The sequence below is a fragment of the Mucilaginibacter sp. genome, assembly GCF_965201005.1.
Taxonomy (GTDB): domain Bacteria; phylum Bacteroidota; class Bacteroidia; order Sphingobacteriales; family Sphingobacteriaceae; genus Mucilaginibacter_A.
In genome coordinates, this window is record NZ_OZ241747.1 from 1,441,666 (window position 1) to 1,672,351 (window position 230,686).

213 protein-coding genes, 3 tRNA genes and 2 pseudogenes (2 of these 218 running past the window's edge) are annotated in these 230,686 nt (G+C 40.7%); 97 read left to right on the forward strand and 121 right to left on the reverse strand.

Annotated features, from left to right (window positions below; translation table 11 throughout):
- Positions 1-843 carry the 5' portion of a GNAT family N-acetyltransferase gene (locus tag ACOFKR_RS06705; protein WP_419803250.1) on the reverse strand. Its footprint begins 279 nt before the window's first position, so 843 of the gene's 1,122 nt are visible here — the first part of the coding sequence; it begins with the start codon at positions 841-843; its stop codon lies off the left edge, out of view.
- Between the two features lie 356 nt (positions 844-1,199).
- Between ACOFKR_RS06705 and ACOFKR_RS06710 the strand changes: the two genes are divergently transcribed.
- Together ACOFKR_RS06710 and ACOFKR_RS06715 are read left to right on the forward strand one after the other, a co-directional pair.
- On the forward strand, positions 1,200-1,919 hold the full coding sequence (locus ACOFKR_RS06710) for a ferritin-like domain-containing protein (protein ID WP_419803251.1): 720 nt from the start codon (positions 1,200-1,202) through the stop codon (positions 1,917-1,919).
- Positions 1,920-1,931: 12 nt separating this feature from the next.
- Positions 1,932-2,819 carry a ferritin-like domain-containing protein gene (locus ACOFKR_RS06715; protein WP_419803252.1) on the forward strand — a complete coding sequence of 296 codons (888 nt, stop codon included), beginning with the start codon at positions 1,932-1,934 and terminating at the stop codon, positions 2,817-2,819.
- Between the two features lie 347 nt (positions 2,820-3,166).
- Here the strand turns inward: ACOFKR_RS06715 and mqnC are convergent, their stop codons facing one another.
- The 4 genes from mqnC to mnmA form a co-directional block, all read right to left on the reverse strand.
- Complete coding sequence (gene mqnC / locus ACOFKR_RS06720; RefSeq protein ID WP_419803253.1) at positions 3,167-4,291, reverse strand: cyclic dehypoxanthinyl futalosine synthase; 1,125 nt, start codon at positions 4,289-4,291, stop codon at positions 3,167-3,169.
- Between the two features lie 138 nt (positions 4,292-4,429).
- Positions 4,430-4,834, reverse strand: coding sequence for a hypothetical protein (locus ACOFKR_RS06725; RefSeq protein ID WP_419803254.1), 405 nt, complete (start codon positions 4,832-4,834; stop codon positions 4,430-4,432).
- Between the two features lie 34 nt (positions 4,835-4,868).
- On the reverse strand, positions 4,869-7,289 hold the full coding sequence (gene topA / locus ACOFKR_RS06730) for a type I DNA topoisomerase (RefSeq protein WP_419803255.1): 2,421 nt from the start codon (positions 7,287-7,289) through the stop codon (positions 4,869-4,871).
- A gap of 288 nt (positions 7,290-7,577) precedes the next feature.
- Positions 7,578-8,666, reverse strand: coding sequence for a tRNA 2-thiouridine(34) synthase MnmA (gene mnmA, locus ACOFKR_RS06735; protein ID WP_419803256.1), 1,089 nt, complete (start codon positions 8,664-8,666; stop codon positions 7,578-7,580).
- 495 nt (positions 8,667-9,161) lie between these two features.
- Between mnmA and ACOFKR_RS06740 the strand changes: the two genes are divergently transcribed.
- From ACOFKR_RS06740 to ACOFKR_RS06785, 10 genes are read left to right on the forward strand one after another with little or no spacing between them, the layout of a single operon-like run.
- Positions 9,162-10,841: a GMC oxidoreductase gene (locus ACOFKR_RS06740; protein ID WP_419803257.1), complete on the forward strand. Its 1,680-nt coding sequence runs from the start codon at positions 9,162-9,164 to the stop codon at positions 10,839-10,841.
- A gap of 49 nt (positions 10,842-10,890) precedes the next feature.
- Positions 10,891-12,315 carry a Gfo/Idh/MocA family protein gene (locus ACOFKR_RS06745; RefSeq protein ID WP_419803258.1) on the forward strand — a complete coding sequence of 475 codons (1,425 nt, stop codon included), beginning with the start codon at positions 10,891-10,893 and terminating at the stop codon, positions 12,313-12,315.
- A 37-nt stretch (positions 12,316-12,352) separates the two neighbouring features.
- Positions 12,353-12,922: a gluconate 2-dehydrogenase subunit 3 family protein gene (locus tag ACOFKR_RS06750; RefSeq protein ID WP_419803259.1), complete on the forward strand. Its 570-nt coding sequence runs from the start codon at positions 12,353-12,355 to the stop codon at positions 12,920-12,922.
- Positions 12,923-12,934: 12 nt separating this feature from the next.
- Positions 12,935-14,086: a Gfo/Idh/MocA family protein gene (locus ACOFKR_RS06755; protein WP_419803260.1), complete on the forward strand. Its 1,152-nt coding sequence runs from the start codon at positions 12,935-12,937 to the stop codon at positions 14,084-14,086.
- Positions 14,087-14,099: 13 nt separating this feature from the next.
- Entirely contained in the window at positions 14,100-15,152 is a 1,053-nt protein-coding gene (locus ACOFKR_RS06760; RefSeq protein ID WP_419803261.1) for a sugar phosphate isomerase/epimerase family protein, read from the forward strand.
- A 15-nt stretch (positions 15,153-15,167) separates the two neighbouring features.
- The gene (locus tag ACOFKR_RS06765; RefSeq protein WP_419803262.1) at positions 15,168-15,602 is read left to right on the forward strand and encodes a c-type cytochrome; all 435 of its coding nucleotides are present in this window, start codon (positions 15,168-15,170) and stop codon (positions 15,600-15,602) included.
- A 31-nt stretch (positions 15,603-15,633) separates the two neighbouring features.
- The gene (locus tag ACOFKR_RS06770) at positions 15,634-16,878 is read left to right on the forward strand and encodes a nucleoside permease (RefSeq protein WP_419803263.1); all 1,245 of its coding nucleotides are present in this window, start codon (positions 15,634-15,636) and stop codon (positions 16,876-16,878) included.
- Positions 16,868-17,755 (forward strand): hydroxypyruvate isomerase family protein, encoded by an 888-nt coding sequence (locus ACOFKR_RS06775; protein ID WP_419803264.1) that lies wholly within the window; start codon positions 16,868-16,870, stop codon positions 17,753-17,755. The genes ACOFKR_RS06770 and ACOFKR_RS06775 overlap by 11 nt, the downstream gene beginning before the upstream one ends.
- 44 nt (positions 17,756-17,799) lie before the next feature.
- Positions 17,800-18,672 (forward strand): sugar phosphate isomerase/epimerase family protein, encoded by an 873-nt coding sequence (locus ACOFKR_RS06780; protein WP_419803265.1) that lies wholly within the window; start codon positions 17,800-17,802, stop codon positions 18,670-18,672.
- A 43-nt stretch (positions 18,673-18,715) separates the two neighbouring features.
- Complete coding sequence (locus ACOFKR_RS06785) at positions 18,716-19,489, forward strand: 3-keto-disaccharide hydrolase (protein ID WP_419803266.1); 774 nt, start codon at positions 18,716-18,718, stop codon at positions 19,487-19,489.
- 143 nt (positions 19,490-19,632) lie between these two features.
- Here the strand turns inward: ACOFKR_RS06785 and ACOFKR_RS06790 are convergent, their stop codons facing one another.
- From ACOFKR_RS06790 to ACOFKR_RS06810, 5 genes are all read right to left on the reverse strand, one after another.
- A complete protein-coding gene (locus tag ACOFKR_RS06790; protein ID WP_419803267.1) occupies positions 19,633-21,165 on the reverse strand; it encodes an FG-GAP repeat domain-containing protein in 1,533 nt (510 codons plus the stop codon).
- Positions 21,166-21,368: 203 nt separating this feature from the next.
- On the reverse strand, positions 21,369-22,688 hold the full coding sequence (locus ACOFKR_RS06795; protein ID WP_419803268.1) for a vanadium-dependent haloperoxidase: 1,320 nt from the start codon (positions 22,686-22,688) through the stop codon (positions 21,369-21,371).
- Between the two features lie 7 nt (positions 22,689-22,695).
- A complete protein-coding gene (locus tag ACOFKR_RS06800; protein WP_419803269.1) occupies positions 22,696-26,271 on the reverse strand; it encodes a VCBS repeat-containing protein in 3,576 nt (1,191 codons plus the stop codon).
- 81 nt (positions 26,272-26,352) lie between these two features.
- On the reverse strand, positions 26,353-28,194 hold the full coding sequence (locus ACOFKR_RS06805) for a RagB/SusD family nutrient uptake outer membrane protein (RefSeq protein WP_419803270.1): 1,842 nt from the start codon (positions 28,192-28,194) through the stop codon (positions 26,353-26,355).
- Between the two features lie 18 nt (positions 28,195-28,212).
- Positions 28,213-31,386, reverse strand: coding sequence for a SusC/RagA family TonB-linked outer membrane protein (locus ACOFKR_RS06810; RefSeq protein ID WP_419803271.1), 3,174 nt, complete (start codon positions 31,384-31,386; stop codon positions 28,213-28,215).
- Positions 31,387-31,797: 411 nt separating this feature from the next.
- Between ACOFKR_RS06810 and ACOFKR_RS06815 the strand changes: the two genes are divergently transcribed.
- The 9 genes from ACOFKR_RS06815 to ACOFKR_RS06855 all read left to right on the forward strand — a co-directional run bounded on the left by ACOFKR_RS06815 (position 31,798) and on the right by ACOFKR_RS06855 (position 38,841).
- Positions 31,798-32,595: an NIPSNAP family protein gene (locus ACOFKR_RS06815; protein ID WP_419803272.1), complete on the forward strand. Its 798-nt coding sequence runs from the start codon at positions 31,798-31,800 to the stop codon at positions 32,593-32,595.
- Between the two features lie 127 nt (positions 32,596-32,722).
- Positions 32,723-33,607, forward strand: coding sequence for a sugar phosphate isomerase/epimerase family protein (locus ACOFKR_RS06820; protein ID WP_419803273.1), 885 nt, complete (start codon positions 32,723-32,725; stop codon positions 33,605-33,607).
- 81 nt (positions 33,608-33,688) lie between these two features.
- Positions 33,689-35,206 (forward strand): TolB family protein, encoded by a 1,518-nt coding sequence (locus ACOFKR_RS06825; protein WP_419803274.1) that lies wholly within the window; start codon positions 33,689-33,691, stop codon positions 35,204-35,206.
- 188 nt (positions 35,207-35,394) lie between these two features.
- A complete protein-coding gene (locus ACOFKR_RS06830) occupies positions 35,395-36,048 on the forward strand; it encodes a response regulator (RefSeq protein WP_419803275.1) in 654 nt (217 codons plus the stop codon).
- Between the two features lie 232 nt (positions 36,049-36,280).
- Positions 36,281-36,565, forward strand: coding sequence for a hypothetical protein (locus tag ACOFKR_RS06835; protein WP_419803276.1), 285 nt, complete (start codon positions 36,281-36,283; stop codon positions 36,563-36,565).
- A 13-nt stretch (positions 36,566-36,578) separates the two neighbouring features.
- Positions 36,579-36,965, forward strand: coding sequence for a response regulator (locus ACOFKR_RS06840; protein WP_419803277.1), 387 nt, complete (start codon positions 36,579-36,581; stop codon positions 36,963-36,965).
- A gap of 96 nt (positions 36,966-37,061) precedes the next feature.
- Positions 37,062-37,421, forward strand: coding sequence for a single-stranded DNA-binding protein (locus tag ACOFKR_RS06845; protein ID WP_419803278.1), 360 nt, complete (start codon positions 37,062-37,064; stop codon positions 37,419-37,421).
- A 267-nt stretch (positions 37,422-37,688) separates the two neighbouring features.
- Positions 37,689-38,480, forward strand: a complete 792-nt coding sequence (locus ACOFKR_RS06850) for a HipA family kinase (RefSeq protein WP_419803279.1) — start codon at positions 37,689-37,691, stop codon at positions 38,478-38,480.
- Positions 38,464-38,841 carry a DUF3037 domain-containing protein gene (locus ACOFKR_RS06855; RefSeq protein WP_419803280.1) on the forward strand — a complete coding sequence of 126 codons (378 nt, stop codon included), beginning with the start codon at positions 38,464-38,466 and terminating at the stop codon, positions 38,839-38,841. Before ACOFKR_RS06850 ends, ACOFKR_RS06855 begins: the two co-directional genes overlap by 17 nt.
- A gap of 21 nt (positions 38,842-38,862) precedes the next feature.
- On the opposite strand, the gene ACOFKR_RS06860 is transcribed toward ACOFKR_RS06855, so the two are convergent.
- Positions 38,863-39,285, reverse strand: coding sequence for a secondary thiamine-phosphate synthase enzyme YjbQ (locus ACOFKR_RS06860; RefSeq protein ID WP_419803281.1), 423 nt, complete (start codon positions 39,283-39,285; stop codon positions 38,863-38,865).
- Between the two features lie 745 nt (positions 39,286-40,030).
- Between ACOFKR_RS06860 and ACOFKR_RS06865 the strand changes: the two genes are divergently transcribed.
- The 18 genes from ACOFKR_RS06865 (at position 40,031) to ACOFKR_RS06950 (ending at position 61,857) form a co-directional block, all read left to right on the forward strand.
- Complete coding sequence (locus ACOFKR_RS06865; protein ID WP_419803282.1) at positions 40,031-40,243, forward strand: hypothetical protein; 213 nt, start codon at positions 40,031-40,033, stop codon at positions 40,241-40,243.
- 475 nt (positions 40,244-40,718) lie between these two features.
- A complete protein-coding gene (locus tag ACOFKR_RS06870; RefSeq protein WP_419803283.1) occupies positions 40,719-41,351 on the forward strand; it encodes a response regulator in 633 nt (210 codons plus the stop codon).
- 352 nt (positions 41,352-41,703) lie between these two features.
- Positions 41,704-42,147, forward strand: a complete 444-nt coding sequence (locus tag ACOFKR_RS06875) for a hypothetical protein (protein WP_419803284.1) — start codon at positions 41,704-41,706, stop codon at positions 42,145-42,147.
- 38 nt (positions 42,148-42,185) lie between these two features.
- Complete coding sequence (locus ACOFKR_RS06880) at positions 42,186-42,521, forward strand: hypothetical protein (RefSeq protein ID WP_419803285.1); 336 nt, start codon at positions 42,186-42,188, stop codon at positions 42,519-42,521.
- Between the two features lie 17 nt (positions 42,522-42,538).
- Positions 42,539-43,384, forward strand: coding sequence for a DUF4239 domain-containing protein (locus tag ACOFKR_RS06885; protein WP_419803286.1), 846 nt, complete (start codon positions 42,539-42,541; stop codon positions 43,382-43,384).
- Between the two features lie 27 nt (positions 43,385-43,411).
- The gene (locus tag ACOFKR_RS06890) at positions 43,412-44,215 is read left to right on the forward strand and encodes a hypothetical protein (protein ID WP_419803287.1); all 804 of its coding nucleotides are present in this window, start codon (positions 43,412-43,414) and stop codon (positions 44,213-44,215) included.
- Between the two features lie 215 nt (positions 44,216-44,430).
- A complete protein-coding gene (locus ACOFKR_RS06895; RefSeq protein WP_419803288.1) occupies positions 44,431-46,182 on the forward strand; it encodes a hypothetical protein in 1,752 nt (583 codons plus the stop codon).
- A gap of 72 nt (positions 46,183-46,254) precedes the next feature.
- Positions 46,255-48,015 (forward strand): hypothetical protein, encoded by a 1,761-nt coding sequence (locus ACOFKR_RS06900; protein ID WP_419803289.1) that lies wholly within the window; start codon positions 46,255-46,257, stop codon positions 48,013-48,015.
- Positions 48,016-48,140: 125 nt separating this feature from the next.
- Entirely contained in the window at positions 48,141-51,374 is a 3,234-nt protein-coding gene (locus tag ACOFKR_RS06905; RefSeq protein ID WP_419803290.1) for a hypothetical protein, read from the forward strand.
- 65 nt (positions 51,375-51,439) lie between these two features.
- Complete coding sequence (locus tag ACOFKR_RS06910; RefSeq protein WP_419803291.1) at positions 51,440-52,393, forward strand: hypothetical protein; 954 nt, start codon at positions 51,440-51,442, stop codon at positions 52,391-52,393.
- A gap of 900 nt (positions 52,394-53,293) precedes the next feature.
- Positions 53,294-54,328 carry a hypothetical protein gene (locus ACOFKR_RS06915; protein WP_419803292.1) on the forward strand — a complete coding sequence of 345 codons (1,035 nt, stop codon included), beginning with the start codon at positions 53,294-53,296 and terminating at the stop codon, positions 54,326-54,328.
- A gap of 29 nt (positions 54,329-54,357) precedes the next feature.
- Positions 54,358-55,242, forward strand: coding sequence for a hypothetical protein (locus tag ACOFKR_RS06920; protein WP_419803293.1), 885 nt, complete (start codon positions 54,358-54,360; stop codon positions 55,240-55,242).
- 292 nt (positions 55,243-55,534) lie between these two features.
- Positions 55,535-58,537, forward strand: a complete 3,003-nt coding sequence (locus tag ACOFKR_RS06925) for a two-component regulator propeller domain-containing protein (protein ID WP_419803294.1) — start codon at positions 55,535-55,537, stop codon at positions 58,535-58,537.
- Between the two features lie 100 nt (positions 58,538-58,637).
- Positions 58,638-59,060 (forward strand): response regulator, encoded by a 423-nt coding sequence (locus ACOFKR_RS06930; RefSeq protein ID WP_419803295.1) that lies wholly within the window; start codon positions 58,638-58,640, stop codon positions 59,058-59,060.
- 38 nt (positions 59,061-59,098) lie between these two features.
- Entirely contained in the window at positions 59,099-59,227 is a 129-nt protein-coding gene (locus tag ACOFKR_RS06935; protein ID WP_419803296.1) for a LuxR C-terminal-related transcriptional regulator, read from the forward strand.
- A 313-nt stretch (positions 59,228-59,540) separates the two neighbouring features.
- Positions 59,541-59,750 (forward strand): hypothetical protein, encoded by a 210-nt coding sequence (locus tag ACOFKR_RS06940; RefSeq protein WP_419803297.1) that lies wholly within the window; start codon positions 59,541-59,543, stop codon positions 59,748-59,750.
- Between the two features lie 160 nt (positions 59,751-59,910).
- Positions 59,911-60,498, forward strand: coding sequence for a glycoside hydrolase family 108 protein (locus ACOFKR_RS06945; RefSeq protein WP_419803298.1), 588 nt, complete (start codon positions 59,911-59,913; stop codon positions 60,496-60,498).
- 126 nt (positions 60,499-60,624) lie between these two features.
- Positions 60,625-61,857, forward strand: coding sequence for an IS256 family transposase (locus ACOFKR_RS06950; protein WP_419803299.1), 1,233 nt, complete (start codon positions 60,625-60,627; stop codon positions 61,855-61,857).
- Between the two features lie 290 nt (positions 61,858-62,147).
- Here the strand turns inward: ACOFKR_RS06950 and ACOFKR_RS06955 are convergent.
- The 4 genes and pseudogenes from ACOFKR_RS06955 to ACOFKR_RS06970 all read right to left on the reverse strand — a co-directional run bounded on the left by ACOFKR_RS06955 (position 62,148) and on the right by ACOFKR_RS06970 (position 64,379).
- Positions 62,148-63,276 (reverse strand): annotated as a pseudogene (locus ACOFKR_RS06955) (DUF932 domain-containing protein).
- 68 nt (positions 63,277-63,344) lie between these two features.
- Positions 63,345-63,533 carry a hypothetical protein gene (locus ACOFKR_RS06960; protein ID WP_419803300.1) on the reverse strand — a complete coding sequence of 63 codons (189 nt, stop codon included), beginning with the start codon at positions 63,531-63,533 and terminating at the stop codon, positions 63,345-63,347.
- Between the two features lie 35 nt (positions 63,534-63,568).
- On the reverse strand, positions 63,569-63,697 hold the full coding sequence (locus ACOFKR_RS06965; RefSeq protein ID WP_419803301.1) for a hypothetical protein: 129 nt from the start codon (positions 63,695-63,697) through the stop codon (positions 63,569-63,571).
- 103 nt (positions 63,698-63,800) lie between these two features.
- On the reverse strand, positions 63,801-64,379 hold the full coding sequence (locus tag ACOFKR_RS06970; RefSeq protein WP_419803302.1) for a hypothetical protein: 579 nt from the start codon (positions 64,377-64,379) through the stop codon (positions 63,801-63,803).
- A 388-nt stretch (positions 64,380-64,767) separates the two neighbouring features.
- Here ACOFKR_RS06970 and ACOFKR_RS06975 point away from each other — a divergent pair, with 388 nt between their 5' ends.
- The gene (locus ACOFKR_RS06975; RefSeq protein WP_419803303.1) at positions 64,768-65,118 is read left to right on the forward strand and encodes a hypothetical protein; all 351 of its coding nucleotides are present in this window, start codon (positions 64,768-64,770) and stop codon (positions 65,116-65,118) included.
- Here the strand turns inward: ACOFKR_RS06975 and ACOFKR_RS06980 are convergent.
- The 3 genes from ACOFKR_RS06980 to ACOFKR_RS06990 are packed head-to-tail and all read right to left on the reverse strand — an operon-like array spanning position 65,096 to position 66,956.
- A complete protein-coding gene (locus tag ACOFKR_RS06980) occupies positions 65,096-65,185 on the reverse strand; it encodes a YWFCY domain-containing protein (RefSeq protein WP_419803304.1) in 90 nt (29 codons plus the stop codon). The genes ACOFKR_RS06975 and ACOFKR_RS06980 overlap by 23 nt on opposite strands.
- A 23-nt stretch (positions 65,186-65,208) precedes the next feature.
- Positions 65,209-66,537 (reverse strand): relaxase/mobilization nuclease domain-containing protein, encoded by a 1,329-nt coding sequence (locus tag ACOFKR_RS06985; protein WP_419803305.1) that lies wholly within the window; start codon positions 66,535-66,537, stop codon positions 65,209-65,211.
- Positions 66,522-66,956, reverse strand: a complete 435-nt coding sequence (locus tag ACOFKR_RS06990; RefSeq protein ID WP_419803306.1) for a mobilization protein — start codon at positions 66,954-66,956, stop codon at positions 66,522-66,524. Before ACOFKR_RS06990 ends, ACOFKR_RS06985 begins: the two co-directional genes overlap by 16 nt.
- Before the next feature lie 716 nt (positions 66,957-67,672).
- Between ACOFKR_RS06990 and ACOFKR_RS06995 the strand changes: the two genes are divergently transcribed.
- Positions 67,673-69,247, forward strand: coding sequence for a recombinase family protein (locus ACOFKR_RS06995; protein WP_419803307.1), 1,575 nt, complete (start codon positions 67,673-67,675; stop codon positions 69,245-69,247).
- Here the strand turns inward: ACOFKR_RS06995 and ACOFKR_RS07000 are convergent.
- From ACOFKR_RS07000 to ACOFKR_RS07010, 3 genes are all read right to left on the reverse strand, one after another.
- A tRNA-Leu gene (locus ACOFKR_RS07000) sits at positions 69,213-69,297 on the reverse strand. The two genes, ACOFKR_RS06995 and ACOFKR_RS07000, sit on opposite strands and share 35 nt — an antisense overlap.
- A 91-nt stretch (positions 69,298-69,388) precedes the next feature.
- Positions 69,389-69,461, reverse strand: a tRNA-Gly gene (locus ACOFKR_RS07005).
- A 69-nt stretch (positions 69,462-69,530) separates the two neighbouring features.
- The gene (locus ACOFKR_RS07010; RefSeq protein ID WP_419803308.1) at positions 69,531-70,016 is read right to left on the reverse strand and encodes a regulatory protein RecX; all 486 of its coding nucleotides are present in this window, start codon (positions 70,014-70,016) and stop codon (positions 69,531-69,533) included.
- 56 nt (positions 70,017-70,072) lie between these two features.
- On the opposite strand from ACOFKR_RS07010, the gene ACOFKR_RS07015 reads away from it, so the two are divergent.
- From ACOFKR_RS07015 to ACOFKR_RS07025, 3 genes are all read left to right on the forward strand, one after another.
- Positions 70,073-72,541, forward strand: a complete 2,469-nt coding sequence (locus ACOFKR_RS07015; RefSeq protein ID WP_419803309.1) for a bifunctional UDP-N-acetylmuramoyl-tripeptide:D-alanyl-D-alanine ligase/alanine racemase — start codon at positions 70,073-70,075, stop codon at positions 72,539-72,541.
- The gene (locus tag ACOFKR_RS07020) at positions 72,534-73,148 is read left to right on the forward strand and encodes a DUF502 domain-containing protein (protein ID WP_419803310.1); all 615 of its coding nucleotides are present in this window, start codon (positions 72,534-72,536) and stop codon (positions 73,146-73,148) included. Before ACOFKR_RS07015 ends, ACOFKR_RS07020 begins: the two co-directional genes overlap by 8 nt.
- Before the next feature lie 94 nt (positions 73,149-73,242).
- Complete coding sequence (locus ACOFKR_RS07025; protein WP_419803311.1) at positions 73,243-75,171, forward strand: redoxin domain-containing protein; 1,929 nt, start codon at positions 73,243-73,245, stop codon at positions 75,169-75,171.
- Positions 75,172-75,245: 74 nt separating this feature from the next.
- On the opposite strand, the gene ACOFKR_RS07030 is transcribed toward ACOFKR_RS07025, so the two are convergent.
- Positions 75,246-75,953, reverse strand: coding sequence for a TIGR00730 family Rossman fold protein (locus tag ACOFKR_RS07030; RefSeq protein WP_419803312.1), 708 nt, complete (start codon positions 75,951-75,953; stop codon positions 75,246-75,248).
- A gap of 15 nt (positions 75,954-75,968) precedes the next feature.
- Positions 75,969-77,459 carry a sodium:solute symporter gene (locus ACOFKR_RS07035; protein ID WP_419803313.1) on the reverse strand — a complete coding sequence of 497 codons (1,491 nt, stop codon included), beginning with the start codon at positions 77,457-77,459 and terminating at the stop codon, positions 75,969-75,971.
- Between the two features lie 115 nt (positions 77,460-77,574).
- On the opposite strand from ACOFKR_RS07035, the gene recR reads away from it, so the two are divergent.
- Both recR and ACOFKR_RS07045 read left to right on the forward strand, forming a co-directional pair.
- On the forward strand, positions 77,575-78,189 hold the full coding sequence (recR, locus tag ACOFKR_RS07040) for a recombination mediator RecR (RefSeq protein WP_419803314.1): 615 nt from the start codon (positions 77,575-77,577) through the stop codon (positions 78,187-78,189).
- Between the two features lie 190 nt (positions 78,190-78,379).
- The gene (locus tag ACOFKR_RS07045; protein ID WP_419803315.1) at positions 78,380-79,195 is read left to right on the forward strand and encodes an SDR family oxidoreductase; all 816 of its coding nucleotides are present in this window, start codon (positions 78,380-78,382) and stop codon (positions 79,193-79,195) included.
- A 61-nt stretch (positions 79,196-79,256) separates the two neighbouring features.
- On the opposite strand, the gene ACOFKR_RS07050 is transcribed toward ACOFKR_RS07045, so the two are convergent.
- Together ACOFKR_RS07050 and ACOFKR_RS07055 are read right to left on the reverse strand one after the other, a co-directional pair.
- On the reverse strand, positions 79,257-79,715 hold the full coding sequence (locus ACOFKR_RS07050) for a hypothetical protein (protein WP_419803316.1): 459 nt from the start codon (positions 79,713-79,715) through the stop codon (positions 79,257-79,259).
- Between the two features lie 58 nt (positions 79,716-79,773).
- Positions 79,774-80,235: a type I restriction enzyme HsdR N-terminal domain-containing protein gene (locus tag ACOFKR_RS07055; protein WP_419803625.1), complete on the reverse strand. Its 462-nt coding sequence runs from the start codon at positions 80,233-80,235 to the stop codon at positions 79,774-79,776.
- Positions 80,236-80,297: 62 nt separating this feature from the next.
- Here ACOFKR_RS07055 and holA point away from each other — a divergent pair, with 62 nt between their 5' ends.
- Together holA and ACOFKR_RS07065 are read left to right on the forward strand one after the other, a co-directional pair.
- Entirely contained in the window at positions 80,298-81,320 is a 1,023-nt protein-coding gene (gene holA, locus ACOFKR_RS07060; protein ID WP_419803317.1) for a DNA polymerase III subunit delta, read from the forward strand.
- A gap of 31 nt (positions 81,321-81,351) precedes the next feature.
- The gene (locus ACOFKR_RS07065; RefSeq protein WP_419803318.1) at positions 81,352-82,428 is read left to right on the forward strand and encodes a quinone-dependent dihydroorotate dehydrogenase; all 1,077 of its coding nucleotides are present in this window, start codon (positions 81,352-81,354) and stop codon (positions 82,426-82,428) included.
- 9 nt (positions 82,429-82,437) lie between these two features.
- On the opposite strand, the gene ACOFKR_RS07070 is transcribed toward ACOFKR_RS07065, so the two are convergent.
- Genes ACOFKR_RS07070 through ACOFKR_RS07080 form a run of 3 tightly spaced genes read right to left on the reverse strand, consistent with a single transcriptional unit; the run spans position 82,438 to position 83,653 of the window.
- Positions 82,438-82,632: a DUF5808 domain-containing protein gene (locus tag ACOFKR_RS07070; RefSeq protein WP_419803319.1), complete on the reverse strand. Its 195-nt coding sequence runs from the start codon at positions 82,630-82,632 to the stop codon at positions 82,438-82,440.
- A 27-nt stretch (positions 82,633-82,659) separates the two neighbouring features.
- Positions 82,660-82,908: a hypothetical protein gene (locus ACOFKR_RS07075; protein ID WP_419803320.1), complete on the reverse strand. Its 249-nt coding sequence runs from the start codon at positions 82,906-82,908 to the stop codon at positions 82,660-82,662.
- Between the two features lie 46 nt (positions 82,909-82,954).
- Positions 82,955-83,653: a DUF3291 domain-containing protein gene (locus tag ACOFKR_RS07080; protein WP_419803321.1), complete on the reverse strand. Its 699-nt coding sequence runs from the start codon at positions 83,651-83,653 to the stop codon at positions 82,955-82,957.
- Positions 83,654-83,743: 90 nt separating this feature from the next.
- On the opposite strand from ACOFKR_RS07080, the gene ACOFKR_RS07085 reads away from it, so the two are divergent.
- From ACOFKR_RS07085 to ACOFKR_RS07095, 3 genes are all read left to right on the forward strand, one after another.
- Positions 83,744-84,217, forward strand: coding sequence for a GAF domain-containing protein (locus ACOFKR_RS07085; RefSeq protein ID WP_419803322.1), 474 nt, complete (start codon positions 83,744-83,746; stop codon positions 84,215-84,217).
- On the forward strand, positions 84,214-84,816 hold the full coding sequence (locus tag ACOFKR_RS07090; protein ID WP_419803323.1) for a DNA-3-methyladenine glycosylase: 603 nt from the start codon (positions 84,214-84,216) through the stop codon (positions 84,814-84,816). The genes ACOFKR_RS07085 and ACOFKR_RS07090 overlap by 4 nt, the downstream gene beginning before the upstream one ends.
- Positions 84,817-84,886: 70 nt before the next feature.
- On the forward strand, positions 84,887-85,384 hold the full coding sequence (locus ACOFKR_RS07095) for a pyridoxamine 5'-phosphate oxidase family protein (protein ID WP_419803324.1): 498 nt from the start codon (positions 84,887-84,889) through the stop codon (positions 85,382-85,384).
- Between the two features lie 68 nt (positions 85,385-85,452).
- On the opposite strand, the gene ACOFKR_RS07100 is transcribed toward ACOFKR_RS07095, so the two are convergent.
- Together ACOFKR_RS07100 and ACOFKR_RS07105 are read right to left on the reverse strand one after the other, a co-directional pair.
- Positions 85,453-85,818 carry a hypothetical protein gene (locus tag ACOFKR_RS07100; protein ID WP_419803325.1) on the reverse strand — a complete coding sequence of 122 codons (366 nt, stop codon included), beginning with the start codon at positions 85,816-85,818 and terminating at the stop codon, positions 85,453-85,455.
- On the reverse strand, positions 85,815-86,018 hold the full coding sequence (locus ACOFKR_RS07105) for a hypothetical protein (protein ID WP_419803326.1): 204 nt from the start codon (positions 86,016-86,018) through the stop codon (positions 85,815-85,817). The genes ACOFKR_RS07100 and ACOFKR_RS07105 overlap by 4 nt, the downstream gene beginning before the upstream one ends.
- Before the next feature lie 140 nt (positions 86,019-86,158).
- Here ACOFKR_RS07105 and ACOFKR_RS07110 point away from each other — a divergent pair, with 140 nt between their 5' ends.
- Together ACOFKR_RS07110 and ACOFKR_RS07115 are read left to right on the forward strand one after the other, a co-directional pair.
- Positions 86,159-87,061, forward strand: coding sequence for a histone deacetylase (locus ACOFKR_RS07110; RefSeq protein WP_419803327.1), 903 nt, complete (start codon positions 86,159-86,161; stop codon positions 87,059-87,061).
- Positions 87,062-87,221: 160 nt separating this feature from the next.
- Positions 87,222-87,446, forward strand: a complete 225-nt coding sequence (locus ACOFKR_RS07115) for a hypothetical protein (RefSeq protein ID WP_419803328.1) — start codon at positions 87,222-87,224, stop codon at positions 87,444-87,446.
- A 16-nt stretch (positions 87,447-87,462) separates the two neighbouring features.
- Here ACOFKR_RS07115 and ACOFKR_RS07120 read toward each other — a convergent pair whose 3' ends face one another.
- The 4 genes from ACOFKR_RS07120 to ACOFKR_RS07135 all read right to left on the reverse strand — a co-directional run bounded on the left by ACOFKR_RS07120 (position 87,463) and on the right by ACOFKR_RS07135 (position 90,681).
- Positions 87,463-88,824, reverse strand: coding sequence for an MATE family efflux transporter (locus tag ACOFKR_RS07120; protein ID WP_419803329.1), 1,362 nt, complete (start codon positions 88,822-88,824; stop codon positions 87,463-87,465).
- A gap of 107 nt (positions 88,825-88,931) precedes the next feature.
- Entirely contained in the window at positions 88,932-89,555 is a 624-nt protein-coding gene (locus ACOFKR_RS07125; RefSeq protein ID WP_419803330.1) for a helix-turn-helix domain-containing protein, read from the reverse strand.
- Positions 89,552-90,028, reverse strand: coding sequence for a GNAT family N-acetyltransferase (locus ACOFKR_RS07130; protein WP_419803331.1), 477 nt, complete (start codon positions 90,026-90,028; stop codon positions 89,552-89,554). Before ACOFKR_RS07130 ends, ACOFKR_RS07125 begins: the two co-directional genes overlap by 4 nt.
- Before the next feature lie 191 nt (positions 90,029-90,219).
- Entirely contained in the window at positions 90,220-90,681 is a 462-nt protein-coding gene (locus tag ACOFKR_RS07135) for a PA2169 family four-helix-bundle protein (protein ID WP_419803332.1), read from the reverse strand.
- 441 nt (positions 90,682-91,122) lie between these two features.
- Here ACOFKR_RS07135 and ACOFKR_RS07140 point away from each other — a divergent pair, with 441 nt between their 5' ends.
- The 14 genes from ACOFKR_RS07140 to ACOFKR_RS07205 all read left to right on the forward strand — a co-directional run bounded on the left by ACOFKR_RS07140 (position 91,123) and on the right by ACOFKR_RS07205 (position 108,664).
- Positions 91,123-91,359 carry a hypothetical protein gene (locus ACOFKR_RS07140; RefSeq protein ID WP_419803333.1) on the forward strand — a complete coding sequence of 79 codons (237 nt, stop codon included), beginning with the start codon at positions 91,123-91,125 and terminating at the stop codon, positions 91,357-91,359.
- A 109-nt stretch (positions 91,360-91,468) separates the two neighbouring features.
- Positions 91,469-92,443, forward strand: a complete 975-nt coding sequence (locus tag ACOFKR_RS07145; protein WP_419803334.1) for an aldo/keto reductase — start codon at positions 91,469-91,471, stop codon at positions 92,441-92,443.
- 24 nt (positions 92,444-92,467) lie between these two features.
- A complete protein-coding gene (locus ACOFKR_RS07150; protein WP_419803335.1) occupies positions 92,468-92,851 on the forward strand; it encodes a hypothetical protein in 384 nt (127 codons plus the stop codon).
- A 122-nt stretch (positions 92,852-92,973) separates the two neighbouring features.
- Positions 92,974-94,797, forward strand: a complete 1,824-nt coding sequence (htpG, locus tag ACOFKR_RS07155) for a molecular chaperone HtpG (RefSeq protein ID WP_419803336.1) — start codon at positions 92,974-92,976, stop codon at positions 94,795-94,797.
- Positions 94,798-94,976: 179 nt separating this feature from the next.
- Positions 94,977-95,063 (forward strand) — tRNA-Ser (locus tag ACOFKR_RS07160).
- A 246-nt stretch (positions 95,064-95,309) separates the two neighbouring features.
- Positions 95,310-96,017: a FadR/GntR family transcriptional regulator gene (locus ACOFKR_RS07165; RefSeq protein ID WP_419803337.1), complete on the forward strand. Its 708-nt coding sequence runs from the start codon at positions 95,310-95,312 to the stop codon at positions 96,015-96,017.
- 469 nt (positions 96,018-96,486) lie between these two features.
- Positions 96,487-96,792, forward strand: coding sequence for a CPBP family intramembrane glutamic endopeptidase (locus tag ACOFKR_RS07170; protein ID WP_419803626.1), 306 nt, complete (start codon positions 96,487-96,489; stop codon positions 96,790-96,792).
- Positions 96,793-97,407: 615 nt separating this feature from the next.
- Entirely contained in the window at positions 97,408-100,713 is a 3,306-nt protein-coding gene (locus ACOFKR_RS07175; RefSeq protein WP_419803338.1) for a SusC/RagA family TonB-linked outer membrane protein, read from the forward strand.
- A gap of 20 nt (positions 100,714-100,733) precedes the next feature.
- Positions 100,734-102,278, forward strand: coding sequence for a SusD family outer membrane lipoprotein NanU (gene nanU / locus ACOFKR_RS07180; RefSeq protein ID WP_419803339.1), 1,545 nt, complete (start codon positions 100,734-100,736; stop codon positions 102,276-102,278).
- Positions 102,279-102,516: 238 nt separating this feature from the next.
- Positions 102,517-103,461, forward strand: a complete 945-nt coding sequence (locus ACOFKR_RS07185) for a dihydrodipicolinate synthase family protein (RefSeq protein WP_419803340.1) — start codon at positions 102,517-102,519, stop codon at positions 103,459-103,461.
- 282 nt (positions 103,462-103,743) lie between these two features.
- Positions 103,744-104,904: a Kelch repeat-containing protein gene (locus tag ACOFKR_RS07190; RefSeq protein ID WP_419803341.1), complete on the forward strand. Its 1,161-nt coding sequence runs from the start codon at positions 103,744-103,746 to the stop codon at positions 104,902-104,904.
- Positions 104,901-106,145: an MFS transporter gene (locus ACOFKR_RS07195; RefSeq protein WP_419803342.1), complete on the forward strand. Its 1,245-nt coding sequence runs from the start codon at positions 104,901-104,903 to the stop codon at positions 106,143-106,145. Before ACOFKR_RS07190 ends, ACOFKR_RS07195 begins: the two co-directional genes overlap by 4 nt.
- Before the next feature lie 162 nt (positions 106,146-106,307).
- Positions 106,308-107,489 carry an AGE family epimerase/isomerase gene (locus ACOFKR_RS07200; protein WP_419803343.1) on the forward strand — a complete coding sequence of 394 codons (1,182 nt, stop codon included), beginning with the start codon at positions 106,308-106,310 and terminating at the stop codon, positions 107,487-107,489.
- Positions 107,486-108,664, forward strand: coding sequence for a sialidase family protein (locus ACOFKR_RS07205; RefSeq protein ID WP_419803344.1), 1,179 nt, complete (start codon positions 107,486-107,488; stop codon positions 108,662-108,664). The genes ACOFKR_RS07200 and ACOFKR_RS07205 overlap by 4 nt, the downstream gene beginning before the upstream one ends.
- A gap of 315 nt (positions 108,665-108,979) precedes the next feature.
- On the opposite strand, the gene ACOFKR_RS07210 is transcribed toward ACOFKR_RS07205, so the two are convergent.
- Positions 108,980-110,158 carry a glycoside hydrolase family 27 protein gene (locus ACOFKR_RS07210; RefSeq protein WP_419803345.1) on the reverse strand — a complete coding sequence of 393 codons (1,179 nt, stop codon included), beginning with the start codon at positions 110,156-110,158 and terminating at the stop codon, positions 108,980-108,982.
- A 474-nt stretch (positions 110,159-110,632) separates the two neighbouring features.
- On the opposite strand from ACOFKR_RS07210, the gene ACOFKR_RS07215 reads away from it, so the two are divergent.
- The 10 genes from ACOFKR_RS07215 (at position 110,633) to ACOFKR_RS07260 (ending at position 128,005) form a co-directional block, all read left to right on the forward strand.
- Positions 110,633-112,474 carry a peptide-N-glycosidase F-related protein gene (locus ACOFKR_RS07215; RefSeq protein ID WP_419803346.1) on the forward strand — a complete coding sequence of 614 codons (1,842 nt, stop codon included), beginning with the start codon at positions 110,633-110,635 and terminating at the stop codon, positions 112,472-112,474.
- Between the two features lie 58 nt (positions 112,475-112,532).
- Positions 112,533-113,879: an alpha-L-fucosidase gene (locus tag ACOFKR_RS07220; RefSeq protein WP_419803347.1), complete on the forward strand. Its 1,347-nt coding sequence runs from the start codon at positions 112,533-112,535 to the stop codon at positions 113,877-113,879.
- A gap of 702 nt (positions 113,880-114,581) precedes the next feature.
- Positions 114,582-115,694: an ROK family protein gene (locus tag ACOFKR_RS07225; protein ID WP_419803348.1), complete on the forward strand. Its 1,113-nt coding sequence runs from the start codon at positions 114,582-114,584 to the stop codon at positions 115,692-115,694.
- 260 nt (positions 115,695-115,954) lie between these two features.
- Positions 115,955-119,371 (forward strand): SusC/RagA family TonB-linked outer membrane protein, encoded by a 3,417-nt coding sequence (locus ACOFKR_RS07230; RefSeq protein WP_419803349.1) that lies wholly within the window; start codon positions 115,955-115,957, stop codon positions 119,369-119,371.
- Positions 119,372-119,447: 76 nt separating this feature from the next.
- On the forward strand, positions 119,448-121,265 hold the full coding sequence (locus tag ACOFKR_RS07235) for a SusD/RagB family nutrient-binding outer membrane lipoprotein (protein WP_419803350.1): 1,818 nt from the start codon (positions 119,448-119,450) through the stop codon (positions 121,263-121,265).
- A 417-nt stretch (positions 121,266-121,682) separates the two neighbouring features.
- Positions 121,683-122,756, forward strand: a complete 1,074-nt coding sequence (locus tag ACOFKR_RS07240; RefSeq protein ID WP_419803351.1) for a phosphotransferase enzyme family protein — start codon at positions 121,683-121,685, stop codon at positions 122,754-122,756.
- Between the two features lie 92 nt (positions 122,757-122,848).
- Positions 122,849-124,198, forward strand: coding sequence for a Gfo/Idh/MocA family protein (locus ACOFKR_RS07245; RefSeq protein WP_419803627.1), 1,350 nt, complete (start codon positions 122,849-122,851; stop codon positions 124,196-124,198).
- A gap of 209 nt (positions 124,199-124,407) precedes the next feature.
- Positions 124,408-125,937 carry an alpha-L-fucosidase gene (locus tag ACOFKR_RS07250; protein ID WP_419803352.1) on the forward strand — a complete coding sequence of 510 codons (1,530 nt, stop codon included), beginning with the start codon at positions 124,408-124,410 and terminating at the stop codon, positions 125,935-125,937.
- 47 nt (positions 125,938-125,984) lie between these two features.
- Positions 125,985-126,149 (forward strand): hypothetical protein, encoded by a 165-nt coding sequence (locus ACOFKR_RS07255; protein ID WP_419803353.1) that lies wholly within the window; start codon positions 125,985-125,987, stop codon positions 126,147-126,149.
- Between the two features lie 29 nt (positions 126,150-126,178).
- Positions 126,179-128,005, forward strand: coding sequence for a beta-N-acetylhexosaminidase (locus ACOFKR_RS07260; RefSeq protein ID WP_419803354.1), 1,827 nt, complete (start codon positions 126,179-126,181; stop codon positions 128,003-128,005).
- A 212-nt stretch (positions 128,006-128,217) separates the two neighbouring features.
- Here ACOFKR_RS07260 and ACOFKR_RS07265 read toward each other — a convergent pair whose 3' ends face one another.
- From ACOFKR_RS07265 to ACOFKR_RS07340, 16 genes are all read right to left on the reverse strand, one after another.
- Positions 128,218-129,771 carry a glycoside hydrolase family 28 protein gene (locus tag ACOFKR_RS07265; protein WP_419803355.1) on the reverse strand — a complete coding sequence of 518 codons (1,554 nt, stop codon included), beginning with the start codon at positions 129,769-129,771 and terminating at the stop codon, positions 128,218-128,220.
- Positions 129,699-132,542, reverse strand: coding sequence for a glycosyl hydrolase (locus tag ACOFKR_RS07270; RefSeq protein ID WP_419803356.1), 2,844 nt, complete (start codon positions 132,540-132,542; stop codon positions 129,699-129,701). Before ACOFKR_RS07270 ends, ACOFKR_RS07265 begins: the two co-directional genes overlap by 73 nt.
- A gap of 93 nt (positions 132,543-132,635) precedes the next feature.
- Positions 132,636-133,463 carry a sugar phosphate isomerase/epimerase family protein gene (locus ACOFKR_RS07275; protein ID WP_419803357.1) on the reverse strand — a complete coding sequence of 276 codons (828 nt, stop codon included), beginning with the start codon at positions 133,461-133,463 and terminating at the stop codon, positions 132,636-132,638.
- Positions 133,460-134,296, reverse strand: coding sequence for a phytanoyl-CoA dioxygenase family protein (locus ACOFKR_RS07280; protein ID WP_419803358.1), 837 nt, complete (start codon positions 134,294-134,296; stop codon positions 133,460-133,462). Before ACOFKR_RS07280 ends, ACOFKR_RS07275 begins: the two co-directional genes overlap by 4 nt.
- An 85-nt stretch (positions 134,297-134,381) precedes the next feature.
- Positions 134,382-137,360, reverse strand: a complete 2,979-nt coding sequence (locus tag ACOFKR_RS07285) for an FG-GAP repeat domain-containing protein (RefSeq protein WP_419803359.1) — start codon at positions 137,358-137,360, stop codon at positions 134,382-134,384.
- Positions 137,361-137,371: 11 nt separating this feature from the next.
- Positions 137,372-138,757: a sialidase family protein gene (locus ACOFKR_RS07290; RefSeq protein ID WP_419803360.1), complete on the reverse strand. Its 1,386-nt coding sequence runs from the start codon at positions 138,755-138,757 to the stop codon at positions 137,372-137,374.
- Positions 138,757-140,034 carry an MFS transporter gene (locus ACOFKR_RS07295; RefSeq protein ID WP_419803361.1) on the reverse strand — a complete coding sequence of 426 codons (1,278 nt, stop codon included), beginning with the start codon at positions 140,032-140,034 and terminating at the stop codon, positions 138,757-138,759. Before ACOFKR_RS07295 ends, ACOFKR_RS07290 begins: the two co-directional genes overlap by 1 nt.
- A 58-nt stretch (positions 140,035-140,092) precedes the next feature.
- Positions 140,093-140,839 carry a phytanoyl-CoA dioxygenase family protein gene (locus ACOFKR_RS07300; RefSeq protein ID WP_419803362.1) on the reverse strand — a complete coding sequence of 249 codons (747 nt, stop codon included), beginning with the start codon at positions 140,837-140,839 and terminating at the stop codon, positions 140,093-140,095.
- Positions 140,840-141,063: 224 nt separating this feature from the next.
- The gene (locus tag ACOFKR_RS07305) at positions 141,064-141,732 is read right to left on the reverse strand and encodes a carbohydrate-binding family 9-like protein (protein WP_419803363.1); all 669 of its coding nucleotides are present in this window, start codon (positions 141,730-141,732) and stop codon (positions 141,064-141,066) included.
- Positions 141,719-143,290 (reverse strand): beta-N-acetylhexosaminidase, encoded by a 1,572-nt coding sequence (locus ACOFKR_RS07310; protein WP_419803364.1) that lies wholly within the window; start codon positions 143,288-143,290, stop codon positions 141,719-141,721. Before ACOFKR_RS07310 ends, ACOFKR_RS07305 begins: the two co-directional genes overlap by 14 nt.
- 3 nt (positions 143,291-143,293) lie before the next feature.
- The gene (locus ACOFKR_RS07315; protein WP_419803365.1) at positions 143,294-144,613 is read right to left on the reverse strand and encodes a sugar MFS transporter; all 1,320 of its coding nucleotides are present in this window, start codon (positions 144,611-144,613) and stop codon (positions 143,294-143,296) included.
- A complete protein-coding gene (locus tag ACOFKR_RS07320; RefSeq protein WP_419803366.1) occupies positions 144,614-145,780 on the reverse strand; it encodes an N-acetylglucosamine-6-phosphate deacetylase in 1,167 nt (388 codons plus the stop codon).
- Positions 145,780-146,559 (reverse strand): 6-phosphogluconolactonase, encoded by a 780-nt coding sequence (locus tag ACOFKR_RS07325; RefSeq protein ID WP_419803367.1) that lies wholly within the window; start codon positions 146,557-146,559, stop codon positions 145,780-145,782. The genes ACOFKR_RS07320 and ACOFKR_RS07325 overlap by 1 nt, the downstream gene beginning before the upstream one ends.
- A gap of 20 nt (positions 146,560-146,579) precedes the next feature.
- Positions 146,580-147,725 (reverse strand): SGNH/GDSL hydrolase family protein, encoded by a 1,146-nt coding sequence (locus ACOFKR_RS07330; protein WP_419803368.1) that lies wholly within the window; start codon positions 147,723-147,725, stop codon positions 146,580-146,582.
- Positions 147,726-147,812: 87 nt separating this feature from the next.
- Positions 147,813-149,303: a RagB/SusD family nutrient uptake outer membrane protein gene (locus ACOFKR_RS07335; protein WP_419803369.1), complete on the reverse strand. Its 1,491-nt coding sequence runs from the start codon at positions 149,301-149,303 to the stop codon at positions 147,813-147,815.
- A gap of 11 nt (positions 149,304-149,314) precedes the next feature.
- Positions 149,315-152,605 carry a SusC/RagA family TonB-linked outer membrane protein gene (locus ACOFKR_RS07340; protein ID WP_419803370.1) on the reverse strand — a complete coding sequence of 1,097 codons (3,291 nt, stop codon included), beginning with the start codon at positions 152,603-152,605 and terminating at the stop codon, positions 149,315-149,317.
- Between the two features lie 183 nt (positions 152,606-152,788).
- Here ACOFKR_RS07340 and ACOFKR_RS07345 point away from each other — a divergent pair, with 183 nt between their 5' ends.
- The gene (locus ACOFKR_RS07345) at positions 152,789-153,670 is read left to right on the forward strand and encodes an AraC family transcriptional regulator (protein ID WP_419803371.1); all 882 of its coding nucleotides are present in this window, start codon (positions 152,789-152,791) and stop codon (positions 153,668-153,670) included.
- 219 nt (positions 153,671-153,889) lie between these two features.
- Here the strand turns inward: ACOFKR_RS07345 and ACOFKR_RS07350 are convergent, their stop codons facing one another.
- From ACOFKR_RS07350 to ACOFKR_RS07405, 12 genes are all read right to left on the reverse strand, one after another.
- Positions 153,890-155,245 carry a hypothetical protein gene (locus tag ACOFKR_RS07350; protein ID WP_419803372.1) on the reverse strand — a complete coding sequence of 452 codons (1,356 nt, stop codon included), beginning with the start codon at positions 155,243-155,245 and terminating at the stop codon, positions 153,890-153,892.
- 188 nt (positions 155,246-155,433) lie between these two features.
- Positions 155,434-156,516: a dipeptidase gene (locus ACOFKR_RS07355; RefSeq protein WP_419803373.1), complete on the reverse strand. Its 1,083-nt coding sequence runs from the start codon at positions 156,514-156,516 to the stop codon at positions 155,434-155,436.
- Complete coding sequence (locus ACOFKR_RS07360) at positions 156,513-157,484, reverse strand: 3-hydroxyacyl-CoA dehydrogenase NAD-binding domain-containing protein (RefSeq protein ID WP_419803374.1); 972 nt, start codon at positions 157,482-157,484, stop codon at positions 156,513-156,515. The genes ACOFKR_RS07355 and ACOFKR_RS07360 overlap by 4 nt, the downstream gene beginning before the upstream one ends.
- 42 nt (positions 157,485-157,526) lie before the next feature.
- The gene (locus ACOFKR_RS07365) at positions 157,527-158,831 is read right to left on the reverse strand and encodes an aspartate aminotransferase family protein (RefSeq protein WP_419803375.1); all 1,305 of its coding nucleotides are present in this window, start codon (positions 158,829-158,831) and stop codon (positions 157,527-157,529) included.
- A 60-nt stretch (positions 158,832-158,891) separates the two neighbouring features.
- A complete protein-coding gene (locus ACOFKR_RS07370; protein ID WP_419803376.1) occupies positions 158,892-159,878 on the reverse strand; it encodes a 3-hydroxyacyl-CoA dehydrogenase family protein in 987 nt (328 codons plus the stop codon).
- A 2-nt stretch (positions 159,879-159,880) separates the two neighbouring features.
- Positions 159,881-160,267: a RidA family protein gene (locus tag ACOFKR_RS07375; RefSeq protein WP_419803377.1), complete on the reverse strand. Its 387-nt coding sequence runs from the start codon at positions 160,265-160,267 to the stop codon at positions 159,881-159,883.
- 107 nt (positions 160,268-160,374) lie between these two features.
- On the reverse strand, positions 160,375-161,163 hold the full coding sequence (locus ACOFKR_RS07380) for an SDR family oxidoreductase (RefSeq protein WP_419803378.1): 789 nt from the start codon (positions 161,161-161,163) through the stop codon (positions 160,375-160,377).
- A 13-nt stretch (positions 161,164-161,176) separates the two neighbouring features.
- Positions 161,177-161,953, reverse strand: a complete 777-nt coding sequence (locus ACOFKR_RS07385; RefSeq protein WP_419803379.1) for an SDR family oxidoreductase — start codon at positions 161,951-161,953, stop codon at positions 161,177-161,179.
- 21 nt (positions 161,954-161,974) lie between these two features.
- The gene (locus ACOFKR_RS07390; protein WP_419803380.1) at positions 161,975-162,898 is read right to left on the reverse strand and encodes a Gfo/Idh/MocA family oxidoreductase; all 924 of its coding nucleotides are present in this window, start codon (positions 162,896-162,898) and stop codon (positions 161,975-161,977) included.
- 106 nt (positions 162,899-163,004) lie between these two features.
- On the reverse strand, positions 163,005-163,961 hold the full coding sequence (locus tag ACOFKR_RS07395) for an aldo/keto reductase (protein WP_419803381.1): 957 nt from the start codon (positions 163,959-163,961) through the stop codon (positions 163,005-163,007).
- A 2-nt stretch (positions 163,962-163,963) separates the two neighbouring features.
- Positions 163,964-164,770: an HpcH/HpaI aldolase family protein gene (locus ACOFKR_RS07400; protein WP_419803382.1), complete on the reverse strand. Its 807-nt coding sequence runs from the start codon at positions 164,768-164,770 to the stop codon at positions 163,964-163,966.
- A gap of 44 nt (positions 164,771-164,814) precedes the next feature.
- On the reverse strand, positions 164,815-165,666 hold the full coding sequence (locus ACOFKR_RS07405) for a hypothetical protein (protein WP_419803383.1): 852 nt from the start codon (positions 165,664-165,666) through the stop codon (positions 164,815-164,817).
- A gap of 28 nt (positions 165,667-165,694) precedes the next feature.
- On the opposite strand from ACOFKR_RS07405, the gene ACOFKR_RS07410 reads away from it, so the two are divergent.
- From ACOFKR_RS07410 to ACOFKR_RS07420, 3 genes are all read left to right on the forward strand, one after another.
- Complete coding sequence (locus tag ACOFKR_RS07410; RefSeq protein ID WP_419803384.1) at positions 165,695-165,922, forward strand: hypothetical protein; 228 nt, start codon at positions 165,695-165,697, stop codon at positions 165,920-165,922.
- Positions 165,923-166,078: 156 nt separating this feature from the next.
- Positions 166,079-167,164 (forward strand): Gfo/Idh/MocA family protein, encoded by a 1,086-nt coding sequence (locus tag ACOFKR_RS07415; protein ID WP_419803385.1) that lies wholly within the window; start codon positions 166,079-166,081, stop codon positions 167,162-167,164.
- Between the two features lie 238 nt (positions 167,165-167,402).
- Positions 167,403-168,359, forward strand: coding sequence for a hypothetical protein (locus ACOFKR_RS07420; protein WP_419803386.1), 957 nt, complete (start codon positions 167,403-167,405; stop codon positions 168,357-168,359).
- A 5-nt stretch (positions 168,360-168,364) separates the two neighbouring features.
- On the opposite strand, the gene ACOFKR_RS07425 is transcribed toward ACOFKR_RS07420, so the two are convergent.
- The 3 genes from ACOFKR_RS07425 to ACOFKR_RS07435 all read right to left on the reverse strand — a co-directional run bounded on the left by ACOFKR_RS07425 (position 168,365) and on the right by ACOFKR_RS07435 (position 170,884).
- Entirely contained in the window at positions 168,365-168,796 is a 432-nt protein-coding gene (locus tag ACOFKR_RS07425) for a PAS domain-containing protein (protein ID WP_419803387.1), read from the reverse strand.
- A gap of 108 nt (positions 168,797-168,904) precedes the next feature.
- Positions 168,905-169,795 carry a 1-aminocyclopropane-1-carboxylate deaminase/D-cysteine desulfhydrase gene (locus ACOFKR_RS07430; RefSeq protein ID WP_419803388.1) on the reverse strand — a complete coding sequence of 297 codons (891 nt, stop codon included), beginning with the start codon at positions 169,793-169,795 and terminating at the stop codon, positions 168,905-168,907.
- Between the two features lie 18 nt (positions 169,796-169,813).
- Complete coding sequence (locus tag ACOFKR_RS07435; RefSeq protein ID WP_419803389.1) at positions 169,814-170,884, reverse strand: DUF6588 family protein; 1,071 nt, start codon at positions 170,882-170,884, stop codon at positions 169,814-169,816.
- Between the two features lie 61 nt (positions 170,885-170,945).
- Between ACOFKR_RS07435 and ACOFKR_RS07440 the strand changes: the two genes are divergently transcribed.
- Together ACOFKR_RS07440 and ACOFKR_RS07445 are read left to right on the forward strand one after the other, a co-directional pair.
- Positions 170,946-172,001 (forward strand): RluA family pseudouridine synthase, encoded by a 1,056-nt coding sequence (locus ACOFKR_RS07440; RefSeq protein ID WP_419803628.1) that lies wholly within the window; start codon positions 170,946-170,948, stop codon positions 171,999-172,001.
- 6 nt (positions 172,002-172,007) lie between these two features.
- A complete protein-coding gene (locus ACOFKR_RS07445; protein ID WP_419803390.1) occupies positions 172,008-172,859 on the forward strand; it encodes an aminotransferase class IV in 852 nt (283 codons plus the stop codon).
- A gap of 8 nt (positions 172,860-172,867) precedes the next feature.
- Here the strand turns inward: ACOFKR_RS07445 and trxA are convergent, their stop codons facing one another.
- Complete coding sequence (gene trxA, locus ACOFKR_RS07450; RefSeq protein WP_419803391.1) at positions 172,868-173,173, reverse strand: thioredoxin; 306 nt, start codon at positions 173,171-173,173, stop codon at positions 172,868-172,870.
- 107 nt (positions 173,174-173,280) lie between these two features.
- On the opposite strand from trxA, the gene ACOFKR_RS07455 reads away from it, so the two are divergent.
- Together ACOFKR_RS07455 and ACOFKR_RS07460 are read left to right on the forward strand one after the other, a co-directional pair.
- Positions 173,281-173,589: a hypothetical protein gene (locus tag ACOFKR_RS07455; RefSeq protein ID WP_419803392.1), complete on the forward strand. Its 309-nt coding sequence runs from the start codon at positions 173,281-173,283 to the stop codon at positions 173,587-173,589.
- Between the two features lie 24 nt (positions 173,590-173,613).
- The gene (locus tag ACOFKR_RS07460) at positions 173,614-173,784 is read left to right on the forward strand and encodes a hypothetical protein (protein WP_419803393.1); all 171 of its coding nucleotides are present in this window, start codon (positions 173,614-173,616) and stop codon (positions 173,782-173,784) included.
- A gap of 77 nt (positions 173,785-173,861) precedes the next feature.
- Here the strand turns inward: ACOFKR_RS07460 and lepB are convergent, their stop codons facing one another.
- On the reverse strand, positions 173,862-174,953 hold the full coding sequence (lepB, locus tag ACOFKR_RS07465) for a signal peptidase I (protein ID WP_419803394.1): 1,092 nt from the start codon (positions 174,951-174,953) through the stop codon (positions 173,862-173,864).
- A 212-nt stretch (positions 174,954-175,165) separates the two neighbouring features.
- On the opposite strand from lepB, the pseudogene ACOFKR_RS07470 reads away from it, so the two are divergent.
- Positions 175,166-175,315: pseudogene (locus ACOFKR_RS07470) on the forward strand (transposase); the annotation flags it as partial.
- A 265-nt stretch (positions 175,316-175,580) separates the two neighbouring features.
- Here ACOFKR_RS07470 and ACOFKR_RS07475 read toward each other — a convergent pair.
- Entirely contained in the window at positions 175,581-178,184 is a 2,604-nt protein-coding gene (locus ACOFKR_RS07475) for a zinc-dependent metalloprotease (protein WP_419803395.1), read from the reverse strand.
- Positions 178,185-178,634: 450 nt separating this feature from the next.
- Here ACOFKR_RS07475 and ACOFKR_RS07480 point away from each other — a divergent pair, with 450 nt between their 5' ends.
- Complete coding sequence (locus tag ACOFKR_RS07480) at positions 178,635-179,573, forward strand: DUF6515 family protein (protein ID WP_419803396.1); 939 nt, start codon at positions 178,635-178,637, stop codon at positions 179,571-179,573.
- 105 nt (positions 179,574-179,678) lie between these two features.
- Here the strand turns inward: ACOFKR_RS07480 and ACOFKR_RS07485 are convergent, their stop codons facing one another.
- Positions 179,679-179,918, reverse strand: coding sequence for a DUF2945 domain-containing protein (locus tag ACOFKR_RS07485; protein ID WP_419803397.1), 240 nt, complete (start codon positions 179,916-179,918; stop codon positions 179,679-179,681).
- A 96-nt stretch (positions 179,919-180,014) separates the two neighbouring features.
- Between ACOFKR_RS07485 and ACOFKR_RS07490 the strand changes: the two genes are divergently transcribed.
- Positions 180,015-180,206 carry a transposase gene (locus ACOFKR_RS07490; RefSeq protein ID WP_419803398.1) on the forward strand — a complete coding sequence of 64 codons (192 nt, stop codon included), beginning with the start codon at positions 180,015-180,017 and terminating at the stop codon, positions 180,204-180,206.
- A gap of 190 nt (positions 180,207-180,396) precedes the next feature.
- Positions 180,397-180,603 carry a hypothetical protein gene (locus ACOFKR_RS07495; protein ID WP_419803399.1) on the forward strand — a complete coding sequence of 69 codons (207 nt, stop codon included), beginning with the start codon at positions 180,397-180,399 and terminating at the stop codon, positions 180,601-180,603.
- A gap of 457 nt (positions 180,604-181,060) precedes the next feature.
- On the opposite strand, the gene ACOFKR_RS07500 is transcribed toward ACOFKR_RS07495, so the two are convergent.
- From ACOFKR_RS07500 to ACOFKR_RS07535, 8 genes are all read right to left on the reverse strand, one after another.
- Positions 181,061-181,915: an SDR family oxidoreductase gene (locus ACOFKR_RS07500; RefSeq protein WP_419803400.1), complete on the reverse strand. Its 855-nt coding sequence runs from the start codon at positions 181,913-181,915 to the stop codon at positions 181,061-181,063.
- 646 nt (positions 181,916-182,561) lie between these two features.
- On the reverse strand, positions 182,562-182,864 hold the full coding sequence (locus ACOFKR_RS07505) for a hypothetical protein (protein ID WP_419803401.1): 303 nt from the start codon (positions 182,862-182,864) through the stop codon (positions 182,562-182,564).
- A gap of 151 nt (positions 182,865-183,015) precedes the next feature.
- Positions 183,016-183,426 (reverse strand): VOC family protein, encoded by a 411-nt coding sequence (locus ACOFKR_RS07510; RefSeq protein ID WP_419803402.1) that lies wholly within the window; start codon positions 183,424-183,426, stop codon positions 183,016-183,018.
- A gap of 41 nt (positions 183,427-183,467) precedes the next feature.
- The gene (locus ACOFKR_RS07515) at positions 183,468-184,199 is read right to left on the reverse strand and encodes a helix-turn-helix transcriptional regulator (protein WP_419803403.1); all 732 of its coding nucleotides are present in this window, start codon (positions 184,197-184,199) and stop codon (positions 183,468-183,470) included.
- A 249-nt stretch (positions 184,200-184,448) separates the two neighbouring features.
- Positions 184,449-184,838, reverse strand: coding sequence for a type II toxin-antitoxin system VapC family toxin (locus ACOFKR_RS07520; RefSeq protein ID WP_419803404.1), 390 nt, complete (start codon positions 184,836-184,838; stop codon positions 184,449-184,451).
- On the reverse strand, positions 184,823-185,050 hold the full coding sequence (locus tag ACOFKR_RS07525) for a hypothetical protein (protein WP_419803405.1): 228 nt from the start codon (positions 185,048-185,050) through the stop codon (positions 184,823-184,825). Before ACOFKR_RS07525 ends, ACOFKR_RS07520 begins: the two co-directional genes overlap by 16 nt.
- Before the next feature lie 249 nt (positions 185,051-185,299).
- Entirely contained in the window at positions 185,300-185,893 is a 594-nt protein-coding gene (locus tag ACOFKR_RS07530) for a hypothetical protein (RefSeq protein ID WP_419803406.1), read from the reverse strand.
- A gap of 229 nt (positions 185,894-186,122) precedes the next feature.
- Positions 186,123-186,461: a hypothetical protein gene (locus tag ACOFKR_RS07535; protein WP_419803407.1), complete on the reverse strand. Its 339-nt coding sequence runs from the start codon at positions 186,459-186,461 to the stop codon at positions 186,123-186,125.
- A 105-nt stretch (positions 186,462-186,566) separates the two neighbouring features.
- Between ACOFKR_RS07535 and ACOFKR_RS07540 the strand changes: the two genes are divergently transcribed.
- A complete protein-coding gene (locus ACOFKR_RS07540) occupies positions 186,567-186,695 on the forward strand; it encodes a hypothetical protein (protein ID WP_419803408.1) in 129 nt (42 codons plus the stop codon).
- A gap of 87 nt (positions 186,696-186,782) precedes the next feature.
- On the opposite strand, the gene ACOFKR_RS07545 is transcribed toward ACOFKR_RS07540, so the two are convergent.
- The 16 genes from ACOFKR_RS07545 to ACOFKR_RS07620 form a co-directional block, all read right to left on the reverse strand.
- The gene (locus ACOFKR_RS07545; RefSeq protein WP_419803409.1) at positions 186,783-187,292 is read right to left on the reverse strand and encodes a hypothetical protein; all 510 of its coding nucleotides are present in this window, start codon (positions 187,290-187,292) and stop codon (positions 186,783-186,785) included.
- Between the two features lie 252 nt (positions 187,293-187,544).
- Positions 187,545-188,039: a hypothetical protein gene (locus tag ACOFKR_RS07550; RefSeq protein WP_419803410.1), complete on the reverse strand. Its 495-nt coding sequence runs from the start codon at positions 188,037-188,039 to the stop codon at positions 187,545-187,547.
- 245 nt (positions 188,040-188,284) lie between these two features.
- Positions 188,285-188,902 (reverse strand): DUF6438 domain-containing protein, encoded by a 618-nt coding sequence (locus ACOFKR_RS07555; RefSeq protein WP_419803411.1) that lies wholly within the window; start codon positions 188,900-188,902, stop codon positions 188,285-188,287.
- A 152-nt stretch (positions 188,903-189,054) separates the two neighbouring features.
- The gene (locus ACOFKR_RS07560; RefSeq protein ID WP_419803412.1) at positions 189,055-189,429 is read right to left on the reverse strand and encodes a putative toxin-antitoxin system toxin component, PIN family; all 375 of its coding nucleotides are present in this window, start codon (positions 189,427-189,429) and stop codon (positions 189,055-189,057) included.
- Between the two features lie 22 nt (positions 189,430-189,451).
- A complete protein-coding gene (locus ACOFKR_RS07565) occupies positions 189,452-189,679 on the reverse strand; it encodes a hypothetical protein (RefSeq protein ID WP_419803413.1) in 228 nt (75 codons plus the stop codon).
- Between the two features lie 933 nt (positions 189,680-190,612).
- Positions 190,613-190,996 carry a hypothetical protein gene (locus ACOFKR_RS07570; RefSeq protein WP_419803414.1) on the reverse strand — a complete coding sequence of 128 codons (384 nt, stop codon included), beginning with the start codon at positions 190,994-190,996 and terminating at the stop codon, positions 190,613-190,615.
- Between the two features lie 818 nt (positions 190,997-191,814).
- Positions 191,815-192,525: an SDR family oxidoreductase gene (locus ACOFKR_RS07575; protein ID WP_419803415.1), complete on the reverse strand. Its 711-nt coding sequence runs from the start codon at positions 192,523-192,525 to the stop codon at positions 191,815-191,817.
- A 286-nt stretch (positions 192,526-192,811) separates the two neighbouring features.
- Positions 192,812-193,573 carry an alpha/beta hydrolase family protein gene (locus tag ACOFKR_RS07580; protein WP_419803416.1) on the reverse strand — a complete coding sequence of 254 codons (762 nt, stop codon included), beginning with the start codon at positions 193,571-193,573 and terminating at the stop codon, positions 192,812-192,814.
- Positions 193,574-193,832: 259 nt separating this feature from the next.
- On the reverse strand, positions 193,833-195,437 hold the full coding sequence (locus ACOFKR_RS07585; protein WP_419803417.1) for a thiol-activated cytolysin family protein: 1,605 nt from the start codon (positions 195,435-195,437) through the stop codon (positions 193,833-193,835).
- A gap of 247 nt (positions 195,438-195,684) precedes the next feature.
- Positions 195,685-196,335, reverse strand: coding sequence for a hypothetical protein (locus tag ACOFKR_RS07590; RefSeq protein WP_419803418.1), 651 nt, complete (start codon positions 196,333-196,335; stop codon positions 195,685-195,687).
- A gap of 175 nt (positions 196,336-196,510) precedes the next feature.
- Complete coding sequence (locus ACOFKR_RS07595) at positions 196,511-197,065, reverse strand: hypothetical protein (protein WP_419803419.1); 555 nt, start codon at positions 197,063-197,065, stop codon at positions 196,511-196,513.
- Positions 197,062-197,274 (reverse strand): hypothetical protein, encoded by a 213-nt coding sequence (locus ACOFKR_RS07600; RefSeq protein WP_419803420.1) that lies wholly within the window; start codon positions 197,272-197,274, stop codon positions 197,062-197,064. Before ACOFKR_RS07600 ends, ACOFKR_RS07595 begins: the two co-directional genes overlap by 4 nt.
- A gap of 19 nt (positions 197,275-197,293) precedes the next feature.
- Positions 197,294-197,653 (reverse strand): hypothetical protein, encoded by a 360-nt coding sequence (locus ACOFKR_RS07605; RefSeq protein ID WP_419803421.1) that lies wholly within the window; start codon positions 197,651-197,653, stop codon positions 197,294-197,296.
- A gap of 26 nt (positions 197,654-197,679) precedes the next feature.
- Entirely contained in the window at positions 197,680-198,228 is a 549-nt protein-coding gene (locus ACOFKR_RS07610) for a hypothetical protein (RefSeq protein ID WP_419803422.1), read from the reverse strand.
- A 249-nt stretch (positions 198,229-198,477) separates the two neighbouring features.
- Complete coding sequence (locus ACOFKR_RS07615) at positions 198,478-198,798, reverse strand: hypothetical protein (protein ID WP_419803423.1); 321 nt, start codon at positions 198,796-198,798, stop codon at positions 198,478-198,480.
- A 309-nt stretch (positions 198,799-199,107) separates the two neighbouring features.
- Positions 199,108-199,626: a 3'-5' exoribonuclease domain-containing protein gene (locus tag ACOFKR_RS07620; protein ID WP_419803424.1), complete on the reverse strand. Its 519-nt coding sequence runs from the start codon at positions 199,624-199,626 to the stop codon at positions 199,108-199,110.
- Positions 199,627-200,034: 408 nt separating this feature from the next.
- Between ACOFKR_RS07620 and ACOFKR_RS07625 the strand changes: the two genes are divergently transcribed.
- The gene (locus ACOFKR_RS07625; protein ID WP_419803425.1) at positions 200,035-200,268 is read left to right on the forward strand and encodes a hypothetical protein; all 234 of its coding nucleotides are present in this window, start codon (positions 200,035-200,037) and stop codon (positions 200,266-200,268) included.
- Positions 200,269-200,385: 117 nt separating this feature from the next.
- On the opposite strand, the gene ACOFKR_RS07630 is transcribed toward ACOFKR_RS07625, so the two are convergent.
- The 26 genes from ACOFKR_RS07630 to pheS form a co-directional block, all read right to left on the reverse strand.
- Entirely contained in the window at positions 200,386-201,084 is a 699-nt protein-coding gene (locus ACOFKR_RS07630; RefSeq protein WP_419803426.1) for a homing endonuclease associated repeat-containing protein, read from the reverse strand.
- Positions 201,085-201,315: 231 nt separating this feature from the next.
- Positions 201,316-201,729 (reverse strand): hypothetical protein, encoded by a 414-nt coding sequence (locus tag ACOFKR_RS07635; protein ID WP_419803427.1) that lies wholly within the window; start codon positions 201,727-201,729, stop codon positions 201,316-201,318.
- 226 nt (positions 201,730-201,955) lie between these two features.
- Positions 201,956-202,567, reverse strand: a complete 612-nt coding sequence (locus tag ACOFKR_RS07640) for a hypothetical protein (protein WP_419803428.1) — start codon at positions 202,565-202,567, stop codon at positions 201,956-201,958.
- 273 nt (positions 202,568-202,840) lie between these two features.
- Positions 202,841-203,329 (reverse strand): hypothetical protein, encoded by a 489-nt coding sequence (locus tag ACOFKR_RS07645; protein ID WP_419803429.1) that lies wholly within the window; start codon positions 203,327-203,329, stop codon positions 202,841-202,843.
- Between the two features lie 285 nt (positions 203,330-203,614).
- Positions 203,615-204,337 (reverse strand): SDR family oxidoreductase, encoded by a 723-nt coding sequence (locus ACOFKR_RS07650; protein WP_419803430.1) that lies wholly within the window; start codon positions 204,335-204,337, stop codon positions 203,615-203,617.
- Positions 204,338-204,402: 65 nt separating this feature from the next.
- Complete coding sequence (locus tag ACOFKR_RS07655) at positions 204,403-205,281, reverse strand: AraC family transcriptional regulator (protein WP_419803431.1); 879 nt, start codon at positions 205,279-205,281, stop codon at positions 204,403-204,405.
- Between the two features lie 260 nt (positions 205,282-205,541).
- Positions 205,542-205,931, reverse strand: a complete 390-nt coding sequence (locus ACOFKR_RS07660) for a hypothetical protein (RefSeq protein ID WP_419803432.1) — start codon at positions 205,929-205,931, stop codon at positions 205,542-205,544.
- 837 nt (positions 205,932-206,768) lie between these two features.
- Positions 206,769-207,197, reverse strand: a complete 429-nt coding sequence (locus tag ACOFKR_RS07665) for a hypothetical protein (protein ID WP_419803433.1) — start codon at positions 207,195-207,197, stop codon at positions 206,769-206,771.
- A 225-nt stretch (positions 207,198-207,422) separates the two neighbouring features.
- Complete coding sequence (locus tag ACOFKR_RS07670) at positions 207,423-208,094, reverse strand: hypothetical protein (protein ID WP_419803434.1); 672 nt, start codon at positions 208,092-208,094, stop codon at positions 207,423-207,425.
- A 145-nt stretch (positions 208,095-208,239) separates the two neighbouring features.
- The gene (locus ACOFKR_RS07675; protein WP_419803435.1) at positions 208,240-208,917 is read right to left on the reverse strand and encodes a Holliday junction resolvase-like protein; all 678 of its coding nucleotides are present in this window, start codon (positions 208,915-208,917) and stop codon (positions 208,240-208,242) included.
- A 276-nt stretch (positions 208,918-209,193) separates the two neighbouring features.
- Positions 209,194-209,550 (reverse strand): hypothetical protein, encoded by a 357-nt coding sequence (locus ACOFKR_RS07680; protein ID WP_419803436.1) that lies wholly within the window; start codon positions 209,548-209,550, stop codon positions 209,194-209,196.
- A 232-nt stretch (positions 209,551-209,782) separates the two neighbouring features.
- On the reverse strand, positions 209,783-210,109 hold the full coding sequence (locus tag ACOFKR_RS07685; protein ID WP_419803437.1) for a hypothetical protein: 327 nt from the start codon (positions 210,107-210,109) through the stop codon (positions 209,783-209,785).
- 528 nt (positions 210,110-210,637) lie between these two features.
- On the reverse strand, positions 210,638-210,829 hold the full coding sequence (locus tag ACOFKR_RS07690) for a hypothetical protein (RefSeq protein ID WP_419803438.1): 192 nt from the start codon (positions 210,827-210,829) through the stop codon (positions 210,638-210,640).
- A 591-nt stretch (positions 210,830-211,420) separates the two neighbouring features.
- Positions 211,421-212,128, reverse strand: a complete 708-nt coding sequence (locus tag ACOFKR_RS07695; protein ID WP_419803439.1) for a hypothetical protein — start codon at positions 212,126-212,128, stop codon at positions 211,421-211,423.
- A gap of 239 nt (positions 212,129-212,367) precedes the next feature.
- Positions 212,368-212,781, reverse strand: a complete 414-nt coding sequence (locus ACOFKR_RS07700) for a hypothetical protein (RefSeq protein WP_419803440.1) — start codon at positions 212,779-212,781, stop codon at positions 212,368-212,370.
- Between the two features lie 411 nt (positions 212,782-213,192).
- Positions 213,193-213,336: a hypothetical protein gene (locus ACOFKR_RS07705; protein ID WP_419803441.1), complete on the reverse strand. Its 144-nt coding sequence runs from the start codon at positions 213,334-213,336 to the stop codon at positions 213,193-213,195.
- Between the two features lie 252 nt (positions 213,337-213,588).
- Entirely contained in the window at positions 213,589-214,683 is a 1,095-nt protein-coding gene (locus tag ACOFKR_RS07710) for a tyrosine-type recombinase/integrase (RefSeq protein WP_419803442.1), read from the reverse strand.
- On the reverse strand, positions 214,676-215,029 hold the full coding sequence (locus tag ACOFKR_RS07715; protein WP_419803443.1) for a single-stranded DNA-binding protein: 354 nt from the start codon (positions 215,027-215,029) through the stop codon (positions 214,676-214,678). The genes ACOFKR_RS07710 and ACOFKR_RS07715 overlap by 8 nt, the downstream gene beginning before the upstream one ends.
- Before the next feature lie 270 nt (positions 215,030-215,299).
- The gene (locus ACOFKR_RS07720; RefSeq protein ID WP_419803444.1) at positions 215,300-215,428 is read right to left on the reverse strand and encodes a hypothetical protein; all 129 of its coding nucleotides are present in this window, start codon (positions 215,426-215,428) and stop codon (positions 215,300-215,302) included.
- A 605-nt stretch (positions 215,429-216,033) separates the two neighbouring features.
- Positions 216,034-216,546, reverse strand: a complete 513-nt coding sequence (locus ACOFKR_RS07725; protein WP_419803445.1) for a phosphoribosyltransferase family protein — start codon at positions 216,544-216,546, stop codon at positions 216,034-216,036.
- A gap of 226 nt (positions 216,547-216,772) precedes the next feature.
- On the reverse strand, positions 216,773-217,171 hold the full coding sequence (locus ACOFKR_RS07730) for a hypothetical protein (RefSeq protein WP_419803446.1): 399 nt from the start codon (positions 217,169-217,171) through the stop codon (positions 216,773-216,775).
- A gap of 4 nt (positions 217,172-217,175) precedes the next feature.
- Positions 217,176-218,609 carry a 23S rRNA (uracil(1939)-C(5))-methyltransferase RlmD gene (rlmD, locus tag ACOFKR_RS07735; protein WP_419803447.1) on the reverse strand — a complete coding sequence of 478 codons (1,434 nt, stop codon included), beginning with the start codon at positions 218,607-218,609 and terminating at the stop codon, positions 217,176-217,178.
- Positions 218,610-218,746: 137 nt separating this feature from the next.
- Positions 218,747-219,268 (reverse strand): DUF4468 domain-containing protein, encoded by a 522-nt coding sequence (locus ACOFKR_RS07740; RefSeq protein WP_419803448.1) that lies wholly within the window; start codon positions 219,266-219,268, stop codon positions 218,747-218,749.
- A 49-nt stretch (positions 219,269-219,317) separates the two neighbouring features.
- A complete protein-coding gene (locus tag ACOFKR_RS07745; RefSeq protein ID WP_419803449.1) occupies positions 219,318-219,896 on the reverse strand; it encodes a TetR/AcrR family transcriptional regulator in 579 nt (192 codons plus the stop codon).
- A complete protein-coding gene (locus ACOFKR_RS07750) occupies positions 219,896-220,315 on the reverse strand; it encodes a hypothetical protein (protein WP_419803450.1) in 420 nt (139 codons plus the stop codon). Before ACOFKR_RS07750 ends, ACOFKR_RS07745 begins: the two co-directional genes overlap by 1 nt.
- On the reverse strand, positions 220,312-221,367 hold the full coding sequence (pheS, locus tag ACOFKR_RS07755; protein ID WP_419803451.1) for a phenylalanine--tRNA ligase subunit alpha: 1,056 nt from the start codon (positions 221,365-221,367) through the stop codon (positions 220,312-220,314). Before pheS ends, ACOFKR_RS07750 begins: the two co-directional genes overlap by 4 nt.
- A 288-nt stretch (positions 221,368-221,655) precedes the next feature.
- Between pheS and ACOFKR_RS07760 the strand changes: the two genes are divergently transcribed.
- From ACOFKR_RS07760 to ACOFKR_RS07770, 3 genes are all read left to right on the forward strand, one after another.
- Positions 221,656-224,082, forward strand: coding sequence for a DUF5686 family protein (locus ACOFKR_RS07760; protein WP_419803452.1), 2,427 nt, complete (start codon positions 221,656-221,658; stop codon positions 224,080-224,082).
- A gap of 107 nt (positions 224,083-224,189) precedes the next feature.
- On the forward strand, positions 224,190-226,661 hold the full coding sequence (locus ACOFKR_RS07765) for a DUF5686 and carboxypeptidase regulatory-like domain-containing protein (RefSeq protein WP_419803453.1): 2,472 nt from the start codon (positions 224,190-224,192) through the stop codon (positions 226,659-226,661).
- Positions 226,662-226,780: 119 nt separating this feature from the next.
- Entirely contained in the window at positions 226,781-227,761 is a 981-nt protein-coding gene (locus tag ACOFKR_RS07770) for a rhodanese-related sulfurtransferase (RefSeq protein ID WP_419803454.1), read from the forward strand.
- Positions 227,762-227,864: 103 nt separating this feature from the next.
- Here ACOFKR_RS07770 and ACOFKR_RS07775 read toward each other — a convergent pair whose 3' ends face one another.
- Entirely contained in the window at positions 227,865-228,695 is an 831-nt protein-coding gene (locus ACOFKR_RS07775) for an HAD family hydrolase (protein ID WP_419803455.1), read from the reverse strand.
- Positions 228,696-228,791: 96 nt separating this feature from the next.
- Between ACOFKR_RS07775 and ACOFKR_RS07780 the strand changes: the two genes are divergently transcribed.
- The 3 genes in view from ACOFKR_RS07780 to ACOFKR_RS07790 are tightly spaced (at most 21 nt apart) and all read left to right on the forward strand, a layout consistent with a single transcriptional unit that may run on beyond the window.
- Positions 228,792-229,619 carry an alpha/beta fold hydrolase gene (locus ACOFKR_RS07780; RefSeq protein WP_419803456.1) on the forward strand — a complete coding sequence of 276 codons (828 nt, stop codon included), beginning with the start codon at positions 228,792-228,794 and terminating at the stop codon, positions 229,617-229,619.
- Positions 229,606-230,232, forward strand: a complete 627-nt coding sequence (locus ACOFKR_RS07785; protein ID WP_419803457.1) for a lysophospholipid acyltransferase family protein — start codon at positions 229,606-229,608, stop codon at positions 230,230-230,232. The genes ACOFKR_RS07780 and ACOFKR_RS07785 overlap by 14 nt, the downstream gene beginning before the upstream one ends.
- Before the next feature lie 21 nt (positions 230,233-230,253).
- On the forward strand, positions 230,254-230,686 hold the 5' portion of the coding sequence (locus tag ACOFKR_RS07790) for a 1-acyl-sn-glycerol-3-phosphate acyltransferase (RefSeq protein ID WP_419803458.1). It continues 191 nt past the right edge of the window; only the first 433 of its 624 coding nucleotides appear in the window; its start codon is at positions 230,254-230,256; its stop codon lies beyond the right edge, outside the window.

Below are 230,686 nucleotides of genomic sequence, written 5' to 3' on the forward strand. Positions count from 1 at the left end.
TTTGCCGTTAAAACCTTTGATCAATTGATTTGCATCCGGTAATATTATAATAAATGCTGCCGGCTCGTTATTAATGTAAACAAACCAAATCAATTTTGGGTCCATAACTACTTTCATTTTCTCGAAAGTTTCCAAAATTGTTTTGGGATGGATCGGTGTAAAATTGGTAAAATCCTGCCAGGCGTCATTATATATTTCCCGGAAATCTTCTGCAAAAGTTTTTATTTTTTTTGGGTCCAAGCTTTTAAACACATAACCGGGTTTTTTGGCAACCCAGTTTGCAATTTGCGTAAACCGATCAGGAAAAGGTTTGTAAACATCAAGATGGTTGGTTATTTGCTCAAACAGTACATAAAAACCATAATGGTCAAAAAAGGCTTTGTAATAAGGATGATGGTAGTTCATACCATAAGACGGTGTGCTAAAACCTTCGATCAACAAACCCCAAAAATTATCCGTTTCGCCAAAGTTTATCGGGCCGTCCATAGCCTGCATCCCGTTTTCTTTCAACCAATTTTTTGCGGTATCAAACAGCAGAAAAGCAACAGATTCATCTTCAATACTTTCAAAAAAACCAATTCCGCCGGTTGGCTGCTCGTTTTGGTAAGCTTTTTTATCATTAATAAAAGCAGCAATACGGCCAGCTAACTTTCCGTTCTCGTCTTTAACAATCCATCGGGTGCATTTGCCGTGTTTAAAAAAATTGTTTTTTTCCGGATCAAAAACAGCTTCCACATTTTCATCAAGCGGACAAATCCAATTCGGATCGTTTTTGTAAATCAATTTTGCTGTTTGCAAAAATGCCTTTTTGCTTTTTTTATCAACTACTTCCGTAACAACCATGATTTGATATTAAAAGCTTCAAATATAAAAAAACGTATAACCAGCGTGCTTATTTTTTAGCAGAACCATGTTAATTATATGCACAGGAATTTAAAGCTTAACATCTTTATCAAAAATATACCGATAAAAACAGTATTTTTTATTTTTTACGTGCAAAATAATATTTTAAATCCAAACAAATCAAGTAACGGCACCGTTAAAGCAACATAAACCAGGATTTGAACACTGACAAGTTTTTATGATAACCCTTCCGATCCTAAATTTTACTTTAAAATAACTTAAATTAAATAAAACTGCCATATAACATTAATCGTATATCAAATCAAAATCAACTGTAAAAACTAATCAATTCAATCATGGAAATTTTTTCAAAAAATGATGACCAGCTCATTTCTTCTTTAGAAGCAGAGTCATCAAAAGGAATGCAAAGGAGACAATTCCTGCGGTACGCTGGTGTAGGTACAGCAGCAGTAGGTTTGTTTGCCGCAGAAGCTTGTAAAAAGGACAGAAACTCTTACACAGGTGTGTATCTTGGAAGCGGGGACATCGGTATCTTAAATTATGCTTATGCTTTAGAGCAACTGGAAGCAGCTTTTTATGTACAAGTTGTATCAAATGCTGCTTTTACAACACAATTCAATGCTGATGAACAGACTTTGATCACAGAAGTCAGAAATCACGAAGTTTTGCACCGGGAATTTTTTAAAGCTGCCCTGGGCGGAAACGCAATCCCAAATTTAACTGTAAATTTCAGTGCTATTAACTTTGCAAACCGTGCAAGTGTAATTGGTGCTGCAATGGCTTTTGAAGATTTAGGTGTCTCTGCTTACAATGGTGCCGGATATTTAATTAAAAGTGCTGATTACTTACTGATTGCAGGTAAAATTGTTTCGGTTGAGGCACGACATGCAGCTTATTTCAGGGATTTGATGACACCAAATACCTTTGTTGGGCAGGATGTAGTTAATGTTGCCGGAAATGGTCTGGAATATGATAAAACACCACAATATGTTTTAGGAAAAGCCAGTGCCTACATCACCACACCAATTAACGCAGACGATTTACCAACTTCTTAAAAAATTAAAATCATGGATTTACTAAATATCATTGAAGAAATTGAAAAGGTTGACCCGGAATTTCAGGACAAAATCAGTCCGCGCCGTGCAGCTATAAAAAATATAACCAGTTTTGGTTCTAAAGTAGCTGTTGCTGCTTTACCATTTGCAGTTGGCTCTTTGTTTAAAAAAGCTTACGCACAACAATCCTCCAGTGCAATTGTAGGTGTTTTAAACTATGCTTTAACTTTAGAGTTTTTAGAATATAATTTTTATAACACGGGTTTAAATGGTTCTATGAGTACGATTTTGAAAGGTACAATGAGCCAGTCAGAACTTGCTGGTTTAAACTTGATTACCACTGATGAAATGCACCATGTTACTTTTTTACAAGGTGTAATTACATCTCTTGGCGGTACACCATATACCGTACCTACAACAGGCTATGATTTTACTGCAAAAGGTAATTTTCGTGATGTTTTTACCAACAGCAATACATTTTTAGCAGTTGCAGAAACATTTGAAGATACAGGTGTAAGGGCTTACAAAGGCCAGGCAGGTGCAATTTTACGTAACAAAACGGTGTTAACGGCCGCCTTAGATATTCATTCTGTGGAAGCCCGTCATGCTTCACATTTGCGTATGCTGCGCAGGGCAAGGATGATTGCTTCCGGCATGTCTGTAACTGCTGCTATTCGTCCATGGATTACCGGTGCAAATGATACAGGTATTGGTGCAGCAGTAGATGGATCTTATGCAGGGGAAGACAATGTTATGCAGGGTGGTGTAAATGTTGCAACAGGTTTGCCAGCTTATAATACCATCGCTGGTGCAAATGCTGCTACGAGTGCAACTCAAGCCTTTGACGAACCTTTGGACATGCCTACAGTTGTTGGGATTGTAAAACCATTTTTTAACTAAGAGATTCTTTTCGTTATTAGATATTTTAAATTTAAAAGTCCTGATTGCTAATAGCTTTCAGGACTTTTTTTGTTGCTTAAGTTTACAAACTGTTCTGAATTTGTTAAACATTTGTATGCTTCTTTTATCACCAATAATTTGGTGGTTTGTGATGCAGATTTTCATCAGTGCAATAGTAACAGCAAAAATTCGGGTAGGTAAAAGAAGCATTCAGGATTTTTGATTGAAATCTGAAACAGACTACAGCTCAATCAGCAGAAAAAAATGCTTAGGATTTAAGTCAGTATAAACTGGATTATTAATGATGCTTCTTTTATCAGCCTAAATTTAGGGTGATAAAAGAAGCATTAGTAATTAATAACCTGCTCTTCCAATGCTTCCGGAACCTCGCGCCACTGGTATTTCTGATTGCGTAACTGCGGTTCAAACCCGGCTTCTCTAATAGCTTCCTGGATTCCTTTTGCAGTGAAACGATGCGGTGCCCCGGCTGCAGAAACTACGTTTTCTTCAATCATAATTGAACCAAAATCATTCGCCCCGGCTTGTAAACACAATTGTGCAACCTGCTTTCCAACTGTTAACCACGATGCCTGGATGTTTTTGATATTGGGCAGCATGATCCGGCTTAAAGCAATCATCCGGATATATTCATTCCCGCTTACATTATTGGTTATGCCTCTTACTTTTCGCAGTAATGTACCGTCGTCCTGAAATGGCCAAGGAATGAAAGCCACAAAACCATAAGCTTCAGCAGGTTTTTCAGCTTGTACTTCGCGGATCCAGACTAAATGTTCAAAACGCTCTTCCAACGTTTCCACATGGCCAAACATCATGGTTGCAGAAGTTGGCAAATTTAATTGGTGTGCAGCCCGCATCACATCCAGCCATTCTTTTCCGCCACATTTTCCTTTAGAAATAAGGCGGCGGACACGATCATTCAAAATTTCTGCACCTGCACCAGGCAAGGAATCCAGGCCTGCTGTTTTTAAAGCCGATAAAACTTCATGATGACTTAACTTATCCAACTTAGCAATGTGTGCGATTTCCGGCGGACCTAAAGAATGGAGTTTCAAATCCGGATAAAGTTGTTTCAGTTTAGAAAAAAGATCAACATAAAACTGCAGACCTAAATCGGGATGATGGCCGCCCTGAAGCAGCAATTGATCTCCGCCTAAACGAAAAGTTTCTTCAATTTTTTGTTTGTACGTTTCAATATCGGTAATGTAACTGTCTTCATGTCCCGGTCGGCGGAAAAAATTACAAAACTTGCAATTGGCGATACAAACATTGGTTGTGTTTACGTTCCGGTCGATCTGCCAGGTAACTTTGCCATGCGGAACCTGGATTTTACGCAATTCGTTGGCCGTAAACATCAGTTCGGCAGTAGAAGCATGGTTGTAGAGAAAAAGGCCTTCTTCAATTGACAAAAAATCAAACTGAAGCGCACGATCTAACAGTTCTGCAGTGTTCATGCAACAAATATAAGCAGATGTGCCTTAATTTATTTTCAAACAACGGAAACTTACATTGGAGTGTAAATGGTGAACCCAAAAAGCAACAAACTAATCACAAGCCGGTTTTTGCCTGAAATTTAGGTGATAAAAGAAGCATTACCTGATCATTACGCCAGGTTTGTTAAGAATGGGGGTTTTTATGAAATTGGATTCGACAATGCTTTCCGGCAGGAAGATAAACTTTTTATCAAAAATCTGATTATCAACATAATAACTTAGCCAGTATTCATTGGTCAAGCCAAAAGTCTGTTCGTCAATCGGTTCTATCAAAACAAAACCCTGGCCTTCAACTTTTGGGAAAGCGTGGCGTAAAGTAGAAGTTTTTACATCTTCGCCATCTTTAAAACCATAACCTTTCGAAGTAATCAGCACGTTATCAATTTCCTTGTTTTTTAAGTTGATCAGATAAACATACCAAACCCGGCTTTCAGGATTTTCACTTTCCAAAGCAACAGCAACGGCAATGTCCTCAACTTTATTTTGCGGTAGGTCTTTCAGCATTAATTGTTATATTGAACTATAAAACAAGTTGATATTATTTTTTCCTGGCGAATTTTTTGACTGGCTTCTTGGATTCTTTAACAGATTTTTTAGCAGGCTTTTTAGGTTCTTTTTCAGCCGTTTTTGCAAATTTCTTAGAAAATTTCTTTGGTTCCTTTTCAGCAATTTCGGCTAAAGCTTTGCAATCTGCATAAGTAAGTTCTTCCGGTTCTTTTCCTTTCGGGATTTTTACATTGAGCTTTCCATACTTAATATACGGTCCCCAGCGGCCGTTTTCAATGCGCATGGCTTCATCTTCTGCAAAAGATTTGATCAATTTTTCTGCATCCGCTTTGCGCTTGTTTTCAATAATTTCGATCCCAATTTTTTCATCGGCATCCAAAGGGTCAATATCTTTCGGAAGTGAATAGAATGCACCGTTGTGGCGGATATACGGGCCAAATTTACCGATGGCAACCGTCATAACTTCATCTTCAAAAACACCGATTTTTTTCGGAAGTTTAAAAAGCTCCAAAGCTTCTTCCAGTGTAATGGTTTCAATCATCTGGCCGGAGCGCAGGCTGGCATAAGCTGGTTTTTCTTCGCCTTCCGCAGCTTCGCCGATTTGTACAAATGGGCCGTAACGACCGATGCGCACAGTTATTTTTTTACCACTTTTTGGGTCGATGCCTAATTCCCGCTCACCGCTGGCCCTGTCTGCTGTTTTGATGGTTTCTTCTACTTCCTGATGAAAAGGATCGTAAAACTTCTTGAGCATTTTCGTCCAGTCTTCCAAGCCCTGCGCAATTTCGTCAAACTGCTTTTCCACCCCGGCCGTAAAATGAAAATCCACGATCCCGTTAAAATGCTGAACCAGAAAATCGTTTACCACGGCACCAATATCCGTTGGGAACAACTTGCTTTTTTCTGCGCCCGTAATCTCTGATTTTTGTTCTTTGACTACTGTTTTGTCCTGCAACGTAAGCACGGTATAATTACGCGGTTTTCCTTCCCGGTCTTCCTTTATCACATAGCCGCGATTTTGTATGGTAGAAATAGTAGGGGCGTAGGTTGAAGGACGGCCAATGCCAAGTTCTTCCAGTTTCTTCACCAAACTGGCTTCGGTATTTCTGGCTGGCGGACGGCTGAAACGCTCGGTTGCGTTCAAATCCCGCAGGTTCAATTGCTGGCCTTTTGTTAACGGCGGCAAAATGGCATTGTCGCTGCTGTCGTCCAGTTTGTTTTCTTCTTCATCATCAGAAGATTCTAAATAAACTTTTAGAAAACCATCAAAACGCAGCACTTCACCGTTGGCCACTAATTCTTCTTTCCGGGTAGAGACACTGATTTTGGCAGTTGTTTTTTCAAATAAAGCCTCACTCATTTGCGAGGCAATGGCACGTTTCCAGATCAGTTCATACAAACGGATCTCTGCCGGATCACCATCGGTAGTATGTTGGTTAAAATAGGTTGGACGAATGGCTTCGTGTGCTTCCTGCGCACCGGCAGATTTGGTTTTGTATTTTCTGAACTGATAATAGTTACCTCCGTAAGCAGATGTGATTTCTTTGGAAGCCGCATCCAAAGCCGTATCCGAAAGATTAACAGAATCGGTACGCATATAAGTGATCTTTCCGGCTTCATACAAACGCTGCGCTAAAGCCATTGTTCGGGAAACGGAAAAACTTAATTTTCGGCTTGCTTCCTGCTGTAAAGTAGAAGTGGTAAAAGGTGCTGCCGGTGAACGTTTGGATGGCCGGGTTTCCAGACTGCTTATCTTGAAAACCGCATCGGCACAATCGTTTAAAAAACTTTCCGCATCACTTTGCCGGATAAAGCGGTTTGGCAATTCGGCCTTAAAAATTTCTTTGTTTTTTCCGGTGGTAAAAACAGCAACAGTGCGGTAAGCAGCTTCAGGTTTAAATTTGTTGATTTCGCGTTCGCGCTCAACAATTAACCGAACGGCAACAGATTGTACCCGGCCGGCAGAAAGGGAAGGTTTTATTTTTTTCCACAAAACAGGGGAAAGTTCAAACCCCACCAAACGGTCTAAAACGCGGCGCGCCTGCTGGGCGTTGACTAAATTATAATCTATTTTTCGCGGTGTCTCTATCGCTTTTAAAATAGCTGGTTTTGTAATTTCGTGAAAAACAATGCGGCGTGTACTGGCATCTTTTAAACCTAAAGTTTCAAACAAATGCCAGGAAATGGCTTCACCTTCACGGTCTTCATCTGATGCAAGCCAAACAATGTCTGCTTCTTTTGCCAGCTTTTTCAGCTCGCTTACTACCTGCTTTTTATCGGCCGGGACTTCATATTTTTGAACAAAGCCATTGGCAACATCAATCGCATCATCAGATTTTACCAAATCGCGGATATGTCCGTAGCTTGATTTCACCGTAAAATCCTTTCCTAAATAACCTTCAATTGTTTTGGCTTTTGCCGGTGATTCTACAATCAATAAATTTTTTGCCATTAAAATCGCTTAGTTTCTGCAAAGAAAACACAAAGAATACTAAATATACAATGTTTGTTTACTATAAAAAATAGCATCCAAACATTTAGGGCCTGTTCAAAATTTGTGCAACCTGTTTTGGATACTTCTTTTATCACCTAAAAAATGGTAAGTGTTTTATTTAGAATTGCTGCAAAAACTAAAATTTATACGATAAAAGAAGCATTGTATTTTTGCTGATATAAGTTTAAAACAGGCATTAACACAAAAATATACTGCTAAAAGAAGTATGTATTATTTTAGAAATTGCTAAATTAAAAAACCGCCGCCCAGCAAATCATTGCCTTCATAAAACACAGCCGACTGGCCTGGTGCAATGCCCGAAACCTGATGATGGAAATTTATTTTCAGATGATCGTTCATCTGCGTAACCGTGCTTAAACTGCCCTGATCTTTATAACGGATTTTGGTTACGGCTTCAATTCCGTCCTGAAGGTTATCATATTTAATCAGGTTAAAATCCCGAACCCAAGCTTCGCCGCTTTCCAAATCTTCCTGTTCACCCAAAACTACCGTATTGGTTTTTGGGTCGATTTTGGTGACAAACATTGGCTTGCCAAACGCAACGCCCAGGCCTTTCCGCTGGCCGATGGTATAAAAAGGATAACCCTGATGTTTGCCAACAACCGTTCCATCGCGCAAAACAAAATTGCCGCCTGCCACGCGTTCTTCCAAATCTGCAACCTGATGTTTTAAAAATGCGCGGTAATCATTGTCTGGTACAAAACAAATTTCATAGCTTTCGCTTTTGCTGGCCAACTCTAACTGGCCCATTTCTACGGCCATCTGTTTAATTTCTGTTTTAGCGAAAGAGCCTAACGGAAAATGCGTACGGGCAAGGTTTTTTTGCGAAACGCCCCACAAAACATACGATTGATCTTTATGTTCATCGCGGCCTTTAGAAATTAGGTAACGCCCGTTTTCCTGCCGGCGGATGTTGGCGTAATGGCCGGTTGCAATAAATTCACAATCCAGTTTATCGGCCCGTTTAAGCAAAGCTTCCCATTTGATGTGCGTATTGCAAAGCACACAAGGGTTTGGCGTGCGGCCGGCCAGGTATTCATCCACAAAATTGTTTATGACCGAACCACCAAATTCGCTGCGGATATCTAAAATATAATGCGGAAAACCGTAACCAACCGCCAGGGCACGTGCATCGTTTATGCTATCCAAGCTGCAACAACCGGTTTCTTTGGAGCTGGAGCCGGATGATGCATAGTCCCAGGTTTTCATGGTCAGGCCGATTACTTCATAACCTTGTTCATGCAGCATCACTGCCGCAACAGAACTATCAACACCGCCGCTCATGGCTACCAAAATTCTTCCGTGCTTGCTCATTTTTAAAATAAAGCACAAAGGTAAATGATCGCATTGAAATGTAGCAGCTTTGCCGGTCAGGTTTAGGTAATACTATAATTTGCAACTAAAGATAAAACACGGATGCTTCTTTTACCGGCATAAAAATGATTTTTGGGCTGATGAGGAAAAAGACGGTGATCCCTTTATTATTCAAAACCTGCTTAAATTGCTAAATGCTTCTTTTATCACATAAAATTTGGCGGTTTTTCTATAGCTATTAATTACAAAAGCAAAATTTACAGGCATAAAAGAAGCATTGTAGTCTTATCACAAAAAATCTAAACAGCTTGTCAAAAAAAGTATTTCATGGCAATCGATTTAAAAAAACTTATAAATATAATTGAATCAGGATCAAAATACATGCGATGGATCAAACAGAATAATTTGAAACTTTTGTGCGATTTTGAACAATATTGCAAACTAATTTCTACTTTAGCCTTCACAACCATTTCTAAACTTAATTTTTTCTGATTTATGGCAAGCAATGTATATGACGCGATTGTAATTGGTTCGGGTATTTCTGGCGGATGGGCCGCAAAAGAATTGACTGAAAAAGGTTTAAAAACGATCGTATTAGAGCGCGGAAGAAATATTGAGCACATCAAAGATTATGTAAATGCAAACAAGGCACCCTGGGAATTTCCGCACCGCGGCGGCAAAACGCAGGAAATGATCAAGGATTATCCGGTTTTGAACAGGGATTATACACTGAACGAAACAAACCTAAGTTACTGGACAAACGAAAAAGAAAGCCCTTATGTAGAAGTCAAGCCATTTGACTGGTTTCGCGGCTACCATGTTGGCGGGCGTTCGCTGATGTGGGGCAGACAGTCTTACCGCTGGGCCGATTCTGATTTTGAAGCTAATATGCGTGATGGCATTGCAGTAGATTGGCCGATCCGTTATAAAGATTTAGAAAAATGGTACGGTTATGCCGAGCGCTTTGCAGGTATTTCCGGTAGCCGGGATGGTTTGGCCATCTTGCCAGACGGGGATTTTATGCCTCCGATGGAATTAAATGTGGTGGAAAAAGATGTGGCTGCCCGTTTAAAGCAACACTATAAAGGTATGCGCCCGATGATTATTGGCCGTACCGCAAATATTACAGTACCGCACAACAACCGCACCAACTGTCAGTACCGTAATAAATGCTGGTTAGGTTGTCCGTTTGGTGCTTATTTCAGCACCCAATCTTCCACTTTGCCAGCAGCTATGGCAACTGGTAATTTAACGGTTCGCCCGTTTTCTATTGTTACCCGGATTTTGTATGATAAAGACACCAAAAAAGCAACCGGTGTTGAAATCATTGATGCAGAAACCAAGCAAACATATGAGTACAAGGCTAAAATCATCTTTGTAAACGCTTCAACTATTAATTCGGCCTGGGTATTAATGAATTCGGCCACGGATGTCTGGCCTGACGGATTAGGCAGCAGCAGCGGCGAATTGGGCCACAATCTGATGGACCATCACTTGAATGTTGGTGCTTCAGGTGAGGTAGAAGGGTACGAGGATAAATACTATTTCGGCCGACGTGCAAACGGTTTTTACATCCCCCGTTTCCGAAATACAAATGGTGAAAAACGAGATTATATTCGTGGTTTTGGTTATCAGGGTGGTGCAAGCAGACAGGGTTGGAGCCGGGATATTGCCGAAATGAACATTGGAGGTGATTTTAAAGATGCCCTGTCAGAACCCGGAGGCTGGTCGATCGGTATGGGGGGCTTTGGCGAAACGTTACCTTATCACGATAACAAAATGACGTTGGACAAAAACACAAAAGATGCCTGGGGCTTGCCAGTTGTTGCTATTGATGCCGTAATTCGTGACAATGAAAAGAAAATGCGCGCGGATATGATGCAGGATGCTAAAGAAATCCTGGAAGCCGGAGGTGCAAAAAATGTTCAAACCTACAATCAGGAAGCAGTATTAGGGAAGGGAATCCACGAAATGGGAACGGCAAGAATGGGCCGCGATCCTAAAACTTCTGTGTTAAATGAGTGGAACCAGGTTTGGGACGCTAAAAATGTTTTTGTAACTGATGGTGCTGCCATGACTTCAACTGCCTGCCAAAACCCATCGCTTACTTATATGGCACTCACAGCCCGTGCAGCAGATTATGCCGTTAGCGAATTGAAAAAAATGAATATCTAAATATGCTGTTTTTATCAGTATAAAATCAACCAATTTTTAAATTAAACATATGGAAAATCAGGATTCAAAACTTTCCCCAGGTTCTAGGAGAAGCTTTATAAAAAACTCAGCAATTGCAGCGGCGGCATTTACCATTGTTCCGCGGTTTGTTTTAGGCGGAAAAGGTTACACGGCGCCAAGTGATAAATTAATTGTTGCCGGTGTTGGTGCGGGCGGAAAAGGTGAAAGTGATATTGCCAATTTTTACAAAAGCGGCAAAGCTGAAATTGGGTTTTTGTGTGATGTGGACGATAGGCGTTCAGCGAGAACCAGAGCCAACTTCCCGAAAGCAAAATATTATAAAGACTGGCGCGAATTGATGGATAAAGAAGCTAAAAACTTTGACGCCGTTTCGGTTTCTACCCCGGATCATAATCACGCTATAATTGCATTGGCAGCCATGCAGCGACATAAACATGTGTATGTGCAAAAGCCTTTATCGCATGATATTTATGAAGCAAGGATGCTTACAGAAGCTGCCAAAAAATATAAAGTGGTTACACAAATGGGTAATCAAGGTGCTTCTAATGATGGTACACGTTTGTTGGCTGAATGGTACGATAATGGGATAATCGGAGATGTACATACAGTTTATTGTTGGACAGACCGCCCGGTTTGGCCACAAGGAATTGCCTGGCCATCTGCCAAACCTGAAATCCCTAAGGAATTAAGCTGGGATTTATGGCTCGGCACTGCTCCATACAAAGATTACGTGGATAAGTTAGTTCCGTTCAACTGGCGTGGCTGGTGGGATTACGGTACCGGTGCATTAGGTGATATGGGCTGCCATTTGGTCGAAGCTCCTTTTAGAGTGTTGGGATTACAGTATGCTAAAGATGTACAGGCCAGCGTAGGCAGTGTTTACGTGGATGAATTTAAACGCGGTATTTTCCCGGATAGTTGCCCGCCATCAAGTCATATTACGCTAACCTTTCCTAAAACGAAAAAAACCAAAGGTGAAATTACCTTGCATTGGATGGATGGTGGCATTCAGCCCGAGCGTCCGGAAGAATTAGGTGCCAATGAAAAGTTTGGTGATGATGGAAACGGCATCTTGTTTATCGGCACAAAAGGTAAAATGATGGCCAGCACTTATTCAGAAAACCCTTTGTTGCTGCCAACCTCACGTACTAAAGAAGTAAATGTTAAGCAAACTTTTGCCCGCGTCCCGGGTCAGGCTAATGGGCATTACGCGCAATGGGTTGAAGCTTGTTTGGCTGGTTATGGCAAAAATGAAGTCAGTTCTCCGTTTGAAGTGGCCGGGCCTTTAACAGAAGCTTTGCTGATGGCGAATTTAGCTGTGCGTGGGCACGAGTTGAAAGGCGGACACATTAAAATGCTTTGGGACAATAAAGATATGCGTATCACAAACTTTGATCCGGTGAATCAATATGTTAAGCGTAACTATCGTGAGGGTTGGAGTTTAAACGCATAATTTCTAAATCTTAATACTGTTTTTACAACCTAAAAATATGGATAGAAGAGAAGCTATTTCTAAAGTCGCTTTATTACTGGGCGGTACAGTTTTGGGTGCCGAATTTTTTATCAGCGGATGTAAATCCGGCACAGACAAAGTAAAAGAATTATTTGGTCAAGATGATATTTCGTTTATGGACGAAATTGGCGAGACAATTTTGCCGGCCACTTCAACTCCCGGGGCAAAAGCTGCTGGTGTAGGCAAGTTTATGGCGGTTATGGTAAGAGATTGTTATAAGCCGGAAGATCAAAAAATTTTTACAGAAGGCATAACCAAATTAGATGATGCCAGCAAAAAGAAAAACGGTAAAAAGTTCATGGAATGCGACCCGAAACAACGCACCGCTGTTTTGATTGATCTGGATAAAGAGCAAAAAGCTTATCAAACCAATAAAAAGAAAGAAGATCCCAATCATTATTTCCGGATGATGAAAGAGCTGACAATGCTGGGTTATTTCACTTCCGAAGTAGGTGCCACAAAAGCCTTACGCTATCTGCCTGTTCCGGGAAAATACGACGGCAATTATCCCTACAAAAAAGGTGATAAAGCCTGGGCACTTTCTTAAGACAATAGGTACATGAAGTTGAAATTAGGAATGATTGGCGGCGGGCAAGGTGCATTTATCGGTGCTATTCATCGTATTGCCGCCCGGATGGATAATCAATATGATTTGGTTTGCGGCGCATTCAGCAGTGATCCTGAAAAGTCAAAAGCCAGCGGTTTATTGTTAGATATTAAGGAAAACAGGATTTACAACTCCTGGCAGGAACTAATTGAACAGGAAAAGCAGCTGCCCGAATCAGAACGAGTGCAGGTAATTAGTATTGTTACGCCAAACCATGTCCATTTTGCACCTGCAAAAACAGCATTGCAAAACGGTTTTCACGTGATACTGGACAAGCCTGCGACTTTTTCTCTGCAAGAAGCAAAAGAACTACAGCAGATTATCGATCAAACCGATAATCTGCTTTGTTTAACACATACCTATACCGGTTATCCAATGGTAAAAGAAGCAAAGCAACTTGTAAAATCAGGCAAAATTGGTAAAATAAGAAAAATTTATGTTGAATATCCGCAAGGCTGGTTAAGTAAATTTGAAGAAGGTAGCGAGAATAAGCAGGCCTCCTGGCGTACTGATCCAACCAAGAGCGGTATTGCCGGTGCCATGGGCGATATTGGTACACATGCTTTTAACCTATGCGAATATGTTTCTGGTTTAGAGATTACAAAGCTTTGTGCAGATATAAATATTGTGGTAGAAGGTCGGCAATTAGACGATGACGGTGCTGTTTTATTAAAATTTAACAATGGTGCAAGCGGTGTTTTAATAGCTACTCAGGTTGCTGCTGGAGAAGAAAACAACGTTAAAATCAGGGTTTATGGTGAAAATGGCGGTATTGAATGGCAACAGGCCGATGCTAACACGCTAAAAGTCATGCAGCTGGATCAACCGGTAGAAATATGGCGAACAGGCGGTGGGTATACCAGTTCTTTCGCACAGCAAAACACACGTACGCCGGCCGGTCATCCCGAAGGATATCTGGAGGCTTTTGCCAATCTTTATAAAAACTTCGCTTTAACAGTAAAAGCTAAAATTGAAGGCCGTACAGCATCCTTAGAAAACCTGGACTTTCCGGGAATTGAAGAAGGTGTACGCGGAATGGCTTTTATCGAAAATGTAATTGCTTCGGGAAAATCTACAGAAAAATGGATTGACTTCAGCGTCTAAACAAATAAATAATATGACTACTTTATTAGGTCCTGGTATATTTTTAGCACAATTTATCGGAGATCAGGCCCCATTTAACACATTGGACGGGATTTGCAAATGGGCCGCGGATTTAGGTTTTGCAGGGATACAGATGCCTACCAACAATGCTTCTTTTATCGACCTAAAACTGGCGGCAGAAAGTCAGACTTATGCCGATGATCTAAAAGGGAAAGTAAACAGTTATGGCTTGCAGATCACCGAACTTTCAACGCATTTGCAAGGACAATTGATAGCTGTAAATCCGGCTTATGATACTTTGTTTGATGCATTTGCACCGGCTCAGTACAAAAACAACCCCAAAGCACGAACAGAATGGGCCGTTCAGCAATTAAAATATGCCGCAAAAGCTTCTCAAAACTTAGGTCTGAAAGCACATGCTACTTTTAGCGGTGCATTGTTATGGCCAATGGTTTATCCCTGGCCGCAACGTCCTGCCGGTTTGGTTGAGGAAGGTTTTACAGAATTGGCCAATCGCTGGCTGCCGGTTTTAAATGAGTTTGATGCTTGCGGAATCGATCTGTGTTATGAAATACATCCCGGGGAAGATTTGCATGATGGTATAACTTATGAAATGTTCCTTGAAAAAGTGAACAATCACCCGCGTGCCTGTTTGCTATATGACCCTTCGCATTTTGTGCTGCAATGCCTGGATTATTTAACATATATCGATATCTACCATGAGCGCATCAAAATGTTCCACGTAAAAGATGCAGAGTTTAACCCAACCGGAAAACAAGGCGTTTATGGTGGTTATCAAAACTGGATAGATCGTGCAGGCCGTTTCCGTTCGCTGGGTGACGGTCAGGTTGATTTCAAAGCGATTTTCAGCAAATTGGCCGCTTATGATTATAAAGGCTGGGCTGTTTTAGAGTGGGAATGTGCCATCAAAAATCAGGAAGACGGGGCGCGTGAAGGTGCAGAATTTATCAAAAATCACATCATCAAAGTAACTGAAAAAGCTTTTGATGATTTTGCGGCTTCGGGAGCAGATGCTTCTTTTAACCGTACTTTATTAGGAATATAATTAATACAAATATCTATGAAAAAGACATTTATCATCTTGAGCCTGTGTGGCGTTATCGCTGCCTGCAGCAATAATAAATCAGACCAGAATGTAAGTAACGAAACTACTGCTCCTGCAGATCAGACTGCAAAATCAGCAGAAACCGCAACCAACACCAACGCAAGCAGCACAGGTACAACAGGATTGAGCAATGCCAATTCTAAAGGTGCACAGCTTATTGCTTCTTCAGATTGTTTAGGCTGCCATAAAGAACAGGAAAAATTAGTTGGTCCGGCTTACAAAGATGTTGCGGCCAAATATCCGCCAACAGAAGGAAATATTGATAAACTGGCCAAAAAAGTTATCTCTGGCGGAAGTGGTGTTTGGGGTGAAGTGCCGATGACGCCGCATCCAAATTTAGCTTTAAATGATGCCAAAGAAATGGTCAAATACATCTTATCGCTCAATTAATCCTTCAATCTAAACCTAAAACCAATTATATATGACGGCTGCCATTCGTACCAAGTTATCAGCAATGATGTTTCTGGAATTTTTTATCTGGGGATCTTGGTTTGTAACGCTTGGAACATTTTTGGGAAGTAATTTAAAGGCATCGGGAGCCGAGAGCGGGGCGGTTTTTTCAACTCAATCCTGGGGCGCAATTGTTGCACCGTTTATTGTTGGTTTGATCGCCGACCGTTATTTTAATGCAGAAAAAATACTTGGGATTCTGCATATTGCTGGTGCACTTTTGATGTATCAGCTGTATAATGCTGCTAACATCAGCGTATTTTATCCTTATGTGTTAGGTTACATGATTTTGTTTATGCCAACTTTAGCATTAGTTAATTCAGTGTCTTTTAACCAGATCGGAGATCCTGAAAAAGAGTTTTCGTCCATTCGCATTTGGGGTACAATTGGCTGGATTGCTGCCGGTTTATTAATAAGTTATATTTTCCATTGGGATTCTAAACAAGATACGGAGAACGGTTTGCTTAAAAACACTTTTCTGATGGCTGGTATTGCGTCGTTAGTTTTAGGCTTGTTCAGTTTTACACTTCCAAAAACTCCACCCAAAATAGATTCATCTGAAAAAGTAACGATTAGTGATGTTTTAGGTTTAGACGCATTACGTTTACTGAAAGACAAAAACTTCCTGATCTTCTTTATTTCTTCAATTCTGATCTGCATTCCGCTGGCATTTTATTACCAGAATGCGAACCTGTTTCTTTCAAACATTGGTGTGGATAATCCTACCGGTAAAATGACGATCGGGCAGGTTTCCGAAGTATTGTTCCTGTTGTTTATTCCGGTCTTCTTTTCCAGATTCGGGTTTAAAAAAACCATTTTGGTGGGTATGCTTGCCTGGGCAATCCGTTATGCTTTATTTGCTTATGGAAATTCCACCAATCTCAGTTTTATGTTGATTATTGGCATTGCGCTGCATGGAGTTTGTTATGATTTCTTCTTTGTATCCGGTCAGATTTATACTGATTCTAAAGCTGGAGAAAAATACAAAAGTTCTGCCCAGGGTTTAATTACGCTTGCAACCTATGGAGTTGGTATGCTAATTGGCTTTGCTGTGGCAGGTATGATAACAGATACTTACAAAGTAGCAGATGGTACAATTGATTGGAAAATGGTTTGGATTATTCCTGCCGGAATTGCTGCTGTAGTATTTTTATTATTTGCTTTTTTGTTCAATGATAAATCTAAATCAGAAATAAAAATCGCTGATGTTATCTAACCAAAACCGTCGTGCTGCCCTGAAAAATATTTTAGCAGGAACGGCAACTGTTGCTGCAGCAGGCAGCCTTGCTTCTTTTACAACCTCAAAAATGGAATCTGCTAATTTGGCGTTGAAAGGTAATATCAATCATTCTGTTTGCAGATGGCCTTACAATGAGTTTTCTTTAGATGAATTGTGTATTCAGGCCAAAAAAATCGGCATCAAAGGAATCGATCTGATCGGACCGAAAGAGTGGCCGATTTTGAAAAATCATGGCATGGATTCGCCGATGTGTAACGGTGCCGAAATCAGTTTAACAGAAGGTTTTAACAACAAAAAATACCATGAAATTTTAGTTAAAAACTATGCTGAAATAATCCCGCTGGTTGCAAAAGCTGGTTATACCAACCTGATTTGTTTCAGCGGAAGCCGGGCCGGGATGGACAATGAAACTGGCTGGAACAATTGTGTAGAAGGTTTAAAAAAAGTAATTGGGCTGGCCGAGAAGCATAAAGTTGTTTTGGTAATGGAACTGCTGAACAGCAAACGCGACCATAAAGATTATCAATGCGACCGCACTTCGTGGGGGGCAGAACTTTGTAAAAGATTAGGGTCAGAAAATTTTAAATTATTGTTTGATATTTATCACATGCAAATTGATGAAGGTGACATCATTCAAAATATCCGTGATTATAATCAATATATTGCCCATTACCATACCGGCGGCGTACCTGGCCGGAACGAAATTGACGACACACAGGAGTTGTACTATCCGGCAATCATGCGGGCCATTGTAAAAACCGGTTTTAAAGGATATGTTGCACAAGAATTTATCCCGAAGCAAAAAGACAAATTAGTATCGTTAAAAAAAGCAATCGAAATTTGTGATGTTTAAAAATATGGGGTAAAAATAGTATACTTCTTTTATCAGCCAAAATTATGATTACCAGAAAAAAATTTATAACCCAAACCGGTTTGGCCTCAGCCGCAGCTCTGCTGTTACCAAATGCACTGTTTGCAAAGCCTAAGTATAAAATAGGCCTGCAACTATATAGTTTACGTGATCAGATTGGTAACGATATTAAAGGCGTAATTGCCAAAGCGGCCAAAGCAGGTTATCAGGAGTTAGAAACTTTCGGTTATGATCCGAACAAAGGTTTTTTCGGTTTGAAGCCAAAAGAGCTAAAAGAAACATTGGCCGCAAATGGTATGACTACGCCGAGCGGACATTATGGCCTTGATTCTTATTTAGGGACAGCAAATCAAGAAGTTTTAAAAGTATATATTGATGTGGCAAAAAATGCTGGTCAGGATTATATAACCATCCCGTATATCGGTGCAGAATTGCGTAAAACAAAAGATGATTTTAAAAATCTTGCCGAAAAAATGAATTCAGCAGCAGAGATATGCAAAAAGTCAGGATTAAAGCTGGCTTATCACAACCATGATTTTGAATTTAAACCAATTGACGGAACAATGCTCTATGATGTTTTATTGAAAGAGACAGAACCTAAATTGGTAAGTTTTGAAATGGACATTTACTGGGTGGTTCGGGCAGGGCAGGATCCGGTACAGTTGATTGACCAGCATCCTGGCCGTTTTCACATGTGGCACATTAAGGATATGGATAAAAACAAGCCGGAGTTAAATACCGAAGTGGGCAGCGGAAGTATTGATTTTAAAAAGATTTTTACAAAAGCAAAAAAAGCTGGTTTGAAACATATTTTTATGGAACAGGAAAATTTCACCAATATCGATCCTTATAAAAGTATTGCCCAAAGTGCCCATTATATTAAAACCATATTGCTTTAATTGATTCTGTTTATTTAGAATACTTCTTTTATCAACCCAAATTATGCGTAAATTATTTTTATTGACCGTTGCTTTAACAGGAGGTTTTTTTATGGCCAATGCACAACAAACAGCGAAACATGAAGATACTGAGTTTTATGAACCTGTTCCTCCTGTAGTTACACCCGGTAAAACCAATTCCGAACCTCCTTCTGATGCAATAATATTGTTTAATGGTAATAACCTTAATCAATGGGTTACTACAGACGATAATAGTAAGCCGGCACAATGGACGGTAAGCGGCGATTATTTTACTGTTAAAAAAGGTACAGGTAATATTGAAACCAAACGCAAATTCAAAAATTACCAGTTGCATATGGAGTGGCGGATCCCGGCTAATATTACGGGTGAAGGACAAGCCAGAGGCAACAGCGGATTGTTTTTAGCTTCTACCGGCAAAGGCGATTCTGGTTATGAATTGCAGATTTTAGATAATTACAATAACAAAACGTATGTAAACGGACAAGCGGGCAGCATTTACAAACAATTTATTCCATTGGTAAATGCCAATAAAAAACCTGGTGAGTGGCAATCTTATGATGTAATCTGGCAGGAACCCACCTTCAATTCAGACGGAACTGTTAACACACCTGCCACAGTTACTGTTTTATTTAATGGCGTGCTGGTACAAAATCATGTCACTTTAAAAGGTGAAACGCTATATGTAGGGCAGCCAAAATATAAAGCTTACTCTGGAGGCGCACCAATAAAATTACAGGCACACGGTGATAAAAGTGAACCTGATAGTTTTAGAAATATCTGGATCAGGGATTTATAATCAGCGTTTTAAATGAGTTTGATTGTATCACATTATAAGGTATATACTTATGAGTAAGGTTGAAATATTATGAGACTGTAAACCGAAATTTATGCTGATAAAAACAGCATATTACAAAGCAATTTTTAACCGGATTGCTTTTTTTATGGCCTGTTTTTTCCTGTGTTCTCAAGTACAATAATCGGCTGGTTCATGTTCCAGTCCGGTTTAAAATCTTTTTGGTTGATCAAACTTCCGCCCATTGAAAAGTTTCCTAAAATCAAATCCGTAAAACCGTCCTGATTATAATCGCAAGTATCCATAGTGAGCCATCTTCCCTGATTGCTGACTGGGATTTTGTAAGGCGTAAATTGCAGGTTCCCGGTTTGTTCCAGATATTCAAAGCCTTCCGAAGGATCATTTTTAAAATCAGCAAAAAAAGAAATTACGGCAATATCTAATTTGCCATTGTTCTTAAAATCTGCCGCAATGGCTTTCGTACAGCCATCAATATGATAAAAAAACTGTTTTTTGAAGCTAAAATTACCTTGGTTGATAAAAATGTAAACACCATGATAGGGCTTTAAAACTTTGGAATAATCACTGTTATCACCAGCAGTATAAAGAATATCCGGACGACCATCGTGATTAAAATCGGCCAGCTGAAAACTGCTCGAACCATAAATCGGAGGAAAATGTAATACGTTTTTTGTGCTGAACCCTCCTTTATGATCATTTAAAAACAACCAGATCCCTTCATCAGCCTGCGCAAATAAACACATCAGATCCGGCCAGCCGTCATGGTTAAAATCATCGGAAACCAACTGCGTAGCACCCGGAACTAAACGGATCGGTAACTTTTTGAAGTGATGTCCGGGCTGTTGCTTCAGTAAATATAAGCCGCCCCGGTCATGCCCAAAACCGCAAACGGCATAATCCATCAGGCCGTCTTTATCAAAATCTGCCCGGACTGATTGCACGGCACGCGGCAAACTATCTGCATAAACCACTGGCTTTTCCTTTTTATTTAGGTTGTATTGAAGCACTTGTCCGTTCAACGCGTCAGTTGGTGGCAAGGTGCCAATACACGTAACGATTGCCTCATTGCTGTTTTTATCACCCCAAATAATGCCGGTTGCCGGTGAAGAAAGCGTAGTGAATAATTTAGGCTGCAACAATTTGTTCCAGCGATACAGGTTATTAGCCGCGTCTGCACTGTATATTTTTTGATCATTTGGGTTGAAGCCGACAAAGGTGGTTAAGGCAATGTTCTTTTGATCCGTCCAAACAGGTTTTTTTAAGCTGAAAATAGCCCAGTCTGTTTTGGTATTTTTATCTGGTTCCGGAAGTTTAAGTTTTTCGGGGGCTAATGTTTTGTAATAAGTTACAATTTTAGTCCAATCCGAAATGGAAATTTTAGAACTGCTAACGGCATACGTTTGGCCCATGTATGCTTCTAAGCCCAATTGTTTTGCCATAGCGGGCAATACGCCTTTTACCCAGGTATTTTTATCAATTAAATCTGGTGTAGGATATTGATGGCAGCTTTTGCAATACTTTTGCGCTAAAACCCCGCCATCTGCCACATCCTGTTCTGCTTGTTCTGCAGCAGTAGGCGGAGATTGATGGCAACTGCAAAAACCCAGCATCAACAAAATCAGTACGCAATTAGTAATGTTTTTTCTATATGACTTCATTAATATATGGTGAAAGGTTTTAAATTTATTCCGATGCTTCTTTTATCGGTATAAATTGGAGCAGTAAACTCTTACTAAAATTCTATTGATAAAAGAAGTATTGGCAATTTGTGGAAACCGGATCCTGCGTGATTACTAAAATATAATCAGCAGTACAGCGTTTATTATAATTTCTCAGCCTAAAAGTAGGCGCAAAATCGAAGCTAAATTTTTAATTTTTTAATAATATAATCACTAACTTTTTTACCCTGATCGGCACCCACATTCACACTGTTTAAATAATGTATGCCACCATAATACCGACTAACGGATGCTTCATCTGCTGCCTGGACGAAAGAATTATAATGCCGCTGCATACCAATATAGTGCAAATCACTGGTGTCCTGAAAAGCGAAATTATCGCCAAACAAACGCGTTAATATTACTGCTGCTGAGCGGGTGATGGTACTGTGGCCGCTTGGATATTCCGGAAAAGGAGGTGTTTGTAAGCGTGGCAGCCAGTTCGGGTCAATTTTATCATTGATAACCGTGACCGGCCGGATGTAATTGCTTTTGTATTTTTCCTGCCAGCAACAGATAAAAGAATCAAACATTGCCACAGAAGTAAGGGCATATGCCTGAGCCGTTTTTACTGCATCAGCATGGGATTTTTTGCAGGCAATGGCCGTAATGCCAATCCAGTGGCCACCAGGGGTGATTTTTTTATTGGCAAACATCATGTGGCCGGCATGTTCTACCACAAAAGGGTTATCATCCCAATAACGGGCGATGTCTTTTTGTTCCTGAGTAAGGTTTTTGCTTTGATTGTAAACATCTAGGTTTTGTTTAAAATAGATACTGTTTTTATCGGTACTAAATGGGGGGGGAGGCACGGGTGTGAACTGATCGGATGAATTGAGCACAAAAGTTTTCATCGTTCCCCAGCAATACTCCACGCCATCCATATAATCAGGCGCAGTAGGACGCCATTTTCCGGGGTCATTACTACCTAAAAACTTGGGCTTACCGCGTGTTTGCACGTAATTATCAACCATGGCCCGTTTCAAAACGTTATTCCCGATCGACTCGCCAAATGCAACAGAGCGGTTATAAGTGATCGAATCCATTTCCGCTTTAAACTGTCCGTAAACCTGATCTTCGTATTTTTTAACCGAATCTACCGAAAAAGTCAACTTGTGCACAACCGTAAAAAAGGCTTTGGTAGCTGCCAGCGTATAATTGTATTTTTTGCCTTGCTGCGGGCTTGGCACCGGATCAAAACCATTTAACTGGTTAGTGATAGAAACGTACTTAGGATCGGCATTTCGAAGGGCTTCGTAAGATGCCAGTGCCGAGTAAGCATAAATCCTGCTGGCAACCGGCGGCGTAAAAACATCATAAATAATCAGTTGCGTTAACTGATCTTCGTTTTGATTCAAAATATCGGTATTGCTAAGTTTATGGATTGCTTTGTTATTTTGTTTGCAGGCAGTGAACAAACAACAAGCTGAAAAAACAAGCAACAGGATCGGATTTGTTTTCATACAGTAATCAATTTAAATCAACGGTTCTGGTATGGCCGTTAGTATCTGTGATCTTAACGTTTTTCATTGTTTTATCCACCTTTAAAAAGCGACCCGATTGTGATAAAAAGGTTGCACCATAATAAAACTCTTGTTTGCTTACCATACTGTTTTTATAGGTTATTTTTGCGCTGATGTCTGCAGGCTGTAACATTATCGAGCCATCGTTTTTATTAAGTTGAAAGATTTTCAAATTGTCACGGTTTTGGCTGGCGGCCATTAAATACTTTCCGTTGCTGCTTTGCAGTTTTACCAATGCTTTGCCATTTCCGGGAAGATAAATACCACTTTGCAAAATAGACAAAGGTTTAAAGTTGCCTTTGCCATCGCCTTTTAAAATCAAACCATTAAAAGCATCATAACGGCCGGTAGAAACATCAGTACCATAATCATTACCATTAATAGCCACATCCAGGTTTCCGTCTCCGTCAAAATCATCAACCACAATACCGTTTAAAACAGATATTTGTGCTTCTTTTGGCAGTGGGATCAAAGTAAACTTACCATTGCCATCGTTTCTTACGTAGCAGGATTGCAGCATGTTTGCCTTTAGTCTTAAAGCGTCTTTTCTTTGTTCAGGCGATAAAATATCGTCCATTGTTGCCGTGGCGAAGGATTTATAATTGGTAAATTTCTTTTTCATGCTGATCATCTGCTTCAAAAGGTCATCCCGGATTTGCGCCGGAAATTCTTTTTTGTCCCCATTTTGATCTGGTAAAAACAGCGAAGGAATAGCTGCATAACTGCCATTCTTATCAAAATCTTTTGCCGTTATATAAACCGGATATTTATCGCTGGCCTGATATAAAGTGTTCAGCCCAACATTCCCGACAATATAATCCATACGGCCGGTATGCCTGAAATCCCCGGCTGCAATTGTGTTCCACCAGCCCAGATCGTTTTTTAAGCCGGTTGTTGTGGTTTCGTTTTTAAATATGCCATGCTCATTTTTCAGAAAGGTAATGGGCATCCATTCTCCGGCCACCACTAAATCCGGCCAGCCATCATTATTGTAATCGGTAAACAAAGCATCGCAAACCAATCCAATATTTTTTAAGCCGGGCGCAACCTGATTGGTCACATCGGTAAATTTTGCCAAACCGTTCTGGCTGTCATTCCGGAATATAAAGCTCGAAACCGGTTTTGGGTAATTCCAGGGATCAACCCGGCCAGACACAAATAAATCCAGCTTGCCATCGCGGTTGTAATCCAAAGCGCGTACGCAAAACTTGCTCGTCAGGTTTTTTGGTAACGTATTTACTGCCAAAGTAAAGTTGCCTTTTCCATCGTTCAGGTACAACCTGTCTTGATAAGCCGGGCTTTGCGGTGCATTGGCATAGCCGCCGCTGGCCACATATAAATCCGGTTTGTTATCACCATTGGCATCAAAAAGCAGCAAGCCTTCATCTTTAAAACTGAGGCCAATACTGTTTTTACCAGGGAAAAGTTGGCGTTGTACAAATTTGCCGCTGTGTTGTTGTAAGAAAATTTGAGCCGGATTTTGGGCATTTCCGCCGATAATAATATCCTCAAATCCGTTTCCGTCCACATCGCCAACCGCCAAAGCCGGTGTATATTCTGATAATTTGTGCGGTAATAATTTTTGTATGTTAAAATCTATAAAATCACTTTCTAAATGTTTGTACTTGATGCCAACAGAATCAGTCACTTCCTTAAACAAAGCATTTTTGGCGATTGCCGGTTGCTGCCAGGAGTAATTTTGGTGCGCATTACTGATGTTTACTTTCAAAACCTGATCGGCCTTTACTTCTTTTAGCACCTGTTTTTTACCATTCGGCCATTTAACTACAGCCGAATCGATCAAGTTGACACTTCCCAAACCAAAGTGTGCCATGTTTTGAACGGACGACAAATAACCGCGGTAAGGATTGTTCTCATAAACCTGCTGCTGCCCGTGGTTATAATAAATATTTACAAAAGCACCTAAACCATTGATGTTGTGACTGTTGCCTTTAAATTTGACCTGTAAAAAATGTGTTTTCCCCGGGTTTTTTGCGCGCGAAGTATTTTTATAGATCATCGCTTCATCATTGATATTATTGATGACCATGTCCATCGCGCCATCATTGTTCAAATCAGCATAAACCGCACCATTAGAAAAAGTTGGCGTAGCAAGTCCCCAGTCTTTACTTTCATCACTAAAAGTTAAATCACCCTTGTTTTGAAAAGCGTAGTTGTGCAGTTTCACTTCAGGTATTTTGTTCAGGATGTCTGTTTTTGCCGCAATCTGGAAAGCTTCGTTCCGGTAGGTTATAAAATCATGGTCGGTTACATCTTTCGGATAACCGTTGGTGATGACAATATCGCGGAAACCATCATTGTTAAAATCGGTAATCAGCGGGCACCAGCTCCAATCCGTTTGCGCAATGCCGCTCATAAAACTGATCTCACTAAAAGCCGGATTGCCAATAGAATCGTTTTGGCCAAGCTTTGGCCCGCGGTTAAGCTGCAATGTGTTCCTTACATACTGATATTGATATCCGTAAGCATCAAAATTTTGATAGGTTTGATAGCTGTTGGCACTCATCATCATCTTTTTCCGGTAGTTGTCTTCCGGGTTCATGTCCAGCTCAAAAACATCAGCTAAGCCGTCATTATTAATATCCTGAATATCCTGGCCCATGGCATTGGCAGAAGTATGTTTGAAGTATTGTTTTGCCCGATCGGTAAAAGTGCCATCATGGTTGTTGATATAAAGGATGTTGTTTGATAAAAAATCATCGGTAACGTAAATATCTTTCCATCCATCCTGGTTTAGATCAACAATGGTGGTAGCGTGTCCGTAACCTTCGGTTTTAATCCCGGCCTGCATCGATACATCATGAAAAACAGGATGACCAGCGGAAGGATTACTGTCGTTTCTGAATAATTTGCCTGTACTTCTGTGTGTGCCGTCTTTGATAATCGGGCGAAAGCGGTTTGGGTTATCGTTTGCCGAAGCTTCATTTACGGTGAGGTACATGTCCAGATCGCCATCATTGTCCATATCAAAAAAACTGGACATAGTAGATTGCAGGTGAATATCCAGGCCATATTCTTTGGCCATTTCTTTGAATCGGGGAATGCCATTTTTGTTATTTCCCTGGTTGATATAAAGCAAATTGCGCCTTTTGAGCGAATCCTTAAGCAATGTATTGCAAACGTAAATATCGGGCAAGCCGTCGTTATTTATATCGATAATGGCAACACCGCGCCCCCAGCGGCCGGCACCGCCCACACCAGACTGATCGGTAACATCTTCAAACTTAAAATCGCCTTTGTTGAGGTACAACTTGTTGGAAACCATATTACCGGTGAAGTAAATATCCGGCAACCCATCATTGTTAAAATCGCCGATACCTACACCGCCGCCATTGTAGATATTAACCACATCAAGCGGGTTGATGGAATCATTTTCGATGATACGGTTGTTGAAATGAACACCCGAATGGGAAGCAGGTATCTGCTCAAACAACGTGCTTCTTTTACAGGATAAAAAAGGGCAAAGCGCAGCAAAAATAAGCAGGTAAAAGAAGTATCGCATTTTATAAAATAACGTAATATGCTTTTAATAAAAAAGAGGTGAAGAAATTAATCTTCACCTCTTTTAAATATTTTAAATTAATTAATAACCAGGGTTTTGTTTGATATTTCCTTGCGTTATATCAATTTGTGCCTGTGGTATCGGGTACAATTCATTCTTTCCGGCTGTAAATTTAGCACCTTTTAACAAAGTTTGCGGAAAACTTGCAATACCGTTTTCGTGTGCAAGATAACTGTTCAATATACCTGCCATGTAGCCATTACCAGACGAACCGCCATAAATGCCGTCCCATCTTTGTAAATCAAAGAAGCGATGTCCTTCCATACCTAACTCTAATCTACGTTCAAAATGTACAGCTTCACGTGCATATGCCTGTCCGTTAGCCGTAAATTGTCCGGTGTACAAACCAACTTTATAATTTGCTGCATATTGAGAGTTATCTACGATCGGTTTTGTTGCATCTCCGGCCGTATAGCCTGTAACTCTGCCTTTAACCCAGTTTGATGTTGTAGCTGCACGGGCACGAACCATATTAACATATACTTCTGCCTGAGCTAAACTCCCAACTTCAACTTCAACCTCAGCAGCCCAAAGTATTACATCTGCATAACGAATAGCATTATACGCATTTGCAGTTGATTGATTTGGTGCCCAGCCACCGTAAGTATCACTATTAGTAGTTTGATTGGCTTTGTAATAAACATTTTTGATTGGGCTGTAAGGGCCACCATCTGCCTGATCGCGTGCCCAGGATGCACCCGGATGGATGCCCCAATCTAAATAAGGGATTCCTCTGCGGCCAACTGTATAATCTAACCTTGGATCAACAGGAGTAGTTTGATCCGGAAAATAAGTTATATCGCCGGCAACAACACCCTGGTCATTTTTCAAATCACTGTTGTTGTATGTATTAAACAAAGGTAAACCAGTAGTAGCATCAACTTTAAATGCATTTACAAAGCTAAATGAAGGCTGATAAAAACCACAGCAGGTAGCAGGGCCGCCTGATGGAAAATTTAGCACATCGCCACCATTACCATTAAATCCCAGTGCGTTGTCTCCAACCGATGTTTGTACCACAAAAATACCTTCCGGGCCGTTACGGGTTGCTGGATTGAAATTGTTTGCAAAAGGTTCTAAAGCATATTTTACTCCGGATGAATTGACACCATTTGCAATAATATCTGCCAATATTGGTTTTGCCTGTGTGTATTTATGGTCAAACATATATGCTTTTGCTAAAAAGGCTTCAGCGGCATATTTATTTGCACGACCAATCTGTGGTTGTGATGCAGGCAAATCAGCAGCTGCAGCAGCAAAATCTGCTTCAATTTTATCCCAAATTGGGCCGGGGTTACCTATATTAAAGTTATTGTTGTTATAAGTTACTTTCTCATCAGCATAAGGTACGTTTCTCCATATTTTTGCTAATTCAAAGTGGTAAAAACCGCGTAAAAAACGTGCTTCTGCTGTAACTTCTTTTGCGTAATCTGCACTTACAGACCCATCAGTAACTAATGGCAATTCACGAATTACATCGTTTGCACGTTGAATACCATTATACATTACCCGCCATTTTGGATCCAGATAATTATTTACCGAAGTAGCTGTATAACTTTCGATTTGTGCGGCACCAGGCTGGTCTCCAGGGGTAGAGCCTTTATGCGCATCATCGGCAGCAACACCACCATAAATCCAGTTGTTGGTCCCTGAAGTCCAAGGGTCAGCTGGTCCATCCTGCAAAACCCCATCAACTAATGAGTAAGCACCAATTAGCAAGCCGTCTACACCAGCTTTGCTTGCCAGCACACTTTGGTTTAAAGTGCCTGGAGGTGTTTTTTCAAGGAATTTTTTGCAGGAAATCGTTAATGCAATCACTGCAAAAGTTCCTGGAATAATAATTTTATATTTTAAATTCTTCATTTTGAAATTATTTACAGATTAAAAACTAAGGTTTAAACCAAGTATATACCTACGTTCGTTGTTTGGATAGTTACCATAGTCAATACCACCATTGTTACCATTGCCATTTGAGCCGGAAGGCTGAATTTCTGGATCTAAACCTGAATATTTCGTGATCGTGAACAAGTTTGCACCTTGTACGTAAATCCGCAGCCTGTCAACACCAACACGTTTGACTAAATCAGGATTAAAAGTATAACCGATTTGCAAAGTCTTCAATTTTAAGAACGAACCATTTTCAACATAGTAAGAACTTACTGTTTGATCTGTGCTAAAACTACTTTTTAAGCCTGGGTCAACTGTTTTAGGGTTTAAGTTGGTTGGAGACCAGGAATCATAAACCAAGTCCCTGCTTTTATTACCGGTCAAAGAGGTATAAAACTCTGTCCAGTACTTGATATAGTTCAAATTTTTATTGCCTTGTGAACCATAAAACACGGCCAAAAGATCAACGTTTTTGTACTTGCCGCTCAAATTAATGCCGTAAGTAATGTTCGGGTTTGGATTGCCTAAAAAGGTACGGTCTGCAGTTGTTATTTTTCCGTCGCCATTTAAGTCGGCGAATTTAAACGCCCCTGGTGCAGCCCCGTCCTGAGTTGGAGAAGCTGCCACATCTGCGGCACTGTTGAAATAACCTATTTGTTTATAACCATAGAAAGATCCGATAGGATGTCCCACCGATTCATACACAATGTTGCCAATACGTGATCCTGCAGTAAAGAAATCATTATTTAGTTTCGTAATCGTGTTTTTGAAAGTTGTTATGCTTGCCCCTATATCAAAGCTTAAATCTTTTGCAGGGCGAATATGGTAAGTAGCGTTTAAGTCAAACCCTTTGTTACGCACCGCACCAACGTTAACGGCAGGAGGGGCTGCACCCCCAACAGTTGCAGGCAAAGTTACCTGGAACAGGAGGTTTGAAGAGTTTTTAACAAAGTATTCCGCACTTAGTTCTAACTTGCTGTCAAACAAAGTGGCATCAAAACCTCCATTTGCAATCTTGTCAGTTTCCCATGTTGTCTGTGTATTACCAATGCTTGTATTATAAAATCCCAAGGTTGGCGTGTTGTAAGAACCATTAATTGGATAATACGAGTTACCTGCTCCCTGGCCAAATAGAGTAAAGGCGTTTGCACCACCAACGTTGCCCGCAAAACCAGCGGCACCATAACTTCCCCTAAGCTTTAAATCTGTTATCCAGGTCTGGGACTTTAGGAACTCCTCTTGGGATATTCTCCAAGCCAACGATACAGATGGGAATGTGCCATATTTACGTCCGTCAGCAAAAGCAGAAAATCCATCACGCCGAACTGTAGCACCTAAAATATACTTGTCGTTATACTGATAGTCTAAACGGGCAAAATAGGAAAGTGTTGAGGTTGGTGTCCCGTTAACGCCACTATTGACTATCCTTCCTGCAAGCTGTGTGTTAGATAAGTTAACAAAATTTGGATTGGTAGAAAACAGATTAGTACCCTGGCCGCTGATCTGACGGTTATAATTATCCTTCATCTCATAGCCTGCCAGAAACTTTACATTATGTTTGCCAAAAATCTGGGAATAGTTTAAGGTATTTGTCCAGTTGTAATTAGTATAAAACCCTCCACCCTCATAAGCACTGTTTGGAACTGCGTGATTTTCCCCGCTTTCGTAAGGATTGGTATTGTATGTATTGTAATAGTAATTGTTCACTTGCGCACTGAAGGCAGTACGTGCAACCAAATGCTTGGTAAGATCAGCTTCTGCGTAAGCTGTACCGATCAGATTCCAGCCTTTGCTATAATTATTTATTGTTCTGTCTTGTATTGCAAATGGGTTATTGGCATTTCCCAATTGGGTAGGGCCAGCATAAGTACCACCATAATTTCCGCCAATGTCATAAACTGGTATTTGTGGTTGTATACGATAAATATAAGAAATAGCATTGCCTTCAGCAAGGTTACCCCCAGGGAGTCCGCCCGGTGTTTCAGTATAATAGAACTGTGCGCTTTCCCCAACACGGATATGATCTTTAATGTTAAAGTTTGTATTTACACGTCCCTGGTACCTTTTATAATAAGTGTTGTGCAATGTGCCTTCCTGATTAGTATAACCAAAAGAAAGAAAATAATTATTTTTCTCGTTTGCACCACTGGCACTGATCGTATGTTGTTGGATAGCCGCAGGTTTGAACAAAGTGTGGAACCAATCTGTACCAGAACCTTTTACAAATTGTTGGATCAGGTAATCGTTTCCAGGATTTGTGGCATCAAACCGATATAATGACGGGTTGATTGCTGCTGCACCTGCATTGGCAACGCCTTTAGCTGCGGAGCCTTGATAACCATAATCGGCAAGTTTACCACCAATCAATAATGGGTTATCCGGATCAACTCTTGAAACTAATGTTCCATAGTCATCAGCACCCAATAAATTAAACGGATTGCCACTTAACGGGCGTTGCGTTCCGTAATAACCATCATAAGTGATAGTCGATTTGCCCCTACCTCTTTTAGTAGTTACCACAACAACCCCATTACCACCTGCCACACCGTAAATTGCAGCAGCACCGGCATCTTTTAAAACGGATATGGATTCGATATCATTTGGGTTCACATCATTCATACTGTTTGTCTGAACACCATCTATTACATACAATGGCTGTGAGTTACCAAAGTTGCTTATACCACGAACGTAAACCTGTGACGTAGCACCCGGCGTACCTTGAGTTACCACAGTTACACCGGAAGCCTGGCCTTGCAATAACTGGTCTGAACTTGTTGTGGCCAATTGTTTGGCGGCGGTAACATTCACTGTTGCCACGGCACCAGAAATGTCCTGTTTGCGCTGGCTGGTGTAACCCGTTACTACAACTTCGTTTAAAGCATTTGTTCCGGGTTGTAAAGATACATTGATTGTTGTGCTGCTGCCTACAACGACGTTTCTGTTGTTATAGCCAAGATAGCTGATTACCAAAGTATTGCCAGGTGAAGCTGAAACGGCAAAATTTCCGTTTGCATCGGTTACTGCACCGGTGGTGGTTCCCTGAACTTTTACCGATGCACCGATGATCGGCTGTTTGTCATCAGCACCGGTTACTTTGCCGGTAATCCTGGTTTGGGCTGAAACAATTAATGTAGAAAATACCCCAAAGAGCATTAAATACAATTTCATTTTTTTAATAAGTAAACTGTTGCGCATAAGATAAAATTTGTAAATAATTGATTTAAAAGATAAATTGTAAAAAATAGTGTGCAGAACTATACCGCACAAAAAACTAAAACGGATTGACTACGCCTCCCACATAGAAAACTAAAGTGAAGAAACAGCAAACCTTTTGTGGATTTGTCATCAAAAAAAATTTAAAAAGCAGGTTTATGATTATATTCCGAAGTCAAAAATATAAACTTTTTAATAAGTAACAAACTAATTACGAACTATCTTTAAAAGCCTGTAAACAATTACTTTAATTAAAGTTTTTTTAATTTAAAATAGGGTTCTACGTACTATTATTGCAAAAGTTTTATCAATATAAAACCTAATAACCTTTTGTAAACTTGTTTAACACGGAAACAATTGATCAGCATGAACAGAAAATCCTTTATAAAAACAGCAATGATTGCAGCCACAGCAACTTCTGCTGGCGGTACGTTGGCAAAAGCACCGAAAAATAGGATGCAAAAACAGCATCAGGAAATTTACGAACTACAGGTTTACAGTTTAAAAAACACACAGCAGCAAAAACTGGTGGAAGATTATCTGCAGCAGGCGGCTATTCCGGCTTTAAACCGTTTGGGCAGCAAGTACATTGGTGTTTTTACAGAATTGAAACCCGAAACAGCGCAAACCAAAATTTTTGTGCTGCTACCTTATGCTGATTTGAATGCGTTTCAAAAAGTGCATGACAACCTGATGAAAGATGAAACGTACACACAAGCGGGCGCAGCCTATCTTCAGGCACCGTTGGCAGAACCTGCTTATGAGCGGATCGAAAGCTCTTTGTTACAGGCATTTAGCACCGCGCCAAAAATAATGTTGCCCGAAAAAAAACAACGTTTTTTTGAGTTGCGCAGATATGAAAGCGGCAGCGAAGTATTCGGCAAAAGGAAGATCCAAATGTTTAATGAAGGCAACGAAACCAAAATTTTTAAAGATTTAGGTTTTCGTCCGGTATTTTTTGCAGAAACTTTGATCGGGGCGATGCGGCCGAACCTGACTTATATGATCACGTTTGACAGTATGGAAGATCATGAAGCCAAATGGAAAGCGTTTGGCAACGACCCTGATTGGAAAAGGCTGAGCAGTCTGCCGGAATATCCTGATAAAATCGTGTCGCGCATTACTTCTACGTTTCTAAACCCAACGGCATACTCGCAAATTTAACCGCCATACTGTTTTTATCGGCATAAAAATAGCATCGGCATTAAACGGTTTTGCAATTTGTCGGTTTAAATTTCTAATATTGAAAAGCATTTCCCACAGCTAAACAAACCTATTAAAAACTAAAATTATGACAACAAGACGTTCATTTATCAAATCCTCGGCTGTTTACTCTGCCGGCCTGTTGATGGCCCCATCATTACTCAATTACAACCATAAATACATTGGCTTACAGCTTTATACCGTGCGGGACGCAATGGCAAAAGATCCGGCATCTACCCTGGCCAAAGTATCAAAATTAGGTTATAATTCGGTAGAAGGTGCAACTTACACCGGCACGGAAAAGTTTTACGGTATGGATCCTGCCGAGTTTTCGCGCTTGTTGAAACGCAACGGTTTGATTATGCCGAGCAGCCATTACCGTTTGGGCGATGAAAAAACAAACGGCGAAATGCCAAGAGGCACCATTATGCAAGATTGGGGCAAAGCGGTGGACGATGCGGCAACGGTTGGCTTAAAATATATGGTTTGCGCTTATTTATCGGAATCAGAGCGTGGCGGGACAGACCGTTACAAACACATTGCCGAGCAGTTTAACAAAGCCGGTGAAACCTGTAAAAAAGCCGGGATCCAGTTGTGTTACCACAACCACGACTTTGAGTTTAAGCAGGAAAACGGAAAGTTTATGTATGAAGTGCTGCTGGAGAACACAGACAAAAACTTAGTAAAAATGGAGATGGATTTATACTGGGTAAACAAAGCAGGGCAGGATCCGATTGTGCTGATTAATGCAAACCCCGGCCGTTTCCCGCTTTGGCATATAAAAGATATGGACAAAACGCCCGAACACGGTTTTACGGAAGTAGGCAATGGTTCGATCGATTTCAAGAAAATATTTAAGTATGCGGACAAGGCCGGTTTAAAATATTTCTTTGTGGAACAGGACAAAACGCCCGGCGATCCTTTCAACAGTATCAGCCAGAGTATTGCCTACATCAAAAAAAACCTGGTTTAATTTAATCTTTTCAACTTAAAAAAAGGTGCCCTGCCACAATTTGTATTAGTGGGGCACCTTTTTTTTATCGATAAAAACAGTATGGAAACAAAATTTTTACTGCCTGCGGCCTTGTTTGTCTGCGTTTCATTTTTTCAAAAAGCCTCGGCACAAAAAATCGGGATTTTTGACGGGCAGACCGATATAGGCAAAAATGTAAAAACCGGCTCGGCAACTTTTATCCCGCAAACGCGGCAATATGTTGTTTCCGGTGCCGGTGCCAATATTTGGGGCGATCATGACGAATTTCATTTTGTGTGGAAAAAGATGAAAGGCGATTTTATTTTATATGCCAAAGCCGAATTTGCCGGTTGGAAAGGCATGGAAGAACACCGCAAAGTTGGCTGGATGGTGCGTAAAACCCTGGACGGCAACTCGCCCCAAATTAATGCAGTTGAACATGGCGATGGCTTAACTTCGCTGCAGTTTAGGCGTACTGCAGGTGCCGTTACCGAAGAAATCAAAGCTAAAACTGACCATGCCAACATTATTCAATTAGAACGTACCGGAAACACCTACACCATGCGCGTGGCCAGGTACGGCGAACCTTTTGTTATCGAAACAATCAGTAATATAGATTTAGGCGATGATGTTTACGTGGGTTTGTTTGTAGGTTCGCACAACGCGGACGTAACGGAAACCGGTATTTTTAAAGATGTGCAAATAACCGTTCCGTTTAAAGGTATTGCAGATCAAACTACACAAATGAACTTGGGCAGCCGCCTGGAATTGCTGGAAGTGGCCACCGGAAACCGGGAAGTTATTTACACCGTACCAAACTCGATACAAGCCCCAAACTGGACAAAAGACGGCAAAAGCCTGATTTATAACGATAGCAAAGGCTCGATGTATAATTTTGATATGGCCAGCCGCCAGCCTCAATTATTAAACACAGGCGACGTTAAAAGCAACAACAACGATCATGTGATTTCTTTTGATGGCAAAATGATCGGCCTTAGCAGCTGGGTAAAAGATTTGGGCGGTTCTATAGTTTATACCATGCCGGTTACAGGTGGTCCGCCTAAGCAAATCACCCCAAAAGGGCCGTCGTACATGCACGGTTGGTCGCCGGACGGTAAAAGTCTGGTTTTCTGTGGAGACCGGGGCGGCGAGTTTGATGTATATAAAATCCCTGCTTCCGGCGGGAAGGAAATCCGGCTGACCACCACCAAAGGGTTGGACGACGGGCCGGAATACACGCCAGACGGAAAATATATCTACTTTAATTCCGTACGTTCCGGGTTGATGCAAATTTGGCGCATGAAACCCGATGGCAGCGGGCAGGAGCAGGTAACCAGCGATGATTTTAACAATTGGTTTGCACACATTTCTCCGGACGGAAAATCCATGGTGTTTTTGTCTTTTTTAAAAACGGAAGTTGAGCCGGGCATTCATCCGCCATATAAACACGTGTATATCAGGATGTTGCCAATCAGCGGACAGGGAACACCAAAAGTGCTGGCTTATTTTTACGGCGGCCAGGGTTCTATCAACACGCCTTCCTGGTCTCCGGATAGCAAACGCATTGCCTTCATCAGTAACAGTAACCCAATTCCTTAATTTATACCGGCAAAAACAGCATCTGCAAAACCCTGAATCTGTTTATTATAAGGCAGGTTTCGGGTTTTGTTTTTAAGCGGAATTGTTTATTAAAATAAAACAAAACCAAATGCTTACACTTGTTATGATTACGCACCTAAACCCAACTTCCTGTTTGTCGAATTTTTTAATCAGGGATAATTTCCAGCATGATAAAAGTATTACTTACAGAAGATCATAACGTTGTTAGAAACGGCATCAGATCTTTACTCGAAAAGGAAGATAACCTGCATATAACTGCCGAAGCCACCAACGGCAGGCACGCGCTTGATTTACTGGAAGAAGGTATTACGGTTGATATTATTTTGGCCGATCTGAACATGCCGGAAATGAACGGCATTGAGCTGACGTTGGAAGTAAAAGTTAAATACCCCAAAATTAAGGTGATTGTTTTATCCATGCTGGATCATGAAAATTACATCCTGGAAGCCTTTAAAGCCGGTGCAAGTGCTTACATCTTAAAAAATATAACTACAGATGAGTTGGTTTTTGCCATCAAACACATCTGCAATAATGATGAACGGTACATTTGCAGCGAACTTTCCTTGCGCATGCTGGATAAGCTTTTGCACCGCACCGAAATAGTGTTGACAACCTTAACACCTGAAAACGATTTATCAAAACGTGAAATGGAAGTGTTGGTTTTACTTGCACAGGGTTTTACCAACCAGGAGATTGCAGATAAATTATTTACCAGTAAACGTACCATCGAAGGCCACCGCCAAAATTTGATTGATAAAACAAGCACCCGCAACACAGCCGATTTGATCCGTTATGCAATAGTGAACGGTTTAATAAATTAAAACTTTCGGGGCTAATAACCTTTCCTAAATGCGTTTGCCATCAATTTTGGGAAATGCAAATTTTTGAAAATCCCTTTTCAGAAATTGCCCTGTTTATGTGATCCTAACCCAAAATTTTTTGTTTTTGCAGATTTTATCCTGTAATCAGGTATTTATTCAGCATAAATCAGGTATAACTACTGTTAAAAGTAGAAAAGGTTTTCCTGAACTTTATAAGGTTAATCAGAAACATATGAAAACGGAGCTGACCCCACGTTTATTAGGTTTCCTGATCAAAAACGAATACAAGTATTTCTTATCGCAAACTACTCGTACCGATCAGGAAAGTGTTCGTGTTTGCATTACCTTAAAACCTGTAAAAAAGCATCCTTTACTGCAAAAATTACCGCAGCCTTTTAATGCTTACCACAACATTATCCACGGATTGGTACAAATGGGGGCCAGGATGAACGATACCGAAATTTTAGTTGAACTTGATGCTAAACGTGCGGAGAGATTTGAAAATTATAGCAAATAAAAACCAAAAAACCATGTTAAAAAAAGTTTTGATCCTGGATAATGATTTAGGGATACTGGAGGTGATGGAAGAAGCTTTATGTTACGAAGGTTTTAACGTGAAAACGATGGAAGGAACAAACGATATTATTTCGGATATAAAACGATATCAGCCTGATGTATTTATCACCGATTATATTTTAAAAGGGATCAACGGCGGAGAACTCTGCAAAAAAATCAAAACCACAATTACAACCGCACATACGCCGGTAGTAATATTTTCGGCTTATACCAAAGTGCTGCAATCATTAGGTTTTTATGGTTGTGATGCTTTTGTGCCGAAACCTTTTGATTTGACCGAGATGATCGATCTGATCAAAAACTTATCAGAAAACCAATTGAAAATGCGTATTAATCTATAAGTAATAGGGTATTAACACATTATGCCGGGCAAGTAATTGATTTTAAATTACAGCCACGCAATTACACCGTTTACACCAAATTTAGCTATTCAAAAAATGTTTAATAATTCCGGTATCAACAAGGTTTTTCTGGTAGGCAATATTGGCAAAGAACCAAAAATACATGATTTTCAGGATCAGCAGGAAGTTTTATGTTTTCCGCTGATCACCACCGAAACGATCAAAAAAAACGGTGAAGATTTTGAACTGACCGAATGGCACAACTTAAAAATACCTAAAGCCATTGCTTCAACCACTAATCACCAATTAAAAAAAGGCGATTTGATGTATGTGGAAGGCAAAATACAAACCCGCAGTTATTTTGATGAAGAACAAATTAAAAAATACAAACTTGAAATAATTGTGATCAAGTTTCAGGTACTGGTTGCTTTGCCCGTTTTGGAAAAGGTTTTGTAGCCGGTTTTAATTTCATCCTTTGTATTTCCGGATGCTTCTTTTACGGCATAAAATTTAGCGGTTTTCTTGGGATAAATTTACATGCATAAAAGAAGCATCATAAACTTGTTGAAAAAAGTTTGAACAAGCCTTAAACTGGCTGCAACTCAAACGGCAGTTTACAATCAATTACTTCCTTTCAAAAAAATACCTTAATTTTCCAGGCATCTGCATACTGTTTTTATGCCTTATTTTTTGGGCTGAGAAACAAGGCCGGATGCTTCTTTTATGAGCGAAAATATACAGGCTTTAAGAACCGTAAACGTGGTCCGGTACGTTACGCCCTTGCGTGAAGGCGGTTCCCTGCCAGCCATTGCCGAAGCTGACGACGGATTTTTATATGTGTTAAAATTTCGCGGTGCAGGCCAGGGCGTAAAAGCTTTGATTGCCGAGTTGATTGGCGGCGAAATGGCCCGGTTACTCGGTTTAAAAATCCCGGAACTGGTTTTTGCCACGCTTGATCCGGCTTTTGGCCGCACAGAAGCCGATGAAGAAATCCAGGATTTGTTAAAATTTAGTGTTGGTTTAAATCTGGCCTTGCATTACCTCAGCGGTGCCATCACTTTTGATGCAACGGTTACGGTTGTTGATCCGGTATTGGCTTCCAAAATTGTTTGGCTGGATTGTTTATTGACCAATGTTGACCGCACGCCGCGCAATACCAACATGCTGGTTTGGCACAAAGAATTATGGCTGATCGATCATGGTGCGGCCTTGTACTTTCATCATTCGTGGGATAATTGGCAGGAGCAGGCCACACGGCCTTTTATACAAGTAAAAGACCATGTGTTGCTGCCTTTTGCCACAGAGTTGGATTTGGTGGATGCAGAATTCCGATCAATTTTAACTTTAGAAAAAATACAAGCAATCGTTTCTTTAATTCCCGATGAATGGTTGGATAATGAAAGTAATCCAAGTTCAGCAGAAGAAATGCGGCAAGTTTATATCCAGTTTTTAATGTTGCGGATTGCCAATTCTGAAATATTTGTAAAAGAAGCACAACATGCAGCACGTATTTGAGTACGCTGTAATCCGCGTAATGCCGAAGGTAGAAAGGGAAGAATTTATCAATGTTGGAGTGATTTTGTATTGTTCCAAACAAAAATTCTTACAGGTTTTGTTCAACTTGGATGAGATAAAATTACATACATTTTCCGCAGGTTTGGATATACCGGAACTACAAGAACATCTTAAATCTTTTGAACGCATTTGTATGGCTGCACAGCATTCCGATGCAATTGGCAAATTGGATCAGGCTTCCCGTTTCCGCTGGCTCACGGCCACGCGCAGCACCGTTTTGCAAACTTCCAAAGTGCATCCGGGTTTGTGTGTCAATGCTGATGAAACCTTATCAAAACTTTTTCAGGAACTGGTTTTATAGGGATAAAAACAGCATTGGCAATTATTCGCCCCAAGCCGTAATTATTAAGTTCCTGGGGCCGCCGTGGTTACGGTGTTCGCACAAGTAAATGCCCTGCCAGGTGCCTAAACCCGGCCTTCCGTTGCGTATCGGTATCATCACAGAACTGCCCAGCATGGCTGCTTTTAAGTGTGCCGGCATATCATCGGCACCTTCGTCATTGTGCAAATAACCGGGATCATTTTCCGGCACGTTTTGGTTGAAAAATAGTTCAAAATCCTTACGCACGGTCGGGTCGGCATTTTCATTTATGGTCAACGAAGCTGAAGTATGCTGGATAAAAACCTGCATCATCCCGGTTTTGATTTCGGTAATCCCGGGTATCGCATAAACAATTTCAGAAGTGATGATATGGAAACCGCGGGTTCTGGCTTTAAGCTGAAGGGCTTGCTGATAAATTTTCATATTGCCTCAACATAGAGTTACCGTCTTTTGTTGATCGCTTGATTTAGCAGACCAATTTTTAGTCGGTAAAAACAGCATCGGTAAAAATTAAAAACCAATAGTTATTGATGGATTATCTGTCGGATCAAATTTGAGCAGATAAAAGAAGTACGTATAATGCTGTTCCTCAAAACAATTACAGTAAAGCTCCTGAGCTTATAAAATCAGGAAAATAAATTTTAATTTTTCAATAACGATACTTGAATCAACCTTTGCTCACTTGATCCAACAAGTATTTTTCCCGCCTGTCCATAATTTCAGTAAACTTTGCATCTATTACGTAATAAATAAACTTGAGGCAATAATAAGTAGTTTTCATACGGTTGCAAATTTGCTTTGGTTTTGAATCAATGCTATATAATATGCAATGATTTTAAGTTGATTTATACTATTTTTTGATGCTTTTGTTACCAAATAATTATTATATTTTGAGAAATATCTGCAAAAATATAAATTATCAATAATATATTTTTTTAAAGTAATTTAGGTGCTTTTCAAATCAAATATAAAAAAATCTTTGATAAGAGCTGTATTGCGGCAAAACGTTTAGAGGTTGTACAGATTTTTATCGCAAGTTTTTGCAATGCTTCTTTTACGGCTGTAAATTTTGCTTTTTGCAATTGTTGCAGATAAACAAATCCAAACAAAAACCACCAATTTTTAGGTGACAAAAGAAGCATATAAAAATTCTCCTAAAATTTAAAAAGTGCTTAAACAGCAATTGACAAATGGTGGGTTTTTAGAAATAAAAAATGGAAAAACCAAAAAAGTTTTTCCATTTGCAAGTACTCCCGAAGGTACAATTATCAAACCATTTTCTCGAAGATCTTGGAATTTTAGTACGCTTACTTGCGTAGAACAGATATTTGTAAAAAGTGGGAGGGAAGTATATCAAACCGTTGCTATTTGCTTTGTATAATATTACTGAGGCGGTCGTACAATTCGTCCCGTTCTCTTCGATACTGTGCTGCTTTCTTTTTAAAAGCATAGTTTATTGTAGTGTTGCCTTTTTACTGCATCTTCCTGCAGGTCGTCATTCTATGGTTTATTTGATGCTCGTTAGTGAATATTTCTTGTTCTGTTTGTTTTGATCGTTAATTTCCAAATTGGCCAACTTTTACATTTAAACCTTAAAGCCAGAATTAAGTGTAATATAACACGTGTAATCAAGGAAGGGTGGTTAGGCTATCAATAACTATTAAATCCTGAACTTAACGCTTCCCAATCGACTTTCGATTAAATAAAGCCGATCAAGCCTTCTTTAAAACGCCGATGTAAATCAGATAGCTTATTTACGCTATTGTAACGCTCTTGCTGCCGTGGTACCTTTGAATCAAATAATAACGGCTGTTACAAAAACAGAAGTAAAATGCCAAATATCAAAAATATTGTGAATGATCAAGATCGTAATATTTGATGACCATAAGCACCGGCGTGAAGCATTGAAGCTAATGATTAGTTTGAACAAAGACTTAGAATGCATAGGTGATTATGAAGATTGTAGTAATCTCGTTGCTAACCTTTGTAACAAACCGCCGGACGTAGTGTTAATGGATATTTATATGCCTGGTATAAATGGCATCGAAGGAGTTAAGTTGCTACAGAAGCATTTTCTTAAAACCTGCATCATTATGCAAACGGTCTTTGATGATGATGATAACCTGTTCAACTCCCTTCTGGCGGGCGCGCATGGTTATTTGCTTAAAAATACGCCAACCGATAAAATAGTTGAAAGCATATTGGAAGTGGTAAACGGTGGGGCACCGATGACTCCTTCGATTGCAAGAAGAGTGCTCGCCTACTTTAGTAAAAGGCCAGCAAGCAACAAAGAAGAATTTAATTTATCCATACGTGAGGTAGAAATACTGGGATGGCTGGTAAAAGGATATAGCCAAAAGATGGTGGCTACTGAGCTATATCTGTCCAGGCATACTGTCAACAATCATATCAAGAACATTTACCAGAAGTTGCAGGTGCATAACGTCTCAGAAGCTGTCGCTACCGCATTACAAAAAGGGATTGTTTGATTTTTTAAAAAAATAGCTTATTTACGCTATTGACCCATGCCAGGTGAGGATGTTACCTTTATCGTAAATAAAATAACCAAAACAACATTTATTTATTGCAGCCGAATTGAAAAGATGAAGGTTTGCACTATTTACATAGATAGTATGAAGGTTATAATAAAGTAGTACAAAGATTTCAAGAGGGTGCTATAACGGGTGACTATATTCATTGCTTAATCCCGCAGTATCACTACAGTTGTAGCAAGGTCCTTTTTTTTCCTATTAGAAACATATTGCAAAAGAACGAAAGCGACTTCGTAGGGCGAAGCTATGCCACAAATAACATATTAAATTCAACAAAAAACGACCAACCATGACACCATTTTTTACCAGCAGACAAACACGTAAAGCACTATTTGGATTAGGCATACTGTTTACCGCCTGTTCCACTATTTCAAAGTTTGACCAGTATGCGTACACGCAAGCTACGTCGCTCAAGGTAGACGCATTATCTGTCATGGGGCATGCTAATGAAAGCTATCCAATGCACCGGCAGGAAGTACAACAAGTACAAACTTCACTGAGCAAAATGTATGAATACGAAAAGAATCGCCCTAAGAATGCTATCACCGAAAAAATGTGGTCTGTGCTTGCCGATTCATCCGGCAATCTCTATGGCGGGTTCATAAAAAGGTGGCAAAAAGAGGGTACTCTGGACACTGCATTTATCAGGATTTCGCAAAACCTTGTAGGCAAGTCTTTTGACAATATATCACAACTGGAAAGCGGTAAGATAAAACCTTCCCAAACCAACTAATCATCACTTATCACGATAATCAGTAAAGTACACAAACCATGAGCAATATAAGTCTTGACCAGTTTTATCAGAACATAGAAAGCGGCGTCGAATCACTTGCAAAATCGACCCTGCATGATTACGCGACCCAGGCAAAATCCGACGGACAAACTACAGTAGATGGCATGAAGGAGTATTTGCAGCAGTGGAAGTTAGAAGTCGAAGAAGGCGCACTCACGCTGGAAGATTTGAAATACTTATTGAAAGAAGCAGCCGCAGTTACCGAAATGGCTGCATTAAAAGAAGCTGGCCTTGCTGCTATACGCATAGATGAGTTCAGGCTTGGAATCACTAATGTAATTACCGGGGCTGTTGCAAGTCTTATCAAAGTATAACCAAGAAAAATTATATTATGACCATCGATCTACCCGGAGACAGCAGCATATCCGTTCCTCAATGGGTAACATGTATTCTTTTTGTTATAGGAATGGTAATAATTGCACAGGTAGGCCTGTGGTTGTTTAACAAGCTTGGATGGCAGGCCGGGCTGGAACAAAACAACGAAGTAACCGGGATTATATTTGGTGCCATAGGACTAATATACTCATTGATGCTGGCGTTTGTGATCGTAGCCGTTTGGGATGATTACAACAATTTGGATAAAACGATTGAAACAGAAACGGACAGGCTTAACAGTATATTGGCACATACCAGTAACCTCCCTGATAAACTTAAAGCGATTGTTGGTAAATCCATTTATGATTATTGTGACCAGGTAGTGAACCAGGAATGGCGAATGCAAAAAACGAGAATAGAGTACCCTAGTGCGATACCTGTACTGCGCCAGGAACTGCTTAACATCCAACCTGAAAGCCAAATACAGGAGCGTGTATTTGATGCGGTAGACAAAGACCTAAGCAGCATTAGTGATTTGCATCGCGAACGGTTATCCCATACGCACACACAAATGCCGCCACTGATATGGCAAATATTAAAAGCAGGTACGATAATACTAATTGTGTTTACCTATTTTTTTCATGTTCCTTCCGACAGATTAAAACGAGTATATCTCACTTTCACAGTAGTGAGTGTTTCCATCTGCATGTTTTTGGTCTATAGCCTCGACCATCCTTTTGATGGCCAGGACGGAATTGACAATCAGCCTTACCGCAATGTGCAACAGGAGCTTAAAAGTTATATCCCGGTGCTCACACCGCGATTAAATAATAAGTGTGCCTATACAACAACAGCCGACTAATTTTTTTTAACTGTAAAACACATAATAATGAAAAAGTTTATTTACATCTTAACAATCATCTCTTCTATTATTTTAGCTGGTTGCAAAACCAATGTGCATTATAACACCCAGGCCACAATGGCAGGTATAGTGATTCTCTTGATCTGTACGCTTTTTATCGTACTTGCCGTATATAGCAACATACTGAGAGATGAAATCAGTAATTGTGAGGAATTTGAAGCCAATGCTAAGCAACTACAACAGAAAAGCAGATGGAAACTGGTTGATAAATCAGCGCCTTTCAGTTTGACTAATGTGCAGTTCGGATTATGGACGGTTATTATTTCTTCTGCTTACATCTATCTTGCCTTATGTAAAGGAGATTGCTCCGAAACGGACATTAACAAAACGGCGTTGGTACTTATGGGCATATTTGCAGGTACGGCAGTAGCCTCATCGGTCATTGACAAAAACGAAATGGCCGATAACCGGCCAAGGCACCAAAACATGCCGTCACAAGGTTTCTTTATTGATATATTATCCGATGATAACGGCATCAGCCTGCACCGCTTTCAAAACTTAGCGTGGACAATGATCGCCGTTACGGTTTATCTCTACAAAATCTCACAAGTGACCACCGGCTGCCAATTGCCTGAACTGAGTGATACGTTACTTGCTTTAACGGGCATCAGCAATGTAACTTACCTGGTGTTAAAAGGCAAGGAGAACGATCCAACAGTAAAGGAAGCACAGCAGGAAAACAGCAACAATCCCGTTATAAATAATACACAAGTAAATGGAATGCCTGTGAACCACGTAGCTGCACGCGATGCTACCGCAGCAATAGGATGATAGAATGAGGTATTTACGCTATTGACAAGGTGTTTAATAGATAATAACTATGCACCTGTAAATACAAAATGAACCTATGGCATAAGAAACAAAGACAGGAACCAACATTTGAAGCAATAGACTTACGCTTTAAATCTGTCTACCTAACCAGTTCACTTTTCAAATAAGGTTTTCCGCCAAACAGAGTAGACCAAGTAATCGCAAACAAGCGTGTTATGCGAAACGATATTGCATGCCCTCAAAATTATATTATTTCTTCACAAAACATAAAACAAAAACATATGTCAAGTACAACAAACAACTTATCTAAAAAGGGATACAAACAAGAAACACGTCAAAATGAATACGCTGTCACTGATGTCATAAATTCAGCAACATGGCAGTTTACCAATAATAGCGGACAGGATGTCGTCCTGATTGATGCGTTCTCTGCTGAAGATTCTGCTTTAGAGCAACTCTATGAGCAAACCCTAGCGTTTGTCAAAACTGCCGACCATCAGATTGCCCTTACGCAGGACGCTGCCAAAACGATCGCCTTACCGACTGTCCATCTGGATGAGCATAACCGGCCGCAGGATTATACAATCATTGTTGCCAATGCGCAAACCTTATTCCCTCTAAAAGTAGTAGAACTTTCCGTAGCGGCTAATCATCAAAGCTTTCCTGCTACTGGTGTAACAGCTCTAGATGTAACAATTAGCAAACAAGCCGAAGCATTTACAAAAACCATTATTGCTTTTCCCTCTACTTCGCTGGCTGTTGATTTTGCCACGGCACTGCAAACGGGCGACCCAGACGCTATAGCAGCTTTTTTTGCCGGGACTGTTAATTACAAAAATCTCACATTGGACATGGTGGTGGCTGTGCAGACTTACTACAATCGCTTTCCTTTCTTTTTGACTGATTACACCGCTGCCAAGACTTACTATCTCTACACCTCTGATGGAACCAAAAACAAGTATGCAGGGTCAGTCGCGCTTGAAAACCAGGCGGCTGCATTCACCAGCATGGACAAAGCCACGGATAGTTTTTCAGCCAGGTATATTACCACCAATGAAGCTGATTACACCACCCTCTATTATCAGGACGGACAGCTGGTGGATGATGTGGACAGCGACAGGCCGGATTACTGTCTGCAAGGCTTGTTCATGCTGCGCAGTGATATTACCAAAAAGGAGGAAGACAATCAGATCATCCTCATCCTGAAAGGCACCGTTAATGGGAGGGATGTGTTTGGCTATGATCAGAAGCAGGAACGCAGCAAAGAGGGGATTTACAAATATTTGGATGTACTGGTGCATCCGGAAGTCACTAAAGAATGGTTCTCCGTATTGGGAGTAATCGTGGCTGGTGTAGTAGGCTTGGCATTGCTTGGAGTAGGTGTCCGCCTTTTGTTCAAGTATTTGAAAAAGGCGCCGAAAATGACCCCAGCGGAGATTGGGGCAAAAAACCTGGAAATCAGAGAACGGAACCGGTTGAACCGTCAGGCTGCCATAGATAAGCTTGGCGAAGTACACATTAACTTGCCTGAAGATGCCAGAACAACCCTGGTTCAAATCAAAGAAGGGGCCGATAACGTGCTTCTTAATGACAACAAACTCAAGTTAAGCGACACAATAGCACAGCAGGAAGTAATGTGTAATATAATCGACGACTGGGCAAATCCCACAAGCATGAGCAGGATTAAAGCAACTATAGAGGTAGTTAAAGGCGAGATAGATACAATAGATGCCAGGGAACTGGGCAGGGGTACCTGGTTGAAAGATACGCTTACTAAACTAAGCGAGACTACGAGAGATTTAGCCTTTAACTATAATCAGGTCAAAGGGGCAGTACGGGATCACAATGCGGCATTTGAAGAAAGTAATAACAGGATTACCGAAATAGCACAAGTGATCAACAAAAATGAAGAGATCAGAAATAGCATAGAAGAGGAAATCCCCGAATTTCCGGAAATAGAAGAGTAAGCCATTCTTATACTCTTTTCAATTCAGTATTTAAAAATATATTAATCACAAAAATTCAAAACAAAAACAATCATGTCACAACAAACAACAACTTCAGGAGCTGTATCAGACACTCCGGCTAGTGATGCCAACGTAAACAAAAGCTGTGTCATCACCAATAATACTTCCATAGCAGTCCTTGTACTGGATGCGCAAGGCGACGATGTCGTTCCCATGCAGATAGGGTATGAACAAAACCTAAACTCTATGGCCAGCAGCGATGGATATCAATCCCTTGACACCGGAAAAACCTTAACCTATATACTGAACGATTGGTACACTGATGAAGACAAAACGCAGCAGTACAGTACGAACTATCAGTTCATTCTGGCCACCCTTGATTGCCTGTATCCGGTTAAAATGACCCATGCACATTACAATTTAAGACCCAAGCCACATACGTACGATCCAATTATCATTGCCCAGGCAGACTTTGATAACATGAAGCTTGCTGAGCAGTTTCAGCAAACCCTTATGGCCTATCCTTCGTCCACCCTGTCTAAAAGTTATCAGAATGCTATGTCTGGGGCTACCGACAGTTCTGGTACCATTGAAGACATTGACACAGCAGTCAACAGCTTTTTTGCTACCACCAAAGAGTATAAGAATGTAACCCTAAGCATGATTACGGCAATATCCACGTATTACAGCCAGTACCCTTACGTGTGGGGAGGTTACCAGGGCAGCAAAACGTATTATTTATATGGCAGCGACGGGGACACGGTAACCTATCAGGGATCAGTACAGATCAAGGTAGACCAGGTGCTTCCGGCCCGCACCGACAAGGATCTACCCTATTTCACCCTCACCTTTACGGATGCAGACAACAAGTCAAAACCACTGTACTACGTGGGCGGACAGTTTGTTGATGATAAAGCCAAGGATATTCCCACTGTTTGTTTGTCAGGGACTTTTGTGGCGAAAAGCACCCTCACCAAGGTGGCTACCGATACCGCCATGATTTCCATCTTATCCGGCACCGTGAATGGCGTTTCCGTTTTGGGCTATGACCAGAAACAGAATCAGGATAAAGATGGCAACTGGTCGGGGCTATATACACTGCTGCACCCGAAAGATGCGATGGGTTGGATGTCTCTGTTTATGACGGCCACAGGTTTATTTATGGGATTGGAGATGGTTTACAGAGGGCTGGAAGGTTTGAAAGACCGGTTGTTTAAGAAGCGCAATTCCAACACCGACCAGTCAGACCCGAATGAAATCGAATTGGAACAAATACGCACCGATGTCAAATCAGATAAGACAGCCAAGAAGGGGGACTATCAGGAACTACTCGACAAAATGGATAAGCAATTGGAAATGGCTGAAGATCTGTCGGCCAAAATGGACGACTTTCAGAACAAAGTAACCGACCAATTGAACGAGGATCAGCGGAGTAACCTGGAAGACGGCCTCGTGAACCAAAGCGATGCGGCGGGACGTATGCTGGAATACGGCAACCCGCCAAGCATGAAAAAAGTCAGCACTGATATCGATAAAACCTATGACACACTCGATAATTTACCGACCGAAGAACTTGCTTTCCGGCTTCCGGATATCACCTACCACATTACAAATGTCATCAACGTTAACTTCAATAATGAAGTACAACGGGTAATGGAGGGCAGTATTGCTCAGGAGGTTCGGGATGCGATGAGTAATGCACAGGAGAGCGCCGCCAATGCGGAAGAAACGGGAAGCAAAATTGAAGAAAATAAAACGAACAATGAAAATGGTGAAGTACCTGAAGACCTCGACTTCAAGCCCCATGAATTTCAGCCCGGTATTTTTGAATAAAATCCCCCACGCCGAATGAAGTTTTAATAGGGAGAGGCTGCTCCACAGTATGTTACAGCCTCTCCTTCCATTGTGCTATAAGCTATCTATAATTTTATTGTTCACATTTTAAAGAATCTAAAAAAATGTCTCTCAAAGCTATTTCCTTCATCAATGATATGCCGTACGACCTAGTCGTGTATGACTCGTCCAATCCAGATAATCCCAGCGATGCAGAAAACAACTACCTGGGACTGCTCACCTCACTAGGTACAGTTACGGCTAATTCCTCCTCTAACATTATGCCCCTGCAGCCCGGTTCGGCTTTTGTTATTGAAAATGCCTCCCTCTTCAAACCTGTAAAACGGTGTATTTTAGCTCCGCTTTCCAAAATCACCTCCTTTACGGTCAATCAGGCCGATGAGGATGCTATAACTACGGCACTGAAGTTCATTAACTTCACCCTGGATAATCCAAACGATTCCATTACCAAGGCCTTTAACACCATGGTGCAGCAAAATGGTGATGACCTGAAGCCTGCCATGGAAGCTTTCTTTCAGCAGTATCCTGACTATGCTACCTGCACCTTTCCTAATTACATGATGGGGCTCGTTTATGCAGCCCAGCATCCGGACACCAAATCCAAACCACCTGCCCAGGCCATCTATTCGCTGAGTACACTGGTAGAGTGCCTGGGAGGTAGCTGGCACGAAGGCATGGCGGATATCACCATTTCCAATATCGTATGCTCTACCAAAGACAATGTGCTCGACATTAAAGGTACCATCGATATCAGCAATTTACCTTTTAAAAGCGATGCCATTCGCGACAACGTCAGATCGTTGTTTGTTAATACCACGGTAAAGGCCGAATTTATCTTCAACTATGCCATGAGTCTGGGAATTTTCGGTACCCGGCTGAAGCTGGCCTTCGAGAACTTTACCATTCCTGCCGGTTCGGATCAGATCAAAGTGAATAATCCTACGCTGACCATTGATATTAACCCTTTGTTCAAATTCGTGTTGTTTAACCTCCAAGGCGTCATCCCTTTTAATCTCTTCAGCAAGGCCTTTGATGCCAATATTTCCTTGGCAGTGGATAATGATGAAGCTGCTGTGGGTGTGACCATTGATGGTGATAATACTTCTTTCCCGGCACCTTCCGGCCTGAAAGGATTGCATTTTGATGAGTTTGGCGTAGGTATGGCCATTTTTTTCAAGCCACCTGGTTTTGCCCTGGGCGTTCAGGGTAAATTTCACATTGGCGAGCCGAATGGCGGTAATGTTATCAGCCTCAACGACGACACGTTTGCTGTTGTTTGTGAATATGTGGGTGAAGCAGTCAAGCCTAAATATTTAGCTTTTTCTGTCCCAAAGCTCGACCTGAACACGGTTGTTGAACTGTTTACGAACGCCAATCCGAAAATCGATGTTCCTGTTGAGTTTTCTGACCTGTCTTTTCACTGGTCAGATGGTTTGATGGATAGCGTGGTTTTGCCGGATGGCAGTTTATCGCCCGGCGGTTACGGCTTCAGCGCCTATGCACAGATTTTTTCTTTTGGCTTTTATGGTCAGGCTAATCTTGATATCAACTCTGGTTTAACAGCCAATATGGAATTTTCTCCTATTATCTGGCACAATGTGTTGAAATTTACCGGTGATGGCAAGGGTTACAGCCTAAAATTAGATGCTAACGGTAATCCAATACCCAACAACTTTATGCCCACTACCCAGGCCGAGAAAGATGCGTTAGCCAATGCTACAAGCAGGCAGATTATACCATCCGGTGGTGCTAATCTTATCATTAATACCTTAAGCATGCCCATACTGCACGTCAGTGCAAAGGTTAGCCTATTTGATTTACTGGAATGCGATGTTACTGCAGACATCAATAAGGACGGCATCAAATTCGAACTTGATTTCGGAACCATTCTAACTGAAAAAATGGTGTGTAACCTTTCTGATTTTCACAATCTCTATGGCGAGTTTGGCTATTACATTGATAAATCTATTCCCCTTACAGCTATAAACGGTGTAAGTGTAGGTTCAATACCGCTCAAAGCAGATACAAATGTGCACATAACGATTACATCTTCTCTTTCCGATATTGTAATCAGTGTTGGTGGCCAGTTTGACTTTGAGGGGTATCACTTTACATTTGGAGATTTCTCCGCCGATATTAATATCAGCAAAATATCAGATTTTGTAGGTGCTATCATTCAATATATTAAAGATGAAGCAAAAACCATTTTCAACCAGTTAACCGACACTGCGGAACATTGGGCAGTAGCTGCGGGTAAAGGCATCATCACCGGGTTTGACGATGCAGGAAACGTAATGAAAAATGCTTACGGAAAGTCAAAAGAGGAGGCGGTCACCATTCTGAAAGCGGCTGGCTTTGCGGTGAATGACGTTGTAAGCGCGTTGAAGAATGGGTACAACGCATCGAAAAACGATATTGCCAGTGCCATGAAAGAAGCAGGCTACGTGACCAATGACGTGGCGAACGGGCTGAAAAGCGCCTACAACGCAACGGCTGATGAGGTAACTGCTGCATTAAAAGCTGCCGGCTATGCATTCACCGAGGTAGCGACCGCCATCAAAGACGTATGGGAGTGTGCGCAAAAAGATGTTGCCCGGGTGATGAAAGCGGCAGGCTACGTAACCAATGACGTGGCGAATGGGCTGAAAAGCGCCTATAATGCAACGGCTGATGACGTAACTGCTGCATTAAAAGCTGCCGGCTATACGTTGGCCGAAGTAGCGACTGCCATCAAAGACGTATGGGATTGTGCACAAAAAGACGTGGCACGGGTTATGAAAGAAGCAGGCTATGTGGCTAATGACGTAGCGAATGGGCTGAAAAGCGCCTATAATGCAACGGCTGATGACGTAACTGCTGCATTAAAAGCTGCCGGCTATACGCTGACCGAAGTAGCGACCGCCATCAAAGACGTGTGGGAGTGTGAGCTAAAAGACGTGGCACGGGTCATGAAAGAAGTAGGCTACGTGGCCAATGATATTTGCACTGCATTTAAAAGTGCGTTTAATTCTACTGCGCAGGATGTAGGCAATGCATTTAAAGCAGCCGGAATTATAGCACAAGATACCGCCAATGCCATAAAGACGGTGTACAATGTAACCATTGATGAAGCTGCCTCTGTTCTTAAGCAGGCAGGCTATGCTGCCAATGACGTTGCTTCGGCATTGCAAAGTGCATTCAACACCTCGGTTAATGCGGTAGCCGATGCAATGAAACAGGTAGGCTATGCGGCAGATGATGTAAAGAATGCTTTTGAGAGCCTGGGCGGCGATTTTAAAAGTTTTGCGGATAGTGTATTGGGAGACGCCAAACATTACCTGAATCCTTCTAACTGGTAGTACCGCCTTTCTTCTATTGTAAAACAGATTTTCCCAAACAAATACAATCAAAACAATTAATTATTATGTCAACTATTATCACTGAAGTAAAACAGATTTCCGAAGAAAATATGCTTAAGGAAATTAATTCAATGAAGGCTGCCGGAAGCACTGCTGACGATATAGCCAGGAGCCTAAAGGATACTTACAACGTTACCATAGAGAGTGTTGCCAGTGCCATGAAAGCGGCAGGCTACGTGACCAATGACGTGGCGAACGGGCTGAAAACCGCCTACAACGCAACGGCCGATGAGGTAACCGCTGCGCTAAAAGCTGCCGGCTATGCATTCACCGAGGTAGCGACCGCCATCAAAGACGTATGGGAGTGTGCGCAAAAAGATGTTGCCCGGGTGATGAAAGCGGCAGGCTACGTAACCAATGACGTGGCGAATGGGCTGAAAACCGCCTACAACGCAACGGCTGATGAGGTAACGGCTGCGCTAAAAGATGCCGGCTATACGTTGGCCGAAGTAGCGACTGCCATCAAAGACGTATGGGAGTGTGCACAAAAAGATGTTGCACGGGTTATGAAAGCGGCAGGCTACGTAACCAATGACGTGGCGAATGGGCTGAAAACCGCCTACAACGCAACGGCTGATGAGGTAACCGCTGCGTTAAAAGATGCCGGCTATACGTTGGCCGAAGTGGCGACCGCCATCAAAGACGTGTGGGAGTGTGCACAAAAAGATGTTGCACGGGTCATGAAAGCGGCAGGCTACTTGGCCAACGATATTTGCAGCGCTTTAAACAGTGCCTTTAACGCTACTTCGCAGGATGTTGCCAATGCACTTAAAGCTATCGGAATTGTAGCACAGGATACCACAAACGCCATAAAGACGGTGTACAATGTAACCATTGATGAAGCTGCCTCTGTTCTTAAGCAGGCAGGCTATGCTGCCAATGACGTTGCTTCGGCATTGCAAAGTGCATTCAACAGATCGGTAAATGCGGTAGCCGATGCAATGAAGCAGGCAGGTTAAGCTGACGATGACGTAAAGAATGCTTTTTAAAGCCTGGGCGGTGATTTTAAATCCTTTGCAGATAAGGCGTGGGGAGATATTGAAAATGTTTTCAATCCTTCACATTGGTAGTAAAAAATATTTAGATATAACATAAGGTCAGCGATAAAGCTGGCCTTTTTGTTTAAAATATTAAAAGCAATTATCACAATTAAGGTACAAATGGTTAGGAAATTTCTGCTTTTGATGCTGCTGTCAACGTCGAAAAGTCAGCGAATTCCTTAATTTGATAGGAGATAGCAATTAGTTTAAGAAGCTGTTTAAATTTTGCCCGTTAATTTTCCATGCTTCTTTTATCAACTTAAAAACCCAAAAAATTCATACTTTCTTGTATTAGTACAACAAGTGAAGACAAAATTTACAGGCATAAAAGAAGCATTACAAATTCAATAGATATAAGTCTAAACAGCTTCTAAATAAATAAGTGCGATCAGCGATATGCACCGCAAGTTTCTAAGTCATATTCATTCGCAACTGCCATCATCAGTATGAATTATATTAGAGGTAGTGTTGGTAATTTTTTATTGTTTTTTCGATGTATCGTCTATAAAGATGCAAAGATTGTATCTGTCGTTTTTTGTCTTTTAACGATGTGTTTATCCATCATCTACAACTTAGATCATCCCTTATCTCCCAGTTCCGAATTAGATAATACTGCTTACAATAAAGTATAATCCAAGCTACCTTCTTAATATAGACTATTTAATAAATAGCGTATTTAAGCTATTGCCAGGGCAAATAGCCAAAGGCATTTTTGGATTGTAAATACAAACAAAACGGTTATCATTTTTTACTGCTATTTGGTAATACTTAATACAGCTTGATTTTCTATTCACCAAACTGCAGAATAAATAATAATAGATGATTTTAAAAAATCAACATCAGAATATGCTTGGAGACATATGGCATGAAACAAGATTTCTTGATCCGTTGAAAACGACTGTTCCAAATGCAGCAGCCCTACTGCATTTTGTTCAACATACCATCAATGCCACAACTGCAATAGATTTACAATCTATTATTCCTTTTGCCAGGCATATTCCTGCATCATCCGGCAATATATTAGAACTGCATTTTGGTAAGAATACCGTTGATTTTGCTACCAGGGTGAATAAAGATTTTGATAGGGTTGTATTGAGAAAAATAAACCATAATTACTACAACCTGCCTTTTATAAACGAAGATTTGCTTAGGCTTATTAAACCAGAAAGAAATGGATTTAATTATGGAATAGAAAATATCTGGATAGAATATGATGCACCTTTCCTCTGCTCGCCAGCTATCTTTTTTGATATTGACAGAAGTGCTTCTTTTTGCCCCCAATCTGCTTACAGGAGTGTGCAAAAAATTACAGATAGTTTCGAATGGCAGATTGGTGGAAGATTGCTTCAATTTTTAAATCAAATTAAGCAAGCAGGTTTACAAGTGGTTTATTATGGTTTGATGTTTTCAAGGGATACCGGTTCCATACGCCTTACTATTCACGGCATTCAACCAGCTCGGCTAAAAGATACCCTTGAAAAATTGGCATGGAAAGGAAATTACCAAAGCTTGCAGAGGGTTACAACTTATTTAAAAAAGGAACAAAAGCTGGTGGTGGGAGTTGATTTTAAAAACGATGTGGAAGACCGTATTGGCATCGAAATTTTTGATAACGCCCCTATTGCTTTTTTGCAACAAACCCTATGCAAAAATCAACTTATAAGTAAGGAACATACTGATTTGCTAAAAAAGTGGCAACAGTGCCTTGCCCTACCGGAATATCTTACCAATTCACTGAGCCGGTTATATCAACGACCCGTACAACATTTATACACCCGTATCAACCATTTCAAATTCATTATTGATAGCAGCGAAGCAATAGCCCTGAAAGGTTATTTGTATTACTGTTTTTGATTTATTCACCATAAAAACCTGTAGAATTTATGGCAAAATTTAAAGTAATTACCGACAAACTAAATAAACGGCGGCAGATACCGGCAAGCTTGCCTGATAATAATAATATCAGTGGTATTGTTTTCAAAGATTATAGCTTTGAAGGCACGGCAGCGGGAACAAACACGCTCGGTAACTGGTATGTCGACCGTGACAATAACTTTTATTGGGGCAAGGGATTAATGATCTTGTCCGATACTGTACCGTACGCGACACCAGGTGCCGATGTTATGCCACCCGCGTTTAACGCCAGCCAATTGGAGCTACCTGTCACCCATACCCAGTGCATTTCCTGCGCTTCTTGGCTGGATACGCACTTTGGCAAGGCGACGGCGGCTGCGGTAGCCGGTACCCCTTTTGAAAAGGAGTTGCTTTATGCCATTGCCTGTCAGGAAACAGCTATTTACTGGTGTCACTGGATCAATGATCATACACCTGAAGATATACTAGCACGTTGTGTTTTTGATGCTTCCGGCGATGTGAATGGTACCCGCGAAGCATTCCCTAAAAACACGACGGCTTTTATAGAAAAGTTTGGGCAAGACATTGCCGATATGCTAATTGCGGAAGCTAACGCATCCAGGGCATTACACGGTTGGGAACCTAAACAATGGGTGTATGCAGGTTACGGTATCTTTCAACATGACATTCAGGCAATTGTTACAGATCCTGATTTTTTTAAAAAAAAGGAGTGGTATAGTATGGATGCATGCCTTGGCAAAGTAGTCAGCGAGCTACAAGAAAAATGGCATGTCCACACCGGCGATTTGTTCAATTCAGTAAAAGCCTATAACGGCAGCGGGACAAGGGCGGAAAACTATGCAAAGAATGTGTTTCAGTTTTTGTCCTGGATTAAAGCGGATCATAATCAGTAATAATCAAATACATTAAACTAAGAGCCTACTTGAATTTCTAATATTAAAATTTATAATGCTTCTTTTATGCCTGTAAATCCTGTTTTTAGAAGCTGTTCCAATACAAAAAGTACAATGGGCCGATGATTTTTATGTGGTAAAAGAAGCATAGAAAATATATTGAACAAAATTTAAACAGGCTCTAAGTAACATTTATTAGCACAGTTATCTGTAATCTAACTAATTTAGTCCGAATACAGATAACTACTTGCATTTTGACAGATTACTTGGCTACAAATATTACGCTGTCCTGTTGTGGGCAGTATTGCTTGTGGCTAATGTTTCTGCTCAAGCTCCTATTCCGCTGCATTTTGAATCTTTTACAATTGACAATGGGCTTTCCCAAGGCTTTATCACCTCCATTTTACAGGATAAGCAAGGCTTTATGTGGTTTGGAACAAATGACGGTCTTAACAGATACGATGGCTATTCCTTCACTGTCTTTCGACATGATCCATTAAATTTGAATTCACCGGCAGGTGATGATATCAGTTGTCTTTTTGAAGACTCTCATCAGCGCTTATGGATTGGGTTCAGGGGAAAAGGTATTGACATTTACGATCCGATGCTCAACAGCTTTCGGCATATACGACGGGCGTCAACCAGAGGGCTACAGTCAGACTTTGTATTAAATATAACTGAAGATAAGTCAGGTAATTATTGGATTAGATCGCGAGAAGGACTTGACTATTTAGAGTTTAGAAAAGATTTTCCGGTCTTTGTTCCTTTCAAATCAGCTATTAACTCAACGCCACAAAACAGATCAGAAATCGGTAGTCTTCTTATTGACAGCCGTAACCGTAAGTTTATTACGAATAATACAACTGTTAATGAGTTATTTTTTAATGAAAGCTTGCGGACCTATAAATTAGTGGAGCGATTCCGCTTCACGCCTAAAATACCTTTTTTTACAGGCACATTAATGGAAGACACATTAAACCACTGCCTTTACCTAAATAGTAGTACTCTTATCTGGAAATTTCCGGACTACAATTTTGGTAATGCAAGAATAATTGCCTCGTATGAAGGCCAGGACGTTCGCTGGACAATGGACAAAAGTCACAACTTGTGGCTTATGGGCAAAGGAAGTATAAAACAGGTTAATATCCGGAACAAAGGTTTGCGGGAAATAATTGCGGATGAGCCGGAATCGATGCGAGCACTTCAAACAGCAACTGTATTTTATACTGACCGTACAGGTGTAGTGTGGATAGGCTCGGGTGGCTATGGACTTATAAAATACGATCCTGCTACAGTCGGTTTTCACCACATTTTGCGAGGGTATAACGTGTATCAGGTTGTAGAAGATAAAGAGGGGAAAATCGTTACCAACAATCTGAATGCCTTGCGGATCACAGAAGATTCTGCTCAGAATATTCCGCACTTTATAAATGCGCCTGCGGTCAGCGATAAGTTCAATATGTCTTTTACCAAGGATACAGCGGGAAATTTTTGGTTTGCACGTAATGGTTCATTACTACAGTACAAACCAGCTACCCATAGCGTGCAACGGTTTAAAGTTCCTTTTACCGATCATACTACAGCTCCATTTCCCCTTTTGGGTGACAAAACGAATAATATATGGATGGGCTATAATAGGTATCTGGTAAAATATGACTGGGTGAACAATTTTTTTTTAAAGTATGACTACCCCACAAAATTCGTCCAGTACGATTACGACTTTCTGCAAAGTATTTATCAGGACGAAGATCTGATATGGCTGGGTTCTATCAATGGATTGTTTTGCTTCGACACCAAGCAGGAAAAAATGATACATACTTATTTGAATGATGAAAAAGACAACAACTCAATTTCTAATAATATTGCCCTTTCTTTTTGTGCAGATGTGGAGCAACCGGAAAGATATCTATGGATAGGAACAAAAGGCGGCGGACTTAACAGGCTTGATAAATTAACGGGTAAATTTATCCATTTTAGTACGGCACAAGGACTCGCTAATAATGTGATTTATGGTATTCTCCCAGATTATGAAGGCAACCTCTGGCTAAGCACTAACAAAGGCTTATCCGTATTTAATATAGGATCGAAGCACTTCCGCAATTTTGACGTTAGTGATGGCTTGCAAAGCAATGAGTTCAATCGTTACGCTTACCTAAGGACCTCAGAAGGCAATATGATTTTTGGTGGCTTAAATGGCCTAAACTATTTCCGTTCCGATGAAGTAAGACCGCTTGATCCGCCAGAGGTTGTATTCACCGATTTCAGGTTATTTAACCATTCTGTAAAACCAGGGCATAATTCTCCATTGGCCAAATCTATTGAATATACCCACTATATTCCCCTGTACTATGAGCAGAATGTAATAACTTTCCAGTTTACTGCCCCAGATTACCGTAAAAAAGGCAATATGCGCTATCGCTACCGCATGGAAGGTTTTGATAAAGGCTGGACTTATTCAGGAGCTGCCCACGAAGCTACTTATACCAATCTGGATCCTGGCACATATAAATTTATCGTTCAGGCAAGCTTTGAAAACGGTGCCTGGAACATAAAAAGTTCTTCTATTGAACTATTTATAATTACACCCTGGTATCAAACCTGGTGGTTTTACTTAAGTATAACGGTTGTAATAAGTGGAGCAGTTTATGGACTTTACCGGTTCCGGCTTTATCAGCTTAAGAAATTAGAAGCTTTACGTAATCGTATAGCCGCAGATTTGCATGATGAAGTAGGTTCGTCCATTAGCACTATTGCCATTTATTCCAAAATTATGCAGGAGCAAATGGACAGCCTTGATTTTGACAAAGCACCTCTACTAAAAAAGATCAACGATTTCGCAATGGAGATCATGGGTTCTATGAATGAAATTGTGTGGAGCATCAATACTAAAAACGATGCTTTCGAAGACATCATCGCCCATATGAGGGAACATGCGTTTCAGTTGTTTTCAACCAGGAGCTGTCAAATGCATTTTAATGTTGACGACAATATTTTACGCTTAAAGATAAGTATGGAACGACGACGCGAATTTTATTTAATTTATAAAGAAGCGTTAAACAACATTGCCAAATATGCCGACGCTCAAAATGTTTGGATCAGTTTTTCAACAAGTCATAAAAGAATTATTTTAGAAATCAGAGATGATGGAAAAGGTTTTGATCCTGCCAATGTTAGAAAAGGAGGTAATGGGCTTACTAACATGCGGCAACGAGCAGCAGTGCTTCATGGCAGCTTAAGTGTGATATCAAACGTTGGCAGCGGTACCGAAATCATCCTTAGCTTTCATCCTTCTTAGGCACTTTTACTTGAGCAGGTTAAATTCTCATTAGTGCTACTTTTTATAGGACTTCGTAAATATATTACCCTAAATGCGCGTATTCGATTTCTGCTCTCAGATGGCCGTTTTCAATAGCAGCGATCAGAAGGACATAGGATGTGTCGGAGATTTTGAAGACTGTAATAACTTGGTTGAAAATCTTCGCAAAAATTCGCCAGATGTAGCTCTAATGGACATTCATATGCCGGGAGTAGATGGAATTGATGGGGTGAAGCTGCTGCAAAAACATTATCCTCAAACCAATATCATTATACAAACAATTTTTGAAGATGATGAGAGCTTATTTAACAGCTTGCTTGCTGGTGCATATGGCTACATGTTAAAAAAAACGACAAATGAAAAGTTAATAGAAGGAATTATTGAAGTGGTAAATGGCGGAGCACCCATGTCTCCGGGAATTGCCAAAAGAGTACTTGAATATATAGGCAATAAAAACAGTAAAGCAAGGCAGAACACATTTATTTATCAAAGCGAGAACTGAATATGCTCGCTCTTTTAGTTAAAGGTTTTAGCCAAAAAATGATTGCCACAGAATTTTTTATCTCCCCCTTTACCGTTAATAACCATACTAAAAATATCTACAGTAAAATGCAAGCCCATAACGTATCAGAAGCGGTAGCTACAGCTTTGCAGAAAAACCATGTTTGAATATGGCTTAAAAGTTATTTAAAAAATGGCTAGTTTAAGCTATATAGGTGGCCCGAAACATCAAGTATTTTTGCCCTCTAACGGTTTAGGAAATTAAATTGACCATAGTGATTCTTTAGATATAAAAATAAAAGGCAAATTCAATCAGGGCATCTTACCTGAAATATACTTCTTTACAACAAATATATTTCGACTGACTGCTTAATAATTTTCCTTAGCAAAATCGTCTTTTTTGACATTTCAAAAAGCCCTGCCACCTGGGGATTAGAAGTTTTATGCTTAAATTTTTAAATAAATATTTAGAAATGAACAAATGAAAAAACAGATTTTAAAAATAGCAGAAGTTTTTCGTATTCCGGCTTTACTAATTTGCTTTACAGGCTGCGCAACCATGGCGCAATTTGGCCAGTATGCCTACACCCAAACAATTTCTCTTAACGTAGATGCATTAAATATCATGGGAACGGCTACAGATAAATTCTCCAGCCATCAAGCAGACGCAACAGCATTCAAACCACTTTAAACAAAATGGTTGAATATGAAAAAATAAACCCAAAAATGAAATTTATGAGAAAATGTGGATGGCCTTAATGACCCCAATAAAAATCTTTTTGGCGGGTTGTAGCCAAATTCAGCGATAATCCAATAAATATTAAATACAAAACTATCAAAATTTAAAAACCATGACAGACTTTAATCAAGCTTATAGAATAACGATGAACAATGAAGGTGGTTACGCAAATAATCCCTTGGATCACGGAGGCGAAACCTGGAGGGGCATTGCACGAAACTTTTGGCTACATTGGCTGGGTTGGCCAATTGTGGATACTATCAAAGCTCAACATCCGGCGAATTTAAATGTCGCTTTATCAAAAAATTTAGAGTTAGAGAAGTTGGTGCTTTCTTTCTACAAAACTGAATTTTGGGACGTTATCTGCCTTTCTGGATTAAATGATCAGGAAACTGCAAACTCTTTGTTTGATATCTCTGTGAATATGGGAACAGGTACTGCTGCAAAGATTTTTCAGGAAGCAGTCAATACTTTCCCGGGCAATTCTATTGTTATCGATGAAAAGATAGGACAAATAACCTTAGCGGCTGCTAATAAAATCCATTCAACATCTTTATTCGAAAAGATTAACGAACTCCGAGAACAAAGATATGACGAAATAATTGCAAAAAACCCCTCTCAGGCCGCTTTCAAGAATTCATGGTTTAGCCGTATTAAATCATATAACACAGAAGAAAAAGAGGGAGAAAATTTAGCTTAATAAAGTTTAATGACTTATGTACGATCACTTGTATCGATCGGTAGAGTGGTGTTTTCATTTGAGAGTGTAAAATGAACTGTGTCAGTTAAGAATTAATGATGATTTTTAACTTTAAGACACGGTAACATGAACGAGCAAAATGGATTTGACTTTGAGAGCTTCAAGGCGGAAGCGATCAAAGGGATGTATGCGGGTAAACCGCTGAACGGTGAAAAAGGGATCTTCGCGCCTTTGCTGAAGCACTTTTTAGAATCGGCATTAGAGGGCGAGCTGGACGCGCACCTGCAGGAAGAAAAAGCAGCCGGTATAGCCAACCGCCGTAACGGTAAGGCCAGCAAAAAGATAAAAAGTATTTCGGGGGAGTTTGAGCTGGAGAGCAGCCGTGACCGCGCAGGCAGCTTTGAGCCATTAGTTTTACCCAAACGCCAGGTCATTATCACCGAAGAACTGGAAGAAAAAGTGATCGGCCTTTACGGATTGGGACTGAGCACGCGTGATATTTCTAAGCACATCAAGGAACTGTACCAGATGGATATTTCGGCCAGCACGCTGTCATCCATCACCGATAAAGTTGTTCCGGCGATGAACGAGTGGCGGGCGCGTTCACTGGATTCGGTCTATGCCTTTGTGTACCTGGACTGTATGCACTACAAAGTCCGCGAAGGAAATAGCGTGATTACCCGTGCTGTTTACAATATCCTGGGCGTTTCACTCGAAGGAAAGAAAGAGTTGCTGGGCATGTACCTGTCCGAAAGCGAAGGGGCAAAGTTCTGGTTGGCCGTTTTGACTGACCTGAAAAACCGCGGGATGCAGGACATGCTGATTGCCTGCGTGGATGGGCTAAAAGGGTTTCCCGAGGCGATTGCTGCCATCTTCCCGAAAACCGAGGTGCAGACTTGTGTGGTGCACCAGATCCGCAATAGCCTGCGCTATATTGCTGAAAAGGACAAAAAGACTTTTATGGCTGATCTGAAACCCGTTTACCAGGCTGTTTCCAAAGAACAGGGTTATGAAAACCTGATCGCCTTGGACGAAAAATGGGGCAAGAAATATCCCGTTCCAATTTCTTCCTGGTACAACAATTGGGAAAATCTGTCTACCTTCTTTAAGTTTGATGCCCACATCAGAAAGGTAATTTACACGACCAATTCCGTCGAAGGGTTTCACAGACAGGTTAGAAAAGTAACCAAAACCAAAGGTGCTTTTACCTCGGACAATGCCTTACTAAAGCTTGTCTATCTGGTCGTTCAGAACATCTCCGAGAAATGGACAATGCCGCTCCATAACTGGAACCTAACACTATCACAGCTTTTTATTATGTTTGAAGACCGAATAAAACTGCACCTACAAAACAACTGAACAACAACACTGACACAGTTCAGCTTACACTACCTTTCATTTATACTTTTTATATTATACAAGTAACTACTAGCTGTGCCTCCACAATATGGCTTGCTAACTTTGGTTTAACTGATAATATTTTAGACTCCTATATAAAATCTCTTTCTTGCTAACAAAAGCCTGTTTTTATAAGAATAACCTAACCTTAAAAAAGAACTTAAAAAGATTTTATTAGGCTTAACCAGCACTTAAAAAGAAAATTTTAGGGGAGTAATTACCTCCCCCCTGTTAATCAGTATTAGTTAGTATTAATTTAGCAACAACGAGCTACTGCCATGTTTTGCAAAACCTGTACACAGATCAAAAGCAGCCTGTGATTTCTGCATTCCTGCGCCGTACATGACGGATTTAAACTTGGCTTCCCCGTCCTTGTAATTCCTTACATTCTGAAAGTAGCCGGTAACGGCATTGTAAGCGCCAAACAAAGTGCCTTTCGTGGTTTGCTCCTGCTGGCTCGGGCTGCTTAAAGCATATTCCATCACAGAACTGACCGTATTGTTATAAGTGGCGGATAGTTCCTCCTGTCTTTCGTTTTGGATGTTTTCTAATACTTCCTTGTTTGCTGCCATGGCCAATTGTATTAACTGCTTTACTTCCCGGTCTGTTATTTTGACCCTTGCCCAGCGGTTAAACACGGCTTCCAGTTCTACCGATTGTAGCATGGAGCTGCCCAGTATCTGCTGCGCCCCTTTCAGCTTTTCGGCAGCACTTGCCGTATGCCGTATCTTAATCGTGTTGCTGCTGTTTTTTAACGCTGCATTGAGCGTGTTCTGGCAAACAACGCGGACAGGTGTAAAAGCGATGGTGATACTACCTGAACCGTCATGCGAAGTGGTCAGCAGCAAATACTGCTCGATCAAATCGTCCCTGCCAACTTTAATATAATCAGGCAGTTTTGCCGTAATAAAAATACGTTCCCCTTTACCTAATGCGCCTGCCGTTTCGTATAAGATGCCTTTTCTGCTTGCTACGATAGCATCGAAAAACGAAAAAGCGTTTACATTCTGTACTATCTCGTAATCATTGCCTACTACGCCCAAGACCTGCTCGGTATCGCTGCGAATGGTAGCGAAATAAGCAGGGACTTCAATTTCAGGAATGATTGATTTTGTGTTGCTGTTTTGGCTGTTGCTGTTTGGGATACTGTTGCTGTTCCGGTTACTGCCGTTTTGATTGCTATTGATAGATATTGTTTGCCGTATCATATGTAAACAAATGGCGTTTTTCTACCTCGTAGTTTAACCCCGCATGTATGATCGCTTCTGCGCTTGTCGGGTAATCACTGAGGATTTGTCCTAATCCGTGCCAGGCTTTTTCTTTAACGGAGAAGAAACTGTGCTTGCCTGTCTTTTCATTGTAATTGATATTATGTGCCATGATTGTTTTGTTTTTGATTTGGGTTGGTAATACTGATGATATTCGTTTTTTAATTTTCCCCTGTCCGCTTAGTTTAGTTCGCCGTCGCCTAAATGGTCGGTATTAAGTTTGATGATCTCTGTTTCGAGTACCTGCACGTTTTTAGTGTTTCCTATAAAATAGGTCGCTTCTGTTTCCAGTTCTTTTACTGCATCGCGGATAGCGGTGTGGCTGGTCTGGATCACTACCTTAAAGAATAAAAAAATCGTGTCTTTCATTTGCTTGGTTGTTGACGTTGTTTGTTAACTGCTGATTAATTGTTATAGGAATCGATAAACTCGTTTAGCTCTTGCTGGAAACTTGCAGGGCTTTCTGTAGCCAACTGCTGCGAGTAACCTTCCCAAAAGATTTGGTCGGTCAGTTCTATAAATAGTTCTAACATGGCGGCTATTGGTTTTTATAGTTGTTTATTAAATTGGTTGCTGCTTTAAACTGTTCCCCGTACTGGTAGTACAAGGGAACAGTTTTGTTTATTACCCTTTCCCTTACGCCGGTATGGTAATGCCAGCTTCTATTTCTGATAGCTTTTCAACACAAAGGCTGTTCACATACTGGCTTACTGACCAAATGATAACCGGGTTTTTGGTGATAAACTTTCTCCGGCTGTCATCTTCGATCATTAAAGTGCAGCCATGAAAGTGGTTATTGTCCGTCTCGTCGCCATCTTCAATTTGTGCCACCTCAAAAGCTTCCAAAGTGTTAATCGTATCAAGCAACTTGTCCCTTTGTATTTTCCGGCGGTGCAGTTCTTCCACTAATTTTAAAGTGCTCTCCAAGTTAAGTGCAGGTTTCGCCGGTTTGGTTTCTGGTTTTGCTGTCTCTGCTTTTGGTTGTTGTTCCGCTGACTTAGGCTGTTCTGCCCCCGGTTGTCCGCTTTCTGCTTTCGGTGGTAGCGGCTGCCCGGTTTGTTCCTGCTGTCCGTCCTTTTTCACTTCTCCGGCTTTTGCTTCTTCCGGTTTCACGGCTTCTTTGTTTACAGGGTTGCCATTAGTAAATGCTGCCTCTTTTCCGGCTGGCTTTCCGTTATTTACTGCTGCGCCGTTTTCTTTTACTTTGGTTTCCATGGTTTTTATGTTTTAAAATGAATTTGAATTTGATTTTTAAATAGTGATTGGTTTTGCTTTTTGTGATCGGTCGGTCTGTGGCCGTGATCCGCTTTCCAGCCTCGGTGGCGCCCTGTTTTTTGGTAGTTTCATGGTTCGGTGGTCTTTTGTTTTTTGTGCTTTGTTTTTAAGTCCGCTCGCACAAGTTCGCTGGCTTTTTATTAAGCACCGCACCTGATCGGGCAGGGCATATGGGCAAGGTTTTTGGAAAAAAAATACGCTCTCCCACGGTGCACCGCCCGAAGGGCACCGATGAAAAAAGGAGAGGAAGATTATTTTTTCAAAACCCGCAGGGCCCGACCTTGACCATATGGCCTGCACATCGGAAATTTGCTGTAGTAAAAGGCCAGTGGCTACTCAAAATGCCGCCTACCTGCGTTTTGCAGGTATTGATTGGCATTTAAAAGAAAGTCTGCCGCAGTTGAAGGATAGCTTATCGCAGTTGGAAAAAAACGCGGATAAAGGGTGCGGGGCGACGGAGGAGCCTTGCGCCTGCCCCTTGCAAAGGCAAAAGCGGTTTACGGAATGGAGCTGTGCGGAATGGAGGAAACGGATTTTGCCATCTGTAGTTAAATTTCCCCTTATAAAAGCTTCTTTCGATTATATAATTAAAAAAGCCTGGATAATTGAATTCAAGCCGTTGGTTCAAACAGCTTTACTGGTTTTAGCGGCTTTGATCAAAAACGTACGGATAAAATAAAAAGGCTGATGAGCCTGGTAAAATCAATAATCTTTCTAAGCCCTTGCAGGTCTTCTCCTGATTGCATAGTTTTTATTTATGATGATTTATTTATAAATGCAGTTCCCTTTTTTTCTTCTTTTTGTCCTCGGGAATGGTAGGCAGGCTGTCTTCGTCCGTTTTGCCCAGCAGGTTTTCCAGTAGCTTTTCCGGCAGGTTCGGTTTGAGGTAGGTTTTTTCCTGTTCCTTTTGTGCGGTTTTTAGGTAGTCTGTTTCTTTTTGTGGTTTCAGGTAACTGGTCTGTTGTTTGGACTTGAGATAAGATGTGTAAGATGTGGAGGCCCGCTGGTCTGATTTGCTTTGCTGCTGTTCAATAGGTTTATCCTGATTGCTAAACCTGTCGCTGATTGCTTTCGCGCTATAAGCTTTGCCCAGGTCGCTGCCATTAAAAACGGTTTTGTTTTTGTTGTCGACGATAGTTATCCCGTAGGTAAGGCCCGCGTCGTTCTGCCGGAAAATTGCATTGATGTTTTGTTTTTTAAGCTCACTTAAAAAGGTGTCTTTGGTGATTTCGTTGTAACTGCTGAAAACTTTATCAATACTGGTTTTTAAGGTTTCCTTATAAGGCTTTCGTTTTTCTTCGTTTTGGATAAACTTGCTTTCGAGATTTGTTAACGTCGGTTTACCATTCAAACTGCTTGCCTTGAAAGGGATACCAATTTTGTTGCCCTTTTCATCAATAATTGAATAGATGAGGCCTTTCTTCCGGAACATCTGCGTGTCCTCTTTGCCACGGTCTGCGACCACGTTAAACTGTTTCAAAATAGCATTGAGTTCTGCAAGAGAAGTGTATTTATAGTCGCGGGTAACGGCAGTTACCACATTAGTGATAGCACGTTTGGTTGGCGTTTTGCCGTATTCTGCTTTTTCTATGTTTACTGGTTTGATCGCTACGGCTTCTTTCAGTTCCTTTCCTTCGGCCTTAATCAGGCCAAACTCACGCTCCAGTTCTTTTCTTGCCGGTTCAGACAGCCTTTTTCCGATGTCGTGCAGGCCAATCCTTGCACCGTCTTCCCGAATGTTTGTGGTAACGATATGGATATGGGGATGCGCCGCATCTTCGTGCTTGTAAACCAAATAAGGCTGGTCACCGAAACCAATCTTCTCCATATAGGCAGTAGCAATTTGTTGCAGCTGAAAGTGGTCGGGCTTCTCTTTCACATCAAAGTTGAGCATGATATGCAGCGAATTGGTTTTTACATGACTGTTTAGGTCCGTTAGTTGGCCGAAACGGTTAAACTTATCGGAGAAAGTAAGTTTGTCCAGTTCCCTGCCAAACAGGCTTGCCATAATTAGCTCTGCTGCCCCTGCCTTTACCTTGTTTTCATTATAGTTCAGCAGTCCCCGGATGCTTTTGCCTGTAACTATTTTTGCAACCATTTTTCGGCTAAGGCTGATACCAACAAAAGCAGCCTGTCCACTTTCGCTTCGACTGGCCGGTACTGCTCCATAACTTTTAAGGTATAAAAAGCCTTGTGGGCTTCTTCCTTCGCACTGTTATATCCTTTGGTGAGCTGGTTAATATTGATGCCTATGGATTTGAGTTCTTTTCGGATCCTGGTCAGTTCCTCCATCGGTGCGTTCATGGTAACGTCCTTGTAAAAGCAAAGTATCTTTTCCCTTGACAATATCTTTCTTGCCACTTCGCCTACCGACTGGCAGCTACTTTCTGTGACCAGTTTTTCAAGCCGTTTGAAAACGGTTTCATTGACCCTTAGAATGATCGGATGGTTTAACAGCTCTTCCGCAGCTTTATATTTTGTCCTGCCCATGGTAGTTCCATATGGTAATAAATACATGATAAATCATCAGTGACCGCAAGCTCCGCAGCGGGCACTTCTCCCGGGACTAAAAGGAGGGGCACGATCTTTTGTGTATACAAAAGTACATCTTGCCAGGCACGCGCGTGATTGTAAAACGCCTCTTAAAGCCCGTGGTCAGTTGTTAGGTTCTATGATTTGATTAATGCTTCAGTTATAGATTTACGCGGTTCTATTTGCCGTATCCCTGTCGGATTTTCTAACCCTGGTGCAAGTAATAGTGTGTTTTCTGATTATAGTTTTTGATATCATGACTATTGGTTTTGACAAGCCAATCTGATACAAATACTGACAGGTATTGGTGAGTATAGGTTATGGGACAAGGATTGATAGAAGTTACTTGAATTACTATAGTTTAGCTGAATAAAAAGTAAAAGAGAGACTTATAAATAACTTAATTTCAAAAAGAAATTTACAATAAGCTACTAAGAATAAGAAGATTAGGTGTAAAAATTGTGCTTGGTCTTCGATATACAATTACTTAAATAAGCTTCCCCCAGTTTTGCTTTTTAAAAAAAGCAAAGGAAACCAGATATGTTACCTGAAAAAAGATCGCTTACACCGGAAAAAGCTGTAGAAATTCTGAAAAAGCATGGGACTATTGTCACTATAGAAGAAGCAAAATTAATCTTGGACTTTATGTACAAACTTGGTAAATTGTCAGTAAAACAATACGTGAAGCTATAGAATTTAAAATGATGAAAATTGCAGATTTATACATTAGGGTATCAACAGACGAACAGGCAGACAAAGGTTATTCTCAAAGAGACCAGAATGAGCGGTTACAGAAATACTGTAAAATTAATGGTATCAAAGTACGAAAGGTATTATTTGAAGATCATTCTGCAAAAACCTTTAATCGTCCGGAGTGGAATAAGTATTTGACTGAGATTCGTAAAAATAAAGGAAGGGGTGCTGACTTAGTTCTTTTTACAAAGTGGGATAGGTTTAGCCGTAATGCAGGAGATGCTTATCAAATGATTTCTACATTAACGAGATTGGGAATTGAACCCCAGGCAGTCGAACAACCTCTTAATTTAGAAATCCCAGAAAACAAAATTATGTTGGCATTTTATTTAGCTGCACCGGAGGTAGAAAATGACCGACGAGCTTTAAACGTAAAACAAGGAATGCGGCGGGCAAGAAAAGAGGGCAGATATATGGGCGTTGCTCCAATAGGATATGATAATAAAATAAGAGAAGATGGTAGTAAATATATTGCGTTTAATCCAATAGAAGCGCCACAGATGAAATGGATATTTGAAACTATTGCTGAAGGGGTATTTGCGCCTGATCAAATTAGAAAGATGGCTAACGTCAGAGGATTTATGATAAGCCGAATGAATTTCTATCGTGAGATTAGAAACCCCGTCTACTGTGGAAAGATAGTCGTAAAGGCTTTTAAAGATGAAGAAGAACAATGGGTAAATGGCTTACATGAGCCATTAATTACAGAGATTTTATTTCATAAAGTGCAGGATATTTTGAATGGTCGTACAAAAGCAATGCGTTTAAATGCTGTAAAAATCAATGAAGGCTTACCGCTACAAAGCTTTTTGGAATGCGCAACTTGTAATAAACAACTTACCGGAAGTGCATCAAAAGGGAAAAAAGGAGGTTATTACTATTATTATCACGCTCAATCAATTTATGGGTGCGGTTGTCGATATAAGGCAGATCATGTCAATAAAGCTGTTCAAGAAGAACTTTTAAAATTTGTACCCTTGCCAGGCATGTCTGAATTATACAAAACAGTTGTACTTGACATCTATAAAACTCATAAAGGAAATACTGTTGACCAAAGGCGTGAAATAGCAGAACAAATTGCAAAGCTCAACATTAAATTAGCGAACGCAAGGGACCTACTTTTTGACGGAAAACTAGAGGCGGATGATTATGCAATAATGAAAAAAGATTGTGAGCAAAAAATAAAAAAGCTTGAAGATACGCTTTCAGAGGCGAGGGTACTAAAATCTAACACTATCAGTGTAGATAATATGGTTTTAAAAGCAATTGAGGTACTTTCAAGACTCGAAACATTGTATGGAGAGGGAGACGTTTTAACTAAAAGGGCAATACTGGGTTCGATATACCGTGAAAAAATGAGATTTGACGGGAACGAATATCGAACCCAGCGAATGAATGAAGCAGCACTTCTTATATTTCAGATTAACAGCGTGTTAAAGCCAAAAAAAAACGGGAAAGAACGTTATTCATTACGTCTTTCCCGTGCAGTACTCGGGGCGGGAATCGAACCCGCACTCCTTTAACGGGAACAGGATTTTAAGTCCTGCGTGTCTACCAGTTCCACCACCCGAGCAGGTGATTAACCATATTAGCTTTAAAATTCCTCTTTAAAAAAAGTCCCTCTCCAATGGAGAGGGATTTAGGGTGAGGCTTGTAAAACTAAGAGCGAAAGACGAGGTTCGAACTCGCGACCTCAACCTTGGCAAGGTTGCGCTCTACCAACTGAGCTACTTTCGCATTGCGGTTGCAAATATATACAGATTCAAAAAAAACACAAGCTTTTTGCCGCATATTTTTTCAAAATTTTTATAAGTCGCTGTCTTTCAAAATCTCAGCTACCAAATCGCCTTCATAGCCTTTGCCAAAAGCATAAGTTTTGAGCTGATGGCGACGTTTATACGGCTCTTTCTCTTTCAGCAAAGCAGCTTTTTTTTGTAATATTTCTTTCAGCTTTGTTAAATAATCGTCTAAATCTATCTGTTGTAATGCTTTTTTGATCATTCCGTCGGGCACCCGTTTTAGCTTCAAAGCCTGCTTGATTTTGATTTTGCCCCAGCCTTTTATCCTGAATTTGCCCAAAGCATACGCGTTGGCAAAGCGCTCTTCGTTCAAAAAATTGTTACCAATCAGCTCCGAAATAATCTGCTCCACATCCCGCGGGTACAAACCCAGATCAAACAGTTTCTGGCGTACTTCCTGCTGCGAACGCTCTTGGTAAACACAGTATTTTTCTGCTTTCTGCAAACCTATTTTCGGGTCGGTAATTTTCGGTTTTCGTTCTTCAAAATCCATTGGCCCAAAAATCGTTAAAATTCTTCTATTGCCGGAAATATCTTCAATTTAGCAACATGCCCGGCCATTATCAAATCACACAGATCAGCAAAATTTTAGGTGCTAAAAACAGCATCCGGCACGAAATCGAAATCGGACATTTACTGACAGACAGCCGCAAAATCAGCAAAGCCGAAACCACCTTGTTTTTTGCTTTGAACGGAACCCGGAACGGACACGATTTCATCCCGGAATTATATGCTGCCGGTGTTTTTAATTTTGTGGTGAAGGATGATTATCAAATCCCGCCGGAAATGATCGATGCCAACTTTTTATGGGTAAAAGAAGTATTGTCGGCACTGCAAAAGCTGGCTGCTTATCATCGGCAACAGTTTGATTATGATGTAGTTGCTATTACAGGCAGCAACGGAAAAACGGTGGTAAAAGAATGGTTGTACCAGTTGCTTTCGCCGGATAAAAATGTGGTCCGTAGTCCGAAAAGTTATAATTCGCAAACCGGAGTGGCACTTTCTTTATGGCAGATGGACGCGCAGCATGAACTGGCCATCATCGAAGCCGGGATTTCTGTGCCTGGCGAGATGGAAAAGCTGGAAAACATGATCAAACCTGCCATTGGCGTGCTAACGCATTTTGCCGCCGCGCATGATGAAGGGTTTAGCAGCAGAAACCAAAAATTACAGGAAAAATTAAAGTTGTTTAAAAATGTTAACTGCCTGATTTATAATGAAGATCCAGTGCCACTGACCGTTCAAAACGATTTGCATGGCTTGAAAACTTTTACCATCAGCAAAAAATCACCTGAAGCAGGTTTGTTTGTTTTTAGCGAAGAAAACGCATCCGGCAAAACCAGGGTCAATGCTGTTTTTAGGGGTGAAAAATTGGCGTTTACAATTCCTTTTGCAGATGAAGCATCGGTGGAAAACGCACTGCTTTGCTGCGGAACTTTGCTTGCTTTGGGTATTTCCCCAAACATAATCAGTCGCCGGATTGCCCTGTTAAACCCGGTCAGTATGCGGCTGGAATTGAAAAACGGCCTCAATAATTGTTCGGTTATTGATGATTCTTACAATTCTGACATCAATTCGCTGGAGATTGCGCTGAACTTTTTAGACCTGCAAAAACAGCATCCGAAGAAAACATTGATCTTGTCGGATATTTATCAAACCGGATTAAAAAGCGAAGTTTTGTATCAGCAAGTGGCAGAACTGACGCGGCAAAAAAACGTTGATAATCTGATCGGTGTCGGCCCGGAAATCTCCAAAAACCAAATGCTGTTTTTAACACCGGAAAAACAGTTTTTCCCGGATACAGAAAGTCTTTTAAAAAAGATACACAAACTGCATTTTCGGGATGAAACCATTTTGTTGAAAGGTTCGAGGCTTTTTGAATTTGAAAAAATCAGCCGCGTTTTATCGCAAAAAACGCATGAAACGGTACTTGAAATCAACCTGAACGCACTTCAAAACAACCTGAACCATTACAAATCCATCCTGCAACCGGGCGTAAAACTGATGGCGATGGTCAAGGCTTTTTCTTACGGAAGCGGAAGTTTTGAAATTGCCGGGATTTTACAGTTTAACAAGGTGGATTACCTGGCCGTGGCTTATGCGGATGAAGGCGTTTCGCTGCGGAAAGCCGGAATTACGTTGCCGATCATGGTTTTAAACCCGGAAGTTTCTGCTTTTCAGGAACTGTTTGATTATCAGTTGGAACCCGAAATCTACAGCTTTAGTTTGCTGGAAAAATATGCTGTTTTTATCACTGGAAAATCAGCAGACAAATTTCCGGTTCATTTAAAAATTGATACCGGGATGCACCGTTTGGGTTTTGAATTTGAAGAAACGGCGCAACTTTGTTTGGTGCTGCAAAACCATCCGCAATTGCAGGTAAAATCGGTATTTTCGCATCTTGCCGGGAGCGGTTCTGCCGAACATGATGAATTTACCTGGCAGCAATTCAATACCTTTCAAAATACTTGTGCGTTACTTCAGACATCGCTTGGCCATCCGTTCATCAGGCATATTTCCAACACTTCTGCAATCAGCCGCTGGCCCGAAATGCAGTTGGGCATGGTGCGTTTGGGCATCGGTTTGTACGGGATTGATTCGGCCGAAAATCCGGGCAAAAAACTTTTACAGCCCGTTGCCGCGCTCAAAACCAGTATCTCCCAGCTTAAAAAAGTGAAAGCCGGAGAAACGGTTGGCTATAGCCGGAACGACCGGATGGAAAAAGACGGCGTAATTGCCACCGTGCGGATTGGTTATGCAGATGGTTATCTCAGGATTTTTGGTAACGGCAATGGTAAAATGCTGATTAAAAATAAGTTAGTACCAACAATCGGCCATATTTCGATGGATATGTGTATGCTGGATGTGAGCGAAATTGAAGTAAACGAGGAAGATGAAGTGATTGTTTTTAATGAAAACTTGAGGATCGAAACACTTGCAGATCAGGCAGATACTATTCCTTACGAAATCCTGACCAACATTTCACAGCGTGTAAAACGGGTATATTTTTATGAGTAAAAACAGCATTGGCATGAACCGGATTTTAAGAGTCCTGGTAAATTATTTTATAAAAGGTATGCTGGTAGTGGTGCCCATTGGTGCTGCTGTTTTTTTGATCCTGTGGATATTTACAGAAATTGACAACGCCCTAAATTTAAGTGCATTGATTATTACAGATACCAAAGGGCGGCCAATATACATTCCGGGTTTAGGCATTTTAACCATTTTAGTCGTGATTATGCTTACCGGCGTAATCGTAACAAATCTCATCACTGCGCCGATTTACAACTGGTTTTCGCGCCTGTTTCACCGTTTGCCGCTGTTTAATTTTGTTTACACTTCGGTTAAAGATTTAACGGAAGCTTTTGTGGGCGATGAAAAAAAATTTAACGAACCGGTTTTGGTAACTATGGACGAGTTCGGGTTAAAAAGGATCGGTTTTGTAACGCACAAAGATTTAACCATTTTAGGTTTGCCTGATGATGTGGCCGTTTATTTTCCATTTTCTTATTCGTTTACAGGTCAGTTAGTTATCCTTCCGGCAACGCGTGTTAAACCGATAGATAAAAGTGCTTCGGAGATGATGAAATTTGTGGTTTCGGGCGGTGTGAGCCAACTGGGGTAAATTTTTTATCGATAAAAGAAGTATTATTTTTGTTTCTAAACCTAAAATGTTTACTTTTCCTAAAAAATTAGTTGTTATGAAAAAACTGAAACTTATGCTTGCATTTTCAGGAATCCTGGCGATGCAAAACGGGTTTGCACAAAACGGTGCACACCTAAACCTTTCGGATGTTTATCCAAAAGCAGGTGAAAAGATAACGGTTACTTACAATTCAACAGGAACATCAGTTGATGGTAAAACTGATTTGGATGCGGTTGTTTATTTTATTGACAACAAAAATTATCCGGCAGCAGATATCAACCTAAAGCCTGATGGAAAGCTTTTAAAAGGCGATTTTACAATTCCTGATTCCGCTAAAGCTTTTTTTGTAAAGATCGGTAAAGATGATGCAGTGGATGACAACAACGGGCAAGGTTATTTATACCTAATCTATAAAGACAAAAAGCCGGTTGCAGGTGCTTATGCTTCAAAAGCTTTTATTTTGATTAGTGGCGTAGGAAGGTCATTTGCTAAAATAAAAACTGATCCGAATGAAGCTATGGTTTTGTACAAACAGGAATTTCAAAATTATCCGCAAAGCAGAAAAGAATATCAACCTAATTATAATATGTTGCTTGCTAGTAGTAAAAACGCTGAAGATGCAGCTTTATTAAAGCAGCAATTAAATGTATTGACCAAAAGTAATGATGAAAAGGACTTAATCCTGGCAAGTAATATATACCGGCAGACAAAGAAAACTGCACAAGCTGACTCTTTAACAACAGTTATCAAATCAAAATTTCCAGACGGCCTTCTTAAAAAAAATGAAACTACCATGGCTTTTTATATGGAAAGGGATCCGGTTAAAAAGGAGGCTATTTACAATGATTATACCAAGAAATATCCTGTAAGCCCAACGGAGAAAAATAGCACTCAGGAAAATTTCAGAATGCAGTTGGCAAACGCATATCTGCAAGCAAACAAAACAGAAGATTTTCTTCGGATAAAAAATACAATTAAAGATAAATCAGATTTAGCCGGCACGTTAAACACCGTAGCTTGGGAATGGGCAAAAGCTGGTATAAACCTGAATACTGCGGCTACTTTATCTAAAGAATCCCTGGATTTGACAATGCAAAAAATCAACAATCCCGGTGCTCGGCCTTTTACGTCACCTGCTGCTGTAAAAAGGGATTATCAATCTGCTTATTACATGTATGCTGATACGTATGCTTACATTTTGTACCAGCAGGGAAAATACAAAGAAGCACTTAACTATCAGGAACCGGTTTATGAAAACAGGCACAATGCCGATATTAATTATCATTATGCTTTGATCTTAAAGGCATTAGGCCAAGATCAAAAAATGAAAGAAGTACTGGAAGCCGCAATCAAAAATGGAACAAGTTCGGAACAGATCGAAGCAGCTTTAAAAGATAATTATACCAAAGCCAAGGGCTCTGCAACCGGATACGACACTTATTTTACATCATTAAAAAATGTATCAGATGCAGCCGCTAAAGCAAAGCTGGCTAAAGAAATGATCAATAAACCCGCGCCGCTTTTCACCCTGAAAGATACCAGCGGCAAAGTAGTTTCGCTGGCGGATTTAAAAGGCAAAGTTGTAGTGGTTGATTTTTGGGCTACCTGGTGCGGCCCTTGTAAAGCATCTTTCCCAGGAATGCAAATGGCCGTAAACAAATTTAAGGACGATCCAAATGTGCAGTTTTTGTTTATCGATACCTGGGAAAACGGCGACAATTATTTGCCGGGCGTGGAAAAATTTATAACAGACAATAAATATACTTTCCATGTTTTGATGGATGAAAAAGGGGCAGACGGCCGCCAGTCAAAAGTGGTCAGTGCTTTTGGTGTAGAAGGTATCCCGACTAAGTTCATATTGGATAAAAACGGAAACATCCGCTTTAAAAAAGTAGGTTTTGAAGGAACTGCCGAAAGTATTAAAGATGAAGTTTCTGCAATGATCGAAATGGCAGCTAATCCTGATTCTGCAAAAGGCGAAAAAGTAACGATGCTGAAATAAGCACTTATTTTTAGGTGATAAAAGAAGCATCCAGACAGAATCTGGATGCTTCTTTTATGGGCTAAAATTTTGTATTAAAAATTCGGTTTCAACACATATTTATTGTAGAAACGGAAAATGTGTTCCACCGCTTCTTCCGGGGTATCAACCAAACGGTACAAATTCAAATCGTCCGGACTGATGTTTTTTTCCTGTCCAAGCATTTTTTCTTCAACCCAGGCAAATAATCCGCCCCAATAATCTTTTCCCACAAAAACAATCGGGAAACGGGCAATTTTACCGGTTTGGATGAGCGTGATCGCTTCAAAAGATTCGTCCATCGTACCGAAACCGCCCGGCAAAACAATAAATCCCTGCGAATACTTCATAAACATTACCTTGCGGATAAAAAAATAATCAAATTCCAGCAGTTTATCGCGGTCAATATATTTATTGTGGAACTGCTCAAAAGGAAGCTCAATATTCAACCCAACAGATTTTCCGCCAGCTTCGTAAGCACCTTTGTTGGCCGCTTCCATTACGCCCGGGCCGCCGCCGGAAATCACACCGTAACCTGCTTCGCTTAACAAACGGGCACATTGTTCGGCCAGCAAATAATATGGGTTTTCGTGATGTGTCCTGGCTGAACCGAAGATGGAAACACAAGGGCCGATTTTTGCCAGTTTCTCAAATCCGTCCACAAATTCGGCCATGATCTTAAATATCTGCCAGGAATCGGTTACCTTGATCTCGTGCCAGTTGCGGTTCTCAAAAGCGTGTCTTATTTTCTCGTCGCTCGTCATAATGTCAAAATAAAATTAAATAGTTGTTACTGATACGGATTTCCTGCGGGAAGTGATCAGCAGACCAAAAAAAGTAATTAGTCCGTTGATAATAATCAGTTCATTATCAAAAACGTATCCGCCTAAAATAGTTTTAGATTCGGTGCTTAAAAAATAACAGATCGCGGGGCTGACCAGGCAGATAAACGGCACCAAACGATCATTTACCTGTTGGTTTTTCATAAACAAACCGAAACTGTACAAGCCCAACAGCGGGCCATAAGTATAGCTGGCCACTTTAAAAATGGCACTTACCACGGCCTCGTTATTGATGCTGTTGAAAATTATGATGGTTAAAAACAGCATCACCGAAAAACCAATGTGCACCCAATGCCGCAATTTCACCATCTGGCCGGAGTTGGTGTTTTCCTTTTTGTCGAAGTTTAAAAAATCGATACAAAACGATGTAGTCAAGGCAGTTAAGGCGGAATCCGTTGTGGCGAAAGTGGCGGCCGTTAAGCCCAGCATAAACACGATTGCGGGCAAAACGCCCAGATAATTTAAAGCGATTGTTGGATATAAATAATCGGTTTTGGCTACGCTGATGCTGTTTTTAGCGGCATAAATATAGAGGAGCGCGCCAACACTTAAAAAGAAAATATTGATCAGCACGAAAACTGCCGTAAAGCTGAACATGTTTTTTTGCGCTTCGCCAATGTTTTTGCAGCTGAGGTTTTTCTGCATTAAATCCTGGTCCAGGCCCACCATGGCAATCGTGATAAATATCCCGCCCAGAAACTGCTTGGTAAAATGAAGTCTGCTGGACAAAAAATCGTTCCAGAAAAATATCTTGGAATAACTGCTGTTTTTGATAGTTTCGGCAGCTTCAAAAATGTTCAGGTGCAGGCTTTGGCAGATAAAAAAGATCGATAAAAACACCGAACTCACCAAAAAAAGTGTTTGCAGGCTATCGGTGATGATGATGGTTTTTAATCCGCCTTTAAATGTGTAACTCCAGATCAGGATTAAACAAATTAAAACCGTAACGGCAAACGGGATATGGTAACTGTCGAAAATAAATTTCTGCAGCACGATCACCACGAGATACAAACGGAAAGCTGAACCGATTACGCGGCTGATCAGGAAAATCCCGGCAGCCGTTTTATAACTCCAATGGCCTAAAGTTTCTTCAATGTAACTATAAATTGAAGTTAGTTTTAGTCGGTAATACAAGGGCAGCAACACCGTGGCAATGATGATAAAACCAACCGCATTGCCCAGCACAAACTGGAAGTAAGCAAACTGATCGCCGCCGGGCGCGCCAACTTTTCCCGGTACGGAAATAAATGTTACGCCGCTTAAAGCCGTGCCGATCATCCCGAAGGCCACCAGATACCATTTTGAGTTGCGGTTGGCCACAAAAAAAGTATCATTGTCGCCACCAGAATTGCGCGAAGTGAGCCAGGAAATCAGGATCAGCACTAAAAAATAGCCGATGATAAAAGTAAGGAGAATGCCGGGTGCCATGGATTTTTGTGGTAAGTATTAAGTTTTAGGTTTTAAGTTTGGCTAAGCTAAATGTTGCAGGCTGAACTTACAACTTATCACTGAAAACTTAGCACTTTCTCATTAACTTTGTGCCATGAATTTTTCTTCTAAGCTACTGGAAACCGCAGTGGCCGAATTTGCCAAACTTCCCGGGATCGGACAAAAAACGGCGCTTCGTTTGGTGCTCAATTTATTAAATCAGGACAAAGAAGAAGTGGAACGTTTTGCCGGATCCATCAGTAAATTGCGCAATGAAGTTCAGTTTTGCGGGGTTTGTCATAACATTTCTGATGCGGCCCTTTGCGAGATTTGTGCTTCCCCAAAAAGAAACCATCAATTGATTTGTGTAGTGGAAGATACGCGCGATGTGATGGCGATAGAAAACACCAGCCAGTACAACGGTTTGTACCATGTTTTGGGCGGATTGATTTCGCCGATGGACGGGATCGGGCCAGGTGATTTGAAAATAAGTTCGCTGGTGGAACGTATCAAAAATACCGATGTAAACGAAGTGATTTTTGCCGTAAGTGCCACTATGGAAGGCGACACGACCATTTTTTATCTGCACAAAAAACTGAAAGAATTTACGTTGAAAATATCAACCATTGCCCGCGGGATTGCTTTTGGCGGAGAGTTGGAATATGTAGATGAGATTACGCTGGGCCGATCAATCGCGACGCGGGTTTTATATGAAAACTCTTTGCGATAAATGCTGTTTTTACCGGTGTTTTTTTGTCGTTTTGCTGAAGGCAGCCAAAGGATTTTATCAGACTGACCAAAATTATACCGATAAAAACAGTATCGAAATTGAATAAGTTCATCTCTCTATCTTAAAATAAAAATCCTAAAGAACTAATTATAACTATTTAACAATCAACCTTCAACAGCCATATTTTTAAATGAATTTTAAAGGAAAAACAGTTGTGATAACCGGTGCTTCTTCCGGCATTGGCGAAGCTTTGGCAAACGAAATGGCTGCCCGTGGTGCAAACCTGGTTTTGGCAGCGCGGCAGTTTGTAACTTTGTGTGAAATCAGCCAAAATCTCGAAAAAAAATATGGCATAAAAGCAGTAGCGGTGCAATGTGATGTGAGCAAAGAACAAGATTGCAAAGTGCTTATCAACCAGGCAATTAACACTTTTAATGAAATTGATGTGCTGATCAACAATGCCGGGATTTCCATGCGCGCTTTGTTTAAAGATTTGGATTTGGTTGTACTCAAAAACCTGATGGACGTAAACTTCTGGGGCACCGTTTACTGCACCAAATACGCCATGGAAGCCATCTTGAAATCAAAAGGCAGCATTGTTGGCGTTTCTTCTATTGCCGGTTTTAAAGGTTTGCCGGGCCGAACGGGCTACTCGGCGTCCAAGTTTGCCATGAACGGTTTTTTGGATAGTTTGCGCGTGGAAAACCTGAAAACCGGTGTGCACGTGATGACTGCCTGCCCGGGTTTTACCGCTTCCAACATCCGCAGCACGGCGTTGTCCAACGATGGCACGGCACACGGCGAAACCTCAATGGAAGAAGAAAAAATGATGACGGCCGAAGAAGTGGCCAAAATTATCGCCGTCGGGATTGAAAAACGCGAACGGATTTTAGTGATGACCGGTCAGGGAAAATTAACTGTTTTGCTGAACAAACTGGTTCCGGCTTGGCTGGACAAAAAAGTTTATGAGGTTTTTGCAAAAGAGAAAAACCCGTTGCTGCGATAGTATCTGCGATCAGGTTAAGTTAAAATACAACCTTCCCTACAACCTGAAACTCTAAATCCCATCAAAAATTAACCACTTTGTTTGTCTCCGCCGGGGCCAGTTTTTTAATCATTTCTTTAATTTCCCAGCGTTGTTTTTCGTGCCGGATGTTGTTGAGGTTTAAGCAATAAGTATGGTTGTCGGTGTGGATTTGAAGCTCGCAGAACTGGCTCGTGACTTTTACAATTTCCCGGACCGGGATACTGATGTTTTCTTTTTTTGTCCGGCAAAAATAATGCAGTTGTCCGCCTTCAACATAAATAAAAGGAGTTTGGCTTTTCTTCAATTTCAACAAAAATAACCCTGATAAAAGAAGCATCAGAAAAACAATATTGACCAGATAAACTGCCGGACTTGTGCTTGCCACAGCCGATAAAAGTGTGCTGACAAACAAACAAACCAGGAAAATTTTGCTGTACAGCCAAAGCTTTGCCCAGTTTAAATAATGGTTTTGTGGGTTGATGTTGAGTTGATTGGTCATACAAGCTGCGGATTTTTATCTTATACGGAAACTCAAGCGGCAAATGTTTCAAAAAAATTCACCTTAACTCTTCATAATCAGGTAGTTTATCCAGGAAAAAATATTTTTGGGAAGTAAAATCTATCCTGCAAAAAAAATGCTGCAAACCGTTGGTCACGGCCAAAAGCGGCACTCTGTGCACCATGTTGTAACGCGCAATCTGATCAAAAACTTTTTGGGTGATTTTTACTGACGGGGCTTTGCATTCAACCAATAAAATTTTTTCTGCGGACGAATTGTAAACCAAAATATCCGTTCGTTTGGCCAAACCATGCAGCTTTAAACCGCCTTCCAGCTGAATCAGGGTTTTGGGATACTGTTTTTGTGCAGTTAAATATTGTATAAAATGTTGTCGGACCCATTCTTCGTGCGTAATTAAAATGGTTTTTTTCCGGAGGTCGTCAAACAGAAAATACTGCCCGTTTTGCTCAGTGATTTTAAAAGGATAAGGCGGCAAATTAAGCGGACAAAGCAATTCCATCGGGCTAAAATCAGCATAAAACTGCAGCAAACCTAAACGGAATGTGTAATTTTACGGCCTGAATGACTGCTGCCGAAATCCTGAAAGACCTTAAAAACCGCAAGCTGAAACCGCTGTATCTGCTGCATGGCGAAGAACCTTTTTTTATCGATGAGATCAGCAATTACATAGAACATGATTTGCTGAACGATGCCGAAAGAGGTTTTAACCAAACCGTTTTTTACGGAAAAGATACCGAAACGATGGCCGTTTTAAATGCTGCCAAACGTTATCCGATGATGGCCGATTACCAAATTGTGCTGGTAAAAGAAGCACAGGACATGAAATGGGGCAGCGATGATGAGGGCAAAAAATACCTCAACCCGTTTCTGGCTTACCTGGAAAACCCGCTCAAAAGTACCGTGCTGGTTTTTTGTTATAAGTACGGCAAATTTGATAAGCGCAAAAAAGCTTACAAGGCAATTGAAAAAAACGGGCTGATTTTTGAATCTTCGCCCTTGTACGATAATAAAATCCCGGCTTTTGTAGAAAGTTTCGTCGATGCAAAAAACTATAAAATACAGCCGCAGGCTTCGGCTTTGCTGGCCGAATATCTGGGCAATGATCTTTCTAAAATTGCCAATGAACTGGAAAAACTGATGCTGAACGTTGCCGCCGGACAAGAAATCACTTCGCAGCACATTCAGGACAACATTGGCATTAGTAAAGAATACAATGTTTTTGAACTGCAAAATGCGTTGGCCAAGCGCGATGTGCTGCGGGCGAACCGGATCATCAATTATTTTGAGGCAAACCCGAAATCAAACCCTTTTGTGTTGGTACTGGGCAACTTGTATTTTTATTTTGTAAAAGTATTAAAATACCATTATCTGGCAGTTAAATCGCCCCAAAATGTGGCTAAAGAATTAGGCATCGGCCCCTATCAGGTAGCTAATTTTGAACAGGCTGGCAAAACGTTCAATTTTAACAAAACTATGCAGATTATCAGTTACTTGCGGGAATATGACGTGAAAAGTAAAGGCGTGGACAATACTGCAGATCATGGCGAACTGATGAAAGAACTGATTTACAAAATACTGCACTGAAAAATACCTGCTAAAAACAGCATCTGCAAATATGTACAAACTAATCCGTCCGCTTTTTTTTGCTTTTGACCCGGAAAAAATCCATCATTTTGTAACCCAGGGTCTGCGGTATTTTAACCGAATCCCGGGCGGAAAAAAGCTTGGCCATGCTGTTTTTACCATAGAAAATCCGGGATTGGAAAGGGAAGTTTTTGGCCTGAATTTTAAAAACCCGGTTGGTTTGGCCGCCGGTTTTGATAAAAATGCCGAAATGATGGGCGAAATGGCCAGTCTCGGTTTTGGTTTTGTAGAGATTGGCACGGTAACGCCTTTGCCGCAGCCCGGAAACCTAAAACCGCGCATGTTCAGGCTGAAAAAAGATCAGGCATTGATTAACCGGATGGGTTTCAATAACTTAGGTATGGATGTGGTGGCAGAACGGATAAAACGTTACCGGCAAACTTCAACCTCAAACTTCAAGCCTGAAACCTCGTACCCCAAACCTCAAACCCCAAACCTCCTGATCGGCGGCAACATCGGCAAAAATAAAATCACCCCAAACGAAGATGCGGCAAGTGATTATGTAAAATGTTTTGACCGGCTTTTTGATGTGGTAGATTATTTTGTAGTAAATGTAAGTTCGCCAAATACGCCCGGTTTGCGCGAATTACAGGAAAAAGAACCCTTAAAAATCCTGTTACAAACGCTGCAGCAACGGAACCATAAAAACGGGATTTCTCGGCCGATTTTGTTAAAAATTGCACCTGATTTGAGCAACGAACAGTTGGATGATATCATCGAAATTGTGCAGCAAAGCGGCATTGCAGGCGTAATTGCCACCAATACAACCATCAGCAGGGAAGGTTTAACTTCTGCAAAAAACAAAAATGAGACCGGCGGTTTAAGCGGAAAACCGTTGACTGGCCGTTCTACAGAATTGATACGTTATTTGTCGCGAAAATCGGCAAATGCTTTTCCGATCATTGGTGTGGGCGGCATTCATTCTGCCAAAGATGCGTTGGAAAAATTAGATGCCGGTGCTTCTTTAATCCAATTATACACCGGATTTATTTATGAAGGCCCGGGTTTGGTGAAACGGATTTGCAAGGCTTTGCTGAAGGAAAAATAAAAGATCAGCCTACCTGACAAAGTAAATTCCCAGCAAAACAATAACTGCCAACACGGTCATAAACCAGTAAGCGTTTTTGTGGGCGAAATTAAACGTCCAGCCCAAACCAGAAAGTTTTTTTACAATCAAACGGTCATCGTTCAGGTTATTGTAAAATATTCCCCATTTCCAATATTGCGGATTTGAATAATTCAAGTTATTCATAACAAGCGGTTTAATGGTCAAATGTAGTTAATAATTATACCGGTTATAACTTTCTTTAAAATCTTTGCGCATTTCGGCAAAACGGGCGGAAACGGTTTTTAAAAAAGTTTCGTCCAGCATTTCAAAAACGCTGTTTACGCCATCCAAAATGTCCATTTCAGAGATTTTATAGCTTTGTTCTAAGGCTCCCTGCTCAAATTTGGCAATCAGTTTTCCGCTGAACTGAAAGATGGAAATTTTAAATTCGGGGTGAGGCAACTCGGCAACTACACGCATATTGATGAAATTATATCGATAAAAACAGTATCGGCCGCAAAGCTAACTAATCTGTAAAACCTTCTAAGGGGTTTTTTCCGTGTAATGTCCCCCATGATTTTACCGGGATAAACCGGGCAAAAAGTTCTTCGCTGTACCAATTTTCGCTGCGTGTTTTTTTAATCACTTCCACATGTTCCGGCGAGCGGTAGGCGAAATCTTTCACGGCTTCCATATCCTGCCAAAACGAAATGGTGGCCTGGTGCATAAACGGATCTTCGCCCACACCAAAGGAGGTGAGGTAACCCGGCGCGGAAGTCATGATTTTTGCAATTTTAGCGGCATTTTGCCAGAAAGGTTTCAATCGGTTCAGGTTTAGCGTGGCGCGCGTTAATACGGCAACAACTCCTTGATAATCAGTTTTCTGCGGATTTTCAAAAGGTTCTTTGCCTGTCCATTTGCCATGGCTTTGCATGGGCTGTAGTAAAACCGTCCATTTCTCGGCCGCAAAAATTTTCCACCATTTTGCGGCAAAAGATTTTTGGCTGAAATGACTGAAGCTTTCCTCATCTGCCCAAACAGCCAGCATTGCCCATTGCTGCCAGTCGGGGTGCAAATCAAAAGTGCCGTTTTTGCCCGTTCCCATCAGTTTAAAAAAAGAACATTTACGCTGAAAAAACATCGGTAAACGAAGTATGCCCATCGCCATTAAAGCAAACGGAATATTGTATTTCGGGTAGCGGACAAGGGTTAAACTGACGATCATCAGCACAAAATAAAGCTAAAATTGCGGTTTGTTTTTGTCCGGTTTAAAAATCAGACTTCGCGATGACCGCCCAATCTGTAAATTTGCGCCATGGCAGAAGATTTAACAATCAGCAAAGGCACAAAGCAGGAAAAATACGAAACTTTGGTCCCTCAGATCAAAGCTTTGCTGGAAGGCGAAACCGATTTGGTGGCCAACTTAGCCAATGTTGCCGCTGCTTTAAAAGAGCAGTTTGGCTGGTTTTGGGTTGGATTTTACCTGTTAAAAGAAGCACAATTGGTTTTGGGCCCGTTTCAGGGGCCGGTTGCCTGTACGCGCATCCGGAAAGGACGTGGCGTTTGCGGCACTTCCTGGGCAAAAGCGGAAACGCTGATTGTGCCTGATGTGGAAGCATTTCCGGGCCATATTGCCTGTAGTTCTTTATCCAGATCAGAAATTGTATTGCCTATTTTTCAAGCTGAAAATGTGGTTGGCGTGCTGGATGTTGATAGTTCCAGGCTGAATGGATTTGATGAAATCGATGCCCAATATCTGCAAAAAATTGTTAAACTGATTACGTTTTGAAGCTGCCCATCAGTTTTTATCAATCAAGAGAAGTAGTTGCCATTGCCCGAAATTTGCTGGGCAAGTATCTGTTTACCAATATCAACGGCGAAATCAGCGGCGGATATATTGTAGAAACCGAAGCCTATAATGGCATTATTGATAAAGCTTCGCACGCTTACGGCAACCGGCAAACTAATCGCACCAAAACCATGTACGCGGCCGGCGGCGTGGCCTACGTTTATTTGTGTTACGGCATACACGAAATGCTAAATGTGGTTACTTCGGAAGAAGGCGAGCCACATGCGGTTTTGATCCGGGCCATCAACCCAACAACAGGTTTAAATTTGATGCTGGAACGCCGCAAAATGATCAGCTTAAAAAATAACATAACCGCTGGCCCGGGTTCTGTAGCGAAAGCTTTGGGCGTAAACCGGACGATGAACGGCTTGAGTTTTTTGGGTGATGAAATTTGGATAGAAGACTGCGGATTATCGTTTCAAAATGAAGAAATCGCCGCCGTTCCGCGTGTTGGTGTAGCTTATGCCCGGGAAGATGCGCTGCTGCCTTACCGGTTTTATGTGAAAGGAAACCCGTTTGTGAGCAAGCCAAACAGATAATCGTTAAATCAAAATCCGGTTTTTGGGGTTAAGCCTTTATCTAATTAAAAATATTCTAATTAAAAATATCATGAGCGAACAGTCAAAATCAGAGCAGGTAAAGTATTTAAAAGATAAAATTGAAGATGTGCGGATTGCCATGCTGGTAACGGTAAATGCAAACCACGAAATCCATAGCCGCCCAATGGGCACGGCGCATGTGGACGTAGAAGGCAATATCTGGTTTTTCACCAACGAATATTCATCCAAAGTGGATGAGATTTCGCACGAAAACAAAGTGGTTGTAACGTATTCAGATTCAAACAACAGCACATATTTATGCATTAAAGGCACGGCTTCTTTGGTGGATGACCGCGCCAAAATGGAAGAATACTGGAACCCGGTGATCAAAGCGTTTTTCCCAAAAGGAATTGATGATCCGAAACTGACTTTGATGAAAGTGGAAACCGAGGAAGCCGAATATTGGGACAGCAACTCCAGCAAAATGGTAGTTGCTTTCCAGATGATCAAAGCGGCAGTTACCGGCAAACCTTACGGAAAAGATGATCACGGTAAAATTGAGTTGTAAAATATATTTTTTTTATGATTTAAAAGGTGGACGGTCTGTTCACCTTTTTTTATGTGGTAAAAGAAGCATCAACTAAAATCTATCCCGATAGAATCCTTTTCTATTTTCTTTATTTCTACTTGATAACCAGCTATTTCTTTCAAAATTTCTTTTTTTCTTCCTGCTGAAGTATTGGTATTATGTAGTTCTGACTCTAAACTTGCAATCCAGGCATAGTGCATTTTAATAGTACGTTTACTCTTATAGTTTTTGTAAAGCGTTTTTAAAATGATGATAATGACAAGTGCAACAAAAGGAGCAACAGGTACGGCAATTTGCCTGTAATCATCATTTCTAATATGTTGTATGGCTGTTTCTAATATTGCAGTAAAAGTGGTTAGTAAGGTGGTTTTAGGATTTTTAGAAACTATATCACCCGAAGGCGTATCGCTCATTTCATAAACTCCATTAACCTTTGGCTATCTTCCCGGTTGTAGTTTTGAGAGATAGTAATTTTTTCACCATTGTCTTTTTTGGTAAAAGTGATATTTTTAGAATTTCTGACCTTTAAATAAAATGTAATTATCGTCCAAATAGCAACAATAGCTGATAAGACAACTATGATAGCTGAAATAATTGTTCCTGTGCTTTGCATACTTGTGTATTTGAATAATTATTGATAAATCAAAACTACAAAATTATTTGCAAGTAATTTTACGATCAAAATTTAATACGTGTTTTATTTGTTTTCAAGCATTTACCTATTGTGCGATAATATAGCTGTAATTATTTTTTATGTTGAAAATTGCTTTCGATCCGATTTACGCGCATCCGCTGCCCGAAGGTCATCGTTTCCCGATGCTGAAATATGAACTGATCCCGGCGCAATTGCTGCATGAAGGTGTGATTTCTGCAGAAAATATCTTCTCCCCAAAACCAGTGGCAGAAGAAGTAATTTTGTGGACGCACGACGAAAATTACTGGCAGCAATTGCGCGATCTGACTTTATCGGCAAAAGAACAGCGACGAATTGGTTTTCCGTTAACAAAGCAGTTGGTTGAACGCGAAATCCGGATTGCACAGGGGACAATTGATGGTTGTCATTACGCTTTCGAGAACGGCATTGCGTTCAACGTTGCCGGCGGAACGCATCATGCAGGCAGCGATTGGGGCGAAGGTTTTTGTATGCTGAACGATCAGGCGATTGCCGCAAATTACCTGCTAAAAACAGCATTGGCCAAATCGGTTTTGATTGTGGACCTGGACGTGCACCAGGGAAACGGAACGGCGGAAATATTTGAGCATCAGCCTGATGTGTTTACATTTTCAATGCATGGTGCCAATAATTTTCCTTATCGGAAAGAGAAATCTGACCTGGACATTCCGCTGCCGGACGGAACGGAAGATGACACTTATTTTTCCCTGCTAAAAGAAGCATTGCCCAAATTGATCGACCAGCAAAAACCTGATTTTGTTTTTTATCTGGCTGGCGCGGATGTCTTGCTGACAGATAAATTGGGCAAACTTGCCCTAAGCAAAGAGGGCTGCAAAGCGCGTGATGCGTTTGTGCTAAATTTATGTCATAAAAACAGCATTCCAGTGCAGGTGAGCATGGGCGGCGGTTATTCGCCAAATATCAAAGATATTGTGGATGCGCATTGCAACACCTATAAAACTGCGGTTGAATTGTATTTTTAACAATTTGTGACCAACCTTAAAATCAGTTTTAATAACTTATCATGTTAAACTGACACAGCAAACTAAAATTCATTTTTTTAAAATAAACACTAACTTTGTTGCGGATTTAACGTATAAAGGTTTAATTCGTTAACAAAGTTTTATATTAAATACTAAAAAAATGCAAAATTTATATATGATGGCCGTGCAGATCAGAGAACAGGAAATGCGAAAAATGGCCATCCAAATCACCAAAGGTTTATTAAGTATTGAACAGGCAATGTTGGATTATAATGTTTCAACAGAAGAAGCCGTTTTGAAATGTGTAAAAGATTTTAAAAGACAAAATACGATGAGTAAAAAAAGTGGTTCAAAGTTTACCAACATGAACATTCAGGCCGCATAAATCAGTAAAAGGGCTTTTAAATTGTACCGGTCTGCAGTTTTTTACTGAAATAATTGAAGCGAAAATAGAGCAGGAGCGAAGCCGCCATTAATCCGGCCGTTAAGCCGTACCAAATGCCGGAAGCACCCAGTTTTAGGTGAATGCCAAGCACATATCCAACGGGCAAACCGATCAGCCAATAGGCTATAAAAGTAATAATTGTGGGGATTTTTACATCACCAATCCCGCGCAAAATGCCTAATCCAACCACTTGTGTGCCATCAAATAATTGAAACATGGCGGCGATAAGCAGTAATTGTGCAGTCAGGCTGATCACGTTTTCGTCCGAAGTATAAATCCAGGGGATAAGATGATTGCCAAGCAGGAAAACAAGTGCCGTAAAACTCATAAACAACAAAACCACATGGTAGCTGGCCAGGGCAGATTGCCGGAGGTGTAAAAAGTTTTTTGCGCCAAAAAAATTTCCGGATTTGATGGCTGCCGCAGCACCAATCCCGCTCGCCATCATAAAAGTTAACGAAGCCAGATTGATGGCAACCTGATGTGCGGCCAGTTGTACATCGCCCATTGTGCCGATCAAAATTGCCGCACCGCTGAACGCGCTCACTTCGCAACTGTACTGTACGGCAACCGGTGCGCCAATTGCCAGGATTTTTTTGCAGAAACTACTGCTGATTTTATACAGAGAAAACTCAGTAAGGTATTTTTTGAAATGTTTGGAGCGAAAAACGTAAACCGACATAACGACGGCCATCACCAAACGGTCTATCAGCGTGCTGAAACCTACGCCGCGGATGCCCATTGGCGCAACGCCAAACAAACCTTTTACAAAAACAATCCCCAGGCAAATGTTCAGTACGTTGCCCCAGATGGAAATCATCATGGCTTGTTTGGTAAAGCCCAAACCTTCCGCAAACTGTTTAAAAGTGTTGAAAATCATCAGCGGAATGATAGAAAACCCCATCAATATCAAAAACGGTTTGGCCAGCAGCACTACTTCCGGTGATTGATCTAGATGGTTCAGCAATAAAACAGAGCCAAAGTAGATCAGTAAAAACAGTATCAGGCCGGAAACCAGGTTAATGCCCAAGCTTTCGGCCAGCAGTTTTCCGCAGGCCACATCGTTTTTACGGCCGTTTTCCTGCGCAATTAAAGGTGTGAGGCCGTAAGCGATGCCAATCCCGGTCACTAAAATCAGAAGAAAAATACTGTTGACCAGCGAAACCGCCGCCAGCGAGGTAGTGCCGGCAAACTGACCAACAATAATACTGTCTGAAGTTTGCACCAAAACCTGACCCAATTGCGAAATAATCACCGGAAAAGCCAGTTGCAGATTTGCCTGATAAAAAGGTTTGTAAAAAGCGTAAAATTTTTTCATCGGGAATAATTAACAGGTTTTGGATGGAGCTGCGCCATATTTTTGGTGATAAAAGGAGCATCGGTTTTAAGTTGAAAAATGGTGAATTTTTAACTTAACACCTAAAATCAGGCGGCCGTGTAATATTCTTCTTTTTCTTTGGTATGCACGATAATTACGCCCGAAAGTACCAGATTAACCAAAATCCGTTGTGCGCGGCGGCGGCTCAGGTTCAGCAAACCGCAGTATTCTTTTACGGTGATGCGTTCGTTGGTCTGCAGATATTCCAGCAACGCTTTTTCCTTGGATGAATATTCAATCAACACGCCGTTATCGTTGTTGGAACGTTTTAAAACATCCACCACAATTTTGCTCGCCAGCATACTTTTGTCATTGGTGCGGATATAAACCCACCATTTGCCGTCTTCGTCCAAACTGTAATGCGGTTTCAGATCGCTAGTTTTGATTTCGGCTACCAAAACCAAGCGGTCATCTACATAAATTTCCTCAAAAAAAGGTTCTAATGCAGGGCGGCAAAAAAAAGTTGCCGCGCGGGTAATCATGTATTTTTCTTCCTCTTCGGATTTTACGCCTTTAATAGTGCCATCGTCCAAAACACCGATCAGCAATCGGCCACCTTTATTATTGGCAAAAGCAACCAGCGTTTTGGCAATTTTTTCGCAGCTGGTAATGGTTTTTTTAAAGTCGAGGGTAACGCCTTCGCCTTCAATAATCATGCGTTTGATGTTCATGCCGGCTCCTGTTGTCTGGGCTGGAAAATTTCCATCCAGCGATCATGGTTTTTAATTTGTGCGAAACCAAACTGCCCGTACAAGCCCTGCGCATCGGCAGTGGCTAAAACCAGCCTGCGCAAATCTTTAAGTTTTGGATGATTGCGGACTGTTTGGACCAGCCATTTTGATAAGCCTGATTTGCGGTGATCGGGTAAGATAAACACATCGCAAACGTATGCAAAAGTAGCTGCATCGGTAATTACGCGGGCAAAACCAATTTGATTTTGCTGATGATAAACGCCAAAACACATCGAATTTTGAACAGAGGTTTGAACCATTTCCAGGCTGATGCCTTTGCCCCAATAAGAAAGCTGATCCAGAAATTGATGGATAACGTTGATATCCAGCAAGGTTTTATCGGTAGAAATCAGGTATCCTTTTTTTAAAAAAGCATCATCATTCATGATCACTTTTACAGCCATATTATCCATGCCCGACAGGTTTTTTGGTTGGGCAGCTACGCAAATATAGTTGTTTGCGGCAATAGAACTTCCGGCGTATTTGCCTGATTTTGATTTATGACCTGCAGATGCTGTTTTTATACCGGTAAAAACAGCATCTGCAGGTAAACAAAAAAGCCTCCCGAAAAACTTCAGAAGGCTTTTTAAAAAAAATGGGACGATTAATCTTTTTTCTGCATATCGCGCAGCATTTTGATTTTATCGTGGGAAAGTTTCAGTTTTGATTGCTGTTCGGCAATCATATCGTGAATGTATTTCGGAACATCTTCTTCGGCCAAAGCACTTTTATAGGCAGATTGTGCCGCATCTTCGCCGCGTTCGCAGTTAGCCAAAATGGAATAACGGTCATGGCCGGTAAAAGTAGCGCGTACATCCATCCAGGCGCGATAAATTTTGCCGCGAACGGTTGTCCCTTCGGCCGTTTCGCCTTTCATCACCAAAACTTCCGTGCTCAAGGCCATTTTGCAAGTATGGCTTTCATCTATCATGTGTTTAAAAAGATCGGTTAAATCGGCATTTTCTGCTGTTGATTCTTTGATCGCACGGTCGTATCCTACAATACGGTCATTGTTGATTTCGATTAAATCGTTCAGCGTTTCTACGGTGGCTTGGTTTTGTGTCATGATATCAAGGTTAAATTTTACTTAAAGCAATCCAGGAAAAAAATAGTTTTTTGTTTAAAAAAGAAATCGTGTCCGGCACATGGCCTGTTTAAATTTATGTCGAAAAAAAACATCATGCTTCTTTTATGCCCATAAATTTTGTTTTTCAAATTTAAGCCGATAAAAGAAGCATGGAAAACCACTGTTTTTTAGGTGATAAAAGAAGCATTGAAAATACATCCGGTAAAACTTAAACAGGTTCCCAGATTTTTAAAATTATTTGCTGTTTTTATACCGATAAAAACAGCATCGGTAAAAAATAACTTTATATGATTTGAAGCAAAATATAGAAACAATTGCATCAGACTTGAATTAACGATTAAATTTTTTTTTGTTAAAACTTTGCGGCCGTTTTGCACTTTATAGGGTATCAACTAAATTAACAAATTAAAAAACATTATTATGGCAAATCCAAATCCGGAACTTAAAGAAGGGCCAGTTGCAACCGCAATTGAAAATCAAACGGCAAAAATCCCTTCAGATATTTTTTTGTGGGCAGCTTTAGGCTCTATCGGTCTTTCTTTGGCTTTAAAAGTTAAAGGCAGCCGTCATAACGCCTTGTTTGTAGGCCAGTGGGCAGCACCGTTTTTACTGCTGGGCATTTACAACAAACTGGTAAAACAGTTGGGCAACGATTAAGTTATTTTCTTATAAAAGAAGCGTTCTGTAAACCGGAACGCTTTTTTTATGCCAAAAATTTATAAAACAGCCTGTAGAAATATTGGTTTGGCTGATATAAATAAGTACCATGAAATATAAAAATCTGGGAAACACCAGCGAAAAGTTATCTGTGATCGGTTTGGGCTGCATGGGCATGAGCCATGCATATGGCAGCATAAATGATGAAGAATCTATTGCTACCTTAAATTTAGCTTTGGATTTAGGCATCAATTTTTGGGATACGGCAGATGTTTACGGCCCGCACACCAACGAAGAACTGATTGCAAAAGTGCTGGTGCCCAACCGTAAAAAAGTTTTTATCGCCACTAAATTCGGTTTTAAAGAAGGCGGCGTTTTTGATGGTTCCCCGGCTTACCTTAAAAAAGCCTGCGAGGCCAGTTTAAAGCGTTTGGGCGTGGATGAAATAGACTTATATTATGCACACCGGATTGACCCGAACGTACCGGTAGAAGAAATGGTTGGCGCAATGGGCGAGCTGGTTCAGGCCGGAAAAGTGCGGTTTTTGGGTTTGTCTGAAGCATCGTCGGAATCTGTCCGCAAGGCAAATGCAGAACACCCAATTTCGGCCCTGCAGTCAGAATATTCTTTCATCACCCGCGATCCGGAAAAAGAAATTTTGCCTTTATGCCGAGAGCTTTCTATTTCTTTTGTGCCTTTTAGCCCGCTTTCCAGAGGCTTATTTACCGAAACTTCGGTCAGCAAAGCAGCATTGAAAGATGGTGATTTCCGTAATACTTTACCTCGGTTTAAGGAAGAGAAATACCTTAAAAACAACCAAAATCTGGCTTCGGCCTTAAAGGATTTTGCATCTTCCAAACAAATAACACCTTCGCAATTGGCTTTGGCCTGGGTTTTGGCGCAAAGTGAAAACATCATCCCGATCCCCGGAACCAAAAAGCGTAAATACCTGGAAGAAAACGCCGGTGCGGCAGATGTAAATTTATCAAAAGAGGATTTACAGGAAATAGAAGAAATCCTGAAAACATATCCAAATGTTGGCGAGCGTTATTATGAAGCTTCCATGAAAATGGTTAATAACTAAACAAACTTCCTTAAAATCTTCCTTATGAGCCAATCCGTTTCGGTGCTTTTTTTATTGGCGATCCCGATTGCCTGCATTTCCTGGACAGTTACACATGAGGAAGTTTTTAAAGAAATCCGTGATTTTTGCATCAAAAACAGCCACCAACAAAAAACACTTGCCGCACGCAAGTTTTTTTATTTGTTCACCTGCGAATACTGTTTCAGCCATTACATTACCATTTTAATGCTGATCATTACTCATTATACTTTGGTTTTTGATGGCTGGCGCGGTTATTTAATTTCCGGTTTCAGTTTGGTTTGGATTGCCAATATTTATATGAGTTTGTTCCGTTTGCTCCGATTGGATATTAAAGAAGAAGATCTAAACACAAAACAAAAAGAACAGAAACAGAAAGATTTGCCATAAGCACCAATTTTTACCCGATAAAAGAAGCATCGGCAAACTGTCAAACTGTCATTTTTTTGTCGGAAGGTTTTGTTTGGAACCATTGTTGACCAGCCCTTTTCAAAACATAAATTAAAAAAGCCATGCAGGAAAAGGGTTCTATCTCCATACACACCGAAAATATTTTTCCAATCATCAAAAAATTTCTCTATTCAGACCATGAGATTTTTTTGCGCGAACTGGTTTCCAACGCCGTGGATGCCACGCAAAAGCTGAAAAGACTGGCCAGCATGGGCGAATTTAACGGCGAACTGGGCGACACAAAAATAAAAGTATCGATAAACGAAGCAGACCAAACCATTACCATTGCCGATCGCGGTTTGGGCATGACAGGCGAGGAAATTAAAAAATACATCAACCAGATTGCCTTTTCCGGAGCTACAGAATTTGTAGAAAAATATAAGGACAAAGGTGATGACAAGGAAATCATCGGCCATTTTGGTTTGGGTTTTTACTCGGCTTTTATGGTTTCTACCAACGTGGAAATCAAATCTTTATCGTATAAACCAGACAGTGAAGCCGTATTGTGGGATTGCGACGGCAGCACCGAATTTGAGCTTTCCAGCACCGAAAAAGCAGAACGCGGAACAGATGTTATTTTGCACATTGCAGAAGATTCTAAAGAGTTTTTAGAAAAATCCCGCATCCAAACCATCCTTAAAAAATATTGTAAATTTTTACCGGTAGAAATTGAGTTTGATGGCGAAGTGATCAATCAAACCGTGCCGGCCTGGACGAAATCCCCATCAGAACTGAAAGATGAAGATTATATCAGTTTTTACAAAGATTTATATCCTTTTTCCGAAGATCCGTTGTTTTGGATCCACCTGAACGTAGATTACCCGTTCAATTTAACTGGTATTTTATATTTTCCGAAACTGAAAAACGATTTTGAAGTCCAGAGAAATAAAATCCAGTTGTATTCCCGCCAGGTTTTTATTACGGATGAAGTAAAAGACATTGTGCCGGAGTTTTTGATGCTGCTGCAAGGTGTGATCGATTCGCCGGACATTCCGCTAAACGTTTCCCGCAGCTTTTTGCAGGCAGATGGAAACGTGAAGAAAATTGACTCATACATCACCAAAAAAGTGGCCGACAAGCTGTCAGATTTACACAAACAGGACGAAGCCGCTTTTGCCGATAAATGGAACGACATCGGTTTGTTTGTAAAATACGGCATGATCAGCAATGAAAAATTTTATGACAAAGCCAAAGATTTTTGTCTGTATAAAAACACTGATAACAAATATTATACTTTAGATGCTTATAAAGAACACATCCAGGTAAACCAGCAGGATAAAGACGGCAACCTGATTGCTTTATATACCACGGATTTGAACAAGCAGGATACCTATATTCAATCGGCCAAGCGCAAGGATTATGATGTTTTGGTGTTTGATCATCCGATAGACAGCCATTTCATCCAAATGCTGGAAAGTAAAGTGGAGAAATTTACGCTGAAAAGAGTAGATGCGGACACGGCCGATAAACTGATTGAAAAAGACACCAAAACGGAAAGCCTGCTGAGTGCCGAAAACGAAAAAGCAGTGCAGGAAGTTTTTGAAAGTGCCATCAACAATAAAGATCGTAAGGTTACTTTAGAAGCCATGTCTCCGCAGGAGTTGCCGGTAAACATTACACAGCCGGAATTTATGCGCCGGATGAAAGACATGCAGGCGATGGGCGGCGGCGGCATGTCTTTTATGGGCAACATGCCGGAAATGCTAAGTGTGACGGTTAATTCAAACCATCCGCTGATTGGAAAAATACTGAATGCTGGAGATGAAAATGTAAAAAAAGAACTGGCAAAACAGGCATACGACTTGGCTTTACTTTCTCAAGGCATGTTGAATGGTGCCGAACTGACTAATTTTATACAGCGGAGTGTGGAATTATCAGTAAAATAATCTGGCTCAATATTGAGAAAAGAGCATGTAAGCAATTGTTTACATGCTCTTTTTATGAGCATAAAAGAAGCATCAATTGTTTTTTCAAACTTAAATATCTGACAATTAGGTAAATAGAGGATTAAATAAAATTAAAAATCAAATTTGGCAATTCCTCTCGGATTTGTACTTTTGTCCCCGGAGAGCTGGCAGAGTGGTCGATTGCGGCAGTCTTGAAAACTGTTGAACTGTGAAAGGTTCCTGGGGTTCGAATCCCTAGCTCTCCGCAAATTTTGATAACAAAATGTATTAAAAGCCTGCAAGTCATTGGATTGTAGGCTTTTTTGTTTTAGTTTAAAACCTTACATCATTTTGCTAAATTAAAAAATACCAAAAAAATTTGGCTGTATTATGTAGTACATGCTCTATAATTTATTATCTATATTTTTGCAGGTTTATACATTATAAATACAGCTATTACTTTTATGCATGTAAGGGTAATAAATTATAGTGTTAAAAACGATATGGTATATATGAAAAATAAGGATTTGATAGAAAGCTTAAGAAATATTGATACCAGCTCGCTCGTGGATAAAGTTGAAAAACAACTCCTTGAACTTTTTATAGAAAAAAATTTTAAAGTCGGGGATTCTATCCCGAAAGAGCTTGAACTAACAGAAGCGATGGGCGTGAGCCGCACCGTGATCCGAGAAGCACTTTTACGTTTGCGGATGATCGGATTAATAGAATCAAAAAAACACCGGGGCTCCGTCATAACCAGTCCCGACCTTACTTCTATCCTGCAAAAGAGCCTGAAACCGCAGATCATGGACGACGATACTTTGCGGGAAATATTTGAAATGCGCCTTTCGCTGGAAATAGGAATGGCCGATTTTATTATAGAACGGGTAACGCCTGAAGACCTAGCAGAATTAAAATCAATTGTAGCATCAGAACCTAAGAAACCGCAGAACCATTTGTTCCAGATCGAACAAGAGATCAAGTTTCATGGGAAATTATATGATATTACCGGAAACCAAACCCTTAAAAATTTCCAGAAAATGTTGCTGCCGGTTTTTGATTATGTTCATCACAGCGGATTGCTTAAAAAGCATGTGGCTTTAAAAAACTTTGTTTCTCATAAAGGGCTGGTGGAACTGATTGAAAAAGGTTCTGCAGAATTGCTGCGGAACGGTATGCGTAACCACCTCGAAAATCATTTTTCGCGTTTGTTCGATTAGATTAGCTGATTAAGTGATTGAGTATGTACTAAGCATGCTTCTTTTATCACCTAAAAATATAGATCGGATTATCTCTTGAAGCCCGTTCCCGACAGTTCATTTCAAATTGAAATATTTATACAGGTAGAATTGTACTTTTACCTGAACAATTTGTTACAGGAATATTTGGTTTACAGCTTACGTTAACCCAAATAACAATTTAACGAAGTGATCAACGAAGAAATCAGATCTGCTATTGTCAGGATATTACCGTTTGTAATTGTACTTGTTGTTATTACAGTACTCATCCGAAACAAAAAAACAAGTTTGCAGGCTTTTTATTTGCGTAAGCCTGTTTCTTTTTTCACCTATTTTATTTGGGTTGCAGGTTTTTTAATCTACTCAGTTGCTACAGATATCATTTTGGACAAAATGGGCAACCTGGAAATTGATAAATGGCACCATGCCCCGCTAGCCTTCTGTTATACTGATAACGGGTGCAGTAATTTTAGGGCCAATAGTTGAAGAATTGCTTTTCAGGGCCCGGATCCTGGATTTAATGATTAAATGGTTTAAAAACCTGCATTTGGCAAATTTTGTACAAGCCTGCATTTTTGTGTTGTTACATCATTTTACTTATTTAAATACCAAATCATCCTATATTGATATTGTACAAAGTTTAGGGGATGCAATTTTATACGGATACGCAAGGATATACACCCAATCTATTTATACATCAACTACCATGCACATCACCGGAAATTTAATTGCAACTCTTGAACGGTTCATTTTTTAACCGGAACAAACCTGCTGTTTAAATTTTGTTTAAATTATCTGATGCTTCTTTTATCACCTTAAAATCAATGCTCGTTTGATTTTGGATAAGCAGTAAAGTGGCAGACACCAATTTTATAGTGCTAAAAGAAGCATCAGGATTTTTGCTGATATAAATTTAAAAATGAAAAGGAACTTAAATATCAGAAACGGCCAAACGCACATCCGGTTAATGCATTGAAAACGGCGGAACGCTAATCATTATACAAACCTTAAAAATCGGGATTTCACCCTTTTAACTGTTTTTTTAAAGAAGCGGTTTGAACGCTATTTTCTTTGTTGGCGATGCTTCTTTTATCACCTAAAAATCAGTAGTTATTAAATTTTGGATGAACGGTAAAGTGGCAAATACCAATTTTTATGTGGTAAAAGAAGCATCAGGTTTTTCCTGGGATCTATTACAACAAAAATGCTAAACCATCACGCATTGCTAATACTGTTCTGTTTCATTTCCATCTGATTTTATATAACTTCCTGATAATCAGCATAAAAAAATTAATCTAATTTCTTGCACATACTAATTTTAATTTCTTAATATTGCTTTATGTATGACATAATTAAATAACCAATTTTTATTATGAACCTAAAATTTACTTTTTTAAAAACATTTTTAACGGTGTTATGGGTAATGCTCTATACCGTTTTACATGCCCAAACGGGAACGGTTTCCGGTACGGTTATCGCAGAAAAAGACAAAATAACCCTTCCGGCTGTTTCTGTGGTGGTAAAGGGGACAACCGTGGGCACACAAACAGACTTAAATGGCGTCTTTAAAATCAAAGCCGCAAAAGGGGATGTGCTGGTTTTTACTTCGATTGGTTTTGTAACCAAACAGGTAACCGTAGGAAATTCCACCAACATCCAAGTGGCTCTGGCAGAAAGTTCCAACACTTTAAACGAAGTGGTAGTGGTGGGTTACGGCACGCAATCGCGCAGTACGGTAACCAGTTCTGTTGCTAAACTGGATAACAAAGTGCTGGCCACCGCCCCGCGTGCAAACATTGGCAGTGCTTTGCAGGGAACTATTGCAGGTGTACAAGTAGTTAATTCCAGCGGTTCGCCGGGTGCATCTCCGCTGATTACTTTGCGTGGCGGCGCTTCGATCAGCAGTTCAACTGCTCCGTTGGTAGTGGTCGATGGCATCATCAGGTCTTATAATGATATTCCGTCTGAAGATGTTGCGTCCATCGATGTATTAAAAGATGCGGCCGCAACAGCTATTTATGGCGCAAGGGCGAATAATGGCGTAATTTTGATCACTACCAAACAAGGCAAATCAGGCGTTTCTCAGATTTCCTACAAATTTACGGAAGGCTACAACAGACAAAGGGACAATTATCATTATCTGGATGCGGGCAATTTTATTTATTATAACCGCCTGGGCAACGTCAATTCCGGCAGGACATTGGCCCAGATCAACTCCAGCAGGGGTTATGGCTTATTAACTGATGCCGCTAATGCCGCTTCTTTTGATATCAAGGCAGAAACACCAGCAAATACCGGACTTTTACAGCAGGGATGGCAGGATATAGACGATCCGGCAAATCCGGGGAGTAAAATCATTTTCAAAGACCATGGCCAGCAGATCCAAAACTTATTGTTCCGTAATTCACACACGCAGGACCATTATTTAAGCGCAACCGGCGGCAATGATAAAGGCAAATATTTTACCAGCCTTGATTATTATAACGAGGATGGTGTGATTATAGGTTCCAATTATAACCGTTACTCAGGCACGCTCAATGGCTCTTATAAAGTAAAACCGAATGTTGAGGTGTCATCTGGTGCCACGTTTAGTACCTCGTCTCAATTAGGTGTAGTAGGTAATTCTGAAATCAACTCACTTTACCGAAATTTAACTTTGTGGCCAACTTTCAATCCCTGGTTAGATGCTGCCAAAACTCAGCCTAACCCGGGCAATGGTGTTACAGATGGCAATCCTTTATATTGGCTGAACAAATTTAAAAGAAGCAATGAAGTTGACCGGATAACCGCCAATGCAGCAGTTAAATGGGATATCCGCCCGGATTTGTACCTGCGGGTATCTGGCAGCGGTTATTTGTACCAAACGGTAAACCAGTCTTTCCAGCAAGCCACGCAAACCTATACACAACTTTTTGCCGCTGTGCCTGCATTTAACACCAACCGGGAATCTTATAATCAGTATTACAAAACTTTCCAACAAACGTATGATGCCATTTTAAACTATACAAAAGATTTTGGCAAACATCATATCAACGCCTTGCTTGGCGCGGAATATTATGACCAGAGATATTTAACGATACAAGTTGATGGGATCAATGCGCCAACAGACGCTATTCCAACAGCAAATGCGTCAACAGCATTCAACGCAGGTGTAAATACCAGTTCCAATTCAGAAAACCGTATTATATCCTCTTTTACCCGGATTGGATATGATTACGACCGAAAATATCTTTTCAATTTTGTGTTGAGGGAAGACGGTGTTTCCCAACTGGCGTTTCAAAAAAGGCTTGGTTTTTTTCCGGGCATATCTGCAGGTTGGGATATCGTAAGGGAAGGTTTTTTTGAAAATTCTGGTATCAGCAAAGTTGTTTCCACCTTGAAACCACGCGTGAGTTATGGCACGAACGGCAATATCGCCGGTTTGGGCAATTATGATGTGCAGGGCGTTTATGCTTCTCAAACTTTGTACAATGGTTTGGGCACTTTCTTAAATACCGGTTTAACCAACAATAATTTGGTTTGGGAAAAAAGCAGGACTACGGACGTTGGTGCCGATATTGGCTTTTTTAAAGACAGGCTCAGTTTGATTTTTGATTATTATGACCGCGTAACCAGCGATTTGTTAACTAACCTGTCGTTGCCAAGCTATACCGGTTTTTCTACCATCAAAACCAACTTAGGTACGCTGCAAAACAAAGGCGTTGAATTTACGGTGAACGGCAATATCCTCAATAACCCAAAAGGTTTTCGTTTGAGTGCTGGCATAACGGCATCTTATGTAAGGAACAAGGTTTTGAAACTGCCTTATAACGGAAACGTAAACAACAGGCAGGGCGGCCTGCAGGTTTATGATCCTAAATCTGGGCAAGTGATTTATGTTGGCGGTTTGCAGGAAGGCCAGGAACCCGGCCAGATTTACGGTTACAAACAAGTGTCAATTTTTAAAGATGCAGCAGATGTGGCAGCCGTTGCAGGCAACCGGATTGATAACGTGGCCAATATTACCGGCCCTAATTTGCCTGCGGGAAAAGGCGGCCACATTACACCAGGTGATGTGAACTGGCTGGATGTGGATAAAAACGATACCATTGATTCCAGGGACCAGGTTTACTTAGGCAATATTAACCCGAGATGGCAGGGCGGTTTCAATATCAACGTTGCTTACAAAGCCCTTTCTTTATACACCCGTTTCCAGTACAATACCGGCAATACCATTTATAATGATTTAGTTGCCCGTACTTTAGGAAATTACCAGGGTACTTTTAATTATATCGACCTGATTAAAAACGCATGGTCTCCTACCAATACCGTTACCGATATACCAAAAGTGTATTATGCCGATCAGGTAGTGGGTTCAAAGCAAAATTATACGCGGGGGAATAACGGCAACGCTGTTTTAAACGGCAATAACTCTAATTTTTACGAGAGCGGCAATTATCTGGCCTGCCGGGAAATTACTTTGTCTTATGATTTTGCCAAAAATCTTTTAAGCAAAACCAAATTTCTGTCGGGAGCCAGGATTTATGCCAGCGGCAACAACTTGTTTTATATGAAAAAATTCAGCGGCCCAACACCAGAAGCCCCGATTGACACAAGTACAGGATTAGTTGGCGGCGTTTATCAGGGAACTTATCCAACGCCCAAAAGCTTCATATTCGGTATCCAGGCGTCTTTTTAACCATTTAAAAAAAGCATTACATGAAAAAATATATAAGTTTAGTTTTATCAGGATTATGTATCCTGGTATTGACCAGTTCATGCAGGAAGCAATTAGACCTGGCACCGGTCAGCAGCGTATCAGATGCCAATTTCTGGCAAACTGCAGATCAGTTTGACGCCTTTATTGCTGGTGTGCATACGCAGTTTAGGTCAAACAACTCAGCCTTCCAGATTTTGGGCGAAATGCGTGCAGATATTTTTGCCACTGATCCGGGCACCAACGGTAGTTTTACCGGCGAGGCCACGCAAGGATTGGAACGTTTATGGACACAGAACTTGAATTTGGACAATCCAGGCGTAAGTAATTTTGGTGGATTTTACTATAATATTAATCAGCTTAACTTACTCATATCTAAATTAAATGCAACTTCGGTTGTTACAACGGCCAATAAAAATTATTACTTGGGGATAGCGTACGGTATGAGGGCGTTTTACTATTATCAATTATACCGTTCCTGGGGTTCGGTCATCATCCAAACAGAGCCAACCTCAGGGTCAACTTTGGATATTTCTGCACTGGCAAAAGCGGCCTCGCCTGCTGATGCGGTAATGGCTTTGATCAAAGCGGACATCGACAAATCTACGACCAGTTTTGTTACCGATTATTCCTTCCGGAACTTGAAAGGATACTGGTCAAAATCAGCAACTTTGATGCTCAAGGCTGATGTCTATTTATGGACAGGAAACAGGAGCGGCGGCACAGCAGATGTTACCATAGCAAAAGCTGCTTTAACAGATATTCAAACCAACGTTCCGTCATTGCAATTGTTAACCAAGTTTAGTGATGTATTTGCCACAACCAGTAAGGGAAACAACGAGATCATCTTTGCAAGCCATTACCAGTTGAACGAGGCCACGATGGGTTTCGTGCAAACCAGTTTCGTGCCGCAAAACGGCTTGATCGTCAATTTTTACGATTCGCTGGCCAACCGTCAGTTTAATGCTACCGCTGATAATTGGGGTGGTTTTTTGCGCGCTCCGGTAAAGATTTCTACTTTCCGCCAGTTTAAAAGTACCGATACCCGGGCATTGTCCAGCATTCAACCGGCCTATTCAAAATTAAGCAATGGCACTTACAAGATTGCAGGCTGCTTTGCAGATAAATATCAGGGCGAACAGAATACCGGTTCAAGATATATCACCAATGATTTTCCAATCTACCGTTACGCCGATCTGCTTTTGATGATGGCAGAAGCAAAAGTAGCTTTAGGCCAGGATCCTTCAACCGAAATTAATTTAGTACGGGCAAGGGCGTACGGTACAAATTATAACGCTGTCACATTAGGTTTCCCTAACCAGCCTATTGATGCCAACCCGCGCGAAGCCATTCTGCAGGAACGTTTTTACGAGTTTATTTTTGAAGGAAAACGCTGGTACGACCTGAGAAGGGCCGGCGACAGTTATGTTTATGCGCACACCACTTTGCTGCCGTCGCAGGCTTATGCGCTGTTATGGCCAATAGACAGAGGTTCGCTTACCAACAATAGATCATTAGTGCAAAACCCTGGATACGCACAGTTTTAATGGATCATTAACTAATGAAAAAATTTTTAAGATCAGGTTTTTTCGATGCTTCTTTTATCACCTAAAAATCATCAAGCTTCCTATGCTTTTTGCAGCTACAGCTCCCTCTCCTCTGGAGAGGGCGGGGGGTAAGGCTAATTTTATACCGATAAAAGAAGCATGCGCTCTTATAAAATAAAACACGTTATATTATCAATCCGGACAAGTAAAAAGTCCTCAAACCAACCTATCGATTTAAATGAATTTTGAACATTTACAGGGATTGTTAGCAGCTCCTTTTAGTCCGCTAAATAAAAAAGGAGAAGTTGATGTAGAACTTGTTCCCGCATATTATACTTTTTTAAAGCAGAACGGCATCACCGGGGCTTTTATCAACGGCTCAAGCGGCGAAGGCGTGTCCCTCACCCTAAACGAAAAAAAGAAGATTGCCGAAGCTTGGGCGGCTTGCTCTAATCACGACCCGAAATTTAAGGTGATGGCTTTTTTGGGTGGCACTTGTCTGGCTGATTGTATAGAGCTGGCCAAACACGCGCAGGAGATCGGCTTATACGCGGTATCGTTTACGAGTCCGTTTTATTTTAAACCGGCAAATGTTAAAATGCTTGCCAAAGCTTGCATGGAAGTGGCCAAAGCTGTACCTGAAATGCCTTTTTATTACTACCATATTCCTGTGTTGACGGGTGTGGGGTTTTCTATGTTTGACCTTTTAAAAGAAATAGACGGCAAACTGCCCAACTTTGCCGGGGTAAAATACACGCACGAGGATTTTATGGACTTCCAAAGCTGCATGACTTTTCAGAACGGCAAATACGACATGCTTTGGGGCCGCGATGAAAACATGCTTTCAGCATTGGTTTTGGGCGCAAAAGGAGCGGTTGGCAGTACATTTAATTATGCGGCACCGCTTTATTACGAATTGATCGAAGCTTTTAACAATAATGATCTGAAAAAAGCCCGCCAGCTTCAGCAAAAAGCAATCGATATGATCCGTTTGCTGGGCAAATACGGCGGTATTTCTGTCGGTAAAGCCTATATGAAGCTGGTAAATATCGATTGCGGCGAATTCAGGCTTCCGGTTGTAAACATGAGCGCTGAGCAATTTGAAAGTTTTAAAGCAGACGTACAAGAATTGGGTTTTGAAAATTTTAAATCGAGGACTGAAGCAAGAGCTGTAAATTTATAAGAGAAGTTGTTCAATTGGATACTGGTCATGCTTCTTTTACCCTATAAAAATTAGTGTTTGTAACCTAAGGTGGAAAAATGAAAGGTGAAGGCTGGGAAAAGGAAAGATAAAAGGCGGAAAGGTAGCCGCCATGCTTCCCCCTTTGAAGGGGGTTAGGGGGATGACCTTGTTTATTTGGTTATCAAAGTAATTTCAGTCATATTTTACCCCCTAAAAGAAGCATGAAAAATAATCCGCTACAAATTCAAATAGCTTCCAAAAATGAAAAATAAAGCGTTTCTAATGATTTCAATCTATACAGTCCTGGTTTCCTGCAATCCTGTTGACAATACAAAAGACAATAAAATCACTTGGGCCACTGTAGCAAAACTGCCCGTTCTTGCCGGGATGCAAAAGCAATTGGGTGTGGCAGGCGTATTTACCGGCGTTAGCAACGATGTATTGTTAATTGCCGGTGGTTCCAACTTTGCAGACGGCGCAAAACCCTGGCAGGGAGGCAAAAAACTCCATCAAGACGATATTTATGTAATGAAAAAAGAGGCAGAAAACAAATTCACCTGGCTTAACCCTCAACCCGCGCACCTCAAACAAAAAGTAGCTTATGGCGCCAGCGTTACCCTGCCGGTAGGTGTAATTTGTGCCGGCGGCGAAACAGACGAAGCAAACAGCAGCAGGGAAGTTTTTATGATGAATTGGGATGCCTCAAAACGCGAAGTGTTGTTTAAAGAAATGCCGTCCCTGCCGATTCCGGTGGCCAATGCAAGTATGTCCAATATTGGCAAAGAGATTTACTTAATTGGCGGGGAAAGTAATGGAAAGCCATCGGCCAAATGCTTCCTACTCGATTTATCGGCTGCAAATCCGCAATGGCAACCTTTGCCAGACCTGCCAGTTGCCATGTCGCACTCGGTTGCCGTTGCCCAATCCAACGGTAAACATACCTGCATTTATGTGATCGGCGGCAGGAGCGGCACACCGTCAGGGATCAGTAACCTGCACAGTACAACATTTTGTTATGATCCGATTTTAAAAAAATGGCTCAGGCTGAAAAATGTGGGCGACGGGGAAAACATAACCAATCTGTCTGCTGCAACGGGAATTGCTTATGGAAATGCTGATATCACCCTGATCGGCGGCGATAAGGGAAATGTTTTTCATCAAATTGAAACCTACAACGCCGAGATAGCAAAGGCCCAAAATCAAACAGAAAAGCAAAAGCTGCAAAACGAAAAACTGGAGCTGCTGAACAACCACCAGGGTTTTAGCAAGGATGTTTACCAGTACAATACTATAAAAGATACCTGGAAGAAAATCGGCGAACTGCCTTTTTACGGACAAGTTACCACTACTGCCGTATTATGGGACCAGGATATTTTTATTCCCTGTGGAGAAATAAAACCAGGTGTGCGTACAGCAAATGTGGTTCGGGGGGAATTTAAATGATGAAATATTCAAAAAATTATCCCTGGATCGTGGTAGGCCTGCTTTGGGGCGTGGCCTTGTTAAATTATATGGACAGGCAAATGCTGGCTACCATGCGGCCTGCCATGCAAATCGATATTGCCGAGTTAAGGTCGGCCACGAACTTTGGTTATTTAATGGCCGTTTTTCTGTGGATCTACGGTTTTGTAAGTCCGGTTTCCGGTGTTATTGCCGACAAATTTAACCGCAAATGGCTGATTGTTTTCAGTTTGTTCGTTTGGTCTGCCGTTACTTTTGCCATGGGTTTTGCCCACACTTTTAACCAGATCTACTGGCTTAGGGCCATCATGGGCGTTAGCGAAGCCTTGTATATTCCGGCCGGACTGTCGTTGATTGCTGATTATCATTCTTCTAAAACCAGATCGCTGGCGATCGGCATCCACATGACCGGGCTTTACATGGGACAGGCACTGGGCGGTTTTGGTGCAACCGTGGCGGCAACATTTTCCTGGCAGGCCACTTTTCATTCTTTTGGGATAGTCGGTATTTTGTACTCCCTGGTCCTGATCATATTTTTAAAGGAGAAAAAAAGTACGGTAAAAACAGCATCGTCAGATCAATTGATCACCAAAGAAAAAACGCCTTTGTTTAAAGGATTGGCTTTGTTGTTTACCAATATCTCGTTCTGGATCATCCTTTTCTATTTCGCCGTTCCGAGCCTGCCGGGCTGGGCAACCAAAAACTGGCTGCCAACACTTTTTGCGCAAAACTTAAACATTCCTATGTCGCAGGCCGGGCCGTTATCCACCATAACAATTGCGGCCTCGTCGTTTTTAGGCGTTTTGTTTGGAGGGATTTTATCCGACAGGTGGGTCCAGAAAAACATCAAAGGAAGGATTTACACCAGCGCCATCGGCTTGGCCTTAACCATACCTTCCTTACTGCTCATCGGTTTTGGCCATTCACTTTTCCACGTCGTTGGTGCTGCGCTTTGTTTTGGGTTAGGCTACGGCATGTTTGATGCGAACAATATGCCGATCCTCTGTCAGTTTGTTTCTGCAAAATACAGGGCAACTGCTTACGGCATCATGAACATGACGGGCGTTTTCTTCGGTGCTTTTATTACAGATTTGTTAGGGAAATCCAGCGATGCCGGGCATTTAGGGAAGGATTTTGCCGTGCTCGCCGGGATTGTTTTAATTGCCCTCGCCGTTCAATTGTATTTTTTAAACCCGAAACAAAATGATTTTGCAGATGCGTAGTTTTCTATTCGGTTTGTTCCGGATGCTTCTTTTATCACCTAAAAATCATCAAGCTTTCAAGGCTTTTCCAGAAACAGCTCCCTCTCCTGTGGAGAGGGCCGGGGTGAGGCTAATTTTACATGCTAAAAGAAGCATCAACCTACTAATCCTAATTAAATTACCATGAGTTACACTCCAACAGAAATAGAAAAACTAAAAGCGTTTTATGAGGGTCAGCTGCTGAACGATTCCATTCCGTTTTGGTTCCCGCGGTCTATCGATCAGGAATACGGAGGTTATTTATTGATGCGCGATCAGGAAGGAACGCTGCTGGATGATGATAAAGCCGTCTGGATCCAGGGACGTACTGCATGGCTTTTATCTACCTTATACAGCACAATTGAACAAAAACAGGAATGGCTGGACGGCGCAAAATCTGGCATCGATTTTTTGTTGAAACATTGCTTTGATACCGACGGGCAAATGTTTTTCCACGTGACCCGCGATGGACAGCCTATCCGGAAACGCCGTTATTTCTTCTCCGAAACTTTTGCTGTTATTGCCATGGCTGCTTATGCAAAAGCCAGCGGCGATCAGGATATCGCACAAAAAGCCCGGGATTTGTTTGGCAAATGTATTGAGTATGCAACAGTGCCGGGTTTGCTTCCACCGAAATTTATGCCCACACGTCCGGCAAAAGGTATTGGTACACCGATGATTATGATCAATACTGCCCAGCAGTTAAGGGAAACGATTGGTGATGAACGCTGCGACGATTATATCATTAAATGGATTGATGAAATTGAACGGGATTTTGTAAAGCACGATATACAATGTGTGATGGAACAGGTGGCACCTGATGGCAGTATCATCGATCATATCGACGGACGCACGCTCAATCCAGGCCATGCCATTGAAGGAGCCTGGTTTATTTTGCACGAAGCCAAATATCGGAACAATGACCCTCATTTGATTGAATTAGGATGCAAAATGCTGGATTATATGTGGGAAAGGGGCTGGGACAAAGTGCATGGTGGCATATTTTATTTCAGGGATGTTTATGGGAAACCTGTGCAGGAGTATTGGCAGGACATGAAATTTTGGTGGCCGCACAACGAGGCAATTATTGCAACACTTTTGGCTTATACCCTAACCGGCAACAGCAAATATGCAAAATGGCATCAAATAGTGCACGATTATGCTTACAGTCATTTCCACGATAAAAAGCATGGTGAATGGTTTGGCTATTTACACCGCGACGGAAGCATCGCCCAAACTGCTAAAGGCAATTTATTTAAAGGCCCATTTCATTTGCCACGGCAGGAATGGTATTGTTTACAACTTTTAAAAGAACTATCCGCATGAAAAATTTAAACTTACTGGCAATTTTATTGCTTATTATTTTAACGGGTTATACCAAACTGCAAGCCCAGGATATACCTGTTTTTACCTCAGGAACAGATGGCTTTAAAAGTTTCCGTATCCCTGCCATAACCAAACTGCCAAACGGAAACTTGCTTGCATTTTGCGAAGGCCGCGTTAACGGTTCCGGTGATTTTGGAAACGTAAAAATAGTGCTTAAAAGAAGTACCGACAACGGGAAAACCTGGGGCGCGTTAAAAGTTGTGGTATCAAACGATACTTTGCAGGCAGGCAATGCTTCGCCTGTGGTAGATGGTACCGATCCGGTTTTTCCTAAAGGGCGAATTTTTCTGTTTTACAATACCGGCAATATGCCCGAGAACAAAGTCCGCCAGGGTTTAGGTTTACGGGAAGTTTGGTATAAAACCTCTGCGGATGGCGGTATTACTTGGTCGAACCCCGTAAATATCACTTTGCAGGTGCATAAGCCAAAGCAGCCGAAGGTTAACCCTGCCTATAATTTCCCGGAAGATTGGCGGAGTTATGCCAACGGGCCGGGGCACGCCGTACAATTTCCTTTTGGGAAATATAAAGGACGGATTTATGTTGCGGCCAACCATTCCACAGGCGAACCAAAACCGCATTATGCCGATGGAAGGGCACATGGCTTTTATACAGACGATCATGGCAAAACCTTTAAATTAAGTGATGATGTTATTACGCCTGGTGGCAATGAATCTATGGCAGCGGTACTCTCCGGAAATAAACTGATGCTGAACATCCGTAATCAGTTAGGCAATGTCAAAGCAAGGATAGTGGCCGTAAGCAGCAATGGCGGTAAAAGCTGGGACACGACCTATTTCGACCGTCAGCTTCCCGATCCGGTTTGCCAGGGCAGTATCCTCGCCATCGGACAAATAAAAGGAAAAAGCATTTTGGCCTTTTCTAATGATGCCGATACAACCAGGCGCGATAATTTAACGATGCGTATCAGTTTGGATGAAGGCAAAACCTGGCCAATAAACAAAGTTATCGCCAAAAGTCCGGAAGGTTACAAAGGTGATTTTAGCGCGTATTCTGATTTGGTTAAATTATCCAATTCAAGCATTGGTATTTTATATGAAAAAGATAATTATCGGGAAATTGTATTTCGGGTAGTTAACTGGAAAAATAGATGAGATATGACCTGGAAAAATGAAATCTAAATATCTATTGACTGTCTTTTCTGACCATACAATTCTGCGATCATGTTTTTACTGTCCGCTAAATTAAAATTTGAAATGGCGATGCTTCTTTTAGCACTAAAAATTCATCAAAACCACCAATTTTCAGGTGATAAAAGAAGCATCAAAAATGAGCTGGCAAAGATCGCATCAGCATAAAACATTATCGATAAGCTGAGATGAAGTTGCATTTAAAAACTAAAAAACGAATCCGTCGGCGCATCTCAGATTTATGTTCAAAGCAATGGCAATTCTTCAAATTGCGGATCACTAATCAACTTTTAGCACAACAATGCCATGTTTAGGCAACGTAAATTGTTTAATTTTTCCTGCCTTTCCAAGTTTTTTATGAAGCCATAAATCCCTTAAATTGCTGTTTGCATCAATACCTAATTTCCCGGCATTAAAGCTAAAAACCACTTCTTTTTCGCCCCGGTTCATTAGGGCGATCGCTTTTGATTTGCCATTGCCCGCACTTAATGGTTTAACCCAAACTTCAACGTGGTTATCAGTTAAAACTTTGTTTGCCTGTTTAAAGCCGCGATCCTGATTCAAAGCGATCACTTCTTTATTGGTCAAAATGTCAATGGTTTGTTTTGACATGCTGCGTAAATCGTTACCGGCCAGTAATGGCGAATTTAACATGCACCACATCGAAAAATGCGTTTTATCTTCATCATAGCTCATTCCTCTGCCCACTTGCAGCATGTCCATATCATTATAATGTCCGGCGGATGCATATTTCGACAAATTAACATCAAGGTCGATAATTTTCAAAATAGAACCAAAATCGGCACTGATATCACCAGAAATGCGCCATGAATCTGCTTTTTTGATCACCCAGGTTCCGGGAAACTGCCAGCGGCAAACGTTAAAAACGATGTTGCTGTCGATTCCCTTGACCGCGTTGATGATTGGTATGTAAGTGGTTTCCTCGTCCAGCTTCATCTTTTCCGCGCCGCACCAGTCCACTTTTAAAAAGTCGAAACCCCATTCTTTAAAAAACAGGTTGCAATCCTGTTGAATATGGCCATAAATACCGATACCTACTCCGTTTTTGTCATGATCGTAAATAGAACCACAGGTATTGATGCCCGCATCGGTATAAATGCCTGCTTTCAGGTTTTTGCCATGGATATAATTGGTCAAAGATTTCATGCCGGAAGGGAATTTTGCTTGATCTGCAAACAGTTTTCCCGAAGCATCCCTGCCGCCAGAGTAACCGTCATCAATATTGATAAAACGATAGCCGGCTTTATATAATCCCGAAGCAATCATCGCGTCGGCCTGTCCGCGTATCATTTTTTCGTCGATATTGATACGGAAATTGTTCCAGCTGCTCCAACCCATAATCGGTGGCTTTTTCTGCTGGGCATACAAAATTGAGTTCGAAATGTAAAATAAGATGACCAGTAACAGTGCCAACTGCAATTTGGTGTTTAGGTTCATAAATGTTAGTTAAAGTTAATTTTCAGGTTTTCAAATATATACCTTAACTTATGTTGCAGCCTCAGTAAACCTGCTATTTGAATGAATTATTTCTCTTAAAGGATATGTTATCATGGTAAAAATTACAGAGCAAACGAGTTTCCCGAAATCAAGCCCGGCCGAAAAGTAAATTTTAAAGTCGACAGTGTTTTTAACGGAACGGTTGTAAGGCCGACCGGGTATGTAACTACACAGAAATCATTTTATGAATGATAGATGCTTCTTTTACCAACTAAAAATCCGTATTTGCTTTTGTTTTTTTCCGCAGAAAATAAAAACAAATTTTAGGTGGTAAAAGAAGCATTTGGTTAATTTATGGTTCAAATTTTTAAATCATACAGAATGGGGTTTTTCTTCTGCAAAAAATTTTTCTACTGCTTTTGCGCAATCTTCCTTGCCCTGGCGCAAAACGGCAATGCGGCCGATACGCTTCATGTGATCACCCACAAGCGCGTTACCGTTGTAACCGATCCGGCAAAAGGGTCTAAACTTTACAAAGCCTGGGGCAAATTTCCTTCGGCCAATATACCTGTGCGCCAGATCAAGTTGAAAGTCAAATTCGGCTGTCCGGACAGCATGCGCTGTGCCGATTGGGATTATGACGACCACATTACCATCCGAAGAAAAGGCGGTAAAAGAGGTGCTTCACAGGATTACGAAATTGGCCGGATGCTGACCCCTTATGGCGGTGCTTTTGGCAAAGACTGGACTTTTGAGTGGGAAGTTGACGTGACCGATTTTAGTATGCTGCTGCGCGATAGTGTGGAGATTGAATACAACCATACCGGATACGAACCGAACAAAGACCGCGGCTGGAGCATTACCCTGGATTTTGAAATTGTGAAAGGAAAACCTGCCTGGGAACCCGTTGCCATCCAAAAGATTTATGACGGTTCCTTTAGTTATGGCGACAGCAGCAACAGCATCGAAAAAGCACTGAAACCGGTTGTTTTCGATACCCAAAAACAGGCGGGTTTTGCGCGTTTGCGTGTCGTGCAAACCGGCCACGGAATGGATACACCGGACGGTTGCGGCGAGTTTTGCAGCAAATACCGGGAGCTTTGGTATGACGGAAAAATGATCGATAAAAGAAGCATCTGGAAAACCTGCGGCGATAACCCGCTGTACCCGCAGGCCGGAACCTGGATCTATAACCGCGCCAACTGGTGCCCGGGCACTTTGATGCAGCCTGATATTTATGACCTGAACATAGAATCACGCAAACAGCACACCATCGACATCAATATGCAAAACTATATTTCCTCCAAACCCAGTGCCACGGAGGTGATCAGCGCGTATTTGATCCAGTATAAAAAAGCAGCTGTAAAAAACGATATCGCCATGGAAGATGTGATTACGCCTTCTTTAAAAGATGCTTATCGGCGCGAAAACCCATCCAGCATTAAGCCGCAAATTTTGGTAAAAAACATGGGTTCTGCGGCGATCAAAAAACTGCACATCCGATACGGTACAAAAGGTTTCCCCCAAAAAGTTACGGATTGGAAAGGGATTATCAAACCTGCCGCAACTGCTGTAATTAAGCTGCCCGGCACTGTTGATGCTAAAACCGGAATAAACGCATTTGAGGTTGAGTTGATGTTGCCGAATGGGAAACAGGACGCTTACCTGGCCGATAACAAAATCATTGGTGCATTTGAAGCGGTTCCGAAGCAGGACAGTGTGCTGGTCGTTTATCTGCTCACCAATAACCAGCCAGCGCAAAACAGTTATGCAATTGTAAATGAAAAAGGGGAAACCGTAAAAGAACGGGCTTTAGGTTCGTTAACGGCAAACACGGTTTACCGCGATACCTTGCATCTCCCGAAAGGCCAATATCAGTTTATGCTGAGGGATACGGCAGGCAACGGACTGGAATTTTGGGCCAACCCCAAAGGCGGACGCGGAAAAGTGCGCCTGCTGAATAAAAACGGCGCCATGATCAAAGATTTCGACTCTGATTTTGGTAATTCTGTACAATACGCTTTTGAAGTAGGCGGGCCGGTTGCGCCAGTTACGGCACAAACTTCGTTCGGCCTTTACCCAACGCGTACCAACGATAAAACCACTTTTGACTATTATGCTAATTTTCCCGAAGACGTAAAAGTGCAGATCATCACCGACCCGGGAGATAAAATGGTGGAAGAACATGATTATCCGCAGCTAAAAGAAGGCCTATTTACGTATGACCTGAGCCGTTTCCCCAAAGGCCGTTTTTATTTGAAAGTACTGGTGAACGGGACAGAGAAATTTAAGAAACGTATCCGATTAAAGGAGTAAACAGGCACACCAATTTTTAGGTGCTAAAAGAAGCATTGTTAATCATCCAAAACAGATCATGACAAAAAAAACAATGATAAAAACAGCATTTGCCGTAGCAATTGCAATCGCCATATCTGCCTCAGCTTTTGCACAATCAAAAGTAAACCCTGATTCTATCCGGAAAAAGATGCAGTGGTTTGCCGATGCCAAGCTGGGGATTTTTATCCACTGGGGCATTTATGCCGTTAACGGGATTGACGAAAGCTGGAGTTTTTATAACAAAAAGATCAGCTACGCGGATTATATGAAGCAGTTAAAAGGCTTTACGGCTTCAAAATATGATCCGGAGCAATGGGCTTCGCTGATTAAAGAAAGCGGCGCGCGCTATGCGGTGATCACCACCAAACATCATGACGGCGTTGCCCTTTGGCCAACAAAAGAAAAGCATTACAATGTTGTTAAAAACACGCCCGCAAAACGCGACCTGCTGGCACCGTTTTATGCTGCACTGGATGAACGCGGTATTAAAAAAGGTGCTTATTTTTCTTTGATCGACTGGAGTTATCCCGATTATCCTGGTTTTACCAAAGACAGCAGCCGCTACAAAATCAGCAATGACCCGCAGCGCTGGCAACGGTTCCAGAAGTTTTTCCAGGCACAGATCAACGAAGTTAACACTGCCTATAAACCCGATTTATGGTGGTTTGACGGTGATTGGGAACATTCTGCCGATGAGTGGCAGGCTGCATCGGTCCGCAAAAATATATTAAAGATCAAACCTACCGCAATTATTAACGGGCGTTTGCAGGGCTATGGCGATTATGATACGCCTGAACAAAATTTTCCCGTAACCAGGCCAAAATTCAACTGGTGGGAACTTTGCATGACGATCAACAATAACTGGGGCTACCAGCCGCAGGACACTGTCTGGAAAACACCTTACCAGGTCATTACCATTTTTGCCGACGCCATTAGCAACGGCGGCAACCTGCTGCTGGATATCGGTCCAAAAGAAGACGGAACCATTCCGCCGCAGGAAGTACACGTTTTAAAAGAGCTGGGCAAGTGGAACAAAAAGCACGTAGAAGCAATTTTTAACACCCTGGCAGGCTTGTCGCCGGGCCATTTTTACGGTCCGACCACTTTATCAAAAGATAGCGCAACCTTATATTTGTTCCTGCCCGGAAAAGTTAACGGTGATGTAGTGATCAAAGGTTTAAAGAATAAAATAAAACAGATCAGGGTTGTGGGCACAGCGCAAACGCTTTCTTATAAAATAGTAGGAAAAGTTTCATTTAGCCCGGTGCCTGGTCTGGTTTATATCCATGTGCCCACATCGGTGCAAGACGATTATATGTCTGTTCTGGCCGTAGAATTAGATGGGCCGGTTGATCTTTATAAAGGAGAAGGCGGTTTAAAATAAACCCCAGTACGAATGCGGCCTTTTCTGAATAGCAGATCTTGTTTGGATTTTGTTTTAGCTGTTTGCTGTCCTTTTTTTATCACCTAAAAAACATTAAAACCGATGCTTCTTTTATCGGAATAAAATTCAAAACAAGAATTACAGCCATAAAAGAAGCATTATAGATTTTTTCGGCAAAGTTCAAACAAGCTTCGATACTTCTTTTACCACCTAAAAATCCGCCTGTTTTTATCGGTACAAAAATTAAAACTGATTTTAGGTTGATAAAAGAAGCATTGCATTTTTCTGAAAACCTGATACATGTTGTACTTAAATTATGCTGTTGAAAATGTATAAAGCTTTCAGGTTTACAATCTAAATTGCTGATTTACTATTTTGTACTAAAAAAAACTACTATAAAATTTCACAAAAAGACTTTTTAAATATTTTATAAAACTTTTTTGTTTATTTTAAAAAGTAATATATCTTCGTATTATAATATCAATATATAACCAGAAGATTTCATTTTATTTTTTGCGTTTAGAAAATTAAAGATGAAAAACCCTTCTCGTAAACCAATCAAATCCTTCTATTTTTTAAAGGATAAAAGAAGTACCTGAATAGCTGATCTTATGATGAAACGTTTGATGTCAAAGGAAAATTAAGGTGGAGAAAACGGCGGGCCACAGAAAAAATATAATCAGGCAGCTTTATTTTGGGCAGATGCTTTCGTGTGCACAGTTGAGCCGTAACATCCGCAAAAGCCTGCCCTTAACAACCAAAATTTTAAACGAGCAAATTAAAGAAGGTTTTGTGGTGGAAACAGGCTACGCAGCTTCAACCGGCGGCCGCCGCCCCATTATGTACTCCCTTAAACCGGATATGCTGTATGTGGTATCGGTGGCTATGGATCAGTTTATAACGCGCATAGCCGTTATGGATATGCAAAACCGGTTTATCGTGCCGGTTAAAACGCTTGAACTTCCGTTGTCAAAAAACCCCGAAACACTTTCTGTATTGGTAAATTCAATTTCACAGACAATAAAAAATTCCGGGCTTCCAAACGATAAAATTGCAGGTATAGGGATCGGGATGCCGGGTTTTGTGGATTTGAAAGAAGGCGTTAACCATTCTTTTTTAGATACCGAAGGAAAAGACATCAGGGTTTTGGTGGGTGATGCAATAGGGTTGCCGGTTTTTATCGACAATGATTCCAGCCTTATTGCTTTGGCAGAACTTAAGTTTGGGGCTGCCCGTGGGAAGCACGACGTAATGGTGATCAATATTGGCTGGGGGGTTGGCCTGGGGATGCTTCTTAACGGAAACATGTTTAGGGGAAGCAATGGCCTCGGCGGGGAATTTAGCCATATACCCATGTTTGTAAATGACAAATTGTGCAGTTGCGGAAAAATGGGCTGTATGGAAACAGAAACTTCCCTTTTGGTAATGGTTGCACAGGCGTTAGCCGGGTTGAAGCAGGGGAGACAATCGGTTTTGAAAGATTTGACTACAGATCATGTTGACGAAACAACAACGGCAATTATTAAGGCTGCCTTAAACGGAGATCAGTTTGCTGTGGAACTACTGTCTGGCATAGGATATAATATTGGCCGGGGTGCGGCTATCCTGATCCATTTGTTCAATCCGGAGTTGATCGTGTTGAGTGGAAGAGGTTCGTTGGCAGGAAAATTATGGCTCGCTCCTGTGCAGCAGGCCATCAATGAACACTGCATCCCGAAAATAGCTGAAAAAACAGCAATAGAAGTTTCGACACTTGGCCATGAGGCAGAAATTATTGGTGCCGCGGCCTTGGTCATGGAAAATTATGACAGATAAATTTTGAACAAAATAAAAAATCACATATGATATTTACATTTTTACTAAAAACTTCTTTAAATTTCATTCAAGTTAATTTCCATGCTTCTTTTACCACACAAAAACCGGTAAATGTTGCTTTTGTATCGATATAATCTTTTTAAAAAAGGAATTTACAGGCATAAAAGAAGCATTATAAATGTTTCAGATATTAATCTAAACAAGCTTTAAAACCATCAAATCAAATACTTCAATTATTAATCAATTAAATCAAAAACAAAATGAGAAGAATGTTTACCAAACACTTATTGCTCTGTATGTTGCTAAGCTTTTTTGTTGCCTTGGCTTCTGCACAGCAAAAACAAGTTACCGGCATTGTGAAAGATGATACGGGACAGCCGTTGCCTACGGCCAGTGTAACCATCAAGGGCACTAAAACAGCAACTAGTACAGATATCAACGGCAAGTTTTCGATATCGGCAAAAAGTGATGATGTTTTGGTTGTTAGCTTTATCGGTTTTAGTACCAAAGAGGTTACGGTTGGCGCAAACAGTTACCTTTCGGTCAGCCTTGCATCAGCTGCCAATGCACTGAATGAGGTAAACATAACCGAAACCGCTTTAGGTATTAAAAAAGAAGATAAAAACCTGGGTTATGCCGTTAGTACAATTAGGGGCGATGAGATTGAAAGGACAAACACGGTTAATCCGATTGCGGCTTTGCAAGGTAAAGTTGCAGGTGTTACTATCAATGTTATGTCGGCTGCCGGTGTGCAAACTTCTCCTTATATCCAGATAAGGGGTGCAAAAGTATTGGGCAACCAGCCCGGCCAGGCAAATAACCAGCCGATTTTTGTGGTTGACGGAAACATCCTGCAAAATAATCTGCAGAATGCAGATGATGCCGACGCCGGTTCGCAGCTGAAAAACTTAAACCCTGACGATTATCAGTCCATAACCGTATTAAAGGGAGCAGCGGCCACGGCCATTTATGGTTCCAGGGGATTGAACGGTGCCATTGTTATCACCACCAAAACCGGGAAAGCAGGCCAGGGTTTAGGTATCGAATTTAATTCTACCTATCAAACTCAAACTATTTACAAAAGCCCTATTGCCTTTCAAAATGTTTATGGACGGGGCAGTTTTGCAACCCGGGAAGGTAATTTTGCACCTGATGGTACTCAGGCCAATACGGTAGGCAGCTGGGGGCCGAGGATGGACGGAAGTTTGCACCCTGCAATTTACGACAGGACCAAATTAGTCCCATATTCTCCGCAGCCGGACAACTGGAAAACCTTTTATCAAAATGGTAACTATGTTAACAATAACATAGCTTTCAGCGGGGGCGGTGATAAATACAATTACCGGTTATCATATACCAACAACTCCAGCAAAGGGATGCTGCCCAACAATGGTTTAAACAGAAACTCGTTTGATTTTAAAGGTGGGGCTACTTTAAATAAAGTGTTTTCTACCGAAGTTGGTGTATCTTATTCCAATACGGTTAGTAAAAATTATTATGCACAAGGCAGATATAATTACGGCGGAGGACAAAACCTTGCCTTTAATACTTATTATTTACCCCGGAATTTAGATTACGCGGCCTGGTATGCACAATATCGTAAACCGGACAATACCATCGACAACAGCAGTATTTATGGCAATTTAAACAGCGTGGTGAGTGCTTTTTCCATTTTTGATAAAAACAACTTCACCAGACAGGAAAATTCATTTTTGGGCTATGTGCAGTTAAAAGCACAGGTTACGCCTTGGCTGGATTTTTCCGGTAAAGGCAATATCAACTTTTATAAAATTTTTAGTGAAACCAAAAACATGGGCAACCTGATCAATAACACAGGCGGTTCTTATGCAGTCAGTGGTTCTAACACTACTAATTACAACCTTTTGTTTATGGCCCATGCTTCTAAAAAAGTAATGAACAAGGATCTGAACATAGATTTTCGTTTGATTAATGAAATTTATGGCGACATGATGGGCGAACAGGCCAATGCCAGCACTGATGGAGGTTTAAAAGTGCCAAATCAATTCTTCCTGGCAAATTCCATCAACAATGTTAAGGCCTACAATAACGATAATAACTATATTGGTTATGGAATTACAAAACCTTCAACCCGTACAATTGGTTTAGCAGGGGACCTGAACTTAAACTATAAGGAATTTGTAAACCTGGAACTGACCGGCCGTAATGACTGGCTGTCAACTTTAACGTACCCGACTACTGTGCCCGGGGCAAACAACTATTCTGTTTTCTATCCTTCAGCTAACCTTTCTTACTCTTTTTACGATCAATTTAAAGCACAAATGCCAAACTGGTTATCATCCGGCAGGTTAAGGGCTTCTTTGGCTTATGTGGGTAATGCCGGTGTTGCCGGTCCGTATAGCACCGGAAACGGTTATAATGCCGGTAGTATTATAAACAATAACAACCAGGTTGTGCCTTCGGCCACGCAGTTTAACGGCGATGTAAAACCAAACCTCAACTTAAAACCGCAAAGACAGCGTTCTATTGAATTGGGTACAAATTTCGGGTTGTTCAATGAGTTGGTCAACGTTGATTTTGCCTGGTACAAATCCAATACCTTTAATCAATTATTAAATTTACCGGCCGTTATCGAAACCGGTTACAGCAAACTGTTCATCAATGCAGGCAATATCCAGAACCAGGGGCTTGAATTTTTGGTAAATGTATCACCGGTCAGATCAAAAGACTGGCATTTGGATTTTGCCATAAACGGTGCGGTCAATCATAGCAAGATCAAGTCCCTGGGCAACGGGATCACAGAATGGGAATTAAGCGGCGGTTACGATGGGGCCAATGTTTATGCTTATGAAGGCGGTGCTTTCGGTGTACTTACTGCTGATGTAGGTTCTTCTTCTAAAATTGACCCTGCAACCGGTTTTCCATTACTTCAGGTAGGCAGCAGGATAACCAATACAGATCCAAACTTAAAGTATGACCTGGCAAACTACAATTTGGTAAACCCGGTATATTCCAACACCCAAAAAAGGATCAACATTGGCAACATCGAGCCTAACTTTGTAGGCGGTATCAGCAGCACGCTTCGGTATAAAAGCTTTAGCTTATTTACCCAGGTTGACGGTCGTTTTGGCGGCGATGTGTATTCTGAAGCTTACAACTATGCAATGGGCCAGGGTACATTGGCACAAACCCTACAGTTTCGCGATCAGGAGCATGGCGGCGTTGCCCGTATCGATTCTTATACCGGACAAACCAGGTATGATGGTGTAGTTCCGAATGCAGTTTTTGATGCAGGACAAATGAGCCCGCTTAAACCGGGCACCAGCATAGCAGGAATGACTTTTAGGGACGCTTATAACCAGGGCTTGGTTGAGCCAATAAAGGCTTCTGTTTATTACAATACCTTTTATGGTTATGGTACTAATCTGAATGCCAATGAATCAGTATCTAAAAATAGCTGGATCATGCTGCGCGAAATAACCCTTGGGTACAGATTGCCGGTAAGCTTAGTAAGCAAAGTAGGGTTAAGAGGGGCAAGGCTAAACCTTACCGCACGTAATGTCGGTTACTTATATAAAACATTATCTGCTGATCAAAACCCAGAATCCTTACAAAGTAACGATCCGTTCAGACCTTATATTACCGGTGGCGTGCCTTTTTATCGTAACTACGCGGTTTCATTAAACATAACCTTGTAACAGCTTATTACAAAATTGAAGCTTGATGTACGGCAACGCACACATAGCATTTAAACATTAACAATAATTTAAACAGATGAAAAAGATATATATATTAGGATTGGTTGCTTTCGCATTAGCCAATCCATCCTGTAAAAAAGACCTGATCAGCCTGAACACCAATCCGAATAAATTAAGCGATGTGAGCCCTGAAATCCTTTTTACAGGTGCCACGGCAGATTTTGGTTTAACCGGCCGCAACAATACTTCCAAGAAATATGGGACTACCATGACGTATATGCAATATATCGTGGCTGATGGGGCTGATGGGGCAGGGCTTGCCAACGCCTATTGGAACCCGACTAAAACAACAGGGCCAAATCCGGGCTTCCCCTATTATAATGATTATTATACCGGCATGGGCAGGGACATGCACCGTATTATGGATAAGATCAATTCTTTGCCTGCAGATCAGCAGGCAACTTATCAGGGACTGAAAGCCATAAGTTCCATTGTAGATACATATCTTGCCTGGCGGGTTGTAGATGTTTTTGGGGCAATGCCTTATTTACAGGCATTTAATGATGTACAATACCCGTTGCCGGTGTATGATTATGATTATACCTTGTATAAAGTGTATGACAAGCAATTGAAAGATGCCGCAACATTATTAAAAAATAATACAAGCGGACAGTTTGCCCTTGGCAATCAGGATTTCTTTTTTGGCGGTGATTATACAAAATGGCTGGCGTTTGCAAATACGTTACGGATCAAAATTGCCCAGCGTTATGAAAAACGCGACGCACCGAACCTAACAGGTGTGTTGAACGATATTGCCACAAACTTTTCCGGCAACATCATCTCTTCAAATGCAGGTTCGTTCGGTTACGATCAAACCCGCAACTGGAACAACAATGTGGATGATATCAATGTTATTTTGTTCAATTATGATGCTGCGTTTCCGTTTGTAGAGTTCTTAAAATCAACCAACGACCCACGCATTAAGTTTATGGTGCGTGAGAATGATTTCGGGGCAAATTACGCTGGTTATACAAACGTTCAGCAAAACGGCAATGCTGCGGCTAAAGCTGCGTTGTTACAGACAGAGAACATGGTCCGTTACTGGGGAAAGCACGTATTTCCGGCATCTGTTAGTTCTACTTACGGTTTTACCGGAGGTACAAGTATAAAAACCTTTACAATTGGTAGTACTGGTACTCAAAATTTAGGCTTGCTGTCGGCCATACAAAGTCGTTTTTTTGTTAAAAACGGTGGTTTTGGCGGTTTTGATGCCCGTTCTTCCCCGAATTTAATGCACACGGATGAAATTTACGCATCAGATCCGGGCACGATAAAAATGAGGACACCATATTTAAACTATGCCGAAACCTGTTTTATGATGGCCGAAATAGCCGAAAAAGGCGGCAACGGCTTGGGCAAATCCGCTTCACAATGGTTTTATGCTGGTGTGCAGGCATCATTTGATCAATATAAAGCCGCTGCCATTTCGATCAATGTTCCGAACGCAACTAATGTGGTGATCGGTAATTTTGCCACAACACTTCCTTACAAAGGCCTGCCAAGCATCTACTCTCAAGCCTGGGTAAACTTTTTAACAGAGCCTGACGAAGCCTGGGCCATGTGGAAACGTACCGGCTATCCGCAATTTACAGATGTAAGGGCAGGAAACAACGGGGCAATCGGAGATGGGTCCAGTATTGCGTATTTAGAAGGCCTGTGGGACGGCAGCCAAAACCTGCTGATCCCCCGCAGAAATTCGCTGGATTTAAGCTCAGGTTCTAATCAAAACTCTGCAAACTATTCTCTGGCCATCAAAAATATGATTGCCAAAGACCCGGCTTATGGAATAAGTACTTTGGATACCAAAGGCAGGATTTGGTGGGATATGAAGTAGTTAATCAACATATTGATAAATTCAGGGCTTGTGTAAATCTCGCCCTGAATTCTTACATGCTTCTTTTATCGCCTAAAATTTGGTGATGTTTACAGGTTTTGGATCACGATAAATTATAAAAAACTAAATTTAGTGGCATAAAAGAAGCATCATAAAATTGTTGTCAAAAATTTAAACTGGTTCAAAATATAATCATCAGTAAGGCAAGGTTTTCTAACGGGAATCTTGCCTTACTGTTAATTTATCCTGATAACGGAAGTAGGCAATGCTTCTTTTATCACCTAAAAAATTGTTATTATACTTTTGTACAGAAACCTGTTATGCAAAAAAGGCTAACCGATATTTATCATGAAGTTGTTTCAAACGTTTTTGCGATGCTTCTTTTATCACCTAAAATATTGATTCGGTAATTAAAAAATGGAGTACGAAGCAATTGAAAAAAATAATATAGCCGGTGTTTTAACACAATTTGGCTTGAATCGGGACGATTGCCAGTTGAAAAAATTCGGTTCTGGCCTGATCAATTATACCTGGAAAGTAAGTGCCGGTGAAAGTTCTTTCATCCTGCAAAAAATCAACGATACAATTTTTAAATGTCCTGAAGACATTGCAGACAATATCAGAAAGCTGCAAGTATTTTTGCAAAACACTGTTCCGGAATATCTTTTTGTGGCACCACTTCCTGCGTTATCTGGCAAATACCTTGTTCGGTCGGCAGACGGCGCGTTTTATCGGTTGTCGCCTTTTATACAAGGTTCTCATACGATAGATTACCTTCAACATCAGGAGCAGGCTTATGAAGCAGCGGTACAATTTGGGAAATTTACCAGGCTGTTAAAAGATTTTGACATCGATGGCTTGAAATATACGCTCCGGGATTTCCATAACCTGAATTTGCGCCTGAAAGAATTTAAAGCGGCCCATGCACAGGCAGGCCAAAGCAAGATTGACATGGCAAATGAAGCAGTTGAGGCTGCTTTTTCAAATATTGGTATTGCAGAAACTTATGAGCAAATGACCGGTAAAGGCGAAATTCCGTTGAGGGTTACGCATCACGACACCAAGATCAACAATGTACTTTTTGATGAGAGCGGAAAAGGCCTTTGTGTGATAGACCTGGACACGGTTATGCCCGGTTTCTATCTCAGTGACGTGGGCGACATGCTGCGTACCTGCCTTTCGCCCGCCGGTGAAGAAGAACGTGACTTCTCTAAAATCCGGGTCAGGGAAGATTTTTTTATAGCCATTTACCGCGGATATATGAAGGAAATGGGAGAAGTATTGACGCCGAAAGAAAAAACGCTTTTCATCTATTCAGGCAAAATGATGATCTACATGCAAGCCTTAAGGTTTCTGACAGATTTTTTAAAGGGAGATCCCTATTATCATATCACTTATCCGGGGCAAAACCTGGTGAGGGCAGGCAATCAGTTTGAACTGCTGCGGCTGTACAACCAGCAAGAGGACAGGTTCATACGACTGATAACTTAAAGGCAGAATACGTGCTTTTTTTATGGGGATAATTTATGCAACAGTAAAATATTTCATAATTTTAATAAATCATACATAAAACAATTTTGATGATGGAAAGAAGGGAATTTATTAAACAGGGGGCGATTGCTGCAGCCGGTTTCAGCATCTTGTCTTCGGATACGGTTTTCGCAAATGTAAAAGACGTAGTTAAACTGGGTTATATCGGTGTAGGCGAGCGCGGCCGGAACCATATTGCAGAAGGTTTGCTACGCGATGATGTAGAAATTGTTGCTATTTGCGATACCCAGGAAGATTCATTGCAGCATTGCCGGGAACAATTTAAAAAAGCCGGCAAAAAACTTCCGCAGGAATATACCGGCGGGATCAATGCTTATAAAAAGCTGCTCGAAAGAAAAGATATTCAGGCCGTGATTATCGCCACGCCCTGGCAGTTTCATCATCCACAGGCTATTGACGCGATGAATGCCGGAAAATATGTAGGTTGCGAAGTAGTGGCAGGTTTAAGTTTGGAGGATCACTGGGACATTGTCCGCACCTCTGAAAAAACCGGGGTTCCTTACATGACGCTCGAAAACGTTTGCTATCGCCGTGACGTACTTGCCGCATTAAATATGGTACGGCAAGGTCTTTTCGGCGAGCTTGTTCATGTGGAAGGCGGTTATCAGCATAACCTCAGAAACGTGTTGTTTAATAATGGGAAGCAGCCTTACGGCGGAGGTGTAGAATTCGGCCCGGCTGCATACAGCGAGGCACAATGGCGCACGCAGTTTAATATCGACCGGAATGCGGATATTTATCCAACGCACGGTGCCGGGCCGGCCATGCAGTATATCGATATCAACCGGGGGAACCGTTTCACCAACCTGGTTTCCTTCAGTTCCAAAGCGAAAGGGCTGGCTGCTTATGTAGAAGAACTTGCACCCGGCAATAAAAATGCAAAGATCAATTATAAAAACGGCGATGTGATCACGACGATGATCAACTGTGCAAACGGCGAAACGGTTTTGCTAAGTCACGATACGCATTTGCCGCGCCCGTATTCTTTGGGTTTCCGCGTGCAAGGCACCAAAGGCATCTGGATGGACGTGAACAAAAGCGTTTATATCGAACATCAATCTAAAAAAGACGATGTATGGGACCCTGCTTCTGAATGGTTTGAAAAATATGACCATCCGCTGTGGAAAAAATATGCCGACAAAGCGGAAGGCGCAGGGCATGGCGGGATGGACTGGTTCGTGTTCAATGCTTTCGTCCAGTCGGTTAAACAAAAGAAACAAACGCCGATAGATGTTTACGACTCGGTGACCATGAGTGTGATCACGCCGCTGTCGGAGGCATCCATCGCCGAAGGCAACAAACCGCAGGAATTCCCGGATTTCACCAAAGGCAAATGGAAAGAACGTAAAAATAATTTTGCATTGAATGATAGTGGATTCTGATAACTGGCATCCAAAAATAATCCAATTTTTAGGCAGTAAAAACAGCATGCTTCTTTTATCACCTATAAAATGGTGTGTTTTTGATCTCTACAAAAAGATAAAAAGGTAATGTTTTTTAGGTGATAAAAGAAGCATCCAATATCAATAAGATTAAACACACGGTTCAAACCTGTTCCTCATCCCATAAATACCGATTTATTTAAGCTGCTATGAAATCAAAAAGCTGTATTATTCCTATCCCAATTTGCCTCTTTCTCTTGTTTGGTTTTTCAATTGCAAAAGCGCAGGTTTTAAAAGAAAAGAACAACTTCGTCATTATAAAACCTACAGACAAACTTGCAGATATAATTTACAAAGCCGCAACCCTTACGCCTTCGCCCCGGCAATTGCGCTGGCAAGAATTGGAGCTTACCGCTTTTTTTCATTTCGGGCCAAACACTTTTACCGGCAATGAATGGGGGACGGGAAAAGAAGACCCAAAAGTATTTAACCCCGTTGAATTGGATGCCCGGCAATGGGTGCGCACGGCTAAAGAAGCTGGTTTTAAACAGGTGATCCTCACTGCAAAACACCATGATGGCTTTTGTTTGTGGCCAACTAAAACCACTCCACATTCTGTAAAAAGCAGTCCCTGGAAAAACGGGAACGGCGATGTGGTTAAAGAAGTTGCTGAAGCCTGCAAAGAATACAAAATGGGTTTTGGCATCTATCTTTCCCCTTGGGACAGAAATTCGGCCTTGTACGGTACGGATGCTTACAACGGTTTTTTTGCAGATCAGCTAACGGAACTGCTGACACAATACGGCCGCATTGACGAAGTATGGTTTGACGGTGCCAACGGCGAAGGGCCAAATGGTAAAAAGCAGGTATATGATTTTGACCGTTGGTACAAGCTCATCCGCAAACTGCAGCCAACGGCAACTATCGCGATAATGGGGCCGGACGTGCGTTGGGTAGGCACAGAAACCGGTTATGGCCGGGATACAGAATGGAGTGTGGTGCCGGCAAATAATTTAGACGCAGCTGCGATAACCGGAAATTCGCAGCAGGAGGTAAGCTTTAAACCGCAAGGCGATATGCGGGGAAATGATTTAGGCGGCCGCGATAAAATAAAAAATGCCAAAGCTTTGGTTTGGTATCCTGCAGAAACGGACGTTTCCATCCGGCCGGGCTGGTTTTATCATCCCGAAGAAAACGACAAGGTAAAATCGCCCGAAAAACTGCTTGATATTTACTATAATTCTGTCGGTAAAAACAGTGTTTTGCTGTTGAATATCCCGCCGGATAAAGATGGTTTGATCAACAAAAGCGATATCGAAAGTTTGCAGGGCTGGAAAAGGCTTCGCGATGAAACCTTTGCCGTTAACCTGGCCAAAGGGGCTGAAGTTTCCTGTGCTAACGGCCTGAATCTAAAGTCGGTTTTAGATGATGATTACCAAACTTATTTCATCACTAAAAATAAAGATACCTCGTCCGTCATCACCTTCAAATTAAAAAGTCCGGAAACTTTTGATGTATTGCTTTTGCAGGAAAACATCAGCATTGGCCAGCGTGTAGAAAAATTTGTACTGGAATACTGGAGCGATAAGCAATGGAAGGAAGCGGCAGCAGGCACAACTATCGGCTACAAACGCTTGTTGCGTTTTCCTGCGGTAACAACCAATCAGGTGAGGTTAAAAATTGAATCGGCAAGGCTAAACCCTACCATCTCCACATTTGGATTGTATAAACAGCCTTGATTTTTAAAAAGCTGTCTGCTAAAGATATTTGCCATCAACAATAAAAAATGATAAACTTACGCATATATTTAATTTTGCCTAATACTGCCGATGCTTCTTTTACCATACAAAAATTGGTGTCCGGCCATACTTCTTTTACAGGCAAAAAACAAGTGTCCAATTTTATGTCGATAAAAGAAGCATCACATTGGATCAAACAAAAAACGACATAACCAGATCAAATAAATTATAATCCATACTTATGAAAAATTTTCTCCCGCTTGTTTTATTAGTCTTTTTTGGAAGTATGGCAAATGCCCAGCTTGCCAACGATGTATCTATTATCCCTAAACCTGCTTTTGCAGAAAAAGGTACAGGTGCATTTACCATCAATAAAAACACAAAAATTATAGCAAAAAGCAACGATGCCAAAAAAGTAGCCGGACTGTTCAATTATTTTCTGAATAAAAAGTACGGTTTCATGTTAAAAGTGGGCAACAATACAACACCCGGGGCTATTGTTTTGGATACTTCGCCCACATCGAAGTTTTTGCCGGAAAGTTATCAGCTTAAAATCACCAACAACGGTATAAATATTTCGGGGGAACGCAGCGGCGTTTTTTATGGCGTACAATCTTTGTTGCAATTGATCGATGGTACCAAAAACCATCTTACGGTTCCGGCAATGACCATCCGCGACCAGCCAAATTTTGCTTACCGCGGGTTGATGCTTGACGTGAGCCGTCATTTTTTCGAGGTAGATGAGCTTAAAAAGATCCTGGATGTAATGGCATATCTCAAACTAAACAGGTTCCACTGGCATTTGACAGACGATCAGGGCTGGCGTTTAGAGATCAAAAAATATCCAAAATTAACAACAATCAGTGCCTGGCGCGATTCGAGCATCATTGGCGGCTACAACGATTTTAAGCCATTTATATACGATGGCAAAAAAACCGGCGGCTTTTATACGCAAGACCAGGCACGGGACATTGTAAAATACGCTGCGGAAAGAAATATTGTAGTGATACCCGAAATTGAGATGCCCGGCCATTGCACGGCGGTACTGGCCGCTTATCCGGAACTGGGCAATGGAAGCGGCCCTTACCATGTAGCGGGTTATTGGGGAGTGCTCCATACGATTTACAATCCGGGTGCACCTACTTTTGAATTTTTGGAAAATGTATTAAAGGAAGTTATGGCTATTTTCCCAAGTAAATACATTCATATCGGAGGCGATGAAGTGCCAAAAGATGAATGGAAAACTTCCGCGTTAGCGCAAAAAATTATTGCCGATAACCATTTAAAGGATGAGGATGCGCTGCAAAGCTGGTTCATCAATAAAATCGAAAAATTTTTAAACCAGAACGGGCGTAATTTAATTGGCTGGGATGAAATACTGGAAGGCGGATTGGCACCAAACGCCACGGTAATGAGCTGGCGCGGCGAACAAGGCGGCATTCAGGCTGCAAAAGAAAGCCATCATGTCATCATGACTCCCGGACCTTATATGTACATTGACAAAGCGCAGGCAAAAGACAACAAAACAGAACCTTTATCAATCGGGGGATTTTTGCCCTTAAATACCGTGTATAACTATCACCCCGTACCGGAAGTGTTAACACCAGAGCAGCAAAAATACATTCTTGGTGTACAGGCAAACCTATGGACGGAATATATCCCGACAAATAAAAAAGTAGAATATATGGTTTTTCCAAGACTGGTGGCTGTGGCCGAAGTTGGATGGACGAGGCCCGAAAACAAAAATTTTGATGATTTTAGTAAAAAGCGTCTGCCAAAGGTTTTGCTTAATCTGGAAAAATCCGGCATCAATTACCGGGTTCCGGAAGCTGATGTCGTAATCGAAAACGCTGCGCAAACAGGAAGAAAAAAGATAACGCTTACTCCGCTTGTGGCAGGAAGTAAAATATATTACACAATCGATGGGCACAAAGCAGACAATACTGGCGAGTTATATTCCGGCCCGATAATTACGCCTTTTACAGGTGGCCGTCCGCTAACTTTAAGATACATTATCGTTACACCCGGAAACAGGACGAGCAACGAATTTAGCGCGGATATAAAATAAGCGCGTAATGGGTTGCCAAAAAAATAAACAAATGATATACAATGTAAAGTCCTCATTTAAAGACTGTTAAATTCAGTCCAAAATTCTGTAATGCTTCTTTTATGCCATAAAATTTGGGGTTTGCAATTGTTGCAGATGATCGTCTGTAAAGCCACCAAAATTTAGGTGATAAAAGAAGCACCTGAAACTTTGAAATTAACTTAAACAGAAATTTATTTAAAAGTAACTCCGGAAGAATTATGCTGGAAAACATCCTGCTTCTTGTCCATCCCGTTAAATTTTATGTTGATAAATTTTGCATCGTGTACATCATCCAGCACAACGGGTAAGCGGTAGTCTTTTTTTTCGGAACTCATCTTAATATTGCTGAAAACCAACCCTGTTGCGTGCCGAACATAAATCCCCCAGGCAGGCAACTCTTTAAACATCGAGAAATCAGGATATTTATTTGATTTCTCGGGTATTGAGTTCAATTTATCCAAAGGAACATCAGCAAAAAAACGGTTTCCGCCTCCGGGATGTTTAATTTCAATATTGGATAGTTGTACGTTTTTGATGATCAGGTTTGGCACGCCGGTGATGATAATCCCCGGTGAAACGTTGCGCGGCATATCTTCTATCGGTCCTTCATATTCATACCCGGCATCCGGTTTCCCGGCCGGTATCTCTGCATAAACGTTTTTGATCGTTACATTCTCAAACCGGCTTCCTTTGGCAAAACGCTCGCCCGTACGCAAAAATATCACGTTGCCGGTATTGTAAGATTGCAGTCCGTCCACCAAAATATTTTCGATAAAACCGCCATCTACAGCTTCCAAAGCCAAAGCAGAACGGTAAGTATCGTAAACTTTGTTGTTGATGATGCGGATGTCACTAAAACCGCCGCGCGAAACCGTGCCGAACTTAATCCCGTTTGCGCTGCTGCGGACGGTATTGTTCTGGATCAAAATATTTTTGCAAGAAGCATTTGCATGATGGGATTTCAGGCAGATGCAATCATCGGCAGCGTCAAAAAAAGAATTGGTAACGCTAACATCCTCACAATCAACCAAATCCACGCCATCTTCGTTCCAGTAATCTTTATTGTCCACATAAATGCTGTCCATTTTCAGGTTTTTGCACAGATCATACGTCTGGTTCCAACTGGCCGAATTTTTCAGGGTGATGCCTTTGATCAAAATATCCCGGCAGCGCAAAAAACTAATGTTCATGGCGCGGGTTTCCACTTCCGGCCTTCCGCTGCGGAATTTATCTTTGATCAAACCTTTGTCGATCATATCGATCACGTTTCGGGCAACTGCTTTTCCCTGCCCGTCGATCATCCCTTTACCTGTAATACCGATATTTTGCTGATCGATGGCAAATATAAGTGCTGTTAATTCGTGCTGATCATAATCAAAAGGGTTTAAGGAACCAAGCAATACAGCGCCTTCTTCCAACTGAATGGTTACGTTCGATTTGAGGTAAATCGAACCCGTTAAATATCTCCCCACATGAAAAACCAGCCGACCGCCACCATTTTTGCTGATGTAATCAATGGCAAACTGGATGGTTTTGGTGTTCATCCCGATCCCGTCCGAATGTATACCAAAAAGCGTGGCCAAATAATCTTTAGCAAAAATTTGGGGCGATTGCAAACATAAGCAGGTAATTAAAAAGTATTTGATCAGTTTCATGATGCTGTTTTTATCGGTTAATAAAGTGTAACGGGCCCAACCAAACCCATCGATTGTACCGGTTGCGGCCGCCGCGGATTGTTGGTCCATTTTTGAGCGATCGGGTTATCCACCAAGGTTTTCATATAGTTTCCCATGGAAGTAGTTACCTTAATTTCAATGGTGTTCAAGCCGGTTTTCAATGCTTCTTTTACCGGGTAAATTCTTCGGCCGTACCATTTTGTGCCCATTGATACGCCGTTAATACTAACTTCTGATAAACCGTAAACCTGACCCAAATTGACGTATTTTACCTTTCCGGCATCGGTAACATTAAACTGAGTGCGATAAACCGCATGGCCAGCCATATTTACAAAATCAGGTAAATCTTTTAAATCTTTCAACTCAACCAAAGCGGCTCTTTTTATTGTTCCGTCGATATGCTTAAATTCGATTGTCCAGTTTGCGGGCGTTACAGTTTGCGTTCCGGCAACGGCATTCGGCAGCCATGGCGAACCATTTTCATGCTGATCAAAAACAACCAAACGCGAATCTGCAGGGCCGAGGTTCAGTTCGATCATTCCGTTATGGCTGTCTAATTTATATCGGTTGCCCGTGTCTGCCTCCCAAATCCAGGCCTGTTTGCCCGCATACAATGCTTTGTTTACCGCTATTTTTATGGGATGGGCCGTTTGCGCGTCAGAATTGATGAACAACAATATTTCTGTTCCGGCAGTTTGATATCTCACCTGTGTTACAAAACTGTTTGGGCTATCAATTTTTACATAAGGTGTTAGGCCATATTTCTGCTGTAAGTTTTGGTACCACTCTAAAACATTGCTTTCGGGTTTGGGCAGCAAAATAAAGTTTTTTGGCAAAGCTTTCAGCCTCGTTATCCAGTTCTGTACTTGCTGATTGTTTTGTTGCCGGTTATTTTTGCCCAAGGATTTTTCAGGTTCGTTTTCGATACAAAAAATACGGCCGCCGGACGAAGCAAAGGCATATAATTTCTCCAAAGTTGCTGGCTGCATCCGCTGCACATCAACCATAAACAAGGTGTGATATTTACGCGGACCATAATGCAACTGCCCGTTTTTCATTACTGAGCCTTCAATCACACTATCGGAAACATAATCGCAGGCATTGCCATTTTGGTGGATGGATTCCCAGATCAGCGTTAAATAAGTTGGGTAACTGAACGACGGGAACGGCTCGTTTTGCGCACCAAAAATGCTCCACATATCTGCAACGGGCGGCAAAACAGCAATATCCGCAAACATGTCCGCCTGTTGCAGCAAAGCAGAATATCTGGCTTTATAATCTGTAAACTGCCGGAACTGCGGCCAGAATGTATTGCGTTCATTTAAAAAAGTACCATAGCGCACCCAACCCGGAAAAGGTGCTTCCGGCGGAGAATAATTAAACCCGTGAAACACCGGATGTGTGACACCGGAAATCATGCTTTGGTCTCCTGCTATTTTCAAAATTTCCAAAGTAGCATTGAAAACCATGTCTGTATTGGTCAGTTCTTCGCAGCTGATCAACCTTTTCCCTTTTAAATGCGCAGCCGATGAAACATATTTGTTCACCATGGAATATGCTCGGCCCAAACGGTAATCCGCCTCGCTCAGTTCTTTGCCGATACCATATTTGATCCAGGTTTCGCATTCCGGGATATCAATGTCGAAAGAACCTTCCAGCGGATAATAACCGCGGCCATAAGCTTGCGACCTTGATTTTACTTTGTTGGCTTTGCACCAGTCGGTAAAGGTTTTGATAAAACGTTCTCGGATCAGTTCGGATTTGGTCACGTCAAAATCATACCGTACGCGCTCAACGGTCTCGTTCAGATCCGGCCCTAAATCCGCACCATATTTATAATCCCAGGTATTTCCCATCGAGCCGATTTTGTACATGGTAAAGGGCAGGTAAGGCATCAGGTCGTAACCCCGGCGATTTTGAAATTCGGCAGCCATATCGGCACACCAGTTGGCACCTTCAATCTCCAAACTATCGGTAAAAAAAGCACGGATATGGTTGGAAAGCGGCCCAATTTTTTGCTGTATCGTGTCAGACATGTGATACAAATATTTTTTAACGGCCGCTTCGTTATAATGATTTAAAACCGGCCCGTTGGCTCCCGGCGCACCGTTGATCACTTCCATCGAACCTAAAATTTTTACCGTACCATAAAGGATGTATTTGCCGTGCGGTACTTTAAATTTAATGGTTTTGGTGTTGATCTGGTCCGATAACTCTACCACTTCCTCCAGGCTGTTTAACTGCTCAGGCACTAATTTTACCGATAACATTTCCATCTGCCTGCCGGGAAAAGCAGAGCTGAATTTCGGGTCGGCTTCTTTAAACAAATCAAACAATGAAATTTCATAATCCATTGGCCCTTCCAGCCGTTTTGTGCCGATAACCACTACCTGCGAGCGTTCTTCGCCTTCCAGGTATTCGGCACCGAACGGCCAGCCGGAACCTACAATCAAATCGCATGTCAGCCCCAGCTTTTTTGCTTCTGTAAAAGTATGTTCGAGCATATCAATCCAGGCCGGGCTTAGCCACTGCAAAGAAGGTTTACCCAGGTCATCGGTTACCGAGGGAAACTGGATCGGGTTGATTTCCACACCGCCGATACCTGCTTCTTTTAGCAACTTTAATTCGCGCGTCAGTTCTGTTTTTTCAACTTTATCGCCATTCCACCACCAGCGCACAAAGGGCCGATATTGCATGGCAGGATTTTTAAACAAGTTGTACAAACCGTCATTTACCGGCTGGTTGTTTAATATATTCCGGGCAGTTGCAGGCAACGCATTCATCACGGCCAGGCTGGTAACCGTTGCAGATGTTTGTGCTAAAAAACGTCTTCTTTTCATCTCATTCTGGTTTTAAGCGTTTTTGCTTTGAGCGATAAAAACGCCATGCTTCTTTTACCACCTAAATTTTTGTATGCTAAAAGAAGCATCCGGTCAGGCTTGTTGTGGCTGATACCGTTCGTTTAATAAATCCTTCATCCACAGGTTATAACGCCACTGTGTTTCGTCTGCCGGTATGTTTTTATCCATCACGGTTAAATAAGGAGGTGGGCCAAACTCCGGTGTAATCGTAACGGCCTCGGTATGGTTGGCGCGTTGCAAAGCCACGTACTTATCCCAGATTTTTAAGTGTTCCTGTAAAGCCTGCCCATACTCCGGAGCTTTCGGATCAGCAACCTGCGAACTTTGCGTATGGCCAATCCGTGCATGTAGATGTTTGGTTCTGCGGATAGCCAGATCAACCGCATCCTGCTGGTCTTCCAGGTAACTTTCGGAAACGCAAAACCAGTGCGAAACATCCATCGTCAGCATAAAATCTGGGTTATTCTGCAAAACCGGATAAACCTGATGTGCTGCAAAAGCCCATTTGTTCCGGTGCGTTTCCTGGTAAATCGGGATACCGGTTTCCCGGCTTACTTCTGCACAACAAGCCAAACACTGTTCAATTTGCTTTGGGCTGAAGTATTCCCGACCGGTTTGCGCCGTAATAAATAAAGGGTTAAGCAGGCTTAAATCCAGCAAATCCTGTTTTAATTGTTGCAGATAATCATCAAAGGTTAAATTTTGCTTGATAACGGTCATCACGATACACAATTGTAAATTATACGCTTTTAACTGATGCAATACTTCAGCAAAATCAATTGCTTCACTGTACGGAAACCATTCTACGCCAACGTAACCTACTGTTTTTACACGGGATAAAAACGCATCCCAATTGATATGTTCAAAACCCCATCGCGGACAAAAAAAATCAATTTTCATGATGATGCCTCAACTGCCGAGCGATTGTAAATAAGCGGATTCTGTACATTATTATTAAGTACATCGCCAACAGTTAACGTGTGTAAATATTCATCAGGAAGGATATTAGCCTGGCCATTAAATACATTGTTATCAGGCATATAAGCACAGGTCATGGCGCGGCGGTAACCGCTCGTCATGTTGGCACCGGCACCATGAATTGTTAATCCGTTGTGGAACGAGCAACTACCGGCTTTCATCGGCGCAGCCACAGCATTTACCTTTATAAATTGCGGATACACTTCGAAAATGCTATCCATATTTTTGCCGATACCTTTGTTTTCAAAAGTAGTTTCTTTAAACGAACCCGGAATAAAATACAAACAACCATTTTCCAGCGTGGCATCATCCAAAGCAATCCAGATGGAAAGTGCTTTCCGATCTGCGAAAGACCAAAAAGGAGTATCCAAATGCCACGCCGTTGGGTTTGCCCAAGGTCGTTTGAACAAAGCCTGGTCATGCCAGATGCGGATACCATCCACACCGGCCAGCTTGGCCGTCATCTCGCCAATGCGCGGATCGCACATAAGTTCTTTCATGCCAGCATCCGTTTGCCACAGGTTCAGCATCTGATCAAACACTTTACTGTAATAAGCAGCGTCCTCGTTTATGCCGTCATCTTCACCCAGCTTAATGTTTTTACCAGGCATTTTTAACCCGGCGCGTTCTTTAATGGCATTTGTTACAGTTGTGCGCCAATGTTCCAGTTCATCGGCAGAAAGAAAATTTTCAATAACCACAAATCCGTTTTCTTGGTAATACCGGATTTGTTCTTCGGATAACTGGTGGTTCATAATATTTAGATTTATAATTGGTTTTATATCGATCGGATGCTGTTTTTATCACCTTAATTTTAGGTTGATAAAAACAGCATCCGATTTATTGCACTTCCATCATCACGCCGGAAACGATCGGACCGGCACCTGTATTAGAGCCGTTTAGTTTCAATTCGTACTTGAAACTTTTATTGCGCGGAATTTTTATATTGAAAGTTGCCGCTGTTTCCGTTTGAGATTGAAGTGTTGCCGTAATTGTTTGCTGCTGCGGAATGCTTCTTTTATCATCTAAAATAAGTTGTGCCGATACAAACTGCCTGGCGTTAAAACGGCCGGTTACCGTTAGTTTAAAATTTTCTGCGGAGGTTGTATTGGCCATAACCGGCGAAGTATAAACCTCATAACCATTACGCCTGCCCAAACTTCCCGCATCTGCAGCAATACGATCATGCGGACCAAAACTTTGCACATTGCTGGTTCTGTTTAAACTAAAAGTACCTTCTTTATTTCCCCAATAAATTACCGAACCAATACCGTGGATACCGCCCGTTGGATTGAGACCGCCTTCGTAAACCATTGCGCCGGTGTGGTTGTAAATCAAAATATCCTGGTAGCCATCACCATTAAAATCCATCACCAAATCTGCACCGCCGGAGTAAGAGGGCAAGCGTATTTTACCTTCATCGGTTGGGAAACCATCTTTATCAATACCTAAAATAAATGTGGCGATGCGGCGTGATTCATCTGCGTGATAATTGGTGTTGATAAATTCCATTTTGCCGTCGCCATAAAGCTGCGCCACACTGCCGCCGTTGGCACCGAAAGTGTGGAAACTGCGTTTATTATTGAAGGAAAAAGTGCCTTTGTTGTTGATCAAAACGCAGGATTCGATATTATAAACTTTGGTGTCGAAGTTTTGGAAGTTGTGCGATAAAATATCCAGCCAGCCATCATTGTTGAAATCCGCCAGGCAAACACGCGTTATAAAATCAGGCGATTTAAGTACAATTGGTTTTTGCAGATGAAAACCGCCGCCGCTGTTGCTGCCCAGCGAAATACAAATCTGACTGTAGCCGCAGGTAACCGCATCCAGCAAACCATCGTTATTTACATCGCCAACAACAGCAGAATAAGCCATGTGATCAAAATCAAACAGTTCGGTTTTATATTTTCGGTTGCCTAAACCAAACAGTAACGCACCTTTTCCGCCGCTAATGGGCGTAACCAAAATGTCGAGAATTCCGTCTTTGTTAAAATCGGCCATGTTAACGGTGTTTCCGCGAAACGGTATTTCGATTTCGGTAATTTCTTTTTCCTGCGGATAATTATAAATATTGTAACGGATGGCCACGCGATAACCGTTGCCGCGCATGTAAACCAGATCGGCATGGCCATTATCTTCCATATCCGCAAAAGCAATATTGGTTTCCTGCGAAGCTTCGGGTACTCGGATCAGGTTTTCCGTTCCATATTTGCCGGCTGCGTTGCCTTTGTAAATATACATCGGCAAACCGGCCGCCGTAACGTTTTCATTTCCCGGACCATCGTTCAAACCGGCGTGGCGCGCCGTACCGCTCAAGCCATTGATCAGGATAACGTCTTTGCGGCCGGTTCCGGATAAATCTTCTGCCAAAATATCGGCTGCGCCAAAACTTTGCAGGTCCGTGCGGTCTGCTTTATCAAAAACACCGTTTTTATTATGGTAAATACAGCTGTTCACATCCACCGTTTGGTTGTTGCGGTGCTGTGCAAATAAAATATCGGTAAAACCGGTATGGTTTACGTCTGCCAGTTTTACATTAATGGCACCTGAAGTAGGCAAAGCTGTTTTTTGTGTATTGCTGAAACCCGATTTGCTGCCCCACCAGATGTAAGAATTTGTTTCAAAGTTGTAGTTGTCCTTGCTGTATTTGTTGTCTTTGCCATCAAAAGCATAAAAGTTGGCCACAACCAGATCTGTAAAACCATCTTTATTAAGATCGGCGGCATCAGCAGCAAAAGCGTTTTCCGTATCTAAAACCGTTTTGTTGTTTGCTGAAAATGTCCCTTTGTTACTCCAAAAGATTTCAGATTTATTTCCGGTCGAGGGAACGAAAATATCTGCAAAACCATCGTTATTTAAATCTTTAATCAATAATTCCGGTGCCAGCCTTTTGCCCCAACTTGGCGAAAACCGGATATTTAAAACCGGCAATAACTGCGGTTTACCGATTTTACCCTTTTCCATGGGAATAATGCGCAATCCGCCGGGCTGCCCTAATTCTAAAAATACCAACGATTTTTGTCCGTTATTCTTAAAATCAGCAATTTTCACATCAACTGCAAACTGCGTAGGAATGTTAATCTTGGCATCTGCTGCAAAACCCGGCTCTGTTTGTTTGTATAGATACGACGTTTTTTCGCGATCACCGGCACGTTTGCCTAAAGTAGCGTAACTATAATCCGGCGTTTCGCCATATAGGTGTTCGCGGCCAACATTGGCCACAACGATATCCGGCAAGCCATCGCCGGTAACATCGCCAACGGTTACACCAATTGCGCGGTCTCCGGGCAAAATCGACCGCCGCAAAGGGTTAAAACCATCGGCACCGCCCCAATAAATATAGGAAGGCATTTCGAGGAGCGTAGAACCGTGGATAATATTGGCAAAAACCAAGTCTTTATAACCATCCAGATTGATATCAGCAACAACAGCTTTTCCGCCACCAGCCGCCGGCAAACGGGTAATGTTTTTCAGGCTTTCCAACGTGTATTCAAAGTTTTGGAAAGCTGCTGCGTCCTGCGCAAAGGGGAAAGTTAGCGAACGAAGCCCGGAAGCTGTGTTGTGATAAACTAAAGCGTCGGGCGTGTCATAACCGTTGTGATCGTTGTTTACAACTATTTCCGGATAACCATCTGCATTAAAATCAAACAGGTTTACAAACTGGATTTTGCCATTTTTGGAGACATACAGGTTTCCGCCGGAATCAGAAACTTTGCCTTTGATAAAATCCTGATAAGTATGATGGTTGAACAATACCTGGGCATCCGCTTGGAAGACCGAAAAAACAGTGATAAAAACAGCAAGGTATCTTTTAAACATCGGCATAAATTCTACGTTGGATCAACAATTACTTCACGGATTTTAATGGCTTTCCGCTCTTCGCCTGCCGCATTTTTATATTTAAAATCAGCATAAATCAACAAAAAACGATTATCGCCGGTGGCAACCATTCCGGTATAACCGCAGGAAACCGCGTACTGCACTTCCATGCTTTTGCTATCGTAAGGCAGCATTTCAAAAGCGTCCGTCCAACTATCGGGCAAACCGCTTTTTGAAAACCGCAACTGCACGCCGGGCCTGCCGGACGACAATACCTCAACACCATTTTTGAGTTTTAGCAATCTTGGCAACACGCCCGCGGCTGCGATTACTTCCGGCTTTGTCCAGGTTTTGCCCATATCTGTTGATCGGCTGGCATACATAGGGCCGTTGCCCACACCGTTGGTTACGCCATCGCCATCTGCAGAACGGATGATGCAAATCAGGCTACCATCCGCTAAAACATCATAAGCAGGCTCCGAAAAACCAATCCGGTCGGCAGCAACCGGATCCAAGTTTTTATCGGCTAAAAAAGGTATGCGGCCTTGTATTTTCCAGGAATGCCCGTTATCTGTGGACCGGTAAAAAACAACGCCCATCTGCTTGTCTATTTCGCCGTTGTCTTTTAAATAATATCCCGGATAAACACCTGCAACCAAGGAGCCATCAGTCATGGTGCGCATATCTCCCCACCAAACTACAGGCACCAAATCTTTAGAGCTGTAACGTACCGCTGCCGGATCATTAATGGTTTCCTGTTCGAGTTTCCATTTGTTTTGACCTGAGGATAAGCGATTGATATACACACCATTAACGCCAGAAGGCATATCTTTCAGCCGGTAGAAAGTAAAATTTGTTTTGCGGTACCGAAAGTTGGTTTTGCCAATTGCCGGCGGCATTTTTAAAAGTGCAAGATTAACCGGTTTCGGGTCAACCACGCGCAACTGATCACCGTTTGGTAATGTATATCCGGTTATCAGAGAAGAATCCGGCATGGCCGTTTGCCATGTTTTTCCGCCGTCTGCAGCGGTTTTTGAACCGATGGAAGGCGTACCATAAGAACGGATGTCATCCGCGTGCATACTCCATTGTGCATGAAGATTACCGTTTGATAGATAAGAAATGGTTGGGAACTGGTAATATCCCCAGCCTTCGGGTTTATCGGCAACGGCAACAATTTGCGGTTTGCCAAATTTTAGGTTGAAGATAGTTCTGTTTTTGCGTTGATAATGAAAAGCCGACTGTTGTATTGCCGGGATCCCAAACTCAATTTGCGCAACGGAACGATTTTGTTTTTCCTGATAAATCGATGCTGTTTTTATGCCACTAAATTTAGGCTTGACCGAACTGCACCCGGCCAATAGCAAACAGCAGAAAACAAACAGTTTATTTTTCATTACAATTCGGCTGGCGAGGCAAAAACTGCCGGTTTAGGTTTAACATTATAAAGTAAAACGGCACTGATCAGCATAATCAAAGCCGCAAACTGAAAAGCCACGCTCAGGTTGATTTGCGAATCGCGCAGCAAACCTGCGGCATAAATACCTAATCCACCGATTACGCAGGCGCATAAATTTAAAATGCCGTAAGCAGTTGCCAAATAACGCGTATCGATAATCAGGCATAAAACGGGCATTAAATTGGCATCGGTAAAACTCCGCATAAACACAAAAACCATAAAGCAAATAATGGCAACTAACAGGACATTGGTATAACTGGCCATAAAAATAAAAGGCGCAGCAATCACCAAACCGATCACCGGCAGCAAAATCCTGGCTTTTTTGTTGGATTTGTGCCATTTATCAGCCAAAAACCCGCCTGTAATTACACCAACCAACGATGCCGGATAGATATAACCTGTGGCATATAAACCTGCCGCCGCCTGCGTAACTTTAAAATGTTCTTTGTAATAAGTTGGTAGCCATCCTAAAATCATCCAGCCGACAATGCCAAGTAAACCAAAATAAATTAGGGTGAGGATGTAAGAACGGCTGCTGAAAATATTTTTTAAAGCTGCGCCAAATTGAACGGATGCTGTTTTTATCGGGTAATTTTCGATGTTCAGTTCTGCTTTTGGTGCATCGCGCAGTGTGAATAAAAGTATTACCGAATAGGAAACGCCAATGATCCCGAATAAGCCGAAAGCGGTTGTCCAATTGTGGTTTTCGGCAATCCATCCGCCCAAAAAACCTAAACTGGAGCCTAAAGTAATCCCGGCAATATGGATTCCGGTGGCCAAAGAACGGGTTGAACCTTTGTGATAATCTACAATTAAAGCCAGCGCGGCCGGAATATAACAGGCTTCGCTGATGCCCATTAAAGCGCGGGTAATCAACAGTTGTTCGTAAGTTTTTACATAAGAAGTTGCCAAAGTGATGATCGACCAAACCAGCAGACTACTGATAATCACCCGGCTGCGGTTAAAACGATCTGCCAGAAAACCAGCGGCCGGGCTTAAAAAGCCGTAAACCCATAAAAAAACAGACGTAAGCAGCCCGAATTGTGCATTCGTCATGGGGATGGCTTTTACAACCGACTCGCGCATGGTTGTGATCATCGTTCGGTCTAAGTAATTTAAACAGCCGACCACACAAAGCAATCCAACCGTAAGCCAGGCTTTTGACAAAAGCTTGGGCGTAGTGTTGGTTACAGGAACGGCTTGTGTAGCTAACATTTATTTAGGTTGATAACGGGTTTTATTCGATGTGAAATGCTGTTTTTATGGGGTAAAATTAGGTGGTTGTTGTGTTTAAAGCTTTCAGGTAAGCTTCTTTTGCTGCCAGATCGGGCTGTGCCGATATTCCGAAATAAATCAAACCTAAAGCCTTGCGGGAGCGGTTGGTTGCGTTTGCACCCGCTGCGTGAACGGTCATGGAATGATGGATCAGTAAATCGCCGGGTTTTGCCGGAAATGAACGGCAAGCTGCCCGGTCGTCATCTGTGCCAAAATCTAAAATTGATTGTGAAAACCCTAAAGTTTGTGTGCGGCCATGCGCGCGCATCCCCTTTAAGTGCGAGCCAGTTACATAACTTACACAGCCGTTCTCCTCATCGGCATCTTCCAGCGCAAGCCACATGGTAACTGCCTGTGCCGGATTTAGGTTGAAATAATAAGCATCCTGGTGAGGCGGCGTAGCTTTGCCGATTTTGGGCGGCTTGTTGAAATATTCTACGTTTCTGCCGATCACTTTTTCATCTAAAACAACTTCGGCCAGCCTTTGCAATCTACTGTCGGTCATCAAATCATTAAAAAACGGACTGTATAACTGTAAATCCTGCAACTGTTTCAGCGTTTCCGGATGCTGCTGATCTTCGTAAAAAACCTGTTTTGCAGACATAGAAGGCACAATATTTTTAATACAGTCCCTAAGCTCTTTGAGAATTGCTGCAACTTCTTCCGTCGAAAAAAAGCCCGGGATAAATACATATCCATCGCGGTCAAAACCAGTTTTTAAAATTTCAGTTTTATTGCTTTCCATGAGGCCGAACTAGAAAAAAATTATAAATCAAAGGCATCTTTTCCACATAGCTGTCAGGATGTGGATTATCCAAATATAAAAGCAGGCGCAAGTGCTTTGTACTACTTTTTGCTGTTTTTATAATACTTTTTTTCAGATACGACAATTGCCGATGCTTCTTTTACCGGTATAAAATTTAGGTCGATAAAAGAAGCATCAAATAAAAAATAAAACTGAAAATTTGATTATACCAATTGCAATATACCGAAGTATTTGGGTTGATGAAAATCCGGCTCCGGACTTGTTATTTTATTCCAGGCCAAATAATGCAATGGCTCTAAATCATCTCCGCATTTGTAAAAATTAACTTTATAACTGCCTGGTTTAAAGTTTTTTATATCATTGAAGCAAAAAATTTCCGGTGCTAAAACAATCGTAATTTCCCATCTATAAGTTTTGGCAGAAGGCGGTTTTTCGATCCAGTTTATTTTGCTTTTAATGGTTTGGATTTGCGCTAAATCCAGCTTTTCACGGTTGTGCCGGTTTTTGCCGTAGGATGCCAAACAAGTACTTAAACTGTTGAATTCAAAATTATAATAATTGCCGGAACCATCAACAGCAATAAAAAATTCTACACAACTATCTTTAAAAACCGGATCGTTGGGATGTTGATAAATGGCTTGATGGCTGCTTTCATCAATATAAAATTTAATAATTAAAGCCTGCGGACAATAAGCTGCGACAAAACCGACAGTTGAAATTATCGTCGATTTTCCCCAGCAAACTTCATTGATATGCTGCTTTTCTGATCGGTTTATCAACTCGTCAACTTCATCAAAATCAAAAACATTTTGCAGTTGCAACCGCCTGGCACTGCAAGTTTTATCAGGGATTAAAATATCATTTTGAAGCATTTATATTATTTGGGCTTGATCTTATTTTAGCGACCCGATCGTGAAGGACTTGTATATGTTCGTTCCTGATTTTGTTTTCGGCCTGTAATTCTGCGAGGTAAAAAGTATTTTTATTTAAAGCGATAAAACGCTTGTCCAATTCTGGTGATTTAGCCAAAACGGAATCTAATTTTGTGGCAATTGCCGGATATTGTGCATTGTTAAAAGTATCGGCATTTAGCATAGATTCTATTTCGTAGCATTGCAGATATTGTACCCGGATATCGGTCATCAGTTGCAAATGTGCAAACTCTTCTGCGCCCTTGAGCGGTTTTAACTGCTGTAAAGTTTTGGCAGCCCAAATCGTGCTGTCCAGCATTTGTTTGATCGTTGGCGGATTGGCAGTCATGACTTTTCCCTGCCGAACTTCGTACGGGCAGGCACCAATGGCTTTCCACATCAATGCTGCCTGCGCCGGGTTAAAATCAAAAGTTTGCCGCGCATATTTATCAATAAACGCAGCAATATTTAACGGTACGGGCTTGTTTACACTTTCAAAAAAAGCCTCAAGCAACATATTATAACCGGTAAACGGATAACGGTGGCCGCGCGGATAATCTTCGATAATATCAAAACCACTATTAAAAATCGGATTAAAAAGACCGGTGGTTGACCATGAAGTCAGCACCATGCCCGTATAACCTAATTTCCGGGCGGCAGGAATAAAATTGTGCAAATTGTTAAAATGCAATTGCCAATCCGAGAAGAAATAATTATCCGGGCCAGAACGGATTGCCGGCGCACCCCAAACTTCGTAACCATTTTTTAAAAGGTTGTCCAGGTTGCCAAACTGGTTTAAATCCCAACCATAATTCCAATCGATAAAAACAGTTTCTTTTGGCAACAATTTAATATCTTCAGGATGTTTTAAAGCGATATCTGCCCACAGAACGGGGATTTTGCCAAGCTTGATCACGATATCGCACAGCATCCGGATGTGATCGATATATAATTTGGACAAACCTTCTTCGGCTACTTTTTTCTGACACTTTTCGCAATGGCCCAGTAGGTAAGTTTCATCGCCGCCGATATGGAAATATTTTGATTTGTGTGTTTTAGCCAACTCCGAAAAAAGATCGGTAAAAAGAGCCTTATCGCCCGCTTCTTCGGATGGGCAGACCTGAGAAAAATCACGCTGATCTTCGCGTAAATTGGCAAAACGGAAATTCCTCAAAATATATTCTACGTGGCCGAAACTTTGCTGCAGCGGGATTACGTCAATGTGTAAACTGTCGCAAAATTTCATAAAAGAGCTTATTTCATCTTGTGTATAAGCATATCGGTTGGCAATCAGCGGATATTTGTGAAAAGGATAAGTTGCCTCCCACTCCATAATCAAAGTGTTGATGCCGTTATTTTTAAGTTTTTGAACAAAATTTTTAAGTGCAGGCATTTTGATAACCTGTAGCCGTAAATCTATATGATACCCTTTTACCTTAAAGTTTTTCGTTTCTGTTTGGGCAAAAACTACTTGTAAAAACAGTAAGCAGCAGCCGAAAAGGAGCAGTGTTTTTTTCATTTTTTATTTGAGGGTTGAAAGCCTGGAAAAAATTTGTCCCCTGCGGATCTTATGTCCGTAAGCAGCAAAAAACACCAGGTAAAAATAGCATGGAACCAAAACCCAATAACCGGTTTTTAGCGTAAAACGATCGGCCAAATAGCCGTAGCACAAAGGTAAAATAGCATTACCGCATAAACCCATAATCAAAAATGAAGAACCTTTTTTGGTATATCTGCCCAAACCGGACAAAGCTAATGGCCATATACCTGCCCAAATCAGGGAATTGGGCAAACCCAAAGCTACCAAAAACCAGATTGATAAATCGGTGTGATGGCCAAAAACGCTTACGCTGCCATGCATGAAAATCAGGCAAAAGCTGAAAGTTAAACCTAAAACCGTACAGGTTCTTAACGCATTGACCTGACTAATGAGTTTTGGAATGGTAACGATACCGATTAAATAGCCGCAGATGGTAGCAAATAAAATATAAGATGGAAACACTTTAGCTTCCGGCAAAGTTATGCCCATCGATCCTGCGTAATTGATGACAGTATCCACTGCGATAACCTGCGAGCCAACGTGTAAAAATATGGCAATGGCACCTAAAATCAAGTGCGGAAATTGCAAGATGCTGTTTTTACCTGCCTTAATCTCTGCTTCGTCTTGTTCAGCCTCAATTTCTGGAAGTTTGGAAAAGCGGACAAATATCCCCAGGCAAAAAAGGATTAGGCTGAGGATTGCGTAAGGTAAAACCACGCGGCGGATCAGTTCATCCAAAGCAATGTTTTTGGCACCGGCAGACATGAGCGGCAGTTGCCTGAACAAATCATTATCGGTAACTTTTAGCACTACGGCCGCAAACAACAGCGGTGCCATTACGCCTGCTGCTTTATTGCAAATGCCCATTATGCTGATGCGACGGGCGGCACTTTCGATCGGGCCAAGTAATGTAACATACGGATTTGCAGCGGTTTGTAAAATCGCCAAACCCGTGCCGAGCGTAAACAACCCAGCCAAAAAAATTAAATAAGTACGGCTTAAAGCTGCCGGTACAAAAAGCATTGCGCCGGCAGCCATCACAAAAAAACCGATCATCATGCCTTTTTTAAAGCCTGTTTTTTCAAGGAGGTAAGCGGCCGGCAACGACATGACCAGGTAAGCAATGTAAAAGGCAAAAGCAACCAGATAGGACTGCAGATTGTTAAGCTCGCAGGCAATTTTAAAATACGGAATCAGGATAGAATTGAGCCAGGTTACAAAACCAAAAACAAAAAACATCACGCCAATGGTGAGCAAAGAAGTGCTGCTGTTGCGCTTGGGAATGGTTGCGGTTGTGCTCATTTAGTTTAAATGTTGACCGGCATTAAATAACCCGGAACCGTTTTTATAAGTTGTTATCACATGCAGTTTTTCATTATGTTGACGGAACAAGACCAGGTCTGCCGGAGCACCTTCCTGCAAGCCATTTTGTACCTGGGTTTTGAGTAAACGCGCCGGATTAACGGATGCCATTTTCCAGGCATCGGCCAGGCTATACTGTTTTTGCCGATATAAATTCGTAACCGCTTGCAGCAATGTTTGTGCAGAACCGGCTAAAACACCAGGTTTTCCGGCCAGGTGCAGCTTGCCTTCCGGCGTTAAAACCACACGGCCGCCAACGGGTGTATCGTAATTACCTGCTGGCAAACCAGCCAGGCTTACGCTATCGCTTACCAAAATGGTTTGATCGCCTTTTACTTTTTCAATTACTTTGATAACCGATTTGGGTAGATGAAAACCATCACCAATGATACAGGCCGAAAGCCGCTCGTCCGCCAGCTGGTCCCAGATATAATTAGGATGGCGCGGCAAAACCTGGTGACTGCCATTGCCCAAATGCGTCGACATTTTTGCACCGGCATCAACCACGGCCGCAATTTGTGCGCTGTTGGCAGCGGTATGGCCAATCGCAACTAACACACCTTTTGCTACACATTTTTTGGTAAATGCTACCGCTTCCGGCCACTCCGGCGAAAGCGTTATTATTTTAATTTTTTCTGCTGATGCCTGATAAAATTCCTGAAACAAACCCCAGTCCGGCGCACAAACATATTGCAGGTTGTGTGCGCCAAGCGGTCCTTCTTCCGAAGAAATAAATGGCCCTTCCAGGTGTATGCCGCCAATGCAACTATCCACCAATTCGGATTCAGAACAAGCCTGCGCTATCATACTTAAAGCGTTTAAAATATGCTCCCGGCTATTGGTAATCACCGTTGGGAAATAGGTAGTTACGCCCTGGGCAAGCAGCTGCTTCGTTATGTTGACTACTTCTTTTACCGTTAAATTTTTGTTGTTGAAATCGATGCCGTTATAACCGTTTACCTGCAGATCAACCAGTCCCGGCGCGATAAAAGGAAGGTTTTCGGCTTCTTCCTGCAAAATCCGGATCTTTTTGACGAAGCCATTTTCCACCTCGACCAAAACCGGTTGCAGCGTTTGATAATGTATGCCTTTGACCTGCATTTCCATCAACCTAAAGTATAAGCATCTGTATCGGTAAATAAAGTACAGTTTTGGTGATTGCGCAAAATACTGGCCGGGCAGGCGGCGGTAATTTCTCCGGTCAATACTTCTTTTACCGCCTGTTTTTTGGTTTTTCCGGGAACTGTGCAATACAAATATTTTCCGGACATGAGTGCAGGAATGGTTAAGGTCAAAGCACTTTCAGGCACGGCATTAAAATTGGGGAAACAGCCATCGTTGACCTGTTGCTGCCGGCACGCCTCATCCAAAATAACTTGTTTGACAAGTTTCGGATCAGCAAAATCAGCCACCGGCGGATCGTTGAAAGCGATGTGCCCGTTTTCGCCGATACCCAAACAAACGATATCGATTGCGGCTTCCTCAATCAATCCGGAATACGTAAAAACTGCACTTTCTATTCCGTTTGCATCATCAATTAAATTAATGGTGCGCGGTTTCACTTCTGCAAAAAGACGATCAACCAAAAACGACGAAAAGCGTTGTGGCGCAGCTTCCGGCAAACCAATATATTCATCCATGTGAAAAACATCAATGCGCTGCCAGTCAATGTTTTTGTCTTTTGCCAGATAAGCCAAAACTTCATTTTGTGATGGTGCCGCGGCAAAAATAATGCGTACAATTTCCTGCTGATCGAACAACGTTTTGATGCAATCAGAAACGGCTTTGCCTGCCGCTTCGCCCATTTCTGCACGTGAAGCAAACACTTTTACCTGCAATAAACCAACTTTTGTTTCGATGACCAAACTCATTTTTGTGCTGTTCAATTTTTATGGCGATGCTGTTTTTATCGATGTTTTTTAGGTAAGATTTTGCTTAGCAGTTGTTGATAAGCTTCGGCATAACGCATCATGCCCAAATCCGTCGGGTGTATGCCATCAACCGAGGTGTCCATGTCCTGCTGCAGGTTTTCCATCGGCAACAGGTTTAAATTTTTGATGCCCAGTGTTTGTAAATCCTTAAAAGCGCGGTGGTTGGTTTGATTGACAGCCAGGTAAGCGGCACGTTTTACAGGGTTGATCAGGCCATCAGTATAACCAAAATGATCTGTCAAAATAATCGGTGTATTTGGGTGTTTTACACGGATTTGCTTGACGGCGTTAACCAACCGATCATAAATTTCGGATTGTGTAAACATGTTTTTTCCACCGATCAGATTCGGCAAACAATCAAGTACGTAAACGCTGGCATCAACCTCATTTACCAGGTTCAAGACTTCTTTTTCCAGGCGGCCGGTTCCCGAAAAACCCAGGTTGATCAACGGCAGGGCAAGTTTGCGCGAAAGGATGGAAGTCCAGCACATGCCCGGCCGTGAGGCACAGGCACCCTGGGCAATAGAAGTGCCGTAAACCACTACCGGTTTAACTTTTCCCGGGGCAAACGTCTCAATCAGGTTACTGTCCGGTACGCCAATTTCCAGCCATTTTACACTGTTGTAAAGCGGCAGGTAAAGCCGGTATCCGATACTGTTTTTAGCGTCCTTTTTTTGGGGTTCAAGGTCGGTAAACTTGTATTCGATGGTATCTTTAAAAGCATATTTACCGGCGCACCACAAATAGTTTCCGCTATTGTCAACGCCGTACAAATCAACTCCGCTTACGCCAGTTGCAGGCATGTGCGGCAGAGCCAAAGCACCATCAACCTGATAACGGACAGTGATGGAGGAGGCATTGGTTTTGAACCGGACAACCAAGCCTGCCGATTGCTTTGACAACTTCCAGACTTCCGGGCTTATTGTTTTTTCTGCACGGGCCGGCAAGCGGTCATAAGGTGCTGCAACTTCCTTTGGCCATGCTTGCCCTTCGATTGTATAAACGTTGCTTTTGGCAGGATTCCACCATTTAAAGTTCGTTTGCTTTTGGGCGAAGGCCGAATGGTTCATCAAAACCAATAGTAACAATATTACAGGCTTGATGTGGTTGTTCAAATTCATTTTGAGTTGATGTATGCTTCTTTTACCAGGATAAATTTAGGCTAATAAAAGAAGCATCAATTATAAATAATCACAACTGCATAAAATTTAATAACCCGGATTTTGCGTGACCATCGGTTCCAAACTCAAAGTAAGGACGTTGATTGGGTGCAGCAACAAATAATCCTGGCCTTTTTTAGCTTGTAAAGAAGGCACCAAATCAAACGCTTTGCCGAAACGTACCAAGTCAAACCAGCGTTTACCTTCATAAGCCAGCTCAAACAAACGCTCTTTTAAAATGGCATTGTCATTGGTTTCTTTTGTCCCGTTCACAAAAATGTGTGTGTTGTATGCCGCGCCATAAGCACGCTGGCGTACTAAGTTAATTTCTGCCGACGGGTTTTGGCCTAACGCGTTTTCGGCTTCCGCTTTCATCAGCAACACATCAGCATACCGGTAAAGGATAATATCGCCCGCAAAATAACGCGTGCCACTTACCACGGTGCCAACGTTTTTGTTGATCACGGCAGCATAAAATGTTTTGGCACCGGTTGTTGCGTTAATGTTGTTTATTTCGATAAAAGTGGCTGCACGGCGTTGGTCGTCCGTGGTGAACTGGTTACGGACTAATGCCGAAGGCGACCAGATATTGTTGCCGCCCAATTGCCCGACAGCCGCTTTTGCAGCCGGATCTACATTGGCGGCAAAAGCAGTGGTTACCGGCAAATAACCGTTAAAAAAGTAGTTGTCAACCGATTCTGTATAATTATAGTTTACGGCCATCAGCACTTCCTTGTTGCCCTTATTTGCATAATCAAAAATGCTTGGAAAAGAGGGCAACAAAGATACATCAGCAGTTTGGGCGGCGTTGCAGGCATCAAGTGCTGTTTGCGCGTCGGCCGTTCCGCCGTTCATGCGTTTGGAAGTCCACAGATAAATATTTGCTTTTAAGGCGTTGGCTGCAGGTTTAGACCACAGGTTTCTGCCCGTTTGAAAAGTATTTGCCGAAAAAAGGGTCACGGCTTTGTTGATGTCCGCTTTGATCAAGGCAACAACATCCGTTTGCGGGGATTTTGCAATTTGCACGGTGTTGTAATCGTAAGATTCTAAACCCAATGTTCTGATGGGCAAATCGCCCCAGGTCCTGGTCATTAAAAAATAAACGTATGCCCGCATAGTGTATGCCTGTGCCAGGTAATCATTGCGGCTGGCTTCGGTTGTAAACGTGGCCGACGGTGCATACTTGATGATGAGGTTTGCTTCGTTTATCACCCTAAAATAGTTGACCCAGGTAATTTGCGGCGTGGCAATATCAGGCGTGAGCGTATTGTTGTAGTAGCGGTCGTAGCCACCTGTTCCGGCCAGCCCCTGAGCCACGGTTTCCCCTCTTAACTCGCCTAAAGCAAAGCTGTTGAAGCTTGTTTCGTTGCGCAGCAAAATATACATGCCGGTATTTGCAGCCTTTACATCGTTTTCTGTTTTAAGGAAAGATGCGCTGGAAATACTGCTGATCGGTGCCGTGTCCAACGTTTTGTTGCAAGAAGTTAAAGTGATGATTGCGGCCAGTACCGGATATAGTTTTTTATACAGTTTGTTCATGATTGTAAGGATTAAAAGGTAACGTTTGCACCAAAAATAATACTGCGGGCAACCGGATAGCGGCCATAATCACCGCGTAAACTGGAACTGGTGGTAAAACCGCCATCTTCCGGGTTTAAGCCTTTATAGTTGGTAAAATAATGCAGGTTGTTGCCGGAAACATTAAACCTCAAGCCGCTGATTTTTATTTTTTTCAATAGCGAAGCCGGTATGGAATAGCTTAAAGTAAGTTCCCGAATGGCCAGATAATCACCTTTTTCTACATATTGGCTGCTGATGCCGGTCACTGCATTTCCTCTTAAAATATTCTGGGCAGAAGAAGCATCAGAAGGGTTGTATTTCGGGATGTTGGTATTGTCTCCGGTCTGTTTCCAGCTTTGGTTCAGATAATCCTGGGTTGGGGCGATGTCGCCTCCATAATTTCCGTCTAAAAATGCCCTGGAATAATTAAAAATACTGTATCCGGTACTAAAGTCTAACCTGCAATAAAGACTTAAATTTTTGTAGCTTATGGTATTGGCAAAACCGCCGGTCCATTTCGGGAACGGGTTGCCGAGGTAAACTTTGTCGCGCGTATCAATAATGCCGTTGCCATCGGTATCCTGCCAGATCACATCTCCGGCATGTTTGGTTTTTACGGCCCCGATTACGTTGTCGGTAGGGGCTTTTGCTGCATCAGCATCGGTTTGGTAAATGCCCAAAGCTTTATAACCGTAAATATCCCCTACACGGCCACCTTCAATTAAACCATTGTTTGCGGCTACATAAATGTAAGATTTTGATTGCGGATCGTAAACCTGCAGGCCACCTTGTCTGTTTCCGGGAACACCTGTTGGCGGCAAGCGCAAAATTTTGTAAGCATTTTTTGAGGCATTAAAAGAAGCATTCCAGGTAACTTTTGATGTGGAAGGCAAAATATTGGCGTTTACCTCAAACTCAAACCCTTTGTTTTCAAGGCTGCCCAAATTAGTTAAAATGGCAGAATATCCTGTAGATTGCGGCGGCGTAAGGGTAGTGATCAGGTCATCCGTTACTTTGCGGTAATAATCGAACAAAAAGGAAACCCTGTTCTTGATCAACCCAATATCTGCGCCTACATCCACAGTCCTGGTACGTTCCCATTTCAGTTCTGCATTAGGTATGGTTGTGGGCACAATGCCAACTGTACCGTTATATCTTTGCTGGCCGGTTGTGGTAGGCACGGCGTATTCCCCCTGTGCCTGGTAGTCAGACAGCAATCCGTTGGCACCGATATTGCCATTTACACCATAGCTTGCGCGGAGTTTGACACTTAATAAATCCGCCGGCAACGCATCCCAGAATTTTTCTTTGTTAATCACCCAACCGGCTGATATTCCCGGAAAAAATCCCCAGCGATAATTAGTCCCCAGGTTAGAAGACCCGTCATAACGGCCGTTAAAAGTCAGCAGGTATTTCTGGCCATAATCATAATTTATCCTACCGATGTAACCCGGCAAGTTTAATCTGGTTATCGTATTTGTTACGTTGGTAAATGTTGAAGAAGCGTTTAATGTAGGGATTAAATCTGTTGAGGCACCCTGGCCGGTCACAGCAAAATTGTTTATTGTCCTGGTGTAATAAGATAAACCGGTTTTGGCTTCAAAATGATGATTGCCAATCGCTTTTATATAATTCAGAAGTGCATCAACCTGATACTGGTCTGTTCTGATGGTAGAATTACTGGCAACGCGTGTGGTAATCAATGCGGCCGGGCCCGGGCCGTTTTGGTACGATGGCTGGAAAGTACGGCCGGAGTTGTTGACCCTGTAAAGTGAAATCAGCGGGTCAAAAGATAAACCATCTATAATAGTCCATTTTCCGCCAAAACTATAATTTGAAGTTTCATTGCCAAACTTGTTAACCTGATTTGGCAATTGATAAGCCGGGTTGCCAACGCCTTGTTGCTGCCCTGGTGCTAACGTGCCGTCTTCAAAAGTGTATTTTGCAGTGGCCGGTAATCCGGCATAACGTAAAAACACCAACTGATCTGCCAGATAGGCCGTATTACTGGTAGAGTTGGTATAATAAACCCGGCCAAAAACATTGATATTATCTTTAATCTGGTAAGATCCGTTCAAATTAAACGATAAGCGGTCGTATTTTGTAGTGATAACCGTACCGTTACTGTTCATGTAACCGATACCGGCGTTAAAAGTTGCTTTATCGCTTCCGCCGGAAAAATTAACATGGTGGTTGTTAGAAACAGCTGTTTGATACAACACATCGTTCCAGTTGGTTTGGCTGTAAAGCAGTGTTCTGGACGCATCCAACGGATCCTGCATACTTTGCCAGCCTTGGTTTAATTTATAGCGGTTGGCATCTGTTAAAAGCTGGGTTGAAAACGCGGTATTATTTGTTAAATCATTACCAATGCCCAAACTGGTGGCCCCGTTTGCACGTGCGTTAAATGTTGCCTGGGTGATGTAACCATTGGTCAATGCCTGCTGCAAACCCAAGCGGCCATAATATAAATAGCTACTTGCATTGGCCATATTATAGGTTTTATTTACATCACCAACAGTTAAATCATAGTTATAAGCAATACTTGTTCTGCCGGATTTGCCGGTTTTGGTAGTTACAATTACCACACCGTTGGATGCCCGCGAACCGTAAATCGACGTTGCTGCTGCATCTTTTAACACCTGTAAACTCTCAATATCTTCAGAACTGATGTCGTTGATGTCGTACCGCTGGATACCATCTACCACATACAAAGGGCCGCCGGAATTAGGGTTGTTGATGGATGTTCCGCCACGGATAATAACGCGTGCCGCTGCGCCCGGCTGGCCGGTTGTGGTTTGTACCCGCACACCGGACAATGTACCTTGCATGGCGGTTGTTACGTTGGCGTAAGGAATATTTTCCAACACTTTGTTATCTAATTTAGCAATAGAGGTTGTTACCGTTGCCCTGGATTGCGAACCATAACCTACCACAACCACTTCAGAAAGCTTGGTTGCATCATCATCCAGGGTCAAATTAATAACAGTACGGCCGTTTATGGCTTGCTCAATCGGTTTAAAACCAATATAGCTGTAAACTAAAATTGCATTGCTGCCGGCAGAAATACTGTATTTCCCGTCCGTATCAGTTACAACGCCGGTGGTTCCGCCTTTAACTTTTACGGTTACACCAATAAGCGGCTGGTCCTGCTTGTCCCGCACTGTACCGGAAACCCTAATCAGTTCCTGTGCAGATAAAATACCCGATAAAAACAGCATCACCATAAGCAGCGGCAGTTTTTTCCTAAAAATTTGAAAGCGTAAAATTTCAGAGATCATATGCAAACGATTAAAAGTGTGATTGATAATGCGGTACGGCCAAAAGCATCGCGTGCCCGGTGTACCAAATGTAGTTGGGCAAAATTCAATATGTTGCTATTTTTGTTTGTATTTGTGATACTATTTTTCAAATTTGAATGTGCTGCTTATTCTATAATATTTTTTTAATTGTAAATTGAGGGCATGAAAATTATTGAAGCCCGGTTGCCGCAGGAGTTCGACAAATCATTCATTGTTTTTCAGGAAAAAGGAAAATTTTTTCCGGCCCCGTGGCATTATCACCCCGAATATGAGCTGGTGCTGGTAAACAAAAGTACCGGCAGGCGCATGGTTGGCGATCATATCGGTTATTTTGAAGAGGATGACCTGGTGTTTATGGGTTCGCGCCTGCCGCATGTTTGGGTAAACGATCAGATGTTTTTAAAAGGAGAGGCCAATTACCCCGCCGATGCGATTGTGATCCAGTTTGTAGAACACTTTTTAGGGGATAAATTTTTGGATATCCCGGAACTGGGCAACTTCCGCCGCTTTCTAAAAACTTCGGAAAGGGGCATGGTGCTGAAAGGAAATACCAGAAAAAAAATTATCCGGCTGATGCAGGACATGCTGCCCATGAACGGGATCCAGCGGTTATCGGCATTGCTTGGCATCTTTGAAATCCTGTCTTACACTTCCGAATACGAGTTGCTGGCCAGCCCGCAGTTTATCCAAAGTTTTCAGTACGAATCCCCGGGAAGGTTCAAAAAAATCACGGAATACATCATGCAAAACTTTAATAAAGACATCAACCTGCCCGATGCTGCATCTGTGGCCAACATGGGTTTAACGGCTTTTTGCAATTATTTTAAAGACCAGTTCCGGCTAACTTTTGTGGAATATTTAAACACGGTGCGCATTGGCCACGCGTGCAAATTACTGGCCGATGACAAAAACAACATTGTAGAAGTGGCTTACGAGTGCGGTTTTAACAACCTGGCCAATTTTAACCGCCAGTTCAAAAAGATCAAAAACACTACACCGAGCGATTACCGCAAACTGTTGCACACCGAACATTTGAACGATTGATTTAAAAGCAGAGCTGCGATGCTGTTTTTATGCCGATAAAAACAGCATCGGCTCAAAGCCTATTTGATTTTTATCGAAAAGATTTGTAAATGCTTCTTTTATCACCTAAAATTTGGTGGTTTTTTTGAATGTGTTTTTCTGTTGATGACCATTGAAAAACCAAAATTTATGGCATAAAAGAAGCATTGTAAATTTGTCGACTAAAATTTAAACAAGTAGTTAAAACTTGCCGATCAATTCTGACAACTGTTTTTGGATGATTTCCTCGGCGGCAACTTCTAAACAACTGGTCCGGCACAACCAGGTTTCGTAACCGCCACGTTCAATTTCGTGTTCAGGGCAAACATAACCAACATATCCATTGGCCAAAGTGATGGTAAAATAGTGCTGGTTTTTATCTTTTAAAGTCAAACCGGTTTCGGCAAAAAACTCTCCGCCCAGGCCACCGATCACCACGTCCCCGATCTTAAAAGCTTGTACCGGAAACATAATTGTATCCGGAAATTCGTTCAGCAAAACCAGTTCGCGGGCATAAACTTTTCGCATGGTTTCGTAATCAATCCCCTGCAGCTGTTCATAATTGCTATTTGCCACAATTTTTTTGGCCGAAGCAAGCATTGCCGCGTCCGGTTTGCGGGTCCTGATCGGCACATCTTCATATTGTACCAATAAAAGAAGCTCCGTTTGCCAGTTGATCTGCTGAACCGATTGAAAAACTTTTTCGGCCAGATTTCCGCCTATCAAACGGCTTTTTTCAAAGTTTTCTTTTGGGAAGCGATTGCTGTTCAAAAAATCCCAAATGTTGGCGTCGCCGCTGGTGCCGTTGCTCAGCATTCCCACAAAACTGTCACCAGCTTTAAGTTTTTCTTTAAGCTGATCGGAAAATTCACCAAAATAGTCCGAACTGATCGTACCGCTTTGCCAATCGCCCACATAATGCATGGAATAATTTCCGAGGATGCCCAGCCATACGTCATTTTCGTTTTTAACAGCAAGGTAGCACAATTGCGCATCCGGTTTCGATACCGGCGCAATGATCTGACCTTCAGCACCAAAAGGATTTGTTTTAACCTGGTCCAAACCGTCGGTGACCGGATTTTTAGCTTCGTAACCATCTTTCATCCGGTAACGGCGGCACAAAACATATTCAGGTACATCAACGCTGCCGAAACCGATTTTTGCGTTGACCAGGTTTTGCCACGCCTGCACAATTGCCTGAACAATCAACGCAGGTAATTTTTCGCGATAAGGCAAATCTGCATTGCCCAGCAGCAAGCTTTCTATCGAACCTGAAGCATGTGTATGTGTGCTGGAAATCAACATATTTTGCGGCAAAATACCGGTTTGCCGCTGTACCAATTGTTTCACTTCATCCAAAAACTCACGCCGCATCGCACAAATATCCACCACACAAATAGCAACAGTGATATTTCCGCTTTGCAAAACCAATGCTTTTGCAAAAAGGTTATCGTGAATATCGGTAGCATAATGGGTGATAAAATCCCCGTTGATCAATGTGCCCAGCGGAGGGGTGATATTTACTTTTGAAGCTCCGGCTTTGATTTTTTCCTGCATAAAAGAAATATAATTTTCGGGCCTGTTTAATTTTTATCTGATGCGTTTGCAATGCTTCTTTTATCACCAAAAAAATGGTAAAGGTTTAGTTTTGGATTGATAAAAACTGAATGCGAATACCAATTTTTAGTTGATAAAAGAAGCATGTTATTTTCTCCCTGAAAATATAAAAACGCATCGGTTATTTATCAGTTTAAAACTTTCCTGAAAAGCCGAAGCCAGTTTTTACTAAAAATATTTTCGATATCCTGTTCGGTATAACCGCGTTTAGTCAAAATCTGCTGATATGTTTGCAGGTCCGCAATCGAATCTAAATCCCAGGGCGATTGTTCCGTGCCGAAATTTCCGTCCAGATCACTTCCGATGGCTACATGTAAACTGTTGCCGGCAAGCTGGCAAATATGGTCCCAGTGATCAACCAGGTTTTCCATGCGGATATTTAGCTGCCATGGGTCGGAAACGGCATCGATAAAACGCGTGTCCATCGCCCAGCAATCCAGCATACCGCCGATCACGGCATCGCGTTCAATCAGCATTTTAATGTTTTCATCCGTTAATTGGCGTTGGGTTGGCGCAATTTTACGCACGTTGTGGTGGCTTGCCCAAACCGGGCCTTTAAACGTATTTAAAGCTTGGATAAAACCTTCGTCTGTTAAATGGGTAACATCAAGCACCATATTCAAGCTGTCCATTTCTTTTAGCAGTTCAAACCCCGATGGCAAAATCGGGCCTTCCATTTTGGTTCCCGGCGCGTATCTGCCCGCCCCGAAATGTGATAATCCTACCGCGCGCAAGCCGTAGTTGTATGCTTTTTCGAGGTAAGAAATATTGACTAAGGAATCTGCGCCTTCCAAACTTAAAATATAACCAATCGGCTTGTCCTCGTCCGAAATTTCGGCGTTTTCCCACAAAGCCAGATGATTGTCTAAACCAATTCCTGTGGTAATCTGTACCATTTCGCTCAATGCTTCCATTTCGCGGTACCAGGCCAATTGTGCCTGCGTCATGGCCCAGGCCTGCTGCGGCGAATTCCATCCGGATATAGACATGCCAAAAGAAGTACAGCGGGAAAGTTGTGTGGCAATGACCAGTCCGACGCGGCCTTTACGTAATTCGGGCAGGCAAACGGTACCGCGGCCACGGTCGTTTTTGTCTTTCAAGTGCATTTCCTGCAATCGGATTTCGCTCAACGGCCGGGTTAAATCGCGGTTCCATTCGATGGCGTTCATGGCCAAATCCAGGTGCGCATCAATTAGGAATGGTTTTTTCATGGCAAAACTACAGGAATAACCGCTTTGGTTTTGGGTTGATGGTTAAATGGATATTTACTGATGATTTCCCTGATCTGATAACTGAATTTCCGAAAAGCTGCTTCCCATCCGGCTGCTTCTTCAGGCGTATAATCGTAAAATCCTTTACCGGTTTTCATTCCTTTTTCAGCCTGATAGACAATGTCCAGGCAAAATTGCGGGATATGCGTATCTTTTGAAAGTTCGGGGTTCAAATCCTGCATCACAATGCCGTACATATAAGTCCCCATTAAATCCATATACCTGAAATTACCTGCAAAAGGCAAATAATAACCGGCATCGTTACGGCAGGCGCGGTCAATATCTTCTATGGTAACATATTCATTTTCAATTAAATAGAAAGCCTCCCTCATTAAAGCCATCATCATTTTAGAGCGGATGCCGCGGTTTCTTTTTAAAATATATGGATCTTTTTGCCAGCATAATTTTGCAGTTTGATAAAACTGATGTGCCAGTTTAATATCTGTAAAAGAATTGGTAATGATTTCGAGGAAAAAAGTAGTGTGGGCAGGTTCTGTCCAGTTGGCACCGATCAATCTTTCCGGATGTTGGGCGTGTTGCTGTAAAGCACTCAGCGTAAAACTTTCTGTGTTGATGGCAATCAGCGTATCATCGGGCAGCTTGCTTTCCAGTTCCCGGATCAATGCTTCTTTTACCACTATATTTTCAGCGGTGATGGCGATGGCGATGTCAAAAGCAACAGCATTGCCAATTATGCTTGTTATGTTCAAATTTCCTGTAGTGATCAGCCTGCCTTCGTTTTTATTTGAATCGCTGATATGCAGGTTGATCTTTTTTAACGCATCGGCTTTAGAGGTACATAAAAGCGTTACCAAATGGCCGGCCTGCAATAAACAAACGCAAAGGCTAAAGGCTGTTGGATGATCGCCTGCTACTAAAATATGTTGATTTTTGTGGTTTAAATCCATAAACAAAATCTATGCTGATCAGGTGTTGGTTTAATAGATAATTTACAGTTCTGCTAAAACTTCCGATGCTGTTTTTATCGCCTGTTTTATGTCGTCTTCGGTATGTACCGCACTGATATACCACAAACCGCGGCCAATAATCCGGATGCCTTTGCGGTGCATTCCGGCTATAAACTTTCCTAAAAGTTGTTTATCGGGGATCAACGTATCGCGGTAATCTTTAATTTCTGTTTGTTCTGTAAAAGCGATAGTAAACATCGGTCCGGGGCCTTGTACCAGCATTTTATGGTGATGTTTTCCGGCGGCTTCCCGCAAACCTTGCATCAATTTCTGTCCCAAGTTAAACATGCGCGGATACGGGTTTTCCTGTTGTAAAACTTTTATGGTGGTCAACGCTGCGGCAATGGTGGCATTACTCGAATTCATGGTTCCGGCATGAATCACTTTAGATTGTTCGATCACATCCATCCAATCTTTTTTACCTACAATTGCACTTATCGGGTAGCCGCTGGCCAGTGCTTTGGCAAATATGGAAATGTCTGGGCGGATGCCAAAATAAGCCTGCGCGCCGCCCAAACCTAGCCGGAAACCGGTAATTACTTCGTCAAAAATCAAGGCAATATTATATTGTGTGCAAATTTCCCGCAATCCCTGTAAAAATCCTTCAGCCGGTAAAATACATCCGTTGTTACACATAACAGGTTCTGTAATAACGGCCGCCAGATCCTGATGATGCCTGGCGACTACAGTTTTTACCAGCTCTAAATCGTTCCAGGGCAAAATCATAAATTCTTCCCGCGTACTTTCAGGCAACCCGGCACTCCAGGGATAAACATTTGGATTTTCCCTATCGCCCAATGCTTCTGCCGAAGGTGTGGACAAACCCCAGGAAACATTGTCCAGCCAACCATGGAAATGCCCTTCAAAACGCAGAAACTTTTTACGGCCGGTTTTTGCCCGCGCTACCCGGAAAGCGGTGTGCACCGCTTCCGATCCGTCCAAACAAAAACGCAACAGTTCTGCCGAAGGGATCAGTTCATTTAATTTTTCGGCCAGTTCAATTTCCCGGATATGCTGCCCGGCAAACAACTGTCCCTGAGCAGAATAAGCCGTAACCGCTTCTGCAACAGCAGGATGTGAATGGCCTAAAATCAGCGGTCCCTGGCTAAGAGTGAAATCCAGGTATTCGTTGCCGTCAGCATCATAAATACGGCTTCCTTTACCATGCGTATAAAACATGGCGTGCGGATAATTCATTTTCCGGAACTCGGAAGAAACGCCTCCGGCCATAACTTTTCTGGCGCGTTCCAGCAAGGCTGCCGACTTGGAATAGTCAGTGTTTTCCATTTATGTTTTTTGTGTTTAGGTTGAGGACGGCCCTGCAAAAAAGTACCGGTAAAAACAGTATCAGCTATTTTTGTGCGTATTGTTTTGTGATGGGTACAAAGCCGCCAACCGGTCTATATCTTTATTAAATTCTGCAAAAGCGGCCTCCCATTCTTTGGCTTCATCATCTTTATAATTATAAAAACCATGGGAATTTTGTGTGCCTTTGGCTTTTAAATCGATCATTTTCTGCATGGTTTTCGGTACGCTGTCGGTATTATTTAATTGAGGTAAAATGTTTTGAAGCAGTGTTTCCATGTCTTCTAAACCGAGGTAATCCAATCGCCGGAAAATGCCCATCAAAGTCATCCACGAACCGGCATCATACCGGAAAGCCTTGTCCATATCTTCAATCGTGGCTATTCCCTGGTCGGCCAGGTTTAACCCTTCCCGGTAAACGGCATACATCAGACGGTTGGTCACAAAACCTCGAATGTCTTTTTTTAACAGGGTTGGCTCTTTTCCCCAGTAATGTGCCAGGTCAAAAGCACGGTTGGCAAAATTAATGTCTGTCTGTTCCCCGCAGGTGATCTCCAGAAAACGCGTCATAAAAGCAGGTTCCGCCCAGTGGATGCCCAGGAAACGCTGCGGGTGCGGCACAAAGTTTTGCAAAATGCTGATCGGGATTGCCGAAGTATTGCTGGCTATAATCGTATCATCAGCCACCGCAGCAGCGATTTTTGTGTAAACTTCTTTTTTGATTTCGGCTTGCTCAGTTACACATTCCAGCACCAAGATGCAGTTTTCCAAGTTGTTGTAATCAGCAGAAACCGTTAACTGATCTAAGTAATATCCAAGGGGATTTTTCAACAAACCTGCTTTTTCACAATGTAGTAATTGTTCTAAAATACGTGTTGGGGCTTCGGCCAGTTCTTCCGGGAGTGGTGCAATGGCTTTGACCGGATGGCCTGCAATCAGCAGGGCAACAGCAATACTGCTGCCCATCAAGCCTAAGCCCACAACGCCAACGTTTATTTCAGCGGGATTTAACTGCTCCGGTAGAGGCATAATCAGATTTTTACGATGCAATCGATTTCTACCTTAATGCCTTCGCCCAAAACTGATTGCACTGTTGTGCGTGCTGGTTTTATGCCTGGAAAATAAGTAGCGTAAACTTCATTATATCGGTCAAACTCGTTAATATCAGCCAGATGAACGGTGCATTTTAAGGTGTTTTCCATTGATCCGCCTGCGGCTGTTACAATGGCTTTGATGTTGTTTAAGGTTCGGTGCGTTTCTTCTTCAATCGTACCTAAAACAAACTTGGAAGTTTTAAAATCAACGGCCGCCTGCCCGCTTACATATAAAAAACCATCTATCAAAACGCCATCCGAATACGCGCCAGTTTCAAAAGCCGGATCACGGTCCGGGTGCGCAACCTTTACTTTTTGTATCATAAAAACAGCATAAACTTTAAAAATCCGGTTATACTTATACTCAAAAGTAGTTTCCGCAAGTTTATTTATTCACAACTTTTGTTTGCATTTATAATACTTTTATTCACTCACCAGCAGTTCCAGCCGCCATCGACATTCAGGTTTTGGCCGGTAATGTAAGATGCCGCGTCCGACAATAAAAATGCCACCGAACCAGCAATTTCCGGTGAGTTGCCAACCCTGCCCATCGGGCTTTTTTTGTTCAGCCTTTCAACAAAATCAGGGTTAGCTTTTTGTACTGCCGGATTTGGAAACGGCCCTGGCGAAATACTGTTGAACCGGACGTTGCTTTTGCCGTAATGCACGGCCAGATAGCGCACCATCTGGATAATCCCGGCTTTAGTAACGCCATATTCGATCGGGTTTTTCGTCATCGGCGGTTCGTAAGCATCCGGGTAAGGCGACAACGAACCATACATGCTCGAAAACAAAACCATGCTTCCGCCTCCGTTTGCCGCCATGTGCGTGGCCACTTCCCTGGAAATCAAAAAACACGAAGTCAGGCTGCCGTGGCTAACGGTATCGAAATCTGCCCCGGTCAAATCTTCCAATTTTTTTGCGGTTGAAGCATAAGTTAGGTTGACCAAACCTTGCGGTACGCCGTATTTTTTAATTTCTGCTGAGATAAATTCCGGGATCAGGTCTGTATCGTGCACGTTTAAAGTTGCCGCATGAACATGACCTGCCAAGTTTTGGGCAGCTATAAATTGCGCTGCTTTATCTTCCATATCGATGCAAAGCACTTTTGCACCTGCCGAAATGAGTAAATTGATAGTTGCCTGGCCGAGATAACCGGCACCGCCAAAAACCCAGATTCGCTTGCCTGTTAAACTTAAAATTTGTGCTGAATTTTCCAATTTGATTGCTTTTTTAGGCGTTTAACCCGCCGTCCATTAAAATATTTTCCCCGTTGATGTAAGCTCCCGCTTCCGAAGCAAGCAGCACTACCAAACCTTTGATATCATCCTGATTGGCCATTCTTTTAAGCGGGACTTTTTTGCAGTAATTTTGAAGAAAAGCTTCGGGCTGATTGTTGAACAACCCACCCGGACTAATACAATTTACCCGGACGTTTTTACCGGCCAGCACCTGCGCCAGATATTTGGTGAAATTCATCAGCCCGGCGTTATGAAAAAAATAATCCGGCGGCGGAATGCCCATATCGGTGCCTTCGTAATTGGAAAGGTCCGGGCCGAACATGCCCATCATCGAACCGATATTGATGATGCTCCCGCCGCCGTTTTGCACAATCAGATCGGCCAATTCCCGCGTAATATCCACCGAACCGGTCGCGTTTACTTGCATGGATTCGGCAAAACTGGCAATATCATCATCATAACTTTTCATCGGCCTGGAAACGGCATTGTTGATAAAAACATCCAGCTTGCCAAATTTTTCGAGAACTGTTTTTTTTAGGTTTAACACGGATTGATGGTCTCCCTGATCTAATCCCAAAGCGTGTACGTCCAAATCTTTTGCCCGAAAATTTTCTGCAACCTGTTCTGCGTTCTTCAGGTTTCGCGAAGCGATAATCACTTTGCCGTCTGCTTCGGCCAAGCCTTCCACGATACATTTACCGTAATTGCCGGCACCGCCGCTCACCAAAACCACTTTGTTTTTTAGGCTGAACAGTTCTTTTACATTCATTTTTTTTCAGGTCGAAGTGTGTTAATGATATAACCGGATTGTTTTTCCGCCTTGCTGCAAACTCTCTTTGGCGGCAATCAGCGTGCGGATGATATTTTCTGTTTTAAAAAAATCAAGCCTGGATTTACCTTGCTCAACAGAGCGTACAAACTCAATGATATTGTCGCGGAACATGGCGTATGAGTTTTTAATTTCGATCAGCCGCCAGCCTTGCTGCCCAAAAATTGAAATTTGGAAAGTGCCCGAAATCTCCATAAAAAGGTTTACGATCACTTGCAAACCTCCTTCAAAAGTGATGTGGACAATATCTTTCCCGCTTTCGCCAATGTGTTTTACGGTGATCGGTTTGGCATCGTCCAGCAACATAAAGACACCTTCCAGCAGGTGCACGCCGTATTTTATCCAGTCTTTTTTGCCGGTCGCGGTAATCAGTTCCAGTTTTCCTAAAGCCGGAAATTCAATCTTCGTATTGCGTGCCTCAACCGAATAACGCATGGAAGAGCAGGACATAATTAGCTTTCCTTTGGCATTTTCCTGCGAAAAATAATCTAAATCCGCCTGATCTGCCGCCAGTGGTTTATCAATAAAAATCGGAATATTGGCATCGATAAAAGATTTTGCCATCGCCACATGGTTTTCCGGGTCATCGCGCGAAAGGATGACCGCATCAACCTGGCCAATCATTTCTTCGGCGGTTTGCACGATATTTTTGATGCCCGTAGTTTTGGCAATACTTTTGGAAACTTCCTGTTCCTGCGTCCAAACACATGTAACACAGGCATTTGGCAAGCCCAAGGTATCTTGGTTAGCCTGCAAATAAGCGGCCACGGCCGGATAACCAACGCGGGAGATTTCGGCGGCGTCAAACTGCCCGTTTATGATGGCCGACCAGGAATACGGATGCGCATTGCCGGTACTCATGCCGAGTATGCCAATTTTTATCATTTGGTTTTATTTGATGCTTCTTTTATCAACATAAATTTAGGGTGATAAAAACAGTATGCGGCAGCCGAAACCAGCTTGGGCAATGCTGTTTTTACCGTATAAAAATTCAGGTGAGCCAGCCTTGTTTGTCCCAGTTTGGCAAATTTAAAAACTCCGGTTCGGGGTAAGCCAACGCCTGTGCCTGTTGCAGTTCTGTTTTAGACAGGTAATTTACTGCGGCAATTTCTAAAGCCTGTTTTAAATATTTTGGATGATCGATACCAATCAAAACACCGGAAACCTGCGGAAAAGACAATGCAAAACGGGTTGCCAACGTGGCCAGATCAATCTTGAGCTGTTGCATCAAAGGCTGATAATTTTGCAAATGTTCTTCAACTTTGCGCAAGGCCGGATGCAGGTTTTGGCCTTTATCACTTAATAAACCTTTTAATAAAACCGAACGCACGATCAACCCGACACCGTTTTTTTGCGCTTGATCAAACAGTTCTGCCTGCCGCTGGTCCATCAAATTAAAAGGGATTTGTATCACATCCCAACAACGGGCATCTATGGCAGCTGCTGTTTGATGATTGGTATAAGTTGATACGCCGGTCGCACGGATTTTTCCCGATGATTTTAGTTCTGAAAACACCGATTTTACATCATCATGTTTTAATAACTCCGGATCAGCTTGATGCAGCATAAAAATATCCACATAATCGGTTTGCAGCGCGGTCAGGCTTTCCCGTAAAGAAGATTCAATATTGATTTTTAATTTTTGACAAGACGGGATTTTATTGTCGGCATCTAAAAAGTGGCTGCATTTTGTTGCGATAATAACCTGGTGCCGACTTCCTTTGAAAGCTTTGCCAATGATGTTTTCACTGCAACCATAAACGCGGGCCGTATCAAAAAAGTTGATTCCTTTTGCAAAAGCAGTTTGTAGTAAACGGATGGCTTCTGTTTCAGAAAGCATATCGCTGGCCGAATGCACGCCTATACCGTAAGGCATACCAATCTCTGCGCAGCCAAATGCAACTTCTGATACCTGCAGGCCGGTTTTGCCTAATGCTCTTTTTATCATAATTATTTATAAGCTTCTAAATCAGAGCCCTTTGCCGGTTTGGATTGATTAAAAGTGCTGATCAAACTATTGCAATAGGCAGACAGGCCAACCACATCTGCACCAACATTTATAAACTGGTAGCCCATACTTATAAATTCATCCAGCATACCGATCCCGCCGGTAGTTGCCGCAAATTTGCCGTGTTTTTTGGCTACTTCTGCTACTTTTTTGCGCGCATCGAGCAATAATGGATTGTTCCAGTCGCCAGGTGCGCCAATACTCTGGCTAAAATCTCCGGGACCAAAAAACAGCATGTCAAAACCATCAAGTTTTGCAATTTCTTCCAGCTCGTCCATTGCTTCGATATCTTCAATTTGGAAAACCACAAAACGTTGGCGGTTGGCCTGTTTCAGATATTCTTGGAAGTCCATATTGGTGTAAGCGCCATCTGCGCTGCCGCCGTCCATTGCGCGGCGGCCGGTTGGATAAAAGCGCGTTATTTCGATAATTTTTTGGGCATCTGCAACGCTCATTACGTGCGGCACCAAAATGCCGGTGGCATCCAGTTCCAGCGGTTTTACATAATCGCTGTAACTGCCCCGCGGAATGCGCACCATCAAATCGGTATCATGTGTTTTGCTGGCCCAAACGTGCGCGCTGTAAACCGACCAGTTTTGCGCCAGATGTTCCTGATCCACCCAAACACAATCGAAACCGCTCATGGCAGCAATTTCTGTGGACACCGCATCCGCAATATTCACTTTAAAACAACTGGCCGTTTCGCCGGCGCGCAGTTTTCTCAATACTTTACTTTCCCTCATTTGCATGATTTATAATTTTTTAGGCGATAAAAACAGCATCAACAAAACCTTCAATCCCCGCAGTGCATTACCCGCAAAATGGCATTGGCCGCGGCAACCTGCACATCCGTGTTTTCATCGTTTAACAACTTTTGTAAAACCTGTAAATCGTTTTTATTTCCGCCTAAACCCAAAGCTTCGGCAAGCTCATAACGCTGGCCGGTTTCGCCGGTCAAATAAGTAAGCAATGCTGTTTTTACCGGTGTTTTTTCGGGTGATTGATCATGTACAAAAAAACTGCTTAAAACATAAATCCTTGCCGGATCATCCTGTTTTAAATTTTGTAAACACTGACCTAAACGCTTTATTGTTAAAGCGTTAACTTTAGGTTTAAAACGTAATGCATAAGCAGCGTAACGGTAATCCGTTTCATCTTTAGATAGTAAAAGTTCTGATAATCGGTTTTCATCAGTTTCTTTATTACTGTTTGACAGCACCCATCTCGCCATGCCTTTAAAGCCGTTGGTGCCGGTATCAGCAAGTAATTTTATTTCCGGAAGCGGTTCTTTAAAACCCAGCTTACCTAAGCTTTCTAAAGCTGTCAACTGTGTTTTTCGGTCTGCCCCGCTTTTAAACTGATTAAAAAGCTCATCAATATAATGCCGATATTTTTCATGCTGATGTACATTCAATCTCGCCAAAACCCTTGTTGCACCAATCAGATTATCTGGCGATGCTTCTTTTAGCAGTATAAATTCTGCTTCCAGCCCGGCGGTTTGCCCTACCCGGATTAGGTTTTCGGCTGCGTGTACTTTTATAAAAAACGTTTCACCATTTTTAACCGCGTGTTTAAGCACTGCCAGGCTTTGCGCGCAAACCTTATGGTCAGCTTGGGCATTTACCGTTTCGTTTCCTGCCAACATCGTTAAAAAAGAGATTAAAAAAAGCCGGATGATCAATTTATCTATAATTGGTGCAGTTGCCACAGGCCGAAATTATTGGTTTGAACGGGTTAATACCAAACAAAAATACCTCAGCATGTCAGTTTCAAATGTAAATTATGATTTGCCGCTATCGGTGCTACTTTTTGCTGTTTTTATGATACTTTTTTTCAGAATGCCAAAATCTGCCGTTGGCTTTTTTATGGGCAAATTTTCAAATATTGCAAATGCCGGGTGAAATTGCGAACCAATGAATTATTACATTTTTCAATTCAAAATTCAAGCTTACTTCGCTGCAATTGTTACAATTGTAATTATTGCTTGTTAAAATATTTTCATTGTAATAAAGTATAATTGTGCATTCAATTATATCTTATCATTTAATTCCTAGTTTATGATCAGCATAAAAAAATATTTAGCAGCAGCGGCGATGCTGTTTTTATCAGGCATAACTTTGGCTCAAAACCCGTTAAAAGTTGTGGTTGCAGGTTTGAATCACGATCATATCCATGGCATTTTAAGCCAGTATAATAAAGGTAACGTAGCCATCATTGCTATTGCCGAACCCAACAAACAGCTGCAGCAAAAATTTGCCAGGCTTTATCATCTGCCCGAAAATTTGTTTTATGATGATTTAAAAACGGCCTTAGCCCACCAAAAACCGGATGCTGTTTTGGGTTATAACGCGGTAGGGAAGCACTTGGAAGTGGTGGAAACTTGCGCGCCTTTTGGCATACCTGTGATGGTGGAAAAACCGCTGGCCGCCACACTTGCACAGGCCAAACAGATTGAAAAGCTGGCCAATCAATATCATATCAAAGTGCTCACTAATTTTGAAACCACCTGGTACCCGGCCAATAAAACGGTTTATGATATGGTGGATCAGGACAGTATCGGTATAATTAGAAAAATGGTTGTCCATGACGGGCATCAGGGACCGAAAGAAATCAATTGTAGTCCTGAATTTTTAAGCTGGCTGACAGACCCGGTTTTGAACGGGGCAGGAGCTTTAAACGATTTTGGCTGCTATGGTGCCGATTTGATGACCTGGCTGATGAAAGGCCGCAAACCCATTGCCGTTACCGCCGTTACGCGCCATTACAAGCCCGAAATCTATCCGAAAGTGGATGATGATGCCACCATTATTGTAGAATATCCCGAAGCTACCGGTTTGATCGAGGCTTCCTGGAACTGGCCGTTTTCGATTAAAGATATGGAGGTTTTTGGGCAGAGGGGTTACATACATGCGCTTGATAATAACCACCTGGTGACCAGAATGCGTGAAAATAAAAAAGGTGCCAAAACCGCTGAACCTTTGGCCGCAGATATTAGTTCGCCCATTAATTACCTGACGGCTGTTTTGCGGAACAAAATCCCGGGAACGGACGATTTGTCTTCCCTGAAATACAACATGATTGTGATGGAAATTTTGGATGCCGCCAAAAGATCGGCCGCAACGGGCAAACGGATTGTGTTGTAGCTGATTGTATTTTCAGCCAATGCTTCTTTTATCACCTTATTTTCAGTGTGATGATTTGTGCGATGCTTCTTTTATCGACTGTTTTTCAGTGGGATAATTTGGGAAGTTGATTCATTTATTTCTTAAACGCAATTCAATTCAGCAAAAAACCCGACACAATTTAAGCGTGTTTGGGTTTTTTGATTTTGAATGGAGCAGTTTATTTCAACAGAAATCATAGTTTATTAATTTTTGTCATTTGCATCAACAACCAGCTTCAACGCCTCCGGGAAATTTGCTTTATCTGCGGATTGAACCTGATACCGGGCCTGACACAAAAGTTTTAGCCTGGGTTTTGTCTGCCCTGAATTTATCTTTCCACAGTTTTATTTTGGCAGAGTTGTATTTCAGGAACAGCGAAGTAAAAGCTTCCATAAAAAAAGAAATCAATGTTTTTGCGGCCGAATGCAGTTTACCGATACATGATCTAAAACTGGTTGATCAGGGTTTGACACTTTCAGTTGGCATCAACGCGCTGAACGGACAATACCGGTTGCTTAAAAATGCCGCACTTTTAAAAGAAGAACTGTTTACGTTGTTTGTTGATACTGTTTTTAGCCCGGAAATTTTCAACCCGGATGTTATCAGGAAGTTATCAGCCCGGTACAATGCCAAACAACGCATCGAAATATTTAAACCTTTTGCAGATTTAACAGAACGGCCACAATTGCACTTGTATTTTGGCAAAGCTGCCAGCAGTTTACATTTATTTTGGCAGTGGGCAGATTTATCTTTAAAAAGCAGTTTGGTACCGGAGGCCGTTAAATTAACAAAAGAACCTGTTGAAACTTATTACCAATACATCAAAACCGGCGAAGAAAATGACCTGTTTGGCAAAAGGCCCAAGTATGAAAAGGTACTGATTAAGGAAAACCCAAAGCACGATTTATATCCTTATCAACTGCAAAAGGCGGTTGCAAAAGGTAAAAAATATACATTCAACAGGCAGCTTTCGGCTACGGTTTTTGTAAAAAACAATTTTTACGAAATCAGTTTGCCGGAATTGCTGCTCAGCGTAAAACACGAAACCCGAAGCGGCGCAGAAAAAGCTTTTGATGCTGCCCTGGCCGCTTTGATCTTGCAGCTTGAAAAAACTGATCGGCAGCCTGAAAAAGCTAATCTGATCAAACTAAAATCAATTTTAAACATCAGTTAAACGACTTACGCTTTTTTCTTGCGGTTTTTTTTGCCCGGCATCTTATCGGTGATGTTTCTGGTGGTGCAAAGTATAAATTCCACTTCGCCATCTGCAGAAAAAATCGGTTCATAAATGGCCTGCCACCAGCTTGGATGGATGATGTTGCCTTTTTCATCGGTCAAATCATACTGCACGGCCGGCAGATGGACTGTTTCTTTTTTGGTGATGGCTTCGTTCAGCATATCATGGATCAGCAGTGCACTGTCCTCGTTTTTGCTGTTCCATTTATATATTTCGGTCACACTTTTACCGATAATATCCATGCCTGCCGTGCGGCTGACTGCCTCAAAAGCGGCATTATATTTAACAATAGTAAAATACGGGCTATCGGGTTTAATTAAAATAAGTGGTTCTGTGGATTGATTAAACAAATGATCTTCAAGGAGTTCGGACATATTATCAGCGGTATAAACTATTTCCAAATATAATTAAATTCTTCAACTGAAAAAATGGACCGACTTTAAGAATTTTACTTTCAGGCGATTTTTTTAATTCAGAAGAACTTAAAACAAACCAAATCGGTCTTTCATCCCCATTAAACCAAATGTGCCGCCGGTATGAATGGCCAAAATTTTTGAATTTGGGCTGAAATAATTTTTTTTGGCCAGATCGTAAATTGCAAACAGCATTTTTCCGGTATAAACAGGATCAATCAGGATGCCGGTTTTTGCAATGAACTGCTTTATAAAAGCCAACAGTGCTGGCGTGGTTTTGGCATATCCGCCAAAAGCGTAATTAGTTTGGTTGATGAACGATGCTTCTTTTAGCAGGTATTTTTCGATCTCCTGTTGCATCCAGCCGGCATTTTTTAAAACCGGGACTGCATGAAACTGGGTTGATAAATGGTTGTTGTTCAAGCCGTTGATAATTCCGGCGGCTGTGGTTCCGGTTCCGCAGGGACAAAAAAGATGATCATATTTTTCGGGCAGTTCGTTTACCAGTTCACTGCAGCCTTTTGCCGCCAGGGCGGATGCGCCGCCTTCATCAATAAAAAATGCTTCCGGATCGTTTTGAAAATATGCGGCGAACAATTCCGGTTTATGCTGATAACTTTCCCGATCGGTAAAAATCAGCTTCATGCCCAATAAACGGCACATAAATAGCGTATCATTATGCACTTTATCACCCCGGACAAAACCGGTAGTTTTAAAACCAAATGTTGCTCCGGCCGCCGCTGTTGCCAGCAAATGGTTGGAAAATGCACCGCCAAAAGTTACCAAATGCGTTTTTTGCTGATGACGGGCTTCCTGTAAAACGTATTTTAATTTGCGCCATTTATTGCCCGAAATCAGCGGATGGATCAGGTCGTCGCGCTTGAGGTAAAACTCCAAATTTTGGTCGCTAAAAACAGCATCCTCAATTTTTTGAACGGGACTGTTGAACTGAAAATCCATCCCGTAAAGGAAATCAATTTATAAACCGAAACCAATACCTGCGTTGACCGACTGATATTGCGAAGCCGTGTACGAAGCATAAAAACGGAAAAAAGCAAGGTTTAACTGAAAACCCAAACTTGCTTTTAAATTGCTCACGCTGTTTTCTTTGATCGAAATCGGGTTGGTAAAAGTAGTATAAGTTGGCTGCTGCTGCACGATATTGTTGATGCCGGTGGTGATGGGATAATTGCCCAGCAAACCTACGTTTGTATTGGCCGATAAATAACCAACCGAAGCAAAAGGCGTAAAAAACAGGATTTGTTTGGAAACGATCAATTCGGCATTGAAACCGTTAAATTTGCCTTCCACACGCTGATTGCCAAAATCTGTATTCTGCTGATTATCTTTAGGTTGCGCGCCCTGATCGGGTTTTACGTTAACAGCCAAATGGTATTTTAACCGGGTAAAACCAGCACTAACTGCCAGATCAAGCGGGATAACCTTATCGATAGTTTTTCCAACAAAATCCTGCAAAATGTTGTGCTTCAGCCCAATACCAAACATGGAAACAGAACCAATATTACCACCAAAATTGATAGTCGGCATGTAACGTAAAGAAGCTTCGGTATGATAAACCAAACCCGCCGTAAGCTGTATTTGCGGTGCTGGAACAACAGAAAGTACACCTGCTGGTAGCGATAACGTTTCCAGCTTCCGGCCGTTGTCGTCATAAACTGCAATTTGTGGCGCGGCCATGTTCCCGGCGATGGTTGGTGCAATGGTTTTGCTGGCATCCACCGGTCTAACGTTGTTTGACAAATCGATTTGGGTAACGTCAAAAGTTTTATCCGAAGCCGGGATAATCACCAAAGACGAGCCTACACGCAGATCAAAACCAAGCAAAGTTTTGGTTTTTGCCGTGTTGTTCCAGCCGTTGTTAATGCCGTTTCCGAAACCTTTAAAAAGCGGCTGCAGGTAAGCATTGGCCAGTTTGGTGGCATCGCCCGGGCCGGATTTTACCAACGCAGAAATATAATCCTGTGCCTGAATTTTAGCCGATAAAAGAAGCATCAACCCAAAAACCAGTGATTTGTACATTTTTTTCATGCCGGTTTTTACGGTTTGTGCCGAAAATGGTTCTTCCCAAAAAAACCTATTTTTGTGGCTGATGGACGAGGAAATACTGTACGAACAAGAAGCCGAACAAGAACTTTTTGAGCACCTGCGGATTGTGGTGGACAAAGGCCAGGCTTTGCTGCGCATTGATAAGTTTTTGATGAACCGGATAGAAAACGTTACCCGGAACCGCATTCAAAACGGTATCGAACTGGGCAATGTTTTGGTGAATGAAAAACCGATCAAAGCCAGCTACAAAGTAAAACCACACGATGTAATTTCGGTGGTTTTGCCGCATCCGCCGCGCGATACCGAAGTTTATCCGGAAAACCTGCCGCTCAACATCCTATATGAAGATGATGATTTGCTGATCATCAACAAACAAGCCGGTATGGTAGTGCATCCGGGTTTTAACAATTATGAAGGAACGCTGGTAAATGGCCTGGTTTATCATTTTAACCAATTGCCGGAATTGCCGGGTAATTCGGGCCGGCCGGGTTTGGTGCACCGGATTGATAAAGATACTTCAGGCCTGCTCGTGATCAGTAAAAACGAAAGGGCGATGGCCTGGCTGGCGCGGCAGTTTTTTGATCATTCCATCACCCGCAAATACCTGGCTTTGGTTTGGGGCGATCTGGAAAAAGACGGGACAATAACCGGCTATATTGGCCGTAGTTTAAAAGACCGGCGTGTAATGTCTATTTATGATGATGAGGAAAAAGGCAAATGGGCCGTAACGCATTACAAGGTTTTGCAGCGTTTAAACTATGTTACCCTGATTGAATGCCAGCTGGAAACCGGCCGCACACACCAAATCCGTGCGCATTTAAAACATATTGGCCATCCGCTGTTTAATGATGCGGTTTATGGCGGGGATAAAATTTTGAAAGGCACAGTTTTTACCAAATACAAGCAATTTGTAGAAAACTGTTTTGAGCTGTTGCCGCGCCAGGCTTTGCACGCGCAAACGCTGGGTTTTGTTCATCCAGAAACCCGAAAATACGTTCATTTTGAAGCTGAATTACCGGATGATTTTCGGCTGGCTTTAGAAAAATGGCAAAAATATGTTGCTTACGGAAGCAATGGAACTGAAGTTGGGTTGTTTTAGTTTGCGATGTCTTTAGTATTTAACAATTATAACGGTTCTATTGTCACGGCAGATCAGCAGGTGCTTCGGCTCAATAACCGTTCGTTTCATTACGGCGACGGTTTGTTTGAAAGTATGCGCATGATCCGCGGAAACCTGCAGTTTGCCGGTTTGCACGCCAAACGCCTGCAAATGGGCATGAGGGCTTTAAAGTTTGATCATTACAGCGTTTTAGATGCCGTTTTTTTGGTGGAAAAGGCAAAAGAATTAGCTAACCGGAACAAAGCTAAAAATGGCCGTTTGCGCTTAACTGTTTTCCGGGATTCGGATGGGTTATACACGCCTGAAGAGCAGAAATTTGGTTACAGTATTGAGTGGGAAACGTTGGAAGACCAGCAATATACATTAAATACCAAAGGCTTGATCATGAATGTTTATGAGGAAATGCAAAAACCTGTAAACATGCTGGCCAACCTTAAAACCTGCAACTCTCTGACATACGTGCTGGCCGGGATTTTCAAGCAAAAACACCGGCTAAACGATGCTTTTATTTTGAATCAGCATGGTTTTTTGTGCGAATCCATCAGTTCCAATATCTTTATCAAATACAATAATATTTTATACACGCCGGCTTTAAGTGAAGGCTGCATCCGTGGCGTAATGCGGCAGGCAGTGATGGATTTAGCCCTTAAAAACAGCATCCAGGTTACAGAGGCGCAAATCAATCCGCAGATATTGAACGAAGCGGAAGAAGTTTTTCTGACCAATGCCACCCGCGGCATCCAATGGGTTTTGGGCTTTAACCGGAAACGGTATTTTTATGAACACAGCCGTTTCCTCAGCAACAAACTAAACGAACAGCTAAACGATAGTTTTTGATACTGTTTTTACCGTACATTTTTTATTATCTCCTGCAGCTGTGCGCCGCTAACCACACCGGATTGCCGCCACTTAACCTGTCCGCTTTTAAATAAAATCAACGTTGGCACGCCTTGTACCTGGTAAACTGCGGCCGCTTTCGGGTTTTTGTCCACATCAATTTTCAGGATAGTAACTTCGTCATGCAAAGTGTTTTTTAAACCATCTAAAATAGGGGCCTGGGTTTTGCATGGGCCGCACCAGGTGGCAAAAAAATCAACCAAAACGGGTTTATCGCCCTTGATAATTTCTGCAAATGTTTGTTTAGTTTCCATGAAGTTGGAACAAAATGCTTTAAAGCATTGTTTTGAGGCTGATTTATTACGAAATCAATTAAACTAATTTTGCTGAGTAATGTTGTCCGCATATTAAACCAATCAACATGAAAACTAAAAAAATAACGCTGGCTATTTTTACCGCGATGGCCGCTTTCACTTTTTCGGCCTGTAACGGCAGTGGTGATAAGGCTAACAAAGATTCGCAAACTGCAATGCCAGCTCAGCAATCACAAACTGCCGGAAATGATACTTCCCATACAACAGATAACCGCCGCGAAGAAGTTGGCGGCGTAGCTGCGCACAGAGGAAGTGCGGCCAGCGGAAACACAAATGCCAACCAAACCGTTACCGCACAAGGCATGACCGGTGCTGATTCTGTTTATCAAAAAAGCACACAAAAATCTCCGAAGTAAACCTCTTTATTTGAAAACGGCATTATGAAAAAATTTATTTTATTTATCCTGATTTTTGCTGCAACGGGTAGCATAGAAGCCTGCAACAGTTCTAACGGCGACCGGGCAAAACCCGGCAATTCTGACACTGTCGGAACAAAAACCGGTTCGATGAAAGACAGTACTAATGGATTAAAAGATACGTTGAAACACTAAATCCACTAAAAATTTAGTGCATAAAAAAAGCTTCCTCAAAATAAGGAAGCTTTTTTTATAGGGAAAATTTGTGTGGATTACCTGATCAACCTCCCAATCCGGTCCCAGCGGATTTTATTGATTAAAGAAGCAGAACTGTCCACACTCATCCAGGTTATCATCGCTTTGCCGATTATATGGTCTTCGGGCACGTAACCCCAAAAGCGCGAATCCAGCGAATTATGACGGTTATCGCCCATCATCCAGTAATAATTTTGTTTGAAAGTATAGCTTTTTGCCAATTTTCCATTGATAAAAACAGCATTGCCTTTTTGCGCAACTTTGTTGTTTTCGTAAAATTCGATGGCACGTTTGTATAAAATCATGGTCGAATCGTTCAATGCGATTGTCATCCCTTTTTTTGGCAAAACCAGCGGACCAAAATTGTCTTCGTTCCATTTAAAACGAGCATTGTGCGGAAAAACCTGTAAATCAAATTCACCTTTCGGCTGATAAACCGGCACAACGGATTTCACGTTAGAATAACTTTTTAAAATGGAGAGGTTTTCGGTTGGGATAATCATTTCAAAAACATTTGCGGCCATTTGCTGCCGGATTTCAATGTGCAGATCCTGAAAAATATCCGGGTTAATATCGCGGCCATCCGTTGTAACCAGGTAAGAAGTTTGTGCCGCAGCAGCGTTTGGGCTGGCCTTGCCATTGATAAAAACCTGTCCGTTCATAATCGTCAGCTTGTCGCCCGGCGTGGCCTGGCAGCGTTTAATCAGCAGCGTGCGCACGTCAATTGGCTTGTCCACTTCTTCGGGTTTGTTAAAAACCACTACATCGCCTTTTTTGACTTCCGATAAACCGGGCAGCCGGAAATAAGGCAATTTAACGCCGTCCCAATAGGTTTTGACACTGTCGGTAGTCAGGGTTGATTCCAAAAACGGCACGGCAATTGGCGTAAAAGGCATCCGCGCACCATAACTGATTTTGCTCACAAACAAATAATCGCCAACCAAAAGCGAGCGTTCCATCGAGCCGGACGGAATTGCATACGCAGAAAACAGCAATCCGCGGAAAATAGTAGAAACCACCACGGCAAACAAAATGGCATCAAACCATTCGCGCGCTTTGCTTTTTTTGGGTTGATTTTCGGGCTTTTTAGTGCTGAATTTCCAGTTCATTGGTTTTGGGTTTTGGGTGAGAAATACTTTTTGACGGTTATAGAAAATCATTGTTACAGCATCAGCCCAAAAAAGTATTGATAAAAGAAGTATTAGTTTTCCTAAATTTTTTTTACCGTAATGTTTTTAGGGCCTGTTTAAAATTCAAACAAAAGGAATGTTAAAGGTTTGGATAGACCGGTCAGGGTTGTTCTTTTTGTGGTGACGAAACCTTGAAAAGCTGTACCCTGGGGCCGATCCTATCAAAAACCCAGTGGCAATTTATTGAGAAAACTTTACAGTCAAACGATAGAAAAAGGGAGCATAGCCTACGTTCTATCTGGAATACAGTGTTATATGTGGTCAAAACAGGGTGCCAGTGGCGGATGTTGCCCGCTAACTTTGCCAAATGGCAGTTGGTTTATTACTACTACAACAAATGGTGGTGCTGGACTGCTTTGATTTATTACTGGCAAAGCTCAGGGAAAAAGTATGGTTTGGGATGGGGCAAAAAAAACTATAAATTTCTTTGGTTGCTTCCTCCTTTGAAAGGGGGTAGGACAAAAACAAATACTGTTTTTATCCCATAAAAAAAGGCAAACCATGCGGCCTGCCTTTTTTATATTTATGTTGATTTGAAATTAAAACTTAACTTTTCGGGTTCAAAGCCAGGTTGATCCGCTCGCTCAAATCCACCAAATGGTAATTGCTCAAATTGTCTGAAGTTGTGGGCAAAGCGGTTTTTATCATCGTTTCGATACTGCGGAGCTGGCCTTTGGCAACAGACAATACATCGGTATCTTCTTTCTCCGGATCAGGGGCGTTGCCCGGGCCTCTCCTGCCGCCTTGTGCAAACAAAACAGCCGTTGAAGTTTGGTTTGGTTTGATCAACTCGATCAACTTTGCCACATACATTTTTTGTAAGTTGCGGCGGTAAACATCAATGGGCTGGCTGGTTTTGAGTTCTTTAAAAATTATGTTCTGCATATCACCAAAAAAATCAGTGATCTTGTAAGCACTTGCTCCGTTGGCCGCCTCCGCAGAAATCATTTTATATAAGTTGTGGTTGGTAATCACACGGTCAAGCACGCTGTTTTGCAAACGATATACCACCTGCACCGGATTTTGGCCAATATTGCTCATGATCTCTTTGTCCAGCATCCAGGTTGGCGTGGTAAATAATTGCTTGTCTAAAAACAGCATTGCTTCTTTTTGGGTTGATGCAGGCACATATTCATAAACAACCCCGCTTTGCTCTATGGTTTTTGGGTTTTCGTAAATGCCACCAATGTTTTTACTTACGTGGCCCATGTAGCGGCCAAATTGTGTAGTCAGTTGGTTGTACATGTTTTCCAAGTTATCATAACCTTCGTTTTTTTCCCTGGTCCATTCCGGCAATTTCACTAAAATGCGCTGCAGGTTTTTGATACCGTAAGTGCTGGCTTTCATGGCGTTATCACTTAAATCTTCGCTTTGGGAATGCGGGTCGTCCGGGTTAGATTCTGTTCCGAAAAATAATCGCCGATCTTTTAAACGCGCAACAGTTATTTTGTTTAAAGCTGAAACTTCTGCTTCTGCACTTTTATATTCCGGCATCAGTTTATAGCCCCACTCAATTGCCCATTTGTCATAATCGCCAATTCTGGGGTAAATGCCGGCCGGTTTGATGTTGTCTTCCGGCTGTGCCACATAATTAAAACGGGCATAATCCATAATAGAAGGCGTATGGCCATTCGCCTCTACAAAAGCTTTGTTCCGAAGCATTTCGGTTGGAACGGTAGAACTCGAACCAAAATTATGGCGCAAACCAAGTGTATGGCCAACTTCGTGAGATGACACAAAACGGATCAGTTCTCCCATCAGCTCATCACTAAAAACCATTTTGCGCGCTCTTGGGTCAATGGCCGCGGCCTGGATCATATACCAGTCGTGCACTAATTTTTGCACATTATGAAACCAGTTGATGTGCGTTTCCAAAATCTCGCCGCTGCGCGGATCAGAAATGTGCGGACCGCTGGCATTTTCTGTCTCAGAAGGCTTGTAAACGATGACCGAGTGGTTGGCATCATCCAAACTCCAGGTAGAATCCTGCCGGGAAGTTGGGGCAATTTTGGCCACGATGGCATTTTTAAAACCTGCTTTTTCAAACGCTTTCTGCCAATCATTAACACCGGCAATTAAATAAGGCTGCCATTTTTTTGGCGTTGCCGGATCGATGTAATAGATAATTTGTTTTTTAGGTTCCACCAGTTCACCGCGCTTGTATTTGGCCATGTCCTGCGGTTTGGGCTCTAAACGCCAGCGGGCAATCAGCTGCACTTCTTTTACGCCTTGTGGGTTTACATCAAAATCGGTATAACCGGTAGTGAAATAACCAATCCGCGGATCAAAAAAACGTGGCTGCATCGGCACTCGTGGCAAAACCAGCAATGAAGTATTTAATTCAACCGTTTCTGATCCGGAAGAAGCATTTGCACCTCCTCCGGCAGGCACAGCGGCACGCCCAAACGGAGAAGGGGCCGCTGCCAAACTATACGTTTTTACGGTGCTGATTTCGATGTTGTTGGAAAAACTACGGATGTTGGCAATATAGCTTCTGTCTGACAGCAAGTTACCCAAACGAAAACGCTGTTTTGCGTTGGCAGAACTGAAAAAAAACACATCATTGTCCCCGTTGATATAATCGGTAACATCAATCACGCTGCCTTTGCTGTCCGGAGAATAGGCAGCCACATTAAATGCAGCCGCAATTGCCTGAATATTAGACCGCTGAACGGCCTGATACATGGACTTGGTACTATCCGGACTGTAAGTACGATAAGAGATTTTGCGCATAAAAATGCGGTTACTCGGTCCTTTTTCAAAGCGGACCACGCTGCTGCCAATTTGGTCTCCGGCATAGCCGCCAGCTTCGCGCACTTCGGCACCGGCACGGGAAATCCGGCTGACTACCAAAATTTCGCGGTTTAATAAGCTATCGCCAATCTCGAAATAATACTTATCATCAACCTTATGGGTTTTAAACAAACCGCGGCGCGTTACGGCTTTTTCGGTGATAACCGATTTGTAGGGTTTGGGCTGGGCACGCGTTACAGCTCCGGCAAAACCAGATGGCAATACCGTTCGCCGGGTAGAATCTGCCGGGCGGGTTTGTGCAGTAAGCATCGAGGCAAATCCTGCGGCAAACAATACAGTTGTAAAAATTTTCTTCATAAATGCTGTTTTTAGGCTGATAAAATTAGTGCTTTCCATCAAAATTTAATTTAATTTAAGCTGATTGCTATATAACTTTATAGTTACAATTTTTTTGAAGGTAAACAGGCTTTTTTTCAATCTAAAGTTTTTGTTAATTGACCGAAAAATACCTGATGCTGTTTTTATCCACCTAAACTCAGCAATTATTTCTTTCCCTATCTAAAAATTATATTCTAATTGATTCGGGTTTTGTTCAGGATAACGCCAAAGTAATTATCAGAATAAAATAAAAAGCATATTTAAATTTCAAAAAAAAATTCAAAATGCTTCTTTTAAACCATAAAATCTGGTGGTTTTATATCGAATTTTTAATCAACGATAATTATAAAAAGCAAAATTTAGGTGATAAAAGAAGCATTACAAATTCGTCAGCAGAAATTTAATCAGGTTCTAAACTTTTAAAACACCGTACAGTCTCATCACTATAAATAATTTAAAACGATCAAAGTGAAAAAATTTAATTATATACACAAGCTTACCAAACAACTGTTTTTGGCAGGCTTAATTACTTTGGCTTCATTTTCTGTTGCTGATGCTCAGCGTGGCGGCGGTGGAAGAGGCGGAAGCAGAGGTAGTTTTGGCGGCGGCCATAGTTTTGGCGGCGGTTCCCGTGTCAATTCATTTTCGTTACATGGTGGATTTGGTGGCGGCAACCGGATTGCTGCCAACCCTCGTTTTGCACCGGGCAGATATTATGGCGGCATCCGTGGCGGATTGAACCTTAACTTTAACTATCATGGCGGTTATCATTACGGCCGATCTTATCCATATTACAGAAGCGGGTTTTACGGCGGATACGGTGCTTATCGCCGAAGTTATTTCCCGCATATCGGTTTCTATATCAATACATTGCCTTTTGGATATTATCCGTTTTCTTACGGCGGATATCCGTATTATTACAACGAAGGTTTGTTTTATCAGCAATATAATGATGGTTATCAGGTAGTTGCGCCGCCGGTTGGTGCCGAAGTGCCGCGCTTGCCAAGAGGTGCGCAGGATATTACCATTGATGGCAGGCAATATTTTGAAAAAGACGGGATTTATTATTTACCGATCATCAATCAGGATGGTAAAAAAGTATATCAGGTTGCCGGTAAAGACGGCGTGCTGAATACCGATGACGGCCAGCAAAACGACCCACAATACAACAGCGCGCCGCAAACCAACAATCAGTATCCACAGCAACAATACAATAATTTGCCGCGTGTTGGCGATGTGGTCAATGCTATTCCTGCTGATAGCCGCAAAGTAAAAATCAATGGCGAAAAGCTTTTCGTTTCTCCGGATGGTGTTTATTATCAGGAAGATAACTCTGGAGACACGCGGATTTACAAAGTAGTTGGCGTGCCTTCAGAAGATGGCGGAACAGATACAATTGCCCCATAATTTCGATTTCAATATATCAACACAAAACCCGGCCCTGATTAAACAGGGCCGGGTTTTTTAATTTTAGTCCGATAAAAGAAGCATTGCTTTTTCTCCTAAAAACAACTACTTCTTTTTCCCTTTTGTTAGCTCGCTTTCTGATTTTAGTGCTTCATTTCCGTTTTTTTGCTTTACCAAAACCGCGGGTTTTTCTTTGCTTGCGTTTCGTTTTACGGTAACACTTTTAATTTTCTTTTCCACCGGCTCGGTAAAAACTTCTTTTACTTTACCTTCTGCTTGGCCTTTGCCAAATTTCCAGCTAACGTCATCTCCTTTTTTCATGTTGATATTTGATTGGTTTTTCATTTTTAGGGCCTGTTTAAAATTCAAACAAAATGAATGTTAAAAGTTTGGATAGACCGGTCAGGGTTGTTCTTTTTGTGGTGACGAAACCTTGAAAAGATGTACATAGGGCCGATCCTATCAGAAACCCAGTGGCAATTTATAAAAAATATTTTACAGTTGGGCGGCAGAAAAAGGAAGTATAATTTGTGCTCTATCTGGAACGCGATCAACTACCTGGTCAAGACAGGCTGCCAGTGGCGGATGCTTCCTGTGGGCTTTACTGAATGGCAATTGGTCTATTACTATTAAAAGAAATGGTCAGAGCTGGACCGCTTTGATCTATTGCTGTCAAAACCAAGGGGAAAATTGCGGTTAAAAACAGGTCAAACCAGGCAGCTTAGTTTAGGGATTATGGACAGCCAGAGTGTGAGATGGGGCAACAACCGGGCTTTGAACAGCTATGACGGGAAGAAAAAAGGTAAAAGGGGTCAAATGACATGTGGTAACAGACAAGAACGGTTTCCTGCTGGCCGTTATGGTAACGGTTGCCGGTGTGCACGGCAGTAAGGCAGCGTTACTTTTGATGAGTATGCTCAAGGGTTTTATTTGTGGCATCAAGACCGTTATTGCAGATGGCGGTTACTGGAGGAAAATGGCAAAACAAGTCAGTAAAAGTTTCGGCTACCTGCCCTACACTTGCCGCTAACAGATAGCATTGGCGTTGTAGGGGGGTAATCAATGCTTGTCAGCCCAATGCTTGCATCAAGATAGAAAAAAGAGAGCAAGGAAACATTTTAATTTAAGGATGAAAAATGATTGCACCTGTGGTTTTACGTGCTTCCACATATACATACGCCTGGGCTGCATCTGCTAAAGCATATATTGTAGGGTTTATTTTGCCAAAAATACCAGAACGGTAAGCTTCAAATTATTTCTGTTATATTGGGTTTTTGTCTTTTAATATTAAACATGTTTAAACCTTTTTTCTGGTTTTCTTTTTTGAGACTGATGCTTCTTTTATCAGCTAAAATTTGGTAAACACCTGGTTTTTGAATTATAAAAATTGATACGGGCACCAATTCTTATAAGGTAAAAGAAGCATTGGCATTTTTTCTTATATAATTTAAACAGGCTTTCATAAAGGTTGCTTATTTCTTCAATGCTTACACCGCCAAATTAACCTTAAAAGATTTTTCATTTATTACAATTTCTTTTTCTACCGGATCAGATACCATTTTATTAAACACATTTAAAGGCATCAGCCATCTGAAAAAGAAAGCAGATTTAGCCTGCGATGTTGCCGGATACCGGAGTTTAGAACGATTATCTGTGGCTGCTTTAAAAACAACCTTGGCAACAACATCCGGCGTTGGCGCATTTTTGTAACCGGCTAATGTATTGTGCTGTACTTTTTTTGCATAGCTATCGTAGTCCGGATTGGAAACAAATGATATGTTTTCTGTAAACTCGCTTTTTACAGTTCCAGGTTCGATGTTTTTTATACTGATATTAAAAGGTTTCAGTTCAAATTGAAGGGCTTCCATAAATCCTTCCAATGCCCACTTTGAACTATTGTATATGCTGTATAACGGAAAGGTTAGAATGCCGCCTGAAGATGTTGTGTTTAAAATAATTCCTTTTCTTTTACTGCGGAAGTGGGGCAGGAAAGCACGTGTAACATTCATCACACCAAACAAATTTGTTTCAAACTGTTTTCTTACCTGCTCATCCGTGGTTGCTTCAAATGCACCGGCAAGGGCATAACCGGCATTGTTGTACAAAACATCAATATTCGGAAACGTTTGCAATATTTGGGATATTGCATTTTTTATACTTTCCTGATTTGTAACGTCAAGTTTAAAAGGAACAATAGAAGGATGCGCAGCAAAATCGCTGACATTCTCTATACTTCGCATTGTTGCGGCCACGTTCCAGCCTTGCTGGGCAAAATAGATGGCAGTTGCTTTTCCTATGCCGGAAGAAGCACCTGTAATAACGATTGTTTTATGATCTTTCATAACCTTTAATTTTTATAAAACAAAGGTAAACAGGTTGAAATCAGCGGAGAAGGACATTTGTCCGAAAAATGGAAAAGGAGATTATTAGCCTGTTTAAATTTATCCGGGATCCTTTGATATGCCCGGAATTGATGCCGATGCTTCTTTTACCGTATAAAAATTGGTGTCCTTATCAATTTAAATAAATCAAAATAAATATTTACCATTTTTAGGGTGATAAAAGAAGCATTATAAATTCTTATGATAGAAATTTAATAGGCTCTAAATCGTATGTTTTTTTCGCAACCTGCTTAAATGTCTTGGTGTAATACCGAGCATGGAAGCGGTGTACATTACAGGCACCTGCTGAATAAACCTGATCTAGTTTTTGCCATCCATTGAAAACGCTCTTCCGCGGATTTTTCTATCAGGCTAAATACACGGTCTTCAAGTGTAATATAGTTGTACTCTAATGCTTTAATATAAAAGTTTTTAAAAGCTTCATTCTTTTTCGATTAAATAATCAAAAGCTTTTCTGTCGAGTACGATTAGTTCACAATCAGTAATGGCTTGCAAATTTTCAATACTGGGTATTTTTAAAATAAAACTTAGCAAAGAAGTTGTAAAATCATTTGGCAACGACATCCAGCGGGTAACCTCATTATTGTCAGTAGCATAATAATGCCTGATCAAACCTGTATTTAAAAAAACCGATATTTTTACGTTCTTGTCCTTCTTTTAAAAAGAATTCATCTTTTTTGGAGATGCACCACCGAAAAAACGATGCGATCTCTGCCATTTGCGGCTCACTTGCTGCGCAGAAGTTGTTGATCGCATTGATAATACTTTTAAATGCATTGTGATCCATTTGCAAGTTGCTTGACTGGCTTTTATCGGTTGGTGTTGCGCTATAATAACCGCTAACGGAAAAGGCTTGACAAAGAACTGGAAATAGAAATTTATCTGCCAAAACCAAAGTTAAATTAATATTCAAATGTTGATGCTTCTTTTACCAGCTAAATTTTGTTCCTTTCGCCGGAACTAAAGCAAAATAGCAAAACAAAAGTTGATGTTTAATTCGTCAGCCAGTATTTTGCCAAACCAATTGTTAGCGTTAGTGCTTATTTTGTCTCTGCAAACTTCTCTATCGCTTCTGGCATAACAGGTGTAAACAAGTTTACAAGGTTGCCATCAGGGTCACGAAATAAAAGCGATTTATTGCCCCAGGGCATTATTGTTGGTTTTTGTACTATATTGTTTTCAAGATAACCGGCTAATCTTTCATAATCTTTCTCCACATCATCTACTTTAAATTCTATTATAACACTACGGTTTTGGGCAGGCTGGGCCACTTCGTCCCCACCAAAAGGTTGTAATGTATTTGTACTTCCAATTGCAATTGTTGCAGTTGGGGTTTTTAATTCACCAAAGTCGGGGGTGTATTTTACCACAGGTAATCCAGTTACTTGCTCATAAAATTTTACTAATCCATCAAAGTTGGCAGTAATGATGCGAATTGATAATAAGTCCATTTTTTTAATACTTTAAATTAAGTCGCAAAACTAATTTGGCACTATGACAACAGTATGTCAGGGGTATTAAATTTCTTTTCTTTTTCGGCTAAATATTTCTGAAGTGTCAGTTTATGTGGAATAAAATCTAAGCCGCTTTGTTTAATTTTTATAATCCTGTCTAAACGGAACATTCTGTAATCCTTTCTTAACCTGCAATAAGCAATCAATGTCCAACTCTCCTGCAAGCTGTAATACAAGGCAAATGGTTCTATCGTTCGTTCTGTTTTTTCGTCTTTGTGTTCTGAGTGATAGGTAATTTCCAGAACTTTAAAAGAAGTGAGTGCGTTTTGGATTAGTGTGAGTGAATTACTTGGATTTGTCTCTAACAAAACCGGACTGACAGCAATTCTTTTTGATAATAATTCAACCTTTTCCTTTGTTGCATACAACAAAACGGCTTTTACTTTATTTATAGCTTCTTTATATGCTTTGATCAGTGAACTGTCCCTGTTTTTTAACACCAACTGTTCAACTGTAATAAGGGCATTTGCTTCGTTTTCGGAAAACATGATTGGTGGAATTTTATATCCTTTCATCAGTGAATATCCTTTTCCCTCTTCGCTCAATATCGGAACCCCTGCTTGTTCTAATGCTTTTATATCTCTATAAATTGTCCGAACACTAACACCAAAGTTTTCGGCCAGGTTTGTGGATGTCAAAAGTCGTTTCGTTTGCAATTGGGTTAAAATTGCAACCAGTCGTGAAAGTCGTTTTATGTCGTCGTTATTCATTTTTTGCCTGACTGTTGATTGTTTGTACAGGTTGATGGTAGCGTTGCTGCTAACGTTCACCGGCTTGGCGAAGAACTGGTATTTAAAACCCGTCAGCCCGAACCAAAGCTAAATTTATAACAAATGTTGATGCTTCTTTTACCGGCTAAATTTTGTTCCATCTGCCGAAACTAAAGTAAAATAGCAAAACAAAAGTTGATGTTTAATCCGTCAGCCGGTTTTTTGCCAAACCAATGTTGTGCGTTCGCCTTATTCTACGATGTTCAGTTCATCAATACGGTCGAAATGCTTTTTGTTTAAAGTTGCAAAAGGCAAATTATTCGCAAGGGCAGTCGCTGCGATAAAAAGATCAGCAGTGTCAATGAGTTTTCGTTTCCGTTTCAGTGCTTTGTTCAGGTCAACTGCTACCTTGGCAATTGATCTGTCAAAAGGCAATACTTCTGTCTTCTGAAGGAAGTTGTCCCAAAAATCAACCTGACCTAAAGTTGCGCCGGTATAAATTTCATATTCTGTTACAACCGAAATATAATAAGTATAACCTTGTCTTACCAACGATACCAAAGCTGAATTTACTTTGTCCGTTTTACGGAAAAGGTCAATAAGAATAGATGTGTCCACCAGAACTATTTTGTCCGCCATTGATTTATAGCTTTTCTGGTTTTGGCAATCTCGTCAAATTGCTTTTTGGTAAAAGTAGGTGCTGTCAGCAAAAAAGCTTCGAGGTCAGATACTTCTTTATCGAATACTTTTTCTTTATCTACTTCCTTTTTAAGTTTTATCCATTGATTTTCCGGCAAGTGTTTGGCTAACTGAACCAATTGCTCAAATGCTATTTCTATCTGTGCTTGCATATCCAAATTTAAGAAGTTTTGTCGGATATTGAACTATGTCGGCAGGTGACACCCAACGTTCGAGGCTTGGCGAAGAACTGGAATTTGGAACTCGTCAGCTAAAACCAAAGCTGAATAAAAGTTCCAAAGTTGATACTTCTTTTACCGGCTAAATTTTATTTCTTCCGCTGAAACTGAAGCAAAATAGCAAAATAAAAGTTGATGCTTAATCCGTCAGCCAGTTTTCTGCCAAACCAATGTTGGGCGTAATTATATTTGCTTTCTAGATAACTTAAAAGTTTCTACAACTGTTCGGCTGTCTTTAAAATCTACTTTTTCATACATTATTATACCACTGTCGGCATTCCAGTAAGATTTGTCACCATTACGGTGTTTCATAATATATGTATTGAAAGTGCCATAAGGTACAGAAATGATTGTGTCAATTTTTATTATACGAGTATTATAGTCTGGTGTTCTACCACATCCATATTGAGGCAATTCTTGATTTAGTGAAGGTGCATTTGGAGTGTAAAGAAACTCAAATTTTCTTGAACAGCTAAAAAAACCAAAATTGCATTCTTCACAAGCCAATCCAAAAAGTCCTCCTTTTTTAACCACGAAATGCCTGTCCAATATATCCATGTACGTAGAAGCAGCAACATCATTTTGGAAGAACTCATCATCATATATCGCCAGCTTTAAGTAGTCTTTTGTAACACTTGAGCCTTTGTATTGATCATAAAAATATACGCTTCCATTCTTCGTCCAACCAAACTTGATTTTATGGTTATCGTCTTTTTTACAAGAAACTATTGTCGATAAAAGAAGCATTACTGTTAATGAAATTTTTCGATAGTTCATGTTTTTCTAATTACGCACAACGGCTCAGGCTTGGCGAAGAACCGGAATTTGGAACTCGTCGGCCGGAACCGAAGTTAAATAAATTTCCAAAGTTCAATACTATTTTTATCAGCTAAATAATAGTCCGTCAGCCGGAACTGAAGCGAAATAGCAAAATAGAAGTTGATGTGTAATTCGTCAGCCAGTTTTTTGCCAAACCAATGTTGGCTCTAGTGTTTTTTAGATAATATTATTTAAAGAATTTGGTTAAGTAAACCTTGATACTGTCAGCTCTTCCAAAATATTCAAAGTGAGTCGAATTCATGTTTTCAGCTTGTGCAACTAAAGAAGAACTACTATCTGAATTTAAATATTTTGGTTTGTCAAGATCTTTAAAGGTTATCTCGTTGTCCAGTTCAATATTTATTTTGTTGTTTTTACTTATTACTTTTTCTACAAAATTTTTATAACCATATTTTGCGATAGTCAACTTTACATTGCAACCACCAGTAGATATTTCAAATCGTCCAGAATCATTTGACAGAGCTTTGGATTCTCCTAATTGTATTTGAGCATTTTTAATTGGCATATGCGTTACTTCGTCAACAACAATACCTTTTGCTACCGGAAAGCATTCGCAACTGCTTAGAAAAAACAGAAAAGAAATTAGTGGTGTTATTTTAAAAGAAGTTTCATGTCGAAAGTTGTCGTCGAACATTACAGCCAACGGAAAAGGCTTGGCGAAGAACTGGAATTTGAAACCCGTCCGCCGAAACCAAAGTTAAATAAATGTTCCAATGCTGATGCTTCTTTTATCAGCTAAATTTTTATTCGTCGGCCGAAATTGAAGTAAAATTGTAAAATAAAAGCTGATGTTTAATTCGTCAGCCAGTTTTTTGCCAAACCAATGTTAGCGGTAGGCATTATTTTGTACGTCATATTTTTCCGCAGTTATTGTTGAAGTAACGTTAATTGCATTTTTAATTCTTGACTTTGTTAATTGAAATTCAATAAAAAACAGCAAAATATAGAATATGTAAAAAACCCCTATGGTAATAAAATTATAAATAGTCGTTTTACCAAGAATCAAAAACGTCAGATTCAAAATTAAACCGAAAGATAATGCGAAAAAAACCAATGTTGAAAATATTGATAATCTTATTTTATAAAAAAGTAGATCATCTTTAGGAAGACTAATAATTAGTTTTGGTAACACTCGCTCGAAAGAAGTTCTTATCCGAGTGAATTTAATGTCTTTGGTTCCTTCAAGTCCTAAAAAGGAGTTATTGGCTCCAGCATTATTTGTTGCTGATTGAATGTCTAATGAAGTATGTTTTTTAATCGCGAATTTTCTTAAAGCAACGTCTGTTTGTTGTTTCTCTAATTCGTTTCGAAAGTATATTTTTAGGAAGTAGATCATGTCTTTTATGCTTACCGCTAACGGAAAAGGCTTGGCGAAGAACTGGCATTTGAAACCCGTCCGCCCAAACCAAAGTTAAATAAATGTTCAAATGTTGATGCTTCTTTTACCAGCTAAATTTTGTTCCTTCTGCCGAAACTGAAGCAAAATAGCAAAACAAAAGTTGATGATTAATCCGTCAGCCAGTTTTTTGCCAAACCAATGTTAGCAGTAGGTTTTCTTCTTTCTTGTTTATTTTCGTGTTTCAACAGTTTATAAAGTTAATTTATTCTTTTTAATTGCAAAGCAAATTCCAATTGTTGTCATTGTCATCCAAAAAAGCATCACTCCAAATTGTCGCACAAGTTCAATTTTCGTCATTGTTGTTGGCAAAACATTTTCTGTTAAAATTATCCAAACTGGTAATGATAAACCTGAAAGGACAAATGTCAAAGCAATTGTCTTTAAGTTAAGTTTTATTGTTTCTATTAACAGCCCATTGATTCCCAAAATTAATATTCCTGCTATTCCTACTAATAGTCCAGGAAATACATATTTGTCAAAGTTGAAACTGATAGCCGTTATTACTGTCAATATGAAGACAATGAACGAGATAAATGTAATTACGAGTGTAAAACCTATTTTTTGTCTCAATGGTTTATCAATATTTACCAACGGAATACCAAGTCCAAACACAAGCGGAATAATAATAATCAAATTTGTTAAATAAGCTATTATAGAACCCAAAGTGGCTAAAGTCAAACTCACAATTAGTGTCAAATACGGTTTCGATATTGTCATTTAGTGTGTCTGCTAAACTTACTGCTAACGGAAAAGGCTTGGCGAAGAACTGGAATTTAAAACCCGTCAGCCCAAACCAAAGTTAAATTAATATTCAATTGTTGATGCTTCTTTTATCGGCTAAATTTTTGTTCCGTCTGCCGAAGCTGAAGTAAAATAGCAAAACAAAAGTTGATGTTTAATCCGTCGGCCAGTTTTTTGCCAAACCAATGTTAGCGGTAGCTTTTCTTTTTACTTGGTGGAAGAAACATAATACTGCCTACTACGTCTACTATTATTGGTTTTTGATAATGTGTCGGGAAAGTCAATTTTCTATCAGTTTGTTTAAAGTTCATTTGTTTAATTGAATGTAACAACCACTCGTAAACAGTCATTACGCTATCGGGCAAACTTGCAGATTGTCCCAGAATATGTTTTACCTTATTGCCGTTATAGTAGATATAAATTTCGGTTGAAAGATCATCAATTGAATGTTCGTAGGAGTTGTTAAGCCCTTTGTACTTAATGTTCTCAAATTTAATATTTAAAGTGTCCCAAAAATTAGAGTTGATTGTCGATACATAAAAACCAATATGATCAGTATATTTTACGCCATTATACTTAACAGTTAATGAACTATCAATGTCAATAACTTGGAAAGGACATTTCCCATAGCAGCCGCCTGTTGCAAATACAATCCGTTGAATATTATTTTGTCTAATTATTTGGTTGTTGTTTCTACAACCAAGTAACAAGGTCAAGATTATTAAAGCTATAAGTTTACGTGTCGTCATAAAGTTACCGCTAACGGAAAAGGCTTGGCGAAGGACTGGAACTTGAAATCCTTCCACTGAAAACCAAAGTTAAATTAATAATCAAATGTTGATGCTTCTTTTACCGGCTAAATTTTATTTCTTCTGCCGAAACTGAAGCAAAATAGCAAATAAAAGTTCAATAACTTCCGTCAGCCAGTTTTTTGCCAAACCGGTGTTGGGCGTTCGTGCTATTTGTAAATAAGTTCAAAGAAATTTTTCGGTGATATGATTTTTGTTTCTTTGTAATCAGTCATTGTAAAATCGTTGGTATTGCCTGTAACAAGATAATTTGCATTACACGTTTCGGCAAGTTCTAAAAGTCTATTGTCGGCTTCGTCGCTTATTATGTCAACTGTTCTGGTTGGTTCAAATTTTAACGAACGGCTTTCTATATCTGCAAGTAAAGTTTGTGCCCGTGCATGAAAACTTGGAAACCTGCTAAATTTTTCACGGTTTAACACGTTTATATATTCAGCAAAAAGTTGATTAGAAATGCAAAGTTGTAAACTTTTATTTGCTAAGATATTATCAACAATAAAGTATGGAAAGCTTTTTTGGATCAATGCTGATACAAGAACATTAGTGTCAAGAATTAGCCGCATGATTTCTTATGATTTTTACTTCTGCGGAAATCTCATCCATAGTCATAATAGATAATCCGTAACGCTCTGCTAATTCGATAGATTTCTTAAGATTCTGTCGACTTATCTCGCTGCTAATCAAATCTATAAAGTCTGTAAAAGAAAATCGGTCATTTTTCATTCCGAACTTTTCATATTCTAAATCGGATATATCAATGTTCAGTGTTCGCATAGTAATTAAAATATTTATAAGTCCAAAGATAAGAAATTTGTCGCATCTGGAACTGTGCAGGTAAGCATGACGCCCAACGTTCAAGGCTTGGCGAAGAACTGGAATTTGAAACCCGTCAGCCCCAAAACCAAAGTTAAATTTATAATTAAATGTTGATGCTTCTTTTATCGGCTAAATTTATGTTCCTTCTGCTGAAACTGAAGCAAAATAACAAAATAAAAGTTGATGTTTAATCCGTCGGCCAGTTTTTTGCCAAACCAATGTTAGGTGTAGTACCTCTATTCATTTTTTTGTTAAGACTTTAAACGTAAAAAACGCTTTGAAATATCATAAATTATTACCAATAATAGACAACTTAAAAGGATGTATCGAAAAGTCGAATTTAACCAAATTGCAACTATTCCGAGCAGAGTAGGAGCCAGCGAAGACAGCCAGATATGTTCATTTCTTACAAACGATTTGACAAATTGAATAAGTCCTAAAGCAACAAGAATGACTGGGATAAAAAGTAAAACATACACAGACCCAGCATTGAAGTAGTCGTTTTCTCGACTAGATCCATATTCAATGAGTCCAATTATTTCTATGCAGCAAATAATACAAAAGTCAAAGACAATTGAATTCATTATCGAATCAAATTTTGATTTTGTCATTTGTGTTTTGAGTGTTGTCGGTTGGTATTACACCTAACGGAAAAGGCTTGGCGAAGAACTGGAATTTGAAACTCGTCGGCCAAAACCAAAGTTAAATTTATAACAAAAAGTTCAATACTGTTTTTACAAGCTAAATTTTATTCCTTCAGCTGAAACTAAAGCAAAATAGCAAAACAAAAGTTGATATTTAATCCATCCGCCAGTTTTTTGCCAAACCAATGTTGTGCGTTCGTGCTCTTTTGTTCATAAATTTCGTCAAATACTTTTGAATAAAATCTTATTATTCAGTTGTGATTTGTTTGGCAGGTGAATTATTCCAAGCTTGAATCAAAGTGTATTTTGTTAAGTCTTTTTTAGGATAGTCGCCTTTATAGCACCATATTTCTAAATAGTCAATAATTCCGTTTTTTAAAAACAAAGTTCCATCTGCCTCAATCGGATATTCACTCGTTGTGATTATGACACCAAGAAGAACAAGGTTGTCCATGTAATATTTGTATTTAATAATTTCATCCAAATGAGAGAATTTTACGAACAGTCCACTACAAGTATAATCGTATTCGGTGTCGGTCAAAAATTGTAATTGAGGTCTAACAGCAACGCCTTCAATGTCTCCGTCAAGCAACAAGTCTAAAATGTCCAATATGTATTTAGATTTGATCATTTTTACTTTTTAGTTCTTGTCAATGATTAAGCTATTTTTTCTCTAACTGCGAAGATTGGACGGTCGTCGAAGCATGACGCACAACGTTCCGGGCTTGGCGAAGAACTGGAATTTAAAACCCGTCAGCCGAAACCAAAGCTAAATAAAAATCCCAAAGTTCAATACTGTTTTTAACAGCTAAATTTTAATCCTTCTGCCGGAACTGAAGCAAAATAGCAAAACAAAAGTTCAATAACTTACTTCCGCCAGTTTTTTGCCAAACCAATGTTGGGCGTAGCTTTTTTTAAAAACCTGGAATACTGTTTTTAACGATAAAAAACCAAGCTTGTCAGCGGGAAACTTTGAACAATAAAACCTAAACTGCGGTTTTCAAGTCCGCCGGAAGTTTGTTTAGCTAAAGTCTCAAAATTTGATTTGTCGTTTTACAAACTTGCAGATTATAAACTTTAAACCAAAAAGTCCGCTGGAAATGCTGTTTTTACTATGCAAAAATTAGCCCGCAAGATTTTAGTCCGATAAAAGAAGCATTTAGAAAGTCCGCTTTACAAACCAGTTTTGCGACAAAAGTTTGTCTGGCGCGCGAGTCGACGTTTGCTCGGTAAGTTACGCCCAACGATACGGCTTTGTGCAGGCGGGATAATAGATATTCGTCTGCCGGAACCATAGCCAAATTTATAGTAAAAAGTTCATTGTTATTTCTATTGCTCAACAGAGTTACGTCAGATGGAACTGTGGCTGAATGCTGCACCAGTGCTGATTGCTACTACGTCTGACCCGCTTGCACAAAACCGCTTGTTGGTGGCTGGCTTGTTTTAGGATTACTGTCCTAAACTAAGTCCGCCATCTACTGCGATAATCTGTCCGGTTATATAATCGTTATCAATAAATGTAAGAATCATTTTTGCAATATCTTCAGGCTCTCCAATTCTACCAAGCGGAATTGTTTCAGCGTATTTCTCAAAAGTTTCCTGTTTTTTTTCGGGTGGTAAAAAGTCCCACCATGTAGTATTTACAACACCTGGTGCTACTGCGTTTACTCTTATCGGTTTCAATTCTTTCGCAATCGTTGGTATCATAATTTCTATTGCTCCGTTGATAGCTCCCAAACCTGCTGTACCAATTGCTTTTGATTGTGAACTAATAGATGTTATAAAAGTAATGCTGCCTGTTGCTGTTATGTATGGCAGTGCAGCTTGTGCAGTCCGCAATTGTGGAAAAAACTTTCCTTCAAATCCATTCTTCAAATCGTCTAAATCTAATTCACGAAAAAGCCCAATACCCTTTCCTCCGCTAAGAGCAATTACAAGGTGGTCAATTTTTCCTATGTCAGCAAATGTCTGTTTAAGTGTTTCCAAATTTGTAGCGTCAACACTTTTGCCCTTTGCGGTTTGTCCAATTTCTGCTAATGCCTGATTTAGTTTTTCTTGATTTCTTCCTAAAATAATTACCTCAAAGTTTTTTTGCGCCAATAGTTTTGCTGTCGCAAGTCCCATTCCTGATGTTCCACCTGCAATTATTACTCTTACCATAAAATTATTATTGTCTTAATATTGTGTCGAAGTTAGTGCTGTCCGATAAGCTTGCCACCAACGTCGGGGGCTTGGCGAAGAACTGGAATTTAAAACTCGTCCGCCCGAACTGCTGCTCAAGTAAAGATAAAAAAGTTCATTGTTATTTCTGTCGCCAAATTTATAATGTCAAGCTGGAACATAAGCTAAATAGAAATACAAAAGTTGATGCTGTGAAGTGTCAGCCAGTTTTTTGCCAAACCTTTTGTTAGCGGTGCGTTGTTTATTTTTTCACAAAGAACTTAGTTTATCTTTCAGATAAAAACTTTAAAACATCATAATTTATTTCTTTGTGCTGATTCTCATTTCCGTTGTCGTCCATGTCATTGTGTTTTGTGTTAGCAAGTTTTACAATTGTTATTCTATATTTTTTTTGTTCTTTTTCTGTTGGTAAAACTCCTTCGTCTGCTGGCTGGTCGCTAGAGCGTAAAGAATATACTTTTATATTGGCTGCTTTTGGCAAAGCCATTCTTCTATTGTCTAATGTAATAATCTTGTCAACTATGCCTGGATACTTTTGAGGAAATAGTGCTGTCATGTCCGCACCATTTGAGTGTCCAATGAGAGTAATATGTTTAAAGTCCAATTCAGGATTTGATTTTTTCAATTCGTTTATTACGAATAAAATATTGTTCGCACCACGCTCCCAAAAAGGTCGTCTAACAATTTGTGGAATTCCTGTTGTCGGCATTAATCTGTCTGTAGGAAGTTCATGTTGAATACTTACTACAAAATATCCTTTTGAAGCTAAATAGTTTGTTAAGTAAGAATAAGCCAAATAATCGCCGCCTTTGTTCTGTCCATAACCATGACTGAAAACAACAATTTTAGGATTGTCAATTTTAGGTTTATAAAGTGCAATAGGAATTTTTCTGTCTCTTGATTGGTCAAACAAAGTCAAAGTGTCCAACTTGAAGGCGTACGTCTGGTTACTTACCATTTTCTTACTGGTCAAACAACTTGCTGAAAGTGAAAAAGCCAATATTAGAAAGTAAATATTTTTATTCATCTCAAAGTTTGCAAGGTGTCTTTTACAATGACCGCTAACGAACAGGGCTTGCTGCTGTGGCGGCATTCATTGAACGTCCAGCCCCGAATCGCTGCTGAGTAAAGTTACAAATGTTGATGTTTACTACTGCTGCTCATCTGCGTTCCGTCTGCAGGAACTGAAGATGATTAGCGAACAAAATGTTGATGGCTTGTTCGTCGCCCCGCCATAGCAGCAAACCCCATGTTGTGCGTTCGCTTTTCTTTGTCCGTACTTTAACTCAACGACGTAAAGTGAACGGAATGGCTATGTATCCATTACTCTGATTTATATCCGCCGACGCTAATGGAATATCTCTATTAACTTTTGGGTCTTTAAATTTTAGATGAAGTGTAGGTGTAAATTGCCACCTATCATGGCCGTGAGGAAACATCCAAATGAATATTACTCCGTCTTGCAGCTTTTCGTTATCAGTCGCTCCTCTTAAACCTAAAGGAAAATCAATTGAAGAGTTATCAGGAAAGGCTTGACCTTGGTCGGTGTTGTCATACAGGTCGGCATATGCAACTGGTGCTATATCTGGATTTGCTTTATTAAGTGCAGCTATGTAATTCACACCTAATGTTCTATTATCAAATAAATAAACCCTTAAGCCGGTAGATTGGTCTTTCCCGTCATCACCATTACCAAAGTGAACCGTTGCAGAAAGTAAAGGAGATGTGATTTTGATATTTTCTGTGTTGACTGTATAGTCTGTAGTTGATGAAACTCTTGCAGGTGAGTTGTCGCTTAAATAAGCTACCGTGTAACTAATAGGTCTCGGTGGGTCATTCAATATATCAAACGTATCTTTTGCCTTTATAAAGTTTGTTAATCCTGTTATTTTATCACCGCCTAAATAATCGGTTGCTTTATAACGTGAGCCGCCAATAATATAACTTTGGATAAAAGCCTCATTCAATATTTTTTTTGTCTCGTCACTCATCTCAACCTTGCCTCCAGTATTTAAACCTCCAAATGAAGCGTTAAGCGATGCTTCAACATCAGATGCGCTTTCTTTACTTTCTATTAAAACCCATAACTCCCTTCCATAGGAAACAGAGCTTACGTAACATAATGGATTAGGAGTAGTATTGTGCGAATTACTGTCTATGTAGTTCAATAAATCTTTGTAGCCATCTTCTTTTATGTAAGATGTTGGATAATGAGGTTCTTCGCAAGAAACAGTAAAATATTTTTCAACCAAGCGAACTAAAAATTTTGAGTATGTTTCGTTTTGACTTACGGAGAGAGCACCATTTATTGCACCAGTTGCCCATTTATAAGATGCGTTAAATTTCAAAAAAGCTTGGTCCATGCTATAGACTTGCCTCAATGAATACGTAATATCAGCTCCCATTGCAGAATTAGTTTCTTGCTTCAATATTTTCTGAATACTGTCATTGACATTAGCCTTATTGGGTTCTTTTACTATTCTACTAACCGAAAAATTTCCTTTTTGATAAAAATCACTTATCGTTATAGTAAGTGGATTTCTTGATGTTTTAACTGGAATTAAAATTCCGTCTATCAATCCTTTTCCTTGTACTAAAGCTCCAGGATATAAAGAACCAACGTTAGGGTCAAAAGCAACAATTTTCTCAAACTGACTGGTAAGTTTATGTCTTTCAGTTGTTTTTGTCCCATGATGTTCGGGGTCTTCAATTGTTTCAACAGATGAACCAGTTATTATATCGTCTGTCGGCTGTACAGATAATTTTGGTTCATTCACTATCAAGCTGTCAATTTTTTTAGCGGTTGCTTTTGTGTCTGAACCGTTACAAGCACAAAACAACAAACTACTAAAAATTAGTAGTGTCAGGATGCAAATGCAGTTTCTGGTCATGGCTGTGATTTTTGTTTGTTTATGAAAGTGGATGGATAAAGTGACGCACAACGGAAAGGGCTTGGCGAAGAACTGGAATTTGAAACTCGTCAGCTGAAAGCCAAAGTTAAATAAAAGTTCAAATGTTGATGCTTCTTTTACCAGCTAAATTTTGTTCCTTCCGCCGGAACTGAAGCGAAATAGTAAAATAAAAGTTGATGTTTAATTCGTCAGCCAGTTTTTTGCCAAACCAATGTTGGCTGTAGTTTTATGTTACGCAGATGTTTACAAAAATAGTTTCTTTATCATCGTAAAATGCGATGTAAAGATAATGGTCTTCTTCGCCTTTTATTTTTCTAGTAAATTCGTGAATAAGTTTACTCGTTTTTTTGTTGCCTAAAGTTTTGTTAAATTCTTCGGAACCAATTTGTTCTCCATTTTTTGTTATTCGTTTATCATTTTCAAGTTCAATTAAAAGTTCTTGATAATCCGATTTTGACAGTTTTATTTGAGAACTTGAACAATAATCGCCGTGAAAGTCGGGATATGAAGAAGTTTTTTCTATAAACTCTGCTGATTTTGGAATTTCTCTAAGTGTTACTGTCTTAAACTCCTGTTCGTAAAAACTTTTACTTGGAAAAAAACCGTTAAATGTTTGATATGCTGAAAATAGAAAGAGAGTAATAGCGTAAGTAATATTAATCTGTCGACTTATGTTTTTTGTCAACTTTCCACTTTTCAATAGCCTTTTCTGAATTGGCAAATATAAAAGATACAAACCTTGTCCTAAAAGTCCAACGACAAGGGAAATTACTAAAAATATTATTATCGCAAAAATCCACATAGTCCATTTCGGTTTGCAAGTAAGGTCGGCGGAAAAATTACAGCCAACGCTCAGGGCTTGCTGCTGTGCTGGCATTTTATAACGTCCAGCCCGGAACTGAAGCCCAATAGAATTACTGATGTTGAAGATAAGAACAAAAGCTTAATAGAATTCCGTCTGACCGAACCACTGCTAATAGCGAACAAAAAGATGAGGATTTATTCGTCAGCCAGCATAGTAGCAAACCCCATGTTGGTGGCAGGCTTGTCTGTCAGACGGAACGCCAATATTTCAAGTCAAGATTTACTCGTGCAACGTTTTCTTGTGTCGCAATAATAAAAGCCTGGCTTTGGTATGTCTCACTTAATGTTGCTGTCAAATGTTTTATGTTTATCCATTTTGGTAGGTGTTCATTTGAGTCAGCAATTAGCCCATGAGCAACTTCTTTGTCAAGTGGAACTTCCATAAACTTTACTAACTGATTAAATTCGTCAAAATTGTCTGGCAATGAAAAACGATGAGAAAAAAATTTACTGTAAATAATTTCTCTTAGAAACAAATTCAAGCCTTTCCTTGCTGCTCCCCAACTTTGAGCTGTGTTCGGGAAAAGCGTCAAAATGTTTGCTGTGTGTCCGTTTAAAAAAACTTTGTATTGAGTTTCGTCAATCAATGATTTTGTGAAATGTTCAAGGTCAACTTTTGTTTCAAAATACTGTCGCAAAATTTTTATAAGTCCGCCTGAACCTTGATTCCGAATTGCAGAGGCACCGATAGCAATCTGTGAAAGTCGTCTATGTAAAAGTTGATAAAATTGTTGTTCCGTCATAGTGTTAGGGTGTGTCGGTTAAGCTTGCCACCAACGGAAAAGGCTTGGCGAAGGACTGGAATTTGAAACCCGTCAGCCAAAACCAAAGCTAAATTTATAACAAAAAGTTCAATAATAATTAAAAAGCTAAATTTCCATCGGTCAGCCGGAACTGAAGCAAAATAGCAAAGCAAAAGTTCAACAACTTCCGTTCGCCAGTTTTTTGCCAAACCAATGTTGTACGTAGTTTTATTTCGTGATTAAAATTTTGTTATTTAACTGATTTATATTTGTTGATTTTTCTGAAATACTATTGATTATAAAACTATGCTCTAAGTTTTCTATTTCAAATATCAGTATCTTTCCGATAAGAGATGGATTTATCTTTTCTGAAACGTCTCTGTCTAATTTTATTTCATATACTGATTTTAAAAAATCTTTTTTTTCTTTTATAATTCTTATTACTTCCGCTTTTAGAATATCCTTTGAAATAGGTTGAACTATTGTTCCAAAAATTGATATTGATAAATCATTAAGTTTTATATTACTTAAATTTTTTTTCTCAATCTCTAAAATAAATAGATAAAAAAGGGCTTTGTCAAGCGTCATTTTATGATAATTAATGATTGTAAATGTTAAAATCCTGATGCGTCATTTTTATTATATTTTGAAATTAATATGTTAATCTGTGAGCCAGTCTTAAATCCAAGATACAGATTTGTACATGTTAAAAGCACTTCGTTTCCTGCCCAAGTAGCTCCGATTTTAGATTGCTCGTCATCACGATATTTCTGCGAGTAATCACCAAAATATCCTGTCAAGTCATTTATGATATTTTTTAAATCTTCTAAAGATTTCGAGTAAGACTCACTATCATAATCCTTTTCTAAATTAATAACTGATAGTTTTTGAGCCTTATCGAAGAATAAAATAATCTTGCTTAGCTTATAATCAAACACATATGTTTCTAAGACATTCTTTGTATCATAAGTGTATCCAATACTGCCATCCTTTGCTGTCATGTAATATGTAAGAGCTGCTTGGTACTTTGCTTTACTATCACCTAAAGTGAAATTTTTAAATCCACGTTTTTTATCTAGAATTTGATTTTGAGAAAATGTCGAGTTGATGAATACAATACAAGTCGTTAAACTAATGGTTAGGATTTTAAAGATAAATTTCATGTCTGCGGAGTTATTAAAAATTACGTACAACGTTCAAGGCTTGGCGAAGAACTGGTATTTGAAATTCGTTAGCCGAAACCAAAGTTAAATTAATAATCAAATGCTGATGCTTCTTTTACCAGCTAAATTTTATTCCTTCCGCTGAAACCCAAGCAAAATAGCAAAACAAAAGTTGATGTTTAATCCGTCAGCCAGTTTTTTGCCAAACCAATGTTGGCTGCAGATTTATAATACTGTAGTCTAAGAAATTCAACTATCAGTATGCATAAAATTAACAGCAAGGTCAACGTCAAATTTTGGACCATAGTAGGATTTGATACAATTTTTAAAGTCGTCTGTTAGTTTATTTTTTGTTGCAAAATCTAAATCAGTTTTGTTTTGAAATATCACTTTAAAAGTCGACCAACTATAACTTGAACCAAACTCCAGTGTCGGCAGTGAATTATAGTCTCCAAATATTTTTAAAAAGTCCTCATTTTGTCTTGATTGAATATATTTTTGTTTTAAATACCCGTAAATAAATAAGCCTGCAATTGCCAAAAAAAATCCCACGATAATTTTTAACCACATAATATAAATTCAATTGTTAAATAGATGTCTGTCAATTTTAAAATATATCTATGGAAACCTGTCTTGCTTGAGTGTCACCAGAATTTGCAGCTAACGGTCAGGGCTTGGCGTTGTTGGGGAATTAGAATTCCGTCAGCCGATAACCGAAGTTGATAATTGCAATATTGCTGATGTTTTATTCATAAGCCAAATTTATAAAGTCGAGACCGAACTAAAGCACAATAAAGAACAAATGTTGAGGCTATTTTCGTCAAGCCCCAATAACGCCAAACCTAATGTTGGCTGCTGTTTTATGTCAGACGAGTTGTGTCAAAACTTAATTTTTAGTCCAAATTCTTTTTTCATTGTCAGCAAAGCTTCTGCATTTCCTTTTGCATCGTCCACAGGATTATGAGTGTGTTTTGTCTTTCTCAAATGTTTAAAAGTCTTGAAGGTGTCTTTCTCTATTCCTTTGTATAAACTTCCTAAATTTTGAGAACTAAATCCAAAAGGATTTTTCCCAGTGAAGTGATGAAAATACCAGCAAATAAACATCCAGTCAAACCCATTATTGTCACTTATGAAAATTGGTCTGTCCTTGCAAGTTTCTTTAATCCAATTTGCAAAGTCAGCCATAACTTTTTCAGGGTCGTCAAAGGTCAAAACTTCGTCTCTTGAATGTCCTGAAACAGCTAATGCTTCTTGAATAAATTTGTCAGAAATTGGTTTAAGTTTTCCATAAAATGTTTTGTCAAGTTGGTCGTCAACTAAAACTGCTCCAAAAGAAATCATTGAAAAGTCACCAGGAATTGGTCCATCGCTTTCAATGTCAACCATTATATATGCCATTGTTTGTCTGTTTGTTTAAGGTGTCTGAAAAAATAGCAGCCAACGGAAAAGGCTTGGCGAAGAACTGGAATTTGAAACTCGTCAGCCGGAACCAAAGTTAAATTAATTTTCAAATGTTGATACTTCTTTTATCAGCTAAATTTCTGTTCCTTCTGCCAAAACTGGAGCAAAATAGTGAAACAAATGTTCAATAAATTCCGTCAGCCAGTTTTTTGCCAAACCAATGTTGGCCGCCGTTACTTTCGTAATCTTCCAACAAGATCAGCCTTGTAGCAAAGGCAGATATAGTTTTAAGTGTTAAGAATTATAATTAAAAAAATTAATGAAAATGTAAACGCCGTCAACATTAAAAGTGTCAACATACAACCTTTTGAAGTCTTGTTGTAAACTTTATTGTAAGCTGCTTTTTTGGGATTTGTCAGCCAACCATATCCTTTTGGTGCTTTTACTCCTGAGGAATGTCTAACATATCTTTTAACCGAAGTCCTCGCAGCAATTTTTTTCTTTAGTGATGGTGTCCTAAATCCGAATTTCATTGTAGTTTCATTAGTGGTCTTGTCCAAAAATGGCGGCCAACGGAAAAGGCTTGGCGAAGAACTGGAATTTGAAACCCGTCAGCCGAAACCAAAGTTAAATTTATAACAAAATGTTGATGCTTCTTTTACCAGTTAAATTTTGTTCCTTCCGCTGGAACTGAAGCAAAATAGCAAAATAAAAGTTGATGTTTATTCCGTCAGCCAGTTTTTTGCCAAACCAATGTTAGCGGCTGCCCAATTCTGGATCATAGTCTAAATTGCCTTTTGCAAGATTATGAGTGTCACATAGAACCTGTAAATTTTCCAACACTGTTTCTCCGTCTTTTGACCAAGGCTTTATATGGTCAAAATTTATGTTGTCGCCAGTAACGATAATACCACAAAGTCTGCATTTATTTCCATCTCTCATTAAAACTTGCACCTTTAATCTTTCGCTTGGAAATCGTTTTGTCTTATGTTTAAAAGTCGGTTGTTCATTTAATTCTGGCGTAATAGATAGTTCGGATTCTTTGGCTTCAACTCCATCTTCTAAATTGATATAGTCAACAAACGCTTCTAAAGCACTTCTCCAATTTCCGAATTTGGTTACATATTGATGAGTAGAATATTTTGAGGCTGGTTGTTTTATATCTCTAAATGTTGGCTGCCTACCGATGGTAATCCAAACTTGTTCAAGATTTCCAAACAGTTTTTCTTTGGAAACATCACGTTGATGAACCAATTGTAAACCAGCATTTAATAGAGCATTATTCCAACTACTAAATCTTGCTGCGACTGTTCCTGCGGTATATTTTCCGCCATTATCGTTATAGTCTCTTGACGAAATTGAATTTGTCCCAAGTTTAGTCGCTACACGCTTTATGTCTTCTAGTAACTCATTATCTGGAATATTTCTATTAAAATCTTTAAGCTGATACTTCATAGTTGTCGTCGGTCTGTCGGGTTGCCGCTAACGTTGCGGGCTTGGCGAAGAACTGGAATTTGAATCCGTCCGACCAAAACCAAAGTTAAATTTATAATCAAATGTTGATGCTTCTTTTAATGGCTAAATTTTATTCCTTCAGCTGAAACTGAAGCAAAATAGTAAAATAAAAGTTCAGTAACTTCCGTCAGCCAGTTTTTTGCCAAACCAATGTTGCCTGCTGTGGTTTTATTAGCTGTCAAATATTGCAATGTCGCCCGAACCTAAGCCAATATATCTTTTGTTGTTAATCGAAAAATCATAAGTCTCATAGCCTGATGAAGAAATGTAAATATCAAGTTTAAGTTCGTCGGTTAAAGTTAATGTCAAGTCAAAAGTGTCTTTAATAACTTCGATTTTTGTCAATATTTTACCTGCTAATTCTTTTATAAGTTCTTCAACTAAGTCAAGTGGTGATGGTAAGCCAAACTGATGTCCATTGTCGATAGAAACAAAAACAATTTTGTTATTTACTAATAATCGCCAAAATCCTGTTGAACTTACATGAACGTTGTTAGCGAAGGAAAAAGTCCAATTTTCCGCATACTTGTCAAGTGTTACGTTTTCAAAAAGTGAGTTAGTCGTAAAAGTCAATTCATTTGTCATTGTTAGGTAGTCGATTTACCATTGCAGGCAACGGAAAAGGCTTGGCGAAGAACTGGAATTTGAAACTCGTCAGCCCAAACCAAAGTTAAATTTATAAACAAATGTTGATGCTTCTTTTACCTGCGAAATTTGATTCCTTCTGCCGAAACTGAAGCAAAATGGTAAAATAAAAGTTGATGTTTATTCTGTCAGCCAGTTTTTTGCCAAACCAATGTTGGCTGTAGTTTTAATTTATTGATTTAGTAAATTCCTTTCCGTCTGTCGAACTAAACTTAATCTTGTCTTTGTTAATATTTCTTATAATGTCAATTTTCAAGTTCGGGTCGCTAATGTTTAAATTAGTTTTTAAATCAGAAAAATCTGTTTTATCAATTTTGTATTCAAATGGTAATATACTAAAGATTCTGTAAGTATTAAATGTATATCTTGTATCAACTGAACCTATTGTTCCAAATCTGTATCGTCTTGTTTCATATAATTTGTCACTATGTTCAAAATAAAATATTTTGTCAGTTGTATAGTCTTGAGAAATTATTGGGAATAAAAAAATGCCAATTCCACCAACAATGGTTCCTATACAAATCCCCGTAATTGCTACAACTCTCAGAAGTTTAATCCAAAATTCTTTATGTTTTTTAGGTGAGAAGATAAACAAGCAAATTACAAAATATTCGATTGATAAAATAATATAGTCAGCAAAGTCGCCTTTTAACGAGACTTTAAAATAAAGTAGTAAGTTATAAATAGCAAAAAATGCTATAACGAATTTCTTATACTTAAAAAGCCAAACATGGTCAAAATTATTTGCAATTACAATTCCAATAATAGGAAGTCCCAAAAAAGTAAATAAGAATAAAAAATAGATCATCTGTATTTAGGTCGTCGAAAAATTACAGCCAACGTTCAAGGCTTGGCGAAGAACTGGAATTTGAAACTCGTCAGCCAAAACCAAAGTTAAATTAACAATCAAATGTTGATGCTTCTTTTACCAGCTAAATTTTATTCCGTCTGCCGAAACTGAAGCAAAATAACAAAACAAAAGCTAAAGTTTAATCCTTCAGCCAGTTTTTTGCCAAACCAATGTTGTAGGTAGCCTTTTTGTCTTGATTTATTATCCTCCTTCCCATCCAACTGTTATTTGCCTGAACTGTTCAAAAGGCAATTTTAGTTGTTTTCCTAACTTGTCTTTTAAACTTGCATTATTTATGGAAAGAGATATAACAAAGTCTTTACCGTTCCATTGGCTGATAATTATTTTACCTTCTTTTGCAATAAATCTGTCCGGCTTGTAAACTTTCTTATTAATGATTAATACATCATCACAAATTTGGCGAATGTATTTGTTTCCTTTAGGATATTTGTTTAAATATATACTCACACAATTTGAATATTTTGCTAAGTCAAATTCTTTAGATATTGGCAAGCTGTCAATGTGATTGATTTCGATTATAAGTTCGTATTGTCTATTTTTTGATATTTTTTGAAGTGAAACATTTGAACAGCCGGAAACGTCAGCAGCAATGTCAAACTTATATATCAATTGAGAAAATAAAGTTCCGCTTGAAATAAGAAAAATAAAAATTGTCAGAATAATTCTCATTTATTATGATGTCTATAATTCTATAAGTTGGTTCTATGCGTCATGCAAGGTTGCCTACAACGGAAAAGGCTTGGCGAAGAACTGGTATTTGAAACCCGTCCGCCCAAACCAAAGTTAAATTAATATTCAAATGTTGATGCTTCTTTTACCAGCTAAATTTTATTCCTTCTGCCGAAACTGAAGCAAAACAGCAAAATAAAAGTTGATGTTCAATTCGTCGCCAGTTTTTTGCCAAACCGATGTTAGCGGTTCGTTGTTTTTCTTCTGTCGTTATGTTGTCTCTTATTACCAAGCTGTTTCTCCTTCTTCGCTGAAAAATTTCCCTGTCGCACCGTCTTTGTCAAGCGTTGCATATTTTACTATAACACTTGCACCTTGTTCCACTGTTTTTTCGCCTTTGTAATTATTAAAGTCCGTTGCCGTGTGTCCTGGATTAACGCAATTCACTTTAAAATTGGTGTCTTTTAATTCAAATGCCAACATAATTGTATAGGCGTTCAACGCTGTCTTTGATGGACTGTACGCCGCTGATTTAAAAGGATAAAATTTCCAAGTTGGGTCGTTGTGATTTGTCAACGAAGCCAAGTCGCTTGTTACATTTACAATTCGTGGTTGGTCTGCTTTTTTAAGCAAGTCCATAAACTCTTGCGTTGTTTGAATTGCTCCAAAAAAATTGGTTTCAAAAACAAGTCTTAACCTTTCAATTGGCACTTTTGATGCAGGTTGCGGAACTTCGCCACGAATTCCTGCATTGTTGATTAAAATGTCTAAATGTTGGGTTTTAACTTCCAATTCTTGCCTTGCCGATTTTATGGAATTAATGTCTGTTACATCCAATTCTATGCAATCCACATTTGCATAACCTAATACTTTTAATTTTTCGATTGCTTCCAATCCTTTGGTTTTGTTTCGACTACCAGTGTAAACGAAATACCCAAGTTGTGCCAATTGTTTAGCGGTTTCAAAACCGATGCCTTTGTTTGCTCCTGTTACTAATGCTGATTTCATTTTTTTATATTTTGATGAATTGCAAAAGTCGGTTCGATATATTTGATACGGCAGGACTAATCACTTTAATTACTTGATAATTCTTGAAGGTCTGCTAAATATTTACTGATACTTTTTCCTGTGCTTTTTTTGAAAAGCCGTGAGAAATAATCTGGGTCATTAAAACCAAGTTCATAAGCCAATTCTTTGATTGATGGTTTTGAATAATGTAATTTTCTTTGTGCTTCTAACATCAAACGATTGGTTATAAATTCTTTTGGCGAGAAACCTGAAAACTCTTTTACAATGTTGTAAAGATTGTTTGTAGTTACGGCAAGATTTTCGGCAATTGTGTTTATGGAATGTTGTTCTGTCAAATGAGTTTCAATATTAATTTTAAACTCAATGAATTTTGAAAGTTTCGGGTTTGAAGAGTTTTCTTGTCCGATATTTTTAAAATATGCATTGTTGAATTCAGTTAAAAGTGAATTCAAATGGGCTAAAATTATTTCTCCGTCTTTTTGGTTATTGTCTGATTGTAATAATTGATTTAGTATTTCAAAAAGTGTCTTTACCCTTTGTTTAGAAGAATTATCAAAAGATATGGTTTGAGTGTTTAACGGATTTATTAGAAATGAAAACTGTTGAGGAAGTAAAGCCAAACAGTTTTGGTCAAAACTCAATTTAAAATATTCAAGGTCGTTTGTTTTTGGCTGTGGCGTATGAATTTGGTTTGGTAAAATATAAAGCAATTCTCCACTTGAAATTGATAATGTTTGCAAGTCCACTTTATGAGTTGTAGAACCGCTGTCCACAAATACAAAAAAATAATAAGCTGTTCTATGAGGTTGAAGCAATTTTTTTAAAACGTCTGCTGGCAAATTTCCATTAGCATTTGAACTAACTCTAATCGTCAATTTGTCGTGTTGTTTTATATCGTAAAGTAGTCCTTTTGTTTCTTGCATTTTGTCTGTTCAATGTTTGTAGGGTGGCGTTGTACAATGACCGCTAACGTTCAAGGCTTGGCGAAGGACTGGAATTTGAAACCCGTCAGCCCAAACCGAAGTTAAATTTATAATCAAATGTTGATGCTTCTTTTACCAGTTAAATTTTTGATTCGTCAGCCGAAACTAAAGTAAAATAGCAAAATAAAAGCTGATGTTTGTTCCGTCCGCCAGTTTTTTGCCAAACCAATGTTGTGCGTAGTTAATTTTAGTAAACTATATTATTTGTATTTTAAGTATATACTTGAACTTGCACTTTTATTGTCGTAAGAAGCGTCAATTCTTCCCCATGCAAACTGTCTAACTTTTCCTATTTGATTTATTAACCAATCTTCGTAATAATCTTTTTTATTCAGTTCTTTTTCTAAACTCCAGTCGTCCCAAGAAGATGTAGTAATTTTATCGTCAACGATAAACCCAATCGAGTTTAGGTTGTCGATATTGAAAAAAAACATCATAGAGATATAAGTATCTTTTACTTTAAAATTTCTTATAGAATAATGTTTCCACCCATTATTGATATCTCTAATTTCCAAATTTGCCTTTTTAAAGTAGGAAATAATTTCTTCGGGCGTTGTTTGTTGTGAAATAATAAATCCGTCTGTCAACATAATGTCGCCAGTTCTGCTGTCAATAATTTGTTGATTCAATCTCAAGTCATTTAGATACGAAATTTGAATTACCGTTAGTGTAGCTAATTACGCACAACGTTCCGGGCTTGGCGAAGAACTGGAAATTGAAATCCTTCGGCCCAAAACCAAAGTTAAATTAATAAACAAAAAGTTGATGCTTCTTTTACCAGCTAAATTTTTGTTCCGTCTGCCGGAACTAAAGCAAAATAGCAAAAGAAAAGTTCAATAACTTCCGTCGGCCAGTTTTTTGCCAAACCAATGTTAGGTGCAGCTTAATTTTTTAACCATCAAAAATCAGACTTTGCGTTTTTGCAAATTATTGCGCCAAACCAAACTTGCTGGGCAAACAATATAATCACAATTTTTCAAGTCGTACGTTTTGTCTGCACAAAAAGTTGTAAGCATTTGTTTTACAAGTTTTACTTTTTGATTTAAAAAGAAGCCAGCAAACAATGCTGTTTTTACCAGGTAAAATTTAGCTTGCTGGAAATAGTCCGCTAAAAAAGTCTGCTAAAAACAGCATGGGAAAAAGTCAGCGAAAATTAAAAGTCAAATTTGTAATCGTTAAAAGTCTGGCTTGCAAGTCAGTCGGCGAAATGCAAGTCTTAAGTTGCACCTAACGTTCAAGGCTTGGCGAAGAACTGGAATTTGAAACCCGTCAGCCGAAACCAAAGTTAAATTAATAAACAAATGCTGATGCTTTTTTTACCGGCTAAATTTTATTCCTTCTGCCGAAACTTAAGCAAAATTGCAAAACAAAAGTTGATGTTAAACTTGTCAGCCAGTTTTTTGCCAAACCAATGTTGTGTGTAGTGCTTATTTTGTTGAATTTATAACTGCCAGAAAAATTGGAAAAGTCAACTCGTCCTTATTTAAAATAGTTTTATCAAACCACTCATTGTCTTTCCTTAATTGTCCAACTAACCAACGGTCTTTTCCCATATAAACAAGACGGTTGTTGCCAACTTCCACTAACCAGGAACCAAATACTTTGTCATTATAGTCTTGGGCTGTAATATTAGAATCATGTAGTTCAGAAATACAAAAGTCGTAAAGAAATTTATTCCAGTTTTTTGACACATGTTTTTCAATTTCAAAAGCATGAGCATAAGCTTTCTTAATTGTGTCGTCAGTCGCTTTACCAATCAACTCTGCATTATGTCCAAAACTGTCAATTAATGTAACTTTAAAAACTCCGCTCGAAATTTCTTCTATTTCTGTTGTCCAACCGGGAAGTGATTTCATAAGTGAAGTTTGTCGACGCATTACACACAACGGAAAAGGCTTGGCGAAGAACTGGCATTTGAAACCCTTCAGCCAGAACCAAAGTTAAATTTATAAACAAATGTTGATGCTTCTTTTATTAGCTAAATTTTGTTCCTTCTGCTGAAACTGAAGCAAAATAGCAAAATGAAAGTTCAACAACTTCCGTCAGCCAGTTTTTTGCCAAACCAATGTTAGCGGTAGTTTTTATTCACGTATTATGCTTAATATTTTCTTTCCATTATTTATCATATGCTGTCCACATAATGTTGTAGAAATTGCGCAGGCACAGCATAGAAATGCATTGACAACTTTGTAATTGTATGAGTTTTGAACAATTAAAAACAAAGCTAATACAGCAACAAATATTGTCCAAATCCCGATATAGAAATGAAATTTTCTATCAAATACTTTGGCTAAAGGAATAAAATGTAATCCAACAATTAATGCTAAACATGAAATCAATAAGTTTTCTTTTTTAAAATTGATCAAGAAATTTATAGTTAAAAAGATTGCAATTCCTTCTATTGCAAATATTATCCAAAATAATCTCTCTTTTTTAGGATTTTTAACTTGTTCAGTTTTAGGTAAGCTCGTTTTTTTCTTGTTAAATATCCAATAGTTATATATTAAATAGGAGACTCCGAATCCAAGTACGACACCTGCAATTCTATAATCATAATTATTAAAGTAATATTCGGCTAAAATTGTCCAAATGACTGTGAAAATTATCATCATAAAAAGTCCTCCAATTGATTTGTCAAGACTTGTTTCGTTGTCTGCCATCGTTTGTTTAAAATTACCGCTAACGGAAAAGGCTTGGCGAAGAACTGGAATTTGAAACTCGTCAGCCCAAACCAAAGTTAAATTAATGTTCAAATGTTGATGCTTCTTTTACCAGCTAAATTTTATTCCGTCGGATAGAATTGAAGCAAAATAGCAAAACAAAAGTTGATATTTAATCCGTCAGCCAGTTTTTTGCCAAACCAATGTTGGCTGACGTTATATTCTTATCGAAGTAGGATTAAAGTTTAAGAGGTAGTTGATTTGTTATTTTATCAGTAATGTTAGACGTTGATACCTGTATAAATGATGAATTGTCAGGATTTATTTCAGCCCAACGAATTTCACCTTTTAACACAGCGGCTTTAATTTTCTGCTGTATTTCTGTCAGTCGTGAATTCCCAGTTTTTACTTCAACAATGTAAATTATTATGTCATCTTTTTTATCTGCATAACCGTCAAATACGATTAGGTCGATAGGACTGCCTATAAACCTTGCATCTTTTGGATTGAATTGAGAAAGAAAACTTGAATGAAAAGGTACAAGATGTTCTGTGATTTTTCCAAGATTAACAGAATAACTTCTGTTTATGGCATCTTGCCTGATTTTTGCCTCTTCTTCAATTTTCCATTTTTGCAAAAGTACTAAAGCAGCTTCTCGATATTGCTGTTCAGCATGTTTTTGAACTTTTTCGATTTCCGCTTGTTTGAATCTGTCCAACTCTTCAATAGCCCAATTTTGATATGAAACTTTTAACTCAGCTTCTTTAGCTTTCATTTTAAGATCCATTTCCCGTAACATTTGCTTAGCCTTATCACTATCTCTGGAAGTTTCGAAAAGATTATAAAGCAATATTAAAATTACGATACCAATTGTAATTAGCCAACCGGTCGAAATCGTAACATCCAAAAGTATCATTGCCAATGTTTCTTAAAATTACTAAGTAATATGCTTCTCGTTATTTATTGATTTAGTTTTAGGTCCGCAATAATGGCAGCCAACGGAAAGGGCTTGGCGAAGAACTGGAATTTGAAACCCGTCAGCCGAAACCAAAGTTAAATAAATGTTCAATTGTTGATGCTTCTTTTACCGGCTAAATTTTGTTCCGTCTGCCGATACTGAAGCAAAATAGCAAAATAAAAGTTGATGTTTAATTCATCAGCCAGTTTTTTGCCAAACCAATGTTAGCGGTAGTTAAATTTGTCTTGTTGCAATTATTACAAAGAATAAAAGGCTTAAACCGGAATAACAAAGCACCGGTACTATTAAGCTGCTTTTATCTTTATATTGATAATTTTCTATAATTTGATTTCTTCTTTTATAGAAAATAAAGGTTAACAAAACAGAAAGTAAACTTCCTGTTAAAAACAAATAACCGTCGTCACTTATCGAATTAAGTCGCCTTTTTAAAAGTTCGCGATTGATAAATAATAAAAGCCCAGTTATATTTAGAAATAATAGAAATGCAAAAAGTCTAAAAGCAAATCGTGTTCCTACTTTTTCAGACATTTTAATCATTCCATAAAGAAGTAAGTCTAAAATTTTAGTCATTCTTAATTACCGCTAACGTTCAAGGCTTGGCGAAGAACTGGTATTTAAAACCCGTCAGCCCGAACCAAAGCTAAATTTATAATCAAATGCTGATGCTTCTTTTACCAGCTAAATTTTGTTCCGTCTGCCGAAACTGAAGCAAAATAGTAAAATAAAAGTTGATGTTTATTCCGTCTGCCAGTTTTTTGCCAAACCATTGTTAGCGGTTCGTGCTGGTCTGTTAACCGCTATTTTACTGTCTTTTAAATTTTGTTTTGTCTCCTCCAAATTCTAAAACAAGAGTGTCTTCGTTGTCAAACATATATTTTGTGCTTTCCTGTTTCGGACTTGAAGGTTGGTCAGAATATAAAGTGTCTCCGCTTGTCCAATAAACCATATTTATTCTTTGTAGCTTGTCACCATCCATAATTTCGTAAATGAGTTTACCATTATTAGTAAACGTCATTAAAACATTTCCAATATTGCTTATAGTTGCTTCGTCTTTGATATCACTTATCCAAACTCCTTCAAGGTTTTTGTCGAATGTAGGTTTATTGAAGATTTTACTAAAAAGTCCCATTGTAATTATTTTTGAATGTCAAAGGATTTCGGGTCAATAATAAAATTAGAAATAATAATTTGTATTCTTTGGATGTGTCTTTTCGCATGACCGCTAACGGAAAAGGCTTGGCGAAGAACTGGCAATAGAATTCCTTCCGCTCAAACCAGAACTAAAGATAAAAAAGAATTACAAATGTTCAATTACTTCCTTCAGCCAGTTTTTGCCAAACCAATGTTGCAAGTAGTTTATTTCTAAAAACTTGAGATTTGTATTTTAATTTTGAAAATTTGTCGTTTGCCAGCGAAACACATTTTAAACATTTAAACATTTCGAAATTCAACTTGACGTTTTTAAAGTTTGGCAATTGTAATTCTGCGCCCAGTTCGGCAAAAATGATTTGTGTTTTTAAACTTATTAATCGCGTTTCCGAAACTTAAAATTCACCAAAACCAGGCTGTTTTTACCGCCCAAAAATTTGAATTCCAATTTTATGCCGATAAAAACAGCATTGGAAAAAGTCAGCGCGAGTTACGACGTTTGTCGGATTCAGCTCAATGTTTCAGCACTTAGTTCGGTTAAATTACTTGCAACGGAAAAGGCTTGGCGAAGAACTGGAATTTGAAACTCGTCAGCCGAAACCAAAGTTAAATTAAAGTTCCAAAGTTCAATACTGTTTTTATCAGCTAAGTTTTGTTCCTTCTGCCGAAACTGATGCAAAATAGCAAAATAGAAGTTCAATAAATCTCGTCAGCCAGTTTTTTGCCAAACCAATGTTGCAAGTAGTTTATTTCTGAAAACTTCTGCTTTGAATATAAACTTTTATAAAATTTAACGTTTGTCGGCGAAACGTTTTTAAACATTTAAATATTAAAAATTTAGTTCGACATTTGAAGTTTGTCAATTGTATTTCTGCGCCAAGTTCGGCAAAATTGATTTGTGTTTTAAACTTGTTAATTGCATTCGTGAAACTTTAAATTCGCTGAAACCATACTGTTTTTACAAACCAAAAGTTTAAATTCCAATTTTATGTCGATAAAAACAGCATTGAAAAAAAGTCAGCGAAATTTTCGGCGTTTGTCGGATTCAGCTAAATGTTTAGCACTTTGTTCGGCTAAATTACTTGCAACGGAAAAGGCTTGGCGAAGAACTGGTATTTGAAACTCGTCAGCCGAAACCAAAGCTAAATTTATAATAAAAAGTTCAATACTGTTTTTAATAGCTAAATTTTATTCCGTCGGCCGGAACTAAAGTAAAATAGCAAAACAAAAAGTTGATATTAATTCCGTCCGCCAGTTTTTTGCCAAACCAATGTTAGCGGCTGGCCTAATCTTAATAAGAAAGTTTAATGATATCTATAAACTTTTGTTTTCCAGTTCGATTACCATAAGATTTTGAATTCTTATTCCACCATTGTCGACCAGCATGAGGAACGAAATCAATTTTCATTTCAAATGAAATATTCCTTTTTAATTTTACCTCATTAAAAGAATCAAATGCTTTTTTACTTATAAATATTATACTTTCTGGTTTGATTATATTGATGATCTTTTCAAAAGTATCAAAAGCGATTTTTTTATCGTCAGTTGTAGGTTTGATAGAACGATCTTCTTTTTTTATTTGCTGTACAAACGCAGGCTTTTGGAAATAATTATAGAAACTAAATTTATCAAATATTAATTTGGAATTACTGAAATGTGAAACTTCTAATAGTGCTTTTTTTAAGTTAAAATATAATGTTAATGGTCTTTCATGCTTACCAAATTCTACCGTTACCAAATTATTACGTGTTGTAATATAGTTCTTGTGATTTTCATTTAATCCTTTAGAATTAAAGTCATACCAATTAGTGAAATAATCTAATCCTGAATAGGTTTTGATTTCGTCATAAGGCAACCAGTGACTTTCACCAATTAAAAGAATCTTTTTTGATTGCATCCAATTTATGCCAACAAAAGGAAGCATTTCAGGATAATTACTTAAATGGAAAATATCAGATTTGAATAGTTCATCAAATTCAGTTGTATAAAAATTGCTCATCTCTTAGTTTAGGTTTTAGTTCGGTTCTTCGGGCTTGCCGCTAACGGAAAAGGCTTGGCGAAGAACTGGAAATAGAATTCCTTCCGCCGAAACCAAAGTTAAATTAATAAACAAATGTTGATGCTTCTTTTATCAGCTAAATTTTGTTCCTTCGGCTGAAACTGAAGCAAAATAGTAAAACAAAAGCCAAAGTTTAATTCGTCAGCCAGTTTTTTGCCAAACCAATGTTGGCTGTAGTTTTATTCTTCCTCGTAGTTCTTAGTTTCATCTTCTCTTGTTTCATGAAAATCACTAAACCTTACTTCTTCGTTGTAGTTACGGTCAGGATACTTTTCGTCAAACCGTTCGTGTAAAACAATATCAAGTCGTTTGAAGAGTATGGCAAGATTTTTTTTATCGTCGCCAATATCATACATCATACTAACAATATGTTCATCTCCGTCTTTACTTTTTTTCTTATCAATGCAAAGCAATGATATACTAAATTCTTCTGTGCCATAAATAGATAAGCCAATAATATCAAACCTATTTTCGTCAAGCTTAAAATATCTGCCAATACTCTTTAAAGTGTCACCAGCATATCTACTAAGTGCATCAGAAATGTCTGCTGCAACACTGCCTTTAAAGTCGTTATAAGATACATCTGCTTTCATGTTCGTTAAGTTTTAAATCTATATTATAAGTTTGAAGTCTTGTAAAATTACAGCCAACGTTCAAGGGCTTGGCGAAGAACTGGAATTTGAAACCCTTCAGCCCGAACCAAAGTTAAATTAATGTTCAAATGTTGATGCTTCTTTTATCGGCTAAATTTTAATCCTTCCGCCGAAACTGAAGTAAAATAGCAAAATAAAAGTTGATGTTTATTCCGTCCGCCAGTTTTTTGCCAAACCAATGTTGCACGACGTTTATTTTAAAAAACGGAAATATAAATTTGAACTTTTAAAACTCGTCATTTTTCCGCAAACAAGCAAAATATTTAAACTACAAAGTCGTCCAATTTAAAGTCCGACGATTATTTTTGTCTGCGCCAACGCCACAATTTTGATTTGTCGTTTTAAAAACTTTCAAGTCACATCCGGCAATTTAAAAAGTCCGCCGAACATACTGTTTTTACCAGCAAAAGGTTTGTCCGCTAATTTTATACCGATAAAAACAGCATTGGAAAAAGTCAGCGTAATTAGTCGGCGATTGTTAAAAGTCGGCCACATGTGTCGGCACTTTGTTCGGCTAAATGGCGTGCAACTCATAAATAGACGCAAGTCCCTTGAGTTCTACGTAAAATTAAAAATATTGTTGAAACTTTACGGTTCAAAAGTATTAAATTATATAAGCCGTTTATAATCATTTGGTTATAAGTTCTTTTATACACAATTGGCAATTTTTTATTCTGTTAAACAATACAAAATACGCATTGCGCATTTGTAAATTGTTTAATGGCAAACAATACAAAATGCGCAATACTATCCTATCTCGTCCAAAGGGCTTTTTATCTTTTTTAAGCTTTGCTGGCTCACATGCGTATAGCGCAAGGTAGTTTTAATATCGTTATGGCCAAGCAGTTGTTGTATAAAATTAATACTCGTACCGTTTTCAAGCAAATGCGTGGCAAAGCTGTGCCGCAAACCGTGTATCCCTATTGTTTTGTTGATTTTTGCTTTGCGCATACCGTTGTAAAAAACCTGTTGCACGCTCCGGACGCTGTACTGCGCCGTATATTGTCCTTCAAATAAATATTTAACCGGTTTGTAAGCTTTGTAATAGCTGCGCAAATTTTCTAAAATACTCAGCGGCAGGTTGGCGTAGCGGTCTTTTTTGCCTTTGGCGCGTTCTATAAAAACCTGCATGGTTTTACTGTCAATATCGGTAACCTTCAGGTTCACAATCTCGCTCACCCGCAGGCCCATGCCATAACATAATTTTAACATCAGGTTGTGTTTCAGGTTTTTGGTTACTTCAAACAGTTTTTTGATCTCGGCCTGCGAAATTACTTTTGGCAGCTGCGCCTGCTTTTTTGGCCGCGGAATTTCAAAAAACACTTTCTCACGGTGCAGTACCTGTTCAAAATAAAATTTTACGGCATTAATGCGGCTATGCAGCGTGTTTTCGGATAATTTTAAAGTATTGGTGCAATACAAAAAATAGCTGCGTAGTTTTTCACTGTTAAGTGTGGCCACCGGTACGGTTTTAAGCAGGTACAGCAACTGTGCAAATTCGTTGCGGTATGTTCTGATGGTGCTTCCGCTATAGGCTTTTAATTGCAGCGTTTCTATGTAGATTTTAAAGGCCGGCTGGTTTTCGGGTTGTATTTGCGCCAGCACTTCTTTGCCTGCCGGCTTTGCCGGCAGTCCGAATTTTTCCCGGTAAAACTGGTTATCGCTCACATACCAGGCTTTTTTGGTGTGGCTCCATCGTGCACCGGCCAGCTGTTTAACTTTTTGGTTTGTTGGCGGGTGATATTCAAAACAAATAAAAATCACGGCTTTATGCTGATGTTCCGCCGGTTCAAAACGCACCAGCGGCCGGATGTTTCCGGTTAGTTTTTGAAGTTCAGCCACCGGCATTTTCCATGTTTTTTTTGTCCAGCATAATCAACTGATCGGCAACAACTTCTGTGGTATAATGCGTTTTGCCTTCCCGGTCGTCATATTTCCTGGTTTTCAGTTTCCCCTCTACATAAACCAAGCTTCCTTTATGCAGATATTTTGCTGCCAGTTCTGCCAAACTCCTCCACACTACAACGGTATGCCATTCGGTAAGTGTTGTTTTTTGCCCTTTTGCATCTTTAAAAACTTCTGTTGTGGCCAAAGCGAACCTGGCCACACAAATGTTCATTTCGAGTTGCTGCAATTCCGGGTCTTTGCCCAAATTGCCAATCAGGGTTACTTTGTTTAATCCTCGCATATTTAACAAAAAGTAAATATAATTAATTATTAAATTATTATTAGGAGATAATTTAAAATTAGAGGATAACTGAGTACATTATAGTAAAGCAAACCTTCGGTTGCTGGCTTTACGTTCTTTTGTCTTGAAACAAAAGAACCAAAAGTTCAAGAATGCCGGATCGCCTCCGGGCGGCATTCAGGCCAGCGCGCCTGGGTGGCTATCTTAAAGGTGCCGATCTTGCAAACGGCTTTTAGGACGGTTATTAATATTTGTTAAATACTTCTTTTATTACCTATTTTTTGATTTTACAATTATGAAGTTTGCAAGGCCGCAGGACAGATAGCCACCCAGGTGCGGCTGCCCGGCAAAACGCCCGGAGGCGATTGGGTTTGCCTTGATTTTTTGTTTCTTTTTCATCAAGGAAAAAGAAAGAGAAGCGGGAACGCAGTTCCTGATCGAATACAAAAAATTAGTTGATAAAAGAAGCATGGTTGATTAAGCAAACCTTCGGTTGCTTGGTTTTACGTTCTTTTTGCTTGAACAAAAAGAACCAAAAATTCAAGAATGCCGGATCGCCTCCGGGCGGCATTCGGCCCAGCGCGCCTGGGTGGCTACCTTAAAAGGGCTGATCTTGCAAACGATCCTTTATAACCATGATTTATAGCGTTGTTTTATTTTTGTTCGATGCTTCTTTTACCACCTATTTTTTAGCTTTTTTAAAAACTATACAAGGCCGCAGGACAGATAACCACCCAGGTGCGGCTGCCCGGCAAAACGCCCGGAGGCGATCGGGTTTACCTTGATTTTTTGTTTCTTTTTCATCAAGGAAAAAGAAAGAGAAAAAGGAACGCAGTTCCTGATCAAATACCAAAAAAACAGGTGGTAAATGATAAAAACCATTTAGTATCACAATCGATCAACCGTGTATATCAATGATAACGCAGGAAAAGTACAGATTGAACAAATATATCCCGCATCAAAATAAAATTATACTGCCGGACACTGTTTTTATCGGTGTTTTTTCAGCGTAGATAAACCGCATCTTCTTCGCCGTTTTCGTCCAAAACAACATCAACGTGTTCTTTTAAAACGGTAGAGAGTGCCAGCCCGGTAAAATCTGTTGCAATCGGGAAACTTTTATGGTTACGGTCAACCAGGACAACGGTACGTATTTTTTTAAGCGGGATATCGATAAAAATACCAAAAGCATAAGCCATGGCCTTGCCGGAGTTCAGCACATCATCCACCAAAATTATGGCTTTGTTGCTGCAATCCGCCACCGGAACATTCAAAGAACCATTCAGGTTGGAACTGTATTTATCCAGATCAATACTTACCAGCGTAACTTTAAAAGGCGCAATTTCATCCAGGATAATTTTTAATCTGCGGGCCAGCCTAAACCCGCGCGACAACAATCCGGCCAGCAAAATTTCAGTTTCTTCCGGATTGTCTTCCAGTATCTGGTACGCAATCCGGTCTATTTTTTGCTGGATTTGCCGACTGTTCAAAACAAGTATTTTTTTTTCTAAGCTCATATTTAGGTCGATAAAAGAAGCATTAAATTATTAAAATTTGTCAAGTTGCTTTTCTACAATTGTGTTAAGTTCATCCTCCTAAAACCCTTCAAAGGGGGAAATCGCTTGCAGACCTTTTTTAACCATAAAAATAACAAACTATGCTTCCCCCTTTAAAGGAGGTTAGGGGAGATAACAATATTTTTAGCAGATAAAAAATCATCCAACAACCTATCAACAATTCCCCTCAATCTTTTGCATACGGAAAAAACACAAAGTTGGCACCTTCGGGCACAATTGCAAACACGCACATGTACTTGTTTGGGTTTTTGTAAGTGTCGATAAAGCGTTCTTCCAATTCTTTTTTGATCACTTTTTTTTCGATAAATTCTTCCAAAGTTGAAGCTTGTATCGTCCAGTCCAGGTTCATTTCGTGGCGGTCAAAAATCATTTCGCCCAAACTTACTTCATGCTGATGTGCGACAAAAATCGGATACTTGGACAATCCTTCCACCATAATTTCAATAGCGGTTTCTTTTATAGATTCGCTTAAAAATTTTAAATCGGTTTCCAAACTTTCCAGCGGACTTGCTTTTTTCTTTTTGTCTTCTTCGCTGCCTTCCTGCAATAAATCTTCCGGGTTCATTTCGTTATTTTTTGAGTTGTAAAAGAAGCACATTTTCAACATGTTGCGTATGTGGGAACATATCAACCGGCTGTATTTTTGTTACTTCATATTTTTCTTTCAATACCAGCAAATCGCGCGCTTGCGTGGCCACATTGCAGCTTACATATATAATTTTTTCTGCAGAAATTTCCATCAAACGCTGCACCACGTCCGGGTGCATACCGGCGCGCGGCGGATCGGTAATGATCACATCAGGCCGGCCATTTTGTCCCATAAAAGAAGCATCCAAAACTTCGCGCATATCGCCTGCAAAAAATTTAGTATTGGTAATATTGTTGATTTGCGAATTCACTTTTGCATCCTCTATGGCACTTTCCACATATTCAATCCCGACAACCTGCTTTACTTTTCCGGCAATAAAATTGGCAATTGTGCCCGCGCCGGTGTACAGATCGTAAACCAATTCGTCGCCTTTAAAACCGGCAAAATCGCGCGCAACTTCATACAATCTGGTGGCCTGCTGCGAGTTGGTTTGATAAAAAGATTTCGGCCCGATTTGAAAACGTACTGTTTTTATGCCGGTAAAATCAGTGTGCATTTCTTCATAAATAAAATCGCGGCCGTGGTAAGTCAAAACTTCCTGGTCAAAAATTGTATCGTTTTTCTTTTGGTTGAGGATGTACAAAAGCGAAGTGATTTGCGGGAAACCGGCTTTCAGGAATTCCATCAAACTGTCAACCTGGTTGGGTTCTGCATAAGCAAAAACCACAATCACCATTAATTCTTGGGTTGAAGAACTGCGCACGATTAAATTCCGCAACGCACCTTCATGATTTCTGAGATTGTAAAAACTGATGCTGTTTTTAATGGCAAAATTTCGGACAGCGTTACGGATATCGTTGGAAAAATCAGATTGCAAATGGCATTTTTGTATATCCAATATCCGGTCGAAATACAACGGCACATGGAAACCCAGCGCATCGGTAGCAAACGTTTCGCCACTGCTGATCTCGGCGTTGGTGAGCCATCTTCTGTCCGAAAAAGTAAACTCCAGTTTGTTGCGGTAAAAACGTGTTTCAGGCGAAGGCAAAATTGGCAGCAAACTGCTTACATCAATTTTTGCGATACGTTCCAGCGCGTCTGTCAACGCTTTTTGCTTATAATGCAGCTGCGCTTCGTAGGTTAGGTGTTGCCATTTGCAGCCGCCGCAATCGCCAAAATGCTGGCAAAAAGGTTCTGTCCGCAAATCGGATGCTGTTTTTAGGGCAATAATTTTGGCTTCAGCAAAGTTCTTTTTTTTGCGGTAAATTTCTACATCGGCCACATCTCCCGGAATCGCTTTTTCCACAAAAACCACCAGCTCGCCGTCGCGGCCAACGCCTTTTCCTTCTTCGGCAATATCAAAAATGGCAACGTTTTCTACTACGGTTTTTTGGCGGACGGATGTTCTTCTCATGCGCCGCAAATTTAGCGGTAATTTTAGTTTTAGGAAATGGGGTTGGAGAGAAGATTTTAGGTGGTAAAAGAAGTATTTATAATTTTAAGACAGCCCGTTCAGTACAATTTCTAAAAAACCAAAGAATTTTTGCTTGTTTAAAAATTACTTTCTTGATTCTTTGAGTTCATGTATATTTTTAGATTTTCTATTAATTTTTCTATTTGAATATAAGTATTCTCTTTGACTTTTTGTTGACCCCATTTTGTCATTCCGACTTTACCCGGTTTTGGATCTTCCTCTAAAGTCCATGGAGAAAATACCGTAGAACCTTGGTAGTTTAGGTCGGTGATAATATATTTATATTTGTTTTCTTTAAATAATAAAGTAACGGTTGCAGAAACAAAGCCAAATTTTGGCTCGTAAGGTTGTAAAAGATATTTCCCAACTATTTTCCCATTTTCTTTATCTTTTATTTGAATTACGTCATTTGAGCTTTTAAAGGCTATTGCAAACCAGTTTAAGCCCTTATCATATAATACATCCTTTTTATCAGCTAAATGAATAATATTTTGATAAGTAATTTTATGTGTGGTGCTATCAATAGGTGGCTGCATGTTTTGACTTTTAGATGCAAAAAATACCATTGCCAATATCCATGTTAGAATACATTTTTTCATTTTGATTTTATTTGTTGTTAAGTGAATATAAGCTTAGAAATCAATTCTTCTACTTCAACGCCGCCTTAACCAAATACGGCAAAATCTCTTTCTGAAAGCTCACAAAATTCTTCCGCACATCCGAATCACTCACCGAAGTAAAAGCAAAACTAAACACGATACTTTTGCTGGATTTGATGAGGAAACGTAACCGTGCCGGAAAGGTATCGTTGATGTGCAGTTCGCTTACGCCGGTAAAAGATTTGTAAAGCAGTTCTTCCAGTTCGTTGGAAAGTTTTTTCAGGAAATCCTGCGCATTGGCCGATTCGCGGATAAAATCCCAGCCGATAAATTCGTTGCAAACAGTGTAAGACAAGCGGCTGGTTTTCATAATGAGGTTGGTCAGATGTTTTTCCTCATCAATATCTGTCGCGCTGTTTTGGATCAGGTCATCAACACTTTGGCGGATATAATCCATCAGCAAAACCTGTAAAATAGCTTCTTTACTGTCAAAATATTTGTAAATAGTGGCTTTGGCAACTTTGGCGCGCTTGGCAATTTCATTTACGCTGGTTTTGTGGTAACCAAACTTACGGTACAGCTCGCGCGCGGCCTGTTTGATGCTTTCGGTAGTTGTATCGGTTACCATTAATTAGTTACAAAAATTTGGTTCAAACTAACGTTGACAGAATAAGCGCGTAAATAACGCGTTGCCGGTGCTTTTACCGGCGAGCCATCATTTAAAGAGAATTTAGAACCGCTGCACGGATCTGTTGCCGTTAAAGTTGGGCTATCCAAAGTAATCGCACAGCGGTTTTCGGGCTGATAACTGCTGCAGCGGTCATAAGCCACATAACCGTTTGTCGGGCTTCTGTAGATAATCAATCCGCTTACGCCATAGCCTTCAATGGTAACTGCACCGCCAATTGCAGATAATCGGCTTAATCGCGGATCAGAAAGTGGTGCACTAAAATTGACCAGCACATAAGGTATGGCATTTTCGTTGGTTTTTCCGCACGACAAAAAAAACAGTGATAAAAGAAGTATGGTTGTAAATTTTTTGATCAACTGATTTCGGTTTGAAACTGTTTTAAAAAGCGGACATCGTTTTCGGAAAACAAACGTAAGTCGCGGATCTGGTACTTTAAGTTAGTGATCCTTTCAATGCCCATGCCAAACGCAAAACCGGTGTATTTTTCTGAGTCTATACCACAGTTTTCCAGCACGTTCGGGTCCACCATACCGCAACCTAAAATCTCTACCCAGCCGCTGTATTTGCACATCTGGCAGCCTGCACCTTTGCAAATACTGCACGATACGTCCATTTCTGCAGAAGGTTCTGTAAAAGGGAAATAGGAGGGACGGAAACGCACTTTGGTGCCTTCGCCATACAATTCCTGCACAAAATGATAAAGCGTTTGCTTCAGATCGGCAAAAGAAACGTTTTCATCCACGTAAAGCCCTTCCACCTGATGAAAAAAGCAGTGCGCCCGTGCAGAAATGGCTTCGTTACGGTAAACGCGGCCCGGCATAATGGCGCGGAACGGCGGTTTTCCGGCTTCCATCATCCGAACTTGTACAGAAGAAGTATGTGTGCGCAGGGCAATATCACCTACAGTTTCGCCAGAATCAGCGGGGCTTTTTTTGCTGATAAAAAAAGTATCCTGCATGTCTCGCGCCGGGTGTTCTTCGGGGAAGTTTAAGGCAGAGAAATTATGCCAGTCGTCTTCAATTTCCGGCCCTTCGGCCACTACAAAACCTAATCTTTTAAAAATATCAATAATTTCATTCCGCACCAGCGAAAGCGGATGGCGCGAACCTAACTGAAAACCGGTTCCCGGCAAAGTCAGGTCATCTTTTGAAACCACTTTTTCGGGCTGCGTTTCCAGCTGTTCTTTCAGGCTTTGATATTTGGCTTCGGCCAGTTGTTTAAACTCGTTCAGGCCTTTGCCCATGCTGCGTTTTTCTTCTGCAGAAACGGTTTTAAACTGATCAAACATATCTTTGATCAAACCTTTTGTGCCCAGAAAGCGGATCCGGAAAGTTTCCAGTCCGGCCGCATCGACAGGTTGAAAATTATTTATTTCGGAAGTATATATGTTGATTTGGTCCTGTATCATATTAAACGGAATCCTGCGTGGTATTGAACCGTAAAAATACACGTTATTAACGGATTTGCAGATTTTTTGGCCGAAATGCGTGTTTTTAATGCAGCTGACGGATAGAAAAAGTCATCTGCCGGATACTTAAAAGCGGCAACATACTGTTTTTACCGTATAAATTTTGGTCTGGTTTTGTGTCAGGTTAAATGTATTTTGCAACCAAACTTTTTACAACCGGTCTGCTCTTATAATTTTCGGGTTTAGATGCTAAAAATTTTCTGCTGTATATGGGTGATGCTTTTTCCGATGTTTGCTTTCGCGCAGCAGCCGGAAATCAGTGGCACCATTACCGATCAGGGCGGCAGGCACCTTCCGTTTACAGCTGTTTATGCAGCAAACACTACCTTAGGCACGCTTAGCAACGAGCACGGCATTTATCATTTATCTTTAAAACCGGGCAATTATACGGTTGTTTACCGGCTGATCGGGCAGCGGCAGGCCACCGTAAAAATCAACCTGCAAAAAGATACCATGCTGAACATCGTGCTGCAGCCCGAAATTTACCGGCTAAAAGAAGCAAGGGTTTCGGGCATAGATCCGGCTTACGGCATGATCCGCCAGGCCATGGCCAAACGCCGGTATTACCGTAAACAAGTAGCTGATTATGCGTGTGATGTATATTTAAAAGGGATGCAAAAATTGGTTAGCGGCCCCAAACGTTACTTAAATGATGCCGTGGTCAAAGCCCTGAGTTTAAATAAAAATGGCAGCAGTATTTTGTACGAAACCGAAGCCAACTCCAGGTTTAATTACGGTGGGCCGCGAAAAATAAAGGAAGTTTTGCATGGGTCGCGTGCTGCCGGGGATCATCCTGCACTCGGTTTTAACCGCGCATTGGACATTCAAACCAATTTTTACAATAATTTACTGCACTGGGACGCGCTGAGCAACCGTTCTTTTGTTTCGCCGATTGCAGCCAATGCCATGGGTTTTTACCGTTATAAGTTTAGGGGTGATTTTTTGGAAAACGGCCATCTGATCCATAAAATAGAAGTGATTGCCAAACGCAAAAGCGACCCTTCTTTTAACGGCTTTATTTTTTTAGAAGATAAGGCCTGGCGCATACACAGCCTCAACCTGCAACTTTTTAAACTGGCCAACATCAGCTTTGTGGATTCTTTGCAAATTACGCAGCAGTTTATCCCGGTTACAGATAGTATCTGGATGCCCTCGTCAACCCGTTTTAATTACCGCGGCAAAGTGCTTGGCTTTGTTTTTAGCGGCTATTATGAAGGTATTTATGCTGATTATAACTTAAAACCTGATTTTGCGCCCGGTTTTTTTAACAACCAGGTGATGGAAATCCCGAAGCAGACTTACCGAGAAGACACACTTTACCTGAACGCAAACCGTCCCGTGCCATTAACCCGGCAGGAAGAAATCTATTATTTTAACAAAGATAGTCTGGGCCGCAAAAGGCAATCAAACCAATACCTGGATTCGGCACAAAAAATAAACAACCATTTTTTGTTTGTGCCCTGGGTTTTAAACGGATACAAGATCAAAAGTAAAGACGGCAAAATTCAGTACAACATTCAATCACCAAAAGATATTGTTTTTTACAACTCGGTAGAACGCTGGGGGATCAACCTTGCACCGCGCTACAAACGGTTTGAACCAAACGGGAAAACGCTTGATGTGCGGCCGGTTTTGCGTTACAGTTTTGCCCGCCAACTGCTTAACGCCAACGTTTACGCTTCTTACAGGTACAACCCCACCAAGCAGGCCAGTTTCTATGGTAAGATCGGTACTGACTTTTTAGATTTGAACAATTCGGGCAATGTGAGCTTATTTTTGAACACTTTGAGTTTTTTATTTACAGAACATAATCTATTAAAATTTTATCAATCCAAATTTGTGCAGGCCGGTACACAGGGAGAAGTGGAAAACGGTATTTTGCTAAATGGTTTTATGGAATATGCCGATCGCCGCAGTTTAAAAAACTATGTCAACGCATTCGGAAAAGACAGTACACAGATTTCACCTGTTATATTGAGGAACGGGATGCCCGAAGCTTCAAATAATCCGCTTGATCCGGGCAGTGATGTGCCGCTCTTTCCGCGTTACCGGTCGCTTTCTTTCAGCGGTTCGGCAACTTTTACTTTCAATCAGCAATATACGCAGCGGCCAGACGGCAAGTATATCGAACCTTCACCTTATCCGCGCGTCCGGATTAATTACCGCAAAGGTTTCCCGGTTTTGGGTTCGGATGTAAACTATGATTTTACTTCTGTGGATGTTTTTCAGGACCGGGTGCACATGGGCATTTACGGCTACTCGTCGTACTTTTTTTCTGGCGGTACTTTTCTCAACCATAAAAATTTATATTATCCTGATTATAAACAGTTTAGGGGCGGCCAGCCTTTTGTGTTTGATTCTACACTGGGCAGTTTCCATTACCTTAATTATTACGTGTACAGCACCAACCGCAGTTACCTGGAAGGCCATTATGAGCATAATTTTGGCGGGTATTTTTTGAACCGGATGCCTTTTATCCGGAAATTACGTTTGGAAGAAATTGTTGGCGGATCATTTTTAACGCAGCGCATCCGCGATAATTACCACGAGTTTTATTTCGGTATAAAAAAACTGCTGGTCCGTTTTGATTATGGTTTTGCGTTTGACGGGCACAGCAAAATTTACCAGGGTTTCAGATATGTTTACAGTTTGTAAAACCCATCCTAAAATTATACCGATAAAAACAGTATGGTATTAAAAAATCACGAGATTCGCGCCAAATTACCATGTTGCAGCTATTGCTGTTTCAACATAAAATCAACATGAAAAAACTTTTACTGCTGCTGTTACCGTTTACTATTTTAAATGCTGCTTTTGGCCAGCAATTTTCGATCTCCGGAAAAATTACCGATGAGCAGGGAAAGCCGGTGCCGTTTACTTCCATCTACCTTAAAAACACTACTAAAGGCACTTCTGCCAATGATCGCGGTTTGTATGAATTTCGGGTAAATCCGGGCACATATGATGTGATTTACCGCTACGTAGGTTTCAAGGAAAAAGTAGAACACTTGGTTGTTGGCAATAGCAATTTGCAGCACGATGTGGTTTTGGACAAAGAAATTTACCAGCTAAAAGAAGTATCGATCAGCGGCAGCGGAGAAGATCCGGCGTATGCCATTATCCGCAAAGCCATTGGCAAACGCAAGCAATATTTGAATGAACTGAAAGCATATTCGTGTGATGTGTACATCAAAGGTGTGCAGAAACTGCTGAGTGCGCCAAAAAAGATTTTGGGCCGTGATGTGCAAAAGGTTTTGCAGCTGGATTCTAACCGCAAAGGCATTATTTATCTGTCGGAATCCGAATCACATTTCAATTTTGAAGCACCTGATAAAGTGAAGGAAGTAATGGTTTCCTCCAAAATTGCCGGCCGCAACAATGCGTTCAGTTTCAACCGGGCTTCTGATCTGCAATTAACTTTTTATAAAGATCTGATCGTGTTTGACGGGCTGAGCAACCGTGGTTTCATTTCGCCGATTGCGGACAACGCTTTGTTTTATTACCGCTATAAACTGCTGGGCACAGATGTGGTGAACGGGCAAACAGTTGATAAAATCCAGGTGATTCCGCGGCGTGAATTTGACCCGGTTTTCCGCGGAAATATTTACATTGTGGACGGGTCCTGGCGTATTTACAGCGTTGATTTGCGCCTGACCAAAAACTCGCAGATCAACTTTGTGGACACGCTGAACCTGAGCCAGCAATATATCCCGGTAACGCCAAAAATATGGCAGCCGGCGTTTGTGCAATACAGTTTCAGGGGCAAAGTTTTCGGCTTTAAGTTTGATGGTTATTTCATCGGCATTTATAAAAATTATGATGTGAAACCCAATTTCCCCAAAAACTTTTTTAATGGCGAAGTGATGAAAATCACCAAAGAAGTGAACAAAAAAGATTCTGTTTACTGGAACCAAAACCGCCCGGTGCCGCTTTCGGCCGAAGAAAAATACAATTATAAATTTAAAGATGATACATCGGGCCGCAAACAAAGCAAACCCTATCTGGATTCGGTAGAAAAAGCCAACAACCACTTTAAAATTTTGCCGTTTTTAATTGCCGGATATACCAAAAGAGACCGTTACAATTACGCTTCAATCAGTTTTCCGGCTTTGTACAGGCAAATCCATTACAACACCGTAGAAGGTTTTGCAGTGAATTTAAAAGCTACTTATACCAAGAGCAACGAATATCGGCAGGCATTTTCCATCACCCCAAACATCCGTTATGGTTTTGCCAACAAACTTTTGAGCCTGAATGCAGAAGCCAGTTATCGATACGACCCGATTAATCAGGGCAGGATTTTTGGCAAGATCGGTTCGGATGTGCTGGATTTGAACAATCTGGGCACACAAAGTTTGCTCATCAACTCGCTCGGGACGCTTTTGTACGATCAAAACTACCTGAAACTGTATCGCTCGGAAGTCGCCATGTTTGGTGCACAGCGCGAAGTTGCCCGCGGGATTTTGTTGACCGGCCAGCTGGAATATGCCAGTCATCGGCAGTTGTACAACACGGCGTTGCTGAACAAGATCAACCAGGACAATGACCTGACATCCAACAATCCGTTAAACCCGGCTGCCGAAACGCAGTTGTTCCCGAAATATCAATCACTCATTTTTAGCGGTTCGGCCTTGTTTACGTTCAATCAGCAATATACCACCCGGCCAGACGGCCGCTTTTACGAACCATCAAAATATCCGCAGGTAAAGCTTAATTACCGAAAGGCTTTTAGTGTTTTGGGCGGTGATGAAAGCTTTGATTATGGCTCGGTCAATGTGTTTCAAAACCGGATACGTTTGGGTTTGTACGGTTATTCTTCTTTCCTGATCTCGGCCGGAAAATTTTTCAGCAAAAAAGAAATTTATTACCCGGACTACAGGCACTTTTTGGGGAACCAAAGTTTGACTTTTAACCCGCAAATCGGTTCGTTCCACTTCCTGGATTATTATCCGTACAGCACCAATACCGGGTATCTGGAAGGCCATTACGAGCATAATTTTTCTGGTTTTCTGCTGAACAAAGTACCGTTTATACGCCGGTTTAAACTGGAGGAAATTGCCGGTGCATCGTACCTCACCCAATCGCCGGTTGCGGGCAGCATCACCAAAGCCTACACCAGTTACAGCGAATTTTACATCGGTTTGCAGCGGCTGATTTTCCGAGTGGATTATGGAATCGCCTATAATGCCGAGAAAAAAGTACACCAGGGCTTCCGGATATATTATGGATTTTAACTGTGGATTTTCAGCTGCCGGTTTTCAGTTGATAACCTACAACTAAAAACCTGCAAATCACAACTTTTTCCTAAATTTGCGCTTCATTTTACGCTGTTTGCACCAGTATCAATGTTGTTATGAAATACAATACACTTTTATATTACTGCTACTCGCCGATCGAAAACGCAGAACAATTTGCCGCAGATCATTTAAAGTTTTGCAAAAGCCTGAACCTGGTTGGCCGTGTTATCGTGGCCGATGAAGGTTTGAACGGAACAATTTCGGGCTTAAAAGAAGCATGTGAAACTTACATAAAAACGCTTCACGAAGATCCGCGTTTTGCCAAAACCGATTTCAAAGTTGATGCGGTTGATGAGCCTTCTTTTATCAAAATGCACGTTCGGTTCAAATCAGAAATTGTACATTCCGGCCTGCGCGACCCGAAAATCATCGACCCAAATCAACAAACCGGCATCCATTTAGAACCGCTGGAATTTATGGCGATGAAAGACCGCGACGATGTGGTTGTGCTGGATGTGCGCTCTAATTACGAGCATAATTTGGGCAAATTTAAAAATGCGGTAACATTTGATATCGAGAATTTTCGTGATTTCCCGGAGATGATCAATAAACTTGCTTCTTTTAAAGATAAAAAAATACTGACTTACTGCACCGGCGGCATCAAGTGCGAAAAAGCTTCGGCTTTGCTGCTGCACGAAGGGTTTGAAAACGTTTACCAATTGCACGGCGGCATCATCAAATACGGAAAAGAGGCCGGCGGAAAAGATTTTGACGGCAAATGCTATGTGTTTGATAACCGGCTTTCGGTGGATGTAAATTCTGTAAATCCGATGGTGATTTCGCGCTGCCTGAACTGCGGAAAAGAAACGCTGAAAATGATCAATTGTGCCAACCCGGAATGCAACGGGCATTTTACCCAATGCGCGGCTTGCGGTGAGGAATTGGATGGCTGCTGCTCTGCCGGATGCAAATCTCATCCCAGAAAACGCGTTTACGACGGCAGCGGTTATTATGTAAAAGTGCCGCAGCAGGTAAATACTTCGGCCAAAAAACAAAAAATTACGCCTGTTATGGCAGCAACAGAAACTGGTGCTTAAAACTTTTTATCGGTTGATGCTTCTTTTACCAGCTAAAATTTTGGCTGATAAAAGAAGCATTTTAAGTTGAAAATCACCTGGTAAAAACAGCATTGTTCAATTGTTATTGATGAAAGTATCCCTCCAGATAACAAGCCACGCCATGCTCAATATTCGGTTTGGTAACGGCAAAAGCAGCCTGTTTTAATTCCGGAACGGCATTTCCAACGGCTACGCCAATTCCGGCATTTGTCACCATTTCCAGGTCGTTGTAACCATCGCCAAACGCCATCACTTCGCCTAAATTTACTTTTGCATTTTCCGGAAACGAGTTCAAAAGTACTTGCAAACCTTCATTTTTATTGGTAAAAGGCGTAATTTCTAAATAAATATCTTTTGACCGCCAAACGGCAACTTTTAAATTTCTACGCACATTTGCTTCAATCAAATCCAGCAGTTTCGGTTCGCCCATCAGCATAATTTTGTGTGCGCCGTTTTGGATAAAATTTTGCAATTCCTCCGCAGAAAAACCGCTCAATAAACCATCTGGTTTTACGCGTGTGTTGTTGATTTCGCGCTGTGCATAAAAATCAGTTTCGGAAACCAGCCAAGTATTATTCTGGTACAAACTAATGTGTACTTGATGCTGATTGGCCAGGTTCATAATCGCATTTATATTTTCTGCGGAGATTGTGACAGAGGAAATTATTTTCTGCGGATCAAACCCGTTTCCCGAAGTCAGGATCAGCGCGCCGTTGTAACAAATTAGCGGCATCCGGCTGATATTCAACGTGTTTTGAAGATGATAAAGTGCTTTCGGCATCCGCGAAGAAGCCAGCACAAACCTGATTTCAGGATCAAGTTTCCCAACAACTTTTAGGGTGTAATTATCAACTTCGCGCTGTTTGTTCAAAAGCGTTCCGTCCACGTCGGTACAAATCAGTTTTATGCCCATGCTGTTTTTATCGGGTAAAATTTGGTTTTGATCGGCAGCAAAGCAAAAAATAAATCCGGTGTTTTTCAAACCTAAAAATTGGTATAATTGCTTTTTATGGCTTGGTTGGAAATTGAAGGTTTGGGCAGCGTACATTACCACGAATATGGCAGCGGGACGAAACTGCTGTTTGCTTTTCCGGGTTATGGCATGTCGGGCAGGCAGTTTTCAGTGTTGCAAAAATCATTGATGCGACAGTATAAAATCATCGCTTTTGATCTGTTTTTTCAGGAAACGTCAAAATTATATGTGGTAAAAGAAGCATTGGTTTTAACCGGGATGCAGCCCGAAATTTTAAAAAGATATTTGTACAAATGGCTCGGCCAAAAGCCCGGACAAAGGTTTTCTTTGATAGGCTATTCCATCGGTGCCAATTTGGCTTTGTATTTGGCGCAACAGTTTGCCAGTCAGGTAGATGAACTGATTTTGATGGCACCAGATGGTTTAGTGAAGCACAAAGGTTTTCGGTTTTTCCGTGCTTCTTTTATCGGTAAAAAACTGTACCGGAAACTTACTTACAGCAATTGGATGATGGCTGCCGCTTTAAAAACTTTAAAACATTTCCGGGTGATTGATACAAATTTGTACAGCATTGCCAGTCACGAAACCGAAACGCCGGAAAAGCGACAAAACGGTTTTTTTACCGTGCATTTTTATAAAAATTTTTCTGCGGACATTCATCAGCTTGCGGCTTTGATCAATCAAAACCACATCCGTTGCCGCTTGTATTTTGGAAAATACGACAATCTTTTTCCGCCAAAAAACGCCGAAAAACTGCTTGGTTTGCTGCTGCGGCCCGAAATACATATTTTGCCCGCCGGGCACTGGCTGGTTACGCCGGAACTGGACGATTACATAGCCAAACAAACGGATGATCACGAGTAAGCGCCATCATTTATTTTATAAACTGTTTTTGCCGTTTATGCATTGGCGGCTGTTGCGCAGCTTCCGGAAACTGGTTTTGTGCAACCAGATTGAACTGAAACCCAATCATTCCATACTGCTTTTATGCAATCATTTTAGTTGGTGGGATGGCTTTTTAACGGCTTATCTGGTGCATTATATTTTTAAAAAAAAGGCTTTTATGATGATACAGGAAGACCAGTTGCAGCACCGGAAGTGGCTTGCACGGTTGGGTTCTTTTTCTATTAACCGTACCTCTCGGGACATGCTTGTTTCGATGCAATATGCTGCCAGTCAGTTAGATGACGCAAATAATGCGGTGGTTGTTTTTCCGCAGGGATCATTACAATCCAATCATTGCCGGGAAATAAAACTGGAACGCGGCATCAGTTATCTCATCAAAAACATAAAAGGCGATTGCCAGCTGATCTATGCTTCGGTTTTGATTGATTATTTTGAAAGTTTTAAACCAACGGCCTATTTTCATCTGCTGGATTGCGGCACCAACCACAATTTTGAGTTTGAGAAGCTTCAAAACCAAATCAATAATTTTCAGCTTAAAGCCCTGCAAAATCAAATCAACATCAAACACTAAAAAAATACCGATAAAAACAGTATGATCAAAAACAAAGATAACTGGTTGAAATCGGGTTTTTTTTCCCGTTATATCAGCAGGAGCGTGAAGCGGCATTATCATAAAATTGATTTTGACCAGGTTAAAACCGATCCGCAGAAAGCCATTTTACTGATTGCCAACCATTATAGTTGGTGGGATGGTTTTTTGCTTTTTCATCTCAATAAACTGCTTTTTAAAAAAAAATTTCACATCATGATTTTGGAGGAAACGATCATCAAACATGGCTTTTTAAAATACGTTGGCTCGTTTTCTGTTTCTAAAACTTCGCGCAGTATGCTGGAAACGCTAAAATATGCCGGTAATTTGCTGGATGACCCTGAAAATCTGCTCGTGATTTTTCCGCAGGGAAAGTTATATTCTAATTTTGTGGACGAGGTTAAGTTTGAAAAAGGTTTGGAACGGATAATTAATT

Bases quoted from the DNA above. Each gene is read 5' to 3' on its own strand.
- ACOFKR_RS07195 (WP_419803342.1), top strand. From the start codon at position 104,901: ATGATGAAATATTCAAAAAATTATCCCTGGATCGTGGTAGGCCTGCTT.
- ACOFKR_RS07230 (WP_419803349.1), top strand. From the start codon at position 115,955: ATGAGAAGAATGTTTACCAAACACTTATTGCTCTGTATGTTGCTAAGC.
- ACOFKR_RS07135 (WP_419803332.1), bottom strand. From the start codon at position 90,681: ATGACACAAAACCAAGCCACCGTAGAAACGCTGAACGATTTAATCGAA.
- ACOFKR_RS07025 (WP_419803311.1), top strand. From the start codon at position 73,243: ATGCTTGCATTTTCAGGAATCCTGGCGATGCAAAACGGGTTTGCACAA.
- ACOFKR_RS06905 (WP_419803290.1), top strand. From the start codon at position 48,141: ATGTCTCTCAAAGCTATTTCCTTCATCAATGATATGCCGTACGACCTA.
- ACOFKR_RS07535 (WP_419803407.1), bottom strand. From the start codon at position 186,461: ATGCCAATTAAAAATGCTCAAATACAATTAGGAGAATCCAAAGCTCTG.
- ACOFKR_RS07780 (WP_419803456.1), top strand. From the start codon at position 228,792: ATGGCTTGGTTGGAAATTGAAGGTTTGGGCAGCGTACATTACCACGAA.
- ACOFKR_RS06945 (WP_419803298.1), top strand. From the start codon at position 59,911: ATGACAGACTTTAATCAAGCTTATAGAATAACGATGAACAATGAAGGT.
- ACOFKR_RS07300 (WP_419803362.1), bottom strand. From the start codon at position 140,839: ATGGAAAGCAATAAAACTGAAATTTTAAAAACTGGTTTTGACCGCGAT.
- ACOFKR_RS06775 (WP_419803264.1), top strand. From the start codon at position 16,868: ATGTTATCTAACCAAAACCGTCGTGCTGCCCTGAAAAATATTTTAGCA.
- ACOFKR_RS07510 (WP_419803402.1), bottom strand. From the start codon at position 183,426: ATGGACTTATTATCAATTCGCATCATTACTGCCAACTTTGATGGATTA.
- ACOFKR_RS07020 (WP_419803310.1), top strand. From the start codon at position 72,534: ATGAGTAAAAACAGCATTGGCATGAACCGGATTTTAAGAGTCCTGGTA.
- ACOFKR_RS06820 (WP_419803273.1), top strand. From the start codon at position 32,723: ATGACAACAAGACGTTCATTTATCAAATCCTCGGCTGTTTACTCTGCC.
- ACOFKR_RS06715 (WP_419803252.1), top strand. From the start codon at position 1,932: ATGGATTTACTAAATATCATTGAAGAAATTGAAAAGGTTGACCCGGAA.
- ACOFKR_RS07745 (WP_419803449.1), bottom strand. From the start codon at position 219,896: ATGGTAACCGATACAACTACCGAAAGCATCAAACAGGCCGCGCGCGAG.
- ACOFKR_RS06745 (WP_419803258.1), top strand. From the start codon at position 10,891: ATGGAAAATCAGGATTCAAAACTTTCCCCAGGTTCTAGGAGAAGCTTT.
- ACOFKR_RS07405 (WP_419803383.1), bottom strand. From the start codon at position 165,666: ATGTTGGCAGGAAACGAAACGGTAAATGCCCAAGCTGACCATAAGGTT.
- ACOFKR_RS07345 (WP_419803371.1), top strand. From the start codon at position 152,789: ATGAAAATTATTGAAGCCCGGTTGCCGCAGGAGTTCGACAAATCATTC.
- ACOFKR_RS07200 (WP_419803343.1), top strand. From the start codon at position 106,308: ATGAGTTACACTCCAACAGAAATAGAAAAACTAAAAGCGTTTTATGAG.
- ACOFKR_RS07715 (WP_419803443.1), bottom strand. From the start codon at position 215,029: ATGCGAGGATTAAACAAAGTAACCCTGATTGGCAATTTGGGCAAAGAC.
- lepB (WP_419803394.1), bottom strand. From the start codon at position 174,953: ATGAACTGGAAATTCAGCACTAAAAAGCCCGAAAATCAACCCAAAAAA.
- ACOFKR_RS07365 (WP_419803375.1), bottom strand. From the start codon at position 158,831: ATGGAAAACACTGACTATTCCAAGTCGGCAGCCTTGCTGGAACGCGCC.
- ACOFKR_RS07220 (WP_419803347.1), top strand. From the start codon at position 112,533: ATGACAAAAAAAACAATGATAAAAACAGCATTTGCCGTAGCAATTGCA.
- ACOFKR_RS07070 (WP_419803319.1), bottom strand. From the start codon at position 82,632: ATGAATAACTTGAATTATTCAAATCCGCAATATTGGAAATGGGGAATA.
- ACOFKR_RS06950 (WP_419803299.1), top strand. From the start codon at position 60,625: ATGAACGAGCAAAATGGATTTGACTTTGAGAGCTTCAAGGCGGAAGCG.
- ACOFKR_RS06710 (WP_419803251.1), top strand. From the start codon at position 1,200: ATGGAAATTTTTTCAAAAAATGATGACCAGCTCATTTCTTCTTTAGAA.
- ACOFKR_RS07255 (WP_419803353.1), top strand. From the start codon at position 125,985: ATGATAAACTTACGCATATATTTAATTTTGCCTAATACTGCCGATGCT.
- ACOFKR_RS07110 (WP_419803327.1), top strand. From the start codon at position 86,159: ATGTTGAAAATTGCTTTCGATCCGATTTACGCGCATCCGCTGCCCGAA.
- ACOFKR_RS07610 (WP_419803422.1), bottom strand. From the start codon at position 198,228: ATGAAATTTATCTTTAAAATCCTAACCATTAGTTTAACGACTTGTATT.
- trxA (WP_419803391.1), bottom strand. From the start codon at position 173,173: ATGGAAACTAAACAAACATTTGCAGAAATTATCAAGGGCGATAAACCC.
- ACOFKR_RS07590 (WP_419803418.1), bottom strand. From the start codon at position 196,335: ATGCCAGCACAGCAGCAAGCCCTGAGCGTTGGCTGTAATTTTTCCGCC.
- ACOFKR_RS06825 (WP_419803274.1), top strand. From the start codon at position 33,689: ATGGAAACAAAATTTTTACTGCCTGCGGCCTTGTTTGTCTGCGTTTCA.
- ACOFKR_RS07730 (WP_419803446.1), bottom strand. From the start codon at position 217,171: ATGAACCCGGAAGATTTATTGCAGGAAGGCAGCGAAGAAGACAAAAAG.
- ACOFKR_RS07720 (WP_419803444.1), bottom strand. From the start codon at position 215,428: ATGAAAAAGAAACAAAAAATCAAGGCAAACCCAATCGCCTCCGGGCGT.
- ACOFKR_RS07390 (WP_419803380.1), bottom strand. From the start codon at position 162,898: ATGATAAAAATTGGCATACTCGGCATGAGTACCGGCAATGCGCATCCG.
- ACOFKR_RS07515 (WP_419803403.1), bottom strand. From the start codon at position 184,199: ATGAATAACGACGACATAAAACGACTTTCACGACTGGTTGCAATTTTA.
- ACOFKR_RS06725 (WP_419803254.1), bottom strand. From the start codon at position 4,834: ATGCTGAAAGACCTACCGCAAAATAAAGTTGAGGACATTGCCGTTGCT.
- ACOFKR_RS07645 (WP_419803429.1), bottom strand. From the start codon at position 203,329: ATGAGAATTATTCTGACAATTTTTATTTTTCTTATTTCAAGCGGAACT.
- ACOFKR_RS07320 (WP_419803366.1), bottom strand. From the start codon at position 145,780: ATGGAAATGCAGGTCAAAGGCATACATTATCAAACGCTGCAACCGGTT.
- ACOFKR_RS07615 (WP_419803423.1), bottom strand. From the start codon at position 198,798: ATGTGGTTAAAAATTATCGTGGGATTTTTTTTGGCAATTGCAGGCTTA.
- ACOFKR_RS06870 (WP_419803283.1), top strand. From the start codon at position 40,719: ATGATCAAGATCGTAATATTTGATGACCATAAGCACCGGCGTGAAGCA.
- ACOFKR_RS07080 (WP_419803321.1), bottom strand. From the start codon at position 83,653: ATGATCGTCAGTTTAACCCTTGTCCGCTACCCGAAATACAATATTCCG.
- ACOFKR_RS07500 (WP_419803400.1), bottom strand. From the start codon at position 181,915: ATGAAAGATCATAAAACAATCGTTATTACAGGTGCTTCTTCCGGCATA.
- ACOFKR_RS07660 (WP_419803432.1), bottom strand. From the start codon at position 205,931: ATGTTGACAGACGGATTTATTATTTCACAACAAACAACGCCCGAAGAA.
- ACOFKR_RS06940 (WP_419803297.1), top strand. From the start codon at position 59,541: ATGAAAAAACAGATTTTAAAAATAGCAGAAGTTTTTCGTATTCCGGCT.
- ACOFKR_RS07045 (WP_419803315.1), top strand. From the start codon at position 78,380: ATGAATTTTAAAGGAAAAACAGTTGTGATAACCGGTGCTTCTTCCGGC.
- ACOFKR_RS06770 (WP_419803263.1), top strand. From the start codon at position 15,634: ATGACGGCTGCCATTCGTACCAAGTTATCAGCAATGATGTTTCTGGAA.
- ACOFKR_RS07475 (WP_419803395.1), bottom strand. From the start codon at position 178,184: ATGGAAAGCACTAATTTTATCAGCCTAAAAACAGCATTTATGAAGAAA.
- ACOFKR_RS07245 (WP_419803627.1), top strand. From the start codon at position 122,849: ATGGAAAGAAGGGAATTTATTAAACAGGGGGCGATTGCTGCAGCCGGT.
- ACOFKR_RS07265 (WP_419803355.1), bottom strand. From the start codon at position 129,771: ATGGACCAACAATCCGCGGCGGCCGCAACCGGTACAATCGATGGGTTT.
- ACOFKR_RS07370 (WP_419803376.1), bottom strand. From the start codon at position 159,878: ATGCCTCTACCGGAGCAGTTAAATCCCGCTGAAATAAACGTTGGCGTT.
- ACOFKR_RS07010 (WP_419803308.1), bottom strand. From the start codon at position 70,016: ATGGATTTTGAAGAACGAAAACCGAAAATTACCGACCCGAAAATAGGT.
- ACOFKR_RS07650 (WP_419803430.1), bottom strand. From the start codon at position 204,337: ATGAAATCAGCATTAGTAACAGGAGCAAACAAAGGCATCGGTTTTGAA.
- ACOFKR_RS06970 (WP_419803302.1), bottom strand. From the start codon at position 64,379: ATGGAAACCAAAGTAAAAGAAAACGGCGCAGCAGTAAATAACGGAAAG.
- ACOFKR_RS07125 (WP_419803330.1), bottom strand. From the start codon at position 89,555: ATGAACATCAAACGCATGATTATTGAAGGCGAAGGCGTTACCCTCGAC.
- ACOFKR_RS07100 (WP_419803325.1), bottom strand. From the start codon at position 85,818: ATGAGCGATACGCCTTCGGGTGATATAGTTTCTAAAAATCCTAAAACC.
- ACOFKR_RS07275 (WP_419803357.1), bottom strand. From the start codon at position 133,463: ATGAAAATTGATTTTTTTTGTCCGCGATGGGGTTTTGAACATATCAAT.
- ACOFKR_RS06785 (WP_419803266.1), top strand. From the start codon at position 18,716: ATGCGTAAATTATTTTTATTGACCGTTGCTTTAACAGGAGGTTTTTTT.
- rlmD (WP_419803447.1), bottom strand. From the start codon at position 218,609: ATGAGAAGAACATCCGTCCGCCAAAAAACCGTAGTAGAAAACGTTGCC.
- ACOFKR_RS06920 (WP_419803293.1), top strand. From the start codon at position 54,358: ATGGCAAAATTTAAAGTAATTACCGACAAACTAAATAAACGGCGGCAG.
- ACOFKR_RS06990 (WP_419803306.1), bottom strand. From the start codon at position 66,956: ATGTATTTATTACCATATGGAACTACCATGGGCAGGACAAAATATAAA.
- ACOFKR_RS07175 (WP_419803338.1), top strand. From the start codon at position 97,408: ATGAACCTAAAATTTACTTTTTTAAAAACATTTTTAACGGTGTTATGG.
- ACOFKR_RS06965 (WP_419803301.1), bottom strand. From the start codon at position 63,697: ATGTTAGAACTATTTATAGAACTGACCGACCAAATCTTTTGGGAAGGT.
- ACOFKR_RS07635 (WP_419803427.1), bottom strand. From the start codon at position 201,729: ATGACAAATGAATTGACTTTTACGACTAACTCACTTTTTGAAAACGTA.
- ACOFKR_RS07620 (WP_419803424.1), bottom strand. From the start codon at position 199,626: ATGGCATATATAATGGTTGACATTGAAAGCGATGGACCAATTCCTGGT.
- ACOFKR_RS07190 (WP_419803341.1), top strand. From the start codon at position 103,744: ATGATTTCAATCTATACAGTCCTGGTTTCCTGCAATCCTGTTGACAAT.
- topA (WP_419803255.1), bottom strand. From the start codon at position 7,289: ATGGCAAAAAATTTATTGATTGTAGAATCACCGGCAAAAGCCAAAACA.
- ACOFKR_RS07695 (WP_419803439.1), bottom strand. From the start codon at position 212,128: ATGAGCAATTTTTATACAACTGAATTTGATGAACTATTCAAATCTGAT.
- ACOFKR_RS07375 (WP_419803377.1), bottom strand. From the start codon at position 160,267: ATGATACAAAAAGTAAAGGTTGCGCACCCGGACCGTGATCCGGCTTTT.
- ACOFKR_RS07395 (WP_419803381.1), bottom strand. From the start codon at position 163,961: ATGATAAAAAGAGCATTAGGCAAAACCGGCCTGCAGGTATCAGAAGTT.
- ACOFKR_RS07585 (WP_419803417.1), bottom strand. From the start codon at position 195,437: ATGACCAGAAACTGCATTTGCATCCTGACACTACTAATTTTTAGTAGT.
- ACOFKR_RS07030 (WP_419803312.1), bottom strand. From the start codon at position 75,953: ATGACGAGCGACGAGAAAATAAGACACGCTTTTGAGAACCGCAACTGG.
- ACOFKR_RS06755 (WP_419803260.1), top strand. From the start codon at position 12,935: ATGAAGTTGAAATTAGGAATGATTGGCGGCGGGCAAGGTGCATTTATC.
- ACOFKR_RS06930 (WP_419803295.1), top strand. From the start codon at position 58,638: ATGGCCGTTTTCAATAGCAGCGATCAGAAGGACATAGGATGTGTCGGA.
- ACOFKR_RS07270 (WP_419803356.1), bottom strand. From the start codon at position 132,542: ATGAAAAGAAGACGTTTTTTAGCACAAACATCTGCAACGGTTACCAGC.
- ACOFKR_RS07430 (WP_419803388.1), bottom strand. From the start codon at position 169,795: ATGGATTTTCAGTTCAACAGTCCCGTTCAAAAAATTGAGGATGCTGTT.
- ACOFKR_RS06815 (WP_419803272.1), top strand. From the start codon at position 31,798: ATGAACAGAAAATCCTTTATAAAAACAGCAATGATTGCAGCCACAGCA.
- ACOFKR_RS07295 (WP_419803361.1), bottom strand. From the start codon at position 140,034: ATGTTAGCTACACAAGCCGTTCCTGTAACCAACACTACGCCCAAGCTT.
- ACOFKR_RS06960 (WP_419803300.1), bottom strand. From the start codon at position 63,533: ATGAAAGACACGATTTTTTTATTCTTTAAGGTAGTGATCCAGACCAGC.
- ACOFKR_RS07015 (WP_419803309.1), top strand. From the start codon at position 70,073: ATGCCCGGCCATTATCAAATCACACAGATCAGCAAAATTTTAGGTGCT.
- ACOFKR_RS06830 (WP_419803275.1), top strand. From the start codon at position 35,395: ATGATAAAAGTATTACTTACAGAAGATCATAACGTTGTTAGAAACGGC.
- ACOFKR_RS07665 (WP_419803433.1), bottom strand. From the start codon at position 207,197: ATGAAATCACTTCCCGGTTGGACAACAGAAATAGAAGAAATTTCGAGC.
- ACOFKR_RS06750 (WP_419803259.1), top strand. From the start codon at position 12,353: ATGGATAGAAGAGAAGCTATTTCTAAAGTCGCTTTATTACTGGGCGGT.
- ACOFKR_RS07765 (WP_419803453.1), top strand. From the start codon at position 224,190: ATGAAAAAACTTTTACTGCTGCTGTTACCGTTTACTATTTTAAATGCT.
- ACOFKR_RS06850 (WP_419803279.1), top strand. From the start codon at position 37,689: ATGAGCGAAAATATACAGGCTTTAAGAACCGTAAACGTGGTCCGGTAC.
- mqnC (WP_419803253.1), bottom strand. From the start codon at position 4,291: ATGAACACTGCAGAACTGTTAGATCGTGCGCTTCAGTTTGATTTTTTG.
- ACOFKR_RS07145 (WP_419803334.1), top strand. From the start codon at position 91,469: ATGAAATATAAAAATCTGGGAAACACCAGCGAAAAGTTATCTGTGATC.
- ACOFKR_RS07445 (WP_419803390.1), top strand. From the start codon at position 172,008: ATGTCTTTAGTATTTAACAATTATAACGGTTCTATTGTCACGGCAGAT.
- ACOFKR_RS07785 (WP_419803457.1), top strand. From the start codon at position 229,606: ATGATCACGAGTAAGCGCCATCATTTATTTTATAAACTGTTTTTGCCG.
- ACOFKR_RS06780 (WP_419803265.1), top strand. From the start codon at position 17,800: ATGATTACCAGAAAAAAATTTATAACCCAAACCGGTTTGGCCTCAGCC.
- ACOFKR_RS06790 (WP_419803267.1), bottom strand. From the start codon at position 21,165: ATGAAGTCATATAGAAAAAACATTACTAATTGCGTACTGATTTTGTTG.
- ACOFKR_RS07630 (WP_419803426.1), bottom strand. From the start codon at position 201,084: ATGAAGTATCAGCTTAAAGATTTTAATAGAAATATTCCAGATAATGAG.
- ACOFKR_RS07335 (WP_419803369.1), bottom strand. From the start codon at position 149,303: ATGAACAAACTGTATAAAAAACTATATCCGGTACTGGCCGCAATCATC.
- ACOFKR_RS06935 (WP_419803296.1), top strand. From the start codon at position 59,099: ATGATTGCCACAGAATTTTTTATCTCCCCCTTTACCGTTAATAACCAT.
- ACOFKR_RS06860 (WP_419803281.1), bottom strand. From the start codon at position 39,285: ATGAAAATTTATCAGCAAGCCCTTCAGCTTAAAGCCAGAACCCGCGGT.
- ACOFKR_RS07700 (WP_419803440.1), bottom strand. From the start codon at position 212,781: ATGAAAGCAGATGTATCTTATAACGACTTTAAAGGCAGTGTTGCAGCA.
- ACOFKR_RS07570 (WP_419803414.1), bottom strand. From the start codon at position 190,996: ATGATCAAATCTAAATACATATTGGACATTTTAGACTTGTTGCTTGAC.
- ACOFKR_RS06880 (WP_419803285.1), top strand. From the start codon at position 42,186: ATGAGCAATATAAGTCTTGACCAGTTTTATCAGAACATAGAAAGCGGC.
- ACOFKR_RS07545 (WP_419803409.1), bottom strand. From the start codon at position 187,292: ATGATCTACTTCCTAAAAATATACTTTCGAAACGAATTAGAGAAACAA.
- ACOFKR_RS06885 (WP_419803286.1), top strand. From the start codon at position 42,539: ATGACCATCGATCTACCCGGAGACAGCAGCATATCCGTTCCTCAATGG.
- ACOFKR_RS07095 (WP_419803324.1), top strand. From the start codon at position 84,887: ATGAGCGAACAGTCAAAATCAGAGCAGGTAAAGTATTTAAAAGATAAA.
- ACOFKR_RS06835 (WP_419803276.1), top strand. From the start codon at position 36,281: ATGAAAACGGAGCTGACCCCACGTTTATTAGGTTTCCTGATCAAAAAC.
- ACOFKR_RS07205 (WP_419803344.1), top strand. From the start codon at position 107,486: ATGAAAAATTTAAACTTACTGGCAATTTTATTGCTTATTATTTTAACG.
- ACOFKR_RS06845 (WP_419803278.1), top strand. From the start codon at position 37,062: ATGTTTAATAATTCCGGTATCAACAAGGTTTTTCTGGTAGGCAATATT.
- ACOFKR_RS07565 (WP_419803413.1), bottom strand. From the start codon at position 189,679: ATGCGAACACTGAACATTGATATATCCGATTTAGAATATGAAAAGTTC.
- ACOFKR_RS06855 (WP_419803280.1), top strand. From the start codon at position 38,464: ATGCAGCACGTATTTGAGTACGCTGTAATCCGCGTAATGCCGAAGGTA.
- ACOFKR_RS07305 (WP_419803363.1), bottom strand. From the start codon at position 141,732: ATGCTTCAAAATGATATTTTAATCCCTGATAAAACTTGCAGTGCCAGG.
- ACOFKR_RS07580 (WP_419803416.1), bottom strand. From the start codon at position 193,573: ATGAATAAAAATATTTACTTTCTAATATTGGCTTTTTCACTTTCAGCA.
- ACOFKR_RS07680 (WP_419803436.1), bottom strand. From the start codon at position 209,550: ATGACTAAAATTTTAGACTTACTTCTTTATGGAATGATTAAAATGTCT.
- ACOFKR_RS07285 (WP_419803359.1), bottom strand. From the start codon at position 137,360: ATGTTTAAAAGATACCTTGCTGTTTTTATCACTGTTTTTTCGGTCTTC.
- ACOFKR_RS07575 (WP_419803415.1), bottom strand. From the start codon at position 192,525: ATGGTAAGAGTAATAATTGCAGGTGGAACATCAGGAATGGGACTTGCG.
- ACOFKR_RS07240 (WP_419803351.1), top strand. From the start codon at position 121,683: ATGGAGTACGAAGCAATTGAAAAAAATAATATAGCCGGTGTTTTAACA.
- ACOFKR_RS07740 (WP_419803448.1), bottom strand. From the start codon at position 219,268: ATGAAAAAATGTATTCTAACATGGATATTGGCAATGGTATTTTTTGCA.
- ACOFKR_RS07315 (WP_419803365.1), bottom strand. From the start codon at position 144,613: ATGAGCACAACCGCAACCATTCCCAAGCGCAACAGCAGCACTTCTTTG.
- ACOFKR_RS07435 (WP_419803389.1), bottom strand. From the start codon at position 170,884: ATGAAAAAAATGTACAAATCACTGGTTTTTGGGTTGATGCTTCTTTTA.
- ACOFKR_RS07385 (WP_419803379.1), bottom strand. From the start codon at position 161,953: ATGAATGTAAAAGAACTGTTCAGCCTAAAAAACAAAGTGGTTTTGGTG.
- ACOFKR_RS07350 (WP_419803372.1), bottom strand. From the start codon at position 155,245: ATGCAGGAAAAAATCAAAGCCGGAGCTTCAAAAGTAAATATCACCCCT.
- ACOFKR_RS06795 (WP_419803268.1), bottom strand. From the start codon at position 22,688: ATGAAAACAAATCCGATCCTGTTGCTTGTTTTTTCAGCTTGTTGTTTG.
- ACOFKR_RS06760 (WP_419803261.1), top strand. From the start codon at position 14,100: ATGACTACTTTATTAGGTCCTGGTATATTTTTAGCACAATTTATCGGA.
- ACOFKR_RS07310 (WP_419803364.1), bottom strand. From the start codon at position 143,290: ATGAAAAAAACACTGCTCCTTTTCGGCTGCTGCTTACTGTTTTTACAA.
- ACOFKR_RS07595 (WP_419803419.1), bottom strand. From the start codon at position 197,065: ATGACGGAACAACAATTTTATCAACTTTTACATAGACGACTTTCACAG.
- ACOFKR_RS06900 (WP_419803289.1), top strand. From the start codon at position 46,255: ATGTCACAACAAACAACAACTTCAGGAGCTGTATCAGACACTCCGGCT.
- ACOFKR_RS07085 (WP_419803322.1), top strand. From the start codon at position 83,744: ATGGCAGAAGATTTAACAATCAGCAAAGGCACAAAGCAGGAAAAATAC.
- nanU (WP_419803339.1), top strand. From the start codon at position 100,734: ATGAAAAAATATATAAGTTTAGTTTTATCAGGATTATGTATCCTGGTA.
- ACOFKR_RS06980 (WP_419803304.1), bottom strand. From the start codon at position 65,185: ATGCAATCAGGAGAAGACCTGCAAGGGCTTAGAAAGATTATTGATTTT.
- ACOFKR_RS07035 (WP_419803313.1), bottom strand. From the start codon at position 77,459: ATGGCACCCGGCATTCTCCTTACTTTTATCATCGGCTATTTTTTAGTG.
- ACOFKR_RS07540 (WP_419803408.1), top strand. From the start codon at position 186,567: ATGTCGAAAGTTGTCGTCGAACATTACAGCCAACGGAAAAGGCTTGGC.
- ACOFKR_RS07280 (WP_419803358.1), bottom strand. From the start codon at position 134,296: ATGAACCACCAGTTATCCGAAGAACAAATCCGGTATTACCAAGAAAAC.
- ACOFKR_RS07120 (WP_419803329.1), bottom strand. From the start codon at position 88,824: ATGAAAAAATTTTACGCTTTTTACAAACCTTTTTATCAGGCAAATCTG.
- ACOFKR_RS07050 (WP_419803316.1), bottom strand. From the start codon at position 79,715: ATGACCAATCAACTCAACATCAACCCACAAAACCATTATTTAAACTGG.
- ACOFKR_RS06805 (WP_419803270.1), bottom strand. From the start codon at position 28,194: ATGAAGAATTTAAAATATAAAATTATTATTCCAGGAACTTTTGCAGTG.
- ACOFKR_RS06895 (WP_419803288.1), top strand. From the start codon at position 44,431: ATGCGAAACGATATTGCATGCCCTCAAAATTATATTATTTCTTCACAA.
- ACOFKR_RS06740 (WP_419803257.1), top strand. From the start codon at position 9,162: ATGGCAAGCAATGTATATGACGCGATTGTAATTGGTTCGGGTATTTCT.
- ACOFKR_RS07440 (WP_419803628.1), top strand. From the start codon at position 170,946: ATGGACGAGGAAATACTGTACGAACAAGAAGCCGAACAAGAACTTTTT.
- ACOFKR_RS07330 (WP_419803368.1), bottom strand. From the start codon at position 147,725: ATGAATTTGAACAACCACATCAAGCCTGTAATATTGTTACTATTGGTT.
- ACOFKR_RS07225 (WP_419803348.1), top strand. From the start codon at position 114,582: ATGCTTTCGTGTGCACAGTTGAGCCGTAACATCCGCAAAAGCCTGCCC.
- ACOFKR_RS07455 (WP_419803392.1), top strand. From the start codon at position 173,281: ATGAAAACTAAAAAAATAACGCTGGCTATTTTTACCGCGATGGCCGCT.
- ACOFKR_RS07055 (WP_419803625.1), bottom strand. From the start codon at position 80,235: ATGGAATTGCTTTGTCCGCTTAATTTGCCGCCTTATCCTTTTAAAATC.
- ACOFKR_RS07165 (WP_419803337.1), top strand. From the start codon at position 95,310: ATGAAAAATAAGGATTTGATAGAAAGCTTAAGAAATATTGATACCAGC.
- ACOFKR_RS07410 (WP_419803384.1), top strand. From the start codon at position 165,695: ATGATCAATTTATCTATAATTGGTGCAGTTGCCACAGGCCGAAATTAT.
- ACOFKR_RS07140 (WP_419803333.1), top strand. From the start codon at position 91,123: ATGGCAAATCCAAATCCGGAACTTAAAGAAGGGCCAGTTGCAACCGCA.
- ACOFKR_RS07340 (WP_419803370.1), bottom strand. From the start codon at position 152,605: ATGATCTCTGAAATTTTACGCTTTCAAATTTTTAGGAAAAAACTGCCG.
- ACOFKR_RS07425 (WP_419803387.1), bottom strand. From the start codon at position 168,796: ATGTCCGAACTCCTTGAAGATCATTTGTTTAATCAATCCACAGAACCA.
- ACOFKR_RS07400 (WP_419803382.1), bottom strand. From the start codon at position 164,770: ATGCAAATGAGGGAAAGTAAAGTATTGAGAAAACTGCGCGCCGGCGAA.
- holA (WP_419803317.1), top strand. From the start codon at position 80,298: ATGACTGCTGCCGAAATCCTGAAAGACCTTAAAAACCGCAAGCTGAAA.
- ACOFKR_RS06800 (WP_419803269.1), bottom strand. From the start codon at position 26,271: ATGCGATACTTCTTTTACCTGCTTATTTTTGCTGCGCTTTGCCCTTTT.
- ACOFKR_RS07485 (WP_419803397.1), bottom strand. From the start codon at position 179,918: ATGAAAAACCAATCAAATATCAACATGAAAAAAGGAGATGACGTTAGC.
- ACOFKR_RS07260 (WP_419803354.1), top strand. From the start codon at position 126,179: ATGAAAAATTTTCTCCCGCTTGTTTTATTAGTCTTTTTTGGAAGTATG.
- ACOFKR_RS07185 (WP_419803340.1), top strand. From the start codon at position 102,517: ATGAATTTTGAACATTTACAGGGATTGTTAGCAGCTCCTTTTAGTCCG.
- ACOFKR_RS07775 (WP_419803455.1), bottom strand. From the start codon at position 228,695: ATGGGCATAAAACTGATTTGTACCGACGTGGACGGAACGCTTTTGAAC.
- ACOFKR_RS06875 (WP_419803284.1), top strand. From the start codon at position 41,704: ATGACACCATTTTTTACCAGCAGACAAACACGTAAAGCACTATTTGGA.
- ACOFKR_RS07415 (WP_419803385.1), top strand. From the start codon at position 166,079: ATGATCAGCATAAAAAAATATTTAGCAGCAGCGGCGATGCTGTTTTTA.
- ACOFKR_RS07235 (WP_419803350.1), top strand. From the start codon at position 119,448: ATGAAAAAGATATATATATTAGGATTGGTTGCTTTCGCATTAGCCAAT.
- pheS (WP_419803451.1), bottom strand. From the start codon at position 221,367: ATGATACAGGACCAAATCAACATATATACTTCCGAAATAAATAATTTT.
- ACOFKR_RS06765 (WP_419803262.1), top strand. From the start codon at position 15,168: ATGAAAAAGACATTTATCATCTTGAGCCTGTGTGGCGTTATCGCTGCC.
- ACOFKR_RS07685 (WP_419803437.1), bottom strand. From the start codon at position 210,109: ATGGGACTTTTTAGTAAAATCTTCAATAAACCTACATTCGACAAAAAC.
- ACOFKR_RS07065 (WP_419803318.1), top strand. From the start codon at position 81,352: ATGTACAAACTAATCCGTCCGCTTTTTTTTGCTTTTGACCCGGAAAAA.
- ACOFKR_RS07360 (WP_419803374.1), bottom strand. From the start codon at position 157,484: ATGGATTTAAACCACAAAAATCAACATATTTTAGTAGCAGGCGATCAT.
- ACOFKR_RS06890 (WP_419803287.1), top strand. From the start codon at position 43,412: ATGAAAAAGTTTATTTACATCTTAACAATCATCTCTTCTATTATTTTA.
- ACOFKR_RS07130 (WP_419803331.1), bottom strand. From the start codon at position 90,028: ATGGATAATATGGCTGTAAAAGTGATCATGAATGATGATGCTTTTTTA.
- ACOFKR_RS07355 (WP_419803373.1), bottom strand. From the start codon at position 156,516: ATGAAAAAACCATTCCTAATTGATGCGCACCTGGATTTGGCCATGAAC.
- ACOFKR_RS07150 (WP_419803335.1), top strand. From the start codon at position 92,468: ATGAGCCAATCCGTTTCGGTGCTTTTTTTATTGGCGATCCCGATTGCC.
- ACOFKR_RS07725 (WP_419803445.1), bottom strand. From the start codon at position 216,546: ATGAGCTTAGAAAAAAAAATACTTGTTTTGAACAGTCGGCAAATCCAG.
- ACOFKR_RS07115 (WP_419803328.1), top strand. From the start codon at position 87,222: ATGCAAAATTTATATATGATGGCCGTGCAGATCAGAGAACAGGAAATG.
- ACOFKR_RS07605 (WP_419803421.1), bottom strand. From the start codon at position 197,653: ATGACGCTTGACAAAGCCCTTTTTTATCTATTTATTTTAGAGATTGAG.
- mnmA (WP_419803256.1), bottom strand. From the start codon at position 8,666: ATGAGCAAGCACGGAAGAATTTTGGTAGCCATGAGCGGCGGTGTTGAT.
- ACOFKR_RS06910 (WP_419803291.1), top strand. From the start codon at position 51,440: ATGTCAACTATTATCACTGAAGTAAAACAGATTTCCGAAGAAAATATG.
- ACOFKR_RS07105 (WP_419803326.1), bottom strand. From the start codon at position 86,018: ATGCAAAGCACAGGAACAATTATTTCAGCTATCATAGTTGTCTTATCA.
- htpG (WP_419803336.1), top strand. From the start codon at position 92,974: ATGCAGGAAAAGGGTTCTATCTCCATACACACCGAAAATATTTTTCCA.
- ACOFKR_RS07290 (WP_419803360.1), bottom strand. From the start codon at position 138,757: ATGAAAAATAAACTGTTTGTTTTCTGCTGTTTGCTATTGGCCGGGTGC.
- ACOFKR_RS06985 (WP_419803305.1), bottom strand. From the start codon at position 66,537: ATGGTTGCAAAAATAGTTACAGGCAAAAGCATCCGGGGACTGCTGAAC.
- ACOFKR_RS07210 (WP_419803345.1), bottom strand. From the start codon at position 110,158: ATGAACCTAAACACCAAATTGCAGTTGGCACTGTTACTGGTCATCTTA.
- ACOFKR_RS07075 (WP_419803320.1), bottom strand. From the start codon at position 82,908: ATGCGTGTAGTTGCCGAGTTGCCTCACCCCGAATTTAAAATTTCCATC.
- ACOFKR_RS06840 (WP_419803277.1), top strand. From the start codon at position 36,579: ATGTTAAAAAAAGTTTTGATCCTGGATAATGATTTAGGGATACTGGAG.
- ACOFKR_RS07250 (WP_419803352.1), top strand. From the start codon at position 124,408: ATGAAATCAAAAAGCTGTATTATTCCTATCCCAATTTGCCTCTTTCTC.
- ACOFKR_RS07530 (WP_419803406.1), bottom strand. From the start codon at position 185,893: ATGAACTATCGAAAAATTTCATTAACAGTAATGCTTCTTTTATCGACA.
- ACOFKR_RS07675 (WP_419803435.1), bottom strand. From the start codon at position 208,917: ATGATACTTTTGGATGTTACGATTTCGACCGGTTGGCTAATTACAATT.
- ACOFKR_RS07520 (WP_419803404.1), bottom strand. From the start codon at position 184,838: ATGGCGGACAAAATAGTTCTGGTGGACACATCTATTCTTATTGACCTT.
- ACOFKR_RS07525 (WP_419803405.1), bottom strand. From the start codon at position 185,050: ATGCAAGCACAGATAGAAATAGCATTTGAGCAATTGGTTCAGTTAGCC.
- ACOFKR_RS07490 (WP_419803398.1), top strand. From the start codon at position 180,015: ATGTACATAGGGCCGATCCTATCAGAAACCCAGTGGCAATTTATAAAA.
- recR (WP_419803314.1), top strand. From the start codon at position 77,575: ATGAATTTTTCTTCTAAGCTACTGGAAACCGCAGTGGCCGAATTTGCC.
- ACOFKR_RS06995 (WP_419803307.1), top strand. From the start codon at position 67,673: ATGATGAAAATTGCAGATTTATACATTAGGGTATCAACAGACGAACAG.
- ACOFKR_RS07760 (WP_419803452.1), top strand. From the start codon at position 221,656: ATGTTTGCTTTCGCGCAGCAGCCGGAAATCAGTGGCACCATTACCGAT.
- ACOFKR_RS07770 (WP_419803454.1), top strand. From the start codon at position 226,781: ATGAAATACAATACACTTTTATATTACTGCTACTCGCCGATCGAAAAC.
- ACOFKR_RS07460 (WP_419803393.1), top strand. From the start codon at position 173,614: ATGAAAAAATTTATTTTATTTATCCTGATTTTTGCTGCAACGGGTAGC.
- ACOFKR_RS07655 (WP_419803431.1), bottom strand. From the start codon at position 205,281: ATGCAAGAAACAAAAGGACTACTTTACGATATAAAACAACACGACAAA.
- ACOFKR_RS07705 (WP_419803441.1), bottom strand. From the start codon at position 213,336: ATGTGGCCGACTTTTAACAATCGCCGACTAATTACGCTGACTTTTTCC.
- ACOFKR_RS06810 (WP_419803271.1), bottom strand. From the start codon at position 31,386: ATGAAATTGTATTTAATGCTCTTTGGGGTATTTTCTACATTAATTGTT.
- ACOFKR_RS06915 (WP_419803292.1), top strand. From the start codon at position 53,294: ATGATTTTAAAAAATCAACATCAGAATATGCTTGGAGACATATGGCAT.